This is a genomic window from Cupriavidus basilensis (assembly GCF_008801925.2).
GTDB lineage: Bacteria > Pseudomonadota > Gammaproteobacteria > Burkholderiales > Burkholderiaceae > Cupriavidus > Cupriavidus basilensis.
This window is the reverse complement of record NZ_CP062804.1, coordinates 113,142-343,827: the sequence shown is the minus strand read 5'-3', so window position 1 is coordinate 343,827 and position 230,686 is coordinate 113,142. Positions and strand designations below refer to the sequence as shown.

The window sequence follows — 230,686 nt, the reverse complement described above, 5'->3', positions numbered from 1 at the left end:
CCGCTATCGCCGCCAGCCGCTCGACGACGTGAGCGCGCACCGCGCGGCGATCCTGGGCAGTGGCGCAACGCCGACGCCGGACAAGACCGCCCGCGCCAGCCCCGGGCCAATGTGACAAACTCACGCAAACAAATACGCGGGACAAAAAAACCGGAACGAGGAACGACACGATGACCCCCACAGGCAACACAGACCGTGACCGTGATAGCGGCAATGCGCGCAACGCCGCCAATGGCCCCGCCCCCGGACAACCTTCGCGGCGCCATTTGCTGGGCCACCTGGCAGGCGCCACGCTAGCCGGCATCGCCGCTGGCGTCACTGCCAGCAGCGCCAGCGCGGCGCCCCCCGCCGGCAAGAATGGGGCAACGGACGCACCCGGCCCCGCCACCACGGCTGGCGGCCCGAATCCCATCGTCATGATGCCGGCCTGGCAACTCTCGCGCGAGATCCATGCCCGCAGGCTGTCGGCCCGCGAAGTCATGGCGGCCTACCTGGACCACATCGCACGGGTGAATCCCGGCGCCAACGCCATCGTCGCGCTGCGTGAGCCCGAAGTGCTGCTGCAGGAAGCCACCGCCTGCGACCAGGCCCTGGCCGCCGGCCGCTCAGCCGGCTGGATGCACGGCATGCCGCAAGCCCCCAAGGACCTGGCGCTCACGCGCGGCATCCGCACCACCTTCGGCTCACCCATCTTTCGGGACAACGTGCCCACGGCGGACGCCATCATCGTGGAGCGCGCACGCGCCGCCGGCGCCGTGCTGATCGGCAAGACCAACACGCCGGAGTTCGGCCTGGGCTCGCAAACCTTCAACCCTGTCTACGGCGCCACCCGCAATCCCTATGACGCCAGCCGCACCGTCGGCGGCAGCAGCGGCGGCGCGGCCGCCGCGCTGGCGCTGCGCATGCTGCCGGTAGCGGACGGCAGCGACTTCGGCGGCTCGCTGCGCAACCCGGCCGGCTTCTGCAACGTCTATGGCATGCGCCCCAGTGCCGGCCGCGTGCCCTACGGCCCGGCCCCGGAAGTCTTTATCCAGCAACTCGGCTACGAAGGGCCCATGGCACGCACCGTCGCCGACGTGGCCTTGCTGCTGGCCACACAGGCCGGCCCCGATGCGCGCACGCCGCAGGCACTCGCGCAGGACCCGGTACTGGCCACGCTCACCCCGGCCAATGTGGCCGACGTGCTGAAGACCAACCTCAAGGGCAAGCGCGTGGCATGGCTGGGCGACTGGGACGGCTACCTGCCCATGGAAGCCGGCATCCTGCCGCTGTGCGAGGATGCCCTCAACGCCTTCCCGGCCTTTGGCGTGCAGGTGGAAGCCATCAAGCCCCCGTTCTCGCCGGAACGGCTCTGGAAGACCTGGCTGGTGCACCGTCATTTCCTGGTCGGCAACGGCATGCTGCCCTTCTACCAGGACCCGGCCAAGCGCGCGCTGCTCAAGGACTCCGCGATCTGGGAGATCGAAGGCATGCTCAAGCTCAGCGCCAGCGACGTCTATGCCGCCAGCATGGAGCGCAGCGCCTGGTATCAAGCGCTGCTAGGCGTGTTCAAGCAGTTCGACTACATCGCGGTGCCGACGGCGCAAGTCTTCCCATTCGATGTGAACCAGCCCTGGCCGAAGCAGATCGCCGGCCGCGAGATGGATACCTATCACCGCTGGATGGAAGTGGTGTTTCCCTGGACGCTGTCGGGATGTCCGGCGATTAGCGTGCCGGTGGGATTCGGGCCGCAGGGGTTGCCGATGGGGATGCAGTTGATTGGGCGGCCGCGAGACGATTTGTCGGTGTTGCGCCTGGCGCGGGCTTATGAAGAAGAGCGCGATTGGGTGGGCAAGCGGTTGCCGTCGGCGATGATGGGGTAAAGGACCGCTTGAGGATTGCGTATTCAACCGGCCACCCCGCAAACCGCAGGCGGGGCGCGCCACGCCATCCCTGTTGTATCAACGGTATCACCGGTATCACCGCTCCGGCCTTGTTCGTCGTGTCTGGTAATGCAGCTTCCCATCGCGCACGCGGCCTATGGTTGTCTCCAGCCATTTCCCGTCTGCCGTCAGGCTTTCGTCCCAGGTCGAAACCAGCGTCAGCGTTCTGCCGGCGTAACGGTAAGTTTGCGCCGAGTGGCTGCAGCAGCTATTGCGCTGCGCCGAGGAAATGGAGCGCGTGCGGGAGTCGATGGCGATCTGCGACAGTCCCGACAAGGTCTCATCAAAAACGAACCGTCGCCGGGCGGCGTCGAACAAGAAGAAGTTCTCGGTGCTGTTCGGCCCGGCGCCTCCCGACATGCCAAAAATCGAAATGTCCGGATAACCGTCGAAATTGGCATCGACCACGCGCAAGGCGTCCGCGGACGCCGCAATGCCGGGATCGGAATCGAAGTCACGAATGACCTGAGTACGAACGCCGGATTTTCGATCGATGATTTCAATGGCGACCGCGTGCGGAGCGTCGGATGTGAGCTCGTCCTCGACAAATGCGACGCGAAACAGGAAATCGCGCGTTCTGGCACGTTGCGCAACCCAATTCACAGCGACCGCATCGTCGCGGTCGACCCAGCCGTGGGTGATCGAGCCGTCCCGCCCGACGCGCTCGATTTCATACCATTGCGCATCCGTGGAGAGGACGGGAACATAAATCCCCGCGTCGAGACGGGTCAGGATCGTGTCACGATTGGCTCGTGCAAATAGTGGCACCGCCTTGGTGAGATGCACGATCGTCTGGTAAGGCCGGACTCTGTCGAGGGCAAAGCTATCCGCGTAGTAAGCCATCTCATAATGGTTGACCCCCTTGCCATACGCCTCGGGGCTGCATACGCCAAGCGCGCAAGCGCCGACCTCGTCGGCCGTTGGCTTGCGTTGTGGCCGAATGGTCTCGGTGCTCAGGTACGTCTTCCTGGGCTGCCAGGTCACGGTGAACGCCGCCGTCGTCCGCCGTTTCAGCAGTGCCTCAGACTCGTTGCTGATGTTGGTTCGGCAGAACGGCTGGGATGCCGAGTAATCGTTCCAGCCCGGAAAGGCATAGGCCACGCATAGCTTGTTCGCGGAGTTCACGTCGGTCTTGTAGTCCTTGTCTACAAGAAAGTGCACCCTGTTGCCGCCCGAACCGGGTTCGTGCGACACCACCGCAAAGGTGATATCCGCCGACTTGGGCAAGGCGTGCTCGAAACGCTCCTTGAAGCGGCTTGTCTCGGCTTCCGGCACTCTGTTGGGCGGGCTCAGCTGGGAATCTGGCTCGACACGATAAATGCCTGGCGCCAGGAAGTCGGTCGCGAAAGCCGAATTCACGCACGCGATGGCAAGGGTCAGAGCGGCGGCGGCAGCAGTGGCTTTATTGCGAATGGGGAGTAGCACGGCGAGTTGTCAGGAAATTGCAGGAATGCAAGCCGCAGCTTAACTGACATGTGGTGCAACGTACTCACTATCGCGGAGCGTGCTGGCGAAACGCACAATGACAGCGCCATCCACGGCGCCGGGACCGTCAAAGCTGGCCCCCACCAGCTCCAGCGTGCTGCCGCGCACCTCGATCCTCACCGGATCGGTCTTCTTCCACTGTTTCTTCGGCACCACCAGCTTCCAGACCGTCTCCTTGCCGGGACTGCGGAAGAGCGCGATGACCCCGACATATTCCGCCTCGGCATGCATCGGCTCGCTCAGGCTCACGCTCGCATCGGGGCGCAGGATGACGTCCTTGGTCGCCAGCAGATCGGGCTGGAGTAATTCGAGATCATTGGCCTGCAGTCGCGCATAGCTCAATTGCTCAAAGGCCTGCGGCGATTTCAGCTGGTAGATCCGCACCACCGTCGACAACGATTGCCCGGCGCCGTTTGTATTTAACGACGACCGGCTGGTCAGATCGAGGCTCATGGTCTTGACCTGCGTCGTGAAGGCCCATTTCGCTGCCTCCACCGTGCTGTCCTTTACGGCCTGGCCCACGCCGCAACCGGCTATATGGGTGGCAGCCAGCAGTAGGGCGCCGTTTCGAAGCTGTCGCCTCATCGTGTTGATCCTCTTTGTGTAGCTGTAGCGTAGCGCACCGGATAGGTCACGTCCGCCGCAACCGGCGCCTGGGCGCTGCGCGCCGTCAGGCTGTCGGGATCTTCGGCGAAGGTCCGGCCGAGCGCATCGGCCTGGCGCTCGGCAGAGGCCTTCGGCGCGCCGGGCCCCTCTAGCGCTTCCGACGCATCCAGCGCGTCCGGCCTCGCCTGCCACGTCAGCTGGTAGTTCGCGCTATCCACCGGCTCGATGTGCGCCCGCTCCAGCATCCGCACCAGGCCCCAGCGGCCGCCGAACTCATAACTCTTGCTGGTGCCGGCGCGCTCGGTCTGCCACTGCAGCCGGGTACCCGGGTCCTGCAGGTTCTTGCCCGGCCACGTCAGCGCCTGCCACGTCTCGCGCTGGTTGTAGTAGTGCAGCGTCTGGCCATCGAGCGTCAGCAGCGTGTCGGTCAGGCCCGGGGTGGGGACCGGCTTGAACTCGAAGCGGTACTGTGGCTCGCCCTGCGCCAGCAGGTGCGCCGCCATGCGCTGCAAGGTGTTGATCGCGTTGAGGAAGGCCGGATCGAAGGACTGCGCCTGCCCGCCGGTGGCCGCCGGCAGCCACTGATCGCCCTGCAGCGCGAGCACGCCCGCCAGTTGCGTGCCGAGGAAGGACCCGATCAAGCCGCTGTGCGGGCGCAGGAAGCGCGCCAGCTCGGCCAGCGAGGCATCGTTGGCGGTGTCCGCAAACGGATAGCGTCCGGCAAACGAGCGGCTCCATGTCATCGCAATGCTCTGGCGCCACGCATCGTTCAGGCTTGCCTGCGCCGGTTGCAGCACCGTCTGCGTGGCCTGCGCGATGGGCCGCACGAACAGTGTCTCGCCCATGCCAGCCCACTGGCTGCCGAGGCTCGCCGCCATCAGCTGCGCATAGGCCTGGGTGTCGGCCAGTTCCGAGCCCTTGCCCTGGAACAGCGCCTGCGCCATCTGGCGGGCCTGCGCATCGGCATCGGCGCTGTTGCCGACCTGCTGCAGGCGCAAGCGCAGTGCCGTTGCGCGGTCGAGGAACCGTTGCAGGCTCAGGTCACCGCTGGCGCCAGCGTTGGTGCCGGCATGGGTGCTGCCGGGCTGGCCCTGCGCCACCAGCCGCAGCACCGGGCCAAAGGCCGCGCCCAGCGGCCCCGCCGCGTCCGGCTTCGCCACCTCGGGCCCCGCCGGCTTCCTGCCCAGCAGGTCCTGCGTCTTGGCCACCAGCGTATCGGACAGCGAGTCCTTGCGGGCGCCAGCGCCACCCTGGTACTCGAGCGACTTCATCAGCGCGATCACCGGCGACTGGCGCGCATCGGCCATCAGCTTGAGCTGCCCGATCGCAGCCGGCAGGGTCGGCGCGGCCTCCCATTGCAGGCTGTTCATGAAGCCCTGCCAATGCTCCGCGTAATCGGCGAAGTACTGCTCGGTCAGGGCCGCCTGTAGCGCTTCGGCCGAGCGGCCTGCCGTCGCTTGCGTCTGCTGCTGCGGCTTGCCGTCGGTCAGCACCCAGTCATTGGCGATCTCCGTGCGCCTGGCGGCCTGCTCGATCGCCGGGGCCACATAGCCCTCATAGGCCTGGCGGGTGAAGACCCCCGGCACGATGGCGGTGGCGCGCACCAGCCCCCGGGGATCGGTGCCGGCGGTCAGCGCCGCCAGGGTCTGGTCCGGATACTTGCTGCCAGCGTGCTCGCCAAAGGCCTGGATCACGCCCCGATAGACGGTGTCCTCGGCATTGCGCTCCCCGATCACGGCCAGCAGCGTCTGGCGGGCCCCGGCGACCAGTTCGGGCCGCGGCTCGATACGCCCTGCCGGGTTGGACTTCAAATGCTCCGCATAAAACTTGAGCAAGCGCTCGGCGACGTCCTGCCGCTCGCCCGGGGTCATCCGGGCATCGGTGGACCAATGCTGCACCAGTTGCGGGGCCAGGAAGGCCGCCTGGGCGCGTTCAGGGTTGGCCAGCATCAGATAGGTCTTGAGCGCCTGATGGCCGCTCAGCGCCACCCGGTTGGTCGTGTCATCCAGCACCGTGGTGCGCAGTTGCGCAAGATCCACCAGCGACGCCTCCAGATCCCGCTGCACCGGCGCGACCAGCAGCTCGCGGCTGGCCTGCGCGTAGGGCTTCCACAGCGCGGCAAGGACCGCCGGATCGCGATTCAGGCCAAAGCGGGTCGCAAGCGGCGCATGATGCTGGGTACGGTACTCGTAGCGCTCGATCTGCTGCTGCAAGGCAAGGAGCGCGCGCAGGCGGGCCGCCGGGTTGGGGGCCGCCTGAAAGCCGTTCACGGATTGCCGGGCGGCGTGGATGTCCCGCCCGTTCAGCACGCCGGACACCAGCATGCCGGCACTCCACAAGCCGATGGCCGTCAGGCCCACGATGGCAGACACCGTGACCGGGTGCCAGCCAACGCGCTGTCCGGGCTGGCGGCGGGCGGCTTCGCCCAGGTAATGCCAGAGCGGCAGGTCGACGCTGCTCTGCACGCTCGCATCGCCGGCAATAGGCCGTGGATACGGCGCAAAGACGATACCCTCCACGGCGATGCGCCGGCGCTGCCGGCTCCCCAATCCGGCGATCCAGTCGGCGAGCGCTTTGCCGCGGGTGTCGAGCCGCTGGGAAAGCTCCCCCATATAGCGGTCGCGGTTGCCCGCCATCAGTTTGCGCGACGACGCGCTGCGCCAGCTGGTCGCGCAGCGTGCGCAGCGCGCCATCGATGGCGTCCGCGTGCGCCTGGCGCGGCAGTTCGCAACTGATGACCGGCATGACGCCGTGGCCCACCGTTCTCGCCTCCGCCACATCCAGCAAGTAGACCGGGGCGGACCAGCGCAGCAATTCGGCGATGCGCGCCAGGCGCATCCCATCGGGATGGGTGCCGCGGCGCTGCGCCTGCAGATCCACAGCACTATCCGTTGTGAGAATCACCGCGTCCACCGGACGGCGGCGGCGTAGTTTGTAGAGTGCCTTGAGCCAGTCGGCGTCCGGCCAGCCCTCCTTGTTGGCCTTGCTCCATAGCAACACCGCGTCGGGGGTGATCAGCCAGCCCTGTTCTGCCAGTTCGGGCAGGAGGCGGGCAATGGCGGCATCGTCGCCGGTGAGGAGCAGCCAGGGCTGGCGGTAGCGCCAACGCCAGCCGTGCTCGCTGCGCAGCAGCTCGCATAGGCGCGGCAAGGCATCCGACGTCTTCGGCGTATCTTCCGGTACCAGCAGCGCCTGGGTCGTCCCGGCGAACCGCGCGGGCTTCCAGTGCAATAGCTTTGCCAAATGGCGCGCAGCCGCACCTTCCTCGCGTCTCGGCTCAAAACCGAAATAGAGCGCAAGCGCGACAAGGAATGCACAAAGGGCAATGATCGCCAGGGTCTTCTTTGTTTCGGAATCGAGCCAGAACAGATCCCCCTGGAACCAGATCAGGCCGCCCGCGACAATCGCCACGAGCAGATACGAGAATACGTCGGTACGGAATTTAGTCATTTTTCAGAACGTCTTGCTGCGTGTGGTGCTCCGGTGGCGCAAGGACGGCAAACAGGACCCGCGCCTCGCCCTGGACGCCCGCGACATACGGCGCAGCGGACGCAATGGCCCGGTCGAGTGCGAGCACCGCCGCGAGCCACGGCGCAGTTGGCCCGGTGTTGCCGGCAAGGGTGTCGAGCGCAAAGTCAGACGACGACGCCCCATCGCCCGAGCGGCCCGCCGTGCGCAGCGCAACAAGCATCTGCGCCGCGGTACGTTGATCGAGTCCGGTCTGGAGCGTGCCACCCACTGCCGTGCCCGTCGTCCCGCCCCACCTCAACGCGTAGTGCAGGGCACCTTCAGGCGGGGCAGGCGTGTCAGATTGTGGACGGTGAAACCAGCCGGCTACGGCAAGCCGCTCCTTGCGTGCAAGCCCGGCCGGACAGAGCAGCATCATGGCTGCGGCCTCCGCGCTGGCGGGTTCAGGATCAGCCGTGCGGAGCAGGCTGAAATTGGCGCTGATCAGCAGCGTCACCACGTCGCGCAGCGCGGGGGTTGGGCGATCGAGCATCGTATCGACCAGCCACAGCCCGCCGCTCGGCCCGACGACCGGCTGCACATCCAGGCGTGAGGAACGCACGGACGCTGGCAATCCCGCCCAGATCGCTTGAATAGCCTCACGGGAAAGCACGGAACCGCCGATGTCCAGATGGACCTCAACCGGAACCCGGTCCGGAACCGTGCCCAGAACATCGGCAATCTGCGGCGCGAACGAGCGCAAGATCCATTCGAGCACGGCGCCCTGCCGCTCCTCATCGTCAAACGTCAATGCCGCCACCTCGGGCTCCAGGCAGCTGGCGACGATCATTTCGCGGGTGTCCTTTGCCGGGCGGGTCGGCGGGCTCGCGCTGCGCGCGACCATCGCTTCAAACGTGTTTTCCTTCTCATCGATGTGAAGGCGATATCCGGCCGCAAGCACGGCAAGGGGGACGCTCGCCACATCGAACACCATGTCGATATAAGCCTTGTCCACCCTGTTTCTCGATAGTGCCCGGTTCCGACGTTTGTAAAAGTACGAAAAGCGGCGCAGGACAAACGCGCCTGCCAGGCACACGGGGATGACAACCACGCAGAACCAGAACCACAATGTCTGCGTCTTCGCATTGTGCGGCCAGCACCAGAGCGCAAACGCGATCCCGGCCAGCGTCAGCACGATGAACCCGACCGACCAGACAAAGGGCGACGGCCCCCTCTGCGGAACCGGCACCTGAGCCGGCAAGAGCGAGAAATCAACCGCCATCGGCCAACTTGCGCGAGCCGCTGTTCGGCAGCGACGAGATCAGCGCGCACCCACACTCACACAGATGGCCATCCTCGGCGACTTCGAGATTGCCGTCACGAATGTTCGGATTGCCCTGGGCAATGCGGCTGCGCCCATGGACATCGCAGCGCACCGGATCTGTCCGCCGCGCCAGCGCCCGGCCCAGGAATTCGCGCGTGCCGCCACGCAGCACCTCACCGCCACGACTCAGACGATCGCCCTCTCGTATCACGCCAGCCATCTTGCTCTCCTCATCCACATCGCTCAGTCGAAAATCCGCTGCAAATCCATCCTCGCCCTACATTGCCGTGCGGCGCTTTTGACCATCCCTGCCCATCGTGGGCATCTTGTCCACTCGCCGCGCCGCACGCTCGTCCGCCGCACGCTTCTTGGCTTCCTTCTCGACGTCGCTCGTTCCGAACGTATCCGTCGCACGCGTCTGAAAATACAGGGTCGATGACAAAATATGATCGTGCCAACTCGTCAGCATCGTGTCGTGCACCAGCAGGTCGAAGAGCGCCATGACCTGCGGCGGCAGCGGATTCTTGCCACTGGCGCCGTCCTGCCAAGCCTGTGACAGCGCCACCGCCTGCGGACTCAGCATGAAAGCCTCGATCGCCTGTGCGCTCAGTTCCATATCGGCGTCGTAGGGAAGCTCCATACCCTGGCCCAGCTTGCGCATGCGGGCAGCCGACTCCTTCAGGCCGGCCTGCATCGACAGGCGCCGGGCCTGCTCCGCCGCTTCGTCGCCGATACGCTCCCAGACGCTCACCACCGGCTTTGCCAGCACCAACGCCGTGCTGCGCAACGACTGCATCTCAGCGTCACGCGTGGCCTGCATACGGGCAAGCGCCTGTCCCAATGCCTTCGGGTCCATCGGTGAGCGCTTACGCTCGGCCTGATACGCGGCTTCGGCGTCGGCGCGCTGCTGCGACAGCGCCTGATGCGCCTTCTTCACGCCATCGGTCGTGGCCGTCATTGACGCGCGAAACGCCGGCGACTGATACCGCACCGCCAGCCAGCGCAGGAACACCTGCATGTGCTCCTGGAAATTGAGCCCTTTCTCGTGCGGCACGATGGCGCGGTAGGCGTTGATCAGGTCGGGGATCTTGTAACTCGCGGTGCCATCTGATACGGGATGTGCGAGGGTGAGCTTTGTGAAAGTAGGAGCCTTGTATTGAAAGAGATGCTCCATAGTGTCCATCGCCGCACCCGCTATCAATGCCTCGTTCAGCATGTCGCGCAACGCAACGCGCTGGAGTTCCGCGCGGAACCCCATCGATCCCGGCGGCGCCCCACCGGTAATGTCCTCGCTGGTGCCCGGATACAGGTACTGGTCCCCGCGCGTCTTCTCGAGGCTGTCGAGCCGTTGATAGAACCGCAGTTCGTGCGCGGCCGCGAAATGCACGCATTTATGGACAGCCTCCGGAACGCCGAGCGGCTTGTCGCCATAGTTTTGCTTGATCATGCCCACCAGCGGCACGATGCCGAGCAGCTTGTTCTCCGCCATCAACGACGACACGGCATCGAGCAGGCCCAGAAACTTGATCTCGATGGTGTCGCCTTCGATCGCAAGATCGACATCGCTACGCCGGCTGTATCTGCGCACCAGTTCGTTGACGAAGGCCCGCGCAAGAACACCACCGCGATCGGCGCCAAACACGGAAACTTCGATGCGCTGGACCTTGTTCATCGACGACTTGGCGTCTTTATAGGCCGCCTTGAACTGGTCCAGCGCCGCGCTAAGACGATCCTCGAATCCGGTACCGAACAGGCGGGCGACAGCCGCGTTGTCGCGTACCTGGGGAATCGAGTCCATCGCCACATCAACAAATACGCCCTTGGCAACGGACCAGCCTGCCTTCAGCGGATTCTTCCTGATGTCGTACAGCGATCCCCGAACGGCCGCCTTGCCGCGCCTCACCCATCGATCATCCCGTGCCATCGTCAGTACGCGACCCACCTTGTCCGGGATCGTTTTCGCCTGCGCAGCGAGGTCGCCGTACACCTTGGCGACCGGCCGCCACGACATTTCGTCGAGTGCCTCTGATATCGCGCTCTTCATGGCTTTACCCGGCGCTGTCTTCAGGTCAAGCACCTTGTCGACACCAACGATTTTCTGGGCTGTGGATTTCGCCGAGTTAGCGGCTGACTTGCCAACCGCAGTCGCTGTTTTGATCCCTGCCGAGACAATTTCATTGTTGGCCGCGTCCAGGTTCAGCTCCGTACCCAGACCGGAATAATAGAAACGGTACCAGAACTGGTTGAGCATCTTCTGGCGACGCGTATCGCGCATCTCCCGATGCGCTTCCCATAGCCGGCAGATGTTCGAATAGCGTGAAGTCGACGGGTCGTCGTGGTCACGATGGCGACCGAACCCATCGAAGAAGAAGCCCATCTTGATGACCGCACCGCAGCGGATGCAGTCGTCGCTCTTGTACGGCTTGTGTGCCATCAGCATGCCGTCGAGCACCTTGCTTGGGGTCCGATCGGCGGGGTCGATTTTTATCGTTTCAGCCATGGGCGGCTCCTGATTGGATGTGCTTGAATTGGTCACGCTTCAGCTCATCAACGATCGGAGCCGGTAGCTGCTCCATTGCCGCGCCGAACTCACCCGGCTTGTCCTTTGTCTTGGCCAATATATTCTGGACAGCGGGATGCTCGTCGAACTTCGGGTTGACGAGCATCGCGTAGTAGACGTACCAGCGAAGATCTCGCTTATCGGTGAGGCGGTACTTTGTCCATCCCCCCGCCGCAACGCGCGCGGTTTGCCGGAACACAACCGAATCGTGCAGCCCTTTGGGATTGAGTTGTTTGCCGTATGTTCGATCGAGCCACCCCCAGATCTCGTCGTACTCGATTCGCGTGCCTCGCAGGTCATTTCGAAACTCGAATTCGACGTGATCGTCCGGGTAGAAGTGCAGGCCGAGGATGCGTGTTCCGGCTCCGCCTTCGAGTTTTTTTTGCGGGAAGTGCACGCGAGTAACCTTATGGATCTCTTTAAGTGGGCCATAAGGATCCTTCATGAATTCATCCTGATCAACGACATACCAGTCGACCGTGAAATCCGTTCCCTTCAACTTGTAGCAGCAACTGAGGCTTCCCTGACCTGCCCCAGGCATTAGATCACCGCCACCGCCGGCCTTGTTTCCATATTTGTCGGTGATGACGAATCGGTCGAGGTTATACGGTGTGTAGTTGAAGCCCCCAATGCTTAACCCACCATACGTCGGCTCAGACGAAAACGCATCGCATCCTGTAATAAGTGTCAGGGACAGAAGTAGCGCGTAAAAGAATCTGATTTTCATGTTCGCCTCAGCTTGTGGTCTGCATCGTCGTGACCGGGATGGTGACTGTCCGCGTGAAAGAGAGCCGGTCTTTGTGTGCCATCAGCACGCCGTCTATCACCTTGCTTGGGGTCCCGTAAGCGGGGTCGAGTTGTGTCGCTTCAGCCATGGGCGGCTCCTGATTGGATGTGCTTGAATTGGTCACGTTTCAGCTCATCAACGATCGGCGCCGGTAGTTGCTCCATTGCCGCGCCGAACTCACCTGGCTTGTCCTTTGTCTTGGCCAATATATTCTGGACAGCGGGATGCTCGTCGAATTTCGGGTTGACAAGCATCGCGTAGTAGACGTACCAGCGAAGATCTCGCTTATCGGTGAGGCGGTACTTTGTCCATCCCCCCGCCGCAACGCGCGCGGTTTGCCGGAACACAACCGAATCGTGCAGCCCTTCGGGATTGAGTTGTTTGCCGTATGTTCGATCGAGCCATCCCCAGATCTCGTCGTACTCGATGCGCGTGCCTCTCAGGTCATTTCGAAACTCGAATTCGATGTGATCGTCCGGGTAGAAGTGCAGGCCGAGGATGCGCGTGCCGGCTCCACCTTCGAGCTTTGTCGGGGGTAAATGAACCTCTGTAACCTTGTGAATCTTCCGGATCGGCGCGTAGAGGTCCTTGATCGCCTCGTCTGCATCGTAGACGTCCCATTTCACTGTGAAATCAGTCCCTTTCAATTTGTAGCAACAACTAAGGCTTCCCTGACCGGAACCCGGCATCAGATCGCCGCCGCCGCCGGCGGTATTGCCATACCTGTCGTAGACAACGAACCGACTCAGGTTATACGGTGTGTAGTTGAAGCCCCCAATGCTCAACCCGCCATACGTCGGCTCGGACGAAAACGCATCGCATCCGGTGATGAGTGTCAGGGACAGAAGTAGCGCGTAAGAGAATCTGATTTTCATGTTCACTTCAGCTTGCGGTCTGCGTCGTCGCGATTGCGATGGCGATCGAACGCGTGAAAAAAAGAGGCTGATTGCGTGTCCCGTCAGCATGACGTCTAGCATCCTGTTTGGGGCCGGTCAGCATGATCGGGTTGTGTCGCTTTAACCATGGGCGGCTCCTGACTGGATATACTCGAAATGATCACGCTTCAACTCGTCGACTCAGGTTGCATGGCCTGTAGTTAAATACCCCTACACTCAGGCCGTCGTAGGACGGCTCCGAAGAATGTGCATCGCCCCCCCCGGTAGCAAGCATCAATGACAAGGCCAAAAGCCAGAACGATTGCCTTCTCATCTTCACTCCATTCAAGAGCGCTCTCGCGTCTGCCCAAGGATCAACAGGTCAAACAGCGTCATGACCTCTGGCGGCAGTGGATTTCTTCCGTCCAACCCATCCGCCCAGGCCTGAGCAAGCGCCGCGGCTTCCGGTGTCAGAACGGCTGCCTCTATCGTCTTTACGCTCTCGTCAAGGTCTGCGTCGTATGACAACTCCATCCGGCCCTTCATGCTGCGGAGGCGATTGGCTGACTTCTGCAGTTCGGTCTGCAGCGACAAGCGCCAGGCCTGCTCCCGCGCCTCCTTCGCGATACGCTCCCAGACATTCGGGCGGGATAACTCCCGGACCGTCACGTGAAGGGCCCGGGCTTGCGCGTCCCGCGCCGCATGCCATCTGGTCAGTGCCTTGGACAGTGCCACCGGATCGACAGGGGAGCGTCGGCGCTCCACTTGATACGCGGCCTCGGCAACCTTGACTTCCTTCTCCACGGCGAAATGCGCACGCTTTACCTCATCTGCATGGCGCGAGACCATTTCCTCGAACGCGGGCGATGGATACCGTTCTGCCAGCCAGCGCAGGAGTACTTCCATATGGGGCGTGAAGTTGCGGCCTGCTTCGAGCGGCACCACGCTGTGGTATGCCTTGATCAGGTCGGGGACCTGGACGTTGTCCTTGCCGGCAGAGACGGGGTGCGCAAGGCGGAGGCTCGTGAATGACGGACCTTGGTGCCGAAATAGCGCATCCATCCTTTCCAGCAGCGCACCTGCCGTCAACGCCTCGTACAGCATGTCCCGCAGCGTCGCGCACTGGATTCCCATCGGAAAACCCTTCGATCCGGGCGGCGCACCTTCTGTGATGTACTCGCTGGTGCCGGGATAGCGGAAATGTGCACCGCGCGACGGCTCGGCGGTGAACGCATCGCAGCCGGAGACCAGCACCAGGGAGAGTAGCAGTTGCCAGATGGCGACTCGTCTTCCATTCATATGGTCTCAACCTTCCTGGATTCTTCCCGGCACGCGTCTCCGACTAGCGAGAGCGCTTCGGAAAATGAGATGCGCCCATGCGAAGCGGCCAACAACTTCGGATGGATCAAAGGATGCTCATCAAACTGCGGCGAGACAAGGAGCCCCTTGGCTACGTACCAAAGCATGTCCAGTTCGTCGCGCACGCCGTGGCGCCTTGCTCTCTCGACCTGGGTATGGACTGCCAGATACAAGGCATCAGACGACAGGTGTTCCAGCAGCACCCCATAGACTTCGGTGAGCTGCATCGCCACCTTGTCGGCATATCCCAGCGTGTGCAGTCTCAGTTGCTGTTCGTCGGACAGCTGAAGCGGGGCCGCACCGCTTGGTTGGGAGAGCGTATCGCCGCTCCACGCGCTATCCTCGCCGGAGCGGTTGCGATACCAAATCTCGAATGCGACGGATGCAAAGCGCGTCCATTCATCCTGTGTCCAGGTCAGGCGTAGCCGCTCAAGTATCCGGTTGTCGTAGAAATGCAGGTAGAACGCACGCCGATCCGGCAGCGTGTACTCGCAATACCCTCGGAAATGATCGGCGAGTTCTTCCAGCCCATGTGGCGTCCAGATCCAGGTCACCATGAGTCTCTCATCCGAAAACCGCCAGAGGCGCTTGAGCAGTTGGCGAGGCATGTCTGCATCGGTTGCGCCGAGATCGATCTTGATCAGCAGTGGCGCTATGTCCTTGAACGCCGACAGGTCAGTCCCGTCCCAAAGCGCAGCGAACGGTATTGAGTCGAGACGCTCCAGGGCTTCGCGAAGATCGGGCAATCCACGCGTATCGACGAGCGCATACAGGTGGGTCGGCAGATCTAGCTCGTCATACCTGTGACGTGCGGCTTCGACGCGAGACTGGAACGCAGCCCACGGCGAGTCCACCTCCCTTGCGTCCAACTGCTGAGCGATCGCGGTCATATTCAGCCCTTCTCGGTCATGGCTTCGGCGCCGGTATGCGAATTGAGCAGGCACTGGCGGCAAACACCCACCGGAAGCTCCGGCATGGACGGGTTCAGGCTCGCAGGTGCCTGCCACGTGAAGTTGCCGGTCTTCAACGTAATGCTGCCCGGACACCCCAGTTCGATATTGCCGCCTTCGAGCTTGATATAGGCGCCCTGACTGGATAAAGTCAGCGCACCGGCAGACGCCGCATTGAGCTTGCCGTTGACACTCGAGAGAATCATGTCTTTGGAGGACGCGAGCTGCATCTGCCCGGCGTGTGCCGCTGCCGAGAAATCGGCTTTCGCAGCCACGAGCTTGATGCCGTTGTCCTGGGCAAAGATCGATGCGCCCTGCCCCGCGGCAATGGTGATGCGCTTGCCTGCCCCGAGGTCGAGATTCGAGCCGGCCGACGCAATCACATTGCCGTTGGCTGCGAGCTGGATGCTCTCAGCGGTGGCGAGCGCGATCCCCGCCGGTGCGCTCAGGAGAATGACCGCCTGCTGGAGGTTCAGGAGGCGCTGTTCCATCAGGTCACGTTGCCGCGCGATATCTGCCAGCTGTACCTTTGCCGCGGCAGCGCACTCGTTGAGCCGCTGCATCTGTTCCAGCGCGTCGGAGAGAAGATGTTTGGCCGCATCCATTGCGAGCTGCTGCCCCCCCGCATTCGGCTGGTCATCCGCCGAAATGAACAGCCCCTTGCCACCCCGGATCGCGCCCCAACCAGAGGTACGCAGCTCGAACCCTTCACCACGCTTCTGGCGCTCGCCGTTGACCATATGCCCGAGGGTCAACTGGCTTTTGCCAGAATGCTCGGTGGAAAGCTGTACGTGTTCCTCGTCCTCCCAGTCTTCCAGTTCGACTTTGTTGCCGCTCTGCGTATGGATGACATTGCGCGACTGCAAGCGGTCCTGGTTGGTGATCAGGTCGACATGCTGACTGTTGTGATGGAAATGCGCGATATACGGCTTGTTCGGGTTGCCGTCGTGGAACGCAATCGCCGCATCGGTCCCATCGAGCGCCGGGAAGTGAAAGCCGGTCTGGCGCGACCCGGCAAACGGCTTGGCCAATCGCAGCGGCACGCTCTCGCAGCCCTTTGGCCATGATGTATCGAAGTCCAGGTCGAAACGGACCGTGTAGTGGCCCGCCTGCGTCAGATAGGCGTACTTGTACTGGCCCGGCGAGGTCACGCGGGCGCTCAGCGTGCCGTGGATCCTGGGCCATTTGTCTTCAGCGAGCGGCAGCCGGAAGCGCCGGTCCGAGGGGATGGCCTTGAAGGTGTTGCGGTACGCCGCATCGCGCCCGCCGCTGTGCCTGACCTCGATGATCACCAGCCCGTTGGGCGCGTCGGGCAGCACCCGGTCCATGCGCAGGATACGCGATGCTTGCAGTTCCAGCACATTGCTTGCGCCCTCGTAGATCAGTTGCCAGGCGATCGCGGCCTCGTGGCGCAGTTGCGCCTCCCATTTGGCGCCGTCCTTGTCCAGGTGATGGCTTCCATAGACATAGGACTGGCCGTAGGTGGTCTTGTCCTTGCGGGCGATGTTCGCCTCGGCCTGGATGCGCTCCCAGGACTGCTCGGGGTTGTAGTCCGCGACGAGGATCGATTCCGGCACCGTCCGCGCATGGGACTTGAGATCGGTCACGGCCTCGACGCCGGATTCCAGCCCCGCCGTTTCGCGGTACGGCACCCGCAGCTCCGGCAGGTAGATGTAGTGGTCGATGTCGTCACCAAACACCGCCATCTCGCCGAACTTGCCCAGGAGGAAATAGCAGTAGAGGCCTTCCTGCTCCATCAGCAGCCGGATGTAGTCCCAGTCAGACATCTGGTACTGGAGGCGGAACTTGTACTGCGGATACTTGCGGCGCGTCTTGAGGAGAAACTGGTGGCCCTGCAGGCCATGCCGGCGCAGGATTGCCTCGATGATCTGGGGGGCGGTCAGGTGCTGATAGACGCGGCTCGCGCGCGTGAGCCGCAGCCGCGCGACCAGCGGCTCGACCACGATCTCGTAGGCGCAGAAATCATGGGTCTGCCTGGTCTCGGAGAAGCCCGTGATGCAGCCGCCGAACTTGCGCGGCGCCGTGCCGTCGCCAGGATCGATCAGGAATCTTGCGTCTTTGCCGAGATAGTCGGCCCGATCGAGCGGCAACGGGTGCGTCAGCCGGATCGTCACAGTGTACGTGTCGCCCAGGCGTTCCACCGCCTCGAACGACACCACCGACAGCTCGGCGGCGCTGGCCGCGCCGGGCACCTCCAGGAAATACGCCTGGTGTGCACCACCGTAAGCGTGCCGTTGGTCAACCGGATCCGTCATGGTCTTCGCTCCGTTGTCAGCTTGATCGAACCTGACGCAAGACTCTAAACGGCTTTTAGCATGACATAAATGCTGTTTTCACCAAATTTGAACAAAACGCCACTTCTCAAGAAAAATCGTACTTGTCCTATTTATCTTGCATGGCTCTCCATGCTACTAATTGCGGTGCCCTGCCTGACGGATCGTTGTCGAGAGAGTTCGCAAGCGTTGAAATCGGTTGTGTGATTTCGCGCGGCGCCGAGGGATCTGCCACTAGTCACCGTGGCTGTACGCGCAACATCGCGTGGGCGGTCCCGGACTCGGCGACACTGGGCGCGTCTGTGCTATGCCGACTGGAAACGCGCAGCGTATCCGAGGATAGGATGCCAACCGATGAATCAGACCATCTGCACCTGACCTGATGAGGCCGCGTCGGCGGTCTTTTGAACAAGTCAGGCGCTTCTATCAAATGGACTTCATGAAAACGCTGGGAATCATCAAGTACACCTTCCTCGCCATCGGTATCGCGTTGCTGCTTGGCGCTGGCGCCATCGGTCAGCATACGCGTTCGTTCCTGTCGAACGCAGTGAGCACGGACGGCATCGTCGTTGCCCTCGATGCACTGAGCGACCGTGGTTCGACAACTTACAGGCCGATCATTCGCTTCCAGACGCCGAGTGGGAACGTCGAATTTCGTTCGTCGAGCGGCAGCAACCCGCCGCGTTACACAGTCGGCGATACGGTCCCGGTACTGTATTCACCGGATAAGCCAAGTGACGCGACACCCGACGCGTTCTTCTCCCTTTGGGGGGCGGCCACGATCACCGGTGGCATCGGCCTGGTGTTTTTCACCATCGGCGCCGCGATGATCGGGCTGGCACGGCGCTCATCGCGCCGGGAAGCCTACTTGCGCACCCAGGGCGTGCCGGTCCAGGCGCGCGTTCAGGGCATCGAAGAGAACGAGAGCATACAGGTCAATGGACGCTCACCCTACCGCATCACGGCGCAGTGGCAGGACCCGGCGACATCGCAAATCCATCTCTTCTACAGCGGCAACATCTGGTTCGACCCGACCGAATACGTGACGCGCGAACACATCACCGTCCTCTTGGATCGGAAGAATCCGAAGCGCTACCACGTCGACGTGTCGTTCCTGCCGCAACTGGCGACCTGACTCCCAACTCACTGGCAACGGTCGGCGCAATCCACCCAAGACGGGCAGCGAACGAACGTTAAAGTGGATCCACGCGAGGCCGTGAAAGGCAAGGAGATCTGAGTGGCCGGCATCCTCAGCCGCGCCATTCGCTCCCGTGATTCCCGTGCGCAGCGCCAGCACTCGTTCGACACGATCCATGTGCGATGACTGCAGAGCTTCCCTGTCAGCGCCGCGATTTCGCCTTCACGACCCGCCATGTCGGCCAGGCGAATGCCCTGGCAGTGACACCGCCTGCCTAACGACGCAACCCGATTCCATCCTTGGATCCCGGTACGAATCGTCCCGGTTCCCCGAAGCACCTCCTCCATCGAACGTACCTCCGCATGACGCTAAGCGGCTTCTCAAATGCCATAAATGTCGTTTTTACGACTTTCAAAAAATATGACAATTTTTGAGAAAATTCGTACTTGTCCGATTTATCTCGCATGGGTCCCCATGCTACTAATTCTGACTGGCTGCCTTACTGATCGTTACCGCAAGAACTGAAGAGCGTTTAAATCAGAGATAAAAAGGAACAAACGATGGCTGAGAGTTTCCAGAACGAAGTGCCTAAGGCACGGGTCAATATCAAGCTCGACCTGCACACTGGTGGCGCGCAGAAGAAGGTCGAACTGCCGCTCAAGCTGCTGGTGATGGGCGACTACAGCAACGGTCAGGACACGCGGGCGCTCGCCGAGCGTGAGAAGGTGTCCATCAACAAGAACAACTTCAATTCGGTCCTCGCCGACTTCAACCCGAAGGCCAGGATCGCCGTCGAGAACACCCTGGTCGGCGACGGCACCGAGCTGCCGGTTGACCTGGACTTCCGCTCGATGGACGACTTCAAGCCGGAAGTCGTCGCCGGGAAGGTGCCCGAGCTGCGTGCGCTGATGGCGGCCCGTAATCTGCTGCGCGACCTGAAGTCGAACCTGCTCGACAACGCGATGTTCCGCCGCGAACTGGAAAAGATCCTCAAGGACCCGGCCTTGTCCGAGCGCCTGCGCGCCGATCTGCAGAAGATCGGCGAAGCCGCGCCGGCCTCACCATCCGCCCAATAAACGTCTTCCTTGAGGAATGAATCCCATGGCAAAGCATGAAATCGCCGCGCGCGCCAATAGCGAAGCAGACACCGCGGTCCTGGATGCACCCGGCAAGAGTGTCTACGAGTCCCTGTGCGAGAAGATCAACCTGACACCGGTCAAGGCCACGCGCCCGGTGGAGTCTTTCCAGAGCGCCGACGCGCTCGCCGAATCGTCGCTGGATGAACGCGTCGCCCAGGCGATGAATGTGTTCCTGAAGATGATCCGGGACTCGTCGCAGCAGGTGGACCGTCTTGACAAGAGCTTGCTTGATTTCCATATCGAGCATATTGACCAGCAGATCAGCCGCCAGCTGGACGCGATCATGCACAACGAGACGTTCCAGCAGATCGAATCGGCGTGGCGCGGGCTCAAGTTCCTTGTCGATCGCACCGACTTCCGCAAGAACGTCAGGATCGAAGTGCTGGACGCCTCGAAAGACGCGTTGCGCCAGGATTTCGAGGATACGCCCGAGATCATCCAGAGCGGCCTGTACCTGCACACCTACATCCAGGAATACGACACGCCGGGGGGCGAGCCGATCGGCTCGATCATCTCGAACTACGCGTTCGGCCGCGGCCCGCAGGATATCGCCCTGCTGCGCAATATCTCCAAGGTCTCCGCCGCGGCGCATATGCCATTTATCGGCTCCGTCTCGCCGGCCTTCTTCGGCAAGGAATCGATGGAGGAGGTGGCCAGCATCCGCGACATCGGCAACTACTTCGATCGTGCCGAGTACTTGAAGTGGAAGAGCTTCCGCGAGTCGGACGATGCCCGCTATATCGGCCTGACGCTGCCGAATTTCCTGGCGCGGCTGCCCTATGGGCCGGAAACCGTGCCGGTGCGCGCCTTCAATTACACCGAAGCGGTCAAGGGTCCGGATCACAGCCGCTACCTGTGGGCCAATGCCTCGTTCGCGTTCGCCGCGAACATGGTGCAGAGCTTCATCAAGAACGGCTGGTGCGTACAGATTCGCGGCCCGCAGGCCGGCGGCCTGGTCGAGGACCTGCCGATCCATCTGTATGACCTGGGCACGGGCAACCAGGCCAAGATCCCGACCGAGGTGCTGATCCCGGAAACGCGCGAGTTCGAGTTCGCCAATCTGGGCTTCATTCCCCTGTCCTACTACAAGAACCATGACTTCGCGTGCTTTTTCTCCGCCCATTCGGCCCAGAAGCCAGCGCTGTACGACACCAAGGAAGCCACCGCCAACAGCCGCGTCAATGCGCGCCTGCCGTACATCTTCCTGCTCTCGCGGATTGCCCACTACCTGAAGCTGATTCAGCGCGAGAACATCGGCACCACCAAGGACCGCCGCCTGCTGGAGCTGGAGCTGAACACCTGGGTCAAGACGCTTGTGACCGAGATGACCGATCCGGGCGATGAGTTGCAGGCTTCCCATCCGTTGCGGGAAGCCAAGGTGATCGTCGAGGATATCGAGGACAACCCGGGCTTCTTCCGCATAAAGCTTTTCATCGTGCCGCATTTCCAGATTGAAGGCATGGACATCAATCTGTCGCTCGTGTCGCAGATGCCGAAAGCGAAGAACTGATCGGCCACGATCAGTCTCGATTAGCGCTGACATGACGTAGCGCCGCTGCACGCTGGCTCGACAGCCGCCGTGCGGCGCTCCCATGCGGAAAGGGCCTTTCCGCGTAACGGCCGATCACAATGAAGATAACCAGACCGCTGTGGACGCAGGGCATTTTCATGACCCCGCAGCATTTCCAGCAACAGGCACTGTGGGACCGGTATGCCGACGAGTGCGTCGCGCGCCTTGCCAGCCCCGATCCGTGGGGTACTGTTCGCGTCGCCCTTGACCAGCAGGCTTTGTCCATTCATCGTCTGGTGGTGACTTCCCTGGCCCTGCGCCTGCCGGACGGCACGGTGATCGACACCGAGACGGCGGACCGCACGCCCGCCGCACGCGATCTGCGCGACGTGCCGGCGCACATCGACACCGTGATCGTGCAGATCGGCCTGCCGCTGATGGATGCGCAAGGCGGCAACTGCATCGAGGCCGGGGAACGGCCGGCCCGCCCGCGCCGCTTTGCACGCGAGTATCTGGAGGTCGCCGACCTGCATGGGGAGGCAAGGAGGAGATCAGCGTTGAGCGGCATGCGGTGGCGCTGCTGTTCGATTTCGAATCGCACGTGGATTATGTGACCTGCCCGGTCGCTCAGCTGGTGCGCACGCCCCAGGGGCGCTTCGAGCGCGATCCGGCCTTTGTGCCGCCCTGCCTCTTCCTGTCGGCAAGCGACCGGCTCACCGAGCGCATGAAGCGGCTCTCCGAGATACTGAGCGCCAAGAGCGCGAGCCTGTCCGTGCGCCGTCGCGAGCGGTCCGACCAGATTGCCGATTTCGCGGTTGCCGATGTGGCGTTGTTCTGGCTACTGCACAGCGTCAACAGTACCTGGCCGGAGCTGGCACGCCTGTGCGCCGAGCCGCAGCAGCACCCAGAGCGGCTCTATGGCGTCCTCGCGCGTCTGGCCGGGTCGCTGCTGACGTTTTCCACCAAGGAGACCTTGCAGGCCATCCCGCCTTACGACCACCTCGCACCGGAGCCTGTGTTCGCGGAACTGGAGTCGCTGATTCGCACCCTCCTCGATACGGTGATCCCGTCTCGGGTTGTGCCGGTGACGCTGGAGCGCTTGCGGCCCACCGTGTGGGTCGGCAAGATCCTCGACGAGCGCCTGGTCGAAGGCGCCGAGTACTACCTGTCCGTCCAGGCGGGCGTTCCCGCCCATGCGCTGCTCGAACAGTTGCCGCGTCTGTGTAAGGCGGGCGCGCCGGACGAGGTCGAGCAGATCGTCAATTCCGCGCTGCCCGGCATCCCGCTGCGGACGATGTCGCGCCTGCCCGCGGCGATCCCCGTGCGCATCGAGAACCAGTATTTCGCGCTCGACAGCGTGCACCCCGCATTCAAGCGCATGCTGGCTGCGCGGGCCTGTCAGTTCTACGTTCCCGCTTCGCTGCCGGACGTATCACTTGAACTCTTCGTGGTATTGCCGGCATGACAACCCTCTCCGCCTCGATGCTGCCGCTCGCCTTGCGCGACACGGCCCTGACCGTCACCGAACTCGCTGACGATACGAAACCCATGGGCTTTGAACCCTTCCAGGCGACGTGCCTCGATCAGGTGTCTCGCCTGCGTGAGGAGCTCTCGGCTGCCGGCCAGCCGGCCGACGTCGTCGAGGACGCCGTCTATGCCCAATGCGCTTTGCTGGACGAAGTCGCGCTGGGCAGGCTGCCCGACGACGATCGCGCCGCGTGGGAACGCGAGCCCCTGCAGGTGCGGGAGTTCCAGAGCCACGATGCCGGGCAAGCGCTGATCGCTCGCATCGAGCGGCGTCTGGGCGAGGCGAAGCCTGTACTGCCGCTGCTCATCGTTTTCTACGCGACATTGGGGCTGGGTTTCCAGGGCAGGTTTGCGCTGGATGGCGCCAGCGAACGTATCGCGCTGATGCAGGCGATCGATGAGCGGCTGGCTCGTGCCGGATGGCGCAAGGCGGACGGCCCGGTGCTGGTGACGGATGGCAAGGCGCATCGATGGTGCGCGCATCTGTCGCCGCTCGCCTGGATCACGATCTCCTGCGTCGGCGCGGGCCTCGTCTACCTCGCGCTGGACCGGTGGCTAGCCGCGGCGATCGTGCCGCTCGCTGGCTGAAAAGGGTATTCGTGACCGGCTACCCCTACCGCACACTCTTCGGCTGGATCGCAGCGCTTGCGCTGGCCTGGCTGGCGCTCAGCTCGCCATGGCCGGCGACATGGAACCTGCTGCTCGCGGCCTTCACGATCGGGCTGGCGCTTCTCGCGATCCTCGTTGCCACGCGGCGGGTGCGCGCACGGCAGAGCGCTTCGCAAGCGGTGCTGCAAGCCGTCGATGCATCGCTGGATGGGCTGCCACGTGGTATCCGGCGCAATACACCGCTGGTGTTGGCCATCGGGGATGCATCGGGCGCCCCGCCGCTGGCATTCGGCGAGGATCTGGTCCGAATCACGGACGCTGCGATCTGGGTACGTGTCGACGACCCGGCGCGGCTGGCACACGTGGCTGATGCACTCAAGCGCTGGCGCGCGGGGCAAGGCCCGGATGCCGTCGCCTACCTGATTGGCGCCGACCAGGCCCGCGATGCGGCCGCGCTGAACGCCGGGCTTCGGCGTTGGCGCGCGGCCATTGGCGAGGCCAGCCGTGGGGTTGGCTACAGCCTGCCGGTCTGCGTCGCCGTGTACGCGGAAGAAGCCACCCGAAGCCACGGTGCCCCGGAAGATTGCCCGTGGTTCGGCGTCTGCGGCACCAAGGTGCTGCAAGGCGCTACGCTGCCCGCCCAGATCGCCGCGCTCGTCCAGCAATACGGGCAGGCCGCGCTGCCTGCGGATCGCGAAGCCCGCATGCACCGCGCCGCACGGCTCGATGCCCTGGCGCGCTGGGCCTGCGGCGCCTTGCTCCCCGCGCTGCTCGATAACCAGCGCGGCAGCCGTCAGGTCCACGTCGCAGCCTTCGGCGTGACCGCCACCGAGGGCATCCCCGCCACGGATTCGCTGTATGCCCGCTTCATCGAGCAAGCGACCGCGCTGACGCGCACCGCCAAGGCCGGCCACCGTGTACGCTACCCGCTGCCGGATCCCCTGATCCGGGGCATCGCCCTGCAGCCCGTGCGGCGAGCGCTGCCGCGCGCCCTTGCCCACGCCTTTGCCTGGCTTGCATTGGCCTTCTGCGCCGCGGCGGCGGCTTCCGCCTGGCAGAACCGTGCCCTGGTGGCGCGCGTCGTGGGCGATATGGCGCGCTATCGCGCCATCGGACCGGAGCATGACGCCGCCCGTGTCGATGCGCTGCAGGCCATCAAGCGCGATCGCGACGAACTCGCTCAATACGCACGCGCCGGCGTACCGCTGCGCCTTGGCCTGGGTTTCTATCGTGGCGCCGGCTTGCTGACGCCGCTCCATGCCCTGATCGCCGCGTATCAACCGCCGGCACCGCCGCCGTCAACCATCGAACTGGACAGCCTGTCGCTCTTCAAGAGCGGCAGCGCGGCGCTCAACCCCGGCTCGAATCACGTGCTGATCGGCGCGCTGGAGATGATCAAGGCCCACCCGTACAAGCGCGTGCTGGTGGCCGGGTACACCGACACCGCCGGCAATCCGCGCAGCAACCTCAAGCTCTCCGAGGCCCGCGCGGCGTCAGTGCGTGACTGGCTGGCCGACGCGGCAGGCTTGCCACCGACCCGGTTTGCGATTCAAGGCTATGGCGATACCCGTCCCAAAGCCGCCAACGACACCGAAGCGGGGCGCGCCGCCAACCGACGTGTCGAGATCACGCTCGTCCCCGATTGTCGCGACGCTGATCGCGACAGCCGGACAACTTTGGGCCATCCGGCCTGTTCATTCCAGTAGAAGGAGAAAGAAGCAATGGCAATTCCCGCATACATGTGGATCAAGGACGATGGCGGCGCCGATATCAAGGGCTCGGTCACGGTCAATAGCCGCGAGGGCAGCGTGGAAGTGGTCGCTTTCGATCACGCCGTCAGTATTCCGACGGATTCCAATACCGGCAAGCTGACTGGCACGCGCGTGCACAAGCCGGTGGTGTTCACCAAGGAAACCGATGCCTCGACGCCGTACCTGTACAAGGCGGTTACCAGTGGCCAGACCCTGAAGTCGGTCGAGATCAAGTGGTACAAGATCGACGACGCCGGCAAGGAAAAAGAATACTTCAACACCAAGCTCGAGAACGTGAAGGTGGTCGGCGTCACGCCGAAGATGCTGGACATCAAGAACCCGGCCTTCGAGAAGCACAACCACCTCGAAGACATCGAGTTGCGCTACGAGAAGATTACCTGGTCGTACAAGGATGGCAACATCATCCACGCCGACAGCTGGAACGAGCGCTCGTAACACGCGCCCGGCCGGCGTCCGCCGCCGGCCTGCCATCTCGCGCGGACCCGGCGTAGGGGCCGCGCACTCCCCCCTCACCCCGCGTCCCACTTCTCCTCCATGACCGCCCGCGACCTCTCTCCCTTTCTGCGTCGTCTCAACGACCATTGCGCCCGTGCCCTGGCCGACGCCGCCAGCCTCTGCGAAACACGCGCCCACCGGGACATCGAGGTCGAGCACTGGCTGATCAAGCTGCTGGAGCTGGGCGACGGCGATCTGCTGGCAATCCTGCGGCGCTATGAACTCGATGTGGACGGCATCTGGAACGGGCTGCTCGCCGCCATCGAGCGCCTGCCGCATGACCTGCGGGGCAAGCCTGGCCTGTCGCAACGCCTCGGCCAGTGGCTGGAGGCTGCATGGATGCGCGCATCGCTAGAAACCGCGACGCCCGGAGAAACCACGTCCATCCGCTCCGCGCACCTGCTGGCCGCACTGGCCGAAACACCACACCTGCTGCGCGCGCCCGACGCCTGGCCGCTGTTGAGCGTATCCGCCGTCCAGATCGAGCGGCTGATGCACGAACTCGACAACATCTCGACCGAGGCAGCCGCTCCCGCCCCGTCGTCATCAGCGCCGCTCACTGCCGCCGCGCCCGCGCCGACCCGGTCGATACCCGGTCAGGCCGATACATCGGCGCTGGCCCGTTTCACGACTGACGTCACCCAGAAGGCCCGCGACGGCAAGATCGATCCCGTGTTTGGCCGCGACGTCGAGATTCGCCAGATGGTCGACATCCTGGCGCGGCGGCGCAAGAACAACCCGATCCTGGTTGGCGAGCCCGGCGTGGGCAAGACGGCGCTGGTCGAAGGCCTTGCGCTGAAGATCGCGCAAGGCAATGTCCCAGCTGTCATACAGAACGTCACCGTGCTGACGCTGGACCTGGGCCTTCTGCAGGCAGGCGCCGGCGTCAAGGGCGAATTCGAACAGCGCCTCAAGAACGTGATCGAGGCCGTGCAGCAATCGCCAACGCCGGTGCTGCTGTTCATTGATGAAGCCCACACGCTGATCGGTGCGGGCAACACCGCGGGCGGCGCCGATGCCGCCAACCTGCTCAAGCCCGCCCTGGCGCGCGGCGAACTGCGCACGATCGCGGCGACGACGTGGTCCGAATACAAGCAGTACTTCGAACGCGACGCCGCGCTGGAGCGGCGCTTCCAGATGGTGAAGGTCGACGAACCCGATGACGACGGCGCCTGCCTGATGCTGCGCGGCCTGAAGGAGCGGTATGCGCAGCACCATGGCGTACACATCACCGATGCGGCCATCGCCGCGGCCGTGCGGCTGTCGCGCCGCTATCTGACCGGACGCCAACTGCCGGACAAGGCCGTCGATCTGCTCGACACCGCCGCTGCCCGCGTGCGCATGAGCCTGGAGGCCACGCCGATTGCCATCTCATCCTGCGAGGCGGAACGCGCGGCGCTGGAGGTCGAGCGGACTGCCCTGCTGCAGGACCAGGGGGCCATCGGCGCGGATGCCGGCAAACGACTGGCGGCCATCGATGCCCGGCTGGCTGCGCTCGCCATTGAGCTCGCACAGTTTGAACGCGCCTTTGCCGAACAGAAGGGGGCCGCCGAGACACTGATCGCGTTGCGTGCGCAATGGCAAGCCGCCGCCGACGAGTCGGCACGGCGGGACCTAGCGCCATCGATCCAGGCCGCCCGCGAGATACTGACCAGGCATGGCCAGGCCGCGCTGATCCACGCGGAAGTGGACGAGACTGCCATTGCACAGGTGATCGCCGACTGGACAGGGGTTCCGGTCGACAGCCTGCTGTCCAGCGAGCTGGCCACCTTGCTGGCGCTGGAAAAACGTTTGGGGCACATCGTGGTCGGCCAGGACGAGGCGCTAGCCGCGCTTAGCAAAAGCTTGCGGGCCGCCAAGGCGGGACTCAAATCCGAGGAAGCGCCGCTGGGCGTGTTCCTGCTGGTGGGGCCTTCGGGCGTGGGCAAGACCGAAACGGCGCGCGCGTTGGCCGACCTGATGTTCGGTGGCGAGCGTTCGCTTGTCACCATCAACCTGTCCGAATACCAGGAAGCCCACACGGTCTCGCAGCTCAAGGGTTCGCCGCCGGGGTATGTCGGCTACGGGGAAGGTGGCGTCCTGACCGAAGCGGTTCGTCAGCGGCCCTACAGCGTCGTCCTGCTCGACGAGGTTGAAAAGGCGCACCGGGACGTACTGAATTTGTTCTACCAGGTCTTCGATCGCGGCTTTATGCGCGACGGCGAAGGCCGGGTGATCGACTTCCGCAATGCCGTGATCCTGATGACCTCGAATCTCGGCAGCGAGCAGATTCTGGCGGCCGCAGACGCTGCCGTCGCGGCAGGCGCCGAGCTCGCCACCGGCACGCTGATGGAAGCGATCCGCCCGATGCTGATCGACCACTTCCAGCCGGCACTGCTGGCACGCTTCCAGACCATTGTCTACCGCCCGCTGTCGGCCGACGCCATGGCATCGATCGTGCGGATGAAGCTCGGCAAGGTGGCGGAGCGCGTCGCGCGCCGCTTTGGCGTGCCCCTGCGGTGCGGCGACACGCTGGTGGACGAACTGGTGCGAGCCTGCCTGCTGCCCGATTCAGGAGCCCGCAATATCGACAGCCTGCTCGATCAGCAGATCCTGCCGGTACTGTCGCGTGAGCTGCTGGTGCGCATGTCTGAGCAGCAGGCGCCGGCATCGATTCAGCTGTCATTCTCCGAGGGCGATGGTATCGGCCTGGACTTCGAAGAGCCGGCAACCACAACCGGGGCCGGCGCGTGACACGGGGCGGGCCGGGCCTCTTTGAAGCGGTGACGGGGTACTTTGCGAATGGCGTGGCCGTAGACGATTTCGATGCGGCGACACAGACGTTCCTGTCCGTGCGGGACAACATCCAGCGCATCCTCAATAGCCGCCGCGGCAGCCTCGCGCATCTGCCGGACTATGGGCTTGGCGACCTGTCCAGGATCTACCGGCATCTACCCGCGTCGGCGCACACGCTCAAGCGCGAGATCGAAACGACGCTGCTGCGCTATGAGCCGAGGCTGAAATCCATCGACATCGCGATCGAAGAAACCGAACCGGGCATGTTGCTCAGCTTTACCATGAGCTGTCTGCTGCATCAGTCCGGGCTGGTGCGATTAGGCACCCACTTCACGCCGGATGGGCAGACGCGTCTCAAGCTGCTGAAAGCGGAACGTGACCGTGAGTGAGTGCGTGGCCGAGACATAGCGGCCTATCGTCCTCACCCCTATCAACGACTCACCTCCCCCTGCCCGCGGTCTCCGATGGCAACTCCCCAAAAAACGCCCGATACTGCGCGGCAAACCGCGGCAGATGATTAAACCCCCACCGCGCCGCCACCACGCCCACCGGGTCCTGCGCCTGCCGTCCACCCAAGGCCTGCCTCACCCCGTTCATCCGCAAAGCCCGAACAAACTCCAGCGGCGCCAACCCGGTGACTTCATTGAAGCTGTATTGCAGCGTGCGCCTTGAAACCCCGAGCCGTTCACACAGAGCCAGAACACTCCATGGCGCCTCGGGCGCAGCGCGCACCATCTCATACGCCTGTGCGACCAGCCGCCGCCGCGCGGGCGGCGTAGGCAGCAGGGCATCCCCAACGTCATGCGTCAGGGTGGACACCACCGCCATCAGCAACGCGTCGCGCATGGCGTTCTCGACAAAGCGCTGGTGGAATACTTCGCTCTGCATGGCTGACGCAGCCAGCACCGCCAGCATCGCCGCCCGGAAATCCTCGGACGCGGCGCGCCGCACCTCCGTGGCCGGCTGCAAGCGCGCGATCAACTCCGGAACCCCCTCGCGCTCCATCACGCGTTGCAGCGCGGGCAGCGGCAGCGTCACGCCGAGCAGGTCCAGCGATGGCGGGGTGCGCATGGCCAGCGGCTGGCCGTTGCCGGCGTGCAGCACGGTGTCGCCGCTCATCCGGTAGCCGGAGAACCAGCCATCGGCACACTCGCGGTGGGGCAGGGCGATGGAAAGATAGCCGCGCCGTGCCTCGCCTTCCTCCAGCAACGCCTGGTTGGTGCGTTCGCGGAAGACGTGGACGTCGCCATAGGTAGCCTGCTGCACTTGTGCAAGAAAATGCCCGGGCGTGAGCTGCTGGTAGCGCTGCTGCCAGCCGTCCAGGCCCGTTGCCGCCATGGCGGCCTCGGTGGCAACCAGGTGGCGTAGCGGGCGCCCGCTGGCGCCTGTGTCGAGGGGCTCGGTGTTGCTGTGCATCGGTGGCAGCCTGTTGGGGCGATTGACACCATCGGCGGCGGGTGGGCGTGGCCCGGCGCGCCAGGACTCTTGTGCAGGCATTGCGCGATGATTGTATCGCCAGGCCAGGCAAGCGTCGATGCGCGGCGCAGCAGGTCCGGCGGCCACTGGGTGAGCGTCCTTGCATTTGTTGACAGTAGCCGACGCAGCCTCGCCATAGAATGCTGCGCTATTCATGGCGGGCATAGATATGGGATCGCGATCCGAACGTTACAGGTTGCTGGGCTACGTCGCGCTTTGCATGGTGGCGTTCGCGCTCGTCACCGTGCTGTGCGTGACGCTGCAGGACGGCAACGCGCAGCGCGCGGAGCGCAAGGTCCGCCAGATGGACAGCCGCGCCACGGCCACCGTCACCGCCGCAGGCCAGGCTGGGCAACCAGCGGTCACGCACGCATCGCGCTGAGCGCCAGCGAGCGGATCAGCAGGGCAGGAAGATCGTGAAGGTGGCGCCGGCACCGGCGGCGCTGGTCAGCTTGATCTCTCCGCCATGACGCTCCACCACGGTCTTGACAAAGACCAGCCCCAGCCCGCTGCCGGCGGGCGCATCCTGCTCGGTGTCGCGCAGGCGCGCGAAGGGCTGGAACAGGCGGCCCTGGTCTTCCTCGGCGATGCCCCGGCCCTGGTCCACCACGTCGATCGCCAGCCCCTGCGGCACGCGATACAGGCGCACCGTCACGGTCGTTTGCGGCGGACTGAACTTGATGGCATTGCTCACCAGGTTGGCAATCGCCCGCACCAGCAGCACCGGCTCGGCCTGGAGCTGCGACTGCTCCTCTTCCACGTCGACTTCCACCTTCAGTTCGATCCGTGCGGCGCTGGCCAGCGCCCATAGCTCGTCGGTGGCGTCCAGCACCACGCCGGCCAGGTCGACCTCGATGAAGTCAAGGTGCGTCGCTTCCGCACGGGCCAGCCGGATAAAGTCGTCCGCGAGGTCCAGCGTGCGGTTGGCATGCTCGCCGATGCGGGCCAGCAGGGCTGCCTCCGGCAACGCCCGGCCAGGCTCGTTCTGAAGGTCGATCAGGGCAAGGATGGAGGACTGCGGGGACCGCATGTCATGCGAGATGAAGCGCAGGGACTCCTCGCGGCGCCGCTCGGCCATGCGCACCTGGGTGATATCGATAACGCTGACGATCAGGCCGGCGACACCGCCGGTGTTGCTGCGCAGCGGCGCGCCGCGCAGCAGCATGGGGTGCTCATCGCGCGCTTCGAGCTCCACCCCGGGCGGCGCCTGCACCGGGTGCGCGGCGTCGGCGTCGGCCTCGCCCTCGGCATAGACACTGCGCAACTGGTCCCAATAGTCCAGCCCGGCCTTGGGCTGGACGAATACTTCGTTGATCAGTTCGCGAATACCGGGGCGCGGTGCGCTCATGTCGCCCAGCGACCCGAGCGTGCGCGGTGCCAGCAGCAGGCCGCGCCGGTTGGCCAGCAGCACGCGGCCGCCGGGATCGCAGATCACGGTGGCTTCGGGCAAGCCTTCGAGCCCGTCCGCCAGGAATTGCCGCAAGTCCCGCAGGCGCGTGGTCATGCGGTAGACCGCGCGCATGCGGGTATCGAGGTTGCGGCCCGATTTGCGGCCCGATTTGCGGACCGACTCGCCCTCGCCGGCGGGCATGGCCAGCAGGCCGGGCTCCTGCTCGAGCTGTGCGAGCTCGTCGGTGAGGAACTGCAGCGCCGCTTCCTGGCGCCGCCAGCTCCACAGCGGGTAGAGCAGGCCGCAACCCAGCACGGCGCTGGCCGGCGCGAACCAGAAGTGGCCAAACACGACCAGCAGCAGGCTGGCGGCCAGCGTGCCGGCCAGCAGCACCACCGTGACCAGCAGCGCGTTGCGCGGCGTCAGCATCAGCGAGGCCAGGCTCGCCAGCAACACCGGCAGCAACGTGCACAGCCAGAACCAGGGTGCCGGCAGCGTGACGATGGCCGTGTCGCGCTGCAGCGTCTGCATGGCGTTGGCGATGATTTCCACACCGCTCATGCCGTGGCCGTTACGCGATACCGGGGTGGGGAACACGTCGCCCAGCCCGCTCGCCGTGGCGCCTACCAGCACGGACTTGCCGCGAAAGAAGTCGCGCGGCAACGTGCCGCCCAGCACATCGAGTACCGAGACCTGCCGGAACGTCCCGGGCGGCCCGGCAAAGGGAATGCGCAACCGGTAGTCCCGGGTCCAGCCATCGGCGCCGCGGTCATCCGCGGGACCGTCATGTCGGTAGGCGGACACCGGCCGCGGCGGCTTGCCGAAGCCGACCATCACGGCCGAGAAATGATTGAGCTGGCTGCCCGGCAGCCCTTCCTGCAGGAACACCTGGCGGGCAATGCCGTCGAGGTCCACTGCGATATTGATGTGCCCCACCTCGCTGCCCAGGCCCGTCAGCGGATAGCGCACCAGCAAGCCGCCCCGCCCCGCTTCGGCCAGCGCGGGCAGCACGACGTTGCCGGCGCGCGCCATGCTGCGTGCCAGCGCGCGGTCGTCCTCGGGATGCAAGGTATCCGGCTCGGAGAGAATCACGTCGACCCCGATCACGCGAGGGGCGTCGGCGGCGATGCGATCGATCAGGTCGGCCAGCACCCAGCGGCGCCAGGGCCAGCGGCCAATGGCGGAGATGCTGGGGTCGTCGATAGCGACGATCACGATCTCGTCGCTGGGCGCGTGATGCTGGGCCGCGACCGACAGGTCGTAGACCGCCTTGTCGGCGCGTTCGCTCCAACCCAGCACGGCGCACGCCGCCACCAGCGCCAGCACGGCGGCCGTCAACAAGCTCCATTCGACCAGCGTACGGCGCTGGTAGCCGGCCATCATGCGTCCGGGCACCCGGCGCAGCGCGCGCGCGCGCGCGGCGAGTTGCGGCAGGCTAGTTGGCACGATTGAGCCAGCGTGAGCCGGCGCTCACGGGCTGACCCTGCGAATCGCGGATGTACTGCACCACCTCGATACGCTGGGGCGCAGAGAAATGCGGCTCGCGGGCCGGGTCCTGGCGAGCCACCCGCACAAAATACGTGCCGCTGCCGGGCCGCGGCAGGCGGGCCGCGTTGGTCTCGGTGCTGACGTCGGCCACGATCTGCGTAAAGGCGGCGTCGGATGCCATCTGCACGCGGTAGGCTTGCGCCGCGCCATTGGCGCTGGCTGCGCCGGCGGCCGGCCATGCGAGCCGCAAGGCGTCGCTGCCATCGTCCTCCAGACGCGGCTGCGGCGGCGACGGCTCCAGCGCGAACGCCACCGGCTCGCTCCAGGGACCCTGCTGCCCGCCGGCGTCAACCGAGCGCACACGCCACCACCAGCGGCCGGGCGCAAGCGCCTGGCTGGCCGAGGGCGCCGTGCCGCGCGCTTGCAGGACGCCTTGCGTGAAGTCCGCATTGGCCGCCACTTCGAATTCATATTGCGCCGCATTGGCGACTTCGGCCCAGGTGAACATCGGCGTCTCGCCGTAGGCGGTGCCATCGCGCTCGGGCGCCAGCGTAAAGGGCGCGGGCGGATTCAGGCGCACTACCAACGGCATCACCGCGCCCGCGCCACCGAGGTGCCGCGCATCGAGCGCGCTCACGCCCACGTAGAGCTCGCCCTCGGGCAGGTCCTGGAGCGCGGCCTGCGTGCCGTCCACGGCCTGGGAGGACAGCAACTCCGTCTGGGCTGCATCGCGCGAGACCACCACGCGGTAGCTGGCGGCCTGCGCAACCGGCCCCCAGCTCACGGTGGCATGGCTTGCCAACAGCGGCTGGGGCAGCGGCACCAGCGCCGGCGCCGGCAGCAGCGCGGCGGGCCGCGCCAGGGCGCCCGTGGCCGATGCGCTGACGCCGTAGCCGGCATTCACTACCGCTTGCTGGCCGCGGCGCGAGCGGGCCTGCACCTGGCCTTCGAGCACGGCGCTCTGGCTGGCGCCGTCCTCGGTACCCACGCGAAAGCGCGTGCCGCGCACGCCGGTCACCAGCGAGGGGGTACGGATCTCGAAGCGCCCCACGCCGGTGCCGCGCGGCGCCACGCGGGACTCCACCTCGCCCTGGCCGATGCCGATCACGGCGTCGGTCAGGCCCGTGCGGGCGAACGCGCGCAGCCGCTTGACTTCCACGGCCGTCGCCGGCGGCAACGTCACGCGTGAGCCGTCACCCAGCTCCATGGTGACGGTGCCGCCAGCGCCGGTCTCGATGCGGGCACCTTCGCGCAGCTCCATGCCAGCCTGCAACGCGTGCCCATCGGCGCTCGCCGGCCCCGTGACAAAGACCACGCGGGCGGTGCCGTCGGTCACCGGGATGCGCGTCAGCGGGATGCGCAGGCGCATGCCGGGCGGCAGCCGGTAAGGATCGGCCACCTTGTTCAATGCCTGCAGTTCGCGCCAGCCGGCGGGATTGACCATGAAGCGGTCCGCCACGCCAATCAGCGTGTCGCCCGGGCGCACCTGGTAGATAAAGTTGGCGCCTTCGGCGCCTGCAGCCTGCGCCGCAGCGCTGGCGGACCATGCGGCACCCAGCACGCCAACCAATCCGGCCATGCCGATCGTGCCGGCCACACCCATCGCACCCATCGCGCCCCTCGTGCATGCCGCGCGCGAGTGCGCTGCAATACCTGCCATCCTGCCTGCTGCCATGTCGAACCGCTTCATAAACTCAGTCTTCCTTCTTGCCCTGCAAATCCTGCAAATCCTGCTGGTCCTGCATATCCCCGTTGCCCGTGGCTTCGAAGCGGTAACCGTGCGCGTACACGGAAGTCAGGCGCACGCCGTTCTCGGGCCGCAATGCCAGCTTGATCCGCAGCCGCGAGATATGGGTATCGAGCGTGCGCGAGCCGATACCGATGGCGCGGCCCCACACGGCTTGCTCGACCACCTCGCGCGACACCAGGCGCCCCAGGTTGCGGAACAGGAACAACGCCAGGTCGAACTCGCGCGGCGACACGTCCACCCGGGTTTCGCCGCAGGTCACGGTGCGCGCCTGCGGATCGACAGCATAGTTGCCCGCCCGGATCAGCGCGCTGTCCTGCTGCGCCTGCGGATACGTGCGGCGCAGCAACGCGGATACGCGCGCCACCAGCTCGGCGCGGCGGATCGGCTTGATCATGTAGTCATCGGCGCCCGCGCCCAGCCCGGCGACAATGTCCTCTTCCTGCGAGCGGCTGGTCAGGAACAGGATGGGGGGATTGCGCCCGGAGTTCTGGCGCACCCAGGTCACCACCTCAAGGCCGCTGGTATCGGGCAGTTGCCAGTCCACCACCAGCAGGTCGAACGCTTGCTCGCGCAGGGCCCGCAGGAACGTACTGCCACTGGCGAAGCACTCGCACTCATGGCCGGCCGAGACCAGGATCTGCTGGATCAGCTCGGACTGGCTCTTGTCGTCTTCCACCGAAGCGATTCTCATACTTACCTCTTGCTTGCCACGTCTTCTCTTCCAGGTGCCACCGCGCGCTTCCCGCGCCGCCGCAAAGGCAACGCGCAATAACCCGGGCAGGCCGGGCGCCAGGTGCACAAAAGGGGAATGGTACAGAATCCAGCGTCGCCGCGCCAAGGACGGCGCGGGAGGGTATCGCAGCGCGCCGGCGCAAAAACCGGCGCGCGCGCCTTTACTGCAGCATGTAGGTTTCGTACTCGAGGCGGTCCAGCTTGCGGTCGAGCAGGTAGATCGCCAGGGCCACCACGATCAGCAATGATACCGCAAAGCCGTAGCCATACCAGGCCGGTCCCAGCTGCAGGGTCACGGCAGTGAACGCCAGGTTGAGGATCACGAACAACCCGCTGAGCAGCAGCACTTCCCGCCGGCGGTCGAGGTAGAAGTAGATATTGAGCACCCCGAGCAGCACCACCTGCAGGCTGGCGCCGATCACGTCCACATACAGCAGCGGCAGGTAGAGTTCCGAAATGCCGAGCGCTGCCAGCACGAACCTGCCCACGACAAACAGCACCAGCGCCGCAATGGCCTGCACCTTGACGATCTCGTACAGTCCCAGGCGGATCGTCTGCACCATGGTGTTGCGCATATCCTCGATATGCTCGAGCGAGCTGCCGCCGCGCACCGCGTTGTAGAAGGCGTCGTAGTACTCGACGAAGTCTGTCTCGATGCGCACCAGGAACACCGCCATGCCCGGGATGATTGCCAGGTAAGCCAGGAACACCGGGATGTCGTAGATGATCGACGCGTGCAGCGGCCCGATGACTTGCTGCCCCGTGGACGGCGAGTACCAGAACATGAACTTGTCGAGCCAGATGCCAAGGTTGTACAGCAGCCCGATCAGCATCAGGCTCGGATAGGCGTAGCGCCGCTGGAACACCTCGAACGACATGAACCGCTGGCTGGTGTAGTTGCGGTAGATCAGCACCACCATGGCGCTCAGCAAGCAAAGCTGGCCGGCGACAAACCCAAGCAGCAGGCCCTCCAGGCCATAATTGCGCAGCGCCAGCGCCGCCGCCACCGTCAGCGTATAGCCCAGCAGGAAGGTCCAGACGATGGCCTTGTACTGCTTCATGCCCGTGAGGAAAATCACCGCGATCCAGATGTTGCTCATGACCACGAAGCCCGCGGTCATCAGCAACCGGTACAGCACCGACTGCTCCGGGAACGCAAAGAGCGCGCAGCCGATGCCGATGGCGCCCGACAGCACCGTGACCAGCAGGGCCACCGCGTGGTAGTTCGACAGCACCAGGCCATCGCGCTTCTCGAACAGTCGGTCCGACGTAAAGCGGGTAAAGGCCAGCTGCATCGGCCCGGTCAGGATCAGGCTGACCGCGATCAGGTAGGTCACCGAGACCTGGAACTGCGTCACCAGGCTGCCCGGCACCACGAAAGGCAGGCTGAGCACACCGATCAGCAAGATGCCGACGATCGACAGGACCCACGGCCCGGAACTGATGATGCCCGCATAGGCGTACGCGCCGAGCATGCCCGACAGGTTGTCCCGCCGCAGCATCTTGCGAAGTTCGAATCCAATCCCCGCCATCTCAGCGACCTCCCTTCATGGGGCAGCCCGCGGCCTGCGCCGCCCTGGCGGGGGATCCGCCGGCGGACGATTCCACCCGTGGCTGCGCCATCAGGCGCGTGTACAGGTCTCGGTAGCTACCCACCATCATCTCCTGCGTGTAATACCGCTCCACGCGCCGGATGCCGGCCTGCTGCGCGGCGTGCCATGCGTCGGGCGAACCCAGCAGGCCGATCGCCTTCTCGGCCAGCGCGGCCGGGTCGGCGATGCGCACCACGTCGCCCGCCGCGCCCAGCGCCGCATCCTCGCCGGGCAGGCCGAAAATCAGTTGCCGGCACGAGCCGACATCAGTGGTCACGCACGGCACGCCGGCGGCGAAGCCTTCCAGCACCACCAGCGGCAATGCCTCGCTGATGGAGCTGAGCACCAGCACGCCCACCTTGGGCAGCAGTTCATCGATGCGCTGGAAGCCCAGGAACTTCACCTTGTCGGCGAGGCCCAGGCTTTCGGCCAGGCTGCGGCATTCCTGCGCGTATTCCGGATCTTCGTCTTCCGGGCCGGCGATCCAGCCCTGGGCATCGGGGTATTGCCGCACCACGGTCAGCATGGCGCGGATAAAGGTCTTGATATCCTTGATCGGCACCACGCGGCCGATCAGGCACAGCACCGGCGGCACGCCGGGTGCGCGCTGCGCGCGCAGCGCGGCCAGCCGCGGCAGGTTGATGCCGTTGGGGATATTGCGCGTGCGCTCGGCGCGGGCACCATCCGTGACCTGGCGCAGGCGGTTGCCTTCGTAGAGCGCGACGATGGTGTCGCCGGCGTCGTAGCAGACGCGGCCCAGCGTTTCAAAGAAGCGCACCCACAGCTCGCGGAAATAGCTGATCTGCGAGATGTCGCGCTCGAATACGTTGCGGTTGTCGCGGATCCACTGGCTCTGGAACAGGTCGATCTTGCGTTCCTTGGTATAGATGCCGTGCTCGGACACCAGCAAGGGACGTCCCGTGCGGTAGTGCAGCATGGCGCCAAGAAAGCCGGCGTAGCCGGTGGACACCGTGTGGTAGACCTTGGCCGGGATCAGCCCCTCGGCAATGCGCGCGAGCTGCCACAGGGGCTTGTGCATGATGCGCACGGTCCAGAAGTAGTCGGTGAAGGACGGGTCCGTGCAGTACTGGCGGTACTGCTCGGTGATGGTCCGCCACGCGTTGCGGCTGTAGAGGAACGCGTCTTCCGACAGGCTGCCGCCATCGGTCAGCTCGGGCATCAGCTCGCGGATCAGCTCGCCGGCTTCCTGCTCGCGGCCTGGCTGGCGCAGCACCTCGTGCAACTGCGCCGAGGCGGCGAAGGTGACGGGGTCGCCGTCGCTGCCATGCACCAACGGAGGCGGCGGGAAATCGTAGAGAAAATGCGTTTCCAGGTGCACGACGTTGTCGGGCAGCGCGTAGACCATGTCGCCGTAATCTTCGCGGCGGCTGCCGATGAAGACGATGGCGAAGCGGACGTCCGGAAACGCCCGGATCATCTGGTTGACCCAGCTCGACACCCCGCCGCTCACATACGGAAAGGTGCCCTCTAGCAGCAGGGCCACATCGGCCGAGTCGGCGCGGGGCAAAGGGGTATCGCTCATGATTGCCAGTAACGCAGCAGGGGCCGTACCAGTGGCAGCGGCGATGGGCTGTCGAATGACAGCAAGATGGCGCGCACGGCGGCGTAGTCGCGCTCCAGATAGGCGGCTTCGGCCAGCAGCGGCAGCGTGCGCTCGCGCGCAAAGCCAAGCTCCTCGGCCCGCTCCAGCCACCCGCGCGCTTGCGCGGGCTCGTCGCGGGTCAGGGCCAGGCGGCCACGCATGTACCACAAGCCCGCCTGGTCGGAGTCGAACTCCAGCGCGGCGCGCGCGTGGCGCTCCACCTGGTCCGCGGTGTAGCGATAGACGTCGCCTTGCACCAGGTTCTGGTAGATCAATTCCCAGTACAGGTCGGCCAGGCGCTTGTTGATCTCGCCGCGCTCGCGATCGTCCTGCGCAGCTTCCAGGCGCGGCAGCTCGGCCAGGATTTTCTGCGTCAGCTGCTTCTCCGCGCCGTCCAGCATGCCGTAGGCCAGCAGGCGCACGTCGTCAGCGCTGTCGGCCAGCAGGTCGCGCAGTACCGGGCTGGAGGTGCGCGCCGGCATCGACTGCATGGCCACCAGCGCGGTCATGCGCTCCGGCAACGGCGCGCGCGTGTTGCCCAACTGGGCGCGCAGGCGCGCGCCGCCGCCGTGGGTCACGCGCGAGATCAGGTGGGTGACGAACACCGGCAGCCCGACCAGGCCGACGCCGGCCGTGGGACGGCGCCCCGGGAACAAGCGCGCGATCAGCAGGCTGCCGACGCAGATCATGCCGCCGGCCAGCGGCACCAGGAAGCAGAATATGAAGAGGTAGCCATAGCTCCACGCGAACGGCACGCGAAAACGCCGGGGCAGCAAGCGCCACAGCACCATCGCGATCATCGCCGCGGCGAGCCCCTGCATCAACAGGAAGGTCAGCAGCAACGCGGTGCTGTTGCCGGCGCGAGCCAGCAGCGCCAGGGCGGCGATTTGCGCGGCGATGCCGCCGATGCCGAGCTTACCCACGGCCAACCTCGCCTAGTGCCACCGGCACCGGTACCGGCGCCGGCTGAACATCCACATGGCAACGATGCAGCAAGCGGATCAGCGGCTCCACCGGCGCGTTGGCGGGCACGACCAGCGTATGCACGCCGATGCGCGCCGCTTCGAAATCGGTGCCGAACTGGGCCCGCAGCATATCTTCGATACGCACCAGGTAGGCCGACGCCGCCTCGTTGCCCGATAGCGGCATCAAGGTCAGCAAGGCACGCTGGTGCGCGCTGGTCAGCGGCCAGGCCACGTCGAGCGCGCGGCGGCTGCGGATGACCTGGTCGAACAGTGCATCGCGCGATTCGTCCAGATCGAACACCAGCGCCACGATGGTGCTGTCGATGCCGCTGTCGCGGCGCAGGCGCGACAGGCGGGCGTAGTCCAGCGCGAAGTCGTAAGGGCAGCCGGGAATCGCGGCCGCGATAGCGCGCGTGGACACGGCGTGCTCGACGCCATCTGCGTAATAGCCCATCAGCACCATCAGCAACTGGAGGTTCTCGTAGCTGAGCGACAGGAACGGCATGCGCTCGACCACCAGCAGGCCCACCAGCTTGTCGGCCCCGGACAGCACCGGCGCCACCGCCACGTAGCGGGTCTGCGGATGGTCCGGCGACTGGCGCGACAACCCGCCGGCCTGCAGGTGTGCCAGCTGGCGCGTCTCCAGGCAGTGGCGCACCAGCATATCGTCGGGGTCGAACTCGAATACCGGGCCGATCTGCGCCGACGCCGTGGCGGATACCGTCTCGCCATCGACCGCATAGAGCGCGGCCGCTTCGAGCTGGCACGCCTGCGCCACCACTTGCAGCATGGGGCGCGCACCAACCAGCACGCCCCCCGGTGCCGCATCTTCCAGCGTCACCGCGCGCATTTGCGACAGCGTGTCGCGCAGCGTGGTGGGCTTGGCCAGCAGGTCGTTCTCCAGCCGTGCATGGGACACGCGCAGCAGGTAGTGGTTCTTGGTCAGGGCCGCAAGGCGCTCTTCGAGGTTGCGGTTGACGGCGCGCGCGCGCGCCAGCCTTGTGCCCCAGACATCGCCGAACTGCCCGGCAACCAGCACCATGAGCAGCCCGCCCAGGAAGAACAGGCGCGGGAACGCACCCGGCTGCGCACCGATCTGGTGGAAGAAGAACCAGCCGCCCAGCATCATCAGCACGCTGCCCACGCCAATCAGCGTGCCGTAGCGCAGCGCCAGGATGACCGGCAGCAGCCATGCCCAGGGAAAGCCCAGGCCCAGCAGCAGGGGGTTGTTGGGCAGGAGCAGGTATCCCAGCGCCATCGCCAGAGCCATCGTCACCACCAGCTCGACCGCAGAGACCGGTCCGCTCGTGGCGGGCGCAAGCAACCGCAGATAGCGGCCGCCCGCACCAATGCCCTGTCCTTCCCGTATCTTGTCGGCTGTATTGGCCACGATCATGCTCTCCCGCGGTTCAACCCTGGCGCAGCGGCGCCAGCAGGCGGCGCAGCAACTTTTGCGCGGTGCCCGACAACGACTCGCGGCTCCAGCCACTGTCGCTGCCGGTGGCGGACCAGACGGCTTCGCCCGTGCTCACGTCCAGCAGTTGCAGCGAGATGCCCACGGCGGGCTCGCCATCCACGCCCACCTTGTAGCGCCATTCCTGCACCGCGCCGGTGAGGGCGTAGCGCATCTTCTGGGTACGTGCCCACTCAAGCGCCTTGCCCACCGACTCGCGCTCGGCCGGCTCGAACAGCGTTTCCGGGTTCAGGTTGGCGGGATAGCGCTTGACGTTGGCAATGCCGCCGGTCTTCAGCAGGCTTTCCGCGATCGCCTCGGCGCGCAGGCCTGCCTGCGGCGTCTCGGTGTAGTTGACGATCGGCAGTATCGCCACCGACTCGCCGGCCGGCAGCGCGGGGGCGCGACCAATATCGGTCACCGCGCATCCGGCCAGCCACAGCGCTGCGCCCAGCGCACCGCACCAGCCCAGCAGTCGTGCTGCGCGGTTCTGCTTCGTGCTAGTTGTTTCCATGACTCTCTCCCCTTCTCGATTGCATACAGTGAACCGGCACGCTCGCGTGCCCGCCCGGATTAAAAAAGCCATCTGTACCGAACACCCACTTCGGTCAGCGGCGTGCCGCCATTGCGCGCCGCGGTTTCGTGCTGCACATACATGGACAGGTGGTCGTTGCCGAACACCTTGCCGGCCACGCCCAGTTGCGCCCGGAAGTTCTGCCCGGCGCGGGTGTCGTGCAGCAGGCCGATTTCCGCAAACGGCCGCCACTTGTGCGTGTAGTCGTCGATCAGCTCGGTGCCGAAGCCGAATGTCACGCCGGCCTGCGTAAAGCCCTGGGGCATGTAGAAGCCCGGCGTGGCTTCGTCGTCGGCAGGCACCAGCGTGGCGAGCTTGTTGCTGAGCGTGCCGCCGCGCGCGTTGTAGGTGGCATGGGTGCCGACCAGGCGCACCGTGTAGTCCGGGTACGCGGTACGGATGCGGTAGCCCAGCTCCAGGTCGTACACCAGGCCATGGCCCAGCTGCGAGCCGTCCTGGCCGCGGAAGCGGTCGTACTCGATGCGAGCGCCGGCAAATTCGCGCAGGCTGAAGTTGTAGGTCGCGCCCAGGCCGAGCACATCCTTGACGCCGCCGACCCGCAGCGCCGCCGATTCGTCGGCGCTCTGGTTGATGCCGGCCAGCGTGGTGAAGCTCAAGCGGCTGGCCTCGCGCCACTCGCCGGTGAAGCGCGCGGTGGTCACGCTATCCAGGCCGTCGCGCCGGCCCACGCCCAGGCGCCAGCGCAGGTGCTGGTCGCGGTAGCCGAGCGACAGCTCGCCACGCTGGTCGGACGAGGGCACGCCAGTGAGCTGGGTCTGGTCCACGCTGTGCTGGGTGCGCCAGACGCCGCGCAGGTTGAGGTCGTAGCCATCCCACAGGCGCACGCCGCCAGCCAGGCTGTAGTCGAAATAGCTCAGCGGGCTCTGGCGCTGGTACGTCACGCGCGGCTCGATGGCTTGCGCGTTGAACAGCAGCGTGTCCTGCAAGGTTTCCTGCAGGCTGTCGTCGGTGCGCGTGGTCTCCTGGGTTTCGTAGGCCAGCGTCTGCGCGGCGCCGAGCCGGTCAAGCTGCACGTTGGCTTCGATCTGGTTGTCCACCGGAATGCGGCCAGCCTGGCGCTCCAGCACACGGTCGAGTGCGGCCAGGTCCTGGTTGGCCAGCGCCAGCGTGATCTCGGCATACGCCGGGCGCAGCAACTGGCGGGCATACTGGCGGGCCAGCCAGGCACGCGCCAGTTCGTTGGATTCGTTCGACAGGGCCCAGGCCAGCGCCACTTCCTTGGCGGCGGACGAGACCACGGCCTGCTGGCGCGCTTCGCGTTGCGCCACGCCCGGCGGCGTCTTGGGATCGAGCGCGGGCAGGCCGGGAATCTCGCCCAGCCGCGACGCCGGATTGGCGGGACCGGTCCAGTTCGCGGCATTGGTGCCGGCCATCACGGTGCGGTCGCCGCGCAGCATCTCGATCACCAGGCGCTGGGACACATCGCCCGAGGCAAAGATCTGCCCGAGCGCCACGGTCTGGCGCCGCAGCTCGGCCGGGGCGGGGCCACCCTGGGCGTCCTCCTCCTCGGCGGCCGGATCCATGCTGCGGGGATCCGAGGCGCGGCGCCCGGCCGCGGACTGGTCCTTGTGCAGGTCGACCCAGGCCTGGCGGCGCAGGCGCCACCCGGTGCTGGTCTGGCCGATGGCGTCGTAGGCATCGGCGGCAAGGCCCAGCCAGAGCGGATCGGCGTTCTTGCCGTCGGCCATCTTGCGCAGGTAGTGCAGCGCGGTGCGGCCGTCCTGGAAGCGCATGCTGCCGGCGGCAAAGGCACCCCACAAGTCCGGGTTGCCCTCGGCCTCGCCCTTCAGGCGCAGCATCATGGCGCGCACTTCGGTATCCGAGCCGAGATCGACCAGCGCCCACATCAGCGCGGCCAGCGTCTCGCTACCGGCGTCGGGCATGCTGGCGGCACGGCGCAGGTCGGCCAGGGCCAGCTCGCGCTCGCCACGGGCGCGCTGGTACTCGGCGCGCATGGCCAGGAAGCGGCTGGATTGCTCGGCCTGCGTCAGCTGGGCAGGGGTCATGCCCTGCAGCAGCGCGGCAACGCGGCCGTAAGCACGGGCGCGGGTGTAGTAATTGATGGCAAGCTCGAGCGACACCAGCTTGCGGCCCTTGCGCCAGCTGGCTTCGGCGATGCGCCCGGCGTCGATGGGCGAGCTATCGTAGAAGTCCATCAGGTTCGAGAAATCCGATTCCTCGGTATCGCGCACTTCGGCCAGGCAGTCGTTGCGGCCGGCGCCGGGGGGCATGGCCATGCAGTGGTCGTCATGCGTCTCGGCCATGGCCAGCATCAGTTGCCGGTAGCCTTGCTCGAGCAGGTCGCCGCGCTGGTTCAGGCGCGCCAGCTCGGTCAGGGTGCGCCAGAACTCAATGTCGGTGGAACGCGCGGTACGCATGGACGGCACCATGGCCTCGAGGGCTTCGGCCAGCTTGCCGCGCACATAGAGCAGGTTGGCCTGCTTGAGCGCGTACTGCGGGCGCGGGCCAAAGCGCTGCTGCAATTCGGTGTAGAGCTCGAAGGCGCGGGCATCCTTGCCCGCACGCTCGGCCAGCTCCGCCTGGCGCTCCATGATCGGGCGCGCGTTCGGGCCGTGGCTCAGGCTTTGCAGGAAGGCCAGGCCTTCCTCGGGCTCACCCAGGCGTTCGTAGGTGGCGACCACCTGGTCGACGGTGGCGAGATCGCCCGTGCCGGCGCGGTGGCGCAGCGCGGCCAGGTAGGCGCGATCGTCGTTGAGGCCGGGCGCGAGGCGCAGCACGGCCTTCCAGGCGGTCTCGTCATTACTGGCCTGGGCATATTCCAGCCAGCTTTTGAGCGCGACCGTGGGCTGGCGATTCCACTCGGCGACCTGGGCCAGGCGTTCGCGCCAGCGCGCCGCGCCGGGCTGGCGCCGCACGGCGGTCTCGGCAACGCGCTGGGCGTCGTCGAGCTTGCCGGCGGCCAGGAATACCTGGAACGCGAGTTCGTAGTCATCGGCATTGAAGGCACGCTCGGCCGCGGTGGGGGCGCCGGCAGGGGCTGCCGCCGGTGCCGGTGCTGCCGAAGCCCGGGCTTGGCCCGCCGCCGCGGAAGCGGACGTGCCGGCGCCCGAGGTATCCGCCACGCGGCGCAGGTGCGGCATCGCGGCGTCGCCCATGGCGCGGCGCAAGGCCAGGCCGCGCGGGCCGTCAAGAAAGATCAAGCCCTGCGCGGCCCATGGCTGGGTGGCCGCCACGCGGCGCACTTCGGCGCGTTGCAGCGAGGCGCCTTCGGGCACGGGCTGCATGCTCGGCGGCAGGCGCAGCAGCCGCTGCACATAGCGCGCGGCCTGCTCGGGGCGGTTGGCGGCCAGCGCCAGCTTGGTCAGGTAACGCAGGACTTCGGCGTTCTCCAGCAGCTTGCCACCGTGCTGCTCGGCCTGGGCCAGCGCCTTGTCGAGCTCGTTGCCGGACTGCAGCGTCTTGAGCGCAGCCAGGTAGAGGCGGCGCTGCTCGGCCGGATCGGTGGCGCGGGACTGCGCGGCAAACAGCGCGTCGGCCGCCTGCTGGTAGTCGCCGCCCGCGAGCGCCGCCGACGCCGCCTGCGCGTTCCACAGCGCCGCGCGGGCTGGGTCGCTCTTGGCCAGCGCCTGGTAGAACACCTGTGCCGGCTTGAGCGCGTTGATCGAGCGCGCCGTGGTGGCCAGCTCTTCCAGGTCGGTGCGGCCCCACTTCATGGTCACCGCCTGGTCGAGCAGCCCGCCAAGCTTTTCGACGTACTGCTTGCGCTCCGGGGTGTCCGGCAGCGCGGCAAACGCGCGCTGCTGCGTGATCTCGATGCGGGTACGCAGGATCTGGCCGGGCAGCTCGGCGTCGACGGCATTGGCGTTCGCGTTAGCGTTGCGCACCGGCCCTTGCTGGCTGGCCGCGGAACTCGCCGCAGAACTGGCCGCATAGCGCGCCTCCAGCCGCGACAGCATGGCCTCGGCCTCGTCCAGCCGGCCCGTGCGCGCATATTGCTCGGCCAGCACCGCCATGAAGCCGCCGTCGTCGGGCGTGGCCCGCCACCAGGCTTCCAGGTAGGCCATGCTGAGGCCGTCCACTGCCCGGCCTTCGCCCAGCAGGCGTTCGCGCAAGGTTTCGCGCGGGAACATCAGCGCCAGGCCGATCCCCACCATGGCGGTGAAGGTCAGCACGAACGCTGGCGGCAGGAGCCGCTCGCGCTCAGGCGGCGCAGGTGATTTCGACGCTTTGCTTGGCATTGTTGGGATTGGGAACGGGAGTGGTATCGAAACGCAGCGTGCCGCGCTCCTGCACGCCCTGCACCGGCTTGCCATCAATGGCAATCCGGCAACGGTCCGCGCCTGCGAGGCGGAAGAATGGCTTGAAGTAGCCGCTGAAATCAAAACGGATGCGCTGCGCGCTGCCCTGGCCGCTGCGCTGCCAGTTGCGCACGAAGCCGCTGGCCTCGGCGATCTCGGGGCCGGAGGCAGCCGCGGCGTTAGCTGCGCTCGGGCCGCGCATCACGATGCGCGAGGCGCCATCGGCCAGGTGCACGTAGACGCCGCCGCCGGGCGCCGGCGACGTGCCGGTGACGCCTTGCGAGCTCGCCACGTCGGGCACGTCCGCGCCGGTCCAGCGCACGTTGCGCAGGTTGGCGTCGCCGCGCACGATCCAGGCGGCCGGCTGCGTGGCGTCGCCGCCCAGCTCGCGGGCCACCGCCATGCCTTGCCAGTCGATCACCTTGCGCACGTAGTCGGTGGCATGCACCGGCATCAGCGGCTGGCTCAGCACGTAGTCATAGACCTTGCGCAGTGCCTTGAGCGAGGCCGCCTTGGTGCCGGAGTAGTTGTGATAGTAGATGTTGACCGACTTGAAGCGGTACGGCCGGTCGGTCAGCTCGAAGGTTTCGATCACGCGCTCGAAGCCGTAGTACGGGCCGTGCCAGAGGTTGGTATAGACGTTCTCGTTCTGGTTTGGCGCGAAGATCTGGAAGGTGCCGTCGGCCTTGTTCACGCCGATCGGCGAGATCGCTGTCCAGGTCGGGTTGCTGCGCGTGATCAGCGTATCGCCGCCGTTCATGTTGAGCACGCCGGCCTGGTCGGTCAGCTTGATGGCCTCGGCAGGCGGCTGGCAGTCGCCCGACCACAGCAGCATGCTGACCGGCTTGCCAGGGGGCGCCAGGGTACGGTTGATATAGTCGATCGAGCCGCCGATCTCGCGCTTCAGGTCCATCGTGTAGCCGGGAATCGCCAGGTGGAAGTCGTCGTCGCCTTCGGTGGCGTTCTCCGAGTGCGTGCCGCCGGGCACCGTGCGGCCCCACTCGAAAGGATGCGAGAAGGTGTGGCTCGCCACCTCGACATAGGGCTGCGCGAAGATCTTGCGGGCGATCGGCTCGAGCTGCGCGGTCAGCTTGGGATACATGCCGTCGCTGGCCACTTCGCCCTGGATGATCGACATCGTCATCGGCAAGCGATAGCGGTCCCAGATCTCGCGAAACAGGACTTCACCGGAAAAGCCGCCGCCGGGAATCTCGGCACGGGAGGCAAAGCCGTCACCGTCCACGTGCACGGTCAGCAGGCGACGTCCGTTTTCGGTCGTGACATCCGGCACCGGCATCGCCGGCAGGCGCAGCGCTTCGCGCAGGAAGGACAACGGCTGCACCACCCAGCGGTCCTGGTCGTTGGCGCTTTGCCGCACCGCGTAAGGCCCGAGCACGTAGCCGCCCCAGGGCGTGATCGCGGCAGCGTCATAGGTCAGCGTGCCCGAATTCAGGCGCAACAGGGAGCGAAAGCCCGGGCCATCGCCCACCTGGACTGGCGCTGCCTGCGTGCGGTCCGGCGCCACAGGCATCTCGAAACCCATCATCGGGTCCTTCGACACCACGTCCGCCTTGACGCCGATCTTGCCCTTGACCGAATTGAGCTGCAGGCTCGATGCCAGCGCTCCGTTCATGCGCGCGCCGAAATCGTTCAGGAAAACCACCGGCACGCCCTGGTCGATATTGCGCTGCACCCAGCTGAAGAAACGCCCGGGCTGATCGCGCACGTTGCCAGCCATCCAGATCACCACGCCGGCGTAGCGGTCCGGGCCGATCTCCGGCAGCGGCTGGCTGGCTTCGGCGAAGTCCACGCGATAGCCCAGGTAGTTCAGCGGCATGGAGACGAAGCGCACGCCGGCGGAGTCGTCGATCGAGACGCCCGGCTCACGGTCCTGCACCACCAGCACCCGGCGCGGCATCACCTCGATGTTGCCGATCCCAACCGTCTGCAGGCCAGGGTCGGCCACGTAAGGGATGATGTCCAGCGCGCGGATCTGCGCGGCGGTGTCGCGCGCGCACTTGCGGTCGGACGGCGGGCAGTAATCGATCGAGATCACTGGCAGGTGGTACTGTTCGCGGATCGTTCGGGCCTGGCCGAGCAGCCAGTTGCGATCGGCCTCGCTCACTTCGGTGTAGCGCTTGCCGCCTTGATCCCAGCCGCGGTACAGCGATTCAAACGCGACCGCGTAAGCCAGTTGGTTGACCTGCGGCAGGATCTCGAAGCCGCGGTTGAAGATCAGCTTGGCCTCGGGATAGCGTGCCTTGATGGCGCGGATCACCGCCACCATGCCGGCCTCCTGGCGGGCGCGCTCGGTGTCCGTCTTGGCTTTGAGCTGGTAGGAGTCGAGCGTGTCGAGGAAGAAGCCGCGATAGCCGCGCTGCCACAGCGGGGCGATGACGTTTTCCACGTAGAAAGCGGGCCAGCCCTCGGCGGCCTGGTCAACCACGCGAGCGCCCCAGGCGTCGTTGTTGCCGATCAGCCAGGCCTTGGGAATGTCTTTCAGGTAGGCGCGCGACGGTGCGACCTCGCCAATGCTGACGTAGGAGAACCATTGCGTATTGGGCGTGGCGGCGGTGCGCGGATCGAAGCCGCTGTCGGGCTCGACCACGGCGATATCGAACGCCTGCAGAGCATCCACCGGCGGCTTGCTGCCGTAGTGGAAGACGATGTTCGGCGCGCGCGAGCCGGTGGTGGCCAATGTCTGCGCCTGTGCCTGCGCCGGGCATAGCCAGGCCGCAAACACAGCCAGCAGTGCACCAAGCCAGGCTCTTGTCATCGGCACGCCCCGGCTTGCCTGACGCAGGCCTGCCACGCGGCGCGCGACACCGTCCAATCGCAACAAATTCACTTGCTGGCCCCTATTTTTTTCATATTTTTATAGTCCCGGAAAAGCTCGCTTGGCTTGCCGCCAACATGCTGGTCGCGCTTGATGCCGCCAGACGATGCATTCCGGGTGTGACTGATCCCATCCACGTCTACCTGCGCCGCCCGATCTTTCAGGCAGTCCCCCGCAGGCCAAGCTCAAAGTGCGTATCTAAGCACTATGGGCGAGAATTCTGAAGCATGCGCGTCATCGTGCATATAAGCATTTAGGACTAGGGAATACGCACTAGTGCAAATGCATGCTTGTGTCACAGAAGCTGGCTAGCGCCAATTCCCGGGTTTCAAACGCTGCGAAGGTGCGCTGACGGAACCCGCCGGACCTGGCCGCGCCAAGGGTTCCGGTGCCTGGTAAATTGATTGTTGTCTCGGTACTTTCTGCATTTTTGTAGTTTTCCGACTCGACAAAGTATCACAGTACGTGGCGCAAATTCGACACTGTTGTGCTCTGAGGGTAGGAAAAGAAGGAATCGCGGGCTGGCTAGGGCCGGAATACAACGGTCCGCGGCGACCAGCGCTGCAGGCAAAGCGAATGGTAGATCACGCGCTTTGCGCCCAATGTCAACAATTGTCACGCACCGCGAATACGGGGTACGTCCAGCGCGCCGCTGTGTAGAATTTTCTCAAACAAAAAAACATCGTCACCTCGGCAGGAATGGACCCGGACAAGCACCGGCCTGACGCCGCATTCGGGAATGTCGCAAGTCACGAACTGGCTCACGCACGGGCTCCACGCAGTACGCAGTACGCGATATGCGATGCGCTATACGCGCGAACCCACCTTCGAAGGCAAACTCCTGCGCAGCGATGCTGCGCCGAACTCGATGGGGATCTCATGCAGTCAGATGAGGGCACTGCCGTGATGGCACTGCTTGTCCTGTTCACCGCCACGCAAATCATCCTCGCGGCCCTGATGCTGGCTTTGCGCCAGAGCGCCGTGGGCCGCGCATGGGTCGCCGGCCAGGTGCTGGCCTGCGCCGCGGGCCTGTTGGTGATCGACGCGCGCGGCGGGCCCGCCTGGTTCTTGCTGGTGGCGCCCGCCCTGGGCGTGGCCGCACAGTTGCTGACCCATCGCGGCGTATCGCTGACCGGTGGCCACCCTTCGGCACCCGCGCGGCTCACCGCCGGCGTGCTTGCCATCTCTGCCGTGCTGGCCGCCGCTGCGCTAGGCAGCGGCAGCCGCCCGGCCGAAGTCACCGGCTACGTGGTGGCAGCCATCACCGCCTGCTTCACCCTGGCCTGCCAGTTGCAACGCCCGCTCGCGCTGACCCGCCGCAGCCGCCCGCTGGTGCTTGCCGCTTGCGGCCTGCAACTGCTGGCGCAATGCTGCGGGTTGTACGCGGTGCTGGAAGCCGGCACCCCGATGCCGGCCCTGAGCGCAGAGGCCTTGCTCCAGCTGCGCCTGCTGCCCGCCTTTGTCGCGATCCTCGCTGGCCTGGCGGGCTTCACCCTGATGACCATGGATGCCATGCTGGCCGAGCAGGAAAAGCAGGCACGCCTCGACGCATTGACGGGGCTGCTGAACCGCGGTGCCATGGACGGCGCGGCGATGGTGCTGGCCGCCGAATTCAACCGCCACGGCCATCCGCTGAGCTGCCTGGTGATCGACATCGACCGCTTCAAGTACATCAACGACAGCAGTGGCCACCGCGCCGGCGACCGCATCCTGCAGCAGATCGGCCGCGTCCTGAGGGAAACGCACCGCAGCGCCGACCTCGCGGGCCGCTACGGCGGTGAGGAGTTCTGCGTGCTTTGCCCGCATACCACCGAAGCCGATGCCCTCCTGCTGGCCAACCGCATCCTGCGTGGCATCCGCGCCATCGCATTGCCCCACGAGCTTGGCGGGTTCGCCAGCGCCAGCATCGGCGTTGCGCAGATCCGCGAGCGCGAGGACGGTGGGGCTGCCACCTGGGACAAGCTGTTTGGCAGTGCGGACCGCGCCTTGTATGAAGCCAAGCGGCGTGGCCGGGGCCGGGTCGTGCTCGCCTCCGAGCTGGAAGCGCTGCCGGCGCGCTGCCTGCCCGCACGCGCCGAGGCCTGCCACTAAGCGCTGGCGCAAGCCAATATGACGGCGAAATCGCATTGCCGACGCGCCGCCCGCTAGAATCCTCCAGTGCATGCTTGTCCGGACCCGTTTGCTAGTCCGGTTCGAAACCATCCCTGGAGATACTGAATGAAGGCCGACAACATCCTGCAGACCATTGGCAATACGCCCCATATCCGTGTTCAGCGGCTCTTTGGCGATACCCATCAGGTCTGGATCAAGTCCGAGCGCGCCAACCCGGGAGGCTCCATCAAGGACCGCATCGCGTTGTCGATGGTCGAGGCAGCCGAGCAATCCGGCGTGCTCAAGCCGGGCGGCACCATCATCGAGCCCACCTCGGGCAATACCGGGATCGGCCTTGCCATGGTGGCGGCGGTCAAGGGCTACAAGCTGGTGCTGGTGATGCCGGACAGCATGTCGGTGGAGCGCCGCCGCCTGATGCTGGCCTATGGCGCCACCTTCGACCTGACCCCGCGCGAAAAAGGCATGAAGGGTGCCATTGCCCGCGCCGAGGAGCTGGTGGCGGCCACGCCGGGCGCCTGGATGCCGCAGCAATTCGAGAACCCCGCCAATATCGAGGCCCACGTCAACACCACCGCGCTGGAAATCCTGGCGGACTTCCCGCAGGGCATCGACGCCCTGGTCACCGGCGTGGGCACGGGTGGGCATATCACCGGCTGCGCCCGCGTGCTCAAGCAGAAGTGGCCCGCGTTGAAGGTCTACGCCGTCGAGCCGGTCGCATCGCCGGTCATTTCCGGCGGCGCGCCCGCGCCCCACCCGATCCAGGGCATCGGCGCCGGCTTCATCCCTCGCAACCTGGATACCGCCCTGCTCGATGGCGTGATCCAGGTCGACGCCGAGCCGGCACGCGAAATGGCGCGCCGCGCCGCGCGCGAGGAGGGCATGCTGGTGGGTATTTCGTCGGGCGCCACCCTGGCCGCGATCGCGCAGAAGCTGCCGGACCTGCCGGCCGGCGCCACGGTGCTGGGCTTCAACTACGACACCGGCGAGCGCTATCTCACCGTGGAAGGCTTCCTGCCCGCCTGAGGCCAGGCAGCATTGCTGGATTCTCTTCGGGCGGCGAAGCTCGCCGTGAACCATACTGGAGATTGACAGGCCCCGGTGCAAGCATGTGCCGGCGGCCGAATCTGCCGATATGGCGCGCCAGCGGCCCCGCCGCCCGGCGCGGCAGGGCTTGCCATGGCGTTGACACGAGCATTGACACGAGGACAAGGAGCTGAGATGAGCATCCCGAGTTATGAAGTCGCCCGACTGGCGTCCCTGGCGGTGCGGCTTGCGCTATCTTCCGGTCTGTCGCACGAAGAGATGCAGGCTGCGCTCAGCCTCGCGGCCACCATGATCGAGCAGGACGAAGGCGCAACGCCTGAAAACACGGCGGCGGCAAAGGTGCCGCACGCCAAGGTGACACGCACGATCCACTAAAGGCGCGCAGCGCGCCCCCTCAACCCAGCAAACCCGCCCAATACAGCTCCGCCGCCGCCAGCACCGCCCGCATCTGGGTGGTGTGCGCCAGGCGAAACGCATCGCCATAGACCGTCTGGTCCGGAAATTCGGTGACCAGCGTAAACGGCACCGTTGACCGGGAATCCTCGAAGATCATGCAGGGAATGCCGTTTAGCACCGGGAACGGCACTTCACCGGCGTGGTTGCCCCAGGTCGCCAGCTGGCGGGCATTGAACGCAGCCAGATCCGGTGAAGCCGCCAGTTGCGCGGTCAGCGCCTGCATGAACGCCATGCCATCGCGCCCGGCGTGGTGGCGCAGGATCAGGAAGAAGCCCTTGGGAATGGTCCAGGTCTCGAAGCCCGGCGGCACGTAGCCGGTGAGCGGCCGCGTCCATTCGTGGGCGGGGTAGCCGTGCAGGCTCATGTGCAGCCCGGCACCGGTGCGCTCGATGGCTTCCAGCCGGGCCGCTTTCTCCACGAAGGGCGGCGCCGTGCGCGCCTCCAGGTCGTCGCCCAGCGCGGTGTAACGCGCGGCATGCGACATATGGCGCGGATTGTCCTCGCGCAACTGCACATGCAAGGCCGCGCCGTCCGGGTTCTCCAAGGCGATCAGGGCAAAGTGCGCATGCGGCCGCTGCTTGAGCGCATGCGCCGCGCGCAGCGCCCCCACCACGCCGGATGTTTCGTTGGCATGCTGGCCACCGGAAATCACCAGCCCGGGCAGCGAACCTTCGATGTGGGTGCCGTGGACCACGCGCCCCTGCGTGGAAAGCACGCTGAAGCGCTTGCCGCCCAAGGCATGCATCTCGACGCCGGCCTCCTCTGGCGTCAGGGGCTGCGAGAGTCCGGCAAGCGCACTCGGGGACAGAGGGGCCGCAGCTGCGTCAGCCGGCGTCACGGCCGCGACGTGCGGGTGCGGCAGCAATGCCACCCGCACCCGCGTGGCACCCTCCGCGTGGCGGATCTCAGGCACGATCTGGCCGGGCTGCAAAGTGCGGTCGCCACGCGGCAAGCCGGCGCGATCCTGGAAGAACTCCAGAATGGAGAAATACAGGTCCTCGTGCAGAGCCTCGCGCGTGCTGATGCATTCGTCCTGATAGGACAGCCGGCGCTCGATGCCGCCCGTGTCGATGGCGATGCGAAGCACATCGAAATAGGGTCCCTGCCGGCCCCACGCATGGCCGCGGATCGCATCCATGGCTGCGGCGAATGCCAGTTCGTACTCGGTGGCGAGCGGGCCGTCCTCCAGCACGGCGCCATCGCGCGACAAACGCAGCCACCCGCACGGCGCGCCAGAGGCCGCGAGCGGCACGAACACGCGGTGGGCAATGCCGTCCAGGTCAACGACATAGTGGCCTTCGTCGTCGCCTTCGCTCAGGCGAAGGCTGCCTTGCGGCAGCATGCCGGCAAGCGGATAGGCTTCAAGCCTGAAGCGCTGTGACTGTGCCGCCGTCGCGGCCGCGGGCAGGCGCACGGAAATCTCGCCCGCGGCGGCGAGGCGGCCGCCATCGCGTTCCAGCGCCAATGCTTCGAGGAAGAAATGCAGCAGCGGCTTGTAAGCGCTGTGGATCGCCGCCTGCACGCCAGCGGCGGCAAGCCGCTGTTCGGCCGCGCGGCGCGTGGCAACGGCGTCGAAGACCCAGGCTTGCACCTGTACGCCGGGCATCGCCGCAACGCGCTCAACCAGGGTATCCAGTGTGTGCGGGATGGAGGTATCGAGCAGGATCGTCATGGCTGGCCTTGGCGCCGCGCGCGGCGGGATGGGTGTCGGATCCGGCATTATAGGCAGGCTCCCGATTGCCCACGCGCACGCCCGCGGCTGCCCGGGAAGGCGCCTTCCCGGGCGCTTGCCTCGCGCGCTCCGGTAGTGGGGCCGGACGGCAAAGGCGTTGGTAGGCCATGCCGGGCCGCAGCACATTGGCGCGTGCACATTTTCTTACAACCCGGACATACATTGACGCCGCAGGCTCGCTAAGCTGCCCCCCTTGAGCAAGCCTTGTCTTGCCACTCCAAGGAAAGTACGCATGAGCCGCTCCCTTTCTCACGCAACCCGACTTCCTGCCGCGCACGCGCGGCGGCTCCGATGAAGTGGTCCACCATCGTGTTGGTGCTGCTCGGCTGGCTGGGCGGCTGTGCTGCCATCGGATGGCTGCTGATGGCCTGCTCGGGCATGTTGTCCCAGTGAACCACGCTGGCGCACGCGCGGGTATCGCACCGCTCGGCCATCGATTACCCAAGCCATCGGAGCGTCAACCACGCGCCATTTCGTAACGGGGTATTTCAGCAGCGCAGCCGGATCCGGCTGCGCACCCCAACCCTCACTGGCCCATTTCCCCCATTTTCAAGGCAAGGAAAGCCCATGTACGATCACGCCGCCCTGCTGCACGAGAACCACGGCACCTTCACCGCAAGCGCCATGCAAGACACGCCCACACCGCACACGCGCCCCGCGCGCCGCGCTCGCGCCCCGCAGGCCAACGTTACCGCTGGCGACGTCCTGATGTCGGATATCGGCCCGCTCAAGCTCTGCCGTCACTGCGCAGAGCACTGGCCGGCTGACGGCGAGTTTTTCGCGCGGGACACCCGCCGCCAGGACGGCCTTGAACACATTTGCAAGGCTTGCCGCAAGGAACAGCGCTCGGGCCGTTGAAGCGCATCGGCATGTATGGAATGTGAAGGCTATCGCGCGCGGACCGCGCGCCCGGACGCGTCACCGCGCACGCCGGAAAATAGTAAAAATCCGGCCAAATCCAATCCAAAACCTAGGGTTTCCCCCAGCATCGACAGGATATTTCGGCACATTCCGCGCCAGATGCGGATGTTCGTTTTGTCCTGCTGATGGTTCGTTCCGTCTATTCCCTCCCGTCCCTGGCGCCGCTATTGTTACGTTCAGTAGTTACGTTCAATAACAAATCCCATCCCGCACCAGGAGACACGCGATGCGCACACAAGTCGCCATCATCGGCGCCGGCCCCGCCGGCTTGCTGCTCGGGCAACTGCTCGCCAAGGCGGGCATCGATGCGGTTATCGTCGAGCAACGCAGCCCCGACTACATCCTCGGCCGTATCCGCGCCGGCATCCTTGAAAGCGTGACCGCCGATGCGCTGGAGCGCGCTGGCGTGGCGCAGCGCCTGCAGCACGACGGCCTGGTTCACCATGGCATCGAACTGTCCTATGGCGGCGAGCGCCACCACATCGACTTCCACGCGCTGATTGGCCGCTCGGTCACGGTCTACGGCCAGACCGAGGTCACGCGCGACCTGATGGCCGCCCGGCATGCCGGCAATGCCATCACGATCTACGACGCGCAAGACGTCAGCGTGCACGATTTCGATACGGCCACGCCCATGGTGCGGTATCGCAAGGACGGCCAGCAGCACGAACTGCGCTGCGACTTCATCGCTGGCTGCGATGGCTTTCATGGCGTCACGCGGCGCAGCGTGCCCGAGCCGTCCAAGCGCATCTTCGAGCGGGTCTATCCCTTCGGCTGGCTCGGCGTGCTCGCCGACACGCCGCCGGTGGCGGATGAACTCATCTACGCCAGCCACGAGCGCGGCTTCGCGCTGTGCAGCATGCGCTCGCTCACGCGTAGCCGCTACTACGTGCAGGTGAGCGCCGACGAACGGGTCGAGGACTGGTCCGATCAACGCTTCTGGGACGAACTGCGCGGCCGGCTCGATGCCAGCGCCGCCGAGGCGCTGGTGACGGGCGCGAGCATCGAAAAAAGCATCGCGCCGTTGCGCAGCTTTGTGTGCGAGCCGATGCGCTTCGGCAACCTGTTCCTGGCGGGCGACGCCGCGCATATCGTGCCACCGACCGGCGCCAAGGGCCTGAACCTGGCCGCCAGCGATGTTCTCTACCTGGCCGACGGCCTGATCGCGCGCTACCTGCACGACGATGCCAGCGAGCTGGACGCGTACTCGCAGAAATGCCTGCGCCGGGTCTGGAAGGCGGAGCGCTTCTCGTGGTGGATGACGTCGCTCCTGCACCGCTTCCCCGATGCCGATGACTTCGCGCTGCGCATCCAGCAAGCCGAGCTGGACTACCTCACTGGCTCGCGTGCCGCCCAGATGTCGCTGGCGGAAAACTACGTCGGCCTGCCGTATTGAATACGCCGAATCCGCGCGCGAGGCCACGCGGCACGCCTTGAGACACCAAGAGAACCAGAGCATTCGCCGCCAACGAGCGGCATAGCAGGAGACCCGCACCATGACGCCCCCAAGCAGCGGCCAGCCGGCCGCATCCCCTGACCGTGCGCGCCATGCCGGCGCCGGCATCGACGTCCAGCAGTTCATCGACAGCCAGCCGTTCTCGCGCTTCCAGTGGATCATCCTGATCCTGTGCTTCCTGATTGTGGCGGCCGATGGCTTCGACACCGCGGCGATTGGCTTTATCGCGCCGATGCTGGCCAAGGAGTGGGGCGTCAGCCGCGCCCATCTCGGGCCGGTGATGAGCGCGGCCTTGTTCGGCCTGGCTGCCGGCGCGCTGGTGGCGGGCCCGCTGGCCGACCGCTTTGGCCGCAAGGGTGTGCTGGTCGGCTCGGTGCTGTGCTTCGGTGGCTGGAGCGTGGCATCGGCTTTTTCGACTTCGCTCGAAGCGCTCACGGTCCTGCGTTTCCTGACCGGCCTCGGCCTGGGCGCGGCCATGCCGAACGCGGTCACGCTGATGTCCGAGTACGCGCCCACGCGGCGGCGCTCGCTGGCGGTCAACGCCATGTTCTGCGGTTTTACGCTGGGCTCCTCGGCCGGGGGTTTTGCCGCGGCTTGGCTGATTCCGCACTATGGCTGGCATTCGGTGCTGCTGGTGGGCGGCGTTGCGCCGCTGCTGCTGGCCGTGCTGCTGATCTTCTTCCTGCCGGAGTCCGTGCGTTTCCTGGTGGCGCGCAAGGCCCCGGACGCGCGCATCGCAGCCGCGTTGTCCAAGGTCCACCCGGGCGTGCTGCGCGCAGACGAGCGCTTTCATGTGCAAGAGGCCGCGCCCACCGGCGCTTCCTCGCTGCGCACCATCCTGATGCCGCAGTTCCGCACCGGCACCGTGTTGCTGTGGACCACGTACTTCATGGGGCTGCTGATCTTCTACCTGCTGACGAGCTGGCTGCCGACGCTGTTCGCCGATGCGGGCTACCCGATCGAGAAGGCGGCGCTCATCACCGCGCTGTTCCCCCTGGGCGGTGGCATCGGTACGCTGACCGTGGGCTGGCTGATGGACCGCGGCCATCCGTGGCGCATCGTGGCCGGCACCTACGCGCTGACTGGCGCGCTGGTCTATGCGGTGGGCCACGGCGCCGGGGACGTGTTCCTGCTTGGCGTGCTGGTGTTTGCCGCCGGCACCTGCATGAACGGCGCGCAATCCTCCATGCCCACGCTGGCCGCCGGCTTCTATCCCACGCAATGCCGGGCCACCGGCGTGGCCTGGATGCTGGGCATTGGACGCTTTGGCGGCATCGTCGGCGCGCTGCTGGGCGCGCAGATCCTGGGATTGGGATGGAGCTTTGGCAAGATCTTCGGCCTGCTCTCGCTGCCCGCCTTTGTTGCCACCGCCGCGCTGCTGATCGCCTCGGCACGGCCACGCACCGCGGTGCGGCCTGCCGTAGGCCAGCACGATGCCGCACACTGAGCGCCGCGCCACCCGTCAAACCACCGATCCAACGTCGCCATGAATGCCCGGGTAAGCCGGTTGCGTCCATCCTTCATTGGGATGGTGTACCCGCGCGATTGGTTCGCTGGCCCACACACCCAGTGTTGCCACAGGCAGCAAGCGGCACCGCCCGCTTTGCCTGGCGTCCGGTCGCCGCCTACCATGCTAGCAAAGGTAAGCCCGGCTACAGGGCGGCTGTACCAGAGAGAAATCGTGGTGAGGCGGGGACATTTTGGCGAATTACCTGGAAGAGTACTGCACGCGCATCCGGCGCGCAGCGGCGACAGCCGTGATCGACAAACCGGTGCTGGTGGATCGCGATGGCATCTACACGATGTGCTACGTGCCGTTCGAACACAGCCATGAGCACGCGCGGCTGGTATTGGTGAGCACCACGCCCGGGCACACCCACGTGCAGCTGGCGGCGGAGCTGACCGAGAGCCTGCTGCAGCGGCATGCGCCCGGGCGCACCATCCAGCGCGAGAACAAACGGCGCGCGGAACTTGGCGGCCCGCTCGTGCGGCCCAACCTGATTCGCATGCTGGATCACTTCGGCATCGCGCAACTGGTCGGCCTGCCCGGCGCCGCGGCGCTCTGGGACGAAGGCTTCGAGCGGCTGCAGCCGCTGGCCTTGCTGCCCTATGCCACCACGCGGCGCGGCCTGGCTTTCGATGGCGACCTGGAAGAACTGATGGCGGTGCCGATGCTGCGCAGGGTGTTCGAGAACCTGTTCCTCGGCGCGCTCGGGCAGATGGATGACCAGGCGCTCTATCTGGCGCTGGGGCGCACCGCGTGGTCCGCGCTGGGCCATGCCGCTGACCGTGGCCTGCTGCAGCGCCGGCAACTGCTGGGCATGATGCCTGTGCCCGCGCGCGCGGGCAGCATGGTGAAGTACTTCCTGCGCGAGGTCAGCGTCGATGCACTCTCCCCGCGGGACCCTGTGCGCCATCGCACCGCATGGCTCGACGCCGCGCATGACGAACTGGTGGCGGCGGTGCGACGGCAAAGGCAGCACGACGCGGACGCGAGCCAGCCCGGCACGGCGGCGACCTGCCTGGAGGCTTGAAGCCGGCCGCCGGCCACCTCTCGATATGCCTAAATCATCACCCCACGTCGGTGGGGTTCATGTTGCACTTTGGCGCGCCGTTAGCCTTCTGTGAGGGAATTGCCTCCCTCGACATTCCCGATCGGCGGCCCCTCGTGGCCGCCTCTTTTTTTGTGCGCGCGCTCAGACGCTCACGCGCTCAAGTGCCCGGACACTCAGGCCCGCAGGTGCCAGGCCCGCAAGTACTGGAACAAGTCCAGCCCGTGCGTGCCGTGGAACCACACGTGGCGCGACAACGCCAGTGCGCCCATCCACGAAGCCGCGACCACCAGCAGATCGCAGCGTCCGCTCTTCCACCAGTTCAGCGAATGCCGCCCGAGAATCCAGGGCACGCCGAGTGGGTTGGGCCAATCGGCCAGCAAGTGCATGAGCCCGCCACAGGCAAACCCGAACGCCGGCGCGGCCAGCGCGTGCGTGCCCAGGGCACGGTGCGCAAACACCAGCAGCGCCAGCCAGGCGATGCCCCAGTGCGTCCAGGTGCGGTGTGTGATCCACAGCCGCCGGGATCTGGACCACCAGGCGACCTCCAGCCAGTCAGGCGCGCCGCCACCGGCCACGCCCGCAAAAAAGGCAAGCACCGCGGCCATGTGATAAGGGCCACCGGCACCAGACTTGGCGACCACCGCGGCGGCGGCGAGGCCTGCCGCCCATCCGGTGGCATGGTGTGCTTTGCTGGAAGCCATGACGTAGATGCGCCCACCGGGGGCCGTGAAATGAAGGGGCGCAATGGTGGCAGATCGCACCGCAAAAGAACAGGGCTCGGAGCCCGGCTTCGGCTTGCACGCATCCGCCGCGCGCGCTAAGTTGGAAGCTGCTTGCGGAAAACGCGCCGCACACCTTGGGAGCGGGTCATGAGATCGCAAATTGCCCGGCGGGCCCGCGCAATCCTGGCGGCATCCCTGTGGCTAGCCGCGGCGGCACATGGCCAGCCGGTGGAATCCGGGCCGCTCACCATCGGCGGCTCGCTGATGGTGGAAGGCCCCCTGACCGTCCATGGCACGCTGACCGTGGACGGCAGCGTCCTTGCGCACGGCCCGCTGACCGCAGCGTGGTTTGCCAATCGCCCACCGGTCTATGGACAGCCGCCTGGCGCAGGGCGGCAAAAGGTGTTTCACGGCCCGCTCACCGTGCACGGGCCCTTGGTGGTGGAAGGCAACCTGCTGGTCAACGGGCCGGTCAACGTCGATGGGCCACTTAGCGCGGGCGGCGGCATCGATGCCGACGGCCCCATGCGCGAGCGGCGGCGCCAATGACACGCCGGTCGATCAGGCCGATTGCAGGCGCGCGGACGTGCGCCTGCCAGTCATCGCGAGCGCCGCGCCGCCGACGATGAGCGCGGCCGCGCCTGCCAGCGTCCACGTCAGCGTGGCAAAGCCGAACCCCACCAGCAGCAGCGTAGCCATCAGCGGCGTGGCATATGACAACACCCCCAGCAACGCCAGGCGACCGTGCTTGGTGCCGTGGTCCCACGCCGCGAACGCCACGCCGGTCGGCCCCGCGCCCAGCAGCAGCGCCGCGAGCCATTCGCCGGCGCTCGGCATCACGGTGGATTCCAGCGCAAGGTGGCACAAGGCACCGCACAGGGCCACTGCCCCGCACACGCTGACCATGGTGGTACTTGGCACCTCGCCGTAGCGCCGGTTGGCAACCGAGTAGCCCGACCAGATCACGGCGCATGCGAGCGCGGCCAGGTAGCCCGTCACCGCGCCGGCCTGCGCGCCTGCCGGCAAGGCCGCCGGCGCGGCTTGCGGCGTGCCCGTGACGATCAGCAAGGTGCCGAGGAACCCCAGCACCGCGGCAGCGACCTGCCGCCGGCCCAAGGCGCCACCCGGCGCCAGTGCGCAGAACAACACCATCAGCAAGGGCCAGAGATAGGCCAGCAAGCTGGCCTCGGCGGGCGGGATCACCGCGAACGCGTAGAAATACAGGGCGTGGTAGAAAAAGATGGCGCCAAAGGCGAAGAGCCATGCCCGGGCCCGGCTGCCTGGCGGCAAGCATGGCGCAGCGGTGCACCGCTGCCGCGCCAGCCACGGCAGCCCCAACAGGAATGCCACGCCGAAGCTCAGCGCCAGCAATTCGAATGGCGGCAAGCGGCGGGCCTGGGCGGTCAGCAGCGGAAGCGTGGCCCACAGCAGCAGCGCGAAGGCGCCGATGGCGGTGGGGCTGATCAGGCGGCCAGCAGGATTGGAGTGGGTGGGCATGGCAGTGGTGTCGAGAGTCAACGCGAGACGCAGGCGATCCCGCATGGACAGCATCGTGGCCATGCCCCCGCCGCCTGTCTTGGCAATTACGGCTATGCGATGCGCGCGCCGTTTGACGATTTGCGAGGGAGAATAAACAGGGGCTTCCCATCGCGAAAAAAGGGCGCTATAATCGCGCCCCTCGCGACACGAAATGTACATCACGTAGCGAGCAAGTCTAAGTCCCCATCGTCTAGAGGCCTAGGACATCACCCTTTCACGGTGAGTACAGGGGTTCGAATCCCCTTGGGGACGCCAGTTTCGAGAGCAACGCCACCAAGCGCAGCCTCAACACGAGCGTCGGAAACCGCAACAAGCGGGTTCCACAGCCACTGCGGAGTGGTAGTTCAGTTGGTTAGAATACCGGCCTGTCACGCCGGGGGTCGCGGGTTCGAGTCCCGTCCACTCCGCCAGTCAGTATATGTAAAAGCTTGCTGCTATCGAAATAGCAGCAAGCTTTTTTTATTTCAAGCCTGGCATCTGCCCTTGATGCGGCACACACCGCGCGTTGCGATTGCTGGCGCCGCCCGGCGTCTGCGCGCGGCGATAACGCCGGTGCCGGCGACATAGAGGCTAAGCGACGCACACCAGTGCACCGTCCGTGCCCACCCGCCCCGGCAATCGCACTCAAATCCAGCCCAAGCCTTCAGCCCGATGCCGCCGCGCGCGGCAGCTTGACCACAAAGCTCGACCCCTGCCCTTCCTTGCTGGTGACCAGGACCTCGCCCTGGTGCAGGTCGACTGCCAGCTTGACCAGGTACAGGCCAACGCCCGCGCCTGCCGTGCCGGCGACGTTGCCGCCGCGCACAAAGCGCTCGAAGATATGCTCGCGGTCCTTGTCCGGGATGCCCATGCCGCGATCGGACACGGACACGCGAATCATGTCGGCACCGCCGGAAACATGCACGGTAACCGGCGTGCCTGCGGGCGAATACTTGATCGCGTTGCCAACCAGGTTGCTGAAAGCCTGGAACAGCAGCTTGGCGTCGCCATGGAAGATCTCATTCACGCCGGGGTCGATGATCTCCTCGATGACGGCCGTGGGGGAACTCTCGCGGTGCATCTCGCAGACTTCGTGCATCAGCAGGGTCAGTGAAAAGTCGACGCCTTGCAGCGTGGCAAGGCGCCCGCCGTCCAGCAGTTGCGAGGAATCGAGCAGGTGGTCGATCAGGTTGGTCATGCGCCGCACGGCAACACGGATCCGCCCGCAGCGCTCGCCGAGGACTTCGGCGGTGGGCGCCTCCTTCATGCGCATGAGCCGCTGCGCATGGCCGTCGATCACATTGAGCGGCGTGCGAAACTCGTGCGAGGCCATCGAGACGAAATTGCGCTGGAGCACCGCCAGGCGCCGCTCGTTTTCCAGCGTGTCCAGCAGCATCGTGGTCTGGGCAGCCAGCGCCGCCTTGCTGCGCTCCAGTTCGATCGTATTGTCGCGAAAGCGCACCACGGCGCGGGCGATTTCACCGATCTCATCCTTGCGCCCGGCGCCGGGGATCTCCACGTGGGGATCGTTGTCCATGATGCGGTGCATGCGCTCGACCAGCCCCGCGATGGGATTCGACACGGCCCTGACCAGATAGATCACCGCCGCGATCACGAGGAAGCCCGACACCAGGATGGCGCCGGCAATCAGTTGCCGGGCCTCGTGATAGGCATCCGCCTCGCGCTCGGTTGCCTGCGCGGCGCCGACGACGTTGCGCTCGGTCAGCACGCCCAGCGTGCCGTTAGCCTGCTCGAAGGCGCGGCGCGACTCGCCGCGATAAAGCGCCACGGCCTGCGTCGTGTCCTTCTGGTGGGCCAGCAAGACCACGTGATCGACCAGTTGCCGGTAAGCCGACCACTGCGCCATGAACTGCTCGTAGAGCGCCAGCTCGGCCGGATCGTGCTCGATCCGGCCATAGCGGGCCTCGACCTCCTTGATCACATCGTCCAGCCGACTGATCTGCCCCTCGGCCGCGCGCAGGTCGGCGCGCGTCGTCGCGATCAGCGCGTCGCCCTCGAACGCGCGGTAGTCCGAAATATAATTGTTGAGGTCGCCCAGGATGCGGTTGCTCAGCAGCCAGCGGCCGCTGATCTGCGCCGAGACGCTGTGAAAGTTACTGAGCCGGTTGATACCAAACAGGCCCACACCCACCACCAGCAGCAGGAACAGCACGAACACGAGCGACAGCCGGACGCGAATCGGCCTGAGCATTGGGACTGAATCGGGCAGCCCGACCAGGCGCCGCCCCAGGCCGCGACGCACTCGCCGGCTGGCGGGCGCCGGACGAATCGAGTGATTCATAAGACTTTTATCCTGAATTTCGCTACGCTGTACCTCGGCGGGCCGCAAGGCGCGGCTCGCTGCCGCCACCAAGGACCACCATGACCGATGCCCGCCGGAAGATCCTCTGTATCGAGGACGATGCCGAAACGGCCGCGCTGATCGCAGAAGAGTTGATCGAGCGGGGCTTTGCCGTGAGCATCGCGCACGACGGCCAGCAAGGTTTTGCCGCCATTTTGCGCGACACGCCGGACCTCGTCCTTTGCGACGTGAGTATGCCAGTGATGACCGGTTTCGAACTGCTGGAGAAGATCACCTCGCTGGCGCCACGCTTTGCCGACATGCCCTTCGTGTTCCTCACGGCGCTGGCGCAGCGCGAGGCCGAACTCAGGGGGCGCAGGCTCGGGGCCGACGACTATGTGACCAAACCGGTCGATTTCGACATATTGTCCAGCATTGTCGAGGCTCGCCTTGCGCGGGTTGCCCGCACGCGGCCGGGGCTGCCGGCCGTGCAGCTCAGCGAGCGCGAGGTGGAAGCACTGGTTTGGTCGGCGCGCGGCAAGACCTCGGGCGAGATCGCCACCATCCTCGGCCTGTCCAAGCGCACGGTCGACTTCCATATTGACAACGCTCGCCAGAAACTCGGCGTGGCCACCCGCATCGAAGCGGTCGTCAAGGCCGCGTCCGCCGGCATTATCAAGCCCTAGCGGCGCGGCCGCCCCCCGTCCTACTGTGATCAATCACAGTACTCGGCGGCGGCCAATCCACATAGAATCGGCGCAATTTCATCGCTCCCGGAGCACGGGTTAGCGGGATTTTACGACCAGGGCGCCAGCCCCGGGGTCCACGGCGTCATGGCCGGATCTACCCGCGCCGACGATATGAGCAGATTTCAGCAGCAACGACCCACGCGAGCCGAGGTCGATCCTACCGCCAGCCGCGCGAACGTGTATCCCCATGCGGACGACCTGCGCCGCGCCACGACGCTGATCCATGTGCGTGCGAGCGGCGCGGCAGGCGTCTCCGATGCCGACCTGACCGCTTTCCTGCTGACCGCATGGCGCAAGCTGCACAGCGCGAGCCACCGGCCGCCGCAGTGCCCGCGTTGCCGGGCCCGCAAGTCGACCTATGACGGTACCGATGGCAGTAGCCTGCCGCTCTTTCACTGCGGCGGCTGCCGGCAACGCTTCAGCCGGCTGACCGGCACGCCCATGGCACGGCTCAGGCTGGAGGACAAGGCGGAAGCCTTCTTCAACCTGGCCTCCCAGCAAGTGTCGGTCGCCGAAGCGGCGCGGCGCCTGGGGATCAAAAGCGAAACCGTCAGGCATTGGTCGATCCAGACCCGCTTGTGGCTGCTGACGCTGGATCCGCAAGGCGACTGGGAGCGGCGCGTGCAGCTCGGCGTTCGTTACGCGGTACTGCCGGCGAACTCCCGCGGCGAGCCCGCAAGCGCCGCGCGCGAGTGCAAGTGCACCATCGCCTCCGACGATAGCGATGCGCTCGCCGAAATGGAAAACGCGCCCCTGTTGATCCGGGTGTGCCCGCTATGCGAACAGACGGCGCACTAGCATGGAATAAACCAGATAAAGGAAAGGCAGGCTCTTTTTTTACGGCCCCAGACCTGAATTAACCAGAAACAGCATCGATCAATTCATATTGATTTCGATGTGGTTATCCTATTGCCTTTAAACACGGCCATCCATTTCTTTCGCACGCCGGATACAAAGCGTACCGCAGAATAGATGTGGTGGTCCCGGCCACTTCCTGCATCCCCCATTTCATGGGACAGCGCGCGCCAACCGGCTTGCGGCGTGACATGACCATCCGAAGGATTTCGATAGCGATTTTGCTATCGCTCCGCGGAATAGTCGATGCTGGATTCCAATTTTCAGTTCCCAATGCGGGTAATCCCCTAAATTTCCGAAAGCCATTTGCAATGTTCTGGAAGGGCAATTGAAAGCTTGTCCTGTCATAACTGTTACAAGTAGCGATGGGAGTGTTTATGATTAAAAAACCAACTAACAGAAAAGTTGGAGCAGCCGTCATCCTGGTCTTTTCTGCACGGGTCGCATGGGGGGTTCAACTGAGCGGAGATACCGATCCGGTCCCGCTTGTTCCACCTGTGCAGAAAGCGCCTGCTGCCGGCAAAGCGCCAGCCAGCGGGTGGGATCAGGCAGCGCCGCGCGGCGCCGGCGCGAGCGCCGCGCCAGCAGCCACGCTCAGTGCCGAAGAAAAGACAAAGGGCCTCGTTGGCCCCGGGTTCTCCTTATGGGAGCTGTCGGAGGAGTTGCGCGCCAGCAACCCGCAACTGATCCAGGCGCGCTCGCTCTATATGGCAGCCAAGGCCACCGTGCCGCAGATCGCCGCGCCAAACAACCCGCAGGTGGGCTTTATCTGGGGCAACCTGCCCAAGAACAGCCCGCTGGCACTGGCGCGCGCCGAGAGCTTCAGCTACACGCTCACGCAATCGATCCCGTTCCCCGGCAAGAAAGCGCTGGCCGCCGATATCGCCAACACGCAAGCCGAATCGATCGACGCGCAGCGCGACGCGCTGTACCTGCAGCTCTACGCGCAACTGAGCACGACCTACTTCCAGGCGCTGGCGCAGAAGGCGCAGCTCGATGTGCTGCGCCTCAATCTCAAGCGGCTGGAGCAGGTCAAGCAGGTGGCACGCATCCGCTACGCCAACAACGCGGCGGGCTATGTGGACTACCTCAATGCCCAGGTCGCGCAGAGCAGCGCGCAGAACGACACGTTTGGCCTGGAACGCCAGTATGACAACGCGCTCAAGACCATCAACACGCTGATCGGCAAGAATCCCGAGTTCCCGCTGGAGCTGCGCCCGGATGCCAGCGCGGTGCGCCTGCCGCCCACGCCGCTGCCCGAGCTGGAAGACATGGCCCTGCGCGAGCATCCCAATGTGCGGGCCTCGCGCTTCATGGTGGAAGCGGCCGAGAAGGGCGTGCGCCTGGCCCGCAAGGCCTACCTGCCCGACTTCCAGATCATTGGCACCTTCAATGGCAACAACCCGCCGCTGGGCTTCAAGCCGGCCAGCTACGGCATCGAGTTCGACGTGATCATCCCGCTGTTCTTCTTCACCAAGGAGAAGTACGGCGTGGATGAAGCCGTGGCCAACAAGGTGGCGTCCGACGCCAATGACCAGTCGGTGCGCCAGCAAACGCTGCTGGCGGTGGATACGGCGCACAACAACCTGCGCCAGTCGGTGAACCAGGCCGAGTTCCTGCGCCAGCGGCAATTGCCCGAGGCCATGACCGCCTACAAGATGGCCTTCACCAACTACGCCAACAACAATGCCGACTTCACCGACCTGCTGACCGCCAGCTCCGCGCTCAAGAACGCGGAACTGGCGGTGACGCAGGCCGAGTCCGAGGCGCGCCAGGCTTACTACACGCTCGCCGCCGCGGTGGGCCGGGACAAATTCTGATGGCCGCAAGGCCTTGAACCTATGAACAAGAATCTGATGATCGGCGCTGGCTTTGTGGTGGTCCTGGCCGGCGGTATCTGGGGCGGGAAGTACTGGGCCCAGTCCCAACAGCCTGAACATGCACAACAGGCGGAGCAAGCCGCCAAGGCCGGCATGGCCGCGCCCTACGCCAAGCCCGAGGCGGCAAAACCGCGCAACGTGCCGTCGCTGCTGACGCTGCCCGAAGGCGGCTTCGACCCGAACGCGGTCAAGTCCGCGGTGTTCAGCACGCAAGCCGTGACGGTCGACACGCCCACGCCCGGCAAGCTGGCCTACAACGTGCAGCAGGCCAAGCTGGCCTCGGCCCGCGTGGCCGGCCGCGTCGAGCGCATCCTGGTGTTCGAGGGTGCGGTAGTGCATGCCGGCCAGCCGCTGGCCGAGCTGTACTCGCCCGAGTACATCTCCGCGCAGAACGAATTCCTGCTCTCGCATAACGCCTTCAAGACGCTCAGCAACAGCGACCTGAAGGAACTGGTGGACGATGCCCGCCTGACCATGCAGTCGTCCGAGAACAAGCTGCGCGTGCTGGGCGCGACCACCGAGGACATCGCCCGCATCCGCGAGCGCGGCGTGGCCTCCGACACGCTGACCATCCGCGCGCCGATCGGCGGCACCATCGTCAAGCGTGACATGGACCCCGGCTCCTACCTCAATGTCGGCGACTCGCTGATGAGCATCATCGATACCCGCTCGATCTGGTTCACCGGCAACCTGTACGAGAACGACATCAAGAATGTGCGCCTGGGCCAGGTCATCGAGATCGAGACCCCGGCCTATCCGGGCCGGCACTACCGCGGGCGCGTCAGCTTTATCGCGCCCAATGTCGACGCCGATACGCACACGCTGCAGGTACGCTGTGATGTGCCCAACCCGGACGGCACGCTCAAGCCGGAGATGTACGCCACCGCGCGCATCGTCACCGGCAGCGCGCAGGCGCTGGTGGTGCCGCAATCGGCCATCGTCAAGGACCAGGGCAAGCTCTACCTGATGACGCAGCCGGACGACAAGCACATCGAGCGCGTGACGGTGCAGGGCACACCACGCAGCGACGGCACCTTCCAGGTCACCGAAGGCGTGCCGGCCGGCGCGTCGGTGCGGGTGGTGACGCAGGGCGGCATGCTGCTCAACGAAATGTTGCTCAAGCAGGAGGCCTGAGATGGTCTTCTCGCCAATCAAGAGCATCCTCAAGCGGCGCCTGGTCATCGTCTTCCTGGCCATCGGCCTGCTGGCGGCCGGCGTGCTGAGTTTCCTGCAGCTGCCGCTGCAGGCGTACCCGGGCGTGGCGCCGGTCACGGTGCAGGCCATTACGCAGTGGCCTGGGCGCAGCACGGTGGAGGTCGAGCAGCAGATCACGATTCCGGTGGAGAACGCGCTGGCCAGCGTGCCGGACGTGCAGTCCTTCCGCTCGGTCTCGCTGTTCGGGCTGTCTGTTGTGACCGTCAAGTTCAAGGAGGGCGTGGACAACTTCAAGGCCCGCCAGAACTTCGTCACCTACCTGTCGCAAGCCAACCTGCCGCCGGGCGTGCAGCCCAACCTGTCACCGGACGGCGACGCCACCGGCGAAATCCTGCGCTACCGGATCGAGGCCGACGGCATCGACGTGACCACGCTGAAGACCTACCAGGACTACAACGTCTACAAGGAGATCAAGCACGTCCCGGGCGTGGCCGATATCACGGCCTTTGGCGGCAAGGTCAAGCAATACCAGATCGTGCCGACGCCCGAGAAGCTGCAGGCTTATGGGCTCTCGCTCAAGCAGGTGGTGGATGCGGTGTCGAATGCCAACGCCAACACCGGCGGCGGCCTGATGAAGGCCGGCGAGCAGCAGTTCGTGGTGCGCGGCGTGGGCCTGCTGCAAACGCTCGACGACATCCGCAACGTCACCGTGTCGGTGTCCAACGGCGTGCCGGTGCGGGTGCGCGATATCGCAGAGGTGCGGGTGGGCAACACGCCGCGCCTGGGCATGGTGCAGTTCGACCAGCACGACGATATCGTCGAAGGCATCGTGCTGATGAAGCGCGACGAGAACGCCACCGAGGTCCTGGCGCGGGTGCGCGACAAGATCGCCGACATCAACCAGAACGTGCTGCCCAAGGGTATCCAGGTCAAGACGTTCTATGACCGGCAGAACCTGCTCGATATCACCATGGGTACCGTCGAGCATGCGCTGTTCGTCGGCATCTCGCTGGTGCTGATCGTGCTGTTCATCTTCCTCGGCAGCTTCCGCGCCGCGGCGGTGGTGGCGGCGGTGATCCCGCTGGCGCTGTGCGTGTCGTTCATCAACATGGCCCACTTCAAGGTGCCGGCCAACCTGATCTCGCTAGGGGCGATCGACTTCGGGCTGATCGTGGATGCGGCGGTGATCGTGATGGAGAACATCATGCGCCACCTGGAGGAGGGCGAGACCAATGTGGAGGATGGCATCGTCAAGGCCACCAGCGAGGTCCAGCGCGCCATGATCTTCTCCACCGGCATCATCATCGTGGCCTACTCGCCGCTGTTCTTCATGGGCGGGGTGGAAGGCATCATCTTCAAGCCGATGGCCTTCACCATGGGCTTCGCGCTGCTGGCCTCGATCGTGCTGGCGCTGACCTTCGTGCCGGCGGTGACGTCCTTTGTGTTCCGCGGCTCGCTGCGGCCGCACTCGCCGAAATTCATTGCCATCATCCTGAGCGCCTACAAGCCGCTGCTGCGCAAGCTGCTGAAAAAGCCCGGCCTGGTGTTCCTGGCCGCGTTCATCGGCCTGGCCGGCACGCTGTACAGCTCGCGCTACCTCGGCACCGAGTTCCTGCCCACGCTGGAGGAGAACAACCTGTGGCTGCGCATCACGCTGCCCAACACCGTGGATCTCGACTACTCGGCCTCCGTCGCGCGCGACCTGCGCGGCTTCTTCCGCCAGCAGCCCGAGGTGAAGACCGTGTCGGTGCAGATTGGCCGTCCGGACGACGGCACCGACTCCACCGGCGTGTTCAACCAGGAATACGCGCTGTACTTCAAGCCCCCGGCCGACTGGCCCAAGGGCGCGACCAAGCAGCAGGTGGTGGACCGCCTGTCCAAGCACCTGGATCGTATCCCGGGCATCGAGTACAACTTCTCGCAGTACATCCAGGACAACGTCAACGAGGCGCTGTCCGGGGTCAAGGGCGAGAACTCGGTGAAGATCTACGGCTCCGACCTGGTGACGCTGCAGGACAAGGCCAAGGAGGTCGAGTCCATCCTGAAGAAGGTGCCAGGCCTGGCTGACGTTGGCATCTTCAAGGAACTTGGCCAGCCCACGCTGAACATCACGGTGGACCGCGAGAAGAGCGCGCGCTTCGGCATGAATGTGAGCGACATCCAGTCCGCCGTGCAGTTTGCGATTGGCGGTGATGCGGTCACCAACATCCTGGAAGGCGAGAAGACCTTCGGCCTGTCGGTGCGGCTCAACGACCAGGCGCGCAACAACCCGGATGTCATCAACCGCTTGCTGGTGGATACGCCGGACGGCCAGCGCATTCCGCTGTCGATGGTGGCCAAGGTGGAAGCCACCGACGGACCGTTCTTCGTCTACCGCGAAACCGGCAAGCGCTATATCGCCATCAAGTTCGGCGTGCGCGGACGAGATCTTGGCAGCGCGGTGGCCGAGGCGCAGGACAAGGTCGGCAAGGCGGTGACGCTGCCGGCAGGCTACAGCATCTTCTGGGATGGCCAGTTCAACCAGATGAAGATCGCGCAGAAGAAGCTGGCGGTGATCGTGCCGCTGACCATCCTGGTGATCTTCCTGCTGCTGTACAGCACCTTTGGCAACTTCAAGGATGCGCTGATGGTGGTGCTGAACGTGCCGTTCGCGGCCATCGGTGGCTTGCTGGCGCTGCATATCGCGGGAGAGACCTTGTCGATCTCGGCGGGCATCGGGTTCTTGTCGCTGTTCGGCATCGCGATCCAGGACGGGGTGATCCTGATCTCCTACGTCAACCGGCTGGCGCAGTCCGAAGACTTGCATGAAGCCGTGGTCGAAGGCGCCGCGCTGCGCTTGCGCCCGGTGGTGATGACGGCCATGCTGGCGGGCCTGGGGCTGTTGCCCGCGGCGCTGTCGCACGGCATCGGCTCGGAGGCGCAACGGCCGCTGGCGCTGGTGATCGTGGGCGGCATGGTGACCACCACGCTGCTGACGCTGCTGGTGCTGCCGGTGGTGTTCTCCTGGGTCAACCGCCATCGCGGGCGCAAGGGCGGCCCGGACGCGGCCTCGCTGACGCCGGCTGAAGGCATCTGAACCTGAACCAACCAGTGGCCGGCACGCCCCGGGCGGACCGGCCACGCAACGGGAGTCCATCATGAGCATACGAAAAAATGCACCGGCGGCACTACTCGCCATCCTGCTTTGTGCCGGCGTCGGGGTTGCCGGCGCCGCGTCGCCGAAGTCGTCGGCCAGCGGCAAGGGACAGTCGGCGCAGTCAGGGCAATCCGCCAAGCAGTCGAGCCGGAACTCGGTGCTGCCTTCCAACGTGCGGAAATAACCGGCCGGCGAGCCTCAGGCGCCGATAGGAATCAAGCCTTGGTTCCCGTCGGCGCCTGCTTCGAACACATCGCGCAGCCACTGCACGAACACCCGCACCCGCCCGGAATGCCCCCTCCGCTTCTTCCAGGTCGGCTATCAGGCGCACGCAGCGCCGGTAATGCGCTCCGCCGTCGTGCGTGAGCCGCGCCGTGCGGGTGGTGCGCTCCAGCAGCCGGGCGCCTGGCGCGGGACGGTTTCGCCGTCGCCATCAACGACGCGGCCGGCGCGGCCCAGGCCGACGCCCTCGTGGCCGAACTGAAGGCCGCTGGCGCGTCGACCATCGCAGTGCAGGGCGTGCTGGTCAACAACGCTGGCGCCGATGCCGGCTGGGTCAACGGCCAGATCCTGCGCGCCAACGGCGGCTTGGCCTGAGCGCTTGCGCGGCAAGGCATCCGGACGCGGGCTACCGCTACTACGCCAAGATCTTCGGCAATGCGGCTGCCGACGCGCACACAAAGACCCGGGCCGCTGCCTACAATGGAGACAATAAGAACAATGACGGCGACCATCGGGCAATCGACCATGACCCCCCATCTGGCTTTGACGCATTCCCCCCGCTCGGTGGCGCCGCGCGCTCACGTGCTGGCCACCCTGCTAGCCTGCGGCCTGCTGCTCGCGCACGCTGCGCCGGCCCGAGCGCAGGCATCGGCAGCATCGGCGCCGGCGGCCGCCCCCGGCGCCGCCTTCTCCGCCGGCACGCCCGGCGGCCCGCTGCCGCCCGGGTGGAAGAACCTGCCGGTGGCGCACGGCAAGGCGTCGACCCACTACAGCCTGGTGGCGCAGGACCACGCCACAGTGCTGGAAGCCGACGCGACCGCCTCCGCCTCCGCGCTGATGCACAAGGGCAACAACCTGGACCTGGAGGCCACCCCGCAGGTCAGCTGGCGCTGGAAGGTGGAACACCCGATCGACGAAGCCGACAACAGCGTCGCCGCCAAGGAAGACGCGCCGGCGCGCCTGGTGTTCATGTTCGATGGAGATACGGACAAGCTATCGCTGGGCGAGCGCACCGCCATCAAGCTGGCCAAGACGCTGGCGGGCGAGGAACTGCCCTATGCCACGCTGATGTACATCTGGTCAAACACCGCGCCGGTCGGCACGGTCATCGACAACCCCCACACCTCGCGGGTCAAGATGATCGTGGTGTCAGGCGGGCCCGACACCGCCGGCAAGTGGCTCACGCTGAGCCGCAACGTGGAGCAGGACTTCGAGCATGCCTTCAAGGAGAAGCCCGGCAAGCTGACCGCCTACGGCCTGCTCACCGATACCGACAACACGGGCGGGAACGCACGGGCCTGGTATGGGGATATCCGGTTCGGGGCGGCGAAGTAGCGTCGCGTGCCACGGCAAACGCGGATTGCAGTCGTCGCTTGCCAGTCATTCAAAGGGGTTCAGAACACGCGCCCCGGTACCAGCAAAATCACTAACGTTGCGCGTCACTACGGTGAGGTCGTGAATCAGCGCCGTCGCCGCGATCAGTTTGTCCAAGGCATGCTCCGCGTGGGGGACACGAAGGCGCCCCCATAGCTGACCGATTTCCGCATCTACCGCGAGGATATGTGCCCCGAACTCTTGCAGCACCGTGTCGAGCCACGTGGCAAGAAGCGCGCCTTGCGCATGATCTCCCCGATGCTGGATCAGCTCGACGCCACGCCGAAGTTCGCCGACAGTGACGACCGACAAGTACAGCTCACTCTCCTGCTTTGCCGCTTGGCGAAAGAATGCTCGAACACCCTTGTCGGCACGCTCGCGCTTCCTCATCTCACTGATGACATTGGTGTCAATCAAATACATGCGCGGCCCCGCCCGGCTGATCGACGCGCTCGAAATCGCTGTCCTCGCCGACATCTGGCATGCTTGCCAACACCTCGGCAAAGCTCTTGCGCCTGGTCGTGTGCAACGCCCGCGCAAGAATTTCACGGTGCTCGGCCTCAGCGCTACGACCGTGTGCAGCAGCCTGCTCACGCAGCCTCTGTACTAGCGCTTCATCAATCCCTCGAACCAGCAGATTTGCCATGATCCCCCTCCTGCAATGCCATCCAAAAACGATAGCATTGATATCATTGCGATGCAATCGTGGATCGCATCGCAATGATGCCTGCGCAGGACGGGTGAGCAATCCGCCTTAGCCTGCCAGGAACCCGCAAACCGCCTGCGCAAACCCCTCCGGCTGCTCCCAGTTCGACAAGTGGGCCCCGTCCAGCTCCACGTAGCGCGCCCCGGCAATCCCTTGCGCCACTTCGCGGCCTTGCGCTGGCGTGGTGGCCAGGTCGTGTGTTCCCGCAATCACCAGCACCGGGCTGGCGATGCGCTGCAGCTGCGCGCGCAGGTCGGCGTCGCGCACGGCGGCGCAGTTGGCCGTGTAGCCTTCGGGCGATGCGTCCAGCAGCATCTGGCGCACGGGCGCGATGCGCGCGGCGTTGCCGGCCAGCCAGGCGGCGCTGAACCAGCGCGCCAGCACCGCATCGACGATGGCGGCCATGCCCTGGCTGCGCACCGTCTGGATGCGCGTGTCCCAGCCGCTGGCCGGGCCGATGAGGGCGGCGGTATTGGCCAGCACGAAGCGGTCGAAACGCTCGGGGTGATTGGCCGCCAGCCACATGCCGGTCATGCCGCCCATCGACAGCCCGCAAAAATGCGCGCGCCCGATGCCGGCGTGATCCATGATGGCCAGCACGTCCTGGCCGAGTTCGGTAAACCCGAACGGCGCCGCGCCCGGGGACGGCAGGCCGGAGCCCCCGTGGCCGCGGGTGTCGTAGCGCAGCACGCGAAAGCGCGGCAGCAGGCTATCCATCTGCGGCGCCCACATCTGCATATCGGTGCCCAGCGAGTTGGACATGACCAGCACGGGCGCGTTGGGCGCCCCCTCGATCTCGTAATGCAGCGCGATGCCTTGGTGCAATGCAGTGGTCATGGCGTTCTCAGTCCGCGCGGATGCCGCGCTCGCGGATCAGCTTGCCCCATTTATCGGTTTCGGCAGCGAGGTGCTTGCCCAGCTGCGCGGGCGTGCTGCCGATCGGCTCGGCGCCGATGGCGGCCAGGCGGGTACGCACCGACGGCTTGGCCAGCGCGTCCACCATGGCCTGGTTCAGGCGCGCGACCACGGCGGGCGGCGTCTTGGCCGGGACAAAGGCGGCGAACCACGGCGACAGGTCATAGCCCTTGACGCCGGCTTCGGCCAGGGTCGGCACGTTCGGCAGCGTCGACGAGCGCTTGGCGGTGGTCACCGCGATCGGCGTGAGCTTGCCGGAGTCGATATGCGGCTTGGCCGAGGTGATGCTGTCGAACATATAGTCGACCTGGCCGCCCAGCAGGTCCGTCATGGCCGGGCCGCTGCCCTTGTAGGGCACGTGGAGCATCTTGACGCCGGTGAGCGAGGTGAACAGCTCGCCGGCCAGGTGAATCGAGGTGCCGTTGCCGGCGGAGGCATAGGTGTACTTGTCCGGCGTGGCGCGCGCCGCGGCGATCAGGTCGGGCACCGTGGCGGGCAGCTTCTTGGCCTTGCTGGTGACGAGCACGTTAGGCACCACCGCCAGGAGCGAGACCGGCGCGAAGTCCTTCACCGGGTCATAGCTGAGGCGGCCGTACAGCGCGGGGTTCACCGCCATGCCGTTGGCGACGATGATCAGCGTGTAGCCATCCGCGGGCGAGCGCGCCACCATCTCGGCGCCGATATTGCCGCCGGCGCCGGGGCGGTTTTCCACCACGATGGACTGGCCCAGGCTCTTCGACATTTCCTCGCCCAGCGTGCGGGCGATATTGTCCATCGCACCGCCCGCGGGGAATGGCACGACCCAGCGGATCGGGTGATCGGGATAGGTGTCGGCATGGGCGGCGGACGGCAGCACGGCCAGGGTGGCCAGCGCACAGGCGTAGGCGGCCCACGCGCGCAGGAATGGCAAGCGCATCAGAGTCTCCTCCAAGTGGATTCGGAGTTGGTGTTGGCGTTGGACCGCGGCCATCGGGGGCCGCGGCGGTATTCAGGGTAACGGCGAGCCGGCCGGCTTACTTGATCGACGACGGGTGCTTGGCCAGCGGCGTGACATGGATTTCCATGTACGGGAACAGCGGCAGGCTGGAGAGCATGGTGTGCAGTTCGTCGTTGGACTCGGCATCGAACACGCTGTAGTTGGCGTACTCGCCCACCACGCGCCACAGATGCGGCCACTTGCCCTGGCGCTGCAGGTCCTGCGAGTACGCCTTCTCACGCGCCTTGATCTCGTCGGCCTGCGCGGCCGGCATATCCACCGGCATCTTTACGTCCATTCTCACCAGAAACAACATGCTTGAATCCTCGGTCTATGTTTGCTTGGGCAGCGCCTCAGGCGGCGCGGCGGTAATGGGCCAGCTTGTCTTCGTCCAGCGTCAGGCCAAGCCCCGGGCCAACCGGCAGGTGCAAGGCAAAGTCACGGTACTCGGGGCGCGCCGTCACCACATCATCCTTGAGAAGCAGCGGGCCGAACAGCTCGGTGCCCCAGGCCAGCCGCGGCAGCGTGGCAAAGCCGTGGGCAGCGGCAATGGTGCCCACGCTGCCTTCCAGCATGGTGCCGCCGTACAGCGCGATGCCGGCAGCGTCGCCTACCGCCGCTGTGCGCAGCATCTCGAAGATGCCACCGGACTTGGAGATCTTCAGCGCAAACACGTCCGCGCCCGCAATGCGCGCCAGTTCCATCGCGTCCTCGGGGCCGCATACGGCCTCATCGGCCATCACCGGCACCACGAAGCGCGCCGCCAGCCGGGCCAGCGCGCCACGCTGCTCGCGCGGCACGGGCTGCTCGACGAGATCGATGCCGGCGGCTTCCAGCATGGCGATGCCGGTGGCGGCATCGGCTTCGTTCCAGGCCTGGTTGACGTCCACCGTCACGCGGGCACGGTCGCCCAGCGCGCGCTTGATGGCGGACACATGGGCCACGTCATCGCGCACGCTGCGACGGCCGATCTTGAGCTTGAAGGTGTTGTGGCGGCGCTCGGCGAGCAGGGTTTCGGCTTCTTCGATATCGCGGCCGGTATCTCCGCTGGCGAGCGTCCACAGGCAGGCCAGGTTCGGCCGCACCGCGCCGCCCAGCAACTCGGACAGGGGCAGGCCCAGGCGCTTGCCCTGCGCATCGAGCAGCGCGGACTCCAGCGCCGACTTGGCGAAGCGGTTTCCCCGCGCCACCGAAGCCAGGCGCTGCATGGCGGCGTGGATATTGCACGCGTCGATGCCGGCCAGTGCGGGCGCCAGGTAGGTATCGATGGTCAGCTTGATGCCCTCGGGGCTTTCGTCGCCGTAGCTCAGGCCGCCGATGGTGGTGGCTTCGCCAATCCCCTCGATGCCGTCGCTGCAACGCAGCCGCACGATCACCAGGGTCTGGCGCTGCATGGTGGTCATGGCAAGCTGGTGTGCCCGGATGGTGGGCAGGTCGACCAGGATGGCTTCGACGGAGGTGACGGTTGCTTTCATGCTGGGTGTCTGCCAAGTATGGAATACGTTGAGAAGCAGTATGTGGCTTGACATCCAGGGTGTCCAAGACCGAGTATGTCCCGATCAATACCTTTTAAGTATGAAAGGACGGGGTCATGGAGCTACGTCACCTGCGTTATTTCCAGGCCGTTGCGGCCGAACTCAACTTCACCCGCGCGGCTGAGCGCCTGCATATCGCCCAGCCGCCGCTGTCGCGCCAGATCCGCCAGCTGGAGGACGAAATCGGCACCGTGCTGCTGGACCGTTCCTCGCGCGCGGTGCGGCTGACCGAGGCCGGCCGCTTCCTGCTGGAGCAATCGCTGCAGCTCAACCAGCGCATCGACGAGATCGTGGAAGGCACGCGGCGTATCGGCCGCAATGAAAAGCGCTGGTTCGGCATCGGCTTCGTGCCATCGGTGCTCTATGGCTTCCTGCCGGAACTGATCCGGCTGGTGCGGGGTTCCGATGCGGCGCTGGAGGTGGGCTTGTCGGAGCTGACCACCGTACAGCAGATGGAAGCGCTGAAAGCCGGCCGCATCGATATCGGCTTCGGCCGCATCGTGCTGGACGACCCCGCCATCACCCGCACGGTGGTCATGGCCGAAACGCTGGTGGCCGCCGTGCCCAGCGGCCACCCGGCGCTCAAGGGTCTGCCCATGACGCCGGCGCAGCTGGCGGCCCACCCCTTCGTGCTCTACCCGGCACGGCCCCGCCCCAGCTACGCCGACCACGTGCTGGCGCTGTTCCGCACGCAGGGCCTGCAGTTGCGCGTGGCGCAGGAGGCCAATGAGCTGCAGACCGCCATCGGCCTTGTGGCGGCGGGGCTTGGGATCTGCCTGGTGCCGGCATCGGTGCAGCGCCTGCACCGCGACGACGTGGCCTACGTGCCGATTGACGCACCCGGCTTTACCTCACCAGTGATGATGAGCTATCGCAGCGACGACAGCTCGGCACTACTGGCCGAGGTGGTCAGGCGCGTCGGCGAACTGGCCGGGACACCGCCATCGGCCTGAAATCCCGCACCGGCCATGAGAAAACCCGGTGGCATCCCATGAATGGGTGATGCGCGAAGGCCGGCCGGTTTGTAGAGTGCCTTCATAAAAAGGATACGGGGAAATCGTGCCATCGATGCACTCAGGGTCACTATCGGGCCACGCCGCGCCACGGCCAGGCGGCCTGCTCATTGCGCTGCTAAAAGCGTGCGGGGACACGCTGCGCAAGGTCTGGCGCGGCGAGCAAGGTGAGGCAGCACTCACCTTGCTCCAACCGCCCACGGCGCGCAACGCCACCTCCGCCCTGGCGCCGGACTGCGCCTTGCGCCTGCAACTCACCTACGCCGACACGCCGCTGACGCCCGGTGTGCCCCGGGTCACCGCCACCGCCGCGGTGCTGCGGGGCGACGGCACCGACATTACCGCTTCTGTACCCCCGTCCGCATGGACCTGGCGCCAGGCTTCCGGCCTGTCGATGCGGGCCGGCTACGGCGCGGTCACGGTCGATACCGAGGGCCAGGGGCATGCCGTGTGCGTTTGCCCGCAGGGGGCCAGCGTGTCGGTTTCCGGCACCAGCCGCGCGGCCTGCCAGACGATGGCATCGGGGATGGAAGTGACCGTTTTGCTAGCCAGCGGCGAGCGCTTGAGCCAACGCTTCCAACTGGGCCTGGCCGGGCTGGAATAAGCCAGGCAAGCCCGGACACAAGAACGCGGCCAGCCCATCGGCGGTCGCCGGCCACCCCGCAAGTCACCCCGCCAGTCACCCCTTGAGGTACATGTTCAGCCGCTTGGCGGCGTTGCGGAGGTGGGTTTCCGCCGCCTGCGCCGCCCGCTCGGGATCGCCCGCCACGATCGCGTCGTAGATGGTCTTGTGCTCTTCCTGCACGGCCTCGACCATGTCCGCGTGATGGCTCTTGGTATTGCTCCTCGCCTGCCGGATCACGCGCCGCGCGCCGTGCTCCAGGTGTTCGCTCAAGGCCTGGAAGTGCGGGTTGTGCGTCGCCTCGACGATGGCCTGGTGAAAGGCGAAGTCCTCTTCATCGCCCAACCTGTCGTTGGCGATCTCATACTCCATGCCGATCAGCGCGCGCCGGATCCGCTTGAGGTCTTCCGGCGTGCGGCGCATGGCCGCGAATTTGGTAGCCGCCACTTCAATCGTCACCAGCAGCTCCATCACCATGGCCAGCGAGTCTTTCTCGTCAATGGCCACGTCCTGCATGCGAAACGCCTGGCGCTGGCTGCGCTCGGTCACGAACACGCCGCTGCCCGCCTTGGGCGCAACCAGCCCCTCCGACTTGAGCTGCGACAGGGCCTCGCGCACCACCGCGCGGCTGACCGAGAACTGCTCGCACAGCAAGCGCTCGCTGGGCAGGCGGTCGCCCACGGCGAACTCGCCCGCCTGGATTGCCTGGATCAGGCGCCTGGCGATCTCGTCCGGCAAATGTTTGGGCTCGGGATGGAACATGGTTCCCTCCGGGCGCTGGGTGGGCGGCGGCGCTGCGGCACCGGGCACGGTCTTGTTCAATACGGGCTCCCTGGCGCCAGCCAGCTTCCGGCTGGCGCATGATCTTAAATTGGTCTTACAAGTCAATGTAGCACGTCTTCGCGCGCGTGAAACGTGTGGAATGTACCAGCACGAAGCGGTGCCGGCTCCCGTTATTCGCCCGTAAGCCAAGCCCGGCAAGGGTACACACCCCTCGTTCCGCTACGCGGATACACGTCCGATCGGACTCTCGGTAGAAACCCGCATAGCGCGCAAGTCGCCGTTGACGACCGTCTTCCATCTCCCTATAGTAAACCTGTCAGACCACTTTAACCACAGGTCAGACCACTATGGCGGACCAGTTTCGGCGCCCGCCAGATGAATCCAAACAATAGCCAGGAGACACCCATGAGCGGTAGCCGCATTACCCGTCCTTTGTTCGCAGCCGCGGCACTCTCCGTGCTGGCGGGCACGGCATCGGCGGCGCCGGTGAAGATTGCGCTGGTCGAGACGCTGTCCGGCCCGCAGGCATCCACCGGCCTGATGTTCCGCGCAGCGGCGCGCTATGCGATCGACAAGATCAACGCCACCGGCGGCTGGAACGGCGAGCCGCTCCAGCTGGTCGAGTACGACAACCAGGGCGGCCCGGCGGGCGCGGCGGACAAGCTGAAGGCGGCCGTGGCCGATGGCGCCCAGATCGTCATGCAGGGTTCGTCCTCAGCCGTGTCCGGCCAGATCACGGAGGACGTGCGCAAGTTCAACCTGCGCAATCCGGGCAAGGAAATCCTGTTCATGAACGTCGGCGGCGAGGCGATGGAACTGACCGGCGAGAAGTGCCACTTCTACCATTTCAAGTTCGCCACCAATGCGCAGATCCGCGTCAAGGCGCTGGTCGGCGCGATGAAGCCGCTCCATGCGCTGGGCACCCGCGTGTACTCGATCAACCAGAACTATTCCTGGGGCGTCGACATGGAAAAGGCCATCGGCGACTACGCCGGCGCCGGTGGCTACACGGTGGTGGAAAAGACGCTGCATGACGTGAACAAGGTGCAGGACTTCTCGCCCTACGTGGCCAAGATCGCTGCCGCCAAGGCGGACAGCGTGATCACCGGCAACTGGTCCAACGACCTGCTGCTGTTGATGAAGGCCAGCAAGGCGGCCGGCCTGAAGACGCGCTTCGCCACCGTGTTCCTCGACCAGCCGGGCAATATCGGCAACGCCGCCGACGTGGCGCTGGGCCACTATGTTGCCCACCCCTTCAATGCCGAGGCGGGTAGCGCCGACAGTGAGCGCTTCGCCAACGACTTCAAGGCCAGGCAGGGCCATATGCCCGCCTACATCGAGCCACAGACGGTGTTCGCGGTGGAGATGCTGGGCGAGGCGCTGAAGACCGTGAAGCCGGAAGGCGGCAAGCTCAACACCAGCGCACTGGCCAAGGCGCTCGAAACCGCCAAGGTCAGATCGCCGCTGGGCGAGATGAGCATGCGCGCCGCCGATCACCAGGTGCTGCTGCCGATGGTGGTGTCCGTGGTCGCCAAGGATGCGAAGTTCAAGGTCGACGGCACCGACATGGGCTTCAAGCCGGTCAAGACCTTCTCCGCCGCCGAGGCCGCCACGCCGGCCCAGGCCAGTTGCAAGATGCAGCGCCCCAGCTGATCCCCTGTCCAAGCCCCCCTAGCAACATCAGCCAACGCTTGCGCCACTGCGGCGCGGGCGATGGCAAGTACGGCCACGCGCCAGTTGGCCGCACAGGCTCGTTCCAAGGAAGCCTCATGGAATACCTCGTCGTCTCATTGCTTAACGGCACCATCTACGGCCTGCTGCTGTTCATGGTTTCCGCTGGCCTGACCCTCATCTTCGGCATGATGGGCGTGCTCAACTTTGCCCATGCGTCGTTCTACATGCTGGGCGCCTACTTTGCCTATACGTTGCAAGGCACCATCGGCTTCTGGCCGGCCATCGTGGTTTCGCCGATCCTGGTCGGACTGGTCGGGGTGGCGGTAGAGCGTTTCTTCCTGCGCCGCGTCCATCACCACGGCCACGCGCACGAACTGCTGTTGACCTTTGGCCTGTCCTTCATCATTGCCGAGCTGATCAAGCTGTTCTTCGGCAACTTCCCGGTGGACTACCGCATCCCGGCGTCGCTGGACTTCGCGGCCTTCCACCTGGGCGTGTCCTCCTATCCCTTCTATCGCGTGTTCATGGGCGGCATCGCCGTGGCCATGTTCGCCGTGATCTACCTGCTGCTCACGCGCACCCGGGTCGGCATCGTGGTGCGCTCGGCGATCTACAAGCCGCGCATGGCCGAGGCGCTGGGCCACAACGTGCCGCTGGTCTTCATGGGTGTGTTCGGCATCGGCGCGGCGCTGGCGGGCCTGGCCGGCGCGGTGGCGGGCGCGTTCTACACCACCAACCCGAACATGGCGCTGGAACTCGGCGTGATGGTCTTCGTCGTGGTGGTAGTGGGCGGCCTGGGCTCGCTGGAGGGCGCCATGCTCGCCTCGCTGCTGATCGGGCTGATCACGTCGTTCTCGGTCGGCATCGATCGCAGCCTGGCCGACCTGCTGGCCTTGGCCGGGGCGGGCGCCTGGGCCGAGCAAGCCGGAGGGCTGATGACCCTGAAGCTCTCCAGCCTGGCCGGGACGATCCCGTTCGCGCTGATGCTGCTGATCTTGCTGGTCCGTCCGTCAGGCTTGATGGGCGAGAAGGAGTAACCATGACCCACCTCTCCAACACGCAGAAGACCTTGCTGCTGCTCGGCACAGGCGCACTGCTGGCGCTGCCGATGGTGCTGTCGCAATCGCTGGTCAACGCATCCATCCAGATGCTGATCGCGGTGCTGTTCGCGGCCTCGTTCAACCTGCTTAGCGGCCAGGGCGGCATGCTGTCGTTTGGCCATGCGGCGTACTTCGGCATTGGCAGCTTTGCCACCGTGCACGCCATGAACGCCTTCGGCGGCAACGGCCTGCTGCCCACGCCGCTGCTGCCGCTGGCCGGCGGCGCCATGGGCCTGGTCGCCGGCCTGGCCGCCGGCTGGTTCGCCACCAAGCGTACCGGCGTCTATTTCGCCATGATCACGCTGGCGCTGGCCGAACTGCTGCACGCGCTGGCGCCGCACCTGAAGGGCTGGTTCGGCGGCGAGGCGGGCCTGTCCACCATGCGCATGCCGGCGTGGGGCCTCGCCTTCGGCGACAGCAACCAGGTCTACTACCTGACCCTGTTCTGGGTGCTGCTGTCGCTCGCGCTGCTGTACCTGTTCACGCTGACGCCGGTGGGCCGCCTGACGCTGGGCCTGCGGGAGAACGCCAACCGCCTGCGCTTTCTCGGCTATGACACGCACCGCCTCGGCGTGCTGGTGTTCGCCGTCTCGGCCATGTTCGCTGGCATCGCTGGCGCGCTGCAGGCGCTCAACATGGAAGCGGCCAATTACGTGGTGTTCGAGTCATCCGCCTCCGCGGCGGTGGTGCTCAACAGCTATATCGGCGGCGTGAAGCTCTTCCTCGGCCCGGCACTGGGCGCGGCGGTAATGACCTTCTTCGGCTACGCGGTATCCGACCTGACGCGCTCGTGGCTGCTGTACCAGGGCATCGTGTTCGTGCTGGTGATGATGTTCATGCCGACGGGCCTGGCCGGGCTGATCAAGTCCTTCGCCACGCACAGCAAGACCTATGGCCTGCGTGCGCTGCTGCCCATGGCGCTGGCATTCGTCATCGGCACGTTGCTGCTCGCAGGCGGCACGGTGTTCACGGTGGAGATGCTGCAGCGCTTCTTCTCGCAAGACTACCGCTCCATGGCTGCCCTGAATGGTGGTGGCTGGCCCGCGATTGCGCTGTTTGGCCGCGAGTGGGATCCCATCTCGCCGCTGACCTGGCTGGTGCCCGCGGCGCTGCTGGTGGCAGGCATCGCCACGGCCCGCCTGGCCAACGGCCGCTGGCTGCGCCTGAAGGACGCCACCCCCGCCATCGACGCGCCTGCCACCGCGGCCACCAACGTCCGGAGGAACCCGGCATGAACACGCAAGCGATGCTCTCCCTGCGCGGACTGCGCAAATCCTTCGGCGACGTCGACATCATCCGTGGCGTAGACCTCGACCTCGTCAGTGGTGAGCGCCACGCGCTGATCGGCCCGAACGGCGCCGGCAAGTCCACGCTGTTCCACCTGATCTCCGGGCGCCTGCCCCTGACCAAAGGCGAGATCATGCTCAACGGCGAGCCGATCCACGGCCTGTCGCCGCAGAGCATCAACCATCGCGGCCTGGCGCGCTCGTTCCAGATCACCAATGTCTTCGCCGGCCTCACGGTTTTCGAGAACCTGCGCCTCGCCGTCATGCGGCGCCACGGCCTGCAATACACGCTGTGGAAGTTCGCCCACAAGGTGCGTGCCGTGCGCGACGAGACCCAGCACCTGCTCGAACAGGTGCGGCTGGCCGGGCGCGCACAAGCCATCGCCGGCGAGCTGTCGTATTCGGAGCAGCGCTCGCTGGAGATCGCCATGACGCTGGCCTCGGACCCGAAGGTCATCATGCTCGACGAGCCGATGGCGGGCATGTCGCAGGAGGAAACCGACTACACCGCCGGCCTGATCCGCGAGATCGCGCAGGGCCGCACACTGCTGATCGTGGAGCATGACATGGACGTGGTGTTCTCGCTCAGCGACCGCATCAGCGTGCTGGTCTACGGCGAGATCGTCGCCACCGGCACGCCCGACGAGATCCGCAACAACGCACGCGTCAAGGAAGCCTATCTGGGCGAGGAGGTCACGGTATGAGCGCGCAGTCCGTACAAGGCGCCGATCCGCTGCTGAGCGTGCAAGGACTGCACGCGCACTACGGCAAGAGCCACATCCTGCACGGCGTGGATTTCCATGTCGGGCGGGCTGAAGTGGTGAGCCTGCTGGGCCGCAACGGCTCGGGCCGCTCCACCACGCTCAAGGCCATCATGGGCCTGGTGCCGCCAAGCGCTGGCCACATCAGGCTGCGCGGGCGCGATCTGGCCGGCGCGCAATCGTATGCGATCTGCCGGCGCGGCATTGCCTATGTGCCGGAAGAGCGCGAGGTCTTCGCCAACCTGACCGTGGACGAAAACCTGCGCATGGGCGAGCAGCGTGCCACCGAGGGCGCGCCGCAATGGACCTTCGAGCAGATGTTCGACTACTTCCCGCGCCTGAAGGAGCGCCGCAACACCAAAGCCGGCAGCCTTTCCGGCGGCGAGCAGCAGATGCTGACCATGTGCCGCTCGCTGCTGGGCAACCCCTCGGTGATCCTGATCGACGAGCCCACCGAGGGCCTCGCGCCCAAGATCGTGACGGTGGTTGGCGAGGCCATCCAGGACATTCACCGCCGGGGCGTCTCGGTGGTGCTGGTGGAGCAAAAGCTCGCCATCGCGCTGAAGGTATCGAGCCGCGTCTGCGTGATGGGCCACGGCCGCATCGTCTTTGAAGGCACGCCCGAACAACTCACCTCCAATACCCAACTTCTGAAGGACTGGTTAGCCGTATGAGCACCTCTTTGCCTATTGGATACCCGAACGCGCAGCCCTTTGCGCGCGCCAGCTACCCCGGCCTGGCCGGCAAGGTCGTGCTCAACACCGGCGGCGCCAGCGGCATCGGCCGCGCGATGGCGCATGGCTTTGCCCGGCATGGCGCCCGCCTGATGCTGCTGGACCTGGATGCGCAAGGACTCGCCAGCGCCAAGGCGGAGCTGGAAGCGGCTTACCCGGAAGTGCAGGTCGAAGTCGTGAAGGCATCGATCACCGACCCTGAGGCCGTGGAGCAAGCTTGCGCCGCCACCGAAGCCCGCTTTGGCCGCATCGACATCCTGCTCAATAACGCCGGCATCTCGATGAACAAGCCCTCGCTGGAACTGACGCCCGACGACTGGCGCCGCGCCATCGATATCGACCTCTCCGGCGTGTTCTTCTGCACGCAAGCCGCGGCGCGCCGCATGGTGCGCCAGGGCGGCGGCGCCATCCTGAGCACCGCGTCGATGTGGGGCCTGGCCTCGTCCGCACGGCGCCTGGCGTACTGCGCCGCCAAGGCTGGCGTGGTGTCGCTGACCAAGTCGCTGGCGGCGGAATGGGCGGAGTACAACATCCGCGTGAACGCGGTCTGCCCGGGCTACACCAGCACCGCGCTGATGGAAACGCTGCTGGCCAGCAAGGCCATCGACGGCGAGGCGCTGCTGGCGCGCACGCCGCTGCGCCGCTTTGGCGCGCCGGAAGAGATGGCCGAAGTCGCCCTCTTCCTGGCCTCGGACTCGGCCGCGTTCATCACCGGCCATGCGCTGGTCTCCGATGGCGGCTGGACCGCCGACGGCTTCTGAGCACGCAGTCCTCCAACACGATTGAAAGCACCATCGAACGGTAATCAAGGATTCTCCAATGTCTGAACGTAACGCCCTGCGCCCCGCCGCCGAATGGGTGGAACTGCGCACCACCGATGAAGACTGGGCCAAGGCCGACCCGGCCCTGCTCGGCACCCTGCTGAGCCACCTGCACCTGATCCGCGGCTTCGAGGAAGCTGTGCTCGAACTCGCCGCCGAAGGCCTGGTCCACGGCCCGGCGCACTCCAGCATCGGGCAGGAAGGCGGCGCCGCCGGCTCCATCGTGCCGCTGACCGGCGCGGACCAGATCAATGGCTCGCATCGCGGGCATCACCAGTTCGTCTCCAAGGCGCTGGGCTACCTCGCGCCCAACGGCATCGACCCGCGCGCACCGCTGCCGGCGGATGTGCAAACGCTGCTGCAACGCACGCTGGCGGAAATCCTGGGGCTGGCGCAGGGCTATTGCAAAGGCCGTGGCGGCTCCATGCACCTGCAATGGGCCGAGGCCGGCGCGCTGGGCACCAATGCCATCGTGGGCGGCGGCGTGCCGATGGCCGCCGGCGCGGCGTGGTCGCACCGCCATGCCGGCACGGATGCGGTCGCCATCACCTACTTCGGCGACGGCGCGGTCAATATCGGCTCGGTGCTGGAGACGATGAACCTGGCCGCCGCATGGAAGCTGCCGCTGTGCTTCTTTATCGAGAACAACCGCTACGCCGTCTCCACCACGGTGGAAGAGTCCACCGCCGAGCCGCGCCTGTCCGCGCGCGGCATGGGCTTCAATATCCCGAGCTGGAAGGTGGACGGCATGGACCCGCTGGCGGTGTACCTGGCCACGCAGGAAGCGCTCGCGCATATGCGCGCCGGCAAGGGTCCCACGATCATCGAAGCCGATCTGTACCGCTTCTTCCACCAGAACGGCCCCTTCCCCGGGAGCGCCTTCGGCTACCGCAGCAAGGAAGAAGAGCAGCAATGGCGCGCGCGCGACCCGCTCGAACTCATGGCGCGCCGCATGCAGGCGCGCGGCCTGATCAGCGCCGGCGAGATCGCCGCGCTGCGTGAGCGCATCAAGCAAGCCATGCGCGACGCGATGGCCGCACTGACCGAAGCCGATCCTTCCGGCAAGCCCGGCAAGCGCCGCATTCGTCCCGAGCTGTGGCCGAGCCCGGATTTCCGCGATGTGGGCATTCGTGGCGACCTGAGCGAACTGGCGGGCCTGCGCTGCGAGGAGGAGGCCGGCTTCTCCGGCAAGCTGGACAAGCGCAAGTTCATCGACGTGGTGGCGGACGTCATGCAACGGCGCATGGAGACCGATCCGTCGGTGGTGGTGATGGGCGAGGACGTGCACCGCCTCAAGGGTGGCACCAACGGCGCCACGCGCGGCCTGCGCGACAACTTCCCGGACCGCGTGCTGGGCACGCCAATCAGCGAGAACGCGTTCGTGGGCCTGGGTGGCGGGCTGGCCCTGGATGGCCGCTACAAGCCGGTGGTTGAGTTCATGTACCCGGACTTCATGTGGGTCGCGGCCGACCAGGTCTTCAACCAGATCGGCAAGGCGCGCCACATGTTCGGCGGCGAGAGCGACGTGCCGCTGGTGCTGCGCACCAAGGTGGCGATGGGCACGGGCTATGGCTCGCAGCACTCGATGGACCCGGCCGGCATCTTCGCCACCAACCCGGGCTGGCGCATCGTGGCGCCGTCCACGCCGTTCGACTACGTGGGCCTGATGAACACCGCGCTGGCGTGCAAGGACCCGGTGCTGGTGATCGAGCATGTGGACCTGTACAACGCCTCGGGCATGGGCCCCGTGGAAGACTTCGACTATCACCTGCCGGTGGGCAAGGCGGCGGTGCGCCGCGGCGGCAGCGACGTCACTGTCATCACGTACCTGTCGATGGTCGGCCACTCGCTCGAAGCGGTGGAGCAGACCGGCATCGATGCCGAGGTGATCGACCTGCGCTGGCTGGACCGCGCCAGCATTGACTGGGACACCATCGCGCAGAGCGTAAAGAAGACCAACAACGTACTGATCGTGGAACAAGGCGCGCGGGGTACCTCCTACGGCGGATGGCTGGCCGACGAGATCCAGCGCCGCTACTTCGACTGGCTGGACCAGCCCGTGCAGCGCGTGACCGGCGCGGAGGCCGCGCCGAGCATCTCCAAGGTGCTGGAGCGCGCCGCCGCGGCCCGCACCGAGGAAGTGGCCGAAGGCCTGCGCCAGGTGATGCGCGACAAGGGCGCGGCGTGAGTCCGGAATCCCGCCTGGCCAACTGAACGAACCCAAGGAATACCAATGACCCTGAACATGATTGTTCCCCTGGAGGTCGGCATCGCCGTGCGCGACCTGCCGCGCATGCGCCGCTTCTACGAGCAGGTGCTGGGCTTCGCCTTCGTCAGCGAAGTGGCCGTGCCTGCGGCAAGCGCCGTGCAGGCTGCCATGCACGCCGGCGGCTATACCGCCGTGCGCCTGCAAACCAGCTACGGAGAGCGCATCAAGCTGCTGGCCCCGATGCAAGCGCCCGCACCTGCGGCAACGCCCGAGTACATCCTCGACAAGGCCAACGCCACCTACCTCACGTTTATCGTGGACGACATCCAGGGCGCCGTCGACAAGCTGCTCGCCGCCGACGTGGAATTCCTCACCGGCCCTCAGCGCATCGAAGTGCGCCCCGGCACCTACCTGGCGTTCTGCCGCGATCCCGAAGGCAACGTGCTCGAGATCGTGCAGTACGCGGATATCGCCGCTTATCGCCCCGACCTGCAACAGCCGAGGACTGCCTGACATGGCCACCCTGCTACGCATGCCCGAGGTGGCGGCCAATGCCACCCAGGCCACGCTGCAAGCGTGGACCAAGAACGAAGGCGATACGATTGCCGTGGGCGACTGCATCGCCGAAATCGAGACCGACAAGGCCGTGGTCGAGCTCAATGCCGATTCGGCCGGCGTGCTCGCCCGCCGCCTGGTGGCAGCCGGCCAGGACGTGGAAGTGGGCGCGCCCATCGGCGTGCTGCTGGTCAATGGCGAGACCAGCGTGGATATCGATGCGCTGATCGCCGCAGCCGGTGGCAGCGCGCAAGCGCCGCGGGCCGAGGCGGCATCCACTGGCCAAGCCGTGGTGGCTGCCAATGCCGCCCCGGCGCAAGCCGCACGCATCTTCGCCAGCCCGCTGGCGCGCCGCCTGGCGGCGCAGCGCGGACTGGACCTGGCGGCATTGCGCGGCAGCGGCCCCAATGGCCGCATCGTCAAGCGCGATATCGAGCGGGCCGCCGCGGCTCCGGTCGCCGCCATCGCACCAGCCGTTGCGCCCCCCGCCGCACCGCAAGCGCAGGCCAGCGATGCGTTCACCGAAATCCCGCACAGCAATATGCGCCGCACCATCGCACGCCGGCTGAGCGAGAGCAAGGCCACCATCCCGCATTTCTACCTCACGGCGGATTGCCGCATGGAGAAGTTGCTGGCGCTGCGCGCGCAGATCAATGCCAACGCGCCGCGCAAGATCTCGGTCAACGACTTCATCGTGCGCGCCGTGGCAGTCGCCCTGCGTGAGGTGCCGGCGGCCAACGTGGGCTGGACCGATACGGCGATGCGCCAGTATCGGCAGGCCGATATCGCGGTAGCGGTATCCACGGACGCCGGCCTGATCACCCCCATCGTGCGCGCTGCCGATACGAAGCCGCTGTCCGTCATCAGCGCCGAGATCGCCGACCTGGCCACGCGCGCGCGCGCTTCGCAGCTGCGCCCCGAGGAGTACCAGGGGGGCAGCTTCAGCGTGAGCAATCTCGGCATGTTCGGCGTGTCCGAGTTCTCCGCCATCATCAACCCGCCGCAGGCCGCCATCCTTGCCGTGGGCGCCACGCAAGCGGTACCGGTGGTGGAAGACGGCGAGCTGAAGGCCGGGCAGGTCATGCGCTGCACGCTCTCGGTGGACCACCGCGCCATCGACGGCGCACTGGCCGCGCAATGGCTGGCCGCGTTCAAGCGCCTGCTTGAAAACCCCTTGTCGATGCTGATCTAAGGACCATGACGTGGCGAACTCCGCATTTGACCTGATCGTCGTGGGCGGCGGCCCGGGCGGCTACGTGGCCGCCATCCGCGCCACACAGCTAGGCATGAAAACCGCGCTGGTCGAGAAAGCGCACCTGGGCGGCATCTGCCTGAACTGGGGCTGCATTCCCACCAAGGCGCTGTTGCGCTCCGCCGATGTGCTGCGGCTGGTCAAGGACGCAGCGGCCTACGGTGTGCATGCCGCGCCGCCTACCGCCGACCTGCCTGCCATGGTGGCCCGCTCCCGCGCGGTGGCCGCGCAGCTGGGCAAGGGCGTGGCCCACCTGATGAAGAAGAACGGCGTGACCGTGCTCAACGGCCACGGACGGCTGGCGGGCAAGGGCAAGCTGGCAGTCACCGCAACGGATGGCGCGATCAGTACCGTTTCATCCGCCCACATCCTGCTCGCCACCGGCGCACGCGCCCGCCAGCTGCCCGCACTGCCGGCGGACGGCAAGACGGTCTGGACCTATCGCGAGGCGCTGGCGCCGCCCGTCGTGCCAAAGCGCATGCTGATCGTCGGCGCCGGTGCCATCGGCATCGAGTTCGCCAGCTTCTATCACGCGGTGGGTGTCGAGGTGACGGTGGTGGAGATGGCGCAGCGCATCCTGCCGGTGGAGGATGCCGACATCAGCGCGCAGGTGGCAAGCAGCCTGAGCCGGGAAGGCATCGTGCTGCATACAAGCACCGGCATCAAGAGCGCCGAGCGCAAGGGGCAAGGCTGGTCCGTCGAGCTGCAGGGCGGCAAGTCCGGCGGCGCGAGCGTCGACGTCGACGTCGTGCTGGTGGCGGCAGGCATTGTCGGCAACGTGGAAGGCCTCGGCCTGGAGCAAACCGCCGTCAAGGTCGAGAAGACGCATATCGTCACCGACGGCTTCGGCCGCACCGATGAGCCTGGCGTGTACGCCATTGGCGACGTGGCGGGCCCGCCGTGGCTTGCGCACAAGGCCAGCCACGAAGGCGTGATCTGCGTGGAGCGGATTGCCGGGCTGCATCCGCATGCGCTCGATGCCACACGTATTCCGGCCTGCACCTACAGCCATCCACAAGTGGCGAGCGTGGGGCTCACCGAGGCACAGGCCAGGGAGCGCGGCCATCCCGTCAAGGTCGGCACGTTTCCTTTCGTCGGCAACGGCAAGGCCATTGCCATGGGCAGCACGGCTGGCCTGGTGAAGGTGGTATTCGACGAAGGCAGCGGCGAACTGCTCGGCGCCCATATGGTGGGCGACGAGGTCACCGAGATGATCCAGGGCTACGCCATCGCGCAGACGCTGGAGACCACCGAGGCCGACCTGATGGCGGCCGTCCTGCCGCACCCGACCATGTCCGAGGCCATGCACGAAGCCGTGCTCGCGGCCTACGGGCGCGCACTGCATATCTGAACACGGGAGACAACATGTACAACTTTGATCAACGCACGCTGCTGCTGACCGGCGCCAACGGCGGCATCGGCCGTGAGACGGCCAGACTGTTCCTGGCGCACGGCGCCAACCTGGTACTGACGGATCTGGACGAAGCCGGCATCACCGGATTTGCCCGCGAACTGGACCCGGGCGGCGAGCGCATCGCCACGCTGCGCATGGACGCCGCCAGCCCCGACGATTGCGAGCGCGCCGTGGCGCTCGCGCAGGCGCGCTTTGGCGGCATCGATTTCCTGGTGCCGTCGGCAGGCTTGTACCAGGCCCAGCCGGTGGCCGAGATGAGCGACGCGCAATGGCGCCAGACGCTGTCGATCAATCTCGATGGCGTGTTCTATCTTGTGCGCCGCGCCATACCCGCGCTGCGCGAGAACAGCGCCATCGTCAACCTGACGTCGGTGGCGGCGCACCGGGGCGCTTACTACAATGCGCACTATTCGGCCTCCAAGGGTGGCCTGCTCAGCCTCACCCGCAGCCTGGCGCGGGAACTCGGGCCGCGCACCCGCGTCAATGCTGTATCGCCGGGCGTGATCGAAACCCCCATGACCACCGAGCTGATCCAGAAACGCGGCGCCGATTCCGTCGAGCAGACACCGCTCAAGCGCCTCGGCCACCCGCGCGAGATCGCCACCGCCATCGGCTTCCTGTGCAGCGACGCGGCCAGCTTTGTCACCGGCGAGGTGCTGCACGTCAATGGCGGGCTGTATATCGCGGGTTGAGTCGCGGCTTGGATCGCGGCTTGATCATCCGTCCGGCGGCCAAACGAGATCGCCGGATCCTGCTAACCTGCCGTCAGCGGCGCTGCGCCGAATCCCCCCAACATCGCTACGGAACCGGAACCAGACCATGTTGCAACTCCAAGACCCCTCCCTGCTGCGCCAGCAGTGCTATATCGATGGCCGCTGGACCGATGCGCAGCGTCATATCGACGTGACCAATCCCGCCACCGGTGAGCGCGTCGGCCAGGTGCCCTTGCTGGGCGCCGACGAAACGCGCCAGGCCATCGAGGCCGCCAACCGCGCCCTGCCGGCCTGGCGCGCGCGTACCGCCAAGGAACGCTCCGCGCTGCTGCGCAAGTGGTTCGAACTGCTGCTGGCGAACCAGGACGACCTCGCCCGCATCATGACCGCCGAGCAAGGCAAGCCCTTTGCCGAAGCCCGCGGCGAGATCGGCTACGCGGCCTCGTTCATCGAGTGGTTCGCCGAGGAAGGCAAACGCGTCTATGGCGAGACCATTCCCGCACCGGTCAGCAACCAGCGCATCGTCGTCACCAAGGAACCGGTGGGCGTGTGCGCGGCCATCACGCCGTGGAATTTCCCCGCGGCCATGATCACGCGCAAGGCCGGCCCCGCGCTAGCGGCAGGTTGCACGATGGTGGTCAAGCCCGCCTCGCAAACCCCGCTGACCGCGCTGGCGATGGTGGCGCTGGCCGAACGCGCCGGCATTCCCGCAGGCGTGCTGTCGGTCGTCACCGGCTCGGCTGCCGCCATCGGCGGCGAACTCAGCAGCAACCCGCTGGTGCGCAAGCTCACCTTTACCGGCTCGACCGAAGTCGGCCGTACGCTGATGGCGCAGACGGCGTCCACCATCAAGAAGGTCTCGATGGAGCTCGGCGGCAACGCGCCCTTCATCGTGTTCGAGGATGCCGACCTGGATGCCGCCGTGGAAGGCGCCATCGTGTCCAAGTACCGCAACGCGGGACAGACCTGCGTCTGCGCCAACCGCCTCTATGTGCACAGCAAGGTCTATGACGCCTTCGCCGAAAAGCTGGTCGCGGCGGTGCGCGCGCTGAAGGTGGGCAACGGCATGGAAGACGGCGTGCGCATCGGACCGCTGATCGACGCCAAGGCCGTCACCAAGGTCGAGGAACATATCACCGACGCGATCTCCAAGGGCGCGCGCGTGCTGCAAGGCGGCAAGCGCCACGCGCTCGGGCAATCGTTCTTCGAGCCTACCGTGCTGGCCGACGTGACCCCCGGCATGCTGGTCGCGCGTGAAGAAACCTTCGGCCCGCTTGCCCCGCTGTTCCGCTTCGAGACCGAGGACGAAGTCGTCGCCATGGCCAATGACACGGAATTCGGCCTGGCAAGCTATTTCTACGCCCGCGATCTCGGCCGCGTGTGGCGCGTCTCCGAGCGGCTGGAGTACGGCATGGTCGGCGTCAACACCGGCCTGATCTCGAACGAGGTGGCGCCGTTCGGCGGCGTCAAGCAATCGGGCGTGGGCCGCGAAGGCTCGCACTACGGCATCGAGGACTACCTGGTCATCAAGTACACCTGCATGGCCGGCATCTGAGCCATCGCCATGCCCGCGGGACGGCGCGCATCCGTCCCGCCTTCCGCTCCCTTCTCCCTCTTCCACGTCACCCGGAATCCCGCAATGCAGATCGATGGCAATACCCAGCTTGTCGGCATCATCGCCGCCCCCATCGCGCACGTGCGCACACCACAACTCTTCAATGCCTCGGTCGCCCGCCAGGGCCTGAACGCCGTCTGCGTGCCCTTCCATGTGGAAGCGGCGCAATTGCAGGCATTCCTCGCCGGCGCGCCAGCCGCGCAAAACCTGCAAGGCCTCGTCGTCACCATGCCGCACAAGGAGGCGGTGGTGGCCATCTGTGGCGAACTGACCGATGCCGCGCGCCTGCTCGGCTCCGTCAATGCGATGCGCTTCGACCGCCAGAAAGGCTTTTGGGTCGGCGGCAACTTTGATGGCGACGGTTTCGTCGCCGGCCTGCACGAACGCGGCCACAGCCTGTCTGGCAAGCGCGTGCTGCAGCTAGGCGCCGGCGGCGCCGGCAAGTCGATGGCCTACGCCATCGCGCGCGAGCAGCCGGCCGAACTGGTCATCTACAACCGCTCCGCCGACAAGGCGCAAGAGCTGGCGGCAAGCCTGAAAGGGGTGCTGCCGACCGTCTCGATTCGTGCCGGCGATCACAACCCCGCCGGCTTCGACGTGGTTATCAACGCCACCGCGCTCGGCTTGCGCGATACCGACGCCACGCCGCTCCCCGCTGCGCAACTGAGCGCAGGCACGCTGGTCTGCGAGGCGGTGATCCGCGATGGCGATACGCCACTGCTGAAAGCCGCACGCGAACGCGGCTGCGCGGTGCATCACGGCCAATGGATGCTGTATGGACAGATCGTGGAGATCTCGCGCTTCCTCGGCGTTGCGCTGGCGCCGGAGTTTGTCGAACGGATCCTGGGGCCGGCGGACTGAGCACGAGCACGGCGGCATAACGAACGCCCGCCCTCTCCCCCGCCCCTTGTATGTCGGAAAATATGTCCTGGAAGCCTCAGATCGATGGCCCCATGCCCTGGGCGAAAGCCCAAGTTCGAGGGAGAGCGAGGATCGAGGCTTCCATTTTTGATAGCGTTTAGCCTAAGCCCGAACGGTTGGATGGCAGCACGCCGAATGGTCACAAGGATGGGATAAGCCAAATGGATATCAAGGTTGTAGGAATCGACGTTAGCAAGAACACGCTGGATCTGGACTCTTTGCCTGACAGCGCGAGCTTGCAGTTCATCAATGACGAAGCGGGTATCGCTTCGCTGTTGGCATACCTGGCCGAGCACAACGACGAAGGTCAAATCGATCGCATCGTGCTTGAGGCGACAGGCGGTTATGAAACCAGCGTCAGTATCGCGCTGGCTGGTGCCGGATTGCCGGTCGCAGTTGTCAACCCCAAGCAGGTGCGCGACTTCGCCAAAGCTTGCGGGATTCTGGCCAAGACCGACCGGCTCGACGCGCGCGTGCTGGCGCGTTTTGCCCAGCAGATCCGGCCGCCAGTGCGTCCGTTGCCCGACGAGGCGCAGCGCGAATTTGCTGACCTGTTGGACCGGCGCAGCCAGCTCGTGGTCATGCGGGCGCAAGAGAAGGCTCGAGTCGCCACTGCGCCGCCGCTTGCCATCAAGAGTCTGAAAGAGCATATCGAATGGTTGGACGCCCGTATCAAGTCGCTCGATATCGATATGACCCACAAGCTGCGCACCAGTGACGTATGGAAGCAAAAAGTGGAATTGCTCAGCAGTGTGCCGGGCATTGGCAAAGTCAGCGTGTTCACCCTGCTGGGGCGACTGCCCGAGTTGGGTAAGCTCAACCGCCAGCAGATCGCAGCGCTGGTCGGCGTGGCGCCGTTTAACGACGACAGTGGCAAGCGCCGGGGACAACGCTACATCCGCGGCGGTCGAGCCGAGGTGCGCAATGTGCTGTACATGGCGACGGTAACAGCGATTCGTCATAACCCTGCCATCCGTAGTTTCTATGAGCGCTTGAGTCTTACCGGCAAGCCATTCAAGCTCGCCGTGACTGCCTGCATGCGCAAGCTGCTGACGGTCCTCAATACCATGGCGAAGACCGGTCAGCCGTGGGAAAACAAACTGCCCGCTTGACACGGTTGCTCTCCCGCAAGCGGGAGAGGGGAGCAAACCGGTGGATGGCAAACGGTAGCGCGGCGGCCGATGCCGCCCCGCGCGAAAGCCCAAACGCGCGATATCCGAGGACGAAAGCAAGAGCGCTGCCGCCAGACGCCGACTCGGTGTAGCCGTGCGGAGCGCCCGAGGGGCAGGCCGTCAAGGTATACCAGACTGTATGGGGCGCCTCGCAGGCAGTCAAAAGGAGCAACCGGAAAGGCACCGGCGCACCACAAACCCCGGATTTAATAACGCTTGACGTTAATAACGTGTTGCGTTATTATAAATCCATGATCACATCGTTCAATTGCCGAGATACTGAGACGGTCTTTGCTGGCACCCGGGTTGCCCGGTTCGCCAACATCGAGAAGGTCGCGATGCGAAAGCTACAGCAACTGCACGCCGCCACTGAACTCAACTTCTTACGCATCCCACCGAACAACAGGCTGGAAGCGCTAAAAGGAGATCGGGCGGGACAGTTCAGTATCCGCATCAACGATCAATGGCGCATCTGCTTCCGTTTCGCTAACGGCAACGCGACCGACGTCGAGATCGTCGACTACCACTAAAGGAGCAAACCATGGCACGAGAAATTCCGCTGGCCACACCAGGCGAGATCCTGCAGTTGGACTGGCTTGAGCCGCTTGGGATCAGCCAATACGCGCTAGCCAAGGCAATCGATGTCCCGCCTCGGCGCATCAACGAGATCGTCAAGGGCGAGCGCGCCATCACCGCCGATACGGCCGTCCGGCTCGGCGTGTTCTTCGGCACCGATGCCCAAAGCTGGATGAACCTCCAAACCCACTACGACACCGAAAGGGCGAAGGAAAAGATCGGTGCGGAGAAACTGGCAGCGATCAAGGAGCATGCCGTCGCCGCTTAGCAAACCAGCGCGAAGAAAAAGCGATATCGCGCGATCAGGATTCGGTGTAGCCGTGCGGAGCGCCCCCACGGGCGGTCCACACCGTCCTGCGATGCGAAGCGAGCCGTCAAGGTGTACCAGGCCGTATGGGGCGCCTTCTTTGCCTACTTTCTTGGCAAGACAAGAAAGTAGGTCGCCGCCCCGCAGGGGTGGTGAAACTGCCTTTGACTTTAAGCCTTTGACGTTGACTTTGAACGGCAAGCAGTCCCAACAGCAATATCAAATTCAAATCACCCCATCCCTGCGCAGTCCCCCAATCACCTCCCCCGTCACCCCCAATCCCGCAACACCGCCTCACTATCCGCACCAGGCTCCACAGGCGCCTGAGGCACGCCCGCCGGCGTGCGGCTGAAACGCGGCGCCGGCGCCGGCTGCATCACCCCGTCGATCTCGATAAACGTCTCGCGCGCCCGGTTATGCGGATGTTGCGGCGCCTCGTCCCAGTCCAGGATCGGGGCAAAGCAGGCGTCGCTGCCTTCCAGCAGCTCGCACCACTGCGCGCGCGTGCGGGTGAGGAACAGCGTGGCCATGCGGGCCTTGAGCTCGGGCCAGTGGCGTTTGTCGAGCTGCTTGTCGAAGAGCGGATCGTCCAGGCCGCAGCGCTCGCGCAACAGCGCGTAGAACTGCGGCTCGATGGCGCCCACCGCGACGTACTTGCCATCCGCGCAGGCATAGGTGTCGTAGAAATGCGCCGCCCCATCGAGCAGGTTGTCGCCGCGCTGGCTGGTCCAGCGCCCGGCGGCCTTGAAGCCGTACATCATGGCAGACAGCAAGGCCGTGCCGTCGGTCATGGCGGCGTCCACCACCTGCCCCTTGCCGGAGTTGCGGGCTTCGTTGATGGCGCACATCACGCCAAACGCCAGCAGCATGCCGCCGCCGCCAAAGTCGCCAACGTAGTTGAGCGGCACCACGGGTGGTTCCCCCGCCCGGCCAATGGCGTGCAGGGCGCCGCCGATGGCGATGTAGTTGATATCGTGACCGGCGGCCTGGGCCAGCGGGCCGTGCTGGCCCCAGCCGGTCATGCGGCCGTACACCAGCGCCGGATTGCGCGCCAGGCAAGGCTGCGGCCCCAGGCCCAGGCGTTCCATCACGCCAGGGCGGAAGCCTTCGATCAGCACGTCGGCCTTGGCGATCAGGTCCAGCACGACCTCGGCCGCGCCGGGCTTGCGCAGGTCGATGGCCAGGGAGCGCCTGCCGCGCGCGGTCACGTCGCAGCTTGCGCGGCCAGCGCCGGTGGCCGGCGCCTCGCCCGGCTTGGCCGGGCGGGGGCGGTCGATGCGAATCACCTCGGCGCCCTGGTCGGCCAGCATCATCGCGCAGAACGGCGCCGGGCCGATCCCAACCATTTCCACCACTTTCAGTCCAGCCAACGGTCCCGCCATATCCTGTCTCCGGTTGTGTGCTCCCGCAAGGGAAGCGTCTTGCCGGTCAGTTTGCCACGCTCGCCGGGATGTGGAATCGTCAATAACGACGAATACGCGCACAGCTACGGCCCGGGCCTAGGCCGGGACCGTTGCCGCGAAAGCCGGCGGCGTCGCGGCAAGCGCCTCGGCGAGCGCTTGGGACGTGCGCTCGCCGAGGTCGCCGGGTACCGGCTGCCCGCTGTCGGCCAGTGCCTGGGCCACGCTGACCACCTTGTCGGCACGGTAGCGGCGCCCGCTGCCGATGGCGGCCTCGAAATCGTTGGCGCGGCCATTGATCTCCTGAGGATCGGCGCTGACCAGCAGCACGGCGTGCGCCAGCACCACGTGCAGGCTGGCGTCATCCGCGCCCGCCACGCGGCGCCAGTATTGCGCCGTGCCGGCGATCTTGCGGGCCTGCTCCGGCGGGCCCCAGGCCAGGTTGAAGCGGCCATCGCAAAACGACCCATCCACCGCCTGCCAGTGCGTCTGCAACCCAAGGCGGCTCAACGCGGCGGCCAGCACCTCGCACAGGTGCAGATAGGCCGGCTCCGCATGGGTCCCGGCGCCACCGCGCACCGGATAGGCCAGGCTCAGGTTGACGATGCCCGGGCCCTGCGGCACCAGCCCGCCGCCTGACAGGCGCAGCCAGACCGGGCAGCCACGCGCGGCAAAATCGGCGCGCGCGGCCTCCAGTTGCGCATGCCGCAGGTAGCTGCGCGGCACCACCAGCGAAACCGGCGCCTGCCACAGGTGCGCCAGCCAGCGGCCGGCGGATGCCTGTTCCAGCAGCGCCTGCTCGGCGTGCAAGGGATCGGGGTCGGTGGGATCGGGATCGAGAAATTCAAATCGCATGGCATGACCGGTAAGCGCCGGGTCGGAACGCGCGACGGCACGCGCACATGGCGGGCCGCACCGCGGCCCGGCGCCGGTCAATGGAAGGTGAAGCCACCGTCGACATTGACCGACTGCCCGGTCACATTGTCCATGGTCGCGAAGAACAGCGCCATCCGGCCCATGTCTTCCGGCGTCTGCGCCCGGCCCTGCGGGATCAGCGTGAGCTGGTGGCGGGCCCAGGAATCATCAACCGATTCGCCCTCTGCCTTCCATTCGTCGGAGAGGCGATCCCACATATAGGTGCGCACGATGCCGGGGCAGATCGCGTTGACGGTGATGCCGTCACGCGCCACTTCCTTGGCCAGGGCGTTGGTGAAGCCGACCACCGCGAACTTGGAGGCGCTGTAGTGGGCAAGGTTGGGGAAGCCTTCCTTGCCGGCGATCGAGGCGACGTTGATGATGCGGCCCTTGTGCTGGGCTTTCATGTGTTCCAGCGCGGCCTGGCAGCCGAGGAAGGTGCCTTTGGCGTTGACGTCCATGACGAAGTCCCAGTCGCGCTCGCTGAGTGCATCGACAGGGTGGATGCTGATGACGCCTGCGCAGTTGACCAGGATATCCAGGCCGCCGAGCTGGTCAAGTGCCTGCCTGACCATGGCACGGTGCATCTCAGGCTTTGTCACGTCGACCTTGAGGGTGCTTGCCCGACGGCCGAGCGCGCGCACGTCCTCCGCGGTTTCGCGCATGGCGTCTTCGAGCAGGTCGGCGATCAGGATGTCAGCGCCGGCTTTGGCGAGTGTCAGGGCGATGCCGCGGCCGATGCCGCGTGCGCCGCCGGTGATGACGGCGACTTGTCCCTTCAGGGGTTCATCCATGGGTGGTCTCCTAGGCTTGTTTTGTTGATTTTCTTCAGTGCATACCGCCACGAAATACGTCGCGCCCCGCGCTGCCCTCTCGCGCTTGCGGGAGAGGGCAGCAAACCAGCAGGACTCCGATTCGTCAGCCGCCGATATGCCGCTTGAGCAGCGCGTTGACTTCGTTGGCCTTCTCCATCTGGCTCATATGGCCGGCATCGTCGAACACCTTCACCGTCGCGCCGGCTGGCGCGTTGGCCGCATGCGACGCGGGGATGATCTGGTCCTGCGCGCCCCAGATCACCAGCACGGGCTTGCCGGTATCCCCCAGCCTGTGACCGGGCAGTTCGGTTTGCCGGCCGCCACCGAACAGGCTCGCGCCTAGTGTGCCGAGCGCTTCCGTGATGCCGTCCAGCCGCTTGTACTTGAGCAGGTCGTCCAGCATCTGGCGGCTGACCAGCCCGGCATCGGCGAACAGCAGTTCCACCACCGGCTTGAGGTCGCGGCGGGATTGCGCGTTGACGAAGCCTTCGGTGTACTGGCTGTTGACCTCCTCGCCAAGGCCGGCTGGCGATACGAGCGCGACCGAGCGCACGCGTTGCGGCGCGTCCACCGCCAGCTGCGCGGCGACGCCGCCGCCCATCGAATGGCCCACCAGGTGGGCCTGGCCGATGTCGAGTGCATCCATGAAATGCGCGACGAATCCTGCCAGCGATGCGAGCGTGGTACCTGGCAGCCTGGGCGTGGCGTGTCCGTGCGCCGGCAGGTCCAGCGCGATGACGGTGTGCGCATCGGCCAGTGCGTCGAGGTTGAACAGCCAGTTGTCCAGGTCCCCGCCGAAGCCATGGATGAACAACACGGTGTCGGCACCCTCGCCGCGCCTGGCGTAGCGCGTGCGGATGCCGTCCACTTCGATGAACTGATAGGCCGAGGCGGCGGCGCCCTCCTCTTCCTCATCGGCCGCCGGCGTTTCATAGGCGGCGACAAAAGCGTCGATGTCCGCATCGCTGACCTCGGGCGGCGCCAGCACGCCCAGCAACGCCTTGACCGGCAGGATGTCGCCCACGGCCGCCACCTTGCGGCGCAGGGTGCCGGCGTCCGGCGCTTCCACCGCGTTGGCGATCTTGTCGGTCTCCACGTCGAGGATCGGCATGCCGACCGTGATCTGCGCGCCTTCCTCCACCAGCCAGTCGTTGATCGTGCCTTCTTTCATCGACAAGCCCCATTTGGGCATGACGATCGGGGTGATCTCGGCCATCAGTGTTTCCCTCCTTTCACGGTCTTGCGCGCGGCATCGGCGATGTGCGCCGCGCTGGGGATGTAGAGGTCTTCCAGCGCGGGCGAGAACGGCACCGGCGTATGCGGCGGGCAGACCATCTCGATGCCGGCCTTGAGCGCGCCGAACGCGCGCTGCGCCACCTGTGCCGAGATGTCGGTTGCGATGTTGCAGCGCGGGCTGGCTTCATCCACCACCACCAGGCGGCCGGTGTGTTCCACCGACTCCAGCACCGTGTCGATATCCAGCGGCGAGAGCGTGCGCAGGTCCACGATCTCCGCTTCGATGCCTTCCTTGGCCAGTGTCGCCGCCGCCTCCAGCGCGCGGTGCACCATCAGGCCATAGGTGACGATGGAAACATCCTTGCCATCGCGCACGATGTTGGCCTCGCCGAAGGGGATCGCGTACGAGTTCTCCGGCACTTCGCCTTCAAAGCCATAGAGATTCTTGTGCTCGCAGAAGATCACGGGGTCGTTGTCGCGGATCGCCTGGATCAGCAGGCCTTTGGTGTCATATGGCGTGCTGGGGCACACCACCTTGAGGCCGGGGATATGCGTGAACAGTGGCGTGAGCATCTGGCTGTGCTGGGCGGCTGCACGAAAGCCCGCGCCCACCATGGCGCGAATCACCACCGGCGTCTCGGCCTTGCCGCCGAACATGTAGCGGAACTTGGCCGCCTGGTTGAAGATCTGGTCGAAGCACACGCCCATGAAGTCGATGAACATCAGCTCGGCAATCGGGCGCATGCCACAAGCCGCGGCGCCGATGGCCGCGCCCACATAGGCGGATTCGGACAAAGGCGTGTCCAGCAGGCGGTCGCCGTGCTTAGCGTACAGGCCCTTGGTCACGCCAAGCACGCCGCCCCAGGCGTCTTTCTCGCCGTCCGCGCCGGCGCCGCCGACGATGTCTTCGCCGAGCATGATCACGCTCGGGTCACGGGTCATTTCCTGGTCGATCGCTTCGTTGATCGCCAGCTTCATGCTTAATTTGCGGGACATGGTGTGGTCTCCTGATCGTGCTTGCTGTCGTTATGTCTCGGAATGGCTGAGGGCGTGCGCTTAGTAGCTGACGTACACATCGGTCAGCAGGTCGGCGGGCGTGGGGAACGGTGCCGCCTTGGCCTGCTGCACGGCGTCCTCGATCAGTGCGGCAACCTGCTCGTCGATGGCCTTGAGTTCATCCAGCGCGATCACGCCGGCCTGGGTCACGGTGGCGGTGAACTTCTTCAGGCAGTCCTTGTTGGCGCGGATGTCGTCGAGCTCGCCGGAGGCGCGATAGGTTTGCGCGTCGCCTTCGAAGTGGCCGTAGAAGCGGACCATCTTGCATTCCAGCAGGGCCGGGCCACCGCCTTCGCGGGCCCGCTTGATGACTTCGCCCGCCGCCTCATGCACGGCGAAGAAATCCGTGCCATCCACCGTCACGCCGGGAATGCCGAAGCCGGCGGCGCGGTCCACGTAGCTGTCCACCGCGGTGCCGTAGTCGCGCGCGGTGGATTCTGCATAGCCGTTGTTCTCGATCACGAAGATCACCGGCAGGTTCCACACCGCGGCCAGGTTCAGGCTCTCCAGGAACGTGCCCTGGTTGGACGCGCCGTCACCGGCAAAGGTGATGCCGATCTCGCCCTTGCCGCGGAACTTGGCGGCCAGCGCTGCGCCGCAGACCAGCGGCGCGCCTGCGCCCAGGATGCCATTGGCGCCCATCATGCCCTTGGACAGATCGGCAATATGCATGGAGCCGCCCTTGCCGTTGCAGGAGCCGCCCTTGCGCCCGTAGATCTCCTTCATCATCGCCACCGGATCCACGCCTTTGGCGATGCAGTGGCCGTGGCCGCGGTGGGTGCTGGCGATGCGGTCGCCGTCGCCCAGGTGGTGCAGGATGCCTACCCCGGCGGCCTCCTCGCCGGCGTAGAGGTGGACGAAGCCGGGAATATCGCCGCGCCCGAAGTCCACGTGCAGGCGCTCTTCGAAATCGCGGATGGTGCGCATCCTGCGATAGACGGCGAGCAGTTCCTGCTTGTCGAGGGGCAGCGTGTTCCCGGTGGTACCGGATGCGTTGGCTGTCATGTCTGTCTCCTTCATGGTTTTGTGGTGGCGGTAGAAAGCTCGGTGAGTGGCTGGGGTGGGGAATGCTGTTGTGGCGGGGGCGGCGGCGCGCGCCCGCTGCGCATCAATCCGGCGGCGGCGGCGTAGCGCATGCAGGCCGCCACGTCGATGCTCAGGAAGGCGCGCTCGCGCAGCGTCACGGTGACTTCGTCCTGCGGGCCGAACACCAGCTCGCGCTCGCCGTCGAGCGCGACGATGCCGGCGCGCTGGCGCACGCGGTGCGCAACGCCGTCGGTCAGGCGTTCCCAGCCCGCGATAGGCACCGCGCGCAGCAGGCCGGGCGCAATCGGCGCGTGCAGCGCGAAGCGGCCCGCTCCGGGCGCGGCCAGCTCGATCGCCAGGCCGCCGGGCTCATGCCTGCCCACGGGTTCCAGCAAGCCGCCGATGGCGGACAGCCCAATCGCCTGCGGATCGGCGAAGGACACGTAGACCGCGCCCAGCGTCTCGGTCTTCCACAAGGCGCGCGCGCCGATGAAATGCTCGTGGGAAATCACGGCGTCGACCAGCGCGATGTCGTGGCGCACCTCGCCCTCGCCGGCAATCGTGATGTCGAGCCGCTTGTTGCCGGCCAGCGCATGCGCGGCGGGAATGCGGCCGCTGGCAAACAGCCCCGTGGCCAGCCCGGTGATGGTGGGCTCGCGCATTTCGGGGTAGGCGTTGTTGGTGCCGGTGGAGATGCCGGCAATCGGCACGTCGCCGCATTCGCGCACCACCGCGCGGTGGGTGCCATCGCCACCGAGCACGATGATGGCGGCAACGCCCGCCTCGCGCAGCATGCGGGCGGCCAGGAAGGTGTCATCGACGCGCGCGGTCACCGGCATGTCAAGGTATTCCACCTCCGGCAGCGCGGCGTCCGGCCCCTGGCGGCGCGACAGGTGGCGCGCCAGCAGCACGCGCATGCCCTCGCGGTCCGGCATCATCAGCACGCGTCCAACCCCGCAGGCCGCCAGCGCGGCCAGCAGGCGCAGCACGATATTGACGCGGTCGGCCAGTTGCAGCGTGTTGGCGTTGGCGATCACGCGGCGGATATCGCGCGCGGAAATCGGGTTGGCGATGATGCCGACCAGTGGCCGGTCGGCCAGCGCGTGCTCACCCATGCCTGTCTCCTGTCTTTCTGGTTATGACAGGCATATCGCAACGGCCGTGCCAACCCGCATCGGCACGCCGGAGACGGCAAATACTCGGGATTACCCCAGGAAAATACGGGGCGCGCAGGGACTTTGCGGGCCATGCGCACGCCGCAGCGTGACAGGTGTCACAGCATCACGTGTACAGGGGGGTGAACAGGTGTAGCGGGGATCTTGCACCGGGCAGGCAAGGCGGCGCGGGCGAGCCGCGCCGCCATGCGCGCTGGCTAGGCTAATGCGCCGCGTCGCGCTGGTTGGGCGACGCGATGCCGTAGCGCGCCATGCGGCGGTACAGCGTCATCCTGCTCACGCCGATCTGGCGCGCCACCGCGCTCAGGTTCCAGCCGGCCGCGCGCAGGTATTGCATCAGCAGCATGCCTTCCGGCGGCAACTGATGCGGGTCGAGGCCCGGGGCCGGCAAGGCCGGCGCGCTGGCGGCTTCAGTGGCCGCGCTGCCCGGCGGGACGCCGGTGGAAACCGGAAGCAAGCCCTGCTGCGGCATCCCCTCGCCAATCCCTTCCGGGAGATCTTCCACCTCGATGTGGCCGTCGTCGCAGACCGCCCGCGCATACTCCAGCGCATTGCGCAGCTCCCGCAGGTTGCCGGGCCAGCGGTGCGCGTGCAGCCGCGCGCGCGCCGCAGGCGACAGGCTCACGGTAGCTGGCTTGCCGCCCGCGTCCAGCATCTTGCCGATCAGCCAGTCCAGGTCCGTGCGCTCGCGCAGCGGCGGCAGCATCAGCCGCGCGCCGTTGAGCCGGTAGTACAAGTCCTCGCGAAAGCGCCCGCTGCTCACCAGCTGGTCCAGCGGATGGTGCGTGGCGGAAATCACGCGCAGGTTGACCGGCACCGGGCGCGCCGCGCCGATGGCAAGCACCTCCCCCTCGGCCAGCACACGCAGCAGGCGCGATTGCAGCTCGCGCGGCATGTCGCCGATCTCGTCGAGAAACAGCGTGCCGCCGTCGGCCTCCTGGATCAGCCCACGCTTGGGCCGCGAGCCCGCGCCCGAAAAGCTGTTGGGCAGGTGGCCGAACAGTTCGCTCTCGATCAGGGATTCGGGAATCGCCGCGCAGTTCACCGCCACGAAAGGGCCGTCGCGGCGCGCGCTGGCGCGGTGCAGGGCTTTGGCCAGGTACTCCTTGCCGCTGCCGGTCTCGCCGTTGATCAGCAGGTTGATGGGCGAATCCACCAGCTTTGCGGCCCGCAGCAATTGCTGCTGCAATGCGGCATCGCCACCGCACAGCGCGGCTAGCGGCGCCTGCAGCGGCGTGGCCCGCTCGGCGGTATCGCGCGCGCGCTGCCAGCGCAACGCCGGCGGCATCACGCTCAGGTAAAGCCGTGCGCCGGTGCGGGCCAGCGCCAGCGCGCGCTGCTCGCTGGGGCGCGAATGCATGAAGCGGCCCAGCTCATCGAGCCGCGCCTCGAACAGCGACTCGAACGGCATGCCAAGCAGCGGCGCCCCACCCGGGGCCAAGCCCAGCTCTGCCTCCAGCATCTGCTGCGCGCGGCGGTTATGGCCAACGATACGGCCCGACGCATCGAGCGCGAGCAGGAATTCCGGGTTGACGTCGACAAATTCCGGCGCGGCATTGAGCTTGAGGATCCAGTCTTCGCGGTGGCTGCGCACGAAGCTGGCGTTCTCGATCCGGCTGGCGTAGATACGCACCATCTGCAGCGCCAGGCCCTGGCTTTCCTTGGCCTGTGGCGAGGTCAGCGCGGAAATGTCGAGGATGGCGCAGAGGCTGCCGTGCGAATCGAACAGCGGCGCCGCGGTGCAGGTCAGCGGAATATGGGTGGCGTCGAAATGATCCGCCTGGTGCACGGTCAGGGCCTGGCCGGTGGCCAGCGCGGTGCCCACCGCGCAGGTGCCGGCGCCGGATTCGCTCCATTGCGCGCCTAGGTACAGGCCGGCGTGGCGCAGGCGGGCATCGGCGTTGGCGTCGCCCAGGTAATCCACCGTCACGCCCTGCGCGTCGGTCAGCAGCACCACGTAGCCCATCCCGGCCACCTGGCTATAGAGCGTCTGCAGCCCGTGGCGCGCAATCCGCGCAAAATCGTCGATGCGCTGCTGGTGCTCGCGCAGCCGGGTCTGCGGCAGGATGCGCGCCTCTTGCATGCGCGCCGGATCCAGCCCGTACTGATGCACGCAGCGCCGCCACGAATTCTGGATGATGGTCTCCGGCGCACGCACCATCGGCGCGCCGGCGCGGGTGGTGAGCTGGACTACCGTGTCGATGTGCTCGCGTTGCCGCAGGTCCATCGTGGTCTCCTTGTCGTCTCCTGGCGCGCTGCCGTGCCGGCGCGTGCCAACTCCCGGCTCTCGCATGGCCTCTGTGGCGCCGCAGGGTTGCAGCGTGGGCGGCCGGGAGTCCTAATGTATCCGACAGGGAGCGGCTTGGGCAAACCCGATCGCGCCGGCCGGGCACGCGAGACGCGCGCCAAGTGCAGCCAGCGCTTCACGGCGGGAGGCCGCAATCGCAGGCTTTCCCAAGCCGATGTGCGCTGGCTGGCGCACGCGCGCTCAAGCGCCCAGCCGCTGCGCCAGTTCCGTCAAGCTATCCACCACCACGTCCCAGTCCGACTCGGCCGCCAGATCCTTCGCCTGGTTCGGCCCGTACTCCGTAGGCCGGTTGACATAAGCCGTCCGCATGCCATGCGAGCGGCCATGCCGCAGGTCATTGTTGTGCGCCGCAACCAGCATCACCTCCTGGGGCTGCAGGTCGAAGAAGGCAATCACGCCTTGATAGATCTGCGCCTCCGGCTTGAAGTGGCGCACGATGTCCGCGCTGAACACCGCGTCCCACGGCAGGCCGGCATGCTTGGCCGTGTCGACCAGGCACTGCACGCTGCCGTTGGAAAAGGTGGAAATGATGTAGCGCTGCTTTAGCCGCGTGAGGCCGGGCACGGTGTCCGGCCAGCCTCGGAGGCGGTGCCAGGCACGGTTGAGGTAGTCCTTCTCCGCTTCGCTCAGGTCCTCGATGCCGAACTGGTCGAGCAGCGCGTCGAGCCGTTCACGGTGCAGCACGTCGATATTGGCCCATGGCCGCTCGCCCTTGCGCACGCGCTCCATGCCGGGCACATAGCCGGCGCGCCAGGCGTCGGCAAAGGCGGTCCAGTCGGCCTCGATGCCCTTGTTCCGCCCGAACGCGGACAGGTCCGCGATGACGCTGGTACGCCAGTCCACCACGGTGCCGAAGACGTCGAACACCAGCGCCCTGACCGCGCTCAGGTCCGCTGCCTTGCTGCCGTCGCTGTTGCCGTGACTCAATCTGTTCTCATGCATCCCTTATCTCCTCCGGGGTTGGCCGGCTCACGCGCTGGCCTGGTCCAGCAGCGCGATATCGCCGGCGCTCAGTGGCAGGCGCGTGGCGGCAATCAGGTCGTCCAGCTGCGCCAGCGAGGTGGCGCTGGCGATCGGCGCGGTAATGCTTGGGCGCGCGATCTGCCAGGCCAGCGCGACCTGCGTCGGGTTGGTGGCGGTGCGCGCCGCGACATCGTCCAGCGCCGCCAGGATGCGCAGGCCGCGCGCATCGAGATAGGCCTTGACGCGCTGGCCGCGCGCGCCGCTCTTGGCAAGATCGGCCTCGGAGCGGTACTTGCCGCTGAGAAATCCGCTGGCCAGCGCATAGTAGTTGAACACGCCCAGGCCTTCGCGCAGCACCAGCGGCTCGAGCTCGGCCTCATACTCGCTGCGGGTATAGAGGTTGTAGTGCGGCTGCAGGCTCTCGTAGCGCGGCAGGTTGTGGCGGCGGCTGGTTTCCAGCGCCTCGGCCAGGCGCGCGGCGCTGTAGTTGGAGGCGCCGATGGCGCGCACCTTGCCGGCCTTGATCAGGCGGGCGTAGGCGTCCAGGGTTTCCTCGAGCGGCGTGTCCCGGTCTTCGTCGTCGTGCGACTGGTAGAGATCGATGTAGTCAGTCTGCAGGCGCTGCAGCGAGGCGTCCACGGCGCGTTCAATATAAGCGCGCGACAAACCCTTGCGGCCCTCGCCCATGTCCTTGCCCACCTTGGTGGCCAGCACCACCTCGGCACGCTTGCCGCTGCGCTTGAACCACTTGCCGATGATGGCCTCGGACTCGCCACCCTGGTTGCCAGGCACCCAGCGCGAGTACACGTCGGCGGTATCGATGAAGTTGAGCCCGGCGCCGACAAAGGCATCGAGCAGCTTGAAGGAAGTGGCCTCGTCGGCGCTCCAGCCGAACACGTTGCCACCAAATGCCAGGGGCGAGACTTCCAGCCCGGACCTGCCCAGTTTGCGTGTGGTGATGCTTGAGGTCATGCGTTTTGCTCCGCGGGTTGCGTCGAGCCGCCCGTCATCCAGGCGCGGCGAAAGTCACATTGTAGGCAGGGATCGGAAAGCTTGCCGGCCCGGGAAAAAGCAGCCCTTTATTCACTTATCTTTCCCCCATTCAAGTCCCGACGGTGACGGGTCGTTAACCGGCTGTGGCCAGGCTAGGCGCGGCGCGCGGATTCGTCTCGCCTGTGCCGCTCTGTCAACACCAAGGTCAGGCCGATGCCGCGCCGCCGGCGCGAACCGGCTGCCCATACCCGGTAAGCATGATCATGAATCGAATCTCGTTGAACGCCAAACTCTGGGCCGCGCTGGTGGCGATGTGGCTGGCCCTGCTGGCGCTGGGCACCTGGGGCGCCGTGCACACCCGCGCCACCATGATGGCCGAGCGCCGCGAGAGCCTGCAGTCCCTGGTGGCGACCGCCGAAGGCATCGTCAAGCTCTACGTGGACCGCGCCGCCAAAGGCACCATGAGCACCGAGGACGCCCAGGCCGCGGCCAAGGATGCACTGCGCGTGATGCGCTTCGGCGACAAGGGCTACCTGTTCCTGCTCAACTCCAAGCCGCAGGTGGTGCTCAACCCCGGCCTGCCGGATACGGAAGGCAAGATCGTGGGCGACTTCAAGGACCCCGACGGCAAGCTGGTCTACCAGAGCATCGTCGATGCGGGCAAGGCGGGCGCGCGCGCCGGCGCCAGCCCCGATGACAGCTTCGTCACCTACCGCGGCCGCCTCCCGGGCACCGAAACCCCCGCGCGCAAGCTGACCTATGTGCGCTATGTGCCGGCCTGGGACTGGCACGTTGCCACCGGCGTGTTCCTCAGGGACATCGAAAGCAGCTTCCGCGACGACCTGATCTCCGCCGCAATCAGCACCTTGCTGATCGGCGTGCTGGTGTCGGCATTCATGCTGGCCATCATGCGCACCGTGCGCAAGAGCCTGGGCGGCGAGCCGGCCTACGCCGCCGAGGTGGTCACGCGCATCGCCGACGGCGATTTCACCGTGCCCGTGCGCATCCACGCCGGCGACCAGACCAGCCTGCTGGCGGCCATGCAGCGCATGCAGCAGCGCCTGTCCGGCACGCTCGGCGAGATCCGCGGCGCGGCGGATTCGATCGCCTCGGCCACGCAGCAGATTTCCGCGGGCAATACCGATCTGTCGCAACGCACCGAGGAACAAGCCTCGGCGCTGGAGCAAACCGCTTCAAGCATGGAAGAGCTGACGGGCATCGTGCGCCAGAACGCGGACAATGCGCGCCAGGCCAGCTCGCTCGCGGTCAATGCTTCCGATATCGCGCAACGCGGCGGGCAGGTGGTCAACCAGGTGGTGAGCACCATGGGCGAGATCAACGGCGCCTCGCGCCAGATCGTCGACATCATCGGCGTGATCGAGGGCATCGCCTTCCAGACCAATATCCTGGCGCTGAACGCCGCCGTGGAAGCGGCCCGCGCCGGCGAACAAGGCCGCGGCTTTGCCGTGGTGGCCGGCGAGGTGCGCAGCCTGGCCCAGCGCTCGGCCACCGCCGCCAAGGAGATCAAGGGCCTGATCGACAACTCGGTGGCCCAGGTGGACAACGGCTCGGCGCTGGTCGCCAAGGCCGGCCAGACCATGGAGGACATCGTTGGCGCGGTCAAGCGCGTGACCGACATCATGGGCGAGATCAGCGCGGCATCGAACGAGCAGAGCGCCGGCATCGAGCAGGTCGGGCAAGCGGTCAACCAGATGGACACCGTGACCCAGCAGAACGCGGCACTGGTGGAACAGGCCGCCGCCGCGGCCCAGGCGCTGGCCGAGCAGGCGCAATCGATGATGCGCTCGGTGGCGTCGTTCCGGCTGGCGGCATAGGGAGCGGGAGGCGGCAAGTGGGAGTTTGGCCGAGAAAGGTCCCCTGTCTCTCACCACGGAAGCCGAACCTTGACGCTATCCCGATGCTCGGCGATATAGAGCGAGGGCAGGAAGCGAGAAAGGAAGGTGAATTCGTTGTAGCAATGCATAAGCAGTGCCTGTCCGAACGCATCGGGAAAAGCCGCCTTGATCCCCTCGGCGCTATGCCCTTGCGCGGGCATATCCTCGCCAAGGTAGAAATGACTTCTCAGCGTCATTCCCGATGGCGTATCGCGTCCCATGTGCAACAGCCGGCCGCCAAGTATTTCACCGCTGCCGGTGCGTTCGGGCGCATCCCCCATGCCTACCCGGCCGCAAACCGCCGCGCTGATGGCGCCCCGGTCCCTGGCCTCGTCGTACGCCGCGGCATCGAAATACTCATGGGGATGACGAAACTGAATGGCGAGCTTTTCCGCTGGCGATCCGGAAAAATGCTCCTCGACCAGATGAATGGACCCGATATGTGTCCCATCCTGAGCCTCTGCCCACTTGCTGGAGACATGGTCGGCCGGATGCCACCAGATGTACTGCTGCGTATTTGGGCGAAAGCGGAACCACCATTCAAACATTTCCCCCGTACAGCCGTGTAGTTCCGTGCGGCAGGCCACGTGCAAGACCCCGCTTGCGAGACGTTCATAGCCGGTCTCCAGGGCAAGCGGAGCCGGATCGAGCAAGGCGTGCGCTTCAGACAAATCCATTCCAATCTCCTTCAAAATGAAAAGAACTCCAACTGACTGTCACCTTAGAACCGCGTGGCCATCCCGATACGCCCAATGGCCTGACTGGATCCGGACGACGCCGCGTCTGGCCCGAAAAGTCCGTTGATCCAGGCCTGAGCGCCGTGGTCGCCGGCAGCATGCTGGTAGACACCTTCCAGGTAAACCGAGGTACGTTTGGACAGCGCATACATCAAGGTCGACGTGACCTGTTGCGCTTTGTTGTGGCTGAGCTGTGCGTTTCCCTTCATCCACTGGTAGTTGGCGCCAAGTGTCAGGCCGCCGGAGAGGGTCCAGTTTGCGCCCGCCTGCACGACGTTCACCATTGCACCGGAGAATGTGTTGCGCGTGTTCGTGTAAAGAATGTGGGCAAGCACCGAAGGGAATCCATAGTGCGCGCCCACGCCGATGTTGCGTATGCCGTCCCGGCCATTGTTGATCGCGCTATAGCGCGCGTCCGTGACGGCAGCGCCAAGCGCCAGCGGGCCGCGCTCATAATTCACTCCGGCGCTGGCGGTCCGCCCAGAGGTTACAGAGCCTGCAATCTCACCGAAACCATACAAGGCGCCAAGCGTGAAGCCTCCGGTTGACGGTGTCACATATTTGACGGAATTTGCGACGCGCGTGGAGGCGCCGACGCGATCGAAGTCGGTCGCTCCGGTTGGATTATTCGGAATGCCGAGGCCAGTGAACGGACCATTGCGGAAATTGTAGAAGCCGCCATATAGCAGGCCACCGTCAAGACCGGAAAACAATAGCGATTCAGTCATGAAGTCGTACTGGTTCCCCAGGGAGATTTTCCCCCAGGATGCATTGCCAAGACCGACAAATGCCTGCCTGGCGAAGAGCGAACCGTTCGACGGAATTGTTGCTCCATTGTCATTGCTGAACTGGCTGGCCAGTTCAAAGAATACCTTGCTGCCTCCGCCAATGTCCTCGTTCCCGCGCAGCCCGAAAATGCTTGGCACATACACCCCGGTATCGAGCAATACGCCCCGTTTGCCGGATTGATTGCTTACATACGTCACACCGGCATCAAGCATGCCGAACAGCGATACGCTGCCCTGGGCGCAAGCGCCGGCTCCGAACCCAAGACACGGCAGCGCCAACAGCCATGTTGCCTTCACCGTCTTCGGTGTTTTCATTGTCGTCTCCTCGTTATATTCTTGTACGCTGCGCTGCGGGCGCGAACTGCGCAGAGCCCCTCGGAACGTGGCGCCGTCACGCATCCGTCATCACGGGTTGCCAGCAACGTCCGCTGCCCGCCGTTCACCCTCCCGCGCAGGCCGGGCACCTGGGTTGGCGGCGGCCGGAAGGTGCCAGCGTGTGGGCAGGAATGCAATGCCATGGCGCGCGGCGAGTTCGCCCCAGATTCCCCTTGGATAGAAACGCATCACGACGATGCCGATCAAGCCCAGAAGAATCAAGTAGGTGCTACCGGTATCGGCAAGGTACTGCCGCATCAAGAAATAGACGATGCAGCCGATGATCGGGCCCTCAAGCGTGCCGATTCCGCCAATCACCACGATGAAGATGATGTAGCCGGTCCAATTGATGTCGAACGCGGAAGCCGGTGAAATACGCAGCTTGGTCAGGAAGATAAACGCGCCCAGCATGCCGTAGGCAGCGCTGATCACGACATAGACAGCGAACTTGAGGTTCCGTTGATGAATCCCCATGGTGGACGCCGCGCTCTCGTTGTCTCGTATCGCGCAAAGGGCGAGACCATACTTCGACCTGAGCATGCGGTACGCGCCATAGTTCACCGCGACGGCAAGCAGCAGGGCGATGAGATAGAGCAGCATGTCGCGGCTCATCCAGCCGAGGTCAAGGGAGCGCACCGCATCCAGGGGTATGCTGATTCCCGACCCCGCGCCAAGCGCGCTCGCCTGTGAAAATGCCAACCGGAACACCTCGGCGATCACCCAGGTCCCGATCGCCAGGTATGGTCCGGCCAGGCGAAAGACGGCAAATGCGACGATGCACGCCATGCCGGCAGCGAATAGCCCAGCCAGGACAACCGACGCCAGCGGCGGCATCTTGAAGAAGATCGCCAGGGCAAAGAGGACATACCCCCCGCTGCCAAGGTAGGCCTGCTGTCCGAGCGACATGAATCCGCCATAGCCAGCCAGGATATTCCAGAGCTGTGCGAGCGCGACGAAATAGAAGAACTCGACGAGCATGGACTGCTGTCCGGTATCGAGAACGAAAGCCAGCGCGGCCAGCGCAACGGTTGCGGCAACAAAGGCGCCGTCGGTGCGCGAAAACCTCGGCGCGCCGGCGGGCAGCGCCAAGTGAGATGTCAGGTGTGCGCTCATTGGTTGCCTCGTTGGGGAAAGAGTCCGTTAGGCGCGATCAGCAGCACCACGAGAAACAGCAGGTGGCCGGCAAGGAGTTGCCAGTCGGGGTCAAGTGATGCGCCGATGCTCTGAGCGACGCCGAGCGCGATGCCGCCGGCAAGGGTGCCCCACAGCGAACCCAGGCCGCCGATGACCACTGCTTCAAATGCGAAGATCAACCGGTCCGGTCCACTGGCCGGATCGAAACTCGCCCGCGTCCCCATGAAGACGGCGGCGATGCCGACGACAGCCATCGATATGCCGGTCGCCAGCGCGAACAGGTTGCGGTGATTGATGCCCATCCAGCCAGCCGCCTCCGCGTCATCGGAGGTTGCCCTGAATGCCCGTCCGATGGCGGTGCGTCGCAGCATGAACTGGAGCGCGCCAAGAACGGCAATCGCCGCCAGCAGCGTGATCACCGGGAGGATGCCGACGGCGATGCCGCCGCCGAGGGGCACGCTCATTGTCTCGATCGAGCCGCCGGGAAGCTTCCTGGAGTCCGCCGAGAAAATATCAAGGAGACCATTCTGCAGGACGATGGACAGGCCGAACGTCAGCAGCATCGGACGCAGCACGTTGGCGCCCATGGCGCCGTTCAGTAGCGCGCGCTGCAAGACATAGCCGATCGCGAACATGACCGGGACGGTTAGCAGCAGCGAGGAAAATGAAGTCTCCGCCCCCGGGATGCGAATGGCAAAGGCGAGGAATGCCGCCAGCACGATCAGGTCGCCGTGCGCGACGTTGACCAATCGCATGACACCGAAAATGAGCGACAGCCCACTGGCATACAAGGCGTAGAGGCCGCCCAGAAGAATGCCCTGAACGATCACATCGATCCAGCCCGTCATTGTTGTTCTCCAAAGTACGCGCGTCCGATCTCGTCCTTGCTGGCCGATGCGGATTGGCCGGACAGCGTGACCCGTCCCTTCTGCATGCAGTAGTAGCGGTCCGAGAAGCGAAGCGCCTGATGAATGTCCTGCTCGACGATCAGCAGCGTCGTGCCTTCCTCCTTGAGGGTTGCGAGGTGGCCATACATCTCTCGAATGATCTTGGGCGCGAGGCCCAGCGACAGCTCATCGCACATCAGCATGGAGGGGTTCGACATGAGCGCGCGCCCGATGGCGACCATCTGCTGCTCGCCACCGCTCAGGGACGTCACGTTCTGCCGGCGCCGCTCCGCGAGCCGGGGGAACATCGTGTAGACGCGTCCCAGATTCCACGGGCCCGGCCGCCTGGCGTACGCCCCGATCTGCAGGTTTTCCTCCACGCTCAGGCTCGGAAACATGCGGCGCCCCTCGGGAACGAGCGCAATGCCCTTGCGCACCACTTGCGCCGCATTGTCATGTCCGAGGCTGTGTTCGCGCAGGCGGATCGCGCCGTGCCTGACAGGGAGCGCTCCCGAGATCGCCTTGAGCAAGGTCGACTTCCCGGCCCCATTCGCACCGATGATCGCCACCGACTCGCCTTGCTGGATTGTCAGGCTCAGGGCAAACAGCGCCTGAAAGTCGCCGTAGTACGCATCGAGTTCATGAATGCTAAGCATGGGCTTCCACCTCGATACCCAGATACACATCCCGCACCGCGGCGCTGTGCATCACAGCCGACGGCTCGCCTTCCATGAGCTTCTTGCCGAAGCTCAGCACCATCAGCCGGGAGACAACCGCCAGGAGCGCATGCACGACGTGTTCGATCCAGATGATGGCGGTGCCTTGGGCGTGGATGCATTGAATGGTTGCGACCAGTTCCGCCGCCTCGCCCTCCGTCAGGCCGCCTGCAATTTCGTCGAGCAACAGGACCTTCGGGCGGGTCGCCAGCGCTCGCGCCAGTTCCAGTCGCTTGCGTTCGAGCAGCGACAGCGCAGCCGCCGGCTTGTCGGCATGGCGGAGCAACCCGGTCAGTGCCAGCGTTTCGTAGCAATGCTGCTGAGCTCGGCGCGCGTCCAGCCTGGCGCCGAAGAATGCGCCAACGAGCAGGTTTTCAAATACCGTCAGCTGGGAAAAGGGCCGGGGGATCTGGTACGTTCGCCCGATCCCGGCAATCGCCCGCTCGTTTGGCGATGCATGGGTGACGTCCCGCCCTTCCAGCAGGATACGGCCGCTGTCCGCGCGGATGTTGCCGCTCAGCAGGTTGAAGAAACTGCTCTTTCCTGCACCGTTGGGGCCAATGACGCCCAGCGCTTCGCCGTCACCGAGCGCAACGGACAAATTGTCGGCGACCGTCACCGCGCCGAATCGCTTCACCAGCATTTCGGCGGAAAGGACACAATGTTCCATACGACCCCTCAGGTGAGAATTGCCAGGCGCTTCTGCACGCCGATATCCTTCGCAAGCGTTGCGCTCACGATCTGCAGATCCAGTGGATGCCTGTTGCCCGCGGTCCATTGCGCGCCTACCAGCGGCGTCTTGGTGACGTTCTTGACCGGGCTCCCAGTCCACTTGACGGGACCGACGGCCGACGCGTAGTCGGTCGTGCGGATCGACGTGACAATCGCCTGTGGCGTCAGCGCGGCGCTCCGCTTGAGCACGTCGAGTGCGACTTCGAACAAGGACAGCGTTGCGCCAAGGGGTTGCACCCACTGCCGGCCGGTAGCCGCTTCATAGGCAGCGGCAAACTGTGCGCTGGTTTCGCCGGTCAGTGTGGAGCGATAAGGATAGGCGGGCGACCACGCCACCTCCGTGGACAAGCCGACGCCTCGTGGCCCGAGTCCTGCAACCGCGGAAGGAAAGAGCAGCGCCTTGGCAAAGGTCACGATCTTCGGCTTGAAACCCTGCTGGGCTGCCTGGCTCCAGAATGTAGCGAACGCTGCGGGCGGCAGGACGCCCGTCACGATCTCCACGTTTGCCGCCTTGAACGCGCGGATGTGCGCCGAGAAGTCATTGGCGGTCGGCTGGAACCGGCCGAGGTCGATGAGCTTGTAGCCTTTCGCGGCAAGCGCCGCCGGAAAGCCAAAGGCCTTGTCACTGAACGCGTTGCCTTCTGCATCGTTCGGCCAGAGCGCTCCGACGGTGCGATTGGTGGCGGCGCCGGCGCTGTCCCAGATGGCCGTATATACCGCGATCAGGTCTTCCAGTCCCCAGCAAAAGTGATACGTATACTCGAAGCCCTTCGCCGGCGAACCGCCTCGCCCGAAGTAGTAAGGTTGCCACGGGCAGTTCGTGGTGATGCAGGGGATCCGGCCCAGCTCGCATTGATCGGACACGGGGTTGACGGTGTCCGCCGTGCACGCGGACACAATCAGGTCCACCTTGTCGTCCTTGATCAGGCTTGCCGTGACTTCGGCGGCGCGATTCGGATTCGACTGGCTATCCTTTTCGATGATCAGTACAGGATGCACATTGCCCGCTACAGAGATGCCGTTCGCAATCGCTGCGCGCACGCGCTGCAGGATGAATCCATCGGTCTCTGCGAACGGGGCGAGCGGCCCTGTTCGAGGGCTCACGTAGCCAATCTTCAGCGGCCGCGCGGCCGCTGAAGCGGGCCGGATCGATTGCACGCCGACCGTGGACGCGCCCAGTGCTACCAGGCCACGCAAGGTGGCGCGGCGCCCGGCGGAGTGCATTTGGCGGACAGTGCCACCTTCCATTTCCTTCTTCATGTCTTGTCTCCTGTCATGCTTATGTCGGCGCGGCTCTTCTTTGGAACCGCTTGCCTTTCGTACCTGCCGCTCCGGGGCGGGGCGAATCACTAACCGGCTGTGTAGCCTCCGTCGATATATAGCGTCTGGCCGGTGCAAAACTCCGACGCCCTGGAAAGCAGGAACTGCAACGCCCCGACGAGATCCTCGGGTTCCCCCAGGCGCCCGAGCGGAATACGCGCGAGCATCCCTTCGCGCGCCGCGCGGCCGCGATCGTCATCGGCGAACATCCATGCCGTGAGCTCGGATCGGAACACCGTCGGCGCGATGGCGTTGACGTTGATGCCGTAGCGGCCCAGCTCGCATGCCAGTGTCCGCGTCAGGCCATCGATCGCCGCCTTCGAGGGGCAGTAAGCCGAGTAACCGGCGGCAAGCCCGAGCTTGCCGCGCGTGGACGACAGCAGGACAACCCTGCCGCGCTGCGCCATCTCGATACAGTGGGTGGCGAAGGCCTTGCAGACCAGCCACGATCCGCGCACGTTGGCTGCCATTACGTGGTCCCACTGTTCCGTGGTCATATCCTGGATCGGCGCGGGATCGTTGGTACCCGAGCCGACGACGACGAAATCGATGGCACCGAACTGCGCAACCGCTTCGTCGATCAGGTTGCGGGCATTGGCCTCCGTGTCGGGCCTGCATGCCTTGGCCTTGACCCGGATACCGTCGGCATTCAATTGCACTTCGAGTTCGCGCAGCGCCTGCGCATTCGCCCCCGCGATCACGAGTCTCGCGCCGGCATCGGCCAGGCTGTGTGCCGCGGCCCGTCCGAACGCGCCGGTGGCACCGGTGATCACGCCTACCTTGCCTGACAAGCCAAAGGCGGCACTGGTATTAGCCATTGTTTCCTTCTCCTGTAGATTGGCTCCCGGGCAAGGCCGAAGCCAGGATCACGAGCATCGAGGCCGGCAACCTGGAATCGTTCCTGATGCTTCGCCCTTCGCCGGCCGGAATCACGCACGAGTCCAACGCCTTGAGCACGACGTCCCCGCCGGCGGTGGTGAGCGTGATCTCACCGCTCAGCACCACGTAGACCTTCTCTGTCGGCCCTGCGTCCCATTGCGCGCCGCCATCTGGCAAAAAGTGCGACAGGCCTACCCAAAAGTGCTCCACGTGCGTGGCATCGAGCCCCTGCAAGCGCAGGGACCGCATGTCGAAATGCCTGGCCGCGTCATAGCGAGCGGCGGCATGCAGTCGTTTGACTTCCATGGCCGCGTCCGTTACAGACCGCTTTCAATACGGAAGGACTGGCTCTTGTCCTGCATCGCCACCACACGCACGATGCATCCGTCGCCCTTTACCCAGCGCCAGGGGAACGCCGCTATCGTCACCCGCTTGCCGGTCACCTTGTCGAGATCGCCCCCGACATTCTCGATACCAGGGATACCCGCCTCGAGCAGCGCACGATGCGCCGGCTCCCAATACGGAAAGTCCTGCTCGACGGAGCGGCCCGTTTCACGCTCATACTCCTCGCATACCCGCGGCAAGAGCGGGCCAACGCCGTGGCGGCCGATGGCCGTGCCCAGCGGATGGTCAAGGGCTTGCTGGTCGACGCCCACCATCTTCACGCCTTTTTCGGCCAGCCATTCGCCCGCTTCCTTGTACAGGCCGGGAGAGTAGGCGTAGTACTGGCTGTTGTCGCCGTAATGATGGTGCCAGCCGGTGTTGATCATGACGATGTCGCCCCTCTGGATCTTCGGATAGGCGTTCTCCAGGTCCTTGGCCGTGATGACTTCCCACTTTTTCTTGGGAATGCTGACCACCACGCCTGTGCCGAAGAAACGGTCCAGCGGGATCTCATCCAGGAACGGCGTGCCTTCGATCACGTGCGCAGGCGCATCGATATGCGTACCGCTATGCATGACAGTGGTAATGCGTTGCGTGAGCACCCCGGACTTCGCCATGTAATGGATCCGCTCGATCTTCACGTCTTCGAAGTACGGCCAGTTAGGTACGCCGTGACCCCAGGGGTGGCTCAGTTCGACGAATTCGACGCCGTCGGTATTGGAAGGGGGCGTGGCGGGGTATGCGGATATCGACATGATGTCTCCGTTGTGGAAAGGATGGCGTGATTTCAATGGGTTCAGAACGCGACGTTGTCGCGCCCTTTGAGTTGCAGCATGGATCGCGCTTCGGCGGGCGATGCGATATCGAAACCGAGTTCTTCCAGGATGTGGCGGATCTTCCTGACCTGGTCGGCATTGGACTGCGCCAGCTTGCCGCGCCCGAGGTACAGGCTGTCTTCGAGGCCCACCCGCACGTTCGCCCCCATGATCGATGCGTAGGTCAGCAACGGCATCTGGTGGCGCCCGGCACCCAGCACGGACCAGTAATAATCGCGGCCGAACAGCCGGTTAGCCGTCTCGCGCATGAACGTCACGTTCTCGGCTGCAGGCCCGATACCTCCCAGGATCCCGAAGATCGTCTGGATGAAAAACGGCGGCTTCACCAGGCCTGCATCGACGAAGTAGGCCAGGTTGTACAGGTGCCCGACGTCATAGCACTCGAACTCGAACCGGGTCCCGCATCCTTCGCCAAGCTCCATGAGGATGCGGCGGATGTCCTTGAAGGTATTGCGAAAGATCGTATCTTCCGTGCCCTCCACGTATGGCTTCTCCCAATCGTGTTCCCACTGGGCAATCTTCGACGCGACAGGGTGGATCGAGAAGTTCATCGAGCCCATGTTGAGCGAGGCCATCTCGGGCCGCGCGCGCAATGGGGGCGCGAGCCGCTCCTCCAGTGTCATCTTCGTGCTGCCGCCGCTCGTGATGTTGATCACGGCATCGGTCTGCCGCTTGATCTCCGGAAGGAACTGCATAAAGACTTCGGGATCGGCACTCGGGCGGCCGTCCAGCGGATCGCGCGCATGCAGATGCAGGATCGACGCTCCCGCCCGCGCGGCGTCGACCGCCTGCTGCGCGATGTCTTGGGGCGTGATTGGCAGATAGGGCGACATCGTGGGCGTGTGGATCGCCCCCGTCACCGCGCATGAAATGATGACCTTCTCAGCTGCCATGGCTGTCTCCTGTTTATGTTCGTACCGCATTGCGGTTACTGTGTATCGCTTTGCGGTTACTTTATGGAGGGCCATCAGCGTTGTCAAGCGTATAGGCAGCGGCGTTCCCTGTAATGCGTGCAACGGCAGGCATGCAACTCCCTCGCAGCCCTTGCCAGGACTGGGAATTCGGCTGTTCAGCAGCGTTTACCCTTGGTTGACCGATGCCGGTTTCCTGCTTATTGTTAACCGCAATAAGGTACATATGTACCGTATAACGGTTAAAAATAAGCGGGAGAGGATATTGAATTCAATGTGTATCGGTGTCGTCGGCGCCGGGCTGATGGGCCACGGCATCGCGCAGGTATTCCTGGAGGACGGCCGGTTCGATGTGTGCGTCTACGATGCCGCGCCAGGCTTGATTGAAACCGTGCAGGAACGTATTGCTTCCAATCTGAAGACGCTGGGACGCCCCGCTGTGTCTTTTGCAAAGCTCAGGCTGAGCGACGACATCAGCGAAGCCCTATCCGGCTGTCAGATCGTGTTCGAAGCTGTGCCCGAGAAGCTAGAGATCAAGCATCACGTCATGCGCCAGATCGAGGCGGTCGTATCTGGCGAGTGCATCATCGCGTCGAACACGTCCGTCATACCCATCGGCCATATCGGCGAAGCGATCAGCAAAAAGGATCGCCTCGTGGGAACGCACTGGTGGAATCCGCCCTTCCTCATCCCGCTGGTTGAAGTCGTGCAGGCGACGGCAACGAACCAGCAGGTCGTCGAACGCACGATCTCGCTGCTGGAATCGGTCGGCAAGGTGGCGGTACACGTCAAGAAGGATGTTCCCGGCTTCGTCGGCAATCGCTTGCAGCATGCGCTCTGGCGCGAGGCAATCGCCCTTGTGTCGCAAGGCATCTGCGATGCGCGGACGGTCGATCTGGTCGTCAAGAACTCGTTTGGCCTGCGGCTGCCGGTATTGGGGCCGCTGGAGAATGCCGACCTGGTCGGGCTCGACCTGACGCAGGACATTCACGCCGTTATCCTGCCGACGTTGGATAGCACGTCGTGGCCGAACCGTATCGTGACGAACAGCGTGCGCGACGGCAACCTCGGCATGAAGTCCGGGAAGGGATTCTACGAATGGACGTATTCGAGTGCGCAGGGCGTCAGGGAGCAGCTCCTGGCGTATCTTGCCGCCGCCCTAAAGGAACGCAGCGATGCCCAGATGTAAGGCGTAGCCTTGGGGAACAGGGCCGGAACCTGGGTCAGGCCCTGCGCAGCGGTCCTGCCAGGAGCCGCGCCCTGCATTCCACGAGCTTCTCAGTGAGAAGCGCTTCGCTTTGCACGAAACGGTGGGTCGGGGTCGGCACCGAGATAGCGATGCGCTGGTCCATTGGCCCGAGCAAGCCGATTGCGACGGCGCAAATCCCCAATGAGTTTTCCTCGCGATCCACGGCGACATGGGTGGCCCGCGTCGACTCAATATCCTTTGCGAGATCTTCCCAGCTGCGAAGGGTATGCGGTGTCAGCTGCTCGAACTTCAGCTTGCCTTTGACCTTGGCCAGGGCTGCGTCGTCCAGCATGGCGAGCAGGGCCTTGCCATTCGCCGAGCAATGCAACGGGAACGCGGCTCCGACAGCGGAAACGGCCCGCAGCACATGCGTGCCCTGTACCTGATCGATAAACACCGCCTTGTTCTGATCCAGTATCGACAAGTCCACCGTTTCTCCCGTCGCTTTCGACAAGTCGACAAGCGCGTCGCGGACCATATCCGCGATCTCGAACTTCGTCGCGTTGGCCAGCGAGAGGATAGCCGGACCAAGCCGCACGCCACTGCCGCCCGAAGCGGACATTGTCAGACCCTCCGCGCCCAGGGCATCGACAATCCGCTGCACGGTCGAGCGCGGCAAATCCACATCTTTTGCAATGGCGCCGAGACTCAGGCCACCTGGGTGGCTGCTCAACGTGCGCAGTATTTCCGCCGCCCGCGCAATGACCTGGATGCCTGCCCTCGCGGCGCGGGGGTCCTCTCCGGGGTATTCGGAGAGTGGGGTGGGGGACGGTGCCGCGGCGGCGACCGATGACTCTGACTTCCGCATTCTTCAATACTCAAATGGTTGCACGGATGTAGGACGGCGGAAGAGAGAAAGTCTGCCAACTGCCATGCTGAGGTAGATCCTTCATCCTCGGTGCGCCGGTCCATGGGCAGAATCGTATTGCAGCAGCGTGATGCGTGCCCTATGGGTGCATCAAGGACGCCTGCTGCCCCGAAACACGGGTTCAGGAAAGCCGGTGTGGATTATAGATCAACGTAGATTGCGCGCCTTACTTGAGCGTCGCGCAAGAACCGTGCGGCTCCAACTCGCGTTGGAATGCAGCAGCCTTGCAGCCTGCGGCGGCTTATTGTTTCGATCGCGTTGGTCGGGGGGCATGAACGCTTTCTCTACTCAGTCACCCGAGGCCGAAGTGTCCACCGAAACCATCGACGGATTGATCATCCTTTCCGGAAGACAGCGACGGCAGGTCCACGCGGATCATATCGCCCACCAGGCGCCAGAACTGATAAGAACGATGCGGCCAATGCCGCGTCTTTCAGTGAGGCGGTGAACTTGATACCGAGGGCCACGCCAACTTGGCCGCGCAGGAGCGGGCTAGCGCTACCGAGCGCCGCGCACTTCGAGAGATCTACAGGCGCTGTCGTTCCCGCGCCCTCTGCGGAGAGTCATCGGTTTCCCGCAGCGAATTAAGAAAATCCCGCGCCAGCGCGACACACTCATCAAAGCTCCGGTCGAAGCTGATCCGCTGGATCCTGGCGAACTGCTCGCGCATGATCGGCGGGCCCGCCTCGATTTGGCCCAGGAAGGCTGCTGCATGCCTAAGCAGAAACGGCGCGGCATGCGCGAGGGCTATTGATTCTTGCTCGACCACGACGGCCAGGTCGAAGAAATCCCGTGCGGTGGCGCGGTCGCCCCGATGGTAAAGCTTCTTGGCAACGATTTCGGCTGCGGTCTCCACTTTGACTGGCTGCCCCAGGATCTCCCAGACCTCGAATGGCTCGTCGGTCAGGTTGGGCGATGGCGGTACCGGAGCATCAGGACCGTCCCGCCTCCGAAGGTCCAGAACGGCTCGATACCCCCGTGCTTCCTGACCTCCTCCATCAGCGTGAAGGCGTGAGGGAACAGGCTTTCCCAGATGTCACCCTGGAGCTCAATCTTCATGCCCACAGCCCTCCGCGTGTCGCCATCAATGACTGCGCGAGCCGTCTGAGGTTCTTCCAGATATCGGCCGGTTTCCGGTGCTGCTTCGCCGCCACCTCGGCCACTACCTTGGTGACGAGTTGCAGTGGCGCCTCATCCAGAACCTGGGCTACTTGCGGACGAAACTCCGCCGGCACCTCGCCAGTGGCCAGCGCCCATTCAAGCTGGTCAGGCGTGAGCTCGCCGGTATAACTAACGTTTGCGCCCTTCACGGCCATCCATAGCGCGCGGGTCGGCATGCCTCTGGCTTGGCGGTCGGCTTCGGGATCGTACACATCAAGCGCCAGGCCGAGGACGTCCATCAGCCGGCCCAGCGTTTCGAGCGTGGCGTTCACGGTTCCATGCTCGATACCGTTTAGGGACTGGCGTGACAGTTTGGCCATATCCGCCAGTTGCTGCTGGGTCAAGCCGAGGGCGATCCGCTTGTGTTGAATCGTATTACCCAGGAGGGCAGGGTTCATGGCGACAACCTCCGATTTATTTGTCAAGTATAGACGACATAAACGGACAAATGTTCCTTCGGCAATTGGCGTGCTATGTGCCGCACACGGCTTCATCGGAGCCGGAGATGTCGACCACGTCGATACGCGCGACCTTGTCCGCCAGGTGCCGCAGCGTCTTGGCCAGCTCGCCGCGTGCGACCAAACAACGTCAGATTTTTTGAACCGGCCTCTAAGCCCTATGCGTTGCGAAGTATCGGCTAGGCGCCTCACCCAGGACATGCTTGAAGACGGTCGCGAATGCACTTGCGCTGCTGTAACCCAGCTCCATGGCGACGCGCGTGACAGGTTCGCCATTGCCGAGCCTAACCACGGCTGCGAGCAGGCAGGCTTGTTGCCGCCATTCGATATAGCTGACGCCGGTGTGCAGCCGAAACTGACGGGTAAAGGTGCGGCGGCTCATGCCGGTGCGCTGCGCCATGTCGTCGATGCCGATTTCCAGCGAGGGGAACGCCAGGAACTCGCGGCAAGCGCGATCAAGACGCGGCTCCGCGGGCAATGGCGCATTGAGAGATAGCGCGGGCATGGCGGCGATCTCGTGCAACAACAAACCCATCAGATAGCCGTCGCGCCCGCCAGCTGCATAGTGCGTGGGCACCGCCAGCGCCTGCTCCAGCAATTGCCTCAACAGCGGCGACACGTCGCAGACCTGGCAATGCGCAGGCAAGCCAAGCCGCTGCACGGCCTGCGCGCGGATGTAGGTGTTGAGCATGGTGACCGGGCCGCGCATCTGCATGGCGTGTGGCAGCCGGGACGGCACCCAGACGGCGCGCTGGGGCGGCACCACCCAGTTGCCCTCGTCGGTGCGTACCGTGATGACACCACGCGCGGCGTAGGCGAATTGCCCGCGCTGATGGCGGTGCGATGGGAACAGCTCGCCATCCGCGTAGTCTCGCGCCGTCACGACGGCATCGCGCGGCGTGTTCTCGTAGGGATCGATCGTGATTTTCCGCATGGCCTGATTTTATTGCTTTTTGACCTGTAATCGAAAGCAGGCCATGCGGATTTCCGGCAAATTTCCGTCGATGCCAGCGCTTTACGCCTTGCAGCCAGCAAGAGACACACTGACCATGCAAAGAAAACACCTGTTGCTGGCCGTCGTCGTGACGGCCGTTTGGGGATTCAACTTTCCCATCACCAAACTCGGGCTTGCCGGGATCGATCCACTGCTGTTGACGGCCATCCGTTTTACGCTGGCCGCTTTGCCGTGGGTGTTCTTCGTGAAACGTCCGCAGGTGGCCTTCCATTGGCTAGCGGTCTATGGCTTGATCTTCGGCGTGGCAATGTGGGCGTTGATCAACCTGGGGATCGCGATGGGCGTGCCGCCCGGCAGCGCCTCCTTGTTGATTCAGTTCAGCGCATTCTTCACGTTGGGCTGGGGCGTGCTGTTGTTCCGTGAACGCCTGGCGTTACCCCAGTTGATCGGCATGGTGCTGGCCGCCATCGGGCTGGTGGGCATCCTGCTGGGCAGTCCCGGCAAGGCCACCACAATCGGTTTTAGTTTGGTGATGGTCAGCGCCCTGGCTTGGAGCATTGGCAATATCGTCATCAAGGTGTCCAAGGTGCGCGAGATCTTCGCCTTCGTGGTGTGGGCCAGCCTGTTCCCGCCGATTCCGCTGTTTCTGTTGACCTGGCTGCTGCATGGGCCGGGGCCATTTACCGCGTTGCCCTCGCATTTGAGGGGGGCCGCCATGTTTTCACTGGCGTTCCAGGCCTACGGCGCAACGCACTTCTGCTACTGGGGATGGAACCTGCTTTTGCGCGAGTACCCGGTATCGCGGGTTGCGCCCCTGTCGCTGCTGATTCCGGTGTTCGGCATCGTCAGTTCCCTGTTCATCATCGGCCAACGTCCCAGCGCCTCGGATGGGGCCTGCATCGCGCTGATCCTGCTGGCACTCGCCGTCGGCATGAACAGGGGCCGCATCCTGCCGGCAAGGCAGCCCGTTGTGCGCCGGCCCCTTGAAAGCCAAGTCTCCATGAGGGAGCCTTGAGCGGCACCGACCCAGCCCCCGGCCCCGGCCCCGGCCCGAAGTGCGCTCCAACTTTTTGACTTCCGAGGTCTGAAACGCGCTCTGCGCGTCGGCAGGTTCCAGTTGCGTTGAATCATGGAAATGACAGTGGGCGACCAGCACTGGCGCCTGGAAACCGGCGACTGCCTGTCCATGCGGCTGGACCGCCCCATCGTCTACAAGAATCCCACCCGCAAGGCCCGCCGCCGCGGCGTAGCGCAGCGGCTGCTGGCGGCCCTGGACGATGCCGCGCGCGAGGCGGGCAAGTCGGTGCTGGTGCTCGACACTGTGACCGGCGGCGACGCCGAGCGCCTGTACCAGCGCGCGGGATGGCAGCGCGCCGGCGCGGTGCCGAAGTACGCGCTGATGCCGGACGGCGAGTTCTGCGGGACAACGTTCTTCTACAAGCACCTCTGAGCGCATCGGCGCCATCCGCACAAGTCGATGCGGGCAAGGCGAGCGCGCGCGCCGGCGCCAACCCCCGTGACAGCTTCGTCACCTGCCGTGGCCGCCTCCCGGGCACCGAAACGCCGGCGCGCAAGCTGACCTAGTGGTTGGCTCCAGGCGGCTCACACCCACAACCGGTACAGCCAGAACGATTCGTCTTCGTCAAAGCGCCGCGCAAACTCGCTCGGCGAAAAGCCGGTGATCTGTTTGGAGGCGCGGCTCAAATGGGCTTGATCCGCAAAGCCCTCGTCCTGGGCCAGCCCTGCCCAATCGAAGGGCAGGCCCGCCTCGTAGCGGTCCCGCGCGGAAAAGAACACGCCTTCGGTCTTGACGAGCGACTGCCACTGGCGCAGCGATCGCCCGCTGTGCGCCTTGATGCGGCGCTCGACCTGGCGCGGGCTGTGCGTGCGCAGCCATGCGTTAGCTTGCCAGGCCAGGCGTTCGACCCAATGGCGGCCAAACCGGCGCAGCGAGGGCATGGGCGACGTGCCGCCCTGCAGCGCCTGCCAGCGCGGCGCAAGGTGCAGTTCCAATGCGGCCTGCGTGGCCGCGTCGTCAGCAGCATCGAGCAGCGCCTGCAGGAATGGCCACCAGGCGGCATCGAGCACTGCATGGGCGGCGACAAAGCGGTCCTGCACGGCAGCCAGGTCCAGGCCAAGCAATACCCGCGCGGCATCCGCCGCGAAGCACACCGTGCCAGCACGCCCGGTGGTCGGTGCCCAGCCCACCGTAGGACGGGACTGGCTGCCCGAGACCACCACCGCCGCGCCGAATGGCCGCCACTGCGGGCTGCCGCCGGTGCGCTCGACAAGCCCCGCATCCAGGCCCTGGTACCACGAAAGACACACCAGCGGCGTGGCTGCGACATGCGACAGCCGCTGCGCGCTGCTCAAGTTCAAGCCGCGCGTATCGCGGTGGACGACGGCGGCAACCGCGCCCTGCAAGGCGGGCGGCGCGAGGTACAGACGGTCGCGCACGGTCTTCGCTTCGCCCGGCGCGCGCGGGGCGCGCGCTAGCGGATCGGGGCAGTGTGGCGGCAAGGGCGGCAGTTCGGTGGAGAGCATCGCGCGAAAAACAGGGAGCCTTTGGAGCGCGTGGCCATGTCGTTTGCGTTCAAGACCGGCGCCGCAGGATGGTGGACGATGGGTCGAATGAATACCTCATCGTCCCCGGATTGTCCATTTCATGCGGGTGCCCCGTCCCACCAGCCCGTACTCCATCCTCCTGGCGTCTGGCCCCCCGGGCCGCCTGCCGGCCTGACCGGATGGCGCTTCCTGCGCGGCATGTCGCGTGATCTGCTTGGCATGCTGGCCACGTGGCAGCGGGCATTCGGCGATGTGGTGCACGTGCGCATCTGGCCTGAGCATCAGATCATCGTCACCGACCCGCAGCTCGCGCGCGAATTGCTGGTCACACACCACGACGCGCTGATCCGCTGGGAGCGCGGCATGCGCGTCTTTGCGCAACTGCATGGAAACAGCGTGCTGATTGCCGAGGGGGACGCGTGGCGAGGCAAGCGGCACGCCTTGCAGCCGAACTTCTCGCCGAAGGCAGTACAGGCCTTCGTACCGACCATGGCTGGCGCCGCCGGGCAGGCGCTGGTTCACTGGCCGGATAGCGCGGGAAACTGGCCAATCGAGAACGCGCTCACGTCGCTGGCAATGGATGTGATCATGCGGATGGTGTTTTCGAGCGAGATCGGCGCGCACGCCCGCATCGCCGAGCAAGCCTCGCGCACGGCCATGGCGGCGGCCAACGCCGAGTTCTACTGGCCCGCGAGCTGGCCCGACTGGGCGCCCTGGAAGCGCGCCAAGCGGCAAGCCCTGGCCACGCTCAACGGCTTGATCGACCACCATCTGCAAGCCCGGCTGAAGCTGCCGCGTGACACCTGGCCCGACGACCTGGCGACCCGTCTGCTGCAACTGCACCGCGACGACGCGGCCGCATGGCCGCTGCAAGCCGTGCACGACGAGTGCATGACGACGTTCCTCGCCGGGCATGAAACCGCCGCGGCGACACTAACCTGGTGGACATGGAACATGGCGGCAAACCCGGCCGCGCAGACCGCGGCGGCAGAGGAAGTCCGGCGGGTGCTGCAGGGCCGCGCGCCAACGGCAGAAACCCTGCCGCTGCTGCGCTACCTGACCCAGACGCTGCAAGAGACGCTGCGTTTGCACCCGGCCGCGCCGATGCTCAGCAGCCGCCGCTCCACGCGGCCAATCACGCTGGGCTCATGGCAGCTGCCCGCGCGCACCCAGTTCATGGTGCCGGTGCAGCTGATGCACCACGACCCGAGATGGTTCCCCGAGCCGCTGGCATTCCAGCCCGAACGTTTCGGCCCCGAAGCACCGGCGGTGCCGCGCGGCGCCTACCTGCCCTTTGGCACCGGACCCCGCGTTTGCCTGGGACAGCACCTGGCAATGACCGAGATGACGGTGGTCGCGGCGATGATTCTGCAACGCTTTGCACTGTCGGTGCCCGACGGCATGGCCGCGCCACGGCCCGTGTTCCATATCACGCTGCGGCCAGAGCAACCCCTGCACCTGCGGCTTGCTCCGTCTGAGGCGGCGCGCGCCGGGCGATAAGGCCGCCGTTCAGATCGCGGCCCTGGCCACCGGCTCCACCGCCCGCATCGCCTGCGCCGCGATCTCGAACGAGCGCAGGCGGGCTTCATGGTCATGGATCTGCGCCGTCAACATCAACTCATCCGGCCGGAACTCCTCGATGAAATTGCGCAAGCCATTGCGCACGCCTTCCGGATCACCCACCACCGTGCACGCCAGCGAGCGCCGGATATGCGTGGCCTCGGTCTCCGTCCACATCAGCTCGATGTTATCCACCGGGGGCCGGATCGGGCCGGGACTGCCGCGCACCAGCGCCAGGAACTGCAGCTGCAGCGAGCTGAACAGCCGGCGCGCCTGCGCGTCCGAATCCGCCGCGAACACATTGAGCCCCAGCATCACATGCGGCTTGGAGAGCTGCGCCGACGGCTGGAAGGTCTTGCGATACAGGTCCACCGCCTGGCGCATGAAGCCCGGCGCAAAGTGCGAGGCAAACGCGAAGGGCAGGCCCATCGCCGCCGACAACTGCGCGCTGAACAAGCTGGAACCAAGCAGCCACAGCGGCACCTTCAGGCCCGCGCCGGGCACCGCCCGCAAGCGCTGGCCGGGACGCGGGTCGTCGAAGTAGGCCTGCAGCTCCTCCACGTCCTGCGGGAAAGCATCGGCCGTATCCTGCGTGGCGCTGCGGCGCAGCGCGCGGGCGGTGGACTGGTCGGTACCGGGTGCACGGCCCAGGCCAAGATCGATACGGCCGGGGAACAGCGAGGCCAGCGTGCCGAACTGCTCGGCCACCACCAGCGGCGAATGGTTGGGCAGCATGATGCCGCCGGAACCGACGCGGATCGTGGACGTGCCGTTGGCAACGTAGCCAATCAGCACCGCCGTGGCGGCGCTGGCGATGCCGGGCATATTGTGATGCTCGGCCAGCCAGAAGCGCTGGTAGCCCAACCGCTCGGCGTGCTGGGCAAGCGCGAGCGAATTGCGCATGGCCTGGCCGGCGTCGCCGCCTTCCACGATGGGCGACAGGTCAAGCAGGGAATAGGGGATCATGGCGAGCGACTGCGGCGCAGCAATTTATTGAACGATCACTATACTAATCACCACTGGCGTCACTGGCAACGGAAAAATATAATGACCACTATGAAAAAGAGTGTTTCCGGTGCGGGCCGCGGACGGCCCAGGCAGTTCGATCGCGACGAGGCGCTGGGCCAGGCCCTGTCGCTGTTCTGGCGCTATGGCTATAGCTCCACTTCGATCTCCGCGCTCACCGAGGCCATGGCCATCACCGCGCCCAGCCTTTACGCCGCGTTCGGCAGCAAGGAGCAATTGTTCTATGAAGCCGTGGACCGCTATGCGGATACCCACGGCGCGCTGCTCTACGCGCCGCTGCAAGGCGCTGGCAGCGCGCACGACGCCGTGCGCAGCCTGCTCGCCGGCGCGGCCGCCTTGTTCAGCGCCAAGGGCAACCCCGCCGGTTGCTTCCTGATGACGGGCACCAGCTGCTCGGCCGACTGCGCCTATATCGAAGACACGCTGCGCCAGCGCCGCAAGGAAAAGGAGCAAGCCCTGCAGGCCTGTATCCAGCAGGGCATCCGGCGCGGCGAACTGCCGGCCGGCACGGATGCATCAGCACTGGCCAAGTTCTTCAACACGGTCATGCAGGGGATGTCGATGCAGGCGCGCGATGGCGCGTCGCGCGCCGCGCTCGAAGCACTGGCCGCTACCGCGATGCTGGCTTGGCCGGTAAAGGCGGTGAAGGCAGTAAAAGCGGTAAAGAAAGCCCCGCCGCACGAAACCCAGGCAGCGTAGCTTGCGGGTGCGGCATCAGGCCGCCGGCTCGGGCCGGCGCCATAGCCACACCAGCACGCAAGCCATGCAGGCAATTGCCCCGTAGGCCAGCCAGGGCCGATGCATGCCGAACAGCAGCACGGCGCTGCAGATGCTCATGGCCGCCGTGGCGCTCCACTTGGCGCGGCGGCTCACCATGCGGCCGTTGTGCCAGTTGTAGAGCATCGGGCCAAACACGCGATGGCCAAGCAGCCACGCATGCAGGCGCGGCGACCCCTTGGCCGCGGCCCAGGCGGACAGCAGGATGAATTCGGTACTGGGCAGGCCGGGCACGAACAGCCCGAGGATGGCCACCCCCAGGCTCAGCAACGCCAGCGCGGTCAGCAACGCACGTGCCGTGCGGGTACGCGCCAGCCGCAGCGGCGGATCGCTCGGGTTGGCGCCCGGTACCGGCGAAGCCGTATCGGCGTCATCCAAGACCGGTCACCGCGAATGTCGCAGTTGGCGCACAGCGCAAGCGGCACCGCGGCAGTGAAAGCCTGCAGGCGGCGGCAACCGCTGCAGCAACGGCAGAAGGCATTTGGCAGTTCTCTCGGTTCTGGCAGGAGGCACGACTGGCCCATTGTCCACGCGCGAGACGCAGGTGGTCAACGCCTCTCATGATGGGACGAACAGGAAGACTTGCCACGTACCACGCAGCGGGCAAAACCCGGCGGCTTGCAAGGTCATCGTCCCTTTCCCGGCTGGGAATATATACTCCCCCATACTATATTCGAGGCGAAGCCGTGAGCCACACCATCCGCGAGAAACAGAAGTTGCTGAACCGGGTGCGCCGCATCCGGGGGCAGATTGATGCCATCGAACGCGCACTTGAGGAGGAGCAAGGCTGCGTGGGGGTGCTGCAGCAGATCACGAGTTGCCGTGGGGCCATGAACGGCCTGCTGGCCGTGGTACTGGAAGACCACATCCGCACGCACCTTGTCGAAGCCGAGCCAGCCCATGGCGAGTCCGAAGGCGACGCCAGGGAGCAGCTCATCGAGGTGGTGCACAGCTACTTCAAATGAGTAGCCTGACTCACTCAGTCTATTACCCGCTTCACGGTTTACTACCCGCTCACGCTCGAATCGCCACGAAACTGCAGCAGATCGAACATGCATACACATGACCTCACCCCGTGGACCCACACCCACGTATTCGACTCAGGCAACAAGGCCGCCGAGCGAGGCACGCGCCTCGTGATGCTGATCACCGCGGCGATGATGGTTGTGGAAATCGCCGCCGGCCTCTGGTTCAACTCGATGGCGCTGCTGGCAGACGGCTGGCATATGAGTTCCCACGCGCTTGCCATCGGGTTGAGCGCCTTTGCCTATGTTGCGGCGCGGCGCTATGCCCATGACCATCGATTCGCCTTCGGCACCTGGAAGATTGAAATCCTGGCGGGATTCGCCAGTGCGATCTTTCTTCTCGGCATCGCAGCCTTGATGGTCTTCGGGTCCGTTGAACGGATCTTCAGTCCGCAGGCAATTCACTACAAGGAGGCCATGGCAGTCACGGTCATCGGACTGCTTGTCAATATAGGATGCGCGCTGATACTGGGCGATGCGCATGACCATGGCCACGAACCTGGGCATGAGCATGGGCACCAACATGGACACGCGCATGGCCATGGCGGCCATCACCAGCATGACCTGAATTTGCGCTCGGCATACGTCCATGTGCTGGCCGATGCCGCGACATCGGTGCTTGCCATTCTGGCACTGGCCGGAGGCTGGCTGCTCGGGTGGCGCTGGCTCGACCCGGTCATGGGCATCGTTGGCGCCGGGCTGGTCGGCGCGTGGGCCTTCGGCCTGCTGAAGCAAACCGGCGTCGTTCTGCTCGATCGCGAAATGGACCATCCGGTCGTGGACGAGGTACGCGAAGTGTTGCAGGCTTTCGATACCGGCGACGAGGGTACCCGTGTTGCCGACCTTCATGTCTGGCGAGTGGGTAAGGAGAAATTCTCCTGCCTTGTCAGCCTGGTGACGCACGACCCCGCGCTGACGGCAGCGCGCGTCAGGAGCGCCCTTGCCGTGCATGAAGAGCTCGTGCATATCACCGTGGAAATCCACCGGTGCGCGGATTGAGCGGATTGAGCGGATTGAGCGGATTGCGGGCGCGGGGCCGTGCACGCGCAAAAAACGCGCCGCGCGCGGCCCCACTCGGTATACTCTGAGGCACGTTTATCTCATGCCTGCAGACCGCCCATCGTGTCCAACTCCTCCGCGCGCAAGACCGCCGCGCAAAAACCCGCCGCCGCCGACTACGATTTCACCGAGCAGGTCGGGCACCTCCTGCGGCGCGCCTACCAGCGCCATGTGGCGATCTTCCAGCAGACCATTGCCGACTCGCAGCTGACCGCGGCGCAGTTCGTGGTGATGTGCGCGGTCAACGAGCGCGGCTCGTGCTCGCTCAGCGAAATCGTGCGAGCCACCGCCATCGACCAGGCCACCGTGCGCGGCATCATCGAGCGCCTCAAGGCGCGCGAGCTGGTGGCCGTCTCGCACGACACCAATGACCGCCGCAAGGTCGTGGTCACGGTGACCCCGGCCGGCCATGCGCTGATCGAGGAGACCGTGCCGTTCGCGCACAAGATCTCCGAGCAGACGTTCGGCGACCTCAATCCCGCCGAGCGGGTGGCGATCACCTACCTGTTGCGCAAGATGAGCGAGTTCGACGAGCGCGACGAGCGCGGCAACGCACCAGACGGCGAGCCAGAGTAAACCCGCCTCAGGCGGGCTGGCCGGCCAGCGCCGCGAGCACCGCCTCCGGCGTGAAAGGCGCGCGCCGCAACCGCACCCCCGTGGCATCGAACAGCGCGTTGGCAATAGCCGGCGCGCCCGGCAGCGACGCGGATTCTCCCGCGCCCATCGGCGCTTCCTCCTGGCGCGGCATCAGCAACACTTCGATGGGCGGCAGCTCGGGAAAGGTCAGCAGCGGATAGCTGCCCCATTCGCGGCTGGCCACGCCGCTGGCGTCAAAGCGCACCTGTTCCTTGAGTACGCGGCCAAGCGCCTGCACCACATTGCCCTGCACCTGGTGGCGCACGCCGTCGGGGTTGACCATCATGCCGGTGTCTTGCGCCACCACCAGCCGCTCCACCACGATCTGGCCGGTTTCGGGCGCGACCGTCAGGTCCACCACCCAGGCGGCCCAGGCGGCGCCAAAGCCCGGGAATTTGCTGTGGATATAGCGGGCATAGGCCACGCCGCGCCCACGCAGCAGCCCATCCGCGTCCGGCTGGCCACGCGTGCCGCGCGCGCCTTCGCGCCAGCCGGCATGCGCCGCCAGCGCGCGCAGCAGGTCGGTGGCGCGCGCATCAGGCAGGTGGCGCAGGCGGTACGCCAGCGGATCGGCGCCGGCCTCATGCGCGAGCTCGTCGATGAAGGACTCGTGCGCGAACACGTTTGGCAGCGCGGACACGCCGCGCAGCCAGGACGCGCGCACGATGGCTGGCGTGTCGTCGCAACCGATGCGCGTCGCGGCGTACTGGTAAGGCGGTACCGCGGTGCGGTCGCCCATCTGCAGCATGCGCGGCGCGTTGTCGACCACGCCGGTCAGCAGCAGCGCCAGCGTGGGCGCGTCGTTGGATGGATAGCGGCTGACGAAATCGTAGGCCAGCAACTCGCCATCGGGGCCAACGGCGCCGCGCACATCCATCAGCTGCGCCGCGCCCTTGGGCTCCCAGAGATGTTCCTGCTCGCGGCTGAGCTGCACCCGCACCGGGCGCCTCACCGCGCGCGACAGCAGCACCGCATCGGCGCAAACGTCGTCGGCGCAGTTACGGCCATAGCAGCCGGCGGCTTCCATCCGCACGATCTCGATGCAGCCTTCATCCAGGCCGGTCAGGCGCGCCAGGTCGATGCGCAGCACATGCGGGTTTTGCGTGCCGGACCAGACCGTGAGGCCATCCTCGCGGTAGTCCGCCACGGCGCAGGACGGGCCGATGGAGCCGTGCATCTGGTAGGGCCACGCGTAGCCGCGCGACAGTATCCGCTCGGCGCAGTCGAAGGCGCCTTGGGCGTCGCCCTCGTCCACCAGCGTGCGGCGCGTCGCGGGATTGGCACGCAGCGCGGCCTCGGTGTCTTCCGGCTCGCTGAGCGGGGGCAACGGCGGCGCCGGCTTCCAGTCCACGCGCAGGCGGCGCGCCGCCTGCATGGCCTGCTCCTCGCGCTGCGCCACCACGCCGATGAAATCGCCCTGCACCACCACGTCGACGACACCGCGCACATCGCGGATCGACGCGCGGTCGACGCCGCGCAGGCTGGTGCCGACAAAGCCACCGCTATCGCGCCCGGCGTAGGGTGGGCGCACCACGCGGCCGTGCAGCATGCCAGGCACGCGCACATCGTGCACGAAGGTGAGCTGTGCCGTGGCCTTGGCGGGAATGTCCACGCGGGGCGCGGGGCGCCCGACCACGCGGTATTCGCTGACCGGCTTGGTGGCAATGGCGTCGGCCAGCGGCAGCTCGATATGCTCGCCGGCCAGCAGGTCGCCGTAGGCCAGGCCTTCGGCGTTCTCATTGCCTGCGCCGCGCAAGCGCAGGCGGCCATCTTCGGCGATCAGCGCTTCGGGCGCCACGCCAAGGCGCTGCGCCGCGCGCTCGCGCAGCCAGGCCATGGCCTGCGCTGCCGCGCGGCGCAGCGGCAGCGCCGAGATCTGGATGGTGGCGCTGGCAATGGTGGGGCCCTGGTTGGGCGTTGCTTCGGTATGGCCCAGCGTCATCGCCACGCGCGCCGCCGGCACCTCCAGCTCCTCGGCCACGATCTGCGCCAGCGCGGTGCGGATGCCGGTGCCCAGGTCAACGTGCCCGTTGAAGGCCAGGATCTCGCCGGTGTCGCGCACCGCCACGAACATGTCGGGCTGCGCGGCGATGTAGTCGGAGGCCGCGCCGGGCTGGCCGGGCGCGGGCCGCGGCGCCGCTTGCGGCGCGCGCGTCACCAGCAGCACGCCGCGCGCCTGCAGCAGGGCGTCGCGCTGCGCGCCCGGGGACATCGGCGCCGATGCGGGAAGAGAGGCGGACCGGGGTCCGGAGCCGGGGGTCGTTTCCATTCGTTCCATGTCTCAGGTAGGCACGCTGGCGGACTGCCGGATTCCGGCGCCGCCCGCCCTGGCCGTTATACTGCCAGGCTCGAACAAGCAATACGTATCAAACATATGAGCACCCCGACCGCTAAGAAAAGCGCGGCAGCCGGAACCCGGGCCCGGCAAGCTCAGGACACCCGAGCCAAGATCCTCAAGGCCGCCATCAAGGTCTTCGCCTTGCGCGGCTACGAAGGCGGGCGCGTGGAGAAGATCTCCTCGCTGGCCAAGACCTACGACCGGATGATCTATTACTACTTCGGCAGCAAGGAAAAGCTGTTCGTCGAAGTGCTCGAAACCATCTACATCCAGCTCAACGAGGCCGAGCAGGCGCTCAAGCTCGACCCCGAGGATCCGGTCCGCGCGCTGACCCAGCTGATCGACTTCGTCTGGGGCTACTACCTCGATCATCCCGAGTTCGTCGCCATCCTGTCCAGCGAGAACATGAGCCAGGGCAAGCATGCCAAGAAGTCGAGCCGGCTCCGGGAGATCTCCAGCTACGCCCTGTCTGTGCTGGACGGCATCCTGGTGCGCGGCAAGGCTGCCGGGCTGTTCCAACCCGATGTGCTCGCCCGCGATATCTACCTGGTGATCGCGTCGCTGGGCTACTTCTACAACTCGAATCATCATACGCTCAGCGCTTTCCTGGGCGAGCCCATGATGAGCAAGCCGGCGCTGGAGCACTGGCGCGATGTGATCCAGCGTACGGTGCTGAGCACGGTTTGCGTGCCGGGCACCGGCATCGCCCCGGCTGGGCAGGCCCCGGCCGAAGCCGAGGCGGCGGCGCCCGCCGCCCGCAAGAAGCCGGCACGCGCCAAGCGTGCCTGAGCCTCGCATCCGGCGGTCATCGCGCATCGCCGGATGCCTTTCCCTTAAGCCGTAGCCGTAGCCGTGGCCGTAGCCCGCGCCAGCATCGCCAGCGCTTCGTCGCGCGGCATCACCGTGGCGTTCTTCTGCGCCATGTCGAACAGGTTGGCATCGTGCGGCCCGATAGCGCGATCGCCCACGCAATCCGACAGCACCAGCGGGCGGAAGCCGTACGACATGGCATCGACCACGCTGGCGCGCACGCAGCCGCTGGTCACGCAGCCCGCCACCAGCAGCGTCTGCACGCCGCGCTGGTTCAGCCATGCGGCCAACGAGGTGCCGAAAAAGGCCGATGGCACGGTCTTGCGCACCACCAGTTCACCCGCGCGCGGCGCCAGTTGCCCGACGATGGCGCTGTTGTGGCTGTCTTCCTTCAGGGCCAGCAGGCCGGGCACCTTCTGCGTGAAGATGTTGTGGTCGCTGTCGTCGTCGGCAAACACGATGCGGCTGTGCGCCACCGGCCAGCCCTGCTCGCGCGCCGTGGCCAGCAGGGGCACGGTGTTGGCGATGGCCTGGGGGATATTGCCGCCGCCGAAGACAGCCGGGTCGGCGAAGCCGTTGACGAAGTCGATGATCAGCAGGCCGTAAGGTGCCTTCGGTTCCAGCGCGGCGCCGAAGCCCTGGCGCTGGTAGGTCTTCACTTCATCATGCATGGATGGCTCCCTTGGCATCTCGTTGCTGGCTTTGCTGCGCTTGCTGGTACTCGTGATCCAGCACCTTTCCTTTTTCAACCACCGCCTCTGCGTCCAGCCGCACCGTGCAATGGCGCACGGGGATATCGATATGGCAGGCCGTGGTGCGGCTGCCGCCGGCTTCGTTGTTCGGGCCGAAGGAGCACAGGAAGTTGCCTTCGAACGCGCGCGCATCCATGCCGATGGTGGCCTCGCGGTCATACATGGCGAGCGTGGACCAGCGCGCGCGCGGCTGCAGGCCCCAGCCGATATGCGACATGGCGTAGGCCTCGGGGTCGTTGAACGAGGCCATGTAGTCGCTCAGCAGCTCGGCATCCAGGCCGCCTTCGATGCGGGTCACGTAGCCTTTCTCCACCGTGATGTCGATCGGCTCCTGCACATAGGATTTCATCGGCAGCAGGATGTCGCCGCGATCGAGCACGATGCGCCCGTTGGTGCCACCCTCGTCCGGCCAGGTCAGCACGAAGCCGCTTGGCCAATGGTCCCAGCGGCCCGGCTCATCGACAAAGCCATACTCGCTGATGGCGGGAAACTCGCCCAGCGCGCAGCGCAGGTCGGTGCCGGCATCGGACGTGATGTGCATCTCCCGCGCGCGCGCCAGCCGCGCCGTGGCGGCTTTCACGCGGGTGCGGTCGCCTTCGGTGGGCACCAGCCGCACCAGCACCTCGGGCGGCTCCACCGCCAGCAGGATCTTGGTGCCGCCGGAGAGGATCTCGTGCTGTTCGGGCGAGAACAGCAGCGTCATCAGGTCCAGCACCAGGTCGCTGGCCTTGAGCGCGGCGATGGCGGCCGGGTTGCCGGTCAGCGGCGTAGTGCCGAGATAAGCCAGCGCGTCGCGGCTGAGCGCCTTGTCTGCGTTGACGGGCGGCAGGTCCAGCCGGTTGACGATGGCGCCCATCGCGGTGGCCGCCATCTGCGCCGTGCGCAGCGTTTGCGGATGCGTGGCGGCGCCGGTCAGCACCGTGACCGTCTGGCCCGGCTCCAGTTTTGACAGGGTGAGCACCTGGCGCCATGCCTGGGTCAGGTCGTGATCGCTTACTGGCATGTGTTCTCCTTTCTGGTGAAGCGGGCAGCTCAGGCGGCAGCCTGGTCCTGCAGCAGCGGCGCGCCGAGGAAATCGCCGAAGGCGCGGTAGAAGCCGGCCTCGTCGTCCCACGGGATCATGTGGCCCGCATCCGGCACGCGGGCAACCTGCACGGCAGGCAGCAGGCCGCGAATCTCTTCGATGTCTTCCGCGCGGATCACATCGCCGCGGCCTGCCACCATCAGCAGCGTGGGTACCTGCACCAAGGGCATGTCCGCATGCACATCGTCGCGATGGAAGTCCTCGAAGCTCGTCACGATGGCGCGCTCGTCGCAGGTGTGCAGCCACTCGGCGCGCAGGCGCAACTGCTCATCTGTCCAGGTCGGGCAGAAGCGGCGCATGCCTTCGGCATCGATGCCCTGGCGCGCCAGGCGGATGGAGTCCACGTACCACGGCAGCTGGGAGGGATAGGCGCGCCGTCCCGGGCCCGACACGGGCGGGTCCACCATCACCAGCCGCGTCAGCCCGGCGGGATTGCCGCGCGCGGCGCGGATGCCGATGCGCGCGCCCATGGAATGGCCGACGATGGCGTAGCGCGCCAGGCCCAGTGCCTGCGCGAACGCCGTCACGTCCGCGGCTTGCGCATCCAGGCTGTAGTCCAGCGCATCGCCCGCCTCGGACAAGCCGCGCCCGCGCACATCCAGGATGTAGGTATCGAAGTGCTTGCCGAACTGTTCGCCGACAAAGCCCCAGGTGACCGCCGGGCTGGTGATGCCGGGCACGATCACCACGGCGTCGCGCTGCGCGCGCGCGCCGGTGCTGCCGCCGTAGCGCAGGTAATGCTGGCGGATGCCATTGGCGAACACGTTGCCGCCGTGGAGAAACTCGCTCATTGCTGGGCTCCCTTTACCGAAGACGTAGTCAATAGGCACCCGACAGCAGCGCACCCGCGCCGGGCACGACCGGCTCCAGGTCGAGCTGCTTGAGGATGGCGTAAGTGGTGGCAATAGCGGCCGTGATCACGGGCTTGCCGGTCATGGCTTCCACCTTGGCCACCGCCGGCAGCGACGGCATCTGCACGCAGGCGGACAGCACGATGGCGTCCACATCCTTGGTGTTCATCTGCGCGACGATGCCGGGCAGCCTGGCGGGGTCGTGGCGGCCCACTTCGAGGTTGTCGGGGATTTCCAGCGCGCGCCAGTCCACCACTTCGTAGCCTTCGTTGCGGATGTAGTCCACCACCAGCTCGGTCAGCGGCTTCATGTAAGGCGCAACCACGGCGATGCGCTTGGCGCCGATGACCTTGAGCGCGTCGATCAGCGCGCCGGCGCTGGTGATCACGGGCGCGTCAGCGCCGTTGGCGGCGGTATGAGCCTGCAGGCGCTTTTCAGAGACGCGATGGTAGCCGTGGCCCATCGCCATGATGGCCACCAGGCAGGCATAGCCCAGCACGTCGACGCGGGCGTCGCTCAGTTCCAGCGCGCAGCGGTCGGACTCGGCGTCCATGGCGGCCAGTTCTTCCTTGACCACCTTCTTCATGCGCATGCGGCTGGAATGGAAGGTGAAGCGTTCGGGGCGCACCTGCTGGCGCAACGTCAGCATCGCCGGGATCTCGGTTTCCATGGTGGTGTTCGAGCTCGGCACGATCTGGCCGATACGGAAAATTTTCTGCACTGTCGACTCCGTCATCTGTGTGTTCTGTCCACCCGCCCTGGCGCCCGTCTTAGCGGGGAAGCGCCCTGCACGGCCGGACCGGAGCCTTCAGCGGTCTCCGTGTCCTGCGAACGATTGTAGTGTACACACGATATTTGTACAACAAGACGTTCGACCGCGCACGGCGCACGATTTCAGTGCCCACTTCATGAATCAACCCCTCATATGGTGCTTTATTTCCCGGTTTATGGGCATCAAAACGGGACTGTCACTTTGGCATAAGGGTTTTCCATAGGGGTGGCATGTCATTTCTTTACAAGCAAATTTCTCGTGTGTACACTCGATTTACCGATTGGCCAGACGGCCACTTCAGACCCATATCACACCGCCAGGAGAAATATCGTGCAAGGCAAACCACGGATCGCAGTCATTGGCGCCGGGCTGGGGGGGACGGTTGCGGCCGCCCTGCTGCAGCGCGCCGGATTCCAAGTCAAGCTGTATGAGCAGGCTCCGGCGTTCTCGCGCCTGGGCGCCGGCATCCACGTCGGGCCCAATGTGATGAAGGTCATGCGCAGGATCGGCCTCGAAGATGCGCTCAACGACATGGGCTGCCACCCGGACTACTGGTACAGCCGCGACTGGCAAAGCGGCGAAGTGATCGCCCAGATCCCGCTTGGGGACTATGCGCTGTCGCACTACGGCGCCAGCTACCTGACCGTGCACCGTGGGGATTTCCACGCCCTGCTGACCGAGGCGGTGGCGCCCGGCACGCTGCTGTTCGACAAGAAGCTGGCCAGCGTGGAAGACCTGGGCCACGTGGTGCGCCTGAGCTTTGCCGACGGCACCGTGGACGAAGCCGACATCGTGATCGGCGCGGACGGTGTGAACTCCCGCATCCGCGAGACACTGCTGGGCGCCGAGCCGCCCAAGTACACCGGCTACGTGGCGCACCGCGCCGTGTTCCCGATCGCGCGTGTCAAGGGCTTCACCCATGACCGCTGCACCAAGTGGTGGTCCGACGATCGCCACATGATGGTGTACTTCGATACCAGCAAGCTTGACGAGATCTACTACGTCACCGGCGTGCCCGAGCCCACCTGGGACATGACCAAGAGCTGGCTGCCCAGCAGCATCGAGGAAATGCGCGCCGCGTTCGACGGCTGGCACGAAGGCGTGCAATCGCTGATCGAAGGCACCGTGGAAGTGACCAAGTGGCCGCTGCTGGAGCGCGATCCGCTGCCGGTGTGGAGCCGCGGCCGCCTGGTGCTGCTGGGGGATGCCTGCCACCCGATGAAGCCGCATATGGCGCAGGGCGCGGCCATGGCCATCGAAGACGCGGCCATGCTGACCCGCTGCCTGCAGCAGACCGGGCTGTCGGACTTCGGCGCCGCGTTCTCGCTGTACGAAGCCAACCGCGCCGAGCGTGCCGGCAAGGTGCAACTGGTCTCGCACAACAACACGTGGCTGCGCACCAACGAGAACCCGGACTGGTGCTTCGGTTACGATGTGTTCAACGAGCCGCTGGTGGAAGCCGGGCGCGTGGCCGCCGCAGCCTGAGCCACGCCCCAGCCAGACCGCCGGGTGCCCCCCCAGGGCCCCGGCCCCGAGCGAGTGATGTTCCAAAACGCCCCCAAGCCCCCGATGAACACGCCCCGCCCCCTGTGCCTCCGGGTCAACCGGACCACGTACCAGCTCGATGCCGAGGTCGACCCCGACACGCCGCTGCTCTACGTCCTGCGCAATGACCTTGCTTGCAACGGCCCTAAGTACGGCTGCGGGCTGGGCCAGTGCGGCGCATGCACGGTGCTGGTGGACGGGGTGGCGGCGCGCTCCTGCGTGATTCCCGTGAAAGCGGTGGCGCAACGCGCCATCACCACGCTCGACGGGCTGGCCACCGGCGGGCAGCCCGACCCTGTACAGCAAGCCTTTATCGATGAACAGGCCGCGCAGTGCGGCTATTGCCTGAACGGCATGATCATGACCGCCAAGGCGCTCCTGGCGGAAAACCCCGACCCCAGCGAGGCGCAGATCCGCGAGGCACTGCGCTTCAACCTTTGCCGCTGCGGCACGCACGTGGAGATCCTGCGCGCAGTGCAACGCGCTGGCACGCTGCTGCGCCAGGCCGCAAGCCGGGATGGCGCGGCATGAGCGGGCGCGACGACCTCATCATGGCGCAGGCCGGCCCCGGCGCATGGCAGCCGCCGCCCGAGCGGGAGTGGCTGGCCGGGCACGTCGTCCGTCCGCCCGTGCTGGCATGGCAAACAAGCACGCTGCTTAGCGCCCGCCTGATCGATTGCGATGAGACGGCCGCGCGCGCGGTGCCCGGTGTTGCCACGGTACTGCGCCGGGGCGACTTTCTCGGCGTCGCTGCCGATACCGCGCCACAGGCGCTGCAAGCCGCCCACGCGCTGCACGCCCGCTGGCAGGCCCCGCCAACAGCGGCAGCCTCGGGCTTGCCGCTCGCCCGCCGCATCGTTGCCGAACACGGCGACGCCGCCCAGGCCATGGCGGATGCCGCCGGCCGCAGCGCGCAGGATTATCAATGGCCACTCGCCGGCCTGCAAGCCGCCGGCTGCTCCGCGCTTGCGGACTGGCGCGACAGCGCGCTGCGCGTGTGGCTGCCCAGCCGTCGCCCCGGCGCGTTGCGGGCCGAGCTCGCCGCCCTGCTCGGCATCGGCGAAGACCGCATTACCTTGATCTGCTGGCAGGCTCCGGGCCACGACGAAGATCCCCTGTACGCCCACCATGCCGCCGCCGATGCCGCCCTGCTGGCGCATGCGGCCGGGCGAGTGGTGCGCGTACGCGTGGAGGCCCATGAACTTGGCGCCACGCAGGCCATGGTCAACACCCACATCGAAAGCGCCTGGACGCCCAATGGCGAGATCGCCGCCTATGCCGTCAACACGGCCGTGGATGCGCGCGGCAGCGCCGCGGTCATGCATGCGCCGCCGCTGGCCCTGTGGCTGACCCGCACGACAGCGCCGGTCAGCGAGATAACGCCGGAAGCATCCGCCGGACGCGACACGCGCGACGATGCCATCCTGCCACCCTACCGCTTTGACAGCCTGAGCGTGACGCAGGCCGACCTGCCGGGACAGCCGCGCGTGGAGAGCACGCCGGCGCAGGCAGCGCGCGCCCACGTGTTCGCGCATGAGTCGCACCTGGACGAAGTGGCGGCGGCTAGCGCGCAGGATCCCGTGGCCTTGCGGCTGCGCCATCTCGACGACGCGCGCGGCGCTGGCCTCGTGCGCCGGGTCGCGGCGCAGGCTAACTGGCAGCCACGCGGCGAACGCCCGCAAGCGCAACAGAACGTACGGCGCGGACGCGGCTTTGCGTACGCCAGCACCATCGAAGCCGGGCCGGCCGATGGCGGCCAGCCCGTGCGCAGCTGGTCAGCCTGGGTGGCGGAAGTCGAAGTGGATGCCACCACCGGCGAGGTCAGCGTCACCGGCGTCACGCTAGGACACGACAGCGATGCGGGTGAACAAGGCGGGGCCAATGCCGTGGCCTTGCAGCGGGAGGCCGCGCGCGCCGCGCAGCAACTCACCGTCGACGGCAGCCGCTTCGATAGCTGGCCCGCCGCCAACCTGCCCGCGGTACACAATGCCAGCCTGCCGGCGCTTGCCACCGAGCAATTGCCGGAAGTGCGCGTTGCCGGTGCGCTGCGCCCCGCCAGCGCCACGCTCGGCACGAGCGCCGCCGCCACCCTGTCCGCTGCGCCGGCCGTAGCCAATGCCATCTTCGACGCCACCGGCGTGCGCCTGCGCGAGCCGCCCTTCAGCGGCGAACGCATCCGGCTTGCGCTGGCCGCGCAGGCCAATCCCGAGGGCACGCCCAGGCGCGGTGCCGCCCGCAAGCGCAACTGGCTGCTGGCCGGCGCCACCGCCGCGGCCGGCTTGTTCGCCACAGCCATGCCATGGCGCGCGCCTATCGCCCCGGTGGCCCCGCCGGGGGCCGGCTTCTACTCGGCCGCTACCATCGAGCGTGGCCGGCTGGTAGCGGCGGCCGGGGATTGCGCGGTCTGCCATACGGCGCCCAACGGCGCGCGCAATGCGGGCGGGCTGGCGCTGGACACACCGTTCGGCACCATTTACAGCACCAACATCACACCCGATGTCGAGACCGGCATCGGCAACTGGTCCTACGCGGCGTTCGAGCGCGCCATGCGCCAGGGCATTCATCGCGATGGCCGGCATCTTTACCCGGCGTTCCCCTACACCGCCTTTGCCAAGACCAGCGATGGCGATCTGCAGGCGCTCTACGCCTACCTGATGGCCGCCGAGCCGGTGCGCGCCAAGGCGCCCGAGACCGCGCTGGCCTTCCCCTACAACCTGCGCCCGCTGATGGCCGGATGGAACCTGCTGTTCCACAGCCCCAAGCCCTTCGAGGCCGATCCGGCCCGCTCGGCGCAGTGGAACCGCGGCGCTTACCTGGCCGAAGGGCTGGGCCACTGCAGCGCCTGCCATTCGCCGCGCAACGCGCTGGGCGCCGAGCAAGGCGGGCGGCGCTATCTTGGCGGCGGCGAGGCCGAAGGCTGGGAGGCGCCCGCGCTGGGCAAGCTGTCGCACGCGCCGGTGCCGTGGACGGAGCAATCGCTGTTCTCCTACCTGCGCACCGGCTACGCCCCGCATCATGGCGCGGCGGCCGGGCCGATGGCGCCGGTAATCGAAGAGCTGGCGCTGCTGCCCGAGGAGGATGTGCGCGCCATCGCTCACTATGTGGCATCGTTCGGCGACACGCAGCCCGATGCGGCGGCGGCCAGCGCACAGGCGCAGCAGCTTGAGCAACGCAGCGCCGACGCCGCGCGCACGCTTGGCGGACCCGCCGCGCGCCTGTACCAGAATGCCTGCGCGGTCTGCCACCAGAGCGACCAGGGCATCAGGCAATTCGGCATCAAGCCGTCGCTGGCGCTCAATAGCAACCTGCACGGCGACAAGCCGGACAACCTGATCCGCGTGCTGCTGGATGGCATTCCCACGCCGGGGACAAGCGATCTGGGCTATATGCCGGCCTTTGGCGAGAGCCTGGACGACCGTCAGCTGACGCAACTGGTGCACTACCTGCGCAAGCGCTTCGCCCCCGACAAACCCGCCTGGGACAACGTGGACGATACGCTCGCGCGGCTGCGCGCGGCCCCCACTCACCAACCCACTCATTAAGCAGGCACTGAACAATACCGGGCCGGCCTGAAGCCATCAGCCCGCCATTTTTCCGGCAAGCCACCTTGCCGCAGCCCCCTGCCGCGCCTACCCGGTGCATACGCCGCGCGGCAGGGGGAAAACCCCGAGGAGAAAACCACCACCACGCTCTTGCTAGCTTGTTTTATGTAGCTTACGCTGAACTATCATGTAGCGGGCACTACATGAGTGCCGGATGAAGAAAAGCAGTGCCCTCGCTGCACAAGGACGGCGCGTAACACCCCGGCCAGCCCGCCGGAAACCATAAGAAGACAGCCATCCATCACTGAACAGGCCTGGCCCGCTGCTTGCATAGCAAACAGCACAAGCCAGCCGAGCGCAGCGGTGGCAAAGACACACACACGGTAGACAACGGTAAACAGTAAAGGAGTGAACATGTCGTATCAGTATCCAGACGGCGCGGCGGGCGTACTACCCGCGGCGGCCGAGCCAGACATCTACCGCAAGGTGACCTGGCGCCTGATCCCGTTCTTCTGCGCCTGCTATCTCGCCGCCTATCTCGACCGCATCAACGTCGGATTGGCCAAGCTGCAGATGCTGGACGACCTGCACTTCAGCGAGACGATCTACGGGCTGGGCGCGGGCCTGTTCTTCGTGGGCTACATCCTGTTCGAGGTGCCCAGCAACCTGGTGCTGCAAAAGGTGGGCGCGCGCCTCTGGATCGCCCGCATCATGGTGACGTGGGGCTTGCTGTCCGGGGCGACCATGTTCGTCACCACGCCAACGCAGTTCTACGTGCTGCGCTTCTTGCTGGGCGCAGCGGAGGCGGGCTTCCTGCCCGGCGTGCTGCTATACCTGACCTACTGGTTCCCCACCCACAAGCGCAGCAAGATCATCGCGCTGTTCATGATGGGCCTGCCGCTTGCCAGCATGATCGGCAGCCCGCTGTCCGGCTGGATCATGACCGCTTTTGCCGGCATGCACGGCTGGGCCGGCTGGCAGTGGCTGTTCTTCCTGGAGGCCATCCCCTCGGTGCTGCTGGGCGTGATGGTGTTTTTCTACCTGCCCAACGGCATCAAGGACGCCAAGTGGCTGCAGGCTGACGAAAAGCGCACGTTGCAGCGCAACCTGGATACGGACGTGCTGGTGGAAAACAACCACTCGCTCATGGCCGCCTTCGCCGATCGCCGCGTGTGGATGCTGGGCCTGATCGACATGTGCCTGCTGATGGGCACGTACTCCATCGGCTTCTGGATGCCCACCATCATCCGCGACTCCGGCGTGGCCAGCCCGCTGCACATCGGCCTGCTCACCGCCATCCCGCACGCCGCGGCGGTGATCGGCATGCTGCTCAACGGCGCCCACTCCGACAAGACGCGCGAGCGCCGCTGGCACATTGTGCTGCCCACCCTGGCAGGCGCCGCCGGCCTGGTCGGCAGCACCTTCGTCACCGGCTCCACCTCCGCCACCCTGGTGATGCTGACGGTGGCCAACGTAGGCATCGTGGCGACCTTCCCGGTGTTCTGGTGCCTGCCATCCACCTTCCTGAGCGGCACCGCGGCCGCCGCCGGTATCGCACTGGCCTGCTCGGTCGCCAACCTGGGCGGCTTCGCGGCCACCTACCTGCTGGGCTGGCTGAAGGACACCTTCCACAGCCCGAGCGCCGGCCTGATCCTGTTCGCAGGCTGCCTGGTGGCGAGTTGCTTCCTGGTGCTGGCGATGCCGGCCAAGGTGGTCAACCGGTAATGTTTGGCCTGATCGTCCGGCTCCGTGCAATGCGGGCACGGCCGGGTTAAGCGCGAAAGCAAGAGGCTCCCGAGCAATCGGGAGTTTTTTATGGATTTTTACGCACTTTCCCACTGAATTCGCTAACAAAAACTGATCGTAAATGAGCAGATTCTGAAACGTATTTCCCAATACCATAGCCAGTTTCTGGCATTTCGTGTGATAGAGTCACTATCAACGTAAATCCGACCCGGCAGGCAAGCCATGAAACTGGAAGACCGAATCAATCGCTCGCTGACGCAGCGCGCTGCGACTGTCATCCTGCGCTCGGAGCTTGCCAAGCTGGGAAGCTCCGCACAGGTTGGCCGCGTGCTAGCCCGTCTTGTGGACGAGGGCAAGCTGGTCCGCGTTAGCAAGGGGGCGTTCGCCAAGACACGCGTCAACAAGTTCACCGGAAAACCAACGCCCGCCGGCACGCTTGAGGACATAGCTGCCGAGCTGTTCCAGAAGCTCGGCATCGCGATCTCCCCAAGCCAGCTCGCGCAGGACTACAACAGCGGCAGGAGCACCCAGATCCCGATGGGAAGCATTGTCAACACTGGGCGCCGGCGCATCAGCCGGCAAATCACGGTAGGCGATCGGACCATCCAATATGAAAGCCATCACCGCTGAGCTCAAGTCCGACATTGAGGACGCTGCCACGGCAGGCCTGCTGAACAACTTACCACCCGCCGTCGCGGAAAAAGACGTCCACATCACCGATGCGCTGATTGCACTCTCCAAAATCCGGATTGCGCACATCGCACATCGGCAAGAGCGCAGGAAGGGAGATACGCGCCCGGCTCGGGTAGCACTAAAGAGCCAGCTAGTCTTTGCCGGCGGCACCTGCCTGTCGAAAGCCCACGGCCTCATCGAACGGATGTCGGAAGACATCGACATCAAGGTTCTGCTGGAAGACGCTCCGGATGGCTATGCGCTGCCGAAAGGTCATTCGACGCGCAAGCGCCTGGGCGACATCCAGGCAGAACTGGAGGAGCGCCTGAGCCGGGTTGGCTTTGTCTTTACGAAAATCGAAGACAAGAACAACCCGTTCTCAAACGACAACCGTCGCTACTACAGGCTCGCGGTTGAGTATGGTCCGCAATTCAACGATGTCTCCGGCGTCTTGCGTCCAGAGTTGAAAGTCGAACTCATCCATCGTCCGCCCAAGCTCCCGGTTGAAGCGCTCGAGATGGGCTACCTGCTGGATCGTTTCATTCCCCGCGACACGCCGGTTCGTTTCCAGATGCTTGCGATCTCGGTCGCGGAGACCCTCGCGGAAAAGGTGCTTTCGCTCTTGCGACGCTGCGCCTGGAAGTGGGATGGGCACCAGCGTGGCGACTCCGACCCGGCGCTGGTTCGCCACGTCTATGACGTCTGGCGTATCCACGCGGCACGGCCAGACGCAATCGAGCCGGCTCGCGCTGTCTTTGCCGCGCTCGTGGCGAAGGATGTTGAAGAGTTCAAGGGCCAACATCCCGGATTCGATACCAAACCCTACGCCGTCCTGAGCAACGCGCTGGATCGCGCCCGTAGCGACGAAGGCCTGCGCCGAGATTTCTCGCAGCGCCTGCTCCCTCTCCTGTTCGCAAAAGAAAGGCCAGTCTTCGAGACCTGCTTTGCGTCTTTCGCCGCAATCGCAGAGCACTTCCTGACAACGGCAAGTACCACGAGCTCCGGCTGGGGCTCCCCGCCACCGTGCCTTCCCGACAACAAAGATTGAGCCGCGCGCCGCTTATCCGTACCATGCTGCCCATGCAAAGCAGGATCAAGGCAGGATAACGGTATGACTCTCAAGACTCTAGACGGCGCGCTGGCCTTGCTGACCTACTTCACTGTGCGCCAGCCCACCTGGGGCGTGCGCGAGCTGGCCAAGCACAGCGGTGTGCATCACGCGGTGGTGCACCGCGTGCTGGCCACCTTTGCCGCCAACGGTTTCCTGGTGCAGGACGCAGCCAGCGGCAAGTATTCGCTGGGGCTGCGGCTGTTTGAGCTGGGCCAGGTGGTGCGCAAGACGTTCTCGCCCGCCGAGGTGGTGCAGCCCGTACTGGAAAAGCTGGCCGCGCAAAGCGGCGAGACTGTCTTCCTGTCGTGGCTGGACGGCCATGAAGGGCTATGTGTCGGCATGGTCCAGAGCCAGCATCAGCTGCGCTTCTCGATCGAACTGGGACAGCGCTTTGCGCTGCACGCGGGCGCGCACGCCAAGGCCATCCTAGCCTTCCAGGACGACGCCTTCCGGGCTCGTGTGCTGGAAAACGCCAGGCAGCGCGCCCAGGGCCAGCCTACGCTGGGCGCGCCCGATCCCGCCGTCATCGAGCCGCAGCTTGCCGAGATCCGCCAGCAGGGCTGGGCCCACACGCGCGGCGAGGCCGCCGCCAGCGTGGCGGGGCTGGCCCTGCCGCTGTGGTCGCGCGACCAGACCGAGGTGGTTGGCTCGCTGGCCATTGCAGGCCCGCAGCAACGCCTGAATGAGGAGTCAGTCCCGCGCCTGCTGGAAGCCCTGCGCGAAGCCAGCCGCCGGCTGGAAGAAGTGGTGGGTTTCGGGCGCTAGCGCGCCCACAAGGCGCGCGCCACCGCGTCGCCGCCGGCGCCACCACCGAACACAAGCTGGCCGATGGAGTACCCCAGCTCGCGGTAGCTCTCCCACTGCGCTTCATTGAAGAACTGCTCGATCGTGGGTTCCTGCGGAAACGCCGGATGGCCGGCGCGGTACTGCTGCACATCAACCGGCGCCGAAGCAACCGGGCAGGGCTTGAGCAGCACGATGCGCGATACGGGACGGCGCGTGGCGGCGGGCTCAGGCGCACGGTACACGTTCAACAGCAGCGCGCACTTGTTGGCCGTTGCCGGGTTCTGGCGGGCCGCCGGCAAAAAATCCTCCGGCGTGCCGAACACGCTGCCCAGCACGGCATCGACGGCGGCCGCGGCATCGACCACGATCTCCAGCCCCATGTCGATGCGGGCCAGCCGGATCAGGTTGGCCAGGTCGCCGAACTGGTAGTCCGGGTCCGCTCCGCAATCGCACAGCACGATCAGCCCCACCCCGCGCTCGGGCCGCAGCAACTCATACACGGCGGTGTTCTCGAAATGCCCGCCGTCCGACAGGTATTGCCAGCCGCGCCGCGTGCCATGAAAGCGCGCGCTCAGTTCGCAGGCCAGGTAGTACTGCGTGCGGAACAGCGTGATCAACCCGCCCAGCCAGGGCGACCCGGGCAGGTCCGCCTGCACGCGGTTGCGCTCTGCGCCGCCGGCGCGCGGCGCGCTGCCGGCATCCAGCGGGTACGACGGCCACCAGGTGCCCAGGCGCAGGTTGGCCAGCCCTAGCAGCAGCGACGTGCCCAGCGTGGTCGAGCGGCCCAGCCCGGTGGAGACCGCCGCACCCGAGGTCGCGATCCAGTCGCCCAACGTGCGCGATTGCGAAAGCTCGCTGCCACCCGCCTTGTGCGTTTCCGGAAAATAGCGCTGCCCGTCCACGGTGAAACGCACGAAGGCATCCTCCGGCATGGTGCGCGAGGCCGTTGCCGGCAGCACGAAGGGGCCTGGCGCCACGCAAAGCGGCTTGCCCTTGCGATCGCGCTGCACCAGTTGCTCGGCGGGATCCACCGTGAGGTTGAGCGTGACATTGATCAGGTGCAGCGGCGCCAGCATGGCGGGATCGTAGTAGGTGTTCAGGCTGAGCGCGTCGCCGTCCGCGGGCTCTGCCACGCTCAGCCTGGCGCGCTGGCTGGCATGCTGCTGCGCGGGCGCCGCGCCGCTGCCGGGCATGAAGCGCTTGCCGTTGGAGCCGCCGAGGTAGGCGCGGGTCAGCCGGGCCGAGTAAAACGGCTGCAGCGTCGACAGGTTCAGGAAACCGGCGAAACGCCCGGCGATCATGGTCAGCCCGAGCGCCAGCACGATCAGCGTGCACAGCACCGGCGTGGTGTAGGCGTTGCCGAAGGTAAACCAGTCGAGCGGCTCGCCGCCATTCCAGCGCACCCACAGCACCAGCCACGACCACAGCACGAAGACCAGCAGCGCCACCACGGCGGCGGCAATGCCCGCCAGCAGCGACACAGGCAGACGCGCGCGCCACGTATCACCCTTGCCATTGCCGCCATTGCCTCCCTTGCCATCGAGCAGCGCCGCGCCATAGCGGATGAGCCAGACCAGCGCACCCAGCATCCCCGCCGGCCAGAGCGTGCGCCAGGACTGATGGGAGGCCTGCGTGTAGAGATAGAAGGTGCGCGCCACGGTGTCCGCCACGCCCAGCGCCGCGAGCCACAGCGCAATGCCAATGGCCTGGCTCAGCAGGCGCGTGGCCCGCACCCGGTAGTCCTGCACGGTGGCCGGCGGCACCCGGCACAACACAAAGCAGCAAGCCACGCCTGACAGCGTCAGCACCGCCATCGCCAGCAGCAGGCACGACAGCACCAGCCCCGGACCAAGGTGGTGCAGGACCGCGGCCATGACCAGCATCGCCACACCAGCCAGCGCGGCCAGCCGCGTGGCGAGGCTGTCAAAGCGCAAGGCCGCCTTGCCATTGCCGCCGTGCGGATAGACCAGCCAGTACGCCACGCCCGGCGGCACGGCAAACAGCAGGAGCGCCGCCAGCGGCAGCCACAGCAGCTCGCTCCACCAGATCGCCAGCCCCCCCTCGTTGAAGACCTGGCGAGCGTCGTGCAGCAGGTCCAGCTCGTGCCGGCCCAGGTCGAGCCAGGTGCCGATAGCGAGATGGCGCAGCAGCGCCAGCACCGCCAGCAGCAACAGCAGCGCGCTGCCGATCACGTACTGCATGGCAAACCAGTTGCGCACCACCAGCGAGGCCGCGTAAAGCGAATCGCCAGCGCCGGTCGGCGTCAAATAACGGCCGTTCTCGCGCAGCCACGCCACCGCGGCGCGCCCCGGATCGGAGGCGTAGGACGCCGACGAGCGGATGCGCTCCGGCGGCTCATGCTGCAACGTGCGGTAAGCAAGTGCCGCAGCCTCCGGCGGCGTGGTGCCCGGCTTCAACCTGCCCGGTACAAACAGGCTGCAGAAGAAAGCACCGATGTAGCCGCCGCCGCTGACGGTGGACAGGTAATCAAACTGGCCGAGCAAGGAGGTGGTGGCTGGCGCGGGGGCGGGAACGATGGCATCCGGCCCGTCGCCTTCCTGGACGGCATCCGCCGGCGCCTGCCTGGCAACTGCGTGCAGCGCAGGACCGGCCACCGGCGGCGCAGGCGCCTTGGCCAGTGCCTGCATCACGCCCAGGCAGAACGTCGCGCTGCGGATCCCGCCGCCCGAGAGTGCCAGTGCCCAGTTGCTGTCGCCATCGCGCGTACGCCGGGCAATCCCGAGTTGCCTGCGCCGGCGCGCGATGCGGGCCAGTTCGTCATCCGAAGGCTGCTCTTGGACTGGCATGCAGAACCCTTTCCTTTGCACATTCCCGCCCAAGTATAGGCGGCGTTGTGGCGTGGCAAAGCACGCACACGTGCACCGTTGCGCGGCAGCATTCCGTGTTTACCCTGATTGTTCGAGTCCATGGCGAGGCCTAGCATTTTACAAATAAAGAGACGCTGTCTCTTATATAGAGACAAAAACAGCAAGACACAAAGATCGCATGCTCAAGACCCTCAACGGCGCCCGCGGCCTGCTGACGCATTTCAGCGTGCGTCAGCCGAGCTGGGGCGTGCGCGAACTCGCCAAGCACGCCGGCATTCACCATGCGGTGGTACATCGCGTGCTTGCGACCTTCGCCGCCAACGGCTTCCTGGTGCAGGACGCGGCCGGCCGCTATGGCCTGGGCCTGCGCTGGCTGGAACTAGGGCAGGCCACGCGCAAGGCTTTCTCGCCCAGCGAAGTCGTGCAGCCCGCGCTGGAGGCGCTGGCCGCGCAGAGCGGCGAGACCGTCTTTCTGTCCTGGCGCGAGGGCCTTGAGGGCTTGTGCACGGACATTGCACAGAGCCCGCACCAGCTGCGCTTTTCCATCGAAGTGGGCCAGCGCTTCCCGCTGGTTGCCGGCGCGCATGCCAAGGCCATCCTGGCCTTCCAGGACGAGTCCTTGCGCCTGCAGGTGTACCGCGCGGGCGGCTGGCAGGACGCGGCGGTGGATGCGCTGGAGGCACAGCTCACCCGCATCCGCGCCGACGGCTGGGCGCATACCCGTGAAGAAGCCGCCGCCGCGGTGGCCGGGCTGGCGGTGCCACTGTGGTCGCGCGACGGGCGCGCGGTGGTGGGCTCGCTGGGCATCGCCGGGCCGCTGCAAAGACTGGACATACAGGCCGTACCCCGCCTGCTGGACGCGATGCGCCGGGCCAAGGGGCCAATCGAGGAGGTTGCCGGCTTCATCCGCTAAAAAAACGTGCGGAGAACACTGGCAGGACAGATGATGAAAGGTAGAACCATGGAAGCCCCGGCAGCAATGAACCCACCCCTGGCGGCCAAGCCCGCCACACGCGCGCGCATCACCGAACCCTTCCTGCTGCTGGTATCGGTGGGGCTGTCGGTTTTCGGCGCGATGATCGGCATGCAGCTGATCGTCTCGCTCGGCATCTCGGCCAATACATCGATCATCGGCGCGCTGATCGCCATTGTGTTCTCGCGCATCCCGCTGGAGATCACCCGGCGCTTTCGCGTGCTGGAGCGCCAGAACCTGGTGCAGACTGCGATTTCCTCGGCCACCTTCGGCGCGGCCAATTCCCTGATGATCCCGCTCGGCGTGCCCTACGCCATGGGCATGCCGGAGCTGGCCACGCCGATGCTGATCGGCGCGGTGATCGCCATGTTTGTCGACGGCGCCATGCTGTATTTCCTATTTGGCAGCAAGATCTTCCCGGCGACCGGCACCTGGCCGGCCGGCATCGCCACCGCTGAGGCGATCTGGGCTGGCGACCGCGGCGGGCGCAAGGCGGCCTTTCTCGGCCTGGGCATCGCGGTGGGCGTGGGCGGGGCCTGGCTGGGCATCCCGATGTCGGCCTTTGGCGCTGCGTTCCTCGGCAACCTGGCCGCGCTGAGCATGTTCGGCCTGGGGCTGCTGACGCGCGGCTACTCGGTGCCGCTACTCGGCATCGACATTGCCAAGGCCTATATCCCGCACGGCCTGATGATCGGCGCCGGGCTGGTGGCGCTGTTCCAGGTGGCACGCGAGATCCACAAGTCGCGCAACGCCCCCGCCGCCGACGCCCGCACCATCGAAGTCCCGGCCGCGCGCGCCAGCCGCATTCTCTCGGGCGGCTTCCTGGTCTACCTGGCCATCGCACTGCTGATCTCGGTGCTAGCCGGCCATGTCTCCGACATGTCGCTCGGCATGCTGGTGGCATTCGTGCTCTACGCCGCGTTTGCCGCCTATGTGCACGAGCTCATCGTGGGCATCGCGGCCATGCATTCGGGCTGGTTCCCGGCCTTCGCGGTGGCGCTGATCACGCTGACCATCGGCATCCTGATCGGTTTCCCGCCGACGGCGCTGGCGGTGCTGGTGGGCTTCTCCGCCGCCACCGGGCCGGCCTTTGCCGACATGGGCTACGACCTCAAGACCGGCTATCTGCTGCGCGGCGAAGGCCGCGACATGGAGGCGGAGCTGGCCGGGCGCAAGCAACAGTTCTTCGCCGCGATGATCGGCTTTGCCGTGGCGGCCGTGGTGGTGCTGGTCTTCCACGGCACCTTCTTCTCGCAGGGCCTGCTGCCGCCGGTGGACCGCGTCTATGCCGCGTCGATCAAGGCCGGCTCGTCTGCCGAGATTGCGCGCAACCTGGTGATCTGGGCCATTCCGGGCGCGCTGTTGCAGTGGCTGGGCGGCGCCAGGCGCCAGCTTGGCATCCTGCTGTCCACCGGCATGCTGATCGCCTCGCCGCTGGCCGGCTGGGCCGTACTCGCAGGGCTGCTGATCCGCTTCGTGCTGCTGCGCCTGCGTGGCGAGCGCGATATCGCGGAGATGAGCGCCTTCGCCGGCGGCGTCATTGCGGGCGACGCGCTGTTCAGCTTCTTCGGCTCGGTCACCAAGCTGAGCAAGTAAGCCTTGCCGAAGCACCTTCTTTCCCGCATCACCCCGAGACGTTTCATGGATATCCAAGCAATCCGCGCCGACACCCCGCTGACGGCCTCCACCATCTATCTCGATACCGCGGCGGCCTCGCTGCCGCCGGACGCCGTGCTCGACGCGGTGCGCGCGTACCTGCTCGATACCGGCCACGTTGGCATCTACCTGCCGGCCTTCCGCAAGGCCACCTATGCCCGCGTGGAAGCCGCGCGCGCACAACTAGCCGGCCTGCTGGGCGCGGCCGCCGACGAGATCGCCTTCACCAAGAATGCCACCGAGAGCATCTCCATCGTGGCGCGCGGCATCGCCTGGCAAGCGGGCGACGAAGTGCTGGTGGCCGACACGGAAATGCTCAGCAACCTGCTGCCGTGGAAGCGCCTGGAGCAAACCCACGGCATCGTGGTGAAGATGGTCGCGGCCGATGCGCAAGGTCTGCTGAGCCCCGACAGCTTCGCCGCCGCCGTCACCCCGCGCACGCGCCTGCTGACGTTCTCGCACCTGCCCAATTCCACCGGCGCGGTGCAGCCGGCCGCCGCCATTTGCGCGGTGGCACGCGCGCATGGCGTGCTGGCGCTGGTCAATGCCGCGCAAAGCGTGGGCATGCTGCGCTCCAACGTGCAGGCGCTGGATTGCGATTTCCTGGCCGGTTGCGGGCGCAAGGCGCTGCGCGCCACCGAAGGATCGGGGTTTCTCTATGTGCGCCGCGCGTTGATCGAGACCATCGAGCCCGCGCTGGTGGGCTGGTGGAACGGCAGCTATGACCGCGCCACCGGCGCGCTGTCGCTGGTGCCGGGCGCACGCCGGTTTGAAGCCGGCTGCCCGATCGTGCCGGCCATCCTCGGCCTGGGCACCGCCATCGGCTATGCGGAACACATCGGCATCGACGCCATCGAAGCGCGCGTGCGCGATCTCACCGCCTACGCTGTGGAAAAGCTCTCCGCTATCGCTGGCTTCGAACTCTACGGCCCATCCCATGCCGCCGACCGCATCGGCATCGTGCCCTTCAACGTGCGCGGCGTGGACCCGGCCAAGATCGTAGCCGCGCTGGAGCAGCAGCAGTGCATCATCGAAGCCGGCAATTTCATGGCCGATGCCATCCTGGCGCGCTACGGCGTGTCCACCATGGCACGCGTCTCGCTGCATTACTTCAATACCCATGAGGAAATCGACCGCGTGGCCGAACTGATCGCCGCCACCGTGGCCTGAGCCTGACATCACGATTGAACTACCGGAACCCGACATGAACCAACGCATCTTGCTGATGAGCAGCTCCCGCAAGGACAACCTCGGCTACCTCGAACACGCTGACGCGCAGATCCATGCCCTACTCAGGCACGAGCCACGCAAAGTCCTGTTCATCCCCTTCGCCGGCGTGACCTTCAGCTTCGATAGCTATCAAGGCATGGTCAAGCCCGTGTTCGAGCGCCTGGGCTACGCGCTGGCGTCCATCCACCACAGCGCCGACCCGCGCCGCGCGGTGGACGAGGCCGAAGCCATCGCGGTTGGCGGCGGCAACACGTTCGCGCTGCTCAAGCGCCTGTACGACGCCGATCTCGTCGACGCGATCCGCGCCAAGGTGCAGGCCGGCACGCCGTACGTGGGCTGGAGCGCCGGCAGCAACGTGGCCTGCCCGACCATCCGCACCACCAACGACATGCCCATCGTGCAGCCACCCTCTCTGCGCGCGCTGCGCCTGGTGCCGTTCCAGATCAACCCGCACTTCATCAGCGGCAAGCCCGCCGGCCATAACGGTGAAAGCCGCGAAGAGCGCCTGGCGGAGTTCCTGCACATCAACGCGCCGGAGCAGGTCTTCGCGCTGCCGGAGGGCTCCGCGCTGTTCTCCGACGGCAGCAACGGCACGGTGCTGGGCGAGCGCCACGCGCTGCACTTCACGGCCGAGGGACAGGTACAGACGCTGCGCGAGGGCGAGACCTTCCCCTTGTCGCGTATCACCGGGCCGGCCGGCATGGATGGCTGGCAAGACTTCCGGGCCTGATTTCCGGGCCCGAATCCGGGACCTGATTCCAGGCGCCTCGCGGCGCCAAACCACCCACGCTACACCCCGACGCAGTGCGAAAGACCCCTGCGCGGGCCCCCTATTACCCTTGGAGGAGGAAACACCATGATTAACAAGCACTGGCTTGGCGCACTCGTATTGAGCCTGCCCGCCGCCGCAATGGCGCAGGGCGGCGTCACGCTGTACGGCGTGATCGACACCGCGCTCACCTACCAGACCCATTCGGACCCTAACGGCAGCGCGCTGGCTGGCCTGCAACAGGGGGGAGAGGGCTTTCTGTCCGGCAGCCGCTTCGGCCTCAAAGGCAGCGAAGACCTGGGCGGCGATCTGTCGGCAGGCTTCGTGCTGGAAAACGGCCTGCTGTCGGACACCGGCAAGCTCGACCAGCAGGGCCAGCTGTTCGGGCGCCAGGCGTATGTGAGGATCGGCAGCAAGCGCTACGGCGAAGTGGCGCTGGGCCGGCAGTACACCACGGCCAACACCATGCTGTACTACGTGGACCCGCTCGGCGTGGGCGCCGCGCCGTCCAATGCGTGGATGGTCTTCCTGACCGGCCAGCGCTATGACAACGCGATCAGCTACACCGGCAACTACGGCCCGGTGGCGCTGATTGCCGAGTACGCGCTGGGCGAGACCGCCGGCAAGGGCTCCGCGATGTCGTCGGTCTCGCTGGGCGTGAAGTACGCCTCGGGCCCGCTAGTGGCCGTGGGCGACTTCCAGCAAACCCGCGACAGCATGAGCCGCGCCGCGCGCATCTACCTGGCCGGGCTGAAGGCCTCGGTCGGCCGCGCGAGCCTGTTCGCCAACTATATCTACAGCGACCGCGACGCTGGTTTCGACTCGTCCAAGGGCGGCACCGATACCGCCACCATCACCAGCATGTCGACCGCCGCCACGGCCACCAACCGCGCCGCGTTCAACTCGGTGTTCGGCAGCAACCGGCGCGACGACTTCTTCACCGTGGGTGCCAACTACACGGTCACCCCCGCCGTCACGCTGACCGCCAGCGTGATGCACGACCGCACCCGCGCCGACGCCTTCAGCGGCAACCGCACCACCGCCTACGGCGTGGCGGACTACGCCTTGAGCAAGCGCACTGACCTCTACCTGGCGCTGGCGTACGACTGGGTACATGGCGACTGGTCCGGCCTGTTCGGCAACGCAACGACCAACTGGACCGGCGACAGCGGCAAGAAACTGGACGGCCGCAACAACCAGACCACCGTGATGCTGGGCATGCGCCATTTGTTTTGAAGGTACGGCAGGCCAACGCGGATTGGAATGACAGCGGCATATCCGGCGCCCGCCCTCTCCCCCAGCGGCAACAGAAACGACATCGTCAGCACACCGATTCGGTGTAGCCGTGATTCCCGCCCGTCAGGCGGGAATCACCCACGCGCGATGCGCAGCGAGCCGTGGAGGTGTACCAAGGCCGTATGGGGCGCCTCGGGATTCGGCGAAAAGAGCGGAAAAGAGGGACCCATGTCTGAGTATCGCCTTAAGGCGATGCGAGTTTGGGTCCCGGCCGCTCTTTTCGCCGAAGCCCGAGGGGGTAGTCGCCCCATCCGGCGCGCCTTCTTTGCCTACTTTCTTGGCAAGACAAGAAAGTAGGTCGCCGCCCCGCAGGGGTGGTGAAACTGCCTTTGACTCTAAGCCTTTGACTCTAAGTCTTTGACTCAAAGCCTTTGACCTTAGGCCTTTGAAGTTGACTCCAACCCACCCCATTCAAGGAGACCCCCATGACCCTGCAACAAACCCTCGTCATCCACGAAGCCCTGGACAGCCCCAACGCCAACGGCGCTGTTGTCCGCGAACTGTTCGGTGCCTACACCGCCGCCGGCGTAACGGTAGACGTCGTCACCATCAACAACACCCCGCCGGAACCCACCACAAACACCACCGACTTCATCACCATCGTCATCCCCGGCACCCAAGGCAAGCGCGGCGGCGGCAAAGCCCCCACGCTAGGCGTGATCGGCCGCAATGGCGCCATCGGCGCGCGCCCGGAGCTGGTCGGCCTGGTGTCCGACGCGGACGGCCCGATCGGCAGCCTGGCCGTGGCGCTCAAGCTGGCGCAGATGAAGCACAAGGGCGACCACCTGGCCGGCGACGTCATCGTGACCACGCACTTGTCCACCAACGTGTCGATGCAGCCGCACGATCCGGTGCCCTTCATGGGCATGCCGGTGTCGTCCGACACCATGAACGAGTACCAGGTGCTGCCCGAAATGGATGCGATCCTGTCGCTCGATGCCTCCAAGGGCAACAGCATCATCAAGCACCGCGGCTTTGCGATCTCGCCCACCGCCATGCAAGGCTATATCCTGCGCGTGAGCCCGGACCTGGTGGCGACGATGGAATCCACCACCGGTTGCCCGGCAGTGACCTTCCCGATCTCCCAGCAGGACATCACGCCCTATCACAACGGCCTGTACCACTTCAACAGCATCATGCAGCCGCATGTGGCCACCGCCGCTCCGGTGGTAGGCGTGGCGCTGACCGCGCAGTCGGTGGTCTCGGGCAGCGCCACCAGCGCCAACTACGAGATCGACATTGCCGAAGCGGTGCGCTTTTGCGTGGAAGTGGCCAAGCGCTTCGGCGCGGGCAAGTGCCAGTTCTTCAACGTGGTGGAATGGGGCAAGATCCGCGCGATCTATCCCGACATGACAGGTTTCCAGCGCGCCGGCACGGCGCACTGAAACGAGGCGCCGCGGTGCCCGGGCGTGCGGCAAGCCACACGCGGGCATTTTCAGCGGGCGCGCTTCGGTGTATGGTTGCGCTCCTGACGCAGTCGCCGCCTTAGCGGCTATTCTTGCAACATGCTCCGCCTGAACGACACCGACAGCCCCGCGCTGTCCCGCTGCCTGTCCACCCTCGCCGCCTGCGCCGCGCTAGCCGCGCTGCCTGGCTGCGAACGCAATGAACCGGCTCCGGCCACCGCCGCCACATCCCCATCCGCCGCAGCCGCATCGGATGCGCAGGCGGCGCGCGCCGACGACGCTGCCCAGCCAGACGACGGGCTCAGCTTTGTGCCCGCGCCGCTGGCCCGCCCGCTGGTCGCCCTGCGCGGGCTGACCAGCATGGCGGACGTGCAGGCGGCGTGGGGCAAACCGCCGGACATCACGCCCAACCAGGATGAATGCGGCACGGCGCTCGACGAAGAGCACCTGATGGACTACCACTACCCCGATGCGCTGATCGAAGTGGGCCGCAGCGGCGACGCCGTGATCCGCGCGCTGCACGGCATCCCGGCCGGGCTGACGCTCAAGCTGGAAAACCAGGACGTGACCGCGGCCTCCACGCTGACGCAGCTCAACACGGCCCTGCGCAAGAACCCGCGCTGGAAGCTGGCGGAGGCGCCAGGCAAGGTACGCAGCCCATCCGACCGCGACGAGGGCGACCCGCTCGAGCAGCTCGCCTACACCACGCTCTACACGCTGGACGGCGACGGCGACCAGTACCGCCTGTACTTCCTTGGCGACCGGCTGGTGGGCTACGCCTACTGGGTCGGCTGCTGACCCGCGCCGCGCTAGCGCACCGCGCCGGGACCACCCGTGTGTGGCGCAAGCGCCGCTGCGCCATCGCCGTCGGTGGCAGCGGCCTGCGATGCCTCGCCATGCAGGCGCTTCCATTCGTCGAAGCCGCCGGCCAGCGCCCAGGTATTGGCGTAGCCGGCCGCCTTCAGGCGTTCCGCCAGCACCGCTGCAGATACCTCATGCGGGCAGGCGCAGTAGACCACGATGTCGATGCTGGTCGGATGCTCGGAGAGTAATTCCAGCGGCGCATTCAGGTCGATGATCATCGCGCCGGGGATCCGCTCCACCGCGTCGCTGCGCACATCAAGCACCAGCGGGAAGCGATCGCCCAGCCGGCGCGCTTCCAGCTCCCCCACCGACATGCGGGGCACACGCCGGGTGCGGCGCAACAGGCGCACGCGCCGCCAGAACTTCCACGCAACGAAGGCGGCGAAGGCGCCCAACACCACCATGACGGCCACCGGGCCATAGGTGCTGAACGCGTTCAGGATGACATCGACAAAGTCGGTGAACACCACGCCAACCAGCAGCGCGCCGCCGGCCCACACCAGCGCCCCGATGGCGTCGTAGAACAGGAACACCGCGAACGGCGTGGAGGTCATGCCGGCCATGGCGGTGGACAATGCGCCGGCGCCCGGCAGCAGCTTGGCGAACACCAGCGAGCGCGGACCCACGCGCAGGTACAGCGACTGGGTCTGGCGGATGCAGCTGTCGGGCGAGATGGAAACGCGGCAGATGGTGCGCAGCATGGGTTGCCCGAGCCGCTTGCCGGCGAAGTACCAGGCCGTATCGGCAATCAGGCAGGCCAGGATAACGGCGGCCAGCACGGCGCCCAGCGCCGGGCCGCCCTCGCGCATGCCGAGCGCGCCGGCAACGAACAGCATGGGAACGGCCGGCACCGGCAGCCCGGCCTGCTCGGCCAGCACATTGAGAAACACGAGCATCACGCCGTGGCTCTCCAGCAAGGACTGCAATTCACCCACACCGATCTCCCGCACTATGGCCGTTTTATGGCCGTTTTCGCCCCCTCAAGGTAACCGGCGCGAGCGAGAATGCTCGCGCCGGCGGGCATAGGCAGTAGTGTGCCACCAAGGTGGCGCGGTGCAGCGCGCCGTCTTGCATGCGAACTTCAAAAACCCTGAACGAGATGCCTGCGAGGCCGCGGGCCAGCGCGCCGGTTATCGCCTCGGTTATCGCCTCGGTTATTGCCCCGATTTTTGCCCCGATGGTCAGGCATGCGCGCCGTCCTGATAGGTATCGAACTGACGCGCGGGATCCGCGGAAGGACCACTGCGATCCATGCCGGCCAGCTTCTGCGCGCCATCCTGGAACGGATCCACCGTGCGCGCCGGGTCCGCGGAAACGCCGCTGCGATCCATCCCAGCCAGCTTTAGCGCACCGTCCGAGAACGGATCCGGCTTGCTCCGGCGGCTGGCGTTCGCGCCCGCTGCCGGCGCGGCGGCCGGGTCCAGGCGCGCGCCATCGCTATAGACATCGAAACGCGACGCATGGAAGACGTAGCCGTAGCGGTCCCCGGACACGGCACTGTCCCTGGGGCCAGCGGCCTGCGCCGGAACCGCCGTGGCGGCAATGCCGGCAAGTGCGGCCGAAGTCATCAACAACTTGAAGAAATGGCGGGTCATGGCAATCTCCTTCTGGGCGATCGGCGGATCGCGGCTGGCTTGCAGGGGAGCAGCGCCTTGCGCCGTTCCGGCCACACGTGAATCGCGCGGTTAAACCAGATACGCCGCGAAGCGGGCCGTGGATGCATAAGGACGCTGGTTGCTTACCGCGCCGGCAAGCGGGCATGATGGCGGCTACCGATCCCGGAGCGCCGCGCATGCCTGCCCAACCTGACTCGCCACACCAAGACCAAGACAAAGACCAGTTGATCCAGCGCTTCGGCCTGCAGCCGCATCCGGAAGGCGGCTATTACCGCGAGACCCATCGCGACGCCGTGCGTGTGTCGCGGGTGTCCCATGTGTCGCGTGAAGGGGCCGGCAATCCCGCCACACATGCCGCCTCCACCGCGATCTACTACCTGCTGTGCGACAGCGCTTACTCCGCCTGGCACCGCATCCGCTCCGACGAAGTGTGGCACTTCTACGCGGGCTGCCCGCTTAACGTGCATGTGCTGGAGCAAGACGGCAGCCTCACCACGCACCGGCTGGGCAATGCGCTCGCCGATGACAACGCGGTGTTCCAGGCCGTGGTCAGGGCTGGCTGCTGGTTCGCCGCCGAGCGCAGCGATCCGGATGGCTTCTCGCTGGTGGGCTGCACCGTGGCGCCGGGCTTTGAATTCAGCGAGTTCGAGCTGGCCGATGCCGACAGCCTGCTGGCATCGCACCCGCGCCATGCCGCGCTGATCGCACGTCTCGCCCCTGCGCCAAAACGCTGAGGCGCAAAAACGCTTGGCGACGTACTAGCTGCGCAAGGCGTCGGCCATGGCGCGCAGCGCCAACGTGTAGCCGGCAACGCCAAGCCCGCAGATCACGCCAGTGGCCGCGCGCGAGATCAGCGAATGGCGATGGGTCTCCTCGCGCGCATGGATATTGGTGATGTGCAGCTCGATCACCGGACGCTGGATCAGCTTGACGGCGTCCAGCACGGGGATGGAGGCGAAGGAAAAGCCAGCCGGATTGATGATCACGCCCGCGTTCTTCTCGAACGCTTCCTGCAGCCAGTCCACCATCGTGGCTTCGCTGTTGGTCTGGCGAAAATCGCACGCGATCCGCAGTTCATCCGCCAGCGCCGCAACCCGCTGCTGGACCTCGGCAAGCGTGGTCGTGCCATACAGATGCGGCTCGCGCTTGCCCAGCATGTTGAGGTTGGAGCCGTTCAGGACATAGACGAGTTCGGTCATGATATGTGGCGCGCGGCAATGCGCCGCGCGCTGATTGAGTGAGTGGGATTGGCAGGGTTAGTGAGATTTGCGCGTGCCGATCGGCATGAACCGAGCGCCCTCGGCGAGGACGCCGGGTGCATCGGAACGGTTCATGTCGATGCCACGCGTCTCGGGCGCCGTCAGGATCATGGCCAGCGAGATCAGGTTGAACACGACACAGACGGCGACCACGCCCCACGGCGAGCCGTTGCAAACCTGCAGCAGCCACACCGCGACCACGGGCATCGGCCCGCCGGCAATCAGGTTTGCGCCGGTGTACGCAAGCGCCGATCCCGAATAGCGGACATTGGTCGGAAACGCTTCGGCGAAGGCGACCGGCTGGATGCCGCTCTGGAACTGGGTGAAGCCCAGGAACAGGCCCATGATGGCGAGCATCGGCAGGAAGCTCTTGGTGTCGAGGATCTGGAAGTAGACGAACAGGATCAGCAGCGTTGCGACGGAGCCAATGGCCAGCGCCTTCTTGCGGCCGATCTTGTCGCTGAGCATGCCACCCGCCAGCGCGCCGACGATAGCGCAGACATTGGCGCCCATCAGCAGCAGAAAGCCGGTCTGCTTCGGCACTGCAAGCGTCTTGGTGATGTAGCTCAGCGAGAACACCACGATAAGGTAGAAGATCGCCGCCGGGCCGCAAAAAAACAGCATCCAGCGCAACACCGTTTTGCCGTGCAGGCGCAATGCATCGCGCAGCGGGTTGCCCACCTCCGCCACCTGGCTCTTGCGCAGCTCGACGAATGCCGGCGTTTCACTGACCTTCAGGCGGATATACACGCCGACGATCACCAGGATGAAGCTCAGCAGGAACGGCACCCGCCATCCGTAGGCGTCGAACGATTCCGCTGACATCGTGGAGGCAAGCAGCAACAGCACGCCATTGGCAAGTATCTGGCTCAGCGGAGAGCAAAGGCCCAGCAGGCCGGAGTACTTGCCGCGCCGGTCCGGGCTGGCGTGCTCGATGGCCATGAGTTGCGCGCCGGTCGATTCGCCCCCGAGCGCGAAGCCCTGCAGGATGCGCAACAGCACCAGCAGCACCGGCGCCCAGACGCCGATCTGCGAGTAGGTGGGAAGCAAACCCATCAACACCGAGGACAGCCCCATGATCGTGACCGTGCCCAGCAGCAGGTTGCGGCGCCCGAGCTTGTCGCCAAGGTGGCCGCAAATGATGGCACCGAGAGGCCGTGCCGCCAGGCCAACGCCGAAGGTGGCCAGCGATGCCAGCAGCGCGGATGTTGGCTCCATGGCCGGGAAAAACAGCTTGGGCAGGATGGTGGCCGCCAATGCCCCGTAAAGCGTAAAGTCGAACCACTCCAGTGCGGTGCCGATGGTGGCGGCCGCCACGGCGCGCGTGCGCATCGCTGCATTGGCCGGGCGTTGTGTCTCTGCAGTCATTTTGTCTCCTGGCATTCTCTTCCTGGGAAGGGTAGGCGTCGCCGCCCTTCCGATGTCCGTTGAAGCCGTCCAACGCTCTCATGCTTCTGCCTTCGTGCCGGTTGGATCGGTGAAAGCATGCTAGCAAGGGTTCGTGAATACCATTCCAATCTTGACGCATTGAAATTCGTATTGGATAGTGATGAACTATATTGACGTCAGCAGGGAGGTCGCCATGTCAGGCGTACTACGCACACTAGGCATCCTCGAATACCTTTGCACCCAGGTCGAGGCCGTGCCGCTCGCCGCCATCGCCGACGATCTCGACATCCCCCGCAGCGCGTGCCACCGCCTGCTGGTCGACCTCAAGAATGCGGGCTATGTACGCCAGTTGCGGGACCATGGCGACTACATCCTGACAACCAAGCTGGTGGGAATGGGGCTGGGCTTTCTGGCAACGTCCGGCATCGTGGACATCGCGCAGGCCAGGCTGGACCGGCTGGCGGATACGTCGGGCGAGCTGGTGCGCCTGGCCATTGTCGACGGGGATCGCCTGACCTGGGTGGCCAAGGCGCAAGGCGCGCTGCGGGGACTGCGCTATGACCCCGATATGGGCATGGACACGATTCTTTCGTGCAGCGCGACGGGGCACGCGTGGATGCAGACCATGACGGATGAACGCGCCCTGGAGCTGGTGTCGCGGCAAGGGTTCGGGCAGCCGAATCAGTACGGCCCCAATGCACCCACCACCATCAAGGCCCTGCTGGGCTTCATCCACCGGGCGCGGGAGCGCGGCTATGCCACGATCAATGAAGTCTTTGCGCCGGCCATGACGGCCATGGCGGCCCCCGTGCAGCGCCGTGGGGGCTATCCGGCAATCGGCGTGATCAGCATTGCGGGCCCGCTGAGCCGGCTGACCGAGCAGCGCATGAAGGCGCTGGGCCCGGCGCTACTTGCCGCCGCCGCGGAACTGGCGCTGGCAAGCTCGGCCTCGGCGCTGTTCAACCGGGCAGTGTAAGCATTCTCCTGGCCGCTCAGCGCGGCTTGCGGTACTCGTTCTCGATCCAGTCCGCGGCGCTGGCCTTGCTTAGCTTGAAGCCCGGCGACACGCGCACCTGGGCCAGTTCTTCGCCGAGCTCGTCGGTGGCGCGCAGCACCGCGAAAGGGTTGTCTTCGTCGGGCACGATGTCGAGCGTCACGCTGATGCGCGCCGTGTCCGTGTCGACAATCACGCTCTTGTGCAGCATGGCGTGCAGTTGCTGCTCATGCCGGCGCAGCACTTCGGAGGCGGTCTTGACCAGCGTCGAGAAGGCGTTGGTGTCCAGCGGCTTGGGGTTCTTCTTGTCGCGGCCCATGGTCCAGGGGCCAACCAGCGCGGGCTCGGGCTCGCCGTCCTTGATCATGGCAACGGCCCAGCCATCGTCGTCCTCGTTCTTGATCACGCGGGCGGTCCAGCCGTCGGCACGCCAAAGGCGCGGCTCCTGGATCTTTTCGGCGTTGTCCCCGGCGGCGTCCTGGTCGTCGGCTTCGGGGGAGAGTTCGGGCTGATGGGTCATGGCTGGCTTCAATTCGGGGCTGCGCGGTGGGCTGCGGGCGCTGGCCGGGGCGCCACGCAATGCTTGGCGGGGGCGGACCGGGACGGCGGCGGCATCAAGGGCGCGATTTTACCCGCCTCGCCGCGGCGGGGGGCGCCAGGCGCCGCGCGCGCCCGGCAGCTGAGACATAGCGAGACATGAATCCCCTCGGAAGTTGTATTTAATGTCTAACCGCCGCGTCCTATGCTGGACTTGTCGCCGGGACCCCCGTCTTGATGACACACCCTTCCAGTCGCCGTGCCCTTGAGACGGCGATTTTTTTTGGCGGCCTGCCCCATCCCCGCACCAAAATGGGGATCGTCCGCAACAAAAGCGCTGGCCCGAGGCGCCCAGCCGGTTTAAGATGCGCGATTATCGAACAACCCGCGCGCACTCGCTCACATGGACGCCCCCAATCCCAGCAGCCCTGGCCAGGCAACGGCCGCCACTGTCCGCGTCGCCCGCCCCCAGGCCGACCTTCTCAACAGTTTTGCCGGCGACCCAAATTTCATGCTGTCGCTAGCGCGCGGCTTGAGCGTGCTCGAAGCCTTCTCCGAGCGTAAGCGCCCGCTCACCATTTCCCAGGTGGCGCAGCGCACCCAGCTCTCGCGCGCATCGGTACGGCGCTGCCTGTACACGCTGGAGCAGCTTGGCTACGTCAGCCAACAAGGCGGCCAGTTCGCGCTGCGCCCGCGCGTGCTGCACCTGGGCCATGCCTATTTCTCGTCGACGTCGCTGGTGTCGCTGGCCCAGCCGATCCTCGACGCGCTGAGCACGCGCATCCAGCAGACCTCGGCACTGGCTATCCTGGACGACACCGACATCCTTTACCTGGTGCGCTCGGAGGTGCAGCGGGTGCTCACTTATTCGCTCGGCATGGGCAGCCGGCTGCCGGCGTACTGCACGTCGATCGGCCGCATGCTGCTGGCCCACCTGGCCGAGCCGGCGCTGGAAGATTTCTTCGATCGCGTCGACCTGCGCCCGCGCACGCTACAGACCAAGATCTCGCGGCGCGAGCTGGAGGCCAGCTTTGCGCATGCGCGCGAACTGGACTATGTGCTGATCGACGAAGAACTGGAGCCCGGCCTGCGCGCCATCGCGGTGCCGGTGCGCGGCATCTCGGGCAGCGTCATGGCGGGCATCAGCGTCAGCGTGCGCGCGGCGCAGGTATCGGAAGCAGAGATGATCTCTCGCCTGCTGCCGCCGATGCGCGAAGCGGCAGTGGCGATCGGCAAGCTGATCGCCGCCTGAGCCACCTGAGCCACCTGAAACCAAAACCGACAAGGAACCGCAGACTCATGGCGCAAAGCACCCTTAACCCGCTGGCAGGCAAGGGCATGCGCTTTGTCCGGCGGGTCTACGCCATGCGCGCCATCGGGCTGGCGATCGGGTTCTTTGCGGTGGCGGCGGCCATGCTGGAAGCGGGTGCGCCGCGCTGGCTGCTGGCGCTGGTCTTCCTGCACGGCTTTGTCTGGCCGCACGTCGCTGTCTGGCGCTCAAGGCACAGCGAGGTGCCGTTCCGGGCGGAAATCCACAACATGATGATCGATGCCGTGCTCGGTGGCATCTGGGCCGCGGCCATGAAATTCAACCTGCTGCCGAGCGTGCTGATCCTGTCGATGATGAGCATGAACAATGTGGCGGCGGGCGGCACGCGCCTGCTGCTGCATGGCCTGGGGTGGCACCTGGCGGGGGCACTGGCGGGTATCGTGGCCTTCGGCGCCGCCTGGCATCCGGAAGCCAACCTCACCACCATCGTCGCCAGCCTGCCGATGCTGGTGCTCTACCCGCTGGCGCTGGGGCGCACCACCTACAGCATCTCCCGCCGGCTGGCCGCGCACGGCAAGGCGATCGAGGCCAACAGCCGCCTGGACGGCCTCACCGGCGTGCTCAACCGGGGCTATTGGGAGGCCATGCTGGCCGCGGAGTTCCAGGCCTGCAAGACCGGGCGGCGTAGCACCGCCAGCCTGGTGCTGCTCGACATCGACCATTTCAAGCAGCTCAACGACACCCATGGCCACCTGGCCGGCGACGAAGCGCTCAAGGCCTTTGCCGCGCTGGTGGTACGGCACGCCGCGCAGCACGGCCCGGCTGGCCGCGGTGAAGCGCGGCAATGCCTGGTGGGACGATACGGCGGCGAGGAGTTTGGCGTGCTGCTCAGTGGCGCGAGCCTGACGCAGGCGGTGGAGATGGCCGAGCGTCTGTCGCGCTCGCTGCAGCCGGGCGCCGCTTGCGGGGTGGGCATTGCCGCGCTGCGCGGCCACACCGCCAGCCTTGGCGTAGCCGCCTTTGATGCCGGCATGGCGGGCCACCACGAATGGCTGGCGCACACCGACCGCGCGCTTTACGAAGCCAAGCGGGCCGGCCGCAACCGGATCCGCGTCAGCGCGGGTTGAGCGCAAGCAGCGCAAGCAGCGCAAGCAGCACAAGCAGCAGCCAGATGCGCTTAGCCGCGGCTGGCAAGCTCCAGCGCAAACACCAGGCGCTGCAGGAAATTCTCCATGCGGCCGTCAAGGTTGGAGAACGCACAGCCGAAATGGTGGATGGCGCTGTCATCGCGCCCGGCCAGCCAGTGGCCCACCACTTGCAGGCTCAGGTCCAGCTTGCCCAGCGCACCAAAATCCAGATGCACGCCGGAGATGGTGGTGCCCACCGGCAGTTGCGTGGCGTCCACGGTCTTGGAGCGCAACCCGACACCCGAGAGCGAGAGATCTGCAATATCGAGCTTGAGCACGGTGCCGTCGCTCATCTTGATGGTGCAGACGTAGCCCTTGGTGACCAGCGTGCGTGCGCGGAAATGACGGCGGCGCTGGAAGTGATAGAGCTTCTCCGGGAACGGCGCGGAAAATGCCGGGCCACCCTTGTACTGAGTGATCTCGGGGGTGCCGATCAAGAAGTTCACGGGCACCCCGCGCAGCGATGCCGAGAAGGCATTCTCGTTGGAAGCCAGCAGCGCCTGCCGCTCGGGCTCGGTGGAGCACCAGTCGAAAACAAAGGTGCGGCTGGCCGGATCCACATGCAGCACGGACGTGACCATCTCGTGGGCGGAACGCGCGCGCACGTTCAGGATGCACTTCTGCCAGGCGAGGTCGCGCAGCACGGTGCCAATCTGCGAGGAATGGGTAAGGCGATAGCGGTCGTCTGGCAACGCGCTGGCGTCAAGCTCGGATTGCTCCGGGGAATCTTGGAGACTCATGAAAATCACGCAAACGTCTGAGAGAGGCCTGCGTCGCGCCAGACTGGCTTGCGACGGGGGAATTCGGGCTGCCCGCGTACCCGGATGCAGGCGGGGGCGAGCGGCTAGCGCCGCATGTTAAGCGCGACGCCTGCTGCTGCGCAAGCTCTTGTTTGAACAACGGCGAAGTGTGGCAAAACTTGAGCCAGACTTCCGTGGGGTAGCCCGCCGGGGCAGGTTCGCGCCTCATTTGCCGTCTTTGCGCCCGCCACGTTTTGCCGCACCCTTGGCCGCGCGCGCTGTATGTGGCGATGCGGCCACCTGGGCCGGATCCGCGCCAAGCGATGCTTGCGCCTCCTGGCATAGCCAGTCCCTGACCGCGCGACGCCGTGCATCGTGCTCGAACGCCACTGGCGAGAGCAACTGATAGCAAGATCCGTCGCGCACGAAGCCCCGCGGCGCGGCGATGCGGCCGTCGGCGAGTTCGTCGGCCACCATCAGGCGCGACGCGATCGCGCAGCCAAGCCCGGCCGCAGCGGCCTGGATGGTCAGGTAGAAATGCTCGTACCAGGCATCCGCGCCAAAGCGCTGCGCGCCGCCGGCGGCCTTGGCCCAGCGCTGCCAGGCATCCGGGCGCGAGCGTGTATGCAACCGGTGGGACGACGCCCCGGCGCTGGCCCCGGCGCGGCAGACCACGCCCACCCATTCCTCGGCAACCTCATGCGCATGCAGCTCCGGCCCCACATGAAAATCGTTGCGGCGCAGCGCCAGGTCCACGCCGCTGCGCGCGAAGTCCACCGGACCACCGGCGGCCATCAGGTGCAGCGTCACCTCCGGATGCGCCTCGGTAAAGCGCGGCAGGCGGGGAATCAGCCAGCGCATGGCGATGGTGGGCTCGCACGACAACACCAGCGCCCTGGGCTGCCCATGCGCGCGGATGCGCTGCGCGGCCGCGCCCAGCACTTCGAGCGACTGCGTGGCGGCGGCATGCAGGATGTGCCCCGCCTCGGTCAGGAACACGGCCCGGTTGCGGCGCTCGAACAGCGCCACGCCGAGCGCCTCCTCCAGCTGGCGAATCTGGCGGCTGACCGCGCCGTGGGTCAGGTGCAGTTCGTCCGCAGCCCGCATGAAGCTCTGGTGCCGCGCCGCGGCCTCGAAGAAACGGATCCCGCCCAGCCAGTGCATGCTCGCCTTGATGTGTCAGTTTTTCTCATGGATTTGCACGAGTATAAATCGGTTGTGGCGCCACATATCAACGCAGAGAATGCCTGGAACGCGATATCTATCCGGTCAAGGATCCTCATACAAAATGCACCCTCTCACCGAACTGCTGGCCGTCGCCACCATCACCGTGCTGGCCGTGATCAGCCCGGGCCCCGACTTCGCCATGGTGATGCGCAACAGCTTCGTGCATGGCCGCAAGGCCGGGCTGCTGTGCGCGCTCGGCATCGCCCTTGGCGTCCAGGTGCACGTTTTCTATACGATGTTTGGCGTGGCGTTGTTGATGGAGCACGCGCACAAGCTGTTGACGGTGGTGAAGCTGCTCGGCGCCGCCTACCTGATCTGGATCGGCATCCAGACCTTGCGCAAGCGCGCGCCGGACCCGAATGCGCCGCTGCTCGGTGCGGATGCGGGCACGCCAGCGCTGACAGCGCTCGGCGCGCTCAAGATGGGCTTTCTCACCAATGCGCTCAATCCCAAGACCACGTTGTTCGTGGTCAGCACCTATACGCAGGTGGTGAATGCGCAAACCCCGCTGGCCGTGCAGTTCGGCTATGGCCTGTTCATGTCGCTGGCACACCTGGCCTGGTTCGGCCTGATTGCGTGCTGCTTTTCCACGCCCGCGCTGCGCGCCGCCATGCTGCGGCGCCAGCGCTGGCTGGATCGGGTGATTGGTTCGGTGTTGCTGGCGCTGGGGGTGGCGCTTGGCCTGGGCAACCTGGCATGACGCCCGCCGTTGCCGGCGGCATCAGCCTGGCGCCGGATCCAGCCCATACGCACGCCGGCATACATGCTGCGCGCCGCCCGCGCGCAGATGGCTTTGATACAGGATGAAGCGCGCCACGGGGAACGGCTCGCACACCAGCCCGGCCTGTGCGTCGCGCCATGCCTGCAGTGCGGTATCCGCCACGGCAGGCCCGCAGCGCGCCAGCGTGATGTGGGGATGGAAGCCCGCACGCTGCCGCAAGCCAGCATCGGGTAACGTTGTGCCCTCGCATCCGGCAAGCGCCTGCGCCATGCGCGCATGCAGGCTGTCCAGCGCTGCATTGGGCGCCACGCCCGCCCACAGCACGCTCGCCCGCCGCCCGCGAAAATAGCCGGCCGCTTTCACCGTGAGCGCAAAGGCCGCGCCGCAGACGCCCCCAAGCGCCTGCTCAATGCATGCCGCGGTGGCGTCGTCCTGCTCGCCGAGGAAGTGCAGCGTGAGATGGACCTGATGCGGCGCCGCCGCCCGGATGCCCGCCACGCGCGGCACGCGCGCCAGCAACGCGGCCGCCAGTGCTGGCGGAACCTCAATCGCCACGAACAAACGTGCCATCGGTCTCACCTCCCGTGACCGCCTGGCGCGGGTGGTCAAGCGCAGCGGCGCGATGCCGCTCGCTCAAAATGCCAACGCCGACTGGCGCAGGATGGGCAGTGCCATGGCTGCGGCCGTGCCTTCGAGCCGGAGCAGCGCGCGCTTGCGGTCGGTGCCACCGGCATAGCCGGTGAGGTCGCCGCTGGCGCCCAGCACACGATGGCAAGGCACGATCACCGACAAAGGGTTGCGCCCCACCGCCCCGCCGATCGCGCGCGCATGGGTGGGGGCGAGGCCCAGCCCGGCGCCCAGTTCGCCATATGACGTGGTCTCGCCGAACGGGATCTCGCACAGTGCCTGCCAGACCGCGCGCTGGAACGGGCTGCCGCCCAGCACCATGGGAACCGTGAAGACCTGCAGGCGCTCGGCGAAGTAATCGGCCAGCTCATCGGCGGCCTGCTCGAAGACGGGCTTCGCGGCGGCAGGCACGCTGGTGTCCGGCGTGGCCGCTGCCGGGTAATACTTCTGCCCGGAGAAGAACAGCCCGCTCAAGCGCGCGCCGTCGACGCGCAGCAGCACTTCGCCCAACGGGCTGGCGACGATGCGGTAGGCAATCATGGTGTGTTCCTTGTAGTGTCTCTTGTAGTGTCTCTTGTTGTGTCCCTTGTCTTGTCGTCTCGTTCCGACTTGTCCGACTTGCCCAACTTGTGTTCCTCGTAGCGCCGCCACAGGTGGATGGCGGCGTAGGCGCGCCACGGCGCCCACTGCGCGACGTGCTGGTTCATGCCTCGCACGGTAGCGATGCCAAGCACCTTGCGCAAGACATAGTCAGTGCCCGGAAAAGCATCCGGCCAGCCCAGCGCGCGCATGGCCACGTATTGCGCGGTCCAGTCGCCCACGCCTTCCACCTCGCGCAGGCGCGCCATGGTGTCTTCCGGCGCGGCATTGGGCTCCAGCTTGAGCGCGCCCGCCGCCACGCGGGCCGCAATGGCATGAATGGCCCGGCCCTTGCCCAGCGGGATGCCGATCTCACGCAAGGCCTCGGGCGACACGCCAGCCAGCGCAGCCGCGCCGGGAAACGTCACGCGCAGCACCGGCGTGGGCTGCGCCAGCGGCAAACCGTAGCGCTCGGCCAACCGCGCCAGCAGCGTGCGCGCGTGCTTCACCGAGATCACCTGGCCCACCACCGCGCGCACGGCGATCTCGAAGCCATCCACCGCGCCCGGCAAGCGCATGCCGGGCGCCTCGGCAGCCAGCGGGCCCAGATGCTGATCCACCACATCGGGCCGGCAGCCCAGGTCGCACAAGCGCCGCACGCGGCCCAGCGCCTGCGGTATCACGTGCGCCAGCGAACCGGATAACGTCACCTTGATCACATGGCGGCGCGCGACATGCTCCAGCCGCAGCCAGCCCACATGCATGCGGCCACCGCTGTCGATCGCCAGCGTGCGCGCGTAGGTGCCATCGCCAAGCTGCTCGATGCCATCCACCGCGCGCACGCCCAGGAATTGCAGGAACGCGGCCCACGCCATCGGCGGGCGGTAGCCCAGCTCGAACACCAGCTCATCGGCCACGTTGTCGGCGGCGCGCTTGCGCATGGCCATGGGCGTCAGCCCGTAGCGCGTCTTGAGCACATCGTTGAAGCGCCGCACGCTGCCAAAGCCAGCGGCGTGCGCCACGTCGGTCACGGTCAGCCCCGTATCGGTCAGCAAACGCTTGGCCAGCAGCAACCTCTGCGTCTGCGCATACTCCAGCACCGAGACGCCGAACTGCGCATCGAACAGCCGGCGCAGGTGGCGCTCGGTAATGCCGATGCGCGCGGCCAGCCCGGCCACGCCGGCATCCACCATGAAGCCGTCGTCAATCAGCGTGGCTGCGGCCTGGGCCAGGCGCCCCGACAAGTCGGCCAGCCCATGGCCCGGCGCCAGCTCGGGCCGGCACCGCAGGCAGGGCCGGAAGCCCTGCTTCTCGGCCGCGGCGGCGCTGTCGTAGAAGGTGCAGTTCTCGCGCTTGGGCGTGCGCACCGCACAGATCGGCCGGCAGTAGACGCCAGTGGACGACACGCCCACAAAGAAGCGCCCGTCGAAGCGGCGGTCGTGCGAAGCCACGGCCTTGTAGCAGGTATCCGGATCGAGTTTCATAGCCAGCATGCTACTCCGTTGCGCATGCGGAACTAGCTGGATTCGGACATTTGCCTCGGCGGCGTGTATTGACCTGCCACTGCGACACGAAGACCACCGGCACAGCGGCAGCACAGCAGCGCGCTGGCATCATCCATCGCCAATCTCGCCCTTCGGCTCATCCATCGCGGCGGCCAGTTCGCTCAACACCAGCGTCTCGTGCGCAAGCACGGCCACCAGCGAAAGCAGATGGGCCTGGGTTTCTTCACCAAGGTTGCAGAAAGTGCCGCCCGCCGCGTTCTCGACGGCGACAGACAACAACGCATTGAGCTGCGCGGTCTTCTCGGCGGCGAGGCTTAGCGGGCTTTCGGATGGGGCATGCGCGGTCAGGAAGGTATCGCGGCCCGTGCGTTGGGCGGTGATGTTGTAGCGCGGGTAGTTATACATCGAGCGCCCTCCGGTGGGAGGCGCGCAAGCGCTGGTGGATGACGGGGAGCCTGGGGGATGCGATTTGCCCGGAATGGGCGAATGAAGACTGGGGCATGGGAGTGCCTCCTTTGCGAGCGTGTTTGACAGCGTTTTTTTGTCGTCGGGCTGTCAAACCCGGCCGCTCTGGTCGCAGCAACGAGCGGAGTATATCGTGGGGCCATGCAGCCGAACCCAGCCGCAACAAAAAGTCACACCCGCTACGCTAGCCTACGGCCACAAGTACTAGATCGATGCTGCCCGCCGTCAGCGGCAACGTGCGCCGGCTGCTCCGGCCCCAACGCTCGGGTAGCCCACCTCCATGCTTCACGTTGGTAACTGCATTCTCCAGGGCAATATGCCCATCCCACATCCCGAGTATCTTGGTCGCCTGATTGTCTGTCAGCACAAACCCATCTGTGCTGTTTGTGGCTACTGAGCACTAAGCTGAAATACGGGAAAATCGTCTGGAAACTCCTGTTTGCCGGGCACAACGTGCAAAATCAGAAGCCGCGCAACCTCTGCCTGCTCTGCGCGAGCCAGTCCAACAAGGCATACATAGCAAGTTGTGCCGCCGACGGACTTCTCCGGTGCTAGCGTAACGAAAATGTCCTCTTCATCACGCCACCATTGAACTCCCAAGGGGAGCTTCTGGCTCTCAACGTTGCATAGGGAATGGACGTCGACGAGAGAGCACTCACCTTCCTCGTCCCACACGTGACACATCCCTGTGCGCGAGTTTTCCAACGAGAAGCCAAGCTGAACAAGCATATCTCGCAGCCTTGCCAGGACGTCTGTTGCCGACTCGTTCGACCAAACTGTGTACGTAAATGATGCCATGCGGTGCCTCTAGGGAATGGGCTTCACAAAACTTGAACCCAAGACTCTCGTTGCAGCGTTAGTAACGGACTGCGTCCAGAACAGCGAATTACACCTCCTGGAGACCAGGTGCAGTCTGAGCGACCTGCTCAAGGTGCCTGAAGAACATCGATCGACTAAGTTCAAGCAAAGGAAGCAGTGACACCATATCCCGCACATTCAAATACACCGTCGTAGCTCGGCCTCTGCTTGCTTGAGTACGTCTACAAATTCAACAAGTGGAAATTTCATCACCACGCTTTTCTCGATAATAAAAATGTCTGTTAGAAACTCTATTTCCATTTTTTCACTTTCACCCTCTTTGCTTATCAGGCAAAAACGCTGCTTCCGATAGGATATTTCCGCCATCAGATGCTCGCGATCTACGTCACTGACAAAAACAATCTGAAAATCTCTCATATCATTAAATACAGATCACCGGAAAAAGCACTGCATATTTTCTTCAAAAGAATATCAATACCTACAAAACACCTTTTAATTTGAAAATTTCCCTCATTTTCCTTTCCGCACAAATACCGTCCTCTCGCTTACCTCACCTTCATAAAGGCATACCACTTCAGCACCCCATGAAGGCTCTATCGCAAAGATTTTTAAATCCCCGGTTTTTGTTCTTTCTACGTACTTGCATAGCGCATCTTCCGAGATAAGCAGCTCACCGCCTGACAATTCATTAACCCACGAAACGAGACGCTTTAGCCACACCAAATTGCAGAGAAATATCATCGGTTTCCAAACGCCCCCAATCTCCTATTTTTTCGATCTTCTTTAAAATTGAATCAGATGATAATTTCTTTCCGTCCTCTTTAAAAATAGTGGAAACGTCCAGCGCTCGCATCGTCCCAATGAGTACACGCAATGCATCCAGGTTTTCAATTGAGCAAATTTTTCCTTGAAATCTCACATGATCTTCGCCGAGCATGACCTCCTTCGATTCGGGCGCCTCTCTCAGTGCAAAGACAAGCTTCAATTCTTCTGTTCTATTCCGTGTCATCATGGATACACCTTAATTGTCACCGTCACCCCGCGACTCGCACCATAGCTAACAGTTGTAGGTGCTGTCCGCGTTGCCCTGCGTGAGGCTTGAACTGGCGTTTACCGTGGCGCCGTGGCAGAACAGCAGCATGCAGAGGCTGGCGTGGACGCCTGGGGACGATTCCGTGGCGTGATAGGTGTCTGTGTCCGGGCGGCACTCGATATTCAAGTTGTGGCCCACGATACGGCTTTGTCGTTGATCGCGTCGTTCTGCTTACAGCCATTCGCCGACCACTTCCACGCTGCGTAGATCAATTCCCCCCTAATACCCGTTGAAGGTTGAACGAACATGTGCCGTTAGTCCCGCGAGATCGCTGTAGGCTAGGGGACCAAATTCGGGAGAGATTTGAGCTATATACTGTCCAACAGTCATACCATGGCTGCACGCAATCTGATTTAATTCAGACATCAACCTCGGTGAAATAATCCAGTTTCTAGTACCAGGAAACATCTCCCGCAAATGCTCTTCCATAAGCCACTCCACTGAGCCTTTGTAAGTTCTCACTGCCAATTTAAGCTTTGCGATAACATCTGGATTATCGACCTTGAATCTGAAGCTAGTATAAGGCGGGTGTGTTGATCTATCCTCAGTCTTTGGCTCTTGCCCTCGAAATTTAAACACCGGATATCGCGACTCGAACTTGAACCAAGATAGCTCGCCAAGCTGCTCGATGAAGTCCAGAAGCTCACGCCCAGGCTTTCCTGTGGTCGCCATCACCGTAATCCTTTAGGTTATTCAGAAAATTTAATTCCGCCTTGATTCAAATTCAATCCTTGATTCAAATTCAATATATGCCACCCCCCAATCACCTTGGGATACGGCACCACGCCCACGCCGCTGTTGTTCGGGCCACGTCGCCAAGGCTAAGAGCGGACCGTACTCGTCGATCCAGGGCCAACCAAGCTGACGCGCAATTGTTTTATGGTGGGATACTCATTCATCATGGCATTCAGTACTGCACATCTGCAAAATACACCGTACCGCCCCCATTCATTTGGTAACGATCGGAAACCGCTTCAATGGCGAGAAATCAACCTTCCAGATATCAAGTTCATAGAGTCCTCCGCGATTGTCCAAGTTGATTGCAACCATAACCGGTACGCTATCGATATCGAGAAGCTCCTTTTCGGTCAATTGTTCGCCGAGGCAACGCGACGTCCCATCCGAAGCACAGAAGCGCAGGCTTCCCATTCCGCCATCGTCCATTTCTTCAACGAGTGCGTCAGCGAGAGAATCAAGGAGGCGCGTTCCCTGGGGCGTACCGGCAATCAACTCGGCTAACAGCGTCCGCTCATCGTCGTTCAACCTTCTCACAATGCCCATACTCATCTCGGTGGCGTAGTACGCCCAATGTTAGTCGTGTCTTGTTGCTACCCGCAGTGATCGCAAGCAGTGACACCATATCCCGCACATTCAAATGCACCGCCGTAGCTCAGCCTCTGCTTGCTTGAGTACGTCTACAAATTTAACAAGTGGAAATTTCATCACCACGCTTTTCTCGATAATAAAAAGGTCTGTTAGAAACTCTATTTCCATTTTTTTAATTTCCACCCTCTTTGCTTATCAGGTAAAAATGCTGCTTCTGATAGGATATTTCCGCCATCAGATTCTCGTGATCTACGTCACTGACAGAAACAATCTGAAAATCTCTCATATAATTAACATTTTCTCGCGGTCAGGAGGGCTGCTGATGATCGCTGTCAGATTTTTTCATTTCTCTGCAGACTCCGAAAAAAGTGATAAATTTCCATCGGAACTGTAGTGAATGCCCCTCCCGTCCACCGTAGCAATGCCGATCCCGCTACCAAATCGTCCCGTGCTCCGCACGCATTAACGTTCCGGCTTGGATCATTCAGAATTTCATCCACGATTCTTTGACCCTGATCATGAACTGCGACGGGATTCCGCCTCGAGGATGGGAACGCACTGCCAAGCAGAGCTTCGGCCTCCGCATCACTCTGGGTGATCTGCCTTGAGGATCTCACAACTACTTGGCATGGCAAACCAGAGTCCACCAGGATCGGGATCTTCGCTCGATGCCAACCATTCATCGATTACGCCCTGGACCATCGATTCGGGATCTGCGCCAAACCGATCTACCGGCTCCCAGTAGTGGATTCCATCTATGGCCCCTTGCACTGGTATGGCTCCGTGGGCAAAAAGTGCCAGGAGCGATCGACGAACATACTCAACCAAGTCCTCGCCAGCCAAGCCATAGCCTTGCCTTCCAAATGGAATAATTTGCCATAACCCAACAGCATCGTCTTCAAGTTCAAGGTGAATTTTCGAAATACGATCTTTGATGCTCTCATCGAACCACTTGTCCTTCAATTCCTCATTCATTTCTGGTGCACCTTGAATCCGGGCGGCAAAGAATGGCTGCTTACGATATCTATCGTAACGCTATCATCGTGACTATTACGAATCCCGATTTTTTCCATCTGATCACTCATACCACGTTCCTTTTTATCTTGGAGGCGTGCCTACTGGCTTGGATACCTTCATCAGGTCTGCCTGCAACTGTTTGAACTCCTCGGCAGGAACCGTTCGAATATTCGATGTGCCCTCTTGTTAACCTCCCCAACAGGACTGCCCCCGGCATCAGGATAGCTGGGCAAACCTTCACTCTGTTGAAATCAGTCGACAAAATCATTTCCGTGAGCACAAACTCATCCGCGCTGCTTGTCGCACCTAACCCGGCGTATAGGCGGACGCAGGCTTTGCAAATCCCTCCCAAAACACCCACAAGCGTTCGCAATTAGGGCACTTCAAAACAGGTAGCATCGCTCGATAAATTTCTTCCGCATCGACGTCTCCCGAAAACCGATCGTAGGCTTCATCGGAAATCATTAACCACTGATCTCGGCATGGGATCTCGCCATACCTGATTCTATGACCGCACGTGCAAATCATGCTCGACATCTCTATTTTCCAATGCGTTTTATGTCAGTGATGTTCGTCGCTCCAGCTCCTCGAACCCGTTGCAGGACGTTCCCCAACTGATCGGGACTCACATTTCGACATGGCGATGCGCTGACTCGGGGCCGAGGTACTTCTGCACCCTGCTAGATCACGTTTGATAGTCCTCGAACTCCCACGCACCAATCCTGGGCACTTTCTGAGCCATTTCCGAAAAATCCTTCCCCGTGCAGCCGTTTACATACCGAGTGATTTCGCTTTTGATTCGTTCAGGATCAAATTCAAAAACAATTAGCATATGGCGCCCCCATATCGCTCCCGCCTGACCGTATTCCCTGGTTATCCGGGCCGGCGTACACGCCAGTATTTGGTACAGATGTCCTCCTCCTCCTTCTTCGTCGTCCGACCCGACCCGACCCGACCCGACCCGACCCGCACGGTAAGCCATAGTCCAAAGCACGATAGATCTTCTGGCCAATATTGGTCGAAACCAATGTGGCCACCGATATCTATTCCTTTAACGATCGCTTTCGTGGCTTCGCGATATTTAAATGGCCGTTACTGGTCACGACACCATTCTCTAACCGTTGGACATTAGCTTGAACACCCGTCGGCGCAAACTGTGTGGAAGTGTTGGGTTTCACAGCCGGCGGTCGGTACACGCGATTTCCATCCGCACTCACTAGACCACCGGCTACGCCATTCATAGGTCGAGCGCCATCTCCAACCCACACCTTCCCCAATCTATCCGCATCGGCTGCAGTTCCAGTTCCAATAGAGAAATTCGGATTCCGTGTACCGCTTCCTCGTACTGCTGCAGCCAACCGTGAGCCCTGCGCACCGATGTTGGCCAGATTCTCCCTGGCAAGTTGGTCCTTCAGTGATCAGTAGGTTGCAACGTTTGTCGCACTATCCGCACCCGCTGGCCTGTTTAAGGCTCCAGAAGAACTCCCCACCTTCGTTGCTGACGTTCCGGCGCCCTGATCACCTTTCTGCCCTGCGTTGAAAATCGCCCCTAATCCCTCGGAGCGGAATCGAAATCAGCTTCTTCAGCGTTGGAATCTAGGCTCGAATCGGAATCAAGGGAGATTTATCGAGGCCAACTCCATAGTCATCAAATATCTTTTCAAGCTCCTGAGCGAATGCGGGGTTCAGATCGCTATCCCATTCGATATGATGGCGATTGATCAGGTCGACGCATTTCTCCGTTCCATACATCTGGAGCTCCAACCAGTAGCCTGGTTCTAGCTGCAAGGGCGGGTATGTTGCGAGGGAATCAAATAGGATCGTCAAATTCTCTTCAATTTCCCCAACCCAAGTAATGTCCGCAAGCTCGCACGTAATGAGGCGATAGATGCAATCGAGGGCGGCCTGCCATCGGCCTCGAGCAGGCTCTGGGTACAAACTCTCGATAGACGCCAGCAAATTTGCCAGCGGGATGTCATCTATCGACATGAATTTCATATCCCATTGGTAAGCGTGAAGTAACTGCTCTTTGCTCGGGTTCATGGTATTGGTGGAAATTTGAGTTTTAACGGACGTCCTGCATTTGCAGCGTTCACCCTGGGGCCATTGATGTCTACACTTGCGGTGTCTGCCGCAGTACGCGTTGCCTGACCTGCAGGCCGGTAGACCACATAGGTTCCGTCAGGTAGCTGAGCACTCCACCCGCCATCCTTGATGGGCTTAACAGCAACGGGAGTCTGGCCGCCAAATGCTCGCTTAGCAAAGTCCTCTGCCGATTGGTTCGGATTAGTCGTACCTGGCATCTCACGCGGAGTTCCGAGACCACCGATCGGGTTACCTACGAGATTGCCATTTGGCGCAACTGTATCAAGCGATCCAGATTTCTGAGCTCGTGAAGTGAAAATCGCCCCTAACCCCTCGACAACCCGGAGCGGAATCGAAATCGGCTTCTGCACCACGTCAGCCACCGCGTCAACCGCATCCTTCACTGGCTGAACAAACGGCTGCGACGTATGCTGCCCAGACTGGTCCGGGGTGCCTGTCAGTGTGCTTTGATCACCATCATAGCCCGGCTTGCCTGGCGTCGAATTTGGCTTCTGCCGCTCCGCTGGGGTCGGCGGCAGCAATTGCGTCGGTCCATGCCCAAGGCCCAGGAAGTTGTACTGTGTGCCCAACCCGCCTGCGGTGCCGGCTGCCGCCGCATCCTGCCCTGATCCGCCGACTATACGGCCCGCACCTGCGGCGACGATTGTCCCTGCGATCTGCACCAGCGCCTTGCGGCCCTCGACCGACATGCTTTGCAGATCAGGGTTGTTCAGGATCTGTTGGCCGACCAACTCCGCAGCGGCCGTCGCTGCCGCATCGCCCGCCGCGCCAGCGGCGAACTTTCCGCCCATTGCCTCGGCCATCAAGCCGCCAATGATGGCGTGCACGGCGACCTTGACCTCGGGCGCTTGATCCTTCGTCAGCGTGCCAACCTGATCGTAGATCAACGGCGCAGCCTGCTGCGCCACCTGGTTCTTCAGCTGGTTCAACTCCTGCTGATCCCTGACCTTCTGCGCATCGAAGAACTTGTCGATGCCCTGGTTGGCGTTCTCCGTATCGCGATTCAGTGCGGTAACCGTGTCTTCCGCCGTCTTGCCGGTCCTGGCCTGCTGGGCCGCACCGTCGGCGATAGTGACCGTGCCTGCCGCAACCGCGCTCTTGGTCACGCCTGCGGCACTACCTGCAGTCGGCCGTTGCGCGTTGCCCGCCGCCGTGGCGGCCAGGCTGTTGGCCGCACTCTGCAGCACATTGGCATTGCCCCAGTCCACGTGCGCGGGCTGCACCGGCCCGAGGTTCGGATCGCTTGCCTTCACGCTGCTGCCACCGCTGTAGCTGCCCGCGATGGTCGAGGTGCTGCTGCTGTACTCCGCCTTGTTCTGGATGTCGCTCTGGGTCAGGGTGCCGGTGGTCAGGCTGTTTCTGGCCGGCGCTGCCGTGCTGGCCAGGATCCCGCCTTTCAGGTCGGTGTTGCCCTTGACGTTGACATCGAAGCCGCCTTTGCCGGCGTAGATGCCGCTCTGCTCCCTGACCGAGCTGTAGGTGCTGTCCGTGTTGCCCTGCGTGAGGCTTGCGCTGGCGCTTACCGTGGTGCCGTAGCAGAACGGCGGCACGCAGAGGCTGGCCTGGGCGCCTGAGGACGATTCCCTGGCGTGATAGGTGTCCGTGTCCGGGCGGCTCTCGATATTCAGGTTGCGGCCCACCGTAGCTTCCACGGTGGCCCCGATCAGTTGGGCGCCCTTCAGGTTGGTGTCGCGCCCGCTGGTGACGGTAACCTTGTCGGTGCCGGCCACGTGCGCGTTCTGGTTGCTCACCGATTGGCCTTTGGCGTTGGCCTTGTTCTGGCTGGCGGCTAGCTCCAGCGTGAAGCCGTTTTGCTGGCCGCCGATGCCAAAGCCCACGCCGATGCTGGCGTTGCTGCCGCTGCTGCGGCTGTCCATGCTGGTGTGGTCCTGGGCGCTTTCCAGGCTTACATCGCGGGATGCGCTCAGGCTGACGGTCTTGCCTTGGATCTGCGCGCCGCGGCCGCTGATGTCGCCATCGGTGGCGAAGCCTTCGGCGTCCTTCTGGCCGGAGCCGGTCGCGACGATCGTCACGGCGTTGCCGGCCTTGACCGTGGTGCCCTGGTTTGTGCTCGCCTGGCTGCGCGATTGGCTTTCGCTGGTGCCGCCGCCGATGCTGGCGGTGACCTTGAGCGCGGCGGTGGCGCTGGTGCCGCCGCTGGTCACGGCCTGGATGCCCTGGATGCCATTGGCGACCGCCAGCGCGGCTTGCACGCCGTAGAGCGTGGCCACGCGGGCGTCCTTTTTGGCTTCCACGGCCCGGGCGGCGTTCTCCACGGCCTGCACGGCGCTGACCGCGTAGCCGGAGAGCGCCAGGGTCGATCCGTACTGGCTCATCCGGTGGCGCTCGTTCTGGCTGGCCGCGTCGGTGCCCGGATCGAGGACGACGTTCTTGCCGATCAGCGTCACATCCTTGCCGGCGGCGATATCCGCGCCGCGCGCGGTGATGTTTTCGCCGGCGGCCATCGTCACGTTGCCGCTGCGGCTGGCCACCTGGCTGCGGATGGTGTTCTGGGTGGCCCGCGTGCCGTCGGTGTGGTGCGATTCGCTGCGCACGCCGACCGTGCCTGAGTACCCGGTGCCACCCAGGTCGCCGATCTGGCGGCTGGCATTGTCCGCGCGCTGCGACAGCGTGTCCTGGCCGGACAGGATGTCGATCTTGCCCTTGGCCGCGGAGAGCATGACGTCGTTCCCGGCGGCGATGCCGCTGCCGGCGATGGTGATGTCGCCGGTGTGCGCCTTGATTGCCACGGTGTTGGCGGTGATCACGCTGGCGTTCTGCTTGCGGCTCGCGAGCTCCCCGCTGGCGTTGGCTTTCTGGTTGCCGTAGGGCAACATGCTCACGCCGCCGTTGTTCGGGCCGCCGCCGATGTGGCGGGCCACGTCGCCAAGGCTGGGCAGCGCGTTGCTGAGCGTCCAGCCACTGCTGCTGGCGCTGCGGGTTGCCTGATAGGTGTCCGTGGAAGTGCGCAGCGTGACATTGCGCGCGGCATCCAGGACGGCGGCATCGCCCGCGCCGATCGTGCCGCCCGACACCAGGATGTTGCCGTCCACGGCCTTGCCGTTGGCATCGGTCTCGCCGTTGCCGGTGGCGCGCACGCGGACGTTGCCCGCGCCGCTGAGGTTGCTGGCGCTGCTGATGGCGGCGGCGCTCGCCGACTGGGCGCTGCCTTTCTGGTTGCCGATCCGCACGTCAACCTGCGGCATCGTCAAGGCGGAGGCGCCCAGCTCCTTCAACGTCCCCGTGACGCGCGACACGGCGCTGGAGTCCTTCTGCACGGCCTGCAGGTTCTTGAGCGTATCCAGCGGTGTGCCGGCCAGGGCCACCGACAGGCCGCTGGCGCTGTTGCGCTGGCTGGCGTCCTGATCGATGCGATCCACGCCTTCGGCGATCGTCACGTTCCTGGCCAGGATGTCGATATTGCCCGCGGCGGGATCGGCATTCCCGCTCTTGCGGCCGGCCACCAGGTCGCTGCCGATGATGGCGGCATCCTTGCCCGCGGTGATGGCGACGTTGCCGTTGCTGGCGCCTACCAGGCTGCGGGCATCGCTCTGGGTGACCGCCAGGGTGTGGCTGGCGCCGCTGGCGCTGTTGCTGCCCACCGACACGCCGACACCGCCCTTGCCGGCGAAGGCGGAGAACCCGGACGTCTTCTCCTGGCGGGAGGCGCGTTCTTCCCGGATGTTCTCGCCGGCGGTAATCAGGACGTTGCCGCGCGTGGCCGCCAAGGCCACGCCGTTGGCGCCGGCAATGGCGCTCTGGCGCACCGTCAGGTCGTTGCCGGCCTGGACCTTGATCGCATCGCCCGCGAGCGTGCTGCCGACACCCAGGTCTTCGTGGCTGCTGGCTTGCAGGCTGCCGGAGGTGCGCCGGATGACGCTGCCGCCCCTGCGCTGCACATCCAGGCTGCTGTCGTGCAGCTCGCGTGCTTCGGCAACCGTCACGTTGTGGTCCGCCACCACCGTCAGCGCGCCGCCGCCCTTGCCGTTGGCGCCGGCTTGCACGCTGGCGCCGGTGAGGGTCACATTGCCCTTGCCGTCGGTGCGGCCGGTCCCGCCGCCCTGGTCGGCCGCCTTGACCGCCGCCAGGGTGGCATTGCCGCTGGCTGAGAGGCTTACGCCAACGGTAGACTGCTCGCGGCTGTGCTCCTCCTGCTGGCGGCTCCTGCTCTGGCGCGCCACATTGTCATGGGTGGCCTCGTTGGTGACGGCGGTGGCGCTCAGGTTGCCGCCCGCGATCAGGGTCAGGTCCGTGCCGGCCTTCACCTGGGTGCCCTTCAGGGTCGTGTCGCCGCCGCTGGTGGCCGTAAGGCTGCCGCCCGCCTTGACCGTGCTGACGGCGTGCGCGGTGCGGCTGTCCTCGCCGTGGTGCTTGTCACTGTGGTAGAGCGACTGCCGGGTCTTGCCTTCCAGGGTGTCGAAGGTGAGGTTGCGGCCCGCGATCACCGCCGCATCGCCACCAGCGGAGAGGGTTGAGCCGGCCGCCATCACATCGCGGCCGGCCGAGAGCAGCATGTCGCCGTGCGACGTGATGCCGGCCTGCTGGCCATAGAGGCTGGTCGAAGCCTTCGCGTTGCCCGCCGCGGACTGCACGCCTTGCTGCTCGAACAGCGTCACATTGCGGATGTCCCGCCCGGCCGCCAGGCCGACCTTGTCGCCGCTGATCTGGCCGGACTGGTTCAGAATGTCCCGGCCCGCCGAGATGGCGGTGACGCCCTGGCTGCGCATCGCGCCGCCGCGGTTGATCACGTTGTCCTTTGCGGCGATCGAGAGCCGGCTGCCGGCATCGAGCACGCCGCTGTTCTTCATGGTGCCGCTCGCGTGCAGTTCGATGTCATCCGCGGCCAACAGCGCACCGTTGGCCTGCAGGTCGCCGGTGCGGGTGCGGGCCAGGTAGATGCGCGGCACCAGCACGCTGCGGGTGCTGCCGTCGGGCAAGGTGACCGTCTCGGACACCAGCCAGACGATGTCGGTAGTGAGCGCGTCCATCTGCGCGGCGCTCAGGCTCATGCCGGGCAGCATGTTGAACGGCTGCGCGGCGCGGACCCCGGCGGCCATCAGGGCCTTGTATTGCGCTTCAGCGCTGTCGTAGCCGGCAAGGTAGGTTCTTCCGGTGAGCCGGGTCACCTGGTCGCGCAGCAGTGTCTGCTCGTAGAAACCGTCGCCGAGCCGTTTCTGCGTCATGGCCGGATCGATGCCGAGCAGCCCCAGCATGTAGTCCGACGACAGGAAGTTGCCGTACCGGGTGAAGCGCGGATCGGTCTCGACCAGGTAGGTGTAGCCCGGCTCGGTGCGATACGTGAAGAGCCCGTTGGATGGCAGCTTGATGGGCGTGTTGGCGAGCGACACGTTGGCCACGCGCCGTGCGGCTGCCGTGGCGCCGGTCAGCGTGGTGCTGCCGGTGCCGGCCATCGGGTCGCTCTTGCCGACATCCTCGTTCTGGACATTGCCGCCGTAGATGGTCAGCCGCTTGCCGGCGGTGACGGCGCCGCCAATGGTGCCCACCGCAACCGGCGTCAGCACCACGCCCGGCTGCACGACCTGGCCGACGTCCTGGCTGGGGTCCTTGTTCCAGCGTAGGTGGAAACAATGCCCTGCGTGGTGCGCTGATACAGGGTCTGGCCGATATTGCTGACCGTGGTGGGGCCGTACTGGCCGGATGTCACCTCGCCGCCCTGGCGCTGGTCGCCGATCTGCATGCCGCCGCCGGCGGCCACGGTGCTGTACCGGTTGGTGAGGTTGCCGACGTTGGCGAGGATCATGTCGCCGCCCGAGATCAGGCTGGCACCCGGCTGGCCGGGGTTGGCGTCCCGCTCGGTGGCCGTTGTCGTGGTCGTGTCGCGCGCGATCTCGACGCGCTGCCAGCCGCGATGCCCGTCATTGCGGCTCGCGTACTCGGTGGCCGGGTCGTAGTGGATGTCGCGGTTGTAACCATCCCAGTAATTGACCAGCAAGACCCCGCTGCTTTCCGTCAGCGTGTTGTAGTCGATCTGGGTGGCGACCCCGTTGATGTCGGCAACCAGGCGTTTCCTGGCGTCGTCGCGCGCGAGGATCTGGGCGGCCGTGAATGACGCATCGACTGGCGTCTTGTAAGGACCGGCCCAGACGGCCTGCGAACAGCCCTTTTTTGGATAGGGGTTGGTGGTGGCGCACGCAATGTACTTCTCGCGCTTGCGCTCGTGCTTCGTGTCAACGGTGGTGTCGATGGCGACGGTCGGCGCCGGACGCTGGTTGATGAGGTCCTGCGCGGCGATCTCGAGCACGCCGTCGCTGCTGCCGCCCTCGATGGTGCTGCTGTCGTTGAACACCTGGCCGGTGCGGTTCTTGAGCAGGCCGCGATCATCCCGCTCGCCGTTGGCCGCGATATGGAGGTCGCCCAGGCTGTAAAGCGTGGCGCCCCCGGTATTGGTGACCTGCTGCCGCCCGTAGACGTTCAGCGTGTCGGTGGCCGCCATGACGGCGGCCGCGCCGGTGTTGTGCACTGCCCGGGCGTTGGCGGTCACCGTGCCGCCGATCATGGCCCCGGTGTTGTTGAGCGTGTCGCTGCTGGTGGTGAGTGTGTTGCCCTCCAGCCGGCCGGCGTTGGCTATCTCACCTGGGGCGGCCAGCTTCGTGGTAGCGGCGTTGATGGTGCCCTCGGCCTCGTTGACGATGCGGCTGGCCGACAGGTCCAGGGTATTGACGGCCTCAAGCCTGCCCTGGTTGGTGAAGGCGCCGGTCGTGCCGAAGGCGAGGTTGCGCTCCGCCTTGAAGCGGCTGCCGGCGGCATTGACGTAATCGCCCTGCGTCGCCACCGCCAGATCCTGCCCGGCGTGAACAGTACCGGTGCCGGTGAGGCTGGCGGCGGTCAGCCCGATATCGCCATCGGCGACGACCTTGCCGGCGGCGTTGTCCATCTTTGCAGCCTGGATGGATGCATTGCCGCCCGACGCGAGGCTGCCGCCCTCGTTATGGAGGCTGCCGCTCTGGGCAGTCACGGTCAGGCCCGTTGCGCCATAGGTTTTGCCGCCGGCGTTGCTGAACGACTGGCCGATGTCGAGTTGCAGGTTCTTGCCCGAGACCAGCTGCGCGCCCACGGTGTTGTCCAGTTGCCGCGCCTGGAGCTGAACGTCGCCGTTGCCGCCAAGGGTGGCGCCGTGGATGTTGTCGATGGCAGAGGCGGTGATACGCGTGCCGCCCGTTCCGGTATTGGCGATCTGGCCGTTGTCGTTGGTGACGGTGCCGCCCGCGGCCAGGGAGAGTGTGTCGCCCGCCTGCAAGCTGCCGCCGGTATTGTCCACGTCGCCGTTGAGGTTGGCCGTCAAGGCGCCATTGGCCAGCACCGTGCCGTGGCGGTTCGATAGCGAGGCGCCGGCAAAATGGATCGACTGCCCGGAAATCGTGCCGCCGTCATTGCCCCATGCGGCCTGGCTGCCGCCGACATGCAGGCGCTGGCCAGCGTGAATCTGGCCACGCGTGTTGTCTGCCGGTCCGCGCAGGTGCAGGGCGAGATCGGTCCCGGCGATGAGTTGGCCGCCGCCGGTGTTGGCCAACTGGCCTACCGTGAGTGTCAGCGCGCCGCTACCGCCGATGATGCTGATGATGCCGAGAGTGCCGGCGCCAATGGCGCCGCCGCGATTGCTGTTCTCCACCCGGGCCGCCTGCACGGTGGTTTGCCCGGTGCCGGCATTGGTGATGCGCCCGTCCGCGTTGGCCAAGTTGCCGCCGGCCAAAACGCCAAGGTCGCCCGCATCGGTCTGGATGGCGCCACCCGTGTTGTCGGCGTCGCCTTGGACCGCGATACCAGCCCCGTTCTGCGCGTACAGCGTGCCCGCGCGATTCGAGAGCGTCTGCGCCGACGCATCGATCCGGTTTGCCGTCAGCCGGGCGCCATCGGTGCGCAGCGTGGCGGCGGTATTGGCGGTGAGTGCCTGCCCCGCCGCCAGAGTGGCGCCGGACAGGTCGAGATCCCCCGACTGCGCCGTGAGCGCCACGTCGCCGTTGGCGCGTGCCTGGCTGCCGGCCAGGCTCACGGCGCCGCCGCTCACGTCCAGGCGAGTCCCAGCCAGGTTCTGCCCGGTGGAGGCCACGGACTGCGTGCCACGCACGGTCAGGTTGCCCGGCCGGGTCGTATTGCCGTTGGCATCGATGCCGGCGGCCAGCGTTCCGCTGGACTGCACCGAGCGGCCGGCCACCGTCAGGTCCTGGCCGGCGACCAGGGCGCCAGCGTTGCTGATGGTCCCCTCGCTGGTGGCGGACAGGCTACCGCCAGCCGCGGTGGTCCCGGTGTTCCCAATGCCTTGCGCCCCGTGCGTGGCGAATGCGCCGGTGGCGGAGGTGGTTCCCGATAGCGCGACCTGTCCCGCGCTATCGAGCGTGAAGTCGCCTGCCTGCGCGGCCAGCGTGCCGGCGCTGCGCACCCCGACGCCCGCCTCCGTGCCGATCAGGCGGATGCGGTTCGCGTACATCCCGCCGAGGTTCGACACATCGATGCCAACGGTGGGGCGATTGGCATCGCCGGGGATCACGTGGACGCCAAGGTTGGCGTAGTCAACCTGGTTGGTGCCAGTGATGACGTTGACGGCGTTGGCCCACAGCCTGCCGTTGATGGCCACGGAGCGGGCGATCAGGTCGACCTGATCGAGACTGGTGCCGTTGAAGCCCTGGCCCTCGACCTGGATGCCGCCGCGGGTCACGCGGAATGCCGCCAGGCTGCCGTCGCCGCCGAACACCGGCGCGCCGGTTGTGAGCATGGCGCGGTTGGCGTTGATAAAGCCGCCGCCGTTGACCGAAATGCCCGCACCGTTGGAAAGGATGACGTCGGCGCGCTGCCCGGCAACCTCGATGTACCCATTCAACCGGCTTGGCGCCGCGCCCGTGACCTCGTTCAGGATGATGCGCGCGGGGCCGCCTGCGCCGAGGTTCGCGTTGCCGGGCACATAGCCGCCAAGCTGCGTTTGCGAGATGGCCGTGGCGTTGTTCAGGATGGCGCCACGCCCGTCGACCGAAAACTGCTGGTATTGGTTATGCGACACGCCAGCCCCGGAGGGCGTATTGATGTTGATCATCGGCGTGCCGTTGGGCGCCGCTGCCACGCCAGGGCCGCGCCCGGCGGCGCCGTCCGGCACGATCTGCGCGCCGCTTGCCTGCACCATGCCCAGCGCCAGCAGCACCGTCCAGACGATCGGCCGCAAGGTCGCCACCACCGGCGGTGCGCGGCCGATCAGCGTATCCAGGCATGTGCCCGCCGCAGCTTTGTGCGCAACAGTGCAGCATGCGGCAACAGCCATCCGCACGCCGCGCGTCATGTCAAAAACCAGGCGATAGCGATTGTTGTTCATTGCGTTAAGGCGTCACAAGCAGGGAGGCGCGGCAGCCAGCCGTATTGCGCTTTCGGATTCGGCGCCCGCGTTGTCAGGGCACTAGTTGGCGGCCACGATGCCAGTCGTTTCAGCCGTTACGGTGGCCACGCCCACCAGCGGCGCGCCGGAGAGCTTGACGATGCCGGCGCCCGGAGCCAGCCAGGCGGTCCCTTCCAGCACGGGCAGCGGGAACAGGGTGCCGGGATCCTTGCGGTCGTAGTGCAGCGCCAGCTTGCAAGCGCCCTTGTACGTCACGCCCTTGGCCGTCACGTCTTCGCGGCCGATGTATTGCACGGCAACGTTGACGACCCGGTCGATCGGCTTGAGGGCGGGTTGCGGCTCGGTCGCCAGCGCCCCGGCGTTCGCTTCCGACATGGTGAAGCTGCGCGTTTCGTTTGGCTTCATGCCAACCAGGTTTGGTGTGCCTGTTTGCCTCGACACGTTGTCCTTGAAGGTGAAACGGCGATACTTGGTGTACTTGCCGTACGGGCCCTGATCGAGGTCGCCGTAATCGGTTGCGCCGATTGGAAAAATCGCGGAGGCCGGATCGATATAGAGCCGAGCGTTCGTCCCGTGGCCATTGAAGAGGCCTTTGACCAGCTTGACCTCGAGCGTGTCGTAGCTGCCGCCGTCGAAGACCGTGGTGCCAATGGCTGTGGCATCAAAGGTTGCCACCTCGCTCACAGGTCCGAAGTTCAGCGTCGCGGTGATCTTTTGTCCGGCGGCAGGCGCCGCCAGGCAGGCCGCATCGAGCGGGTCTGTGCTCACCGGCGCGGGTGTTGTTGCGCTATCGGTGGCGGCCGGCGCGTCATTGGGCTTGGCTCCGTTGCTGCCATCCGACCCGCCACCGCAGGCGGCGAGCAGGAAGGTCGTCACGGCCATCGCGGCCATCGCGGGGTTCATCTTTTTTTGCATCCTTGTTCTCCTAGTATTGGAAAGACACCGAAAACCCGCCTGCCGGCGAGCGTGTAGGGAAATTGGCGGGCTTGACGAGACCCCAGGCGAGGAAGGCGTCGTAGTACAGGCCTTTCACAGGGCTGCCGCGCAGGCCCACCGCGACGCCGGCCAGGGTGCGGCCGGCCAGATAGCTGGCGCTTGGGCCGCCAACGGTGCCGGCATCCAGGCCCAGGTAGACGCTCTGCGCGGTGGCGCCGAGCGGGATCTCCAGATCGTTGCGCCAGTACGCGCCACGCTCGGCAGCGAGCGTGGCGTCACCATCGAAGCCGCGCACGGTCCAGCGGCTGCCCATCGAGATGAACTCGCTCGCCAGCAAGGCCTGGCCGGTGTACTGGGCGTGCACCGTGGTGATGTAGCGCATCGGCATGCGGCTGCCACCTGGCCCGCCGGGCGCCGAGAATGGGACCACCAGCGTGGCATCGAGCGTGGCGAGCCGATAGAGGAACTTGTCGCGCTGGCTGGGCGCATTGGGCGCGATCGTGCGAATCTCGGTTTGCCCATTGAGCCAGGGCACGCCGGCGCGATACGCGAGCGCGAGGTCGAACTGCGACTCGCCCAGGTAGTGCCGATGCAGCCAGCCGACTTCCGCAAAGGTCGTGCTGCGCTGCTGGTTGAGGATCTGCGTGTCCTCGATGTACGCGTGACTCCAGCGGTGCCCAAGACGCCATTGCAGCGTGTTCTTCTGGAACTGGTCGCGTTGGAACAGGTACTGGGCCTTGAGCTCCGCGGCCTTGGAATCCCCGCTTGACTCGAAGACCTGGTTCACCCCGGCAATGCGCTGGTGATAGTTATATGTGCTGGCCGCAATGCCGAGCGTCCAGTTTCCCCACGGCGCAGCGTAGTAGGCGTTGGCGCCCCGGGTTCCCCGATCACCCTGCGTGAGATTGGCGTCGTGGCTGACGCCGATGTTGAACAGGTCATTCAGCTCGAGCGGGTTGTCGATGCCCAGCGATGCGTTGGCCTGCAGTTGCCCCGTGCCGGAGCTGCCGCTGTCGTCCAGGCCGAGGACGAGCCTCCAGGGCTTGGTGCGCTTGACCGAGATCACCACATCGGACTCACCGGGCATTTCCCCCGGCACGATCTGCATGTCGACGTCCTGGCTCGGCACGCGTTTCATCTGCTCCAGGCCCTGCTCAAGCTCGCGAATATTCAGGAGATCACCAGGCCGGGCCGCAAACGCGGACTGCCACGAACCGCGCAGGGCTTCGTCGGCAAAGCGGATCTGCCGGATGACACCGGGAATCAGTACCAAACGTAGCGTGCCGCCGGACAGATCCTGCTGCGGCACGGCGACGCGCGTCGTGATGTAGCCGCGCGACAGGATCTGCGCACCCAGGCGGCGCACGATGATATTGATGCCCTCGCGGCCAACGCATTGATTGGCGTACTGATCCAGGTACGCCTGAGCAAAGCGAAATGCGTCCAGCGGGAGCGCGCTGGCGCCATGCCGCCGCACCGCTTCGGGGAGTTCTGGCGGCACGTCCAGCACGACCCTGTCGACAGTGAAGCAGGGGGCTTCCATCGGCAGCGAGGTGGACAGGGCAACGCTCGGCGCCTGCCCACCATCCAGGGAAACATTCGGCGCCTGCAGCTGCCGGGCGCGCTGCTCGGCCTGTTCGATATTGCGCTCGCGCTGCAGTTGCTGATTCTGTTCCTGCCGCGAGCGGCGCAATGCCTCGTCAACGTCCCGCGAACCCTGCGCCAACGCGCCACCCGCCATCAACAAGCCAACGGAAGCGGGAACAACGCGGCGCAGAAACGGAGCAAGGCATAGATCCATGCAATCAGCTCGATCGTTGTCTTGGTTGGACGGAAATGCCGACGAAGCCGGCATGCGCTCACCCCGCGCTAGCCATCAACGCGGAAGTCGCGGCGTATCACGATCCGTTGTGAGCGCGCCAATGCAAAAAGACGTTGCAAGGGATGGCGGCTTCGCGCAGCGATGCCGGATCTGGCCGTTTGCGATTTCGCCGTGGAGCGTGACGCTGCCGGCAACGGCTATCAAGTTGCGCAGCGTAGCAATGGAGGGCGACGATTGAAATCGGACAAGTACGAATTTCGACTAGGACCGGCATTAAAAATTGTTACCGTCGAGTTGTGCGCAAATTCGCCCCCGTTTGCGCGTAATTCCTCATCAAAATCAATGAGACAAATCTCAATCTGAGATGGATATTTCGTGAATGGTGTAGCGGGTGTGACTTTTTGTTGCGGCTGGGTTAGGCTGCATGGCGCGACGCTATACTTCGCTCGTCGCTGCAACCGCAGCGGCCGGGTTTAGCAGCCCGTTTAGGAAGGCGGACAACCGCCGCCAGGCGGTTTTTGTCCGTCGCGCCTTCGCACGTCCCTATGGGCGGGCCTTGGCGGGGGAGCCTTCGGGCTCGCTGGTTCCTTCTTACCGGTCTGCTAACCTCGCCATGCGCCCGCCCACCCCGATTAGCAGCGGGGAGCGGGGTCGAAATCGCTTAAGAAGGAGGCACCTCCATGCCCCAGTCTTCGCTCGCCCATTCCGGGCAAATCGCATCCCCCAAGCTCCCCGTCATCCACCAGCGCCTGCGCGCCTCCCACCAGAGGGCGCTCGATGTATAACTACCCGCGCTACAACATCACCGCCCAACGCACGGGCCGCGATACCTTCCTGACCGCGCATGCCCCATCCGAAAGCCCGCTAAGCCTTGCTGCCGAGAAGACCGCGCAGCTCAATGCGTTGTTGTCTGTCGCCGTCGAGAACGCGGCGGGCGGCACCTTCTGCAACCTTGGTGAAGAAACCCAGGCCCATCTGCTTTCGTTGGTGGCCGTGCTTGCGCATGAGACGCTGGTGTTGAGCGAACTGGCCGCCGCGATGGATGAGCCGAAAGGCGAGAGTGACAATGGATGATGCCAGCGCGCTGCCACAGCTTGAGGGGTGCGGATCACTCCCAAATTCACTGCACACCGCTTGAAAAACGCAGCAACATGCCGCTGCGGGCGCGGCAACAGCTAGAATCGGCCATCGGGCCAGCCTTACCGCTGCCTTGCCGCGCCCCGTGGAATCGCACAGATCTCCGCGACAAGGGAGCCAATCCAGACTTCGAATTCCGCATGCGTCTTATCATCAAGCGCCTTTCCTTGCTGCTAGCCCTGGCTTTCAGCGTATCCGCAAACGCCGCGCCGGGCGTGGCCCAGGCGCCGGCGCCTGCTGCTGCGAAGCTGCCGGGCGCGGCGCCGGTGGAAGTCGTCAGCGTGGAAGGCATTACCGAGTACCGGCTGCCCAACGGCCTGCGCGTGCTGCTTGCGCCCGATGCGGCGCAGCCCGTCACCACGGTCAACATGACCTACCTGGTCGGCAGCCGCCATGAGAACTATGGCGAGACTGGCATGGCGCACTTGCTCGAACACCTGCTGTTCAAGGGCACGCCGGCGCTGCCGGGCAACACCATTGCGCAGGAGCTCACGCGCCGTGGCATGCAGTTCAACGGCACCACCGCGTTCGACCGCACCAACTACTACGAGAGCTTCACCGCCAGCGAGGAAAACCTCGACTGGGCGCTGAAGATGGAAGCGGACCGCATGGTCAACAGCTTTATCGCGCGCGAGGCGCTCGACAGCGAGATGACGGTGGTGCGCAACGAGATGGAGCGCGCCGAAAACAATCCCGGTGGCATGCTGATGCAGCAGATGCGCTCGGCCGCCTACCGCTGGCACAACTACGGCAAGGCGCCGATCGGTGCGCGCAGCGACGTGGAGCACGTCGCCATCGGCAACCTGCAGGACTTCTACCACCGCTATTACCAGCCTGACAACGCGGTGCTGGTGGTGGCGGGCAAGTTCGATGTGGCCGCCACGCTCGCGCGCATCGGCAAGTACTTCGGCGCGATCCCCCGGCCCACGCGCGCGCTGCCGGTCCAGTACACCGTGGAGCCGCCGCAGGAGGGCGCGCGCGAGGTCACGCTGCGCCGCGTGGGCGACTCGCAACTGGTTGCGGTCCAATATCACATCGCGCCGGGCGCGCATCCGGATACGGTGGCCCTGCAGCTGCTCGCCGATATCCTGACCGATGGCTCGGGCGGCCGCCTGTACAAGGCGCTGGTCGAGAGCGGCAAGGCCAGCTGGCAGTCTGGCTCGGTATCGGGCATGAAGGATCCCGGCTCGGTGCTGTTCGCCGCCGGGCTGAGCAAGACGCAGGATCTCGAAGCCGCGCGCCAGGTGCTGGTGGCGCAGGTGGAGGGCTTTGCCGCCCGGCCGGTGACGCAGGTGGAGCTGGACCGCGCCCGCACCCGTCTGCTCAACAGCTACGAGCGCCTGCTGGAGAATCCTTCCGGCTACGCCGTCGCCTTGTCCGAGGCCATCGCCAAGGGTGACTGGCGCCTGCTGCTGGTGGCACGCCAGCAGGCCGAGCGCGTCACGCTGGCGGACTTGCAGCGGGTCGCGCAGAACTATCTGCGCGCCAGCAACCGCACGCTCGGCCGCTTTATCCCCATCGACATGCCGGGCGATGCGCCGGCCGAGACGCTGGCCCGGGCCACCATGCCCGCCGCGCCGGACGTCGCCGCGCTGGTGGCGGCCTACCAGAGCAAGCCGCCCAAGGCCGCGGTGGCCGCCTTTGATCCCAGCCCGGACAATATCGAGGCGCACACGCTGCGCGGCAAGCTGGCCAACGGCATGCAGTTCGCGCTGCTGCCCAAGCCCAGCCGCGGCCAGACGGTTAGCGGCACGCTGGTCCTGCGCATGGGCGACGTCACCAGCCTGCAAGGCCAGGACGCGGTCGGCAGCCTCACGGCGGCCATGCTGATGCGCGGCACCGCCCGCCTGGAGCGGCAGCAGATTGCCGACCGCCTGTCCGCGCTCAAGGCGGTGGTGTCGGTCCAGGGCGATGCCGAGGCGGTCACTGTGCGTTTTGAGGCGCGCCGCGAAACGCTGGCCGACACGCTCGCGCTGCTGCGCGACGTCCTGCGCGAGCCGAGCCTGCCCGCCGCGGAGTTCGAGACCCTGCGCGCCAACGCCATCGCCGGCATCGAGAGCGGCCTGGGCCAGCCAGAGGCGATCGCGTCGAACGTGCTTGGCCGTCACGGCAATCCCTACCCATTGGGGGATCCGCGCTATGTCGGCACCCCGCAGGAGGACATCGCGGCGCTGCGGCAAGTGCAACTGGCCGACCTGCGCGCCTTCCACACGCGCTTCTACGGCGCGAGCCACGGCCAGGTGGCGCTGGTCGGCGACTTCGACCGCGAGGCGGCGCAGGCGCAACTGGCCACGCTGTTCGGCGACTGGCAGGCCCAGGCGCCCTATGCGCGCATCGAACGCCCCTTCGTGCCGCTGGCACCGGCGCACCTCACCCGCGAGACGCCGGACAAGGCCAATGCCATCTACCTGGCCGCGCTGCCGGTCGCGCTGACCAGCGATGCACCGGAATACCCGGCCCTGGTGATCGCCAATCGTGTGTTCGGCGGGAGCGCGCTCAAGAGCCGGCTGGCGGATCGCCTGCGCCAACACGACGGCATCAGTTACAGTGTCGGCAGTTTCGTGCAGGTGGGTGCGCTCGACACCAACGGGCGCTTCGGCATGCAAGCGCTCTATGCGCCGCAGAACCTGGACAAGCTCAAGCGTGGCGTGGAAGAGGAACTGTCGCGGCTGGCAGCCGCCGGCATCACGCCGCAGGAGCTGGCACAAGCCAGGAGTGGCCTGCTGCAGCAAGGCACGCTGGCCCGCACCAGTGATTCCGCGTTGGCCGGCACGCTCGCCAGCCAGCTATTTCTGGGGCGCACGATGCGCTTTGTCACGGAATACGAGCAAGGTATCGCCACGGCGACCGTCGAACAGGTCAACGCGGCCATCCGCAAGCACCTGGACCCGGCGCGGGTGGTGCATGTGTATGCGGGAGATTTTTCTGTCACGGCAGTGCAAGATGCCGGGGCGACGATAAAGACAATAGAGGCAATAGAGGCAATAGAGGCAATAAAGGCACGGAAGGCGAATGAGCCGGCAAACGAAGCCGTGGCCGTCCCCTAAAAGGCAATACTGGAGGAAAATAGTGGCAACGCAGGGCGGTGCGGGACACCGCTGGCGCAGTAGTCCAAACGGCTTGGGGGCAACCCCTTGCCGCCATGACGCGTTGACTGTATATTCGTACAGTATAAGACGATATAAGAGGTGTGGATGTCAATAGTGCGAGCTAGCAGCAAAGCAGAAGCGCTTCGGCTTCTCGCATCGAAAGATGTGCTGGCGCTTGAGCTGGACTATGAAACCGGATGGCAGGACGCCGTCGAACTTGGCCGGCTCGGAGAGAAACGCGGCATCAAAGTGCAATACCGCGGACAGGAGAGCATTGCTGTCCATTCGCGCGAAGCCCTGATCGAAGGGCTGTCTAAGACCAAGACCACCTTCAGGCAGCGCAATCTGTATTGCCAGTTCGATCTCGGCACGCTTGCCGACCATGAACTGCTCGATCTCGAAGCCAAGGCGACCCGACTGGGCGACTACATCCTGGCAGGCCATCTGCTAAGGGATGTGGACGCAGTCTGGCCGCAAGAAGCGCAGTAACGCAGACAAAACGCAGCAAGTCCCAACAAGTCCCAACAAGGCCTGGCAAGACCCGGCAAGACACAGTAATGGGCGTTATTCACGTCAAGCGCAGCGGACCGGGCCCATCGCCTCGCCCCGCTGCCGCGACCCACGGCGCCAGCCATTGCCTTCCGCCCCCCAAGTAGTGCAAGACAGGTCACCCTGCGCCGCCATCGCGGCGCAATGGCACTACACTGGAATTCTGCGTGCCGATCTCGCACCACGGCTTGTTAGCGTGGGCGACATGCCGAACGGAAGAGACAAACCATGACAGACCTGTCCGCCCCCCTGCTCGATGCGCCGCCGAGCGCCGAGGAAAAGCGCAAGCGCGTCTACGCGATCGTGGCCGCGTCTTCCGGCAATCTGGTCGAGTGGTTCGACTTTTACGTCTACGCGTTCTGTGCCATTTACTTCGCGGGGTCTTTCTTCCCTAAATCCGATCCCACGGCGCAATTGCTGAACACCGCCGGCGTATTTGCCGCGGGCTTCCTGATGCGGCCGATTGGCGGGTGGCTGTTCGGGCGGATTGCCGACCGGCATGGCCGCAAGAACTCGCTGCTGATCTCGGTGACGATGATGTGCTGCGGCTCGCTGCTGATCGCCAGCCTGCCTACCTACAACAGCATTGGCGCCTGGGCGCCGGCGCTGCTGCTGGTCGCGCGGTTGCTGCAGGGCCTGTCCGTCGGCGGCGAATACGGCACCACCGCCACCTATATGAGCGAGGTGGCGCTCAAGGGCCAGCGGGGATTTTTTTCGTCGTTCCAGTATGTCACGCTGATCGGCGGGCAGTTGCTGGCGGTGCTGGTGGTGGTGGTGCTGCAGCAGTTCCTCGACGAGGCTGAGCTCAAGGCATGGGGCTGGCGCATCCCGTTCGTGATCGGCGCCATCACGGCGGTGGTGGCGCTGTTCCTGCGCCGCACCTTGCATGAAACGACCTCCGCCGCCACCCGGGCGAGCAAGGAGGCCGGCACGCTGACGGCGCTGTTCCGCCATCACAAGGCGGCCTTCTTCACCGTGCTTGGCTATACCGCGGGCGGCTCGCTGATCTTTTATACCTTCACCACATATATGCAGAAGTACCTGGTCAACTCCGCGGGCATGTCGATCAAGACGGCCAGCTACGTGATGACCGGCTGCCTGTTCTTCTACATGTGCATGCAGCCGTTCTTTGGCGCGCTGTCGGACCGCATCGGGCGGCGCACCAATATGCTGCTGTTCGGCGCGCTCGGCACGCTGGGGACGGTTCCGATCCTGACGGCGCTCGGGAGCGTGAAAAGCCCCTTTGTCGCCTTCGTGCTGATCTCCCTGGCGCTGGCCATCGTGAGCCTCTACACCTCCATCAGCGGCATCGTGAAGGCCGAGATGTTCCCGACCGAGATCCGGGCGCTGGGGGTGGGACTGGCCTATGCCGTGGCCAACGCGATCTTCGGCGGCTCGGCCGAGTACGTCGCGCTGGACCTGAAATCGCTAGGCCACGAATCCAGCTTCTACTGGTATGTGACGGCGATGATGGTGATCGTGTTCCTGGTCAGCTTCCGGCTGCCGCGACAGGCCAGGTACCTGCACCACGAGCACTGACGCGCCAGCGCGTCAGATGGGGAAGGCAGCGCGCTGGCGCGCGCCTGCCCGGCTTGCCACGTGCCTGGGGCCCACGGCCAGCTCGATGCCCACGCCATCGCCAAGCAACAATGCCTGCGACGCCGTGCGCACGCCCATGCCGCCACCGAGGTCATCGGCCCGCAGACCGAAGGCCGTCTCGCTCGCCCACATGCCCAGCGCAGCGCCATCGCGCTTGAGCGTCAGCACGGCCTTGTGCGAGGTATAGGACAGCCAGCGCCGCGCCACGTGATGCACCGGCAGGCACAGGCGCTCGGCCAGCGCGTCCAGCACGTCGAGGTCCACCGCACCGGGCAAGGCCTGGCGGCAGGCATTGAGCGGCATCAGCAGCCGGCTGGCAAAGGCATAGGCGAGCCCGCTGGCCGAGTCATCGTCCGGCATGGCCATCAGCTCGGCGTTGGTGCATTCCACGTAGTCCAGCTCGCTGCCACCCAGAAGCTGGCGGCCTAGCAGGTACGCAATCATGAAGCGCACATCCGGCGCTGCCAGGCTATCGCTGTAGAGAATGGTCCAGGCGCCCGTGCCCGTGCGATACAGCGCGCCGTCGAAGCTTTGCAGGCGGGTTGGCTGGACCGAGGAAACCGGATCGTCGCGGCCCAGCGCGCCGGCGGCATCGAGCGCCAGGCGGATGCAGTCCAGCGGCGTGTAGGCGGGCCGCGCGGCGCGGGCCATCAGCGCCGCGATGATCGGGTAGCAGGGTGCAGTGCTATCCGGGCCCGCGTGGTCGTTGCCGGGCGCCGCTTGCGAGGGCGGCGCATCGAGCCGGCAAGGGGCACGCATGGACGGAAAACCGGCGTAGCTGGCGGGAACCTTGAGAGCGGCAATAGCCATCGGGGCAGCCTCCGTTGAGACAACAGGACATTGCGTTGCGCGTATCCATTGGCCGGGCCGATGCACGCCGCCCACAAGTGGCACCGGTGCGGCACGGGCCCGCTCGCGGAGCCCGCCGGTCGTGCCGGCAGGCATCCGCGCCCTCCGATCAGTCGCGCAGCAGCTGCTTGGCGATGATCAGTTGCTGGATCTGCGTGGTGCCTTCATACAGGCGCAGCAGGCGCACGTCGCGATAGAAACGCTCTGCCTTGTACTCGGCGATATAACCGGCGCCGCCATGGATCTGCACGGCGCGGTCGGCCACGCGGCCCACCATCTCGGTGCAGAACATCTTGGTGCAGGAGGCCAGCATGCTGACTTCCGGATCGCTCTTGCCCGGGGTCTTGGCGTCGTAGCGCTGGGCGCAATCGCGCACCATCGACAAGCCGGCGTACAGCTCGGCCTGGCTATCGGCCAGCATGGCCTGGATCAGCTGGAAATCGCCGATCGGCTGGCCGAACTGCTTGCGCTCCTTGGCATAGGCCACGGCATCGGTAATCAGGCGGTGCGCCATGCCGCAGGCCAGCGCCGAGATATGCAGGCGGCCGCGGTCGAGCACCTTCATGGCCGTCTTGAAGCCGACGCCGGGCACGCCGCCGATGATGTTGGCCGCCGGCACGCGCACGTTTTCCAGCACCACGTCGCAGGTCTTGGTGCCGCGCTGGCCCATCTTCTTGTCCGGCTTGCCAAGCGAAATGCCCGGGGTGTTGGCCGGCACGATGAACGAGGAGATGCCCGAAGCGCCGGCACCGCCGGTGCGCGCCATCAGGGTAAATGCGCCCGCGCGCGGTGCGTTGGTGATGAAGCGCTTGGTGCCGTTGATGATGTAGTGGTCGCCGTCGAGCTCGGCCTTGGTCTGCAGCGAAGCCGCGTCGGAGCCGGCATTGGGCTCGGTCAGCGCGAACGAGATCACCAGCTCGCCGCTGGCGATCTTGGGCAGGTATTCCTGCTTCTGCGCCTCGGTGCCGTCCATCAGGATGCCCTGCGAGCCGATGCCGACATTGGTGCCGAAGACCGAGCGGAAGGCAAAGGCTGTATGGCCAAGGTCGTACACCACGTCGCATTCCTGCGACATCGACAGGCCGATGCCACCGTAGTTCTCAGGGATGGAGATCCCGAACAGGCCCATCTCCTTCATGTCGGCAACGATGTCCGCGGGCACATCGTCGGTTTCCTCGAGCGTGTCTTCCGCCGGCTTCAGGCGTTCGTCGATGAAACGCTGCACCGACGCGCGCAGCAGCGAAAAGGATTCTGCATCCAGGCTCATGGGGATCTCCGGTCAAAGCAAGCAACGATGTGCCCAACATGGTACGCCGTCACCCGATTTTGACAATCCCACAGGTCTTGAACAGAATGGATAATCCCTTTTGACAATCAAGAGAAGGGCACAAAGAAGCATATTTTTTGTGCCGCTGGCGTCCTGCCGGTTAGCGCCCTGCCGCTTCGGCGGCGAAATCGCTCAGTTCCCGCGCCCGGTCCGCCGTCATCTGCATAAAACAGGCAGACGCGTTGACACCGGCGATCGTGCCGCCATCGGGATCGGCCTGGAAGCTGCAATTGGCGTCCCGGAACTTCAGCCAAGCGCGCTGGGCGTCGAGCAATTGTGCTTTCCTGGCGGGAGGCAATGCCTGTTGAAGGCTTTTATAGGCGGCATTCAGCGATTTATCCTGCCGCGCCGTCTCCGCCGCGATGCAGTCGTGCATGCCGGCGGTAGTGACATCCGGACGATCCATGCAGGCCCCGTATTGCTTTGACAACAATTTTTCATCCGCCAGCGCGGCAAAAGACGCGCAAAGCAGCAACGCGGGAAGCAGCGCTTTTTTCATATCGGGTCTGGGGTCTGGCAGGGGGAATTTGATGAGGAGCGCCATTGGCCTTGCGCAAGACTCGCGCCAATGGCTTGCCGCAGCGCCCATAAAGGGGAAGCTAGCGCCGGCGGGGCCGGCGCCACTGCGTCACTGTGTCACTGAGACAGCAATGCGATCAGGCTTCGGCGATCAGGAAGCGGGCGCGGTTCTTACCCAGCCAACCCGGTGCGCGGCCACGGCCGGTCCAGGTAGCGCCAGTCTTGGGATCGCGATACTTCGCGGGCAGGGTGGACTTGGGCTTGGCGGCGGCGCCATTCGCGTTGGCAGCCGGGCGGCCCCGGCGGCGCTTCGGGGCGATGTCGTCGGCCGTCAGCTCATATTCCGCCATCAGGCCCTGGATCTGCGCAATAACGCCCGCCACTTCGCTGGCACGCATCTCGGCCAGCTTTGCTTCGAGCGCTTCCTTCTCTGCAATCAGCTGCTTGTAAGTTGCCATTTTGATTCTCCTGGAGCGGTGTTAATTCAATGATAGGGGAAAATTTGCTGGCATAGCCTACCACGTTTGATTAAAGAAAATCCAATCGCGTAAGAAGTTGATACAACCGACCAAATTTGCACAAGAATAGAAAACGCCGTGGACACGCCGAATGCGGGTGCGATTGGACGCCGGATCGCACGTGCGAAGCCTGCGCATTCCGGATCGCAATGCGGGTTCAGGTAATACCCTATATGCGGGATTTCTCTGCCATGCCATCGGCACCATTGGATCCCCCCATTGGATCCCCCCATTGGATCCCCGCATTGGCATGCGCCCCGACGGTGCATTCACCCGACAGCGCGATGACACAATATGACAGCATCCAGAAAGGTTTCTGAAAGGACATTGCCCCGCAGGCATGGAAGCCGCCATTCCCGTTCTGCCACGAAAAATGTGCAGACAATGTGATAAAAAAGCCTGTCGGAGCGCGCCCGGCTTTGCCGTAATTGCCCCCAAACCGGCTAAACGCATGGGCCTGAAGCTAAGCAATATCCACTTTTAGCGCAAGCTCGCGTGCATCCACGCCTGGACTTGATCCTGACTTGGATGCCTGGCATTCAAGCCCCATGCATCATTCAAAAAACAGGAAATGGCAATCCGCTGGCGCGATGCAAGCCCCCGCGGTCTGGCTCCCGCACGGCGTTTGATACGCTGCATTCGCGCTTGCGGAATCCTTTGTTCACTGTCATTCCAATCGGCGCCGGACCGCGCCAGACCGCATTGCACGGAAAAGTCCGCGCGGATTTCTCCTTTCCTTACCGACCGGGCCGGTGATACCGTGCAAATCACGCCATTCCGAAGAGAGCCGGCGACGCCAATATTGGGGGAAACGCCATGTCGCATAGCCCGGAGCAAATCCCTGAGACGCCGATAGCGCCGCGCGAGTTCCGCCGCCGCGGTGCGCTGGTGGGTGTGGCCGTGGCCGCGGCCTGGCTCGCGGCCTGCGCCAGCTTGCCCGATCCGGGCGGACGCGCACCATCCCAAGCCCTTGCCAACACCGCCGACACGCGCCTGGGACGCGCGTTGGCGCCGGGCCAGGCGCAACACCCCGGCGAATCCGTGTTCTACCCGCTCCCATCCGGCCCGGACGCTTTCGTGGCGCGCCTGGCGCTGGCACGCGGGGCCGAGCGTAGCCTGGACCTGCAGTACTACATCTTCGACCCTGACCTCACCGGCAAGACCTTGTTGGCGGCCGTGATTGCGGCGGCCGATCGCGGCGTGCGGGTGCGCCTGCTGCTCGACGACCTGCACCTGAGCGGCCAGGATCGCGCGCTGGCGGCCATCGACGCCCATCCCAACATCGAGGTGCGCCTGTTCAATCCGTTTGCCAGCCGCAACGCGCGCTGGCTGGAGTTCGCCACCGATTCCCGGCGCCTGGACCGGCGCATGCACAATAAATCGATGACCGCCGATAACCAGCTCACGGTGGTGGGCGGACGCAATATCGGCGACGGATACTTCTCCGCCGATAAGGCAACGGATTTCAGCGATCTCGATGTGCTTGCCGGCGGCCCGGTGGTGCGCCAGGTTTCGGCCGTATTCGATGATTACTGGAATGGCCCGGCGAGCTACCCCGTCGCCAGCTTGATAGCCGAGCCTGCCGATGCGCAGGCAGAGGTCCAGGCCCTGCGCCAATACCTGGACGAACAAGCGGTCCAGGCCCGAGGCGGCGAGTATGCAAAGGAACTGCTGGCGTCAGGCATGGCGCAGGCATTGGAAGGCGGCAAGCTGCCTGCGTACTGGGGGCGGAGCACCGTGCTTGCCGATGAGGCCATCAAGGTCACGCTGCCGCCGCAAGACAACGCCAGCCACGCCATTCCCAAGCTGGCGCACCTGCTCGACAGCGCGCAACGGGACCTGGCGCTGGTCTCGCCGTATTTCGTGCCCGACCGCAATTCGGTCGAGTGGCTGGCCGGCATGGCCCGGCGCGGGGTGCGCGTGCGGATCCTGACCAACTCGTTTGCGGCCACCGATGTGAGCGCCGTGCACGCCGGCTATGCGCCCACGCGCCGCGCCTTGCTGGCGGCAGGCATCGAGCTGTATGAGCTCAAGCCATCCGCCTATGCGGAGCTGGCACGCGAAGGCCATCGCCGCCTCATCAGCAAGAGCCGCGCAAGCTTGCACGCCAAGAGCTATATGGTGGACGGCCACTTGCTGTTTGTCGGCTCGCTGAACCTGGACCCGCGCTCTGCCCGCTTGAATACCGAGATGGGCGTGGTGCTCGACAGCGCGGCGCTGTGTGCCCAGCTTGGCACGGGGCTGGACGACAAGCTGCTCGATGTTGCCTACAAGGTCATGCTGGAGCCTGGTCCGGCCGGCGCAGAGCCGGAACTGGTGTGGGTCACGCGAGAAGACGGGCTGCTGCGGACCTACGACAGTGAGCCCGGCATGAGCGCACTCCAGCATGTCGGCCAAAGCCTGTTGCGGCTATTGCCGCTGCAGGATGAGCTGTAGTGGCAATTCGCTTGCCCCGCACTGGAAGAAACCGCTTCTTACGAAAATCATCGCCTCGGCTAGGGAGATACAGGGAAACCTAAAGGGCATGCCTCGGCGCTATCCTTTGCGGATTGGACGCGCGGCGGCTTGATAAACTGTTTGCCATGCCCGTCAACGCCAGCACGCTTTCACCCGAACAAGAGCAAGCCACCAAATGGACCTGAACGCCTTACGCCTTTTCGTGGACATCGTCGACGCCGGCAACCTCTCGGCTGCCGCGCGCAAGCTCAAGATGACCCGCGCCAACGTGAGCTACCACCTCAAGGCGCTGGAAGAAGCTCTGGGCGTGCAGCTGCTGCGCCGGACCACCCGGCACGTCGAGCCCACGCCCGTGGGCGCCGGCCTGTACGAGCACGGGCGCAACATCCTCGGTGAAGTGGCGGCGGCCAACGCGCTGATCAACAGCATGGGCAAGAGCCTGCATGGCCATGTGCGCTTGTCGGTGCCTACCGGGCTGGGGCACTCGATGCTCTCGCCGCTGCTGGTGAAGTTCAAGCACCGTTACCCCGACATCACCCTCGATGTGGTGTTCGACAACCGCATCCACAACCTGGTGTCCGAAGACGTGGAGGTGGCGCTGCGCATCATCTCCACGCCGCCGGACTCGGTGGTGGCGACCGAGATCGGCGTGGTCGAGTGGGTGGTGTGCGGCTCTCCCGGCTACCTGGCCACGCAGCCGCCTCTACGCGACCTGGCCGATCTCAAGGACCACGCCATCGTCTGCGCCTCGCCCATCGGCCAGAAGCTCAAGGCCTTCGGCACGCGCGGCACCGGCAGCGACGCCGTGCGCGAGCAAGTGGCGCTGGAACCCACGCTGAGCTCGGAGAATTTCGCCTTCCTGAAGGACGGCGTGCTGGGCGACCTGGGCCTGGGCATCTTCCCGATCTACGCCATCGGTGCGGAACTCGACGCGGGCACCCTGCTGCCCGTGCTGGCGGATTACCACATCAGCGTGTTCGGCAGCCGCCTCTACATGCTGACCATGCCCAACCGCTACCAGACCATGGCCACGCGCTACCTGCTGAACTTCCTCAAGACCGAACTGCAGGCCCTGTGGCCTCAACCGCGCCGCTTGCCCGCCATGGATGCGCACGACGAGGCATGACGCGCTGCGCGTGGCACCCCGGCGCCAAAGGCACCGTCTATAGTAGGAAGCGCTAGGGTCCGTCGCGGCCCTGAGCGCAACGTACAGCGAAGGAGACGCATCATGGCCTTGGCTACCACCCTGGCAAATTGCCTCAACAGCAGGAACAGCCGTTTCGACACCATCCGCCATCCCTACACCCTCAGCAGCATGGCCACTGCTCAGGCAGCGCACGTTCCCGGAGATCGCCTGGCCAAGACCCTGTTGCTGGAGGATGATATCGGCTACGTAGCCGCGGTGATCCCGTCCAGCCATCACCTGAACCTGGCAGCCATCTGCGCGCAATCCGGGCGCACGCTGGTACTGGCCCACGAAGAGGAGATCCGCGAAGTCTTCAAGGATTGCGACCTGGGCGCCATCCCGCCGGTAGCCATGGCCTACGGCATGCACACCTACCTCGACGACGCCCTGCTGGCCCAGCCCGAAGTGTTCTTCGAAGCCGGCGATCACCAGCAACTCGTGCACATGAGCAGCGAACAGTTCGCCGACCTGATGGTCGGTGCCGAGCACGGGCGCTTCTCACGCCACATGATGTAGCGGGCCAAAGCCGCCGAACGGGCCAAGGCCGCGCGCCATGACGACGGCGGTCTCCCCCTCTCCCCTCATGGGGAGAGGGCCGGGGAGAGGGGTGGCTTAGCTAGGGGCCACATTTGAAGCGAAGTCCGTGTTTTTGCCTCGCGCCAGAACCTCTACTGCAAGCTGATCCCCGACTGCTTGACCAGCTTCTCCGTGCGCGGGATTTCCGCGCCTACCATGGCGTTGAAGTCCGCCACCGAACCGCCGCGCGGCTCCGCGCCGGTTGCAGCGAGCCTCTCGCGAAAACCCGGGTCCTTGAGCAGCTTGTTGATCGAGACATTCAACTTGGCAACCACCTCGGCGGGCGTGCCTTTCGGCGCGACAACGCCGTACCAGGGCGCGATATCGAAGCCCGGATAGCCCTGCTCGGCAATGGTGGGAATATCCGGCGCCATCGGCGAGCGCCTGGCATTGGAAACACCCAGCGCGCGCAGCTTGCCCGCCTTCACATACGGCAACCCCGTCATGATGGTGTCGAAGTACATCGACACCTGCCCGGAAAGCAAAGCGGGAATCGCCTCGCCCGCGCCTTTGTACGGCACGTGGACGATATCGATGCCGGCCAGCGCCTTGAGCATCTCGCCTGCCATATGCGAGGTGGTGCCCGCGCCAAACGACGCATAGGTCAGCTTGCCCGGATTGGCCTTGGCGTAAGCGATCATTTCCGGCAGCGTCTTGAAGGGCAGGCCAGGGCTGGCCAGCAGGATGTTCGGCGTGATGGCCACCACCGCGACCTTCTCGAAGGCGTCTGGATCGTAGCTGAGCTTCTTGTAGAGGAAGCGGTTGGTCACCATGGAGGCGGGCCCCGACATCAGCAAGGTGTAGCCGTCTCCAGGCGCGCGCGCGGCTGCCTCGCTGCCGATCATGGCCGCGGCGCCAGGCCGGTTTTCCACGACGAAGGTCTGGCCGTACTCTCGGCCCAGGCCGATGCCGAGCTGGCGCGTGATGAGATCGGTAGCGGAGCCTGCCTGGAACGGCACGACGATGCGCACGGGTTGGGTGGGCCAGTCGTGCGTGGCTTGCGCTGATGCAGGCGAAGTGGCAACCAGGCCGGTGGCCAGCATGGCCGCCAGCGCGATCGCGCCGGTACGGTGTTGAAGCAAACGGATGGACATGGGATTCCTTGCTTTGCGGAAGTGAAGACGTGAACCGTCGTGGTGGCAGCGACGGGCGATGCGCTTGAATTGCAAGTGCTGTGCCATCCGGTTTGGGCCGGAATGCCGGTGCGCGCGGACGCGGCGGGGCCACCCCCGCCGTTACCGTGGTGTTGGGTTGGCTAGCGCACCGCGATGGTTAGCGGCGCTTCGCGCCGCGGTGCATCCTGCTTGTGCGGCGCACCGGTCTGGACCGATCCGTGACGGCTCCGGGAACGGCGCGGATCAGCCGCTCACGCCACCAGCCTGTGCCACCATCGCGCCCAGCAGCACATTGGCGCCGGCTTCCAGGTGCTCGGGCTTGGCGTCTTCCACTTCGTTGTGGCTGATGCCGTCCTTGCAAGGGACAAAGATCATGGCGGTGGGGGCCACCGTGGCGATGTACACCGCGTCATGTCCGGCGCCGGTGACGATGTCCTGGTGCGTGTAGCCCAGCGCCTGCGCCTGCTGGCGCACGTGGCCCACCAGTTCCGGCGCGAACGGCGTGGGGGGGAAATACTGCACGTCTTCGATCTGCACGCCGAGCGGGTTGCCCGTGGTCTTGCCTTGCGCGAGCGCGTCGCAGGCCGCGCGCAGGCGGGCGTCCATCTCGGCCAGCTTGCCGGCGTCCTGGTGGCGCAGGTCCACCGTGAACTTCACCGTGCCGGGAATCACATTGCGCGAGGCCGGATGAACATCGAGCACCCCCACCGTGCCACGCCCGTGCGGCGCGAAATCGTGCGCGATGCGCACCACCTCCTGCAGGATGAAGGACGCGCCGTACAGCGCATCCCGGCGCAGTGGCATCGGCGTGGGGCCGGCGTGGGCTTCCATGCCGGTCACGGTCACGTCGTACCAGCGCAGGCCTAGCGAGCCGGTCACCACGCCGATCACGTTGTCGGCATCTTCCAGCACCGGGCCCTGCTCGATATGCGCCTCGAAATACGCGCCGATCTCGCGGCCGCCCACTTCCGCGCTGCCGGCGTAGCCGATGGCACGCAGTTCATCGTCCACGCGCTTGCCATCGTTGTCTGTCGCATTCAGCGCGGTCTGCAGCGGGAAGATGCCGGCGAACACGCCCGAGCCCATCATCACCGGCACGAAGCGCGTGCCTTCCTCGTTGGTCCAGATTGCCAGCTCCAGCGGCGCCTCGGTCCGCACGCCCTGGTCATTCAGGGTACGCATGACTTCCAGCCCGGCCAGCACACCAAAGCAGCCGTCGAACTTGCCGCCCGTGGGCTGCGTATCGATATGGCTGCCGGTCATCACCGGCGGCAGGCTGTCGTTGCGCCCGGGACGACGGCCGAAGATATTGCCGACCTTGTCAACCGTGACGGCAAGGCCGGCATCGCGCATCCAGCCCGTGACCAGGTCGCGCCCCTGGCCGTCGAGCGCGGTGAGCGCCAGGCGCGCATTGCCACCGCGCGGCGTGGCGCCGATGCGCGCCAATGCCATCAAGGACTGCCAGAGGCGGTCGCCATCGATCTTCAGTGTCGTCATGTCGGCTCTCTTTGTTCAGGCGGAATCGGGTAGCGCGAGGGTTGCGGCACGTGGCTCAGGCCGTGGCAGGCACGAGGCCCGACAAGAAGGAATCGAGCGCCGGACCGATGGCCTCGACCTCGTAGCCGCCTTCCTGCACCACCACCGTTGGCACGCCCAGCGCATTGATGCGCTCGCCGATGCCGCGATAGGCATCCAGCCCCACGCGCAGCACGCTGATGGGATCGTGGATGTAGGTATCGAAGCCCAGTGCCAGCACCAGTGCCTGTGGACGGTAGTCGCGCAGGGCATCGAGCGCGTTGTCGAGCGCGCCGAGAAAGCCGGCGTCCTCGGTGCCATGCGGCAGCGGGAAGTTCAGGTTGTAGCCGTAGCCCGCGCCGTAACCGCGCTCGTTAGCGTAGCCGGTATAGAAGGGGTAGTACGCGCTTGGATCGGCGTGCAGGGAGATCGTCATCACGTCGCAGCGCTGGTAGAAGATCTGCTGCGTGCCATCGCCGTGGTGCGCGTCCACGTCGAGCACCGCCACCTTGTCGAAGCGCTTGAGCAAGGTCTCGGCGGCGATGGCTGAGTTGTTGACGTAGCAAAAGCCCACCGCGCGGTCGCTGTGCGCATGGTGGCCGGACGGGCGCGACAGCGAATAGGCGATGCCTTGCCGGTCCTGCTGCTCGCACACGTACTCGGCGGCGGCCACGGCGCTGTGCGCGGAGCGCAGGATGGAGCGCCAGCTCTGCGGCCCGAGCGGCGCGCTCAGGTCGCCTAGGTAATAGCCGGCCTGGGCAATGATGGAATCCGTCGGGCACGGCGCGCGGCGCGGCTGGTCCACGCGGCCGTTGTAGTAGGGCGAAAGATTGGGCAGCACTTCGATGCCCGGCTCGAACCCGGGCCGCGCCAGCGCCATCCAGCGCTCGTACGCATAGCCAAGAAAATCGAGATACGCCGGGCTGTGCACGGCCTCCAGCGGCGCGCGGCCAAAATCGGCCGGCTCAGCCAGCGTGATGCCGCGCCCGGCCAGCGCGCGTTGCAGCGCGTGGGCCCGGGCGGGCACGTCGGTGGGTTCGCACAGGCGGCCCGCACGCATGAACTGGCGGGGCTGGTGCAGCAGTTGGTCATCCGAGAAGAAGGCGCGCATGATTGTTTTTTTGGTGAGACTCACGGTTTCCCGGCTGCGGGAGGCGGTGCAACCGGCTTGATCTCGATTTCCACGAACACGCATTCGCCTTCGTGCGCGTTGATCACGTTGTGCTCGACGCCCGCGCCACGGTAGTAGGCGTGGCCCGCCACGAGCTGGCTGACGACTTCGCCATCCGGCGTCTCCAGCCGCAGCGCGCCGGTGGTCATCGGCACCACCACGTAGTCGTAGCCGTGGCGGTGATGCCCGGTCTGCGCGCCCGGCGCAAAGCGCCACTCGGTAACGACCACGCGATCATTGTCCACCTGCACGGTGGGTACGGCCTGGGGTCTGCTCATGGTGGTTTCTCCTGAAGACGCGTTGCGTTGTGCCGAGGGCTTAGCGGTCCACGCCGCCCATGCAGAGGTACTTGACCTCCAGGTATTCCTCGATGCCGTACGAGGAGCCCTCGCGGCCCAGGCCGGATTGCTTGACGCCACCGAAAGGCGCCACCTCGTTGGAGATCAGGCCGGTGTTGATGCCCACCATGCCGTACTCCAGCGCCTCGGCCACACGCCAGATGCGGCCGATGTCCCGGCTGAAGAAGTACGAGGCCAGGCCGAACTCCGTATCGTTGGCCATGTTGACCACTTCCTCGTCGCTGGTGAAGCGGAACAGCGGCGCGAGCGGTCCGAAGGTTTCCTGCTTCGCCACCACCATGTCCGGTGTGACGCCGGCCAGCACGGTGGGCTCGAAGAACGTGCCGCCCAGGCTGTGGCGCTTGCCGCCCGTGAGCACGCGCGCGCCTTTGCCCAGTGCATCGGCAATGTGCTGCTCCACCTTGGCGACCGCGTCTTCATTGATCAGCGGACCTTGCTGCACGCCCGGCTCCAGGCCGTGGCCGACCTTGAGCTTCTGCACTGCGGCAACCAGCTTTTCGGCAAAGGCGTCGTACACCTTGTCATGCACGTAGAGGCGGTTGGCGCAGACGCAGGTCTGGCCGGCGTTGCGGTACTTGGACGCCATGGCGCCTTCCACGGCGGCGTCCAGGTCCGCGTCGTCGAACACGATGAAGGGTGCGTTGCCGCCGAGTTCCAGCGACAGCTTCTTGATGGTGGGCGCTGACTGGCGCATCAGGATGCGGCCGACTTCCGTGGAGCCGGTGAAGCTGAGCTTGCGCACCACTGGGCTGCCGGTCAGCTCGCCGCCGATCTCGATCGAGCTGGCGGCGTCGCCCGTCACCACGCTCAGCAGGCCGGCGGGCAGGCCCGCGCGTTCGGCCAGCAGCGCCAGCGCGAGTGCCGACAGCGGTGTGTCTTCCGCCGGCTTGAGCACCATGGCGCAACCCGCCGCCAGCGCCGGGCCGGCCTTGCGGGTGATCATGGCCAGCGGGAAGTTCCAAGGCGTGATGGCCGCGCACACGCCGACCGGTTCCTTGACCACCAGCAGGCGCTTGTCGGACGCGGGCGTGGCCAGCACGTCGCCGTGGACGCGCTTGGCTTCCTCCGCGAACCATTCCAGGAAAGAGGCGGCGTAGAGGGCTTCTCCGCGCGCCTCGGCCAGCGGCTTGCCTTGCTCGGTGGTCATCAGCACGGCGAGGTCGTCGGCATTGGCCAGCATCAGGTCGTACCAGGCGCGCAGCACCTGGGCACGCTCGCGGGCCGTCTTGCGGCGCCATGCGGCCTGCGCCACGCGGGCCGCCTCGATGGCGCGGGTGGTTTCCGCCGCGCCCATCAGCGGCACGGCGCCGATCAGCGAACCGTCGGCGGGGTTGGTCACGGGGAAGGTGGCGCCGCTGTCGGCGTTCTGCCACTGGCCGCCAATAAACGCTTGCGAGCGCAGCAGGGTGGGGTCTTTGAGTTGCATGATCGTTCTGGTTCTCTCTGTCTGTTCGTGAATGGCTTCGTGGATGGCTTCGCGGATGGCTTCGAGGCTCAGCGCGTGAGCACGTCGGCCAGGATATCCAGCCCTTCGTCCATCACCGCGTCGGAAATCGTCAGCGGGAACAGGAAGCGGATCACGTTGCCGTACACGCCGCAGGACAGCAGCAGCAGGCCTTGCTCCAGCGCGCGGCTCTGCACCTCGCGCGTGAACTCCGCATCCGGCGCGCCGTCGGCGCGGCGGAATTCCACCGCCACCATCGCGCCCAGGCCGCGGATCTCGGCAATCTGCGGCACGCGCGCTTTGAGCGTTTCCAGCCGCTCGACCAGGCGCTGGCCAAGTGCCGCGCCACGCGGGATCAACTGCTCGCCTTCCAGCACGTCCAGCACCGCCAGCGCCGAGGCCACGGCCAGCGGGTTGCCGGCATAGGTGCCGCCCAGGCCGCCGGGCGCGGGGGCGTCCATCACCTCCGCGCGGCCACACACCGCCGACAGCGGCATGCCGCCGGCCAGGCTCTTGGCCATGGTGGTGAGATCAGGCGCCACGTCGTAGTGCTCCATGGCAAAGAGCTTGCCGGTACGGCCGAAGCCGGTCTGCACTTCATCGGCGACCAGCAGGATGCCGTGCTCGTCGCAGATCGCGCGCAGCGCCTTCACGAAAGCCGGCGGCGCCACGTTGAAGCCACCCTCGCCCTGCACCGGCTCGAAGATGATGGCGGCCACGCGCTTGGGATCCACGTCGGCCTTGAACAGGTGCTCCATCGCCTTGAGCGCGTCCTCCACCGACACGCCATGCAGCGCGCACGGGTACGGCGCGTGGAAGACCTCGCCGGGGAACGGGCCAAAGCCCACCTTGTACGGCACCACCTTGCCGGTCAGCGCCATGCCCATCATGGTGCGGCCGTGGAAGCCGCCGGAGAAGGCGATCACGCCCGGGCGGCCGGTCGCAGCGCGGGCGATCTTGATGGCGTTTTCCACCGCCTCGGCGCCGGTGGTGAAGAACGCCGTCTTCTTGGCGCTGCGGCCTGGCGCGCGCTGGTTGATCCGCTCAGCCAGTTCGATATAGCTGGCATACGGCACGATCTGGTAGGCGGTGTGCGTGAAGCGCTCAAGCTGGCGTTGTATGGCTTCGACCAGGCGCGGGTGGCGGTGGCCGGTGTTGAGCACGGCGATGCCGGCAGCGAAGTCGATATAGCGCTTGCCTTCCACATCCCAGATCTCCGAATTCTCGGCACGCTCGGCGTAGAAGTTACACATCACGCCAACGCCACGGGGCGTGGCGGCATCCTTGCGGCGAACCAGTTCGGCATTCTTCATCTGTTGCTCCATCTTTGATATCGGTTGTGCTGTCGGGGTTGTTCTGTCGGGGTTGTTCTGTCGGGATCAGTGGGATCAGGCCGCGGCGCGGATCAGGGCCGGGTCCCACTCCTTGCCGGGAATCGCGGCAATCAGCCGCTGCGTGTAGGCATGCTGCGGCGCGTCGAAGATCTGGTCTGGCGGGCCGTACTCCACCACGCGGCCTTTGTGCATCACGATCACGTGGTGGCAGATCTGCGCGGCCACGCGCAGGTCGTGGGTGATAAAGATCAGGCCGATGTTCAGCCGCTTCTGCAGGTCGCCCAGCAGTTGCAAAACCTGGGCCTGCACCGAGACATCCAGCGCGGAGACGGATTCATCGGCCACCAGCAGCTTGGGATCCAGCGCCAGCGCGCGCGCAATGCCAATGCGCTGGCGCTGCCCGCCGGAGAACTGGTTGGGATAGCGGTCGAACGCGGAAGGCTCCAGGCCCACCAGCTGCAGCAGCTCGCGCGCGCGCGCCTGGGCCTGCGCCAGCGGCACGCCATTGGCGACAGGCCCATCGGTGATGATGCGGCCCACCGTATGGCGCGGGTTGAGCGAGGCGAACGGATCCTGGAAGATCATCTGCACATCGCTGCGCAGCGGGCGGAACTGGCGCTCCGTGAGCCGGGCGATGTCCTGGCCGTCGAACAGCAGCTCGCCGCCATCGATGTCGGTCAGCTTGAGCAGGCATTTGCCGATGGTGGACTTGCCCGAGCCGGATTCGCCAACGATGCCGAGCGTCTGCCCGCGCCGCACGCTGAAGCTCACGCCGTCCACGGCGTTGACCACGCGCTTCTTGCTGAACAGGCCACCGCCCGAGGAATACGTCTTGCGCAAGTCGCGCACTTCCAATACCGTCTCGGCCGTCTGCTGGTCGCGCGCCTTGGCGCGCCCGTGCGGCACGGCGCCGATCAGCCGCCGCGTATAGGGATGCTGCGGATGGTTGAGCACCTGCTGCACCGGGCCTACCTCCACCAGCACGCCTTTCTCCATCACCGCGACGCGGTCGGCGATTTCCGCCACCACGCCGAAATCGTGCGTGACGAACATCACGCCCATGCCCTTGTCGGCCTGGATGCGCTTGATCAGCGCCAGGATCTGGGCCTGCGTGGTCACGTCCAGGGCAGTGGTCGGCTCGTCGGCGATCAGCAGCGCCGGCTCCAGCGCGAGCGCCATAGCGATCACCACGCGCTGGCGCTGCCCGCCGGACAGGCGGAACGGATAGCTGTGGATCAGCGTGGCCGGATCGGGCAGGCCGACGAACGCCAGCAGGTCCAGCACGCGCTTTGTCCGCGCCTCGCCGGGGTAGGCGTCGTGCACGCGCATGACCTCGGCAATCTGGTCGCCCACCGTCATCACGGGGTTGAGCGCCGACAGCGGCTCCTGGAACACCATGGCCATGGCCCTGCCGCGCATGGACAGCAAGGTCTGCTCATCCTGGGTGAGCAAGTCCTTGCCCTGGAACAGGATCTGGCCGCCCTGCGGCTTCAGGTACGGCGGCAGCAGGCCCATGATGGCGTTGGCGCTCATCGACTTGCCCGAGCCGGATTCTCCGACGATGCAGAGGATCTCGCCGGCGTGCAGGTCATAGCTGACATCCTTCACCGCGTGCGCACGGTCGCCGCCCGTGGGCAGCGCGATGGTGAGGTCGCGCACGGATAGCAGCGGTAGCTTGTCTTGTGCTTGCATGGTGGCGTCTTCCTTGTCGTTACTCGCCACGGCGGCGCAGTTGCGGGTTCATGGCGTCGTTCAGGCCTTCGCCGATCAGATTGATGGACAGCACCGTCAGCAGGATCGCCACGCCGGGCCACACGCTCATCCACCAGGCTTCGCGGATCATGGTGCGGGCCGCGCCGATCATGAAGCCCCAGCTCATCATGTTGCGGTCGCCCAGGCCCAGGAAGGACAACGCGGATTCCGTCAGGATTGCCGTGGCCACCATGAACGAGGCCGACACGATGATGGGCGACATGGCGTTGGGCAGGATCTGCGTGAGGATGATGCGCAGCGGCTTCTGCCCGATCACCACCGCGGCCTGCACGAACTCGCGCTGCTTGAGCGTGAGGAACTCGCCGCGCACCAGGCGCGCCACCGGCGGCCAGGACACCACCGAGATGGCGGCCACGATGGAGTAGATGGTGGGATTGAAGATTGCCACGATCACCACCGCCATCGCCAGCTGCGGGATGGTCTGGAAGAACTCGGTAAAGCGCATCAGCGCGTCGTCGATGCGTCCGCCGCAGTAGCCGGCCACCGACCCGATCAGGATGCCGAACACCAGTGCCACGCCGGTGGAGATCACGCCCACCAGCAGCGAGACGCGCGCCCCGTACAGCATGCCAGCGGTGATGTCGCGCCCGAGCATGTCGGTGCCAAAGGGAAACGCCGCGTCGGCAAACGGACGCACCAGCGGATCGCCCACCATCAGCCAGGGCGACTCCTCGTACAGCACCGGCGCCAGCAGCGCCACGGCGACCACCAGCAGCAGCACGACCAGGCCGATCACGGCGCCGTAGTTGCGGCAATAACGTTGTGCGAAGGCTTTCATGCCGTGGCTCCCTTGCCGCCCACAGAGATGCGGGGGTCGATGAAGCGGTAGACGATATCGGTCGCGAGGTTGAAGAACACAACCAGCGCCGAGGTGACGAAGAAGATGCCGAGCAGCAGCTGGTAGTCGCGTTGCAGCAGGGCATCGAACATCAGCCGGCCAATGCCCGGCCAGGAAAACACGGTTTCGGTCAGCACCGCGCCGCCTGCCATCTGGCCGAGCTGGATGCCGGCAAAGGTAATGACCGGCAGCAGCGCGTTGCGCAGCACGTGCACGCGGATCACGCGGCCCGCAGGCACGCCCTTGGCGCGCGCGGTCTTGACGAAGTCCATGCCCATGACTTCCAGCATCGAGGCGCGGGTCAGGCGCACGTACACCGCCATGAAGAAGCAGCCGAGCGAGATGGTGGGCAGGATCATGTGCAGCGCCACATCCTGGATGCGCGCCAGGCCGGTATAGCCTGCGCCGATGGTTTCCATGCCAAACGCCGGCAGCCAGCCCAGTACCACCGAGAACAGGATGATGGCCATCAGCGAGAGCCAGAACAGCGGCGTGGCGTACAACAGCAGCGCCGCGGACATCACCGCGCTGTCGATCCAGCGCCGCTTGTTCTCATAGCGCGTGCGCGCCGAGATCACGCCGAGAAACACGCCAAGCACGAGGGAAAAGACAAAGGCACCGCTCATCAGCACGATGGTGGCGGGCAGCCGGTCCAGGATCAGGTCGAGCACCGGCAGGTGATTGCGATACGAGTAGCCAAGATCGAGCTTGGCCACGCCCTTGAGATAGATGCCAAGCTGCGTGAGCACCGGCTGGTCCAGCCCGAACTGCTGACGCAACTGGCCAACGAAGGCGGCATCGCCCGCGCCGGCCTCACCCGCCAGCACGGTGGCGGGGTCGCCAGGTGCCATGCGGATCAGGAAGAAATTGATGATGACCACGCCGAGGACGACCACGAGGGCCTTCCACAGTCGGGATAGCAGGAAAGAGAGGAAATTCACGGCATGCTCCACGCACGCGCCGGGCGGGTGGCCCGGCGCGTGAACTGACTGGCGACTTGTTACCTGGGTAGCGGCGTACTCTGGCGTACTCTGGCGTACTCAGTTCTTCTCGATGGAGACGTTGTCGAACGACTCGTTCAGGCCGATGGCGGTGGTCACGAGGTTCTTCACGTTCTTGCGATACAGCGTGGGGAACTCCAGCTCGAACAGGTTGCCCGCGGCCACTTCCGTCATCAGGATCTTCTGCACCTGGCTGTAGAGCTTCTGACGCTCGGCCGGGTCCATGGTGACGCTGGCCTTGGCCCAGAGTTCATCGGCCTGCGGATTGCTGTAGCCCTGCACGTTGGCGAACGGCGTGCCCTTGACGATGTTCTTGGTCACGTAGAGCCGCTCCACGCCCAGCGCCGGGTCGCCGTACTGGTAGGTGTAGGTGGCGGTCAGGTCAAAGTCCCAGTTGCTGACGCGGGCGGACCACGTGCCGGCATCGGCGGACTCGATGCTGACCTTGAAGCCAAGCTGCTCCAGCATCTGCTTCATGTACTCGTCAAGCCGGTCCCAGTTGGCGCCATAGGATGACGACAGGATCTTGACCGGGTACTGGCCCACGTTGACGCCGGATTCCTTGATCAGCTCGCGCGCCTTCTTCAGGTTGAAGTCATAGACCGGCGTGCTCTTGTCGAAGAACAGCGTGGCGGAGGCGAACGGGCTGACCGCCGGCTTGCCCATGCCGAAGAAGATGTTGTCCACGATCATCTTGCGATTGAGCGCGTGCATCACCGCCTCGCGTACCTTGACGTTGTTGAACGGCGGCTTGCGCATGTTCATCAACAGGTTCGACATCGGCGAGAACAGCTCCCAGCCCTTGGTGGTGTATTCCACATTGGGCAGCGCGCGCAGGCGCTTCACGTCCACGTTGTCCACGTCGCCGCCGCGCAGCACCTGCACGTCGCCCTTCTCGAAAGCCACCGCGCGCGAGGCCGAGTCCGGGATCACGTAGAACACCAGTTCATCCAGGTAGGGCTTGCCCTTCTTCCAGTAGTTGGGGTTCTTGGCCAGCTTGATATAGGCGCCCTTCTTCCATTCCTTGAACATGAAGGGGCCGGTGCCGACAGGCTTCTGGTTGGCCGGGTTGTTGCGGTAGTCCGTGCCGTCGTAGATGTGCTTGGGCATCATCGGCATGGTGCCGGTCTCGAACATCGAGATAAACGGCGGGAACGCTTCCTTGAGCTTGATCTCGACCGTGCTGTCGTTCACGGCGCGGATCGATTCCATGTACTTGTTCAGCACGGCGCGCGTACGGACGTGCACTTCGCGCAGCATCTTGTCGATCGAGAACACGACGTCGGCGGAAGTGAAGGGCTTGCCGTCATGCCACTTCACGCCACTCTGCAGCTCGAACGTGTAGGTCAGCCCATCGGGCGAGATCTTCCACGACTTGGCCAGCTCCGGGCGCGGCTTGAGGTCCGGGCCGTAGGTGAGCAGGCCCTGGTAGATCTTGCCGGCGACATATTGCGTGGGCGCCTGCGAGTTCATCGCGCTGATCAGGATCGGCGGCTCGGGTTGCACGATGCCGGACAAGGTGCCGCCAACGGTCTGCGCAACCGCGCTGCCCGCGGGCAACAGTGCCGGTGCCAGGGCCAGGCCGGCGGTTGCCAGCGCCATCGACACCAGGCTTTTACCAAAGCTCTTTTTCAGGTGTTGGGTGAGGTGTTTCATCGGTCAGTTTCCTGTGGTGGTGATCGTGATCTACGGATACGCGAAGACGATTTGCTGCGTGGACTTCAAGCGCTGACCGGCTCTACGCCGCACCAGTCGTGCATGAACTGCGCGAGCGTGGTGGCAACGCGCACCATGCTCTGGATGGAAACCGACTCGTCGATGCCATGGATGTTGCGGGCCTGCGGGCCGTAGCAGGTCACCGGCGTATCCAGCATCAGGCGGAAATGCCGCGCGTCGGTGGTGGCGGTGGTGGCTTCACGCCGCACCTCTTCGCCATTGACCTTGCGGTGGGCTTCGCCAAGCGCCTGCATGCTGGGCACATCGAGATCGAACTCGCAGCCCGGCGCGTGGAAGCCTTCGTAGCGGAGTTCGAGCGTGAGGTTGCTGGCCAGGCGCTCCAGCGTGCTACGCACACAGGCTTCGACGCGCGCCTTGGCATCGGTCACGCTCATGGTCGGGTAGAAGCCGATGCGAATGCCGAGCGTGCAGGTGCAGGGCACCGACGAATTCCATTCGCCGCCCTGGATCTGGCCGAGGTTGAAGTTGATCGGGTGCGCGTGGTCGCGGTACACGGCGGGGCGGTTTTCCGGCAGGTTCCATTCGGCCTCGAGCTTGCGCAGGTCGGCCATCACCTCGATGCCGGCTTCCACCGGGTTCACGCCGGTGGTCATGTAGGCGGCATGCGCCGGGCGGCCGGTGAGTTCGACGAACATCCAGAACACGCCCATCTGCGCGCTCATCAGGCTCTCGCCCAGCGGCTCGGGAATCACAACGGTGTCGAACGAGGCCAGCTTGCCCGCGCCCACCGCGCTGGCGAGCGCGGCCACGGTAGCCAGCGCGCCGTTGCCGGTGTTCTCTTCTTCGAGCACGGCATTGAAGCCGACCGCGCCGGCGGGCTGCACGCCGAGATCTTTCAGCGCCTTATAGGCGGCGAGCGTGCAGATGATGCCGGCCTTCATGTCGCCCGCACCGCGGCCGAACAGCCAGCCGTCTTCGACAAACGGCGCATACGGCGACTGGCGCCACATCGACTCCGGACCGGTTGGCACCACGTCCAGGTGGCCGTTGAACAGCACGGAGCGGCCGCCCTTCGTCGCCGGGCGATGCGTGGCCAGCAGGTTGTAGCGTCCGCCGTCCGGGCAGCATGGCGGCGAGAACAGCGGCAGGTCTTTCAACGTCTCGCTGCGCAGGTAGATGCGCTCCGGCTCCAGGCCCAGCTCGCGCAGCGCGCCCTCCATGAACGCCACGGCCGGCTGTTCCTGCCCGGAGGGGCTGGGTGCCGCCACGAATTCCGACAAGGTACGCACCATGTACGGCTCGAGCGCGCGCACGGCGGCGGCAATGGCATCGGTGGAAAGCGGGGGGGTGGCAGGCATAGAGGGCATAGCGGTGGGACGTTGCATAAGTGGCTCCACTGGCTGTCCGGTGCGCGCGCTTGGAACGTGCCCGGAGAGGATCGAATCGGCCTGATCGGCAAAACGTCGTTGAAAAAAACGACGATCGAAACAAGATGTGTCGAAACTTAGCCGATCATTGGTACCATACATAGATCCATATTTTTCTTTTCACGCGGGGCCACTTTGAAAGAGACCATTTTGTCGGAGCTGCTGCTGCAGCGTCTGGAGCGGCCCGCGGATGGTGCGGCGGATAAAAACGGCGCGCATATGAACCGCCAGCTCTACGAGATCATTCGGCAGGAAATCCTTGCTGGGTCTTTGGTTGCGGGTAGCAAGCTGCCCGCGTCGCGCCTGCTTGCGAAGGAGATAGGGGTTTCCCGCAATACCGTGCTTTATGCATTTGAGCAGTTGCTGGCAGAGGGCTATGTCACCGCAGCCAGCGGAAGTGGCACCTTCGTGTCGCAGAGTTTTCCCGACCATAGTGCATTGCACAACGTTAGGGCGCAAAGTGGCACCATGCCAGTGCTCGCAGCGCAGCAAAATCCAAACCGCTTCGCGCTTTCGCGGCGCGGGCAGCATCTGGTGTCGCATTCTGGTGCGTCGGATCGCCAATGGGGTGCGTTCGTCTCCGGCGTACCCGACGTTTCGCTGTTTCCGCACGCGGTGTGGGCGCGCTTGCTCAACAAGCACTGGCGCGCCCCCAAGCCCGAGCTGCTGACGTATGCGCACAACGGTGGCTACCTGCCGCTGCGCCGCGTGCTGGCCGAGCACCTGCGGCTGGTGCGCTCGGTGCGTTGCGAGCCGGAGCAGATCATCCTGACTACCGGCATCCACCAGGCCATCGACCTCATCGCGCGGCTGCTGGGCGATGTCGGCGACAAGGCCTGGATGGAAGACCCCGGCTACTGGGGCACGCGCAGCCTGCTCAACAGCGCGGGCATCGAGACCATCCCCGTGCCGGTGGACAGCGAAGGCCTTGCCCCGGATGCGGCCACGCTGCAGAACCCGCCACGTTTTATCTTTGCCACGCCGTCACACCAATATCCGCTGGGCATGGTGATGAGCTTGTCGCGCCGGCGCATGCTGCTGGAATACGCGCGCCAGCGCGGCGCGTGGATCGTGGAGGATGACTACGACAGCGAATTCCGCTTCGAGGGGCGCCCGCTTGCCTCGCTGCAGGGGCTGGATGAGCATGACCGCGTGATCTACATGGGCACGTTTTCCAAGACGCTGTTCCCCGGCCTGCGCATGGGCTTCATGGTGCTGCCCAAGCCGCTGGCGCCGCATTTCGCGACCGGGCTGTCGGAGCTGTTCCGCGAGGGGCAGCTGGTGCAGCAGGCGGTGCTGGCCGACTTTATCGAGGAGGGGCATTACGCCACGCATATCCGCCGCATGCGCCAGCGCTACGCGCAGCGCCAGGGGCTGCTGCGCGAGGCCATCGCCACGCGCCTGGGCGCGGACTGGCCCACCTCCACGCATGAAGCCGGGCTGCACATGGTGATCCACCTGCCGCCGGGCGCCGACGACCTCGGCATCAGCATGGCGGCGCGTACCCAGGGCTTGTCGACGCGGCCGCTGTCGCGCTATTTCGCGGACCCCGCGCGGGCGACCAACCAGGGCTTGCTGCTGGGGTATGCCTGCGTGCCGGACGACGAGATCGCGCCGGCCTTCCACAAGCTGGCGGAGGTGATCGAACCCGCGCTGGAGCATCTGGCGCGCACGCAGGCGCCACGCCGCGCGCCGGTGGCGGGGATCAACCGGGAGGCCTGGAGCGGTGCTTGAGTGTGTTGATGCGAGTGCGGGCACAATAGCCGGCATCCCTACCTGGAGCTGCTGACATGACCGTCGACAAAGACTACGCGCTGTTCGATGCAGGCACCGTGACGCTGCAATCCGGCCAGGCCTTCCCCGGCATGGCGCTGGCCTACAAGACCTTCGGCACGCTCAACGCCCGCAAGGACAACGTGATCGTCTACCCGACCTCGTTCAGCGCGCAGCACTACGACACCGAATGGCTGGTCGCACCGGGCGGCGTGCTGGACCCGGAACGCTACTTCGTCATCATCCCTAACCTGTTCGGCAACGGCCTGTCGGCGTCGCCGTCGAATGCCGCGGCACGGTTCGCGCCTGGCGCCTACCCCTGCGTGACCTACCACGACGCCGTGGCAGTGCAGCGCAGGCTGCTGCAGGAAGTGTTCGGCATCGAGAAGATCGCCCTGGTGTACGGCTGGTCGATGGGCGGCATGCAGGCCTACCACTGGGGCGCCTGCCATGCGGACATGGTCGAGCGGATCGCCGTGGTCTGCGGCAGCGCGCGATGCTCGCCGTTCAACCAGGTCTTCCTCGAAGGCGTCAGGGCCGCGCTCACTGCCGATCCGGCATTCAAGGATGGACGCTTCACCGAGGCCCCGCGCGCGGGGTACCGCGCCATGGGCCGCGTGTATGCCGGCTGGGCGCTGTCGCATGCGTTCTACCGCGACGAGCTGTGGCGGCAATCGGGCTTTGCCTCGCTGGAGGATTTCCTGGCGAAGACCTGGGACGTCAACTTCTCGCGCCGTGACGCCAACGACCTGCTGGCGCAACTGTGGACGTGGCAGAACGGCGATATCAGCCGCTGCGACGCCTTCGGCGGCGACCTGGACCGCGCGCTGGCGGCGATCCGGGCGCACGTGCTGCTGATGCCCGGCCAGACCGATGCTTACTTCCAGGCCCAGGACAACGCCGCGGAAATCGGCAAGCTCACCGGAGCCCGCACCGCCACGCTGCGGCCGATTCCCTCGGACTACGGGCACCGGGCCGGGAACCCGCACAACATCCCGGCCGATTGCGCCTTCCTGGCCCAGGCGATCTCGGCGTTCATGGCGCAATGAGCCCCATTGCGGCGATGGTGCCATCGTCACCGGCCCGATTGGCCCTTAACGCTATGCCCATCCTCCCATAGCATTTGCCCCCTTCTCCTTCACACACACCGCATATGGCAAGCCTCGCTCCCCAACCCGCCTCGTCTTCCGCCCTGCTCAGGGAACTCGCCACGCTGCTGGACGCGCCCGGGCTGCAAACCGGCGACGCCATCGAAACCCGCTTTCGCAAGGACTGGTATGCGCCGCTCGGCGCGGTGCCGCCGCTGGCGGTGGTGCGCCCGCGCAATACGGAAGATGTGGCCGCCGTGCTGGCGCTATGCCACCGGCTGCGCCAGCCCGTGGTGCCGCAAGGCGGGTTGACCGGCCTGGCCGGCGCCGCCACAGCTGGTGCTTTCGCTGGAGCGCATGCGCGGCGTGGAAGAGATCGATGCGCAGGCCGGCACCATGACCGTGATGGCCGGCACCACGCTGCAGGCGGCGCAGGAAGCGGCGCGCGCGGCCGGCTGGCTGCTGGCGGTGGACCTGGGCGCGCGCGGCAGCTGCCAGATCGGCGGTAATATCGCCACCAACGCGGGCGGCAACCGCGTGATCCGCTACGGCATGATGCGCGACCAGGTACTGGGGCTGGAAGCCGTGCTGGCCGATGGCACGGTGGTGTCGTCGCTCAACAAGATGCAAAAGAACAATGCCGGCTACGACGTGCGCCAGCTCTTTATCGGCAGCGAAGGCACCCTGGGCGTGATCACCCGCGCCGTGCTGCGCCTGGCACCGCTGCCCAGCGCCACGCAAACGGCGCTGTGCGCGCTCGAAACCTACGATGACGTGGTGCGCCTGCTGCGCCATGCGCAGCGCAAGCTCTCGGGGCGGCTGTCAGCCTTTGAAGTCATGTGGGCGGATTTCTACGGGCTGGTAACCACGCGCGTGCCCGGCGTGCGCGCGCCGCTGCCCGCCGGCCATCCTTTCTACGTGCTGCTCGACCTGCAGGGCAACGACGCCGCGCAGGACGCGCCGGTCTTCGAAGGCATGCTGGAATCCGCGATGGAAACCGGCCTGATCCAGGACGCGGCGATCGCATCCAGCCACAAGGAAGCGCAGAGCTTCTGGCAACTGCGCGATGCGGTGGCCGAATTCCCGGTGATGTGGTCGCCCAATGCGGCCTATGACGTCAGCCTGCCGATCGGCAGCATCGGCGAATTCGCCGAAACGCTGCGCGCGCGCCTCCTGGCGGTGTGGCCGCATGCCGAACCGGTCAATTTCGGCCATGTGGGCGACAGCAACCTGCACGTCAGCGTGTACCTGCCCGGCGCCACCGACCACGACTTCCCCGAGCATGAGATTTCCGACGTGATGTACGGCGTGGTGCAGGAATTCAAGGGCAGCGTCTCCGCCGAGCACGGCATCGGCTTTCACAAGAAGCCCTACCTGCACTGCTCGCGCTCGCCGGAGGAACTGGGATTGATGCGCTTGCTCAAGCGCTCGCTGGACCCGCACAACATCCTGAGCCCGGGGCGGGTGTTTGATCTTGCGTGAGCGCGGCAAGAAGCCCGCCTGAAAGGCGGGAAAATGTCATCAGGCCGCTTCCAGGTCGCGTGGCGCGATCTGGGCCGCGATCTCCTTGCCGTGTTCGCGCTGAGCCACTTTCAGGTCATAAGACTGCTGCAGGTTGAGCCAGGACTCGGCGTCGCCGCCAAAGTAGCGAGCCAGCCGCATGGCAGTGTCCGGCGTAATGCCCCGGCGCTCGCGCACGATGTCGTTGATGCGAGCCGCGGTGACATGCAGCGCCACGGCGAGCGCATTGGCGCTCATGCCAAGCGGGACGAGAAACTCCTCGCGGAGGATTTCGCCGGGATGGACCGGTCGCATGCCGTTATGGAAGCGGGCCATGGTGATCTCCATTCAGTGATAGTCCACGATCTCGACGGCCTGCGGGCCATCGGGCGTCCAAACGAAGCACACTCGCCACCGATCGTTGATGCGAATGCTGTGCTGCCCTTTGCGGTCGCCTCCCAGCACTTCGAGCCGGTTGCCAGGCGGGGACCGCAGGAAGTCGAGCGAGGCAGCAACCGCAAGCATCTCCAGCTTGCGTTCTGCCGCTGCCCTGATATTGGCGAATCGCGGAACGCGCCGGCCTGAGAACAACGCTGCAGTGTCTTCGCATTTGAACGACTGGATCATGGCGGAATTATATATCGTTTACCGATAAACGAGTAGGACATCCGCGATGGCTAGTCAGTTCCCCAACGGTCCTTGCTGCGCCGATGGCTCCGGCAACACCCCGTGCTCGCTGTCGTCCTTTAAATCCACGCCACTGCGCCCGAGCGCCAGCGCCCCGCGCAGCAGGAAGGCCAGCTTGGCCGCGGCCTGCGCATAGGACAGCCCTTCGGGGCGCACGTTGGAGATGCAGTTGCGCTCGGCGTCGGTGCGGCCGGGGCGCGGGTCGTGCGTGAGGTAGACGCCGAGGCTGTCGGGCGAGCTCAGCCCGGGGCGCTCGCCGATCAGCATCACCACCTGGCGCGCGCCGAGAAGCTGCGCGGCTTCGTCACCGAGCGCCACGCGGGCTTGCTCGGCCACCACCACGGGGCCGATGCGCCAGCCCGGCAGGCGCTCGCGCACGGCCAGCAGCAAGGGCACGCCGTGGCGCTGCGCCGCCAGCGCGGACAGGCCGTCGGCCACCACGAAGACGACGTCGGGCGGCTCGGCAGGGCGCGCCTGCGCCAGCAGCGCGCGGCTGGCGTCGTCGAGCTGGCGGCCAAGGTCCGGGCGGCGCAGGTAGCGCTGCCGATCCGGTGCGGCACTGTGTGCGGCCACGGTGTCGAAGCCGGCATTGCGCAATGCCTGTTCAATGGCGGCGCGCGCCAGCGGCGCATGCACCGCATCGCGCGCCTGCGCATGCGCCAGGCCGAACGCAAGCACGGCTTCCGTCGTCTGGCTGTTGCCGCAGCGGCCCAGTGCAATCCGCGCCACGGTGAACTGCCGCAGGCGCTGCCAGGGGTTGTCGTGGATCAGCTTCTGGCGCATGACGCGGGCCTCGTGCGGGCGGGAAAACGTTGGCTGGCCATGACGCGTTACAGGCCGTGCGCGAGTTGCAGCAGCGGCTGGCGCTCAGCCAGCTCCAGCAGCCGGCCATCCGCGCCCAGGATGCCCATGCGCTGCAGCCAGTCCTCGAACTCGGGCGCGGGGCGCAGGCCGAGCGTGTCGCGCAGGTAGAGCGCGTCGTGGAACGAGGTGCTCTGGTAGTTCAGCATGATGTCGTCGGCGCCGGGCACACCCATGATGAAGTTGATGCCGGCCACGCCGAACAGCGTCAGCAGCGTGTCCATGTCATCCTGGTCGGCCTCGGCGTGGTTGGTGTAGCAGACATCGCAGCCCATCGGCACGCCGAGCAGCTTGCCGCAGAAATGGTCTTCCAGCCCGGCGCGGATGATCTGCTTGCCATCGTACAGGTACTCGGGGCCGATAAAGCCCACCACGGTATTGACCAGCAGCGGCGAGAACGCGCGCGCCACCGCATAGGCGCGTGCCTCCATGGTCTGCTGGTCCACACCGTGGTGCGCGTTGGCTGACAGCGCGCTGCCCTGCCCGGTCTCGAAATACATCACGTTGTTGCCCACCGTGCCGCGCGCCAGGCCTTGCGCGGCGTCATGCGCCTCGCGCAGCAGCGCGAGGCTGATGCCAAAGCCGGCGTTGGCGCGCTCGCTGCCGGCCACCGACTGGAACACCAGGTCCACCGGCGCGCCCTGCTCGATGGCGCGCAGCGTGTTGGTGACGTGGGTGAGCACGCAGGACTGCGTGGGCACATCGAAGCGGCAGCGCAGGTCGTCGACCAGCCGCAGCAGCGTGACGATGGCGCCGAGGTTGTCGGTGGCGGGGTTGATGCCGATGGTGGCATCGCCGCAGCCGTAGAGCAGGCCATCGATCATCGAGGCGGCAATGCCGCGGGCATCGTCGGTGGGATGGTTGGGCTGCAGCCGTACCGAGAGCCGGCCGGGCAGGCCGATGGTGCTGCGAAAGCGCGTGACCACGCGGCACTTGCGCGCCACCGCGATCAGGTCCTGGTTGCGCATCAGCTTGCTCACCGCGGCCGCCATCTCCGGCGTGATGCCCGGCGCCACGCGCGCCAGCGTCGCGGCGTCGGTCTCATGCAGCAGCAGCCAGTTGCGCAAGTCGCCCACGGTGAAGGACGCGATCTCGTGAAAGACCCGGGCGTCATGGCTGTCGATGATCAGGCGCGTGACCTCGTCGTCCTCATAGGGCACCAGCGCCTCGGCCAGGAAGTGCGCCAGCGGCACCTCGGCCAGCGCCATGCGCGCGGCCATGCGCTCCTCCTCGCTGGCAGCCGCCAGCCCGGCCAGGTAGTCGCCCGAGCGCGCCGGGCTGGCCTTGGCCAGCAGGGTCTTGAGATCGGCAAAGAGATGCCGCCGCGAGGCTACGGTGTGGGCAAAGGTCATGGGATCTGTCTCGGTCAGCTGGCGGGCGCGCGAACAGCCCGATCATAGCAACCACGGGCGCACATTGTCGCCGCCCGGGCGCTTGCCTTCGCCGTCCGCCCATCGGACAATCGAGCGCCGTACAATGCACAGACGCCCGGCCGTTCACCAGACGGCGCGGCCCCTCAACGCAGGAGACTTGATGAATCAACCCGATCCGCCACGCATACCCCGCTTGCCGGATGCAAAGTGGTTCAATGTCACGACTGCCGCCTATATCCTGACCGCCCTGGCGCTCTGGACGGTGATGCAGGCCAACCTGGTGGCGGCGCTCATGGCGGGCCTGCTGCTGTACTCGCTGGTGGACGTGCTGGCGCCCAAGCTGGTGCGCCTGCACCAGCGCCACGATGCCCTGGCGGTGGCGATCCTCTCCGCTGTCACCTTGCTGGGGCTCACGCTTGGGGGCTGGGCGCTGGTGCGCTTTGTCAGCGGCGACGGCAATACGCTCGACACCCTGCTGATCCGCACCGCCGACATCATGGACAAGTCCCGTGCCCAGTTGCCGGTCTGGGTCAGCGACGCGCTGCCGCGCGGCGTGGATGAGCTGGCCAACGCCCTCATTGCCTGGCTGCGCGAGCACGCGCAGATGGCGCAGAAGTTCGGCACCGAGGTGCTGCGCAGCCTCGCGCATATCCTGATCGGCCTGGTGATCGGCGCGATGGTCGCGCTGTATCGCGCCATCTCCAAGCCCAACCGCCGGCCGCTGGCCTCGGCGCTGGTGGAACGTGCCCGCAACCTGCAGCTGGCGTTCTCGCAGTTCATCTTCGCCCAGGTGCAGATCTCGCTGATCAACACCGTGCTCACCGCGATCTACCTGCTGGTGGTGCTGCCGCTGTTTGGCGTGCACCTGCCGCTGGCCAAGACGCTGGTCGCCCTCACGTTCCTGGTCGGGCTGCTGCCGGTACTGGGCAACCTGGTGTCGAACACAGGCATCGTGGTGGCCTCGCTGTCGGTCTCGCTGCCCATGGCGATCGCCTCGCTGTTGTACCTGGTGGTGATCCACAAGTTCGAGTACTTCCTCAACGCACGCATCATCGGCGCGCGCATCAATGCCGCCGCCTGGGAACTGCTCACGGTCATGCTGCTGATGGAGTCGCTGTACGGCGTCGCCGGCGTGATTGCCGGGCCGATCTACTACGCCTATCTCAAGCGCGAGCTGTCCAACAAGGGCCTGATCTGACGCACGGCGCCACCGGTAGGACCAATTCCCGCCAATCCGGCCCACCGATCCGATACCCGGCTTCAGGCGCTTTCCCCGTCTCCTTGCGGCTCAACCCGGCTGCGCACAAAGTCGATGTGCGTCTGCATGGCGGTGCGCGCCTCCTCCGGGCGGCGCGCGCAGATGGCCTCGCACAGCGTGCGATGCTGCAGCAGCAATAGCGCGGAGGCATCCTCGTCCTGCACCCGCAGGCCCGTGCCGTTGATGGTGATGTGTTCGCGCAACATGCCGATCACGCTGGTATGCAGGTGCAGGAACATGGTGTTGTGCGAGGCCTGGGCAATGGCCTCATGCAGCTTGGCGTCCGCCTCGGCCTCGGCGGCCTTGTCGTCTTGCTGGCGGGCGGCTTCCAGCGCGCGGAGCAGGCCGCGGATGCGCTTGAGATCCGCGGCATCCGCGCGCATTGCGGCAAAGTAAGCCGTAGCGCCCTCCAGCACCCGGCGAAACTCCAGGATATCGTCGCGCAGCACCGGGTGGTCCGCTACCAGCTGGCGCCATGGCGAGGCAAAGCCGGTGCGCAGCTGCTCGGTGACGAACACCCCGGCGCCCTGCCGGCTTTGCAGCAAGCCCCGCGCCGCCAGCCGCTGGATAGCCTCGCGGATGGTGTTGCGCGCCACGCCATATTGCTCGGCCAGGAGCCGCTCCGCGGGCAGGCGGGCGCCAGCCGGCCAGGTGCCGTCCAGCATCGCCGTTTCCAGTTTCCGCATTACCTCTTCCACGCGCCCGCGCGCCTGCCTGCCCGCCGCCATCCACTCGCTCCGAAAACCGTTCGCCACGCCCAACTGGTCCAACCAATTTGAACTGGCGCGCGTCTCGCGGAATTATGCGCTCAAACAACGGCCAGCCCTGAGCCCCACAGCCAGGCGGCCGCACCCACGGAGCGAGACATGAAGCAAAGGCGCTATCCCCCTGCCCCGGCACAGGTCTACCTGTTCGCCACCTGCCTGGTCGACATGTTCGTGCCGCAAGCCGGCCTGGACGCCGTGCGGCTGCTGGAGCGAGAGGGCCTGACCGTGCACTTCCCCCGTGGGCAAAGCTGCTGCGGACAGCCTGCCTATAGCAGCGGCAACCCGGAACAGGCCCGGGCGGTGGCGCTGGCCCAGCTGGATCTGTTCGCCGAGCCGTGGCCGGTGATCGTGCCCTCTGGCTCTTGCGCCGGGATGATGCGGCACCACTGGCCGCAGCTGTTCGCGCAGGACCCCGTGGCCGGGCCCAAGGCCGCCCTGCTGGCCGAGCGCGTGTACGAGCTGAGCGAATTCCTGCTGCACGTGTTGAAAGTCCGCTTCGACGTGAGCGGCGTTGCCGGCCAGCCGCCCGAAACCGTGGTGCTGCACACCTCCTGCGCCGCCCGTCGAGAAATGGGTACGCGCGACCATGGCGTGGCACTGGTCGACGTCCTGCCCGGCGTCACACGTGCCGAACATCAGCGCGAATCGGAATGCTGCGGCTTTGGCGGCACCTTCTCGCTCAAGCATCCCGACATCTCCGGCGCGATGGTGCAGGACAAGATCACTTCGGCCTGCGCCACCGGCTGCGACCGGCTGGTCTCGGCCGACTGCGGCTGCCTGCTCAATATCGGGCACGCGGCCAGGCACCAGGGCGCGCCGCTGCCTGTCGAGCATCTCGCCACCTTCCTGTGGCGGCGTACCGGCGGCGCCGCCAAGGAGCAAGCATGAGCACACTGAGCGCCCGCGAGCGCATGCTGGGCCGGCTACGCGC

Annotated in this window: 197 protein-coding genes, 2 tRNA genes and 4 pseudogenes (2 of these 203 only partly in view); 91 read left to right on the top strand and 112 right to left on the bottom strand. The window is 65.7% G+C overall.

Translation table 11 applies throughout. The features are described from left to right. Nucleotides 1-115, top strand: the 3' portion of a protein-coding gene (locus F7R26_RS22450; protein ID WP_150984385.1) for a cytochrome c family protein. 371 nt of this gene lie to the left of the window's left edge; only the last 115 of its 486 coding nucleotides appear in the window; its start codon lies off the left edge, out of view; it ends in the stop codon at nt 113-115. 304 nt (nt 116-419) lie between these two features. Then, on the top strand, nt 420-1,862 hold the full coding sequence (locus F7R26_RS22445; RefSeq protein ID WP_416351384.1) for an amidase: 1,443 nt from the start codon (nt 420-422) through the stop codon (nt 1,860-1,862). A gap of 96 nt (nt 1,863-1,958) precedes the next feature. Here F7R26_RS22445 and F7R26_RS22440 read toward each other — a convergent pair whose 3' ends face one another. Genes F7R26_RS22440 through F7R26_RS22430 form a run of 3 tightly spaced genes read right to left on the bottom strand, consistent with a single transcriptional unit; the run spans nt 1,959 to nt 6,649 of the window. Continuing rightward, nucleotides 1,959-3,347 (bottom strand): XAC2610-related protein, encoded by a 1,389-nt coding sequence (locus F7R26_RS22440; protein WP_150984386.1) that lies wholly within the window; start codon nt 3,345-3,347, stop codon nt 1,959-1,961. A 39-nt stretch (nt 3,348-3,386) separates the two neighbouring features. After that, a complete protein-coding gene (gene tssJ, locus F7R26_RS22435; protein WP_150984387.1) occupies nt 3,387-3,992 on the bottom strand; it encodes a type VI secretion system lipoprotein TssJ in 606 nt (201 codons plus the stop codon). Beyond that, on the bottom strand, nt 3,989-6,649 hold the full coding sequence (locus tag F7R26_RS22430; protein ID WP_241754685.1) for an ImcF-related family protein: 2,661 nt from the start codon (nt 6,647-6,649) through the stop codon (nt 3,989-3,991). The genes tssJ and F7R26_RS22430 overlap by 4 nt, the downstream gene beginning before the upstream one ends. On the opposite strand from F7R26_RS22430, the gene F7R26_RS41060 reads away from it, so the two are divergent. Beyond that, nucleotides 6,639-6,944, top strand: a complete 306-nt coding sequence (locus F7R26_RS41060; RefSeq protein WP_241754684.1) for a hypothetical protein — start codon at nt 6,639-6,641, stop codon at nt 6,942-6,944. The genes F7R26_RS22430 and F7R26_RS41060 overlap by 11 nt on opposite strands. Nucleotides 6,945-7,455: 511 nt before the next feature. On the opposite strand, the gene F7R26_RS22425 is transcribed toward F7R26_RS41060, so the two are convergent. The 9 genes from F7R26_RS22425 to F7R26_RS22385 all read right to left on the bottom strand — a co-directional run bounded on the left by F7R26_RS22425 (nt 7,456) and on the right by F7R26_RS22385 (nt 17,591). Further along, nucleotides 7,456-8,742 carry a hypothetical protein gene (locus F7R26_RS22425; protein ID WP_150984388.1) on the bottom strand — a complete coding sequence of 429 codons (1,287 nt, stop codon included), beginning with the start codon at nt 8,740-8,742 and terminating at the stop codon, nt 7,456-7,458. Next, nucleotides 8,732-9,004 carry a PAAR domain-containing protein gene (locus F7R26_RS22420; protein ID WP_150984389.1) on the bottom strand — a complete coding sequence of 91 codons (273 nt, stop codon included), beginning with the start codon at nt 9,002-9,004 and terminating at the stop codon, nt 8,732-8,734. The genes F7R26_RS22425 and F7R26_RS22420 overlap by 11 nt, the downstream gene beginning before the upstream one ends. A gap of 57 nt (nt 9,005-9,061) precedes the next feature. After that, nucleotides 9,062-11,284: a DUF2235 domain-containing protein gene (locus F7R26_RS22415; RefSeq protein ID WP_150984390.1), complete on the bottom strand. Its 2,223-nt coding sequence runs from the start codon at nt 11,282-11,284 to the stop codon at nt 9,062-9,064. Further along, nucleotides 11,277-12,071, bottom strand: coding sequence for a DUF3304 domain-containing protein (locus tag F7R26_RS22410; RefSeq protein ID WP_150984391.1), 795 nt, complete (start codon nt 12,069-12,071; stop codon nt 11,277-11,279). The genes F7R26_RS22415 and F7R26_RS22410 overlap by 8 nt, the downstream gene beginning before the upstream one ends. A 7-nt stretch (nt 12,072-12,078) precedes the next feature. Beyond that, nucleotides 12,079-12,219: a hypothetical protein gene (locus tag F7R26_RS22405; protein ID WP_170301758.1), complete on the bottom strand. Its 141-nt coding sequence runs from the start codon at nt 12,217-12,219 to the stop codon at nt 12,079-12,081. Beyond that, entirely contained in the window at nt 12,212-13,006 is a 795-nt protein-coding gene (locus F7R26_RS22400) for a DUF3304 domain-containing protein (protein ID WP_150984392.1), read from the bottom strand. The genes F7R26_RS22405 and F7R26_RS22400 overlap by 8 nt, the downstream gene beginning before the upstream one ends. A gap of 345 nt (nt 13,007-13,351) precedes the next feature. Further along, complete coding sequence (locus F7R26_RS22395) at nt 13,352-14,305, bottom strand: hypothetical protein (RefSeq protein WP_150984393.1); 954 nt, start codon at nt 14,303-14,305, stop codon at nt 13,352-13,354. Continuing rightward, nucleotides 14,302-15,255, bottom strand: a complete 954-nt coding sequence (locus F7R26_RS22390) for a DUF4123 domain-containing protein (protein WP_150984394.1) — start codon at nt 15,253-15,255, stop codon at nt 14,302-14,304. Before F7R26_RS22390 ends, F7R26_RS22395 begins: the two co-directional genes overlap by 4 nt. Before the next feature lie 2 nt (nt 15,256-15,257). Next, nucleotides 15,258-17,591 (bottom strand): type VI secretion system Vgr family protein, encoded by a 2,334-nt coding sequence (locus F7R26_RS22385; RefSeq protein WP_150984395.1) that lies wholly within the window; start codon nt 17,589-17,591, stop codon nt 15,258-15,260. A gap of 448 nt (nt 17,592-18,039) precedes the next feature. On the opposite strand from F7R26_RS22385, the gene F7R26_RS22380 reads away from it, so the two are divergent. The 9 genes and pseudogenes from F7R26_RS22380 to tssE all read left to right on the top strand — a co-directional run bounded on the left by F7R26_RS22380 (nt 18,040) and on the right by tssE (nt 28,963). After that, a complete protein-coding gene (locus F7R26_RS22380; RefSeq protein ID WP_170301759.1) occupies nt 18,040-18,744 on the top strand; it encodes a DUF3592 domain-containing protein in 705 nt (234 codons plus the stop codon). Between the two features lie 563 nt (nt 18,745-19,307). Continuing rightward, nucleotides 19,308-19,823 (top strand): type VI secretion system contractile sheath small subunit, encoded by a 516-nt coding sequence (gene tssB, locus F7R26_RS22375; RefSeq protein WP_150984397.1) that lies wholly within the window; start codon nt 19,308-19,310, stop codon nt 19,821-19,823. Between the two features lie 25 nt (nt 19,824-19,848). Further along, nucleotides 19,849-21,396 carry a type VI secretion system contractile sheath large subunit gene (gene tssC / locus F7R26_RS22370; protein WP_150984398.1) on the top strand — a complete coding sequence of 516 codons (1,548 nt, stop codon included), beginning with the start codon at nt 19,849-19,851 and terminating at the stop codon, nt 21,394-21,396. Between the two features lie 119 nt (nt 21,397-21,515). Further along, a pseudogene (gene tssK, locus F7R26_RS22365) lies at nt 21,516-22,861 on the top strand (type VI secretion system baseplate subunit TssK). Then, nucleotides 22,858-23,511 (top strand): DotU family type IV/VI secretion system protein, encoded by a 654-nt coding sequence (locus F7R26_RS22360; RefSeq protein ID WP_150984399.1) that lies wholly within the window; start codon nt 22,858-22,860, stop codon nt 23,509-23,511. The pseudogene tssK and the gene F7R26_RS22360 overlap by 4 nt, the downstream one beginning before the upstream one ends. 11 nt (nt 23,512-23,522) lie before the next feature. Then, nucleotides 23,523-25,238, top strand: a complete 1,716-nt coding sequence (locus F7R26_RS22355) for an OmpA family protein (protein ID WP_150984400.1) — start codon at nt 23,523-23,525, stop codon at nt 25,236-25,238. 15 nt (nt 25,239-25,253) lie between these two features. Further along, nucleotides 25,254-25,739, top strand: a complete 486-nt coding sequence (locus F7R26_RS22350; RefSeq protein WP_150984401.1) for an Hcp family type VI secretion system effector — start codon at nt 25,254-25,256, stop codon at nt 25,737-25,739. A 99-nt stretch (nt 25,740-25,838) separates the two neighbouring features. Further along, the gene (gene tssH / locus F7R26_RS22345) at nt 25,839-28,532 is read left to right on the top strand and encodes a type VI secretion system ATPase TssH (RefSeq protein WP_150984402.1); all 2,694 of its coding nucleotides are present in this window, start codon (nt 25,839-25,841) and stop codon (nt 28,530-28,532) included. Continuing rightward, nucleotides 28,529-28,963: a type VI secretion system baseplate subunit TssE gene (gene tssE, locus F7R26_RS22340; RefSeq protein ID WP_150984403.1), complete on the top strand. Its 435-nt coding sequence runs from the start codon at nt 28,529-28,531 to the stop codon at nt 28,961-28,963. Before tssH ends, tssE begins: the two co-directional genes overlap by 4 nt. Before the next feature lie 49 nt (nt 28,964-29,012). On the opposite strand, the gene F7R26_RS22335 is transcribed toward tssE, so the two are convergent. Further along, entirely contained in the window at nt 29,013-29,990 is a 978-nt protein-coding gene (locus F7R26_RS22335; protein ID WP_150984404.1) for a helix-turn-helix domain-containing protein, read from the bottom strand. A gap of 229 nt (nt 29,991-30,219) precedes the next feature. Between F7R26_RS22335 and F7R26_RS22330 the strand changes: the two genes are divergently transcribed. Continuing rightward, nucleotides 30,220-30,432, top strand: coding sequence for a hypothetical protein (locus F7R26_RS22330; protein ID WP_241754683.1), 213 nt, complete (start codon nt 30,220-30,222; stop codon nt 30,430-30,432). 15 nt (nt 30,433-30,447) lie between these two features. Here the strand turns inward: F7R26_RS22330 and F7R26_RS22325 are convergent, their stop codons facing one another. The 10 genes from F7R26_RS22325 to F7R26_RS22280 all read right to left on the bottom strand — a co-directional run bounded on the left by F7R26_RS22325 (nt 30,448) and on the right by F7R26_RS22280 (nt 48,653). Next, on the bottom strand, nt 30,448-32,823 hold the full coding sequence (locus F7R26_RS22325; protein WP_150984471.1) for a CHASE2 domain-containing protein: 2,376 nt from the start codon (nt 32,821-32,823) through the stop codon (nt 30,448-30,450). Nucleotides 32,824-32,875: 52 nt separating this feature from the next. Then, the gene (locus F7R26_RS22320; protein ID WP_241754681.1) at nt 32,876-34,540 is read right to left on the bottom strand and encodes a FecR domain-containing protein; all 1,665 of its coding nucleotides are present in this window, start codon (nt 34,538-34,540) and stop codon (nt 32,876-32,878) included. 82 nt (nt 34,541-34,622) lie between these two features. After that, complete coding sequence (locus tag F7R26_RS22315; RefSeq protein WP_150984406.1) at nt 34,623-35,369, bottom strand: response regulator transcription factor; 747 nt, start codon at nt 35,367-35,369, stop codon at nt 34,623-34,625. Between the two features lie 202 nt (nt 35,370-35,571). After that, entirely contained in the window at nt 35,572-36,942 is a 1,371-nt protein-coding gene (pelG, locus tag F7R26_RS22310) for an exopolysaccharide Pel transporter PelG (RefSeq protein ID WP_150984407.1), read from the bottom strand. A gap of 1 nt (nt 36,943) precedes the next feature. Beyond that, on the bottom strand, nt 36,944-38,545 hold the full coding sequence (pelF, locus tag F7R26_RS22305; RefSeq protein WP_150984408.1) for a GT4 family glycosyltransferase PelF: 1,602 nt from the start codon (nt 38,543-38,545) through the stop codon (nt 36,944-36,946). Beyond that, entirely contained in the window at nt 38,542-39,528 is a 987-nt protein-coding gene (locus tag F7R26_RS22300; protein ID WP_150984409.1) for a tetratricopeptide repeat protein, read from the bottom strand. The genes pelF and F7R26_RS22300 overlap by 4 nt, the downstream gene beginning before the upstream one ends. Continuing rightward, nucleotides 39,521-40,966 (bottom strand): PelD GGDEF domain-containing protein, encoded by a 1,446-nt coding sequence (locus F7R26_RS22295; RefSeq protein WP_150984410.1) that lies wholly within the window; start codon nt 40,964-40,966, stop codon nt 39,521-39,523. Before F7R26_RS22295 ends, F7R26_RS22300 begins: the two co-directional genes overlap by 8 nt. Before the next feature lie 13 nt (nt 40,967-40,979). After that, nucleotides 40,980-41,537: a penicillin-binding protein activator LpoB gene (locus tag F7R26_RS22290; protein WP_150984411.1), complete on the bottom strand. Its 558-nt coding sequence runs from the start codon at nt 41,535-41,537 to the stop codon at nt 40,980-40,982. Between the two features lie 59 nt (nt 41,538-41,596). Further along, entirely contained in the window at nt 41,597-45,817 is a 4,221-nt protein-coding gene (locus F7R26_RS22285) for a tetratricopeptide repeat protein (RefSeq protein ID WP_150984412.1), read from the bottom strand. Beyond that, nucleotides 45,780-48,653, bottom strand: coding sequence for a bifunctional glycoside hydrolase 114/ polysaccharide deacetylase family protein (locus tag F7R26_RS22280; protein WP_241754680.1), 2,874 nt, complete (start codon nt 48,651-48,653; stop codon nt 45,780-45,782). The genes F7R26_RS22285 and F7R26_RS22280 overlap by 38 nt, the downstream gene beginning before the upstream one ends. A 939-nt stretch (nt 48,654-49,592) precedes the next feature. Here F7R26_RS22280 and F7R26_RS22275 point away from each other — a divergent pair. From F7R26_RS22275 to F7R26_RS22265, 3 genes are all read left to right on the top strand, one after another. Beyond that, entirely contained in the window at nt 49,593-50,804 is a 1,212-nt protein-coding gene (locus tag F7R26_RS22275) for a GGDEF domain-containing protein (RefSeq protein ID WP_150984413.1), read from the top strand. A gap of 126 nt (nt 50,805-50,930) precedes the next feature. Continuing rightward, a complete protein-coding gene (gene cysK / locus F7R26_RS22270; protein WP_043352998.1) occupies nt 50,931-51,848 on the top strand; it encodes a cysteine synthase A in 918 nt (305 codons plus the stop codon). A 195-nt stretch (nt 51,849-52,043) separates the two neighbouring features. Continuing rightward, on the top strand, nt 52,044-52,244 hold the full coding sequence (locus tag F7R26_RS22265) for a hypothetical protein (protein WP_150984414.1): 201 nt from the start codon (nt 52,044-52,046) through the stop codon (nt 52,242-52,244). Between the two features lie 19 nt (nt 52,245-52,263). Here F7R26_RS22265 and F7R26_RS22260 read toward each other — a convergent pair whose 3' ends face one another. Beyond that, nucleotides 52,264-53,997 carry a M14 family metallopeptidase gene (locus tag F7R26_RS22260; protein ID WP_150984415.1) on the bottom strand — a complete coding sequence of 578 codons (1,734 nt, stop codon included), beginning with the start codon at nt 53,995-53,997 and terminating at the stop codon, nt 52,264-52,266. A 627-nt stretch (nt 53,998-54,624) separates the two neighbouring features. Here F7R26_RS22260 and F7R26_RS22255 point away from each other — a divergent pair. From F7R26_RS22255 to F7R26_RS22240, 4 genes are all read left to right on the top strand, one after another. Next, nucleotides 54,625-54,915, top strand: a complete 291-nt coding sequence (locus F7R26_RS22255) for a hypothetical protein (RefSeq protein WP_150984416.1) — start codon at nt 54,625-54,627, stop codon at nt 54,913-54,915. A gap of 289 nt (nt 54,916-55,204) precedes the next feature. After that, entirely contained in the window at nt 55,205-56,374 is a 1,170-nt protein-coding gene (gene pobA, locus F7R26_RS22250) for a 4-hydroxybenzoate 3-monooxygenase (protein WP_150984417.1), read from the top strand. Nucleotides 56,375-56,474: 100 nt separating this feature from the next. Further along, complete coding sequence (locus F7R26_RS22245) at nt 56,475-57,881, top strand: MFS transporter (protein WP_150984418.1); 1,407 nt, start codon at nt 56,475-56,477, stop codon at nt 57,879-57,881. Between the two features lie 253 nt (nt 57,882-58,134). Then, nucleotides 58,135-58,968, top strand: coding sequence for a hypothetical protein (locus tag F7R26_RS22240; RefSeq protein WP_150984419.1), 834 nt, complete (start codon nt 58,135-58,137; stop codon nt 58,966-58,968). 194 nt (nt 58,969-59,162) lie between these two features. Here F7R26_RS22240 and F7R26_RS22235 read toward each other — a convergent pair whose 3' ends face one another. Next, entirely contained in the window at nt 59,163-59,690 is a 528-nt protein-coding gene (locus tag F7R26_RS22235) for a metal-dependent hydrolase (RefSeq protein ID WP_150984420.1), read from the bottom strand. Nucleotides 59,691-59,858: 168 nt separating this feature from the next. Here F7R26_RS22235 and F7R26_RS22230 point away from each other — a divergent pair, with 168 nt between their 5' ends. Beyond that, entirely contained in the window at nt 59,859-60,260 is a 402-nt protein-coding gene (locus F7R26_RS22230) for a hypothetical protein (protein ID WP_150984421.1), read from the top strand. Between the two features lie 12 nt (nt 60,261-60,272). On the opposite strand, the gene F7R26_RS22225 is transcribed toward F7R26_RS22230, so the two are convergent. Beyond that, nucleotides 60,273-61,271, bottom strand: a complete 999-nt coding sequence (locus tag F7R26_RS22225; RefSeq protein ID WP_206702550.1) for a DMT family transporter — start codon at nt 61,269-61,271, stop codon at nt 60,273-60,275. Between the two features lie 158 nt (nt 61,272-61,429). Here F7R26_RS22225 and F7R26_RS22220 point away from each other — a divergent pair. Continuing rightward, nucleotides 61,430-61,505, top strand: a tRNA-Glu gene (locus tag F7R26_RS22220). Nucleotides 61,506-61,583: 78 nt separating this feature from the next. Beyond that, nucleotides 61,584-61,660 (top strand) — tRNA-Asp (locus tag F7R26_RS22215). Nucleotides 61,661-61,893: 233 nt separating this feature from the next. Here F7R26_RS22215 and F7R26_RS22210 read toward each other — a convergent pair. Continuing rightward, nucleotides 61,894-63,531 (bottom strand): sensor histidine kinase, encoded by a 1,638-nt coding sequence (locus tag F7R26_RS22210; RefSeq protein WP_150984422.1) that lies wholly within the window; start codon nt 63,529-63,531, stop codon nt 61,894-61,896. 80 nt (nt 63,532-63,611) lie between these two features. On the opposite strand from F7R26_RS22210, the gene F7R26_RS22205 reads away from it, so the two are divergent. The 6 genes from F7R26_RS22205 (at nt 63,612) to F7R26_RS22180 (ending at nt 71,490) form a co-directional block, all read left to right on the top strand. Continuing rightward, nucleotides 63,612-64,217: a response regulator transcription factor gene (locus F7R26_RS22205; RefSeq protein WP_150984423.1), complete on the top strand. Its 606-nt coding sequence runs from the start codon at nt 63,612-63,614 to the stop codon at nt 64,215-64,217. A gap of 174 nt (nt 64,218-64,391) precedes the next feature. Then, a complete protein-coding gene (locus F7R26_RS22200; RefSeq protein ID WP_150984424.1) occupies nt 64,392-65,078 on the top strand; it encodes a DUF746 domain-containing protein in 687 nt (228 codons plus the stop codon). Nucleotides 65,079-65,632: 554 nt separating this feature from the next. After that, complete coding sequence (locus tag F7R26_RS22195; protein ID WP_241754679.1) at nt 65,633-66,955, top strand: TolC family protein; 1,323 nt, start codon at nt 65,633-65,635, stop codon at nt 66,953-66,955. 21 nt (nt 66,956-66,976) lie between these two features. Next, nucleotides 66,977-68,149, top strand: a complete 1,173-nt coding sequence (locus F7R26_RS22190; protein ID WP_150984425.1) for an efflux RND transporter periplasmic adaptor subunit — start codon at nt 66,977-66,979, stop codon at nt 68,147-68,149. Nucleotide 68,150: 1 nt separating this feature from the next. Beyond that, complete coding sequence (locus F7R26_RS22185; RefSeq protein ID WP_150984426.1) at nt 68,151-71,246, top strand: efflux RND transporter permease subunit; 3,096 nt, start codon at nt 68,151-68,153, stop codon at nt 71,244-71,246. A 61-nt stretch (nt 71,247-71,307) separates the two neighbouring features. Then, entirely contained in the window at nt 71,308-71,490 is a 183-nt protein-coding gene (locus F7R26_RS22180; protein ID WP_150984427.1) for a hypothetical protein, read from the top strand. Between the two features lie 93 nt (nt 71,491-71,583). On the opposite strand, the pseudogene F7R26_RS22175 reads toward F7R26_RS22180, so the two are convergent. Then, nucleotides 71,584-71,712: pseudogene (locus F7R26_RS22175) on the bottom strand (LysR family transcriptional regulator); the annotation flags it as partial. Nucleotides 71,713-71,777: 65 nt separating this feature from the next. Here F7R26_RS22175 and F7R26_RS41810 point away from each other — a divergent pair. After that, nucleotides 71,778-71,903 (top strand): hypothetical protein, encoded by a 126-nt coding sequence (locus F7R26_RS41810; protein WP_416351359.1) that lies wholly within the window; start codon nt 71,778-71,780, stop codon nt 71,901-71,903. 123 nt (nt 71,904-72,026) lie between these two features. Beyond that, nucleotides 72,027-72,863 carry a DUF3047 domain-containing protein gene (locus F7R26_RS22165; protein WP_150984428.1) on the top strand — a complete coding sequence of 279 codons (837 nt, stop codon included), beginning with the start codon at nt 72,027-72,029 and terminating at the stop codon, nt 72,861-72,863. 45 nt (nt 72,864-72,908) lie between these two features. Here F7R26_RS22165 and F7R26_RS22160 read toward each other — a convergent pair whose 3' ends face one another. The 6 genes from F7R26_RS22160 to F7R26_RS22135 all read right to left on the bottom strand — a co-directional run bounded on the left by F7R26_RS22160 (nt 72,909) and on the right by F7R26_RS22135 (nt 76,974). Then, nucleotides 72,909-73,325, bottom strand: a complete 417-nt coding sequence (locus F7R26_RS22160) for a type II toxin-antitoxin system VapC family toxin (protein WP_150984429.1) — start codon at nt 73,323-73,325, stop codon at nt 72,909-72,911. Further along, nucleotides 73,312-73,548, bottom strand: coding sequence for a FitA-like ribbon-helix-helix domain-containing protein (locus F7R26_RS22155; RefSeq protein ID WP_150984430.1), 237 nt, complete (start codon nt 73,546-73,548; stop codon nt 73,312-73,314). Before F7R26_RS22155 ends, F7R26_RS22160 begins: the two co-directional genes overlap by 14 nt. Nucleotides 73,549-73,656: 108 nt before the next feature. Then, nucleotides 73,657-74,445: a 3-oxoadipate enol-lactonase gene (pcaD, locus tag F7R26_RS22150; RefSeq protein WP_150984431.1), complete on the bottom strand. Its 789-nt coding sequence runs from the start codon at nt 74,443-74,445 to the stop codon at nt 73,657-73,659. 7 nt (nt 74,446-74,452) lie between these two features. After that, nucleotides 74,453-75,439, bottom strand: a complete 987-nt coding sequence (locus tag F7R26_RS22145; RefSeq protein WP_150984432.1) for a tripartite tricarboxylate transporter substrate binding protein — start codon at nt 75,437-75,439, stop codon at nt 74,453-74,455. Between the two features lie 97 nt (nt 75,440-75,536). Further along, the gene (gene catC, locus F7R26_RS22140; protein WP_150984433.1) at nt 75,537-75,815 is read right to left on the bottom strand and encodes a muconolactone Delta-isomerase; all 279 of its coding nucleotides are present in this window, start codon (nt 75,813-75,815) and stop codon (nt 75,537-75,539) included. Between the two features lie 37 nt (nt 75,816-75,852). Then, the gene (locus F7R26_RS22135) at nt 75,853-76,974 is read right to left on the bottom strand and encodes a muconate/chloromuconate family cycloisomerase (protein ID WP_043352961.1); all 1,122 of its coding nucleotides are present in this window, start codon (nt 76,972-76,974) and stop codon (nt 75,853-75,855) included. A gap of 116 nt (nt 76,975-77,090) precedes the next feature. Here F7R26_RS22135 and F7R26_RS22130 point away from each other — a divergent pair, with 116 nt between their 5' ends. Next, nucleotides 77,091-77,987, top strand: a complete 897-nt coding sequence (locus tag F7R26_RS22130) for a LysR family transcriptional regulator (protein ID WP_150984434.1) — start codon at nt 77,091-77,093, stop codon at nt 77,985-77,987. 106 nt (nt 77,988-78,093) lie between these two features. After that, a complete protein-coding gene (locus F7R26_RS22125) occupies nt 78,094-78,651 on the top strand; it encodes a hypothetical protein (protein WP_150984435.1) in 558 nt (185 codons plus the stop codon). Between the two features lie 75 nt (nt 78,652-78,726). Here F7R26_RS22125 and F7R26_RS22120 read toward each other — a convergent pair whose 3' ends face one another. Beyond that, the gene (locus F7R26_RS22120) at nt 78,727-79,431 is read right to left on the bottom strand and encodes a FadR/GntR family transcriptional regulator (protein WP_150984478.1); all 705 of its coding nucleotides are present in this window, start codon (nt 79,429-79,431) and stop codon (nt 78,727-78,729) included. A gap of 426 nt (nt 79,432-79,857) precedes the next feature. On the opposite strand from F7R26_RS22120, the gene F7R26_RS22115 reads away from it, so the two are divergent. The 16 genes from F7R26_RS22115 to F7R26_RS22040 all read left to right on the top strand — a co-directional run bounded on the left by F7R26_RS22115 (nt 79,858) and on the right by F7R26_RS22040 (nt 96,523). Continuing rightward, complete coding sequence (locus F7R26_RS22115) at nt 79,858-81,105, top strand: branched-chain amino acid ABC transporter substrate-binding protein (RefSeq protein WP_150984436.1); 1,248 nt, start codon at nt 79,858-79,860, stop codon at nt 81,103-81,105. A gap of 116 nt (nt 81,106-81,221) precedes the next feature. Beyond that, entirely contained in the window at nt 81,222-82,163 is a 942-nt protein-coding gene (locus tag F7R26_RS22110; protein WP_150984437.1) for a branched-chain amino acid ABC transporter permease, read from the top strand. A 2-nt stretch (nt 82,164-82,165) separates the two neighbouring features. Then, a complete protein-coding gene (locus tag F7R26_RS22105; RefSeq protein WP_150984438.1) occupies nt 82,166-83,461 on the top strand; it encodes a branched-chain amino acid ABC transporter permease in 1,296 nt (431 codons plus the stop codon). After that, nucleotides 83,458-84,216 carry an ABC transporter ATP-binding protein gene (locus F7R26_RS22100; protein WP_150984439.1) on the top strand — a complete coding sequence of 253 codons (759 nt, stop codon included), beginning with the start codon at nt 83,458-83,460 and terminating at the stop codon, nt 84,214-84,216. Before F7R26_RS22105 ends, F7R26_RS22100 begins: the two co-directional genes overlap by 4 nt. Further along, nucleotides 84,213-84,947: an ABC transporter ATP-binding protein gene (locus F7R26_RS22095; protein WP_150984440.1), complete on the top strand. Its 735-nt coding sequence runs from the start codon at nt 84,213-84,215 to the stop codon at nt 84,945-84,947. The genes F7R26_RS22100 and F7R26_RS22095 overlap by 4 nt, the downstream gene beginning before the upstream one ends. Further along, complete coding sequence (locus tag F7R26_RS22090; RefSeq protein WP_241754678.1) at nt 84,944-85,768, top strand: SDR family NAD(P)-dependent oxidoreductase; 825 nt, start codon at nt 84,944-84,946, stop codon at nt 85,766-85,768. The genes F7R26_RS22095 and F7R26_RS22090 overlap by 4 nt, the downstream gene beginning before the upstream one ends. Nucleotides 85,769-85,826: 58 nt before the next feature. Beyond that, complete coding sequence (locus tag F7R26_RS22085) at nt 85,827-88,016, top strand: alpha-ketoacid dehydrogenase subunit alpha/beta (RefSeq protein ID WP_150984441.1); 2,190 nt, start codon at nt 85,827-85,829, stop codon at nt 88,014-88,016. A gap of 45 nt (nt 88,017-88,061) precedes the next feature. After that, nucleotides 88,062-88,550: a VOC family protein gene (locus F7R26_RS22080; protein WP_150984442.1), complete on the top strand. Its 489-nt coding sequence runs from the start codon at nt 88,062-88,064 to the stop codon at nt 88,548-88,550. 1 nt (nt 88,551) lies between these two features. Continuing rightward, entirely contained in the window at nt 88,552-89,784 is a 1,233-nt protein-coding gene (locus F7R26_RS22075; protein ID WP_150984443.1) for a pyruvate dehydrogenase complex dihydrolipoamide acetyltransferase, read from the top strand. A 10-nt stretch (nt 89,785-89,794) separates the two neighbouring features. Continuing rightward, the gene (gene lpdA / locus F7R26_RS22070; protein ID WP_150984444.1) at nt 89,795-91,195 is read left to right on the top strand and encodes a dihydrolipoyl dehydrogenase; all 1,401 of its coding nucleotides are present in this window, start codon (nt 89,795-89,797) and stop codon (nt 91,193-91,195) included. A 14-nt stretch (nt 91,196-91,209) separates the two neighbouring features. Beyond that, nucleotides 91,210-91,950: an SDR family NAD(P)-dependent oxidoreductase gene (locus tag F7R26_RS22065; protein ID WP_150984445.1), complete on the top strand. Its 741-nt coding sequence runs from the start codon at nt 91,210-91,212 to the stop codon at nt 91,948-91,950. A gap of 127 nt (nt 91,951-92,077) precedes the next feature. Then, nucleotides 92,078-93,526, top strand: coding sequence for an NADP-dependent succinate-semialdehyde dehydrogenase (gabD, locus tag F7R26_RS22060; protein WP_150984446.1), 1,449 nt, complete (start codon nt 92,078-92,080; stop codon nt 93,524-93,526). A gap of 84 nt (nt 93,527-93,610) precedes the next feature. After that, nucleotides 93,611-94,447, top strand: coding sequence for a shikimate dehydrogenase family protein (locus F7R26_RS22055; protein ID WP_150984447.1), 837 nt, complete (start codon nt 93,611-93,613; stop codon nt 94,445-94,447). Nucleotides 94,448-94,668: 221 nt separating this feature from the next. Next, a complete protein-coding gene (locus F7R26_RS22050) occupies nt 94,669-95,619 on the top strand; it encodes an IS110 family transposase (protein ID WP_193692224.1) in 951 nt (316 codons plus the stop codon). Between the two features lie 311 nt (nt 95,620-95,930). Beyond that, a complete protein-coding gene (locus tag F7R26_RS22045; RefSeq protein ID WP_006157624.1) occupies nt 95,931-96,209 on the top strand; it encodes a type II toxin-antitoxin system RelE/ParE family toxin in 279 nt (92 codons plus the stop codon). Between the two features lie 11 nt (nt 96,210-96,220). Further along, a complete protein-coding gene (locus tag F7R26_RS22040; protein ID WP_150992298.1) occupies nt 96,221-96,523 on the top strand; it encodes a HigA family addiction module antitoxin in 303 nt (100 codons plus the stop codon). A 308-nt stretch (nt 96,524-96,831) separates the two neighbouring features. Here F7R26_RS22040 and F7R26_RS22035 read toward each other — a convergent pair whose 3' ends face one another. The 10 genes from F7R26_RS22035 to F7R26_RS21990 all read right to left on the bottom strand — a co-directional run bounded on the left by F7R26_RS22035 (nt 96,832) and on the right by F7R26_RS21990 (nt 108,428). Next, nucleotides 96,832-97,944 (bottom strand): CaiB/BaiF CoA transferase family protein, encoded by a 1,113-nt coding sequence (locus F7R26_RS22035; protein WP_193692223.1) that lies wholly within the window; start codon nt 97,942-97,944, stop codon nt 96,832-96,834. A 117-nt stretch (nt 97,945-98,061) separates the two neighbouring features. Further along, nucleotides 98,062-98,817, bottom strand: a complete 756-nt coding sequence (locus F7R26_RS22030; protein ID WP_150992302.1) for a lipoyl protein ligase domain-containing protein — start codon at nt 98,815-98,817, stop codon at nt 98,062-98,064. Between the two features lie 77 nt (nt 98,818-98,894). Then, a complete protein-coding gene (locus F7R26_RS22025; RefSeq protein WP_150992304.1) occupies nt 98,895-99,671 on the bottom strand; it encodes an SDR family NAD(P)-dependent oxidoreductase in 777 nt (258 codons plus the stop codon). Between the two features lie 124 nt (nt 99,672-99,795). Continuing rightward, nucleotides 99,796-100,908: an acetoin dehydrogenase dihydrolipoyllysine-residue acetyltransferase subunit gene (locus tag F7R26_RS22020; protein ID WP_150992306.1), complete on the bottom strand. Its 1,113-nt coding sequence runs from the start codon at nt 100,906-100,908 to the stop codon at nt 99,796-99,798. Beyond that, complete coding sequence (locus F7R26_RS22015; protein ID WP_006157630.1) at nt 100,908-101,924, bottom strand: alpha-ketoacid dehydrogenase subunit beta; 1,017 nt, start codon at nt 101,922-101,924, stop codon at nt 100,908-100,910. Before F7R26_RS22015 ends, F7R26_RS22020 begins: the two co-directional genes overlap by 1 nt. A 60-nt stretch (nt 101,925-101,984) precedes the next feature. Beyond that, on the bottom strand, nt 101,985-102,989 hold the full coding sequence (locus F7R26_RS22010) for a thiamine pyrophosphate-dependent dehydrogenase E1 component subunit alpha (protein WP_150992308.1): 1,005 nt from the start codon (nt 102,987-102,989) through the stop codon (nt 101,985-101,987). An 11-nt stretch (nt 102,990-103,000) separates the two neighbouring features. Then, nucleotides 103,001-104,125 carry an ATP-NAD kinase family protein gene (locus F7R26_RS22005; RefSeq protein WP_150992310.1) on the bottom strand — a complete coding sequence of 375 codons (1,125 nt, stop codon included), beginning with the start codon at nt 104,123-104,125 and terminating at the stop codon, nt 103,001-103,003. A gap of 262 nt (nt 104,126-104,387) precedes the next feature. Next, a complete protein-coding gene (locus F7R26_RS22000) occupies nt 104,388-106,412 on the bottom strand; it encodes a sigma-54-dependent Fis family transcriptional regulator (protein ID WP_150992312.1) in 2,025 nt (674 codons plus the stop codon). 261 nt (nt 106,413-106,673) lie between these two features. Continuing rightward, on the bottom strand, nt 106,674-107,435 hold the full coding sequence (locus tag F7R26_RS21995) for a haloacid dehalogenase type II (RefSeq protein WP_150992314.1): 762 nt from the start codon (nt 107,433-107,435) through the stop codon (nt 106,674-106,676). Between the two features lie 27 nt (nt 107,436-107,462). Next, nucleotides 107,463-108,428 (bottom strand): aldo/keto reductase, encoded by a 966-nt coding sequence (locus F7R26_RS21990; RefSeq protein ID WP_150992316.1) that lies wholly within the window; start codon nt 108,426-108,428, stop codon nt 107,463-107,465. Between the two features lie 284 nt (nt 108,429-108,712). Here F7R26_RS21990 and F7R26_RS21985 point away from each other — a divergent pair, with 284 nt between their 5' ends. Continuing rightward, nucleotides 108,713-110,284 (top strand): methyl-accepting chemotaxis protein, encoded by a 1,572-nt coding sequence (locus tag F7R26_RS21985; RefSeq protein WP_170302008.1) that lies wholly within the window; start codon nt 108,713-108,715, stop codon nt 110,282-110,284. Nucleotides 110,285-110,334: 50 nt separating this feature from the next. Here F7R26_RS21985 and F7R26_RS21980 read toward each other — a convergent pair whose 3' ends face one another. The 11 genes from F7R26_RS21980 to kce form a co-directional block, all read right to left on the bottom strand. Continuing rightward, a complete protein-coding gene (locus F7R26_RS21980) occupies nt 110,335-111,021 on the bottom strand; it encodes a DAPG hydrolase family protein (RefSeq protein ID WP_150992320.1) in 687 nt (228 codons plus the stop codon). Between the two features lie 44 nt (nt 111,022-111,065). Then, nucleotides 111,066-112,184 carry a porin gene (locus tag F7R26_RS21975; RefSeq protein WP_150992322.1) on the bottom strand — a complete coding sequence of 373 codons (1,119 nt, stop codon included), beginning with the start codon at nt 112,182-112,184 and terminating at the stop codon, nt 111,066-111,068. Nucleotides 112,185-112,274: 90 nt separating this feature from the next. Beyond that, on the bottom strand, nt 112,275-113,357 hold the full coding sequence (locus tag F7R26_RS21970; RefSeq protein WP_150992324.1) for a branched-chain amino acid ABC transporter permease: 1,083 nt from the start codon (nt 113,355-113,357) through the stop codon (nt 112,275-112,277). Next, the gene (locus tag F7R26_RS21965; protein WP_150992326.1) at nt 113,354-114,226 is read right to left on the bottom strand and encodes a branched-chain amino acid ABC transporter permease; all 873 of its coding nucleotides are present in this window, start codon (nt 114,224-114,226) and stop codon (nt 113,354-113,356) included. Before F7R26_RS21965 ends, F7R26_RS21970 begins: the two co-directional genes overlap by 4 nt. Further along, nucleotides 114,223-114,921, bottom strand: a complete 699-nt coding sequence (locus F7R26_RS21960; protein ID WP_150992328.1) for an ABC transporter ATP-binding protein — start codon at nt 114,919-114,921, stop codon at nt 114,223-114,225. Before F7R26_RS21960 ends, F7R26_RS21965 begins: the two co-directional genes overlap by 4 nt. Next, on the bottom strand, nt 114,914-115,651 hold the full coding sequence (locus tag F7R26_RS21955) for an ABC transporter ATP-binding protein (RefSeq protein WP_150992330.1): 738 nt from the start codon (nt 115,649-115,651) through the stop codon (nt 114,914-114,916). The genes F7R26_RS21960 and F7R26_RS21955 overlap by 8 nt, the downstream gene beginning before the upstream one ends. Nucleotides 115,652-115,659: 8 nt before the next feature. After that, nucleotides 115,660-117,063, bottom strand: a complete 1,404-nt coding sequence (locus F7R26_RS21950) for an ABC transporter substrate-binding protein (protein WP_241754677.1) — start codon at nt 117,061-117,063, stop codon at nt 115,660-115,662. Continuing rightward, the gene (locus tag F7R26_RS21945; protein WP_150992332.1) at nt 117,063-117,851 is read right to left on the bottom strand and encodes an SDR family NAD(P)-dependent oxidoreductase; all 789 of its coding nucleotides are present in this window, start codon (nt 117,849-117,851) and stop codon (nt 117,063-117,065) included. The genes F7R26_RS21950 and F7R26_RS21945 overlap by 1 nt, the downstream gene beginning before the upstream one ends. Continuing rightward, a complete protein-coding gene (locus F7R26_RS21940; protein WP_043356332.1) occupies nt 117,844-118,218 on the bottom strand; it encodes a cupin domain-containing protein in 375 nt (124 codons plus the stop codon). The genes F7R26_RS21945 and F7R26_RS21940 overlap by 8 nt, the downstream gene beginning before the upstream one ends. 11 nt (nt 118,219-118,229) lie before the next feature. Then, on the bottom strand, nt 118,230-119,051 hold the full coding sequence (locus F7R26_RS21935) for a cyclase family protein (protein WP_150992334.1): 822 nt from the start codon (nt 119,049-119,051) through the stop codon (nt 118,230-118,232). A 41-nt stretch (nt 119,052-119,092) separates the two neighbouring features. Continuing rightward, nucleotides 119,093-120,025 carry a 3,5-dioxohexanoate:acetyl-CoA acetone transferase gene (kce, locus tag F7R26_RS21930; protein WP_150992336.1) on the bottom strand — a complete coding sequence of 311 codons (933 nt, stop codon included), beginning with the start codon at nt 120,023-120,025 and terminating at the stop codon, nt 119,093-119,095. 292 nt (nt 120,026-120,317) lie between these two features. On the opposite strand from kce, the gene F7R26_RS21925 reads away from it, so the two are divergent. After that, complete coding sequence (locus tag F7R26_RS21925; protein ID WP_206702549.1) at nt 120,318-121,232, top strand: 3-hydroxyacyl-CoA dehydrogenase family protein; 915 nt, start codon at nt 120,318-120,320, stop codon at nt 121,230-121,232. Nucleotides 121,233-121,266: 34 nt separating this feature from the next. Here F7R26_RS21925 and F7R26_RS21920 read toward each other — a convergent pair whose 3' ends face one another. From F7R26_RS21920 to F7R26_RS21905, 5 genes are all read right to left on the bottom strand, one after another. Beyond that, entirely contained in the window at nt 121,267-121,965 is a 699-nt protein-coding gene (locus tag F7R26_RS21920) for an IclR family transcriptional regulator (RefSeq protein WP_206702548.1), read from the bottom strand. Between the two features lie 721 nt (nt 121,966-122,686). Further along, on the bottom strand, nt 122,687-123,034 hold the full coding sequence (locus F7R26_RS21915; protein ID WP_338404735.1) for a nucleotidyl transferase AbiEii/AbiGii toxin family protein: 348 nt from the start codon (nt 123,032-123,034) through the stop codon (nt 122,687-122,689). Between the two features lie 29 nt (nt 123,035-123,063). Next, complete coding sequence (locus tag F7R26_RS41615; protein ID WP_338404729.1) at nt 123,064-123,219, bottom strand: hypothetical protein; 156 nt, start codon at nt 123,217-123,219, stop codon at nt 123,064-123,066. Next, nucleotides 123,216-123,719, bottom strand: a complete 504-nt coding sequence (locus F7R26_RS21910; RefSeq protein ID WP_150992340.1) for a helix-turn-helix transcriptional regulator — start codon at nt 123,717-123,719, stop codon at nt 123,216-123,218. The genes F7R26_RS41615 and F7R26_RS21910 overlap by 4 nt, the downstream gene beginning before the upstream one ends. Nucleotides 123,720-123,930: 211 nt before the next feature. Beyond that, on the bottom strand, nt 123,931-124,713 hold the full coding sequence (locus tag F7R26_RS21905) for an AraC family transcriptional regulator (RefSeq protein WP_150992342.1): 783 nt from the start codon (nt 124,711-124,713) through the stop codon (nt 123,931-123,933). Nucleotides 124,714-124,756: 43 nt separating this feature from the next. On the opposite strand from F7R26_RS21905, the gene F7R26_RS21900 reads away from it, so the two are divergent. Further along, complete coding sequence (locus F7R26_RS21900; RefSeq protein WP_241754676.1) at nt 124,757-125,749, top strand: EamA family transporter; 993 nt, start codon at nt 124,757-124,759, stop codon at nt 125,747-125,749. Nucleotides 125,750-125,959: 210 nt separating this feature from the next. Further along, a pseudogene (locus F7R26_RS21895) lies at nt 125,960-126,184 on the top strand (GNAT family N-acetyltransferase); the annotation flags it as partial. A 152-nt stretch (nt 126,185-126,336) separates the two neighbouring features. On the opposite strand, the gene F7R26_RS21890 reads toward F7R26_RS21895, so the two are convergent. Further along, nucleotides 126,337-127,278 (bottom strand): AraC family transcriptional regulator, encoded by a 942-nt coding sequence (locus F7R26_RS21890; protein ID WP_150992344.1) that lies wholly within the window; start codon nt 127,276-127,278, stop codon nt 126,337-126,339. Nucleotides 127,279-127,497: 219 nt separating this feature from the next. Between F7R26_RS21890 and F7R26_RS21885 the strand changes: the two genes are divergently transcribed. Continuing rightward, the gene (locus F7R26_RS21885; RefSeq protein ID WP_241754675.1) at nt 127,498-128,799 is read left to right on the top strand and encodes a cytochrome P450; all 1,302 of its coding nucleotides are present in this window, start codon (nt 127,498-127,500) and stop codon (nt 128,797-128,799) included. Nucleotides 128,800-128,808: 9 nt separating this feature from the next. Here F7R26_RS21885 and F7R26_RS21880 read toward each other — a convergent pair whose 3' ends face one another. After that, a complete protein-coding gene (locus F7R26_RS21880; protein WP_150992348.1) occupies nt 128,809-129,825 on the bottom strand; it encodes an LLM class flavin-dependent oxidoreductase in 1,017 nt (338 codons plus the stop codon). Between the two features lie 81 nt (nt 129,826-129,906). On the opposite strand from F7R26_RS21880, the gene F7R26_RS21875 reads away from it, so the two are divergent. Continuing rightward, on the top strand, nt 129,907-130,584 hold the full coding sequence (locus F7R26_RS21875) for a TetR/AcrR family transcriptional regulator (RefSeq protein ID WP_150992350.1): 678 nt from the start codon (nt 129,907-129,909) through the stop codon (nt 130,582-130,584). A gap of 15 nt (nt 130,585-130,599) precedes the next feature. Here F7R26_RS21875 and F7R26_RS21870 read toward each other — a convergent pair whose 3' ends face one another. Next, nucleotides 130,600-131,040, bottom strand: coding sequence for a YbaN family protein (locus F7R26_RS21870; RefSeq protein ID WP_150992352.1), 441 nt, complete (start codon nt 131,038-131,040; stop codon nt 130,600-130,602). Between the two features lie 308 nt (nt 131,041-131,348). Here F7R26_RS21870 and F7R26_RS21865 point away from each other — a divergent pair, with 308 nt between their 5' ends. From F7R26_RS21865 to F7R26_RS21855, 3 genes are all read left to right on the top strand, one after another. Further along, nucleotides 131,349-131,627, top strand: coding sequence for a metal/formaldehyde-sensitive transcriptional repressor (locus F7R26_RS21865; RefSeq protein WP_006157644.1), 279 nt, complete (start codon nt 131,349-131,351; stop codon nt 131,625-131,627). Between the two features lie 87 nt (nt 131,628-131,714). Further along, nucleotides 131,715-132,686, top strand: a complete 972-nt coding sequence (gene dmeF, locus F7R26_RS21860; RefSeq protein WP_150992354.1) for a CDF family Co(II)/Ni(II) efflux transporter DmeF — start codon at nt 131,715-131,717, stop codon at nt 132,684-132,686. A gap of 123 nt (nt 132,687-132,809) precedes the next feature. After that, the gene (locus tag F7R26_RS21855) at nt 132,810-133,322 is read left to right on the top strand and encodes a MarR family winged helix-turn-helix transcriptional regulator (RefSeq protein ID WP_150992356.1); all 513 of its coding nucleotides are present in this window, start codon (nt 132,810-132,812) and stop codon (nt 133,320-133,322) included. A gap of 7 nt (nt 133,323-133,329) precedes the next feature. On the opposite strand, the gene F7R26_RS21850 is transcribed toward F7R26_RS21855, so the two are convergent. After that, nucleotides 133,330-135,594: a xanthine dehydrogenase family protein molybdopterin-binding subunit gene (locus tag F7R26_RS21850; protein ID WP_193692261.1), complete on the bottom strand. Its 2,265-nt coding sequence runs from the start codon at nt 135,592-135,594 to the stop codon at nt 133,330-133,332. Nucleotides 135,595-135,756: 162 nt separating this feature from the next. Here F7R26_RS21850 and F7R26_RS21845 point away from each other — a divergent pair, with 162 nt between their 5' ends. Continuing rightward, nucleotides 135,757-136,509, top strand: coding sequence for a TetR/AcrR family transcriptional regulator (locus F7R26_RS21845; RefSeq protein ID WP_150986547.1), 753 nt, complete (start codon nt 135,757-135,759; stop codon nt 136,507-136,509). A 44-nt stretch (nt 136,510-136,553) separates the two neighbouring features. Here F7R26_RS21845 and F7R26_RS21840 read toward each other — a convergent pair whose 3' ends face one another. The 4 genes from F7R26_RS21840 to F7R26_RS21825 are packed head-to-tail and all read right to left on the bottom strand — an operon-like array spanning nt 136,554 to nt 139,938. After that, complete coding sequence (locus F7R26_RS21840) at nt 136,554-137,201, bottom strand: N-carbamoylsarcosine amidohydrolase (RefSeq protein WP_150986546.1); 648 nt, start codon at nt 137,199-137,201, stop codon at nt 136,554-136,556. Beyond that, a complete protein-coding gene (locus tag F7R26_RS21835) occupies nt 137,194-138,285 on the bottom strand; it encodes a M29 family metallopeptidase (RefSeq protein ID WP_150986545.1) in 1,092 nt (363 codons plus the stop codon). The genes F7R26_RS21840 and F7R26_RS21835 overlap by 8 nt, the downstream gene beginning before the upstream one ends. Before the next feature lie 29 nt (nt 138,286-138,314). Next, nucleotides 138,315-139,157, bottom strand: coding sequence for an alpha/beta fold hydrolase (locus tag F7R26_RS21830; protein WP_150986544.1), 843 nt, complete (start codon nt 139,155-139,157; stop codon nt 138,315-138,317). 28 nt (nt 139,158-139,185) lie between these two features. Further along, nucleotides 139,186-139,938, bottom strand: coding sequence for a maleate cis-trans isomerase family protein (locus F7R26_RS21825; RefSeq protein WP_043352885.1), 753 nt, complete (start codon nt 139,936-139,938; stop codon nt 139,186-139,188). Between the two features lie 381 nt (nt 139,939-140,319). On the opposite strand from F7R26_RS21825, the gene F7R26_RS21820 reads away from it, so the two are divergent. The 7 genes from F7R26_RS21820 (at nt 140,320) to F7R26_RS21790 (ending at nt 149,370) form a co-directional block, all read left to right on the top strand. Beyond that, nucleotides 140,320-141,474 (top strand): FAD-dependent monooxygenase, encoded by a 1,155-nt coding sequence (locus F7R26_RS21820; protein WP_150986543.1) that lies wholly within the window; start codon nt 140,320-140,322, stop codon nt 141,472-141,474. A gap of 84 nt (nt 141,475-141,558) precedes the next feature. Next, nucleotides 141,559-142,065, top strand: coding sequence for a (2Fe-2S)-binding protein (locus F7R26_RS21815; protein WP_150986542.1), 507 nt, complete (start codon nt 141,559-141,561; stop codon nt 142,063-142,065). After that, nucleotides 142,062-145,076 carry a c-type cytochrome gene (locus tag F7R26_RS21810; protein ID WP_241754674.1) on the top strand — a complete coding sequence of 1,005 codons (3,015 nt, stop codon included), beginning with the start codon at nt 142,062-142,064 and terminating at the stop codon, nt 145,074-145,076. The genes F7R26_RS21815 and F7R26_RS21810 overlap by 4 nt, the downstream gene beginning before the upstream one ends. Before the next feature lie 414 nt (nt 145,077-145,490). Next, entirely contained in the window at nt 145,491-146,801 is a 1,311-nt protein-coding gene (locus tag F7R26_RS21805; protein WP_150986541.1) for an MFS transporter, read from the top strand. A gap of 243 nt (nt 146,802-147,044) precedes the next feature. Beyond that, complete coding sequence (locus F7R26_RS21800) at nt 147,045-147,452, top strand: DUF6088 family protein (protein ID WP_150986540.1); 408 nt, start codon at nt 147,045-147,047, stop codon at nt 147,450-147,452. Continuing rightward, nucleotides 147,433-148,542: a nucleotidyl transferase AbiEii/AbiGii toxin family protein gene (locus F7R26_RS21795; protein ID WP_150986539.1), complete on the top strand. Its 1,110-nt coding sequence runs from the start codon at nt 147,433-147,435 to the stop codon at nt 148,540-148,542. The genes F7R26_RS21800 and F7R26_RS21795 overlap by 20 nt, the downstream gene beginning before the upstream one ends. A gap of 63 nt (nt 148,543-148,605) precedes the next feature. Further along, nucleotides 148,606-149,370, top strand: a complete 765-nt coding sequence (locus tag F7R26_RS21790; RefSeq protein WP_150986538.1) for an IclR family transcriptional regulator — start codon at nt 148,606-148,608, stop codon at nt 149,368-149,370. Here the strand turns inward: F7R26_RS21790 and F7R26_RS21785 are convergent. Beyond that, nucleotides 149,367-152,198: a hypothetical protein gene (locus tag F7R26_RS21785; protein WP_150986537.1), complete on the bottom strand. Its 2,832-nt coding sequence runs from the start codon at nt 152,196-152,198 to the stop codon at nt 149,367-149,369. The two genes, F7R26_RS21790 and F7R26_RS21785, sit on opposite strands and share 4 nt — an antisense overlap. A gap of 199 nt (nt 152,199-152,397) precedes the next feature. Between F7R26_RS21785 and F7R26_RS21780 the strand changes: the two genes are divergently transcribed. The 7 genes from F7R26_RS21780 (at nt 152,398) to F7R26_RS21750 (ending at nt 160,347) form a co-directional block, all read left to right on the top strand. Beyond that, entirely contained in the window at nt 152,398-153,132 is a 735-nt protein-coding gene (locus F7R26_RS21780) for an IclR family transcriptional regulator (protein ID WP_150986536.1), read from the top strand. A gap of 66 nt (nt 153,133-153,198) precedes the next feature. Beyond that, entirely contained in the window at nt 153,199-154,788 is a 1,590-nt protein-coding gene (locus F7R26_RS21775) for an OPT/YSL family transporter (protein WP_150986535.1), read from the top strand. 45 nt (nt 154,789-154,833) lie between these two features. Continuing rightward, complete coding sequence (locus F7R26_RS21770; protein ID WP_150986534.1) at nt 154,834-156,018, top strand: aminotransferase class V-fold PLP-dependent enzyme; 1,185 nt, start codon at nt 154,834-154,836, stop codon at nt 156,016-156,018. A 34-nt stretch (nt 156,019-156,052) separates the two neighbouring features. After that, nucleotides 156,053-156,808, top strand: coding sequence for a dipeptidase PepE (gene pepE / locus F7R26_RS21765; protein ID WP_150986533.1), 756 nt, complete (start codon nt 156,053-156,055; stop codon nt 156,806-156,808). Between the two features lie 126 nt (nt 156,809-156,934). Next, nucleotides 156,935-158,083 (top strand): porin, encoded by a 1,149-nt coding sequence (locus tag F7R26_RS21760; protein ID WP_150986532.1) that lies wholly within the window; start codon nt 156,935-156,937, stop codon nt 158,081-158,083. A 485-nt stretch (nt 158,084-158,568) separates the two neighbouring features. After that, nucleotides 158,569-159,528 carry a DUF1177 domain-containing protein gene (locus F7R26_RS21755; protein ID WP_150986531.1) on the top strand — a complete coding sequence of 320 codons (960 nt, stop codon included), beginning with the start codon at nt 158,569-158,571 and terminating at the stop codon, nt 159,526-159,528. Between the two features lie 120 nt (nt 159,529-159,648). Next, nucleotides 159,649-160,347: a hypothetical protein gene (locus F7R26_RS21750; protein WP_150986530.1), complete on the top strand. Its 699-nt coding sequence runs from the start codon at nt 159,649-159,651 to the stop codon at nt 160,345-160,347. 11 nt (nt 160,348-160,358) lie between these two features. Here F7R26_RS21750 and F7R26_RS21745 read toward each other — a convergent pair whose 3' ends face one another. Together F7R26_RS21745 and F7R26_RS21740 are read right to left on the bottom strand one after the other, a co-directional pair. After that, entirely contained in the window at nt 160,359-161,348 is a 990-nt protein-coding gene (locus tag F7R26_RS21745; protein WP_150986529.1) for a VTT domain-containing protein, read from the bottom strand. Nucleotides 161,349-161,594: 246 nt separating this feature from the next. Further along, a complete protein-coding gene (locus tag F7R26_RS21740; protein WP_150986528.1) occupies nt 161,595-162,008 on the bottom strand; it encodes a copper resistance protein CopQ in 414 nt (137 codons plus the stop codon). 197 nt (nt 162,009-162,205) lie between these two features. Between F7R26_RS21740 and F7R26_RS21735 the strand changes: the two genes are divergently transcribed. Then, the gene (locus F7R26_RS21735) at nt 162,206-162,763 is read left to right on the top strand and encodes a cupin domain-containing protein (RefSeq protein ID WP_150986527.1); all 558 of its coding nucleotides are present in this window, start codon (nt 162,206-162,208) and stop codon (nt 162,761-162,763) included. A 24-nt stretch (nt 162,764-162,787) separates the two neighbouring features. On the opposite strand, the gene F7R26_RS21730 is transcribed toward F7R26_RS21735, so the two are convergent. Together F7R26_RS21730 and F7R26_RS21725 are read right to left on the bottom strand one after the other, a co-directional pair. Continuing rightward, complete coding sequence (locus F7R26_RS21730) at nt 162,788-163,228, bottom strand: type II 3-dehydroquinate dehydratase (RefSeq protein WP_150986526.1); 441 nt, start codon at nt 163,226-163,228, stop codon at nt 162,788-162,790. Nucleotides 163,229-163,285: 57 nt separating this feature from the next. Continuing rightward, complete coding sequence (locus F7R26_RS21725; RefSeq protein ID WP_150986525.1) at nt 163,286-164,656, bottom strand: MFS transporter; 1,371 nt, start codon at nt 164,654-164,656, stop codon at nt 163,286-163,288. Nucleotides 164,657-164,870: 214 nt separating this feature from the next. Between F7R26_RS21725 and F7R26_RS21720 the strand changes: the two genes are divergently transcribed. Next, a complete protein-coding gene (locus F7R26_RS21720) occupies nt 164,871-165,653 on the top strand; it encodes an IclR family transcriptional regulator (RefSeq protein WP_150986556.1) in 783 nt (260 codons plus the stop codon). A 16-nt stretch (nt 165,654-165,669) separates the two neighbouring features. On the opposite strand, the gene F7R26_RS21715 is transcribed toward F7R26_RS21720, so the two are convergent. After that, nucleotides 165,670-166,191 carry a hypothetical protein gene (locus F7R26_RS21715; protein WP_150986524.1) on the bottom strand — a complete coding sequence of 174 codons (522 nt, stop codon included), beginning with the start codon at nt 166,189-166,191 and terminating at the stop codon, nt 165,670-165,672. A 420-nt stretch (nt 166,192-166,611) separates the two neighbouring features. Between F7R26_RS21715 and F7R26_RS21710 the strand changes: the two genes are divergently transcribed. Together F7R26_RS21710 and F7R26_RS21705 are read left to right on the top strand one after the other, a co-directional pair. Then, complete coding sequence (locus F7R26_RS21710) at nt 166,612-167,460, top strand: IclR family transcriptional regulator domain-containing protein (protein ID WP_150986523.1); 849 nt, start codon at nt 166,612-166,614, stop codon at nt 167,458-167,460. A gap of 47 nt (nt 167,461-167,507) precedes the next feature. Then, nucleotides 167,508-168,605 carry a diguanylate cyclase gene (locus F7R26_RS21705; protein WP_150986522.1) on the top strand — a complete coding sequence of 366 codons (1,098 nt, stop codon included), beginning with the start codon at nt 167,508-167,510 and terminating at the stop codon, nt 168,603-168,605. Between the two features lie 50 nt (nt 168,606-168,655). Here the strand turns inward: F7R26_RS21705 and F7R26_RS21700 are convergent, their stop codons facing one another. Then, nucleotides 168,656-169,405, bottom strand: coding sequence for a flagellar brake protein (locus F7R26_RS21700; RefSeq protein ID WP_150986521.1), 750 nt, complete (start codon nt 169,403-169,405; stop codon nt 168,656-168,658). 225 nt (nt 169,406-169,630) lie between these two features. Then, on the bottom strand, nt 169,631-170,569 hold the full coding sequence (locus tag F7R26_RS21695) for a LysR substrate-binding domain-containing protein (RefSeq protein WP_150986520.1): 939 nt from the start codon (nt 170,567-170,569) through the stop codon (nt 169,631-169,633). Between the two features lie 124 nt (nt 170,570-170,693). On the opposite strand from F7R26_RS21695, the gene F7R26_RS21690 reads away from it, so the two are divergent. Continuing rightward, complete coding sequence (locus tag F7R26_RS21690; protein ID WP_150986519.1) at nt 170,694-171,332, top strand: LysE family translocator; 639 nt, start codon at nt 170,694-170,696, stop codon at nt 171,330-171,332. 21 nt (nt 171,333-171,353) lie between these two features. Here the strand turns inward: F7R26_RS21690 and thpR are convergent, their stop codons facing one another. From thpR to F7R26_RS21615, 15 genes are all read right to left on the bottom strand, one after another. Further along, nucleotides 171,354-171,923, bottom strand: a complete 570-nt coding sequence (gene thpR / locus F7R26_RS21685; RefSeq protein ID WP_150986518.1) for an RNA 2',3'-cyclic phosphodiesterase — start codon at nt 171,921-171,923, stop codon at nt 171,354-171,356. A 63-nt stretch (nt 171,924-171,986) separates the two neighbouring features. Then, nucleotides 171,987-172,520 (bottom strand): methylated-DNA--[protein]-cysteine S-methyltransferase, encoded by a 534-nt coding sequence (locus F7R26_RS21680; protein WP_150986517.1) that lies wholly within the window; start codon nt 172,518-172,520, stop codon nt 171,987-171,989. Beyond that, complete coding sequence (locus tag F7R26_RS21675; RefSeq protein ID WP_150986555.1) at nt 172,517-174,043, bottom strand: DNA-3-methyladenine glycosylase 2 family protein; 1,527 nt, start codon at nt 174,041-174,043, stop codon at nt 172,517-172,519. The genes F7R26_RS21680 and F7R26_RS21675 overlap by 4 nt, the downstream gene beginning before the upstream one ends. A 129-nt stretch (nt 174,044-174,172) precedes the next feature. Further along, entirely contained in the window at nt 174,173-174,469 is a 297-nt protein-coding gene (locus tag F7R26_RS21670; protein ID WP_150986516.1) for a hypothetical protein, read from the bottom strand. Between the two features lie 1,056 nt (nt 174,470-175,525). Next, nucleotides 175,526-175,765: a hypothetical protein gene (locus F7R26_RS21665; RefSeq protein ID WP_150986515.1), complete on the bottom strand. Its 240-nt coding sequence runs from the start codon at nt 175,763-175,765 to the stop codon at nt 175,526-175,528. 271 nt (nt 175,766-176,036) lie between these two features. After that, a complete protein-coding gene (locus F7R26_RS21660; protein ID WP_150986514.1) occupies nt 176,037-176,360 on the bottom strand; it encodes a hypothetical protein in 324 nt (107 codons plus the stop codon). 300 nt (nt 176,361-176,660) lie between these two features. Beyond that, nucleotides 176,661-177,113, bottom strand: coding sequence for a hypothetical protein (locus tag F7R26_RS21655; RefSeq protein ID WP_150986513.1), 453 nt, complete (start codon nt 177,111-177,113; stop codon nt 176,661-176,663). A gap of 276 nt (nt 177,114-177,389) precedes the next feature. Continuing rightward, nucleotides 177,390-177,722, bottom strand: coding sequence for a DUF6984 family protein (locus F7R26_RS21650; protein ID WP_416351383.1), 333 nt, complete (start codon nt 177,720-177,722; stop codon nt 177,390-177,392). Between the two features lie 630 nt (nt 177,723-178,352). Beyond that, the gene (locus F7R26_RS21645) at nt 178,353-178,742 is read right to left on the bottom strand and encodes a hypothetical protein (RefSeq protein WP_150986512.1); all 390 of its coding nucleotides are present in this window, start codon (nt 178,740-178,742) and stop codon (nt 178,353-178,355) included. Between the two features lie 727 nt (nt 178,743-179,469). Continuing rightward, nucleotides 179,470-179,766: an Imm8 family immunity protein gene (locus F7R26_RS41805; RefSeq protein WP_416351382.1), complete on the bottom strand. Its 297-nt coding sequence runs from the start codon at nt 179,764-179,766 to the stop codon at nt 179,470-179,472. Between the two features lie 614 nt (nt 179,767-180,380). After that, nucleotides 180,381-180,827, bottom strand: coding sequence for a hypothetical protein (locus F7R26_RS21635; RefSeq protein ID WP_150986510.1), 447 nt, complete (start codon nt 180,825-180,827; stop codon nt 180,381-180,383). Further along, nucleotides 180,824-186,415 carry a hemagglutinin repeat-containing protein gene (locus F7R26_RS21630; protein ID WP_241754673.1) on the bottom strand — a complete coding sequence of 1,864 codons (5,592 nt, stop codon included), beginning with the start codon at nt 186,413-186,415 and terminating at the stop codon, nt 180,824-180,826. Before F7R26_RS21630 ends, F7R26_RS21635 begins: the two co-directional genes overlap by 4 nt. After that, nucleotides 186,406-190,209, bottom strand: coding sequence for a two-partner secretion domain-containing protein (locus tag F7R26_RS21625; protein ID WP_150986509.1), 3,804 nt, complete (start codon nt 190,207-190,209; stop codon nt 186,406-186,408). Before F7R26_RS21625 ends, F7R26_RS21630 begins: the two co-directional genes overlap by 10 nt. Before the next feature lie 81 nt (nt 190,210-190,290). Further along, nucleotides 190,291-191,145: a hypothetical protein gene (locus F7R26_RS21620; protein WP_150986508.1), complete on the bottom strand. Its 855-nt coding sequence runs from the start codon at nt 191,143-191,145 to the stop codon at nt 190,291-190,293. Nucleotides 191,146-191,155: 10 nt separating this feature from the next. Beyond that, complete coding sequence (locus F7R26_RS21615; RefSeq protein ID WP_150986507.1) at nt 191,156-192,967, bottom strand: ShlB/FhaC/HecB family hemolysin secretion/activation protein; 1,812 nt, start codon at nt 192,965-192,967, stop codon at nt 191,156-191,158. Nucleotides 192,968-193,765: 798 nt separating this feature from the next. On the opposite strand from F7R26_RS21615, the gene F7R26_RS21610 reads away from it, so the two are divergent. The 4 genes from F7R26_RS21610 to F7R26_RS21595 all read left to right on the top strand — a co-directional run bounded on the left by F7R26_RS21610 (nt 193,766) and on the right by F7R26_RS21595 (nt 199,302). Continuing rightward, nucleotides 193,766-194,062: a hypothetical protein gene (locus F7R26_RS21610; protein ID WP_150986506.1), complete on the top strand. Its 297-nt coding sequence runs from the start codon at nt 193,766-193,768 to the stop codon at nt 194,060-194,062. Between the two features lie 203 nt (nt 194,063-194,265). Next, nucleotides 194,266-197,172, top strand: a complete 2,907-nt coding sequence (locus F7R26_RS21605; RefSeq protein ID WP_241754672.1) for a M16 family metallopeptidase — start codon at nt 194,266-194,268, stop codon at nt 197,170-197,172. Nucleotides 197,173-197,319: 147 nt separating this feature from the next. Further along, nucleotides 197,320-197,703: a PHA-granule associated protein 4 gene (locus tag F7R26_RS21600; protein ID WP_150986505.1), complete on the top strand. Its 384-nt coding sequence runs from the start codon at nt 197,320-197,322 to the stop codon at nt 197,701-197,703. A gap of 288 nt (nt 197,704-197,991) precedes the next feature. Continuing rightward, nucleotides 197,992-199,302 carry an MFS family transporter gene (locus F7R26_RS21595; protein ID WP_150986504.1) on the top strand — a complete coding sequence of 437 codons (1,311 nt, stop codon included), beginning with the start codon at nt 197,992-197,994 and terminating at the stop codon, nt 199,300-199,302. Between the two features lie 12 nt (nt 199,303-199,314). Here F7R26_RS21595 and F7R26_RS21590 read toward each other — a convergent pair whose 3' ends face one another. From F7R26_RS21590 to F7R26_RS21575, 4 genes are all read right to left on the bottom strand, one after another. Then, nucleotides 199,315-200,172, bottom strand: coding sequence for a M78 family metallopeptidase domain-containing protein (locus tag F7R26_RS21590; RefSeq protein WP_150986503.1), 858 nt, complete (start codon nt 200,170-200,172; stop codon nt 199,315-199,317). Between the two features lie 148 nt (nt 200,173-200,320). After that, nucleotides 200,321-201,478, bottom strand: a complete 1,158-nt coding sequence (locus F7R26_RS21585; protein ID WP_150986502.1) for an acyl-CoA dehydrogenase family protein — start codon at nt 201,476-201,478, stop codon at nt 200,321-200,323. Nucleotides 201,479-201,638: 160 nt separating this feature from the next. Beyond that, entirely contained in the window at nt 201,639-202,082 is a 444-nt protein-coding gene (locus F7R26_RS21580; protein WP_241754671.1) for a lysozyme inhibitor LprI family protein, read from the bottom strand. Nucleotides 202,083-202,194: 112 nt separating this feature from the next. Further along, nucleotides 202,195-202,515 carry an H-NS histone family protein gene (locus F7R26_RS21575; protein WP_150986501.1) on the bottom strand — a complete coding sequence of 107 codons (321 nt, stop codon included), beginning with the start codon at nt 202,513-202,515 and terminating at the stop codon, nt 202,195-202,197. A gap of 876 nt (nt 202,516-203,391) precedes the next feature. Between F7R26_RS21575 and F7R26_RS21570 the strand changes: the two genes are divergently transcribed. From F7R26_RS21570 to F7R26_RS21560, 3 genes are all read left to right on the top strand, one after another. Next, nucleotides 203,392-205,011, top strand: coding sequence for a phospholipase D family protein (locus F7R26_RS21570; protein ID WP_241754670.1), 1,620 nt, complete (start codon nt 203,392-203,394; stop codon nt 205,009-205,011). Between the two features lie 196 nt (nt 205,012-205,207). Beyond that, nucleotides 205,208-206,158, top strand: a complete 951-nt coding sequence (locus F7R26_RS21565; protein WP_150986500.1) for a LysR family transcriptional regulator — start codon at nt 205,208-205,210, stop codon at nt 206,156-206,158. Nucleotides 206,159-206,260: 102 nt separating this feature from the next. After that, nucleotides 206,261-206,734 (top strand): aminoacyl-tRNA deacylase, encoded by a 474-nt coding sequence (locus F7R26_RS21560; RefSeq protein ID WP_150986499.1) that lies wholly within the window; start codon nt 206,261-206,263, stop codon nt 206,732-206,734. 152 nt (nt 206,735-206,886) lie between these two features. Here F7R26_RS21560 and F7R26_RS21555 read toward each other — a convergent pair whose 3' ends face one another. From F7R26_RS21555 to F7R26_RS21505, 11 genes are all read right to left on the bottom strand, one after another. After that, nucleotides 206,887-207,888 carry a Bug family tripartite tricarboxylate transporter substrate binding protein gene (locus F7R26_RS21555; RefSeq protein ID WP_150986498.1) on the bottom strand — a complete coding sequence of 334 codons (1,002 nt, stop codon included), beginning with the start codon at nt 207,886-207,888 and terminating at the stop codon, nt 206,887-206,889. Nucleotides 207,889-208,152: 264 nt separating this feature from the next. Beyond that, nucleotides 208,153-209,406 carry a Zn-dependent hydrolase gene (locus F7R26_RS21550; RefSeq protein WP_150986497.1) on the bottom strand — a complete coding sequence of 418 codons (1,254 nt, stop codon included), beginning with the start codon at nt 209,404-209,406 and terminating at the stop codon, nt 208,153-208,155. Between the two features lie 55 nt (nt 209,407-209,461). Next, the gene (locus tag F7R26_RS21545) at nt 209,462-210,535 is read right to left on the bottom strand and encodes a histone deacetylase family protein (protein ID WP_150986496.1); all 1,074 of its coding nucleotides are present in this window, start codon (nt 210,533-210,535) and stop codon (nt 209,462-209,464) included. A gap of 20 nt (nt 210,536-210,555) precedes the next feature. Continuing rightward, entirely contained in the window at nt 210,556-210,873 is a 318-nt protein-coding gene (locus F7R26_RS21540) for a cupin domain-containing protein (RefSeq protein WP_150986495.1), read from the bottom strand. Between the two features lie 40 nt (nt 210,874-210,913). After that, the gene (locus F7R26_RS21535; RefSeq protein ID WP_150986494.1) at nt 210,914-212,380 is read right to left on the bottom strand and encodes an NAD-dependent succinate-semialdehyde dehydrogenase; all 1,467 of its coding nucleotides are present in this window, start codon (nt 212,378-212,380) and stop codon (nt 210,914-210,916) included. A 68-nt stretch (nt 212,381-212,448) separates the two neighbouring features. Next, nucleotides 212,449-213,711, bottom strand: coding sequence for a 4-aminobutyrate--2-oxoglutarate transaminase (locus tag F7R26_RS21530; RefSeq protein WP_150986493.1), 1,263 nt, complete (start codon nt 213,709-213,711; stop codon nt 212,449-212,451). A 75-nt stretch (nt 213,712-213,786) separates the two neighbouring features. Further along, nucleotides 213,787-215,424: an ABC transporter ATP-binding protein gene (locus F7R26_RS21525; RefSeq protein ID WP_150986492.1), complete on the bottom strand. Its 1,638-nt coding sequence runs from the start codon at nt 215,422-215,424 to the stop codon at nt 213,787-213,789. 19 nt (nt 215,425-215,443) lie between these two features. Beyond that, entirely contained in the window at nt 215,444-216,283 is an 840-nt protein-coding gene (locus tag F7R26_RS21520; RefSeq protein WP_150986491.1) for an ABC transporter permease, read from the bottom strand. Next, nucleotides 216,280-217,284, bottom strand: coding sequence for an ABC transporter permease (locus tag F7R26_RS21515; protein ID WP_150986490.1), 1,005 nt, complete (start codon nt 217,282-217,284; stop codon nt 216,280-216,282). The genes F7R26_RS21520 and F7R26_RS21515 overlap by 4 nt, the downstream gene beginning before the upstream one ends. A gap of 99 nt (nt 217,285-217,383) precedes the next feature. Continuing rightward, complete coding sequence (locus F7R26_RS21510; RefSeq protein ID WP_170301882.1) at nt 217,384-218,946, bottom strand: ABC transporter substrate-binding protein; 1,563 nt, start codon at nt 218,944-218,946, stop codon at nt 217,384-217,386. A 119-nt stretch (nt 218,947-219,065) separates the two neighbouring features. Continuing rightward, on the bottom strand, nt 219,066-220,406 hold the full coding sequence (locus F7R26_RS21505; RefSeq protein WP_150986488.1) for an ArgE/DapE family deacylase: 1,341 nt from the start codon (nt 220,404-220,406) through the stop codon (nt 219,066-219,068). 177 nt (nt 220,407-220,583) lie between these two features. Between F7R26_RS21505 and pdxR the strand changes: the two genes are divergently transcribed. From pdxR to F7R26_RS21490, 3 genes and pseudogenes are all read left to right on the top strand, one after another. Beyond that, complete coding sequence (gene pdxR / locus F7R26_RS21500; protein ID WP_183034791.1) at nt 220,584-222,182, top strand: MocR-like pyridoxine biosynthesis transcription factor PdxR; 1,599 nt, start codon at nt 220,584-220,586, stop codon at nt 222,180-222,182. Between the two features lie 56 nt (nt 222,183-222,238). Next, complete coding sequence (locus F7R26_RS21495) at nt 222,239-223,270, top strand: alpha/beta fold hydrolase (RefSeq protein ID WP_150986487.1); 1,032 nt, start codon at nt 222,239-222,241, stop codon at nt 223,268-223,270. Between the two features lie 104 nt (nt 223,271-223,374). Further along, nucleotides 223,375-224,791: pseudogene (locus F7R26_RS21490) on the top strand (FAD-binding oxidoreductase). 39 nt (nt 224,792-224,830) lie between these two features. Here the strand turns inward: F7R26_RS21490 and F7R26_RS21485 are convergent. From F7R26_RS21485 to F7R26_RS21470, 4 genes are read right to left on the bottom strand one after another with little or no spacing between them, the layout of a single operon-like run. Next, nucleotides 224,831-225,145 (bottom strand): HigA family addiction module antitoxin, encoded by a 315-nt coding sequence (locus tag F7R26_RS21485; protein WP_150986486.1) that lies wholly within the window; start codon nt 225,143-225,145, stop codon nt 224,831-224,833. Nucleotides 225,146-225,157: 12 nt separating this feature from the next. Then, nucleotides 225,158-225,436: a type II toxin-antitoxin system RelE/ParE family toxin gene (locus F7R26_RS21480; RefSeq protein WP_150986485.1), complete on the bottom strand. Its 279-nt coding sequence runs from the start codon at nt 225,434-225,436 to the stop codon at nt 225,158-225,160. Between the two features lie 54 nt (nt 225,437-225,490). Beyond that, nucleotides 225,491-226,279 carry an ethanolamine ammonia-lyase subunit EutC gene (gene eutC, locus F7R26_RS21475; RefSeq protein WP_150986484.1) on the bottom strand — a complete coding sequence of 263 codons (789 nt, stop codon included), beginning with the start codon at nt 226,277-226,279 and terminating at the stop codon, nt 225,491-225,493. Between the two features lie 47 nt (nt 226,280-226,326). Next, nucleotides 226,327-227,709 carry an ethanolamine ammonia-lyase subunit EutB gene (locus F7R26_RS21470; RefSeq protein WP_150986483.1) on the bottom strand — a complete coding sequence of 461 codons (1,383 nt, stop codon included), beginning with the start codon at nt 227,707-227,709 and terminating at the stop codon, nt 226,327-226,329. 181 nt (nt 227,710-227,890) lie between these two features. Here F7R26_RS21470 and F7R26_RS21465 point away from each other — a divergent pair, with 181 nt between their 5' ends. Then, entirely contained in the window at nt 227,891-228,928 is a 1,038-nt protein-coding gene (locus F7R26_RS21465; RefSeq protein ID WP_150986482.1) for an AI-2E family transporter, read from the top strand. Between the two features lie 62 nt (nt 228,929-228,990). Here F7R26_RS21465 and F7R26_RS21460 read toward each other — a convergent pair whose 3' ends face one another. Next, entirely contained in the window at nt 228,991-229,716 is a 726-nt protein-coding gene (locus F7R26_RS21460) for a FadR/GntR family transcriptional regulator (protein WP_150986481.1), read from the bottom strand. A 138-nt stretch (nt 229,717-229,854) separates the two neighbouring features. Between F7R26_RS21460 and F7R26_RS21455 the strand changes: the two genes are divergently transcribed. Further along, the gene (locus tag F7R26_RS21455) at nt 229,855-230,643 is read left to right on the top strand and encodes a (Fe-S)-binding protein (RefSeq protein ID WP_150986480.1); all 789 of its coding nucleotides are present in this window, start codon (nt 229,855-229,857) and stop codon (nt 230,641-230,643) included. Then, nucleotides 230,640-230,686 carry the 5' portion of a LutC/YkgG family protein gene (locus tag F7R26_RS21450; RefSeq protein ID WP_150986479.1) on the top strand. Its footprint extends 664 nt past the window's final position, so 47 of the gene's 711 nt are visible here — the first part of the coding sequence; the start codon lies at nt 230,640-230,642; its stop codon lies beyond the right edge, outside the window. The genes F7R26_RS21455 and F7R26_RS21450 overlap by 4 nt, the downstream gene beginning before the upstream one ends.

Excerpts from the sequence above, each read along its gene's own strand:
- tssH (WP_150984402.1), top strand. The coding sequence starts at position 25,839 with ATGACCGCCCGCGACCTCTCTCCCTTTCTGCGTCGTCTCAACGACCAT.
- F7R26_RS21545 (WP_150986496.1), bottom strand. The coding sequence starts at position 210,535 with ATGCGCGCCTTCTTCTCGGATGACCAACTGCTGCACCAGCCCCGCCAG.
- F7R26_RS22135 (WP_043352961.1), bottom strand. The coding sequence starts at position 76,974 with ATGAAAGCAACCGTCACCTCCGTCGAAGCCATCCTGGTCGACCTGCCC.
- F7R26_RS22330 (WP_241754683.1), top strand. The coding sequence starts at position 30,220 with ATGGGATCGCGATCCGAACGTTACAGGTTGCTGGGCTACGTCGCGCTT.
- pepE (WP_150986533.1), top strand. The coding sequence starts at position 156,053 with ATGAACCAACGCATCTTGCTGATGAGCAGCTCCCGCAAGGACAACCTC.
- F7R26_RS22045 (WP_006157624.1), top strand. The coding sequence starts at position 95,931 with ATGATCACATCGTTCAATTGCCGAGATACTGAGACGGTCTTTGCTGGC.
- thpR (WP_150986518.1), bottom strand. The coding sequence starts at position 171,923 with ATGGCACGTTTGTTCGTGGCGATTGAGGTTCCGCCAGCACTGGCGGCC.
- F7R26_RS22410 (WP_150984391.1), bottom strand. The coding sequence starts at position 12,071 with ATGAAAATCAGATTCTTTTACGCGCTACTTCTGTCCCTGACACTTATT.
- F7R26_RS21600 (WP_150986505.1), top strand. The coding sequence starts at position 197,320 with ATGTCAATAGTGCGAGCTAGCAGCAAAGCAGAAGCGCTTCGGCTTCTC.
- F7R26_RS22185 (WP_150984426.1), top strand. The coding sequence starts at position 68,151 with ATGGTCTTCTCGCCAATCAAGAGCATCCTCAAGCGGCGCCTGGTCATC.
- F7R26_RS22005 (WP_150992310.1), bottom strand. The coding sequence starts at position 104,125 with ATGGGTGAGCACGCGCTGGCCGACCGGCCACTGGTCGGCATCATCGCC.
- F7R26_RS22090 (WP_241754678.1), top strand. The coding sequence starts at position 84,944 with ATGAGCACCTCTTTGCCTATTGGATACCCGAACGCGCAGCCCTTTGCG.
- kce (WP_150992336.1), bottom strand. The coding sequence starts at position 120,025 with ATGGCAGCTGAGAAGGTCATCATTTCATGCGCGGTGACGGGGGCGATC.
- F7R26_RS21750 (WP_150986530.1), top strand. The coding sequence starts at position 159,649 with ATGCTCCGCCTGAACGACACCGACAGCCCCGCGCTGTCCCGCTGCCTG.
- F7R26_RS22015 (WP_006157630.1), bottom strand. The coding sequence starts at position 101,924 with ATGTCCCGCAAATTAAGCATGAAGCTGGCGATCAACGAAGCGATCGAC.
- F7R26_RS21575 (WP_150986501.1), bottom strand. The coding sequence starts at position 202,515 with ATGGCAACTTACAAGCAGCTGATTGCAGAGAAGGAAGCGCTCGAAGCA.
- F7R26_RS21465 (WP_150986482.1), top strand. The coding sequence starts at position 227,891 with ATGAATCAACCCGATCCGCCACGCATACCCCGCTTGCCGGATGCAAAG.
- F7R26_RS21580 (WP_241754671.1), bottom strand. The coding sequence starts at position 202,082 with ATGGCGCTCCTCATCAAATTCCCCCTGCCAGACCCCAGACCCGATATG.
- F7R26_RS22400 (WP_150984392.1), bottom strand. The coding sequence starts at position 13,006 with ATGAAAATCAGATTCTCTTACGCGCTACTTCTGTCCCTGACACTCATC.
- F7R26_RS21520 (WP_150986491.1), bottom strand. The coding sequence starts at position 216,283 with ATGAAAGCCTTCGCACAACGTTATTGCCGCAACTACGGCGCCGTGATC.
- F7R26_RS22390 (WP_150984394.1), bottom strand. The coding sequence starts at position 15,255 with ATGACCGCGATCGCTCAGCAGTTGGACGCAAGGGAGGTGGACTCGCCG.
- F7R26_RS22020 (WP_150992306.1), bottom strand. The coding sequence starts at position 100,908 with ATGGCCGAGATCACCCCGATCGTCATGCCCAAATGGGGCTTGTCGATG.
- F7R26_RS22000 (WP_150992312.1), bottom strand. The coding sequence starts at position 106,412 with ATGGACCTGCGGCAACGCGAGCACATCGACACGGTAGTCCAGCTCACC.
- catC (WP_150984433.1), bottom strand. The coding sequence starts at position 75,815 with ATGTTGTTTCTGGTGAGAATGGACGTAAAGATGCCGGTGGATATGCCG.
- F7R26_RS21655 (WP_150986513.1), bottom strand. The coding sequence starts at position 177,113 with ATGGCGACCACAGGAAAGCCTGGGCGTGAGCTTCTGGACTTCATCGAG.
- F7R26_RS22335 (WP_150984404.1), bottom strand. The coding sequence starts at position 29,990 with ATGCACAGCAACACCGAGCCCCTCGACACAGGCGCCAGCGGGCGCCCG.
- F7R26_RS21845 (WP_150986547.1), top strand. The coding sequence starts at position 135,757 with ATGAGCACCCCGACCGCTAAGAAAAGCGCGGCAGCCGGAACCCGGGCC.
- F7R26_RS22420 (WP_150984389.1), bottom strand. The coding sequence starts at position 9,004 with ATGGCTGGCGTGATACGAGAGGGCGATCGTCTGAGTCGTGGCGGTGAG.
- F7R26_RS22065 (WP_150984445.1), top strand. The coding sequence starts at position 91,210 with ATGTACAACTTTGATCAACGCACGCTGCTGCTGACCGGCGCCAACGGC.
- F7R26_RS21980 (WP_150992320.1), bottom strand. The coding sequence starts at position 111,021 with ATGGATTTGTCTGAAGCGCACGCCTTGCTCGATCCGGCTCCGCTTGCC.
- F7R26_RS21790 (WP_150986538.1), top strand. The coding sequence starts at position 148,606 with ATGACTCTCAAGACTCTAGACGGCGCGCTGGCCTTGCTGACCTACTTC.
- F7R26_RS21540 (WP_150986495.1), bottom strand. The coding sequence starts at position 210,873 with ATGAGCAGACCCCAGGCCGTACCCACCGTGCAGGTGGACAATGATCGC.
- F7R26_RS21805 (WP_150986541.1), top strand. The coding sequence starts at position 145,491 with ATGTCGTATCAGTATCCAGACGGCGCGGCGGGCGTACTACCCGCGGCG.
- F7R26_RS21990 (WP_150992316.1), bottom strand. The coding sequence starts at position 108,428 with ATGACCTCAAGCATCACCACACGCAAACTGGGCAGGTCCGGGCTGGAA.
- F7R26_RS22430 (WP_241754685.1), bottom strand. The coding sequence starts at position 6,649 with ATGGCGGGCAACCGCGACCGCTATATGGGGGAGCTTTCCCAGCGGCTC.
- F7R26_RS21725 (WP_150986525.1), bottom strand. The coding sequence starts at position 164,656 with ATGACTGCAGAGACACAACGCCCGGCCAATGCAGCGATGCGCACGCGC.
- dmeF (WP_150992354.1), top strand. The coding sequence starts at position 131,715 with ATGCATACACATGACCTCACCCCGTGGACCCACACCCACGTATTCGAC.
- F7R26_RS21460 (WP_150986481.1), bottom strand. The coding sequence starts at position 229,716 with ATGGCGGCGGGCAGGCAGGCGCGCGGGCGCGTGGAAGAGGTAATGCGG.
- F7R26_RS21565 (WP_150986500.1), top strand. The coding sequence starts at position 205,208 with ATGGACCTGAACGCCTTACGCCTTTTCGTGGACATCGTCGACGCCGGC.
- F7R26_RS22235 (WP_150984420.1), bottom strand. The coding sequence starts at position 59,690 with ATGGCTTCCAGCAAAGCACACCATGCCACCGGATGGGCGGCAGGCCTC.
- pelG (WP_150984407.1), bottom strand. The coding sequence starts at position 36,942 with ATGGCGGGGATTGGATTCGAACTTCGCAAGATGCTGCGGCGGGACAAC.
- F7R26_RS21905 (WP_150992342.1), bottom strand. The coding sequence starts at position 124,713 with ATGCGGAAAATCACGATCGATCCCTACGAGAACACGCCGCGCGATGCC.
- F7R26_RS22245 (WP_150984418.1), top strand. The coding sequence starts at position 56,475 with ATGACGCCCCCAAGCAGCGGCCAGCCGGCCGCATCCCCTGACCGTGCG.
- gabD (WP_150984446.1), top strand. The coding sequence starts at position 92,078 with ATGTTGCAACTCCAAGACCCCTCCCTGCTGCGCCAGCAGTGCTATATC.
- F7R26_RS22295 (WP_150984410.1), bottom strand. The coding sequence starts at position 40,966 with ATGATCGTGGCCAATACAGCCGACAAGATACGGGAAGGACAGGGCATT.
- F7R26_RS22200 (WP_150984424.1), top strand. The coding sequence starts at position 64,392 with ATGAGCAGATTTCAGCAGCAACGACCCACGCGAGCCGAGGTCGATCCT.
- F7R26_RS21615 (WP_150986507.1), bottom strand. The coding sequence starts at position 192,967 with ATGGATCTATGCCTTGCTCCGTTTCTGCGCCGCGTTGTTCCCGCTTCC.
- F7R26_RS22380 (WP_170301759.1), top strand. The coding sequence starts at position 18,040 with ATGGACTTCATGAAAACGCTGGGAATCATCAAGTACACCTTCCTCGCC.
- F7R26_RS21560 (WP_150986499.1), top strand. The coding sequence starts at position 206,261 with ATGGCCTTGGCTACCACCCTGGCAAATTGCCTCAACAGCAGGAACAGC.
- F7R26_RS21625 (WP_150986509.1), bottom strand. The coding sequence starts at position 190,209 with ATGAACAACAATCGCTATCGCCTGGTTTTTGACATGACGCGCGGCGTG.
- F7R26_RS21940 (WP_043356332.1), bottom strand. The coding sequence starts at position 118,218 with ATGGAAGTCAAACGACTGCATGCCGCCGCTCGCTATGACGCGGCCAGG.
- tssJ (WP_150984387.1), bottom strand. The coding sequence starts at position 3,992 with ATGAGGCGACAGCTTCGAAACGGCGCCCTACTGCTGGCTGCCACCCAT.
- F7R26_RS21720 (WP_150986556.1), top strand. The coding sequence starts at position 164,871 with ATGTCAGGCGTACTACGCACACTAGGCATCCTCGAATACCTTTGCACC.
- F7R26_RS41615 (WP_338404729.1), bottom strand. The coding sequence starts at position 123,219 with ATGAAGATTGAGCTCCAGGGTGACATCTGGGAAAGCCTGTTCCCTCAC.
- F7R26_RS22350 (WP_150984401.1), top strand. The coding sequence starts at position 25,254 with ATGGCAATTCCCGCATACATGTGGATCAAGGACGATGGCGGCGCCGAT.
- F7R26_RS21770 (WP_150986534.1), top strand. The coding sequence starts at position 154,834 with ATGGATATCCAAGCAATCCGCGCCGACACCCCGCTGACGGCCTCCACC.
- F7R26_RS22285 (WP_150984412.1), bottom strand. The coding sequence starts at position 45,817 with ATGCCAAGCAAAGCGTCGAAATCACCTGCGCCGCCTGAGCGCGAGCGG.
- F7R26_RS21840 (WP_150986546.1), bottom strand. The coding sequence starts at position 137,201 with ATGCATGATGAAGTGAAGACCTACCAGCGCCAGGGCTTCGGCGCCGCG.
- F7R26_RS21835 (WP_150986545.1), bottom strand. The coding sequence starts at position 138,285 with ATGCCAGTAAGCGATCACGACCTGACCCAGGCATGGCGCCAGGTGCTC.
- F7R26_RS21815 (WP_150986542.1), top strand. The coding sequence starts at position 141,559 with ATGAACACGCCCCGCCCCCTGTGCCTCCGGGTCAACCGGACCACGTAC.
- F7R26_RS21480 (WP_150986485.1), bottom strand. The coding sequence starts at position 225,436 with ATGATCCAGTCGTTCAAATGCGAAGACACTGCAGCGTTGTTCTCAGGC.
- F7R26_RS21730 (WP_150986526.1), bottom strand. The coding sequence starts at position 163,228 with ATGACCGAACTCGTCTATGTCCTGAACGGCTCCAACCTCAACATGCTG.
- F7R26_RS21760 (WP_150986532.1), top strand. The coding sequence starts at position 156,935 with ATGATTAACAAGCACTGGCTTGGCGCACTCGTATTGAGCCTGCCCGCC.
- F7R26_RS22035 (WP_193692223.1), bottom strand. The coding sequence starts at position 97,944 with ATGGCGGGACCGTTGGCTGGACTGAAAGTGGTGGAAATGGTTGGGATC.
- F7R26_RS22145 (WP_150984432.1), bottom strand. The coding sequence starts at position 75,439 with ATGCGCTTGCCATTCCTGCGCGCGTGGGCCGCCTACGCCTGTGCGCTG.
- F7R26_RS22075 (WP_150984443.1), top strand. The coding sequence starts at position 88,552 with ATGGCCACCCTGCTACGCATGCCCGAGGTGGCGGCCAATGCCACCCAG.
- F7R26_RS21645 (WP_150986512.1), bottom strand. The coding sequence starts at position 178,742 with ATGAATGAGGAATTGAAGGACAAGTGGTTCGATGAGAGCATCAAAGAT.
- F7R26_RS21955 (WP_150992330.1), bottom strand. The coding sequence starts at position 115,651 with ATGGAACATTGTGTCCTTTCCGCCGAAATGCTGGTGAAGCGATTCGGC.
- cysK (WP_043352998.1), top strand. The coding sequence starts at position 50,931 with ATGAAGGCCGACAACATCCTGCAGACCATTGGCAATACGCCCCATATC.
- F7R26_RS21705 (WP_150986522.1), top strand. The coding sequence starts at position 167,508 with ATGGCGCAAAGCACCCTTAACCCGCTGGCAGGCAAGGGCATGCGCTTT.
- F7R26_RS21935 (WP_150992334.1), bottom strand. The coding sequence starts at position 119,051 with ATGTCGATATCCGCATACCCCGCCACGCCCCCTTCCAATACCGACGGC.
- F7R26_RS21665 (WP_150986515.1), bottom strand. The coding sequence starts at position 175,765 with ATGAGAGATTTTCAGATTGTTTTTGTCAGTGACGTAGATCGCGAGCAT.
- pelF (WP_150984408.1), bottom strand. The coding sequence starts at position 38,545 with ATGAGCGATACCCCTTTGCCCCGCGCCGACTCGGCCGATGTGGCCCTG.
- F7R26_RS21505 (WP_150986488.1), bottom strand. The coding sequence starts at position 220,406 with ATGCAACGTCCCACCGCTATGCCCTCTATGCCTGCCACCCCCCCGCTT.
- F7R26_RS22290 (WP_150984411.1), bottom strand. The coding sequence starts at position 41,537 with ATGGAAACAACTAGCACGAAGCAGAACCGCGCAGCACGACTGCTGGGC.
- F7R26_RS22115 (WP_150984436.1), top strand. The coding sequence starts at position 79,858 with ATGAGCGGTAGCCGCATTACCCGTCCTTTGTTCGCAGCCGCGGCACTC.
- F7R26_RS21710 (WP_150986523.1), top strand. The coding sequence starts at position 166,612 with ATGGACGCCCCCAATCCCAGCAGCCCTGGCCAGGCAACGGCCGCCACT.
- F7R26_RS22080 (WP_150984442.1), top strand. The coding sequence starts at position 88,062 with ATGACCCTGAACATGATTGTTCCCCTGGAGGTCGGCATCGCCGTGCGC.
- F7R26_RS21780 (WP_150986536.1), top strand. The coding sequence starts at position 152,398 with ATGCTCAAGACCCTCAACGGCGCCCGCGGCCTGCTGACGCATTTCAGC.
- F7R26_RS22085 (WP_150984441.1), top strand. The coding sequence starts at position 85,827 with ATGTCTGAACGTAACGCCCTGCGCCCCGCCGCCGAATGGGTGGAACTG.
- F7R26_RS21650 (WP_416351383.1), bottom strand. The coding sequence starts at position 177,722 with ATGGGCATTGTGAGAAGGTTGAACGACGATGAGCGGACGCTGTTAGCC.
- F7R26_RS21680 (WP_150986517.1), bottom strand. The coding sequence starts at position 172,520 with ATGATTGCCTACCGCATCGTCGCCAGCCCGTTGGGCGAAGTGCTGCTG.
- F7R26_RS22120 (WP_150984478.1), bottom strand. The coding sequence starts at position 79,431 with ATGTTCCATCCCGAGCCCAAACATTTGCCGGACGAGATCGCCAGGCGC.
- F7R26_RS21885 (WP_241754675.1), top strand. The coding sequence starts at position 127,498 with ATGTCGCGTGATCTGCTTGGCATGCTGGCCACGTGGCAGCGGGCATTC.
- F7R26_RS21900 (WP_241754676.1), top strand. The coding sequence starts at position 124,757 with ATGCGGATTTCCGGCAAATTTCCGTCGATGCCAGCGCTTTACGCCTTG.
- F7R26_RS21830 (WP_150986544.1), bottom strand. The coding sequence starts at position 139,157 with ATGAGCGAGTTTCTCCACGGCGGCAACGTGTTCGCCAATGGCATCCGC.
- F7R26_RS21510 (WP_170301882.1), bottom strand. The coding sequence starts at position 218,946 with ATGGCGCTGGCAACCGCCGGCCTGGCCCTGGCACCGGCACTGTTGCCC.
- eutC (WP_150986484.1), bottom strand. The coding sequence starts at position 226,279 with ATGCGCCAGAAGCTGATCCACGACAACCCCTGGCAGCGCCTGCGGCAG.
- F7R26_RS22265 (WP_150984414.1), top strand. The coding sequence starts at position 52,044 with ATGAGCATCCCGAGTTATGAAGTCGCCCGACTGGCGTCCCTGGCGGTG.
- F7R26_RS21795 (WP_150986539.1), top strand. The coding sequence starts at position 147,433 with ATGAAAGCCATCACCGCTGAGCTCAAGTCCGACATTGAGGACGCTGCC.
- F7R26_RS21485 (WP_150986486.1), bottom strand. The coding sequence starts at position 225,145 with ATGGCCCGCTTCCATAACGGCATGCGACCGGTCCATCCCGGCGAAATC.
- F7R26_RS21570 (WP_241754670.1), top strand. The coding sequence starts at position 203,392 with ATGTCGCATAGCCCGGAGCAAATCCCTGAGACGCCGATAGCGCCGCGC.
- tssC (WP_150984398.1), top strand. The coding sequence starts at position 19,849 with ATGGCAAAGCATGAAATCGCCGCGCGCGCCAATAGCGAAGCAGACACC.
- F7R26_RS21985 (WP_170302008.1), top strand. The coding sequence starts at position 108,713 with ATGAATCGAATCTCGTTGAACGCCAAACTCTGGGCCGCGCTGGTGGCG.
- F7R26_RS21550 (WP_150986497.1), bottom strand. The coding sequence starts at position 209,406 with ATGACGACACTGAAGATCGATGGCGACCGCCTCTGGCAGTCCTTGATG.
- F7R26_RS21535 (WP_150986494.1), bottom strand. The coding sequence starts at position 212,380 with ATGCAACTCAAAGACCCCACCCTGCTGCGCTCGCAAGCGTTTATTGGC.
- F7R26_RS22050 (WP_193692224.1), top strand. The coding sequence starts at position 94,669 with ATGGATATCAAGGTTGTAGGAATCGACGTTAGCAAGAACACGCTGGAT.
- F7R26_RS21605 (WP_241754672.1), top strand. The coding sequence starts at position 194,266 with ATGCGTCTTATCATCAAGCGCCTTTCCTTGCTGCTAGCCCTGGCTTTC.
- tssB (WP_150984397.1), top strand. The coding sequence starts at position 19,308 with ATGGCTGAGAGTTTCCAGAACGAAGTGCCTAAGGCACGGGTCAATATC.
- F7R26_RS22325 (WP_150984471.1), bottom strand. The coding sequence starts at position 32,823 with ATGATGGCCGGCTACCAGCGCCGTACGCTGGTCGAATGGAGCTTGTTG.
- F7R26_RS22320 (WP_241754681.1), bottom strand. The coding sequence starts at position 34,540 with ATGGGTGCGATGGGTGTGGCCGGCACGATCGGCATGGCCGGATTGGTT.
- F7R26_RS21690 (WP_150986519.1), top strand. The coding sequence starts at position 170,694 with ATGCACCCTCTCACCGAACTGCTGGCCGTCGCCACCATCACCGTGCTG.
- F7R26_RS21610 (WP_150986506.1), top strand. The coding sequence starts at position 193,766 with ATGTATAACTACCCGCGCTACAACATCACCGCCCAACGCACGGGCCGC.
- pcaD (WP_150984431.1), bottom strand. The coding sequence starts at position 74,445 with ATGACCACTGCATTGCACCAAGGCATCGCGCTGCATTACGAGATCGAG.
- F7R26_RS21890 (WP_150992344.1), bottom strand. The coding sequence starts at position 127,278 with ATGCTCTCCACCGAACTGCCGCCCTTGCCGCCACACTGCCCCGATCCG.
- F7R26_RS22055 (WP_150984447.1), top strand. The coding sequence starts at position 93,611 with ATGCAGATCGATGGCAATACCCAGCTTGTCGGCATCATCGCCGCCCCC.
- F7R26_RS22405 (WP_170301758.1), bottom strand. The coding sequence starts at position 12,219 with ATGGCTGAAGCGACACAACTCGACCCCGCTTACGGGACCCCAAGCAAG.
- F7R26_RS21740 (WP_150986528.1), bottom strand. The coding sequence starts at position 162,008 with ATGACCCGCCATTTCTTCAAGTTGTTGATGACTTCGGCCGCACTTGCC.
- F7R26_RS21495 (WP_150986487.1), top strand. The coding sequence starts at position 222,239 with ATGACCGTCGACAAAGACTACGCGCTGTTCGATGCAGGCACCGTGACG.
- F7R26_RS22230 (WP_150984421.1), top strand. The coding sequence starts at position 59,859 with ATGAGATCGCAAATTGCCCGGCGGGCCCGCGCAATCCTGGCGGCATCC.
- F7R26_RS22445 (WP_416351384.1), top strand. The coding sequence starts at position 420 with ATGCCGGCCTGGCAACTCTCGCGCGAGATCCATGCCCGCAGGCTGTCG.
- F7R26_RS22110 (WP_150984437.1), top strand. The coding sequence starts at position 81,222 with ATGGAATACCTCGTCGTCTCATTGCTTAACGGCACCATCTACGGCCTG.
- F7R26_RS21620 (WP_150986508.1), bottom strand. The coding sequence starts at position 191,145 with ATGCAAAAAAAGATGAACCCCGCGATGGCCGCGATGGCCGTGACGACC.
- F7R26_RS21785 (WP_150986537.1), bottom strand. The coding sequence starts at position 152,198 with ATGCCAGTCCAAGAGCAGCCTTCGGATGACGAACTGGCCCGCATCGCG.
- F7R26_RS21715 (WP_150986524.1), bottom strand. The coding sequence starts at position 166,191 with ATGACCCATCAGCCCGAACTCTCCCCCGAAGCCGACGACCAGGACGCC.
- F7R26_RS22395 (WP_150984393.1), bottom strand. The coding sequence starts at position 14,305 with ATGAATGGAAGACGAGTCGCCATCTGGCAACTGCTACTCTCCCTGGTG.
- F7R26_RS21525 (WP_150986492.1), bottom strand. The coding sequence starts at position 215,424 with ATGCAAGCACAAGACAAGCTACCGCTGCTATCCGTGCGCGACCTCACC.
- F7R26_RS22190 (WP_150984425.1), top strand. The coding sequence starts at position 66,977 with ATGAACAAGAATCTGATGATCGGCGCTGGCTTTGTGGTGGTCCTGGCC.
- F7R26_RS21755 (WP_150986531.1), top strand. The coding sequence starts at position 158,569 with ATGACCCTGCAACAAACCCTCGTCATCCACGAAGCCCTGGACAGCCCC.
- F7R26_RS22385 (WP_150984395.1), bottom strand. The coding sequence starts at position 17,591 with ATGACGGATCCGGTTGACCAACGGCACGCTTACGGTGGTGCACACCAG.
- F7R26_RS22280 (WP_241754680.1), bottom strand. The coding sequence starts at position 48,653 with ATGACAAGAGCCTGGCTTGGTGCACTGCTGGCTGTGTTTGCGGCCTGG.
- F7R26_RS22030 (WP_150992302.1), bottom strand. The coding sequence starts at position 98,817 with ATGCGATTTGAATTTCTCGATCCCGATCCCACCGACCCCGATCCCTTG.
- F7R26_RS21880 (WP_150992348.1), bottom strand. The coding sequence starts at position 129,825 with ATGATCCCCTATTCCCTGCTTGACCTGTCGCCCATCGTGGAAGGCGGC.
- F7R26_RS21530 (WP_150986493.1), bottom strand. The coding sequence starts at position 213,711 with ATGAAGAATGCCGAACTGGTTCGCCGCAAGGATGCCGCCACGCCCCGT.
- F7R26_RS21695 (WP_150986520.1), bottom strand. The coding sequence starts at position 170,569 with ATGCACTGGCTGGGCGGGATCCGTTTCTTCGAGGCCGCGGCGCGGCAC.
- F7R26_RS22210 (WP_150984422.1), bottom strand. The coding sequence starts at position 63,531 with ATGAATCACTCGATTCGTCCGGCGCCCGCCAGCCGGCGAGTGCGTCGC.
- F7R26_RS21585 (WP_150986502.1), bottom strand. The coding sequence starts at position 201,478 with ATGAGCCTGGATGCAGAATCCTTTTCGCTGCTGCGCGCGTCGGTGCAG.
- F7R26_RS22255 (WP_150984416.1), top strand. The coding sequence starts at position 54,625 with ATGTACGATCACGCCGCCCTGCTGCACGAGAACCACGGCACCTTCACC.
- F7R26_RS22315 (WP_150984406.1), bottom strand. The coding sequence starts at position 35,369 with ATGAGAATCGCTTCGGTGGAAGACGACAAGAGCCAGTCCGAGCTGATC.
- F7R26_RS22010 (WP_150992308.1), bottom strand. The coding sequence starts at position 102,989 with ATGACAGCCAACGCATCCGGTACCACCGGGAACACGCTGCCCCTCGAC.
- F7R26_RS22155 (WP_150984430.1), bottom strand. The coding sequence starts at position 73,548 with ATGGCAAATCTGCTGGTTCGAGGGATTGATGAAGCGCTAGTACAGAGG.
- F7R26_RS21675 (WP_150986555.1), bottom strand. The coding sequence starts at position 174,043 with ATGAAACTCGATCCGGATACCTGCTACAAGGCCGTGGCTTCGCACGAC.
- F7R26_RS21670 (WP_150986516.1), bottom strand. The coding sequence starts at position 174,469 with ATGTATAACTACCCGCGCTACAACATCACCGCCCAACGCACGGGCCGC.
- F7R26_RS21735 (WP_150986527.1), top strand. The coding sequence starts at position 162,206 with ATGCCTGCCCAACCTGACTCGCCACACCAAGACCAAGACAAAGACCAG.
- F7R26_RS22260 (WP_150984415.1), bottom strand. The coding sequence starts at position 53,997 with ATGACGATCCTGCTCGATACCTCCATCCCGCACACACTGGATACCCTG.
- F7R26_RS21595 (WP_150986504.1), top strand. The coding sequence starts at position 197,992 with ATGACAGACCTGTCCGCCCCCCTGCTCGATGCGCCGCCGAGCGCCGAG.
- F7R26_RS21970 (WP_150992324.1), bottom strand. The coding sequence starts at position 113,357 with ATGAGCGCACACCTGACATCTCACTTGGCGCTGCCCGCCGGCGCGCCG.
- F7R26_RS21960 (WP_150992328.1), bottom strand. The coding sequence starts at position 114,921 with ATGCTTAGCATTCATGAACTCGATGCGTACTACGGCGACTTTCAGGCG.
- F7R26_RS21925 (WP_206702549.1), top strand. The coding sequence starts at position 120,318 with ATGTGTATCGGTGTCGTCGGCGCCGGGCTGATGGGCCACGGCATCGCG.
- F7R26_RS22025 (WP_150992304.1), bottom strand. The coding sequence starts at position 99,671 with ATGGATGAACCCCTGAAGGGACAAGTCGCCGTCATCACCGGCGGCGCA.
- F7R26_RS21775 (WP_150986535.1), top strand. The coding sequence starts at position 153,199 with ATGAACCCACCCCTGGCGGCCAAGCCCGCCACACGCGCGCGCATCACC.
- F7R26_RS22225 (WP_206702550.1), bottom strand. The coding sequence starts at position 61,271 with ATGGCCACGATGCTGTCCATGCGGGATCGCCTGCGTCTCGCGTTGACT.
- F7R26_RS21555 (WP_150986498.1), bottom strand. The coding sequence starts at position 207,888 with ATGTCCATCCGTTTGCTTCAACACCGTACCGGCGCGATCGCGCTGGCG.
- F7R26_RS21660 (WP_150986514.1), bottom strand. The coding sequence starts at position 176,360 with ATGATGACACGGAATAGAACAGAAGAATTGAAGCTTGTCTTTGCACTG.
- F7R26_RS21875 (WP_150992350.1), top strand. The coding sequence starts at position 129,907 with ATGACCACTATGAAAAAGAGTGTTTCCGGTGCGGGCCGCGGACGGCCC.
- F7R26_RS41805 (WP_416351382.1), bottom strand. The coding sequence starts at position 179,766 with ATGGCTTACCGTGCGGGTCGGGTCGGGTCGGGTCGGGTCGGGTCGGAC.
- F7R26_RS22105 (WP_150984438.1), top strand. The coding sequence starts at position 82,166 with ATGACCCACCTCTCCAACACGCAGAAGACCTTGCTGCTGCTCGGCACA.
- F7R26_RS21810 (WP_241754674.1), top strand. The coding sequence starts at position 142,062 with ATGAGCGGGCGCGACGACCTCATCATGGCGCAGGCCGGCCCCGGCGCA.
- F7R26_RS22205 (WP_150984423.1), top strand. The coding sequence starts at position 63,612 with ATGACCGATGCCCGCCGGAAGATCCTCTGTATCGAGGACGATGCCGAA.
- F7R26_RS22165 (WP_150984428.1), top strand. The coding sequence starts at position 72,027 with ATGACGGCGACCATCGGGCAATCGACCATGACCCCCCATCTGGCTTTG.
- F7R26_RS21635 (WP_150986510.1), bottom strand. The coding sequence starts at position 180,827 with ATGAACCCGAGCAAAGAGCAGTTACTTCACGCTTACCAATGGGATATG.
- F7R26_RS22130 (WP_150984434.1), top strand. The coding sequence starts at position 77,091 with ATGGAGCTACGTCACCTGCGTTATTTCCAGGCCGTTGCGGCCGAACTC.
- F7R26_RS22040 (WP_150992298.1), top strand. The coding sequence starts at position 96,221 with ATGGCACGAGAAATTCCGCTGGCCACACCAGGCGAGATCCTGCAGTTG.
- F7R26_RS22160 (WP_150984429.1), bottom strand. The coding sequence starts at position 73,325 with ATGTATTTGATTGACACCAATGTCATCAGTGAGATGAGGAAGCGCGAG.
- F7R26_RS21700 (WP_150986521.1), bottom strand. The coding sequence starts at position 169,405 with ATGAGTCTCCAAGATTCCCCGGAGCAATCCGAGCTTGACGCCAGCGCG.
- F7R26_RS22275 (WP_150984413.1), top strand. The coding sequence starts at position 49,593 with ATGCAGTCAGATGAGGGCACTGCCGTGATGGCACTGCTTGTCCTGTTC.
- F7R26_RS21995 (WP_150992314.1), bottom strand. The coding sequence starts at position 107,435 with ATGCATGAGAACAGATTGAGTCACGGCAACAGCGACGGCAGCAAGGCA.
- F7R26_RS22100 (WP_150984439.1), top strand. The coding sequence starts at position 83,458 with ATGAACACGCAAGCGATGCTCTCCCTGCGCGGACTGCGCAAATCCTTC.
- F7R26_RS21470 (WP_150986483.1), bottom strand. The coding sequence starts at position 227,709 with ATGACCTTTGCCCACACCGTAGCCTCGCGGCGGCATCTCTTTGCCGAT.
- F7R26_RS22360 (WP_150984399.1), top strand. The coding sequence starts at position 22,858 with ATGACAACCCTCTCCGCCTCGATGCTGCCGCTCGCCTTGCGCGACACG.
- F7R26_RS22415 (WP_150984390.1), bottom strand. The coding sequence starts at position 11,284 with ATGGCTGAAACGATAAAAATCGACCCCGCCGATCGGACCCCAAGCAAG.
- F7R26_RS21800 (WP_150986540.1), top strand. The coding sequence starts at position 147,045 with ATGAAACTGGAAGACCGAATCAATCGCTCGCTGACGCAGCGCGCTGCG.
- F7R26_RS21965 (WP_150992326.1), bottom strand. The coding sequence starts at position 114,226 with ATGACGGGCTGGATCGATGTGATCGTTCAGGGCATTCTTCTGGGCGGC.
- F7R26_RS22425 (WP_150984388.1), bottom strand. The coding sequence starts at position 8,742 with ATGGCGGTTGATTTCTCGCTCTTGCCGGCTCAGGTGCCGGTTCCGCAG.
- F7R26_RS21945 (WP_150992332.1), bottom strand. The coding sequence starts at position 117,851 with ATGGCTAATACCAGTGCCGCCTTTGGCTTGTCAGGCAAGGTAGGCGTG.
- F7R26_RS22180 (WP_150984427.1), top strand. The coding sequence starts at position 71,308 with ATGAGCATACGAAAAAATGCACCGGCGGCACTACTCGCCATCCTGCTT.
- F7R26_RS21910 (WP_150992340.1), bottom strand. The coding sequence starts at position 123,719 with ATGAACCCTGCCCTCCTGGGTAATACGATTCAACACAAGCGGATCGCC.
- F7R26_RS22095 (WP_150984440.1), top strand. The coding sequence starts at position 84,213 with ATGAGCGCGCAGTCCGTACAAGGCGCCGATCCGCTGCTGAGCGTGCAA.
- F7R26_RS21975 (WP_150992322.1), bottom strand. The coding sequence starts at position 112,184 with ATGAAAACACCGAAGACGGTGAAGGCAACATGGCTGTTGGCGCTGCCG.
- F7R26_RS21590 (WP_150986503.1), bottom strand. The coding sequence starts at position 200,172 with ATGGCTATTGCCGCTCTCAAGGTTCCCGCCAGCTACGCCGGTTTTCCG.
- F7R26_RS21455 (WP_150986480.1), top strand. The coding sequence starts at position 229,855 with ATGAAGCAAAGGCGCTATCCCCCTGCCCCGGCACAGGTCTACCTGTTC.
- pobA (WP_150984417.1), top strand. The coding sequence starts at position 55,205 with ATGCGCACACAAGTCGCCATCATCGGCGCCGGCCCCGCCGGCTTGCTG.
- F7R26_RS21850 (WP_193692261.1), bottom strand. The coding sequence starts at position 135,594 with ATGTCCCCGGGCGCGCAGCGCGACGCCCTGCTGCAGGCGCGCGGCGTG.